The organism is Arthrobacter sp. K4-10C, assembly GCF_059090085.1.
The window spans coordinates 56,850-260,102 of the sequence record NZ_JBNHFI010000008.1 but is presented as its reverse complement, the minus strand read 5'-3'; the positions used below and the strand labels follow the sequence as shown (position 1 = coordinate 260,102).

The following is a 203,253-nucleotide window of genomic DNA, read 5'->3' as shown; positions in this document are numbered from 1 at the left end:
GCAGCATCGGATCCATGGCCCTCTGGCAGGCCTCCCGCCTCACCGATTCCGTGGTCGGGTTCGAAGCGCAGGTCCCCGCCCACGGCCGCAGCGCCGTGGGCGGGGACACCCGCCTGTTCCGCATGCTCTACCGCGGCGACCCCGGCTACTACCCCATCCTGCAGCGCTCACGCAGCCTCTGGGCCGAACTCGAAGCCGAAACCGGCCAGGACATCCTCACCCGCTGCGGCGGCCTGTCCATCGGAACCAAAAACGGCGCCTACCTCACCGCCCTGCTCGACACCACCAGGACCAACGGCGCGGACCACGAAATCCTCTCCCGTGAGGACATGGCCGAACGCTACCCCCAGCACAACCTCCGCCCCGACGACATCGCCGTCTACGACCCGCACGCCGGCGCCCTGCGCACCGACCGGGCAGTCACCGCAGCCATCGCTGCAGCGGAAGCGAACGGGGCCACCATCCACACCAACACCCCCATCGACAACATCCAAGAGACACCCGACGGCGTCACCATCACCTCCCGCGACAAGACCTGGACCTTCGAAAACGTCATCGTCTCCTCCGGCGGCTGGTCCCGGCGGCTCATGCCGGACCACCTGAAATCGGCGACGGAAACACGACGGAACTATCTGACCTGGTTTGTTGCCCGGGACGCGACCCAGTTCTCACCCGAGAAATTTCCCATCTTCATCCGCATCCACGAGGACCGCTCCATGTACGGGGCGCCCGCCGTCGACGGCGTAACCGTCAAAGCCACCTTGGACGGACGCAGCTCGCCCACAGCCCACGCCGACTCAGTACCCAGGGAACTGACCCCGGCAGAAATCGCAGAGACCACCGAAACCGTCACGGAATTCTTCCCCGGCCTATACCCCAACATCGTCCGCTCCGACGCCTTCCCGGACCTCTACACCAGCGACGGGCACCCCCTGCTGGGCCGGCTGACCGAAGCCGGCAGAATCTACTGCGCGACCGGCTTCTCCGGCGCGGGCTTCAAAAACGCCACCGGCTTCGGCGAAATCGCAGCCCACGAGGCCCTCGGCAAACAGTCGTTTAGCGGGCTCGATTTTGTTAGGCCGCAGCGGTTTAGCAACAACTAGCTACGCACGAAAGTTGCGACATCGCCCGGCGTCGCATATTGTTGACAATCTACACTTATCGAGAAAGCAAGAAGACATGGCAACCCTCAGCCCCATCTTGAAGCAGGCGACTCCTGTTATCGTCGACTACGCCTCCGGCAGCTGGATCCACGCCACTGACGGCAAGAAGTATCTCGACTTCACCACTGGTATTGGTGTCACCAGCACCGGCCACTGCCACCCTGATGTTGTGGCGGCGGCACGCGAGCAGGTGGGCAAGATTGTCCACGCCCAATACACCACAGTGATGCACCAGCCCCTGCTTCAACTCACGGAGCTGCTGGGGGACGTCCTGCCCCAGGGGCTGGACAGCGTCTTCTATGCAACGTCAGGATCAGAAGCCGTGGAGGCGTCCGTGCGGCTGGCCCGCATGGCAACAGGCCGGCCGAATATCATCTCCTTCCAAGGTGGATTCCACGGAAGAACGGTCGCGGCAGCATCGCTGACCACCGCCGGCACCAAGTTCCGGTCCGGCTTCTCCCCCCTCATGAGCGGTGTGCACGTCGCGCCCTTCCCGCACTGGTACCGGTACGGGTGGGACGAAGCAACGGCGGTGGAGTTTGCGCTGAAGGAACTGGACCACCTCCTCCTCACTGTCAGCAACCCGGCGGATACGGCCGCCTTCATCATCGAGCCCGTCCTGGGCGACGGGGGATACATCCCCACCCCCATTGGCTTCCTGCAGGGCCTGCGGGAACGCGCTGACCGGCACGGCATCGTGCTCATCCTCGACGAGGTCCAGGCCGGCGTAGGCCGCACTGGCAAGTTCTGGGGACACGACTGGGCCGGCATCCTGCCCGACGTGGTCATCACGGCCAAGGGCCTTGCCAGCGGGTTCCCGATATCGGCGATTGCTGCCTCCACTGAGCTGATGGGCAAGGCATGGCCCGGCTCCCAGGGCGGAACTTACGGTGGGAACGCCGTGGCAGCGGCGGCAGGCGTCGCAACCCTCGGAGTCATCCAGCGGGAGAACCTGGTGGAAAATGCCCTGCACCGGGGCGACGAACTGCGGGCCGGGCTCGACAAGCTGCAGTCCGAGTTTGCCGGCATCGGGAATGTCCGCGGACGGGGCCTCATGCAGGGCGTCGAATTCACGGCCGCCGACAACACGCCGGACCCCGTGACGGCGCTGGCCGTCCAGCAGGCCGCCATCAAGGAAGAACTGCTCCTCCTCACCTGCGGCCCGCATGGCAACGTCATTCGCCTCATCCCGGCACTCAACGTCACCAGCGACGAGATCCAGACCGGCCTGTCGAAGTTCACCCAAGCAATCAAGACGGCCACCTCCTAATCCCCTTGATCACTGAAAGATCATCATGAACTCCTCCTTTGATCCCAACAGCCTCCACACCGGCTTGTTCATTGATGGAACGTGGCAACAAGCCGCCAGTGGCGCCACGTTCGCCGTGGAAAACCCTGCCACCAACGAAGTCATTGCGCACGTAGCCGATGGTGGACCGGATGACGCCATGCGCGCCATCGAGGCCGCCGGCCGGACACAGGTGGCCTGGGGCAAGTCCACCCCGCGCCAGAGGGCAGACATTCTCCGGCGCGCCTTCGACCTGGTCATCGCCAACACCGACCGGCTCGCCGCAATTATGACCGCCGAAATGGGCAAACCCCTCGCTGAAGCAAAGGGCGAGGTAGCCTACGGCGCCGAAATGCTCCGCTGGTTCTCCGAAGAGGCCGTTCGTATCGGCGGCGACAGCACCACCTCGGTGGATGGATCAACACGCATCCAGATCACCAAAGAGCCAGTAGGACCCTCGGTCCTGGTCACTCCCTGGAATTTCCCCCTCGCCATGGGAGCCCGCAAGATCGCCCCGGCAGTCGCAGCAGGCTGCACCATGGTGTTCAAACCGGCGGAGCTGACACCGCTCACGTCGCTGGCTCTGGTGGCCATCTTCAAGGAGGCCGGACTGCCGGACGGCGTGCTCAACGTCGTCACCACGGCTTCAGCCTCCGGCGTGGTCCGCACCTGGACAGACAGCGGCATCGCCCGCAAGATCAGCTTCACCGGTTCAACCGAGGTGGGCAAGATCCTCCTCCGGCAGGCAGCTGACAATGTCATGCGGTCTTCCATGGAGCTGGGTGGCAACGCACCTTTCATCGTCCTGGCGGATGCGGACATTGAAAAGGCTGTTGACGGCGCCATGAAAGCGAAGATGCGGAACATGGGAGAAGCGTGCACCGCTGCCAACCGCTTCTTCGTCCACCGGTCCGTGGCGGAAGAGTTCGGCGAGAAGTTCTCCAAGAAGATGGCAGAATTGCAGGTGGGCAATGGGGCTGTTGCGGGAACCGACGTCGGGCCGCTGATTGAGCAGAAGGGGCTCGACAAAGTTGAGAGCCTCGTCGCTGATGCGACCGCGAAGGGTGCGCGCATCCTGACCGGAGGAACGCGCCCGGAAGGACCCGGGTACTTCTACGCTCCCACCGTCCTGACGGATGTTCCCATCGACGCGGCGCTGATGACCACGGAGATCTTCGGGCCGGTTGCAGCCATAACGCCCTTCGACAGCGAGGACGAAGTGCTCCGCCTTGCCAACGACACGGAATGGGGGCTCGTGGGCTACGTGTTTACGGACAGCATGGAAAAAGCCATGCGCTTCTCGGCGGAACTGGAGGTTGGAATGGTTGGACTGAACACCGGCATCGTTTCCAACCCTGCCGCCCCTTTCGGCGGCGTCAAGCAGTCGGGTCTCGGACGCGAGGGCGGAAAAGTGGGAATCGACGAGTTCCTGGAGTACAAGTACACAGCAATAGCGCTCTAATAAGAGTCAATCTGCCGAGCATGGAATGAGGGGATGTCAATGACGGCACCGGAGGCAACATTCACACTGGAGGGTCGACCCACGGCGCAACTGATCGCCGACCAGTTGCGTGAGCTCATCGTCCAGGGCGTGTTCAGGCCTGGGCAGCAGGTCAACGAATCTGCTTTGGCGAGCCAGCTCAACACTTCCCGGGGCCCGCTGCGGGAGGCCCTCCAGCGTTTGGCCCAGGAAGGCATTCTGGTCAGCAGGCGTAACCGCGGGGTTTTCGTACTGGAACTGACAACTGATGACGTAAGGGAAATCTACGCCGTCCGCGAGGCCGTGGAGCTCGCTGCCGCCAACACCCTCCTCGACTCCAGGCCCGAGCAGGTTGCCTCCACCTGCCGGGAACTCAAGGGCGTTCTGAGGAACATGGCCAAGCAGGTGGCGGCGTCCGACTGGCAAGCCATCGCCCGCCTGGATATGCAGTTCCACACCACGTTCGTTTCAGGCACCGGCAACACCCGCCTGATCCGGATTTATGAGACACTCGCGGCGGAATCCCGGATGTGTATCCTCAGTCTGGAAGTCGCCTACCCGCGTATTGACGTCCTGGTGGAGGAACACCAGAAAATCCTGGATCTGCTCGAGGCGGGTGACCGGGACGGACTTCAGCGGGCCATCAAACGCCATATGCAGAAGGCCGTCGAAGACCTCACCTCCGATCCAGAAGCGGCAGGGATCAGCGCGTAGGAAGGCATCCTGCTCCACCCTAAGGAAGGGCCCAGTTCCACCGGAACTGGGCCCTTCCTTTCCTCCGCAAGCCCTAGTAATTGTCAACAATCGACGATAAAATTAAGGCCTACATTTACTTTAATGACCGTCCGCCGGCGCTGACGCCCGCTGACGGTCAGCAAGGAGAACGCACATGAAGGACAGCAGGGCAAACACCACCGCTGCCGCAGCCTGCACTGCCGGCAGCACCCGGAAGTCCACGTGGACCTCCCTGGAACCGGGTGACCTGGTTACCCTGGGCCGGGAGGGGCTTGCGTACTACAGCGGGACGGTGGACGAACGGACAGCTGACGGGCGGACCATCTGGGTCATAGACCGCATCGGGGACCGGCGGCTCTTCCACATTGACGATGATTACGATCTCTCCCTTGGCATCCAGGCTGGCGCCGGCCCACTGCTCTGGCCTGCAAAGGGCAGCAGGAGTAGCCTCAGGCTAACCAAGTAGCAGAACGGCCAGCCAGCGCCCTCACGCCAGGACCGGCTGCCTGTCAGCCCAGTTTCCCGAGGGGGCCAACGAATGGCTGGATGGAATGCGGACACGGCGGCGGGTCCGCTTGGCGCCGGTACGGTCACACTCGTGGAAGGTACCTCCTTCTGCATCTCGCTGCCGAACGGGGACATCCATCCGGATCATCCGCACGGCCTCTTTTTTCAGGACACGCGCATATTGTCCCGGTGGAACCTGACCGTCAATGGGCAGGCATTGGAGCCGCTGGCGGCACAGACGAAGGAGCCATACCGGGCGGTATTTGCGGGCAGGGTGAACAGGTCGGACGGTTATGCCGACAGCCCGATCATCGTGGAGCGCATGCGCGAACTGGGCATCGGCATCGTTGAACGCGTCACCGTGCATAACCACTCCACGAAACCAGTGGAATGCCTGGTTTCTGTCACTGTCGGCGCGGATTTCGCCGACGTCTTTGAGGTCAAGGAAGCCCGGATCCAGCGGGAGTGGGAAGAGTCCCGCCAGTACGACGGAAAGACGCTACGCGTCAGCGGCCGCTGGCACGACGTCCGGAAGTCCGTCGTCGTCCTTTCCGATATCCCCGGGACCGCCGCGGGAGACGACCTGACGTTCCGCACCACCATCCCGCCACGCGGCCGGTGGAACACCGTCCTTACCGTGGCGCCCGGCTCCGATGCCCCCGCCGCACCCGTGGTTCGCCCGGCCGCAGGCGAACTTTCACGCAGCGACCGCCGCCGACAGGAATGGGTGGCCAAGATTCCCAAGCTGCACATGGGCAACCGGTCCATTGAAAGGACCCTCCGCCGCAGTTATGACGATCTTGGCGCCCTCCGGATTGAAGACCCGACCCATCCGGAAAGGATCGTGGTGGCAGCCGGGGCCCCGTGGTTCATGACCCTGTTTGGCCGGGATTCACTGTGGGCCTCGGAGATGGCCATGCCCGTCGATCCATCCCTGGCCCTCGGCACCCTGCAGACGCTGGCTGACCGGCAAGGCTCCGTGGTGGACCCGGTGAGCGAGGAGGAACCCGGGAAGATCCTGCACGAGGTGAGGCTCGACGTCTCCAGTTCCCTGGCGCTGGGAGGCAAGTCCATCTACTACGGCAGCATCGACGCGACGCCCTTGTTCGTGGTGATCCTGGGGTCGGTGAGCCGCTGGGGGTTCGCCAAGGACACCATTGCGGCGCTGCTTCCACACGCCGACCGCGCCCTGGACTGGATCCGGGACTACGGCGACAGGGATGGCGATGGCTTTGTGGAGTACCAGCGCCTCAATGAGCGGGGACTCATCAACCAGGGCTGGAAGGATTCCTGGGACGGAATCAACTTTGCTGACGGGACACTCGCGGAGCCGCCCATCGCACTCTGCGAGGTCCAGGCATACGTCTATGACGCCTATATGGCCCGGGCCTGGATCGCCTACGACACCGGGGACGCGCCCCTGGCGGCCGAACTGGCGGAGCGTGCTGCCGAACTGAAGGTGCGTTTCAACGAAGAGTTCTGGATGCCGGACCGGGGATACTATGCCATCGCGCTGGACGGCAAGAAGCGGCAGGTGGACGCCTGCGCTTCCAACATGGGGCATTGCCTGTGGGTTGGCCTCGTTGATGAGGACAAGGCGCCCCTGGTTGCCGAACGGTTGATGTCCCCGGAGATGTTCAGCGGCTGGGGCGTGCGGACCCTCGCCACCGACATGGGCGCCTACAACCCGGCTAGCTACCACAACGGCTCCGTCTGGCCGCACGACAACGCTGTGATCGCGGCAGGCCTGATGCGTTACGGGTTTATTGAAGAGGCGCAGCGCATTTCAACCGCCCTGTTCGAAGCCGCCGAATACTCCGAGGGCCGCCTGCCTGAATTGTTCTGCGGATTCAGCAGGGAGCAATATGGCGAGCCCGTGGCCTATCCGACGGCCTGCTCGCCGCAGGCGTGGGCGGCGACGTCACCCATTCAACTGGTGACGAGCCTGATGCGATACGACACCCACGTTTCCCGCGGCGGGTTCTGGATGGATCCCCACCTGCCGGCATCCTACGGCGACTTGCACATCACCAACGCCCCCATGGCGGGAGAACGGGTCACCATCGATATTGCCAACTCCGTGCCTACCGTACGTGGACTCCCGGAGGGGATGGTGTTCCATCAGGGCCACCGGCCCTGGCTCACCGAACTCGTGGCAGAGGCCGGGCTGCGCAAGGAGGGGTAGCGTCCTTCAGCCCAGATGCTAACTGGAAATCAGGTCAGCCGCCGGCCGGACGCTTCGGCTGCCAGCGGTCTTCCCCAGGATCCAAAGCACGGGCGCCCCGCAGGAAGCAGGCATCACCTCGCCCTTCGTGATGAACCGTGCCTCTGGCGGGTTACCGGCAACAGACCACCATCCGGTTTTGGGGCAGTGATGACCCGTGCGGGACGTTTCATCGATTTCAAAAGCAGGAGCATCGGCGCGGCGTTTCTTCATTTCCTGGTTCCTTTGGTGCGGGCCGGCTGGCAGGACCGGGCGGGTTCTAACAAGCGGTGCTTACAGCCTCGAGTCTAGCAATTGTCAACAATCTACGATAGCCCGGCTTCAAAATATTTGGCCCGAAATGTACTGCGGGCCGGGCCGCAACTAAGGCTGGACGCAGCCCGTCCCCGTGGTCCACACTTCCTAGATGGACGCACCTGCGGTGTCGATCCGCACGCCCGACCAGCGCATCAGAGTCTTCGTCAGTTCCACCCTGCGGGAGCTCGAGCCGGAGCGCCATGCGGTGCGGAAGGCCGTTGAGTCGCTGCAGCTGGCACCCGTCATGTTCGAGCTTGGGGCGCGTCCCCATCCGCCCCGGTCGCTGTACCGCTCCTACCTCGCCCAGAGCGACATCTTTGTCGGCATCTACGGTGGGAGTTACGGATGGGTGGCCCCTGGCGAGGAGGTTTCCGGGCTCGAGGACGAGTACGCTCTCTCGAGCGGCATGCCCAAGCTGATCTACGTCAAGGACGGAGTGGAGCGCGAGCCGCGCCTGGATGCGCTGCTGGGCCGTATCAGGGACGACGACGAGGCCTCCTACAAAAGGTATTCAGACGCCGGGGAACTCGCCGACCTGGTGCGGGCCGACGTCGCCGTCCTCCTGGCCGAACGCTTCGACGCCAGCCGCCCGCTGCAAACCGAACCCCCGGCGCCGCAGCCGGAGGGCGGGCGCGTGCCCGCCCCCTTCAGCGCGATAATCGGCCGTGCCGGTGCCATCGCCACCGTCCGCGAACTGCTGGACCGCCCCGACGTGCGGCTGGTGACAATGACCGGCCCCGGTGGGATCGGGAAGTCCCGCCTCGCCATCGAGGTCTCGGCCGCCATCGCTTACGAAGGGGGCGACGTCGTCTTCGTCATGCTCGAAGCGGTCCGGTCACCGGACTTCGTGCTGCCCGCCATCGCGCAGGAACTGGGGGTCCGGGACGCCGGAGACGGCCCACTGGAGGACAAAGTGGTCACGGCGCTCGAGGGCCGCCGGCTCCTGATGGTGCTGGACAACATGGAACACGTCCTCGCGGCCACCCCGGTGGTCATGACGATGATTGCCGAACTGCCGGACCTCACCGTCCTGGCCACCAGCCGCTCTCCCCTGCGCGTCCGCCCCGAACGCACCTACGAGGTGGCACCGCTCGAAGTGCCGCCGGAGGAGCCAGAGCCCAACCCCGAGACCGCCGCCGGCATCCCTTCCGTGGCGCTGTTCGTAGAACGCGCCCGCGCCGTGCGGCCCGACTTCGGCCTTACCCCTGCAAACTGCGCAGCCGTGCTCGGCATCTGCCGCGCCCTCGACGGCGTCCCCCTCGCGCTAGAGCTGGCTGCCGCGCGCACCAGGACGCTCACGCCCGAGTCGATCCTGCAGCGGCTTTCGGGCGGCCTGGGCCTGCTGTCCGGTGGTGCCCGGGACCTGCCGGAGCGCCAGCGCACCCTGGCCAGCACCATCCAATGGAGTGTCGACCTGCTGCCGGCGCACGCCCGCGCCGCACTGGCACGCCTCGCAGTTTTCGCGGGGCCCTTCACCCTGGCGGCGGCCGAGGAGCTGGTGGGCGGGGACGCCCTCGATGCCCTGGACGCGCTGGTGGAATCGAGCCTGGTGGGCCAGCGGGATGTGGAAGGCGAGAGCGCCTTCAGCCTGCTCTCGACCGTCCGTTCCTACGCCGCCACCCTCAGCACCAGGGACGAATGGGACGAAGCACGGGACGCCCACGCCCTCTACTTCCTTGACCTCGCCAGGAAGGCGGCGAAAGGCCTGCGCACCGGGGAACAGAGCGGCTGGCTCGCCCAGCTCGGCCTGCAGCAGGCAGACCTTGCCTCCGCCGTCGGCTGGTTGACCGCCCGGGGCCAGTGGGACCGAGCCGCGGAACTGGCGTGGTCGCTGTACCTCTACCTTTGGCTCGGCGGCCTGCTGGGACAGGTACGCCTCTGGATGGCCCGGCTGCTGGACGAGGCATCGGCGCGCGGCGAATCGCTCGCCGGCCGTACCGAGGCCATCGCCCTGTACTTCACCAGGGCCATCGCCTTCTGGCAGCAGCAGGACGTGGATCTGGTGGGTGGACTTACCCGCAGCGCGAAGCTGTTCGCACAGTCCGGAGACCCCGCGGGGGAGGCTCTCGCCCTGGTTTCAGCAGCGCTGGCACGGCTCGCCAATCCCGTCCCCGACGTCCCCGGCGCCATCAGGGACCTGGAGCAAAGCCTGGACCGCTTCCGTGCCGGCGGCGACCGCTGGGGCGAAGCGATGTCGCTCGTCACCATGGGCAGGGTCCTGCTGGTGGCCGGGCAGGGCCAGGCGGCGGCATCGCGCTTTGAGGAAAGCCTGGCGCTCGCCAGCGAGGAAGGCGAACCGCTCGGCATCGCGATCGCCCTCCATCACCGCGGGTGGGTGCGGCTACTAAGCGAGGACGTCGACGGCGCAGGGGAGGACTTCACCCGCGGTCTGGGAATTTCCGCCAGCCTCGGCCACGACGAGGGCATCGCCTATGGCCTGGAGGGACTGGTGGCCGTGGCGGCCCGCCGAGGCGAGGTGGCGCGTGCAGGCGAGCTGGCCGGCGCCGCGGAAGCGCTCCGTCAGCGGACAGGCCTGTTCAATACCGCCGCATCGTCTTTCCACGCGCCCGTGGTGGACGCCCTTCGCTCGGGCCCGCTTGGCGATCTGTTCGACGGCGCCTCCGCACGGGGCCGTAGCTTACCGCTGGAGGAGGTGCTGACCGTTGCCCACGCGTGAAACCGTCGCCGGAACCAACCGGGTGCTGGGGCCTGTGCGGTGGCTGGCGGCTTTCGTCTTGCCGTTCCTTGCCATCGCCGCCGGCATCCTGGTCTTCCTCCCCGGCAGCATCGCGGAACTGTTCGCCTGGCCCATCAAGCCGCCCCTCACAGGGATGATCCTGGGTTCGGCCTATATTGGCGGGATCATCTTTTTCGCGGCAGTGCTCCGCACCGCGGAGTGGCACCGCGTGCGGCGCGGTTTCCTGCCGGTCTTCGTCTTCGCGGCGCTTCTCGGCATCGCCACGGCGCTCCACGCCGACCTGTTCACGCGCAACCTGTCGTTCCTCGCGTGGGCGGTGCTGTATGCCGTCACACCGCTGCTCGTGGCAGCGGCCGCCGTCGCCCAGCGCCAAGCGGACACGGGGCTGCCAGCGCCCCGGGACATTTTCATCCCGGACCATGTGGCCCGGGCGCTGGTGGGGGTGGGCGGCATTGCGACCCTGACCGGCCTGGCAATGTTCGCGTTCCCGGCGCCCTTCCTGCAGGCCTGGGGCTGGGACATCACGCCGCTGACCGCGCGGACACTCGGGGCCGTCCTCAGCCTCACCGGATTCGTGAACGCACCTATGGTGGTGGACCGCCGGTGGACGAGCTACCGCATCCTCTATGCCGCCCAGCTTGTGAGCCTGGCCTTCATCCTCGGGGCTATGGTCATGGGCCGGGCCGACGTGCATTGGGAGCGGCCGGCGGCCTGGGCGTTCCTTGTCCTGCTGTTGCTGGCCCTGGCATGCTACGGCGCCCTCACCGCATGGGCAGAGCTGCGCATGAAGCGCGCGGCGGCTTTGGAGTCGAAGTAACCGCGGTGAATGGATTCCAGGAAGTGTGATGGCCTGATGAAAGCCTCGTGTTTGTTCCTTCGGGCAGCGGCGGCTCTCGTTCTGTGCCTTGCCGCATGTACCAGCCCTGACAGCGGCCCGGCCCCCACCACCGCCGCTACGGAGCCGCCCACAACGGCAACCCTGGACCGCACCATGCGGTCGTTCGTGGACCAGGGTGCGGTAGCTGTGGTGGCCGAAGTCAGGTGGCCCGGCGGAAGCTGGTCCAGGGCTTATGGCGTGCGGAACCTCGAGTCCCGGGAACCTGCCACACCGGCAGACAGGCTGTCGGTGGCCAGCATCACGAAGTCCATGACCGCGGTATCTGTGATGAAGATGGTGGACGATGGGCTGATCGGTCTCGACGATCCCGTCAACGGCATCCTGGAAAGCTTCACCACGGTGCTGAAGCCGCCGGGCCCGGTCACCGTCCGTCAGTTGCTGGGGCATACCTCAGGTATGGGCAGCTTCCAGGAGGCAAACGAAAAAAGCGCCGATGACATCCCACGGATCGTCAGCGAGGAAATGCCGCCGCAACGCGTCATGGAACTGACAGCCCAGCTGCCGTAGGAGGCGAACAGCGTGGGCTTCTACAAGTACTCCGACTCCGGCTACATTGCCCTCGGCCAGCTGATCGAAAAACTCCGGGGCCGTTCCTACGCTGAAGTGTTGCGCAGTGACGTGATCGACCCCCTACGGCTGGAGGCCACCTCCATCGGCCAGTCGGTGGTGGACAGCCCCAACATGATTCACGGCTACATCACCTTCCGGATGAACGGATGGACCTCACCCAATTGGAGGCAGACGTTGCATCTCCCGCCGGCGGAGTGGTCTCCACCGTGTCCGACGTCAACACCTTCTATGCAGCCCTCTTCCGCGGGGAACTTGTCTCGGAAGCTTCCGTCCAGGAGATGATGCGAAGTGATGCTGTGCCCATTTACGGACTGGGACTCGTCAGGTGGAACCAAGGCTGCGGCGATGACTTCCGCTACGGTGGCCGGGGCGGTTTCTGGACCTACCTCACCTCGTCGATGGCCAGCAGCGACGGAAACTACCAGGCCACGCTGACCCTGGTGCCCCCTCCTTTGCCGACGCCCCTAGAAGACCGTGAGACGGAAAGCAAGACTGCCTTATGGCAGGGCCAGATCGCTACCGCCATGCAGGAAACGCTGGACCGGCTCTGCCCGTTGGGGTGAAGCCCCCGCGCGAGTCGAGCTCCAGCGCGGGGGCTTCCTTTGCTTCCTAGTTGGGGAATTAACGCGGAAACAAGGGAAATTTACCGGGCAGTGGGCCGAACAAACTTCCGGATGGGGCGAGTTTGGCCAATCTTGATGGAACTTTGAGCAGCGCCGCACGCGCCCGGGTTCATTTGCGGGGATCCTCCGTGGCGTCGGGGTCTTCCTCGGGTTCAAAGGTGTTGGGTTCGGCGTCCGCGGCGATGCCGATGCCGTCGCCGCCCTTGGGAATACCGCCGTCGCCCTTGCCCTTGCTGCCTTCCGCGCCTTCCTGGGGTTCGTCGTCGGGCAGGGAATCGGGTGAATTGATCGTCATCGCTCCTCCTTCAATGGCCGGGCCTCCACGCTAACAGCCTGCGGCCTGAAAGGCGCCGGAATGAAGGGATAAATTTACTGCGTTCCCCAACAGCCGCAGGGCGTCCTTCAAGCTGACGGTTCCGGGGTGGCGGCGTGCGTACACCCACAGGAGGGACAGCAGCGTGTTGGCCGCCCTTCGGAGCTGGACCTTACTGCGTCATGCGGTAACCGACGCCGCGGACCGTTTCCACCCAGCGAGGCTGCCGCGAACTGTCTCCCAGCCGCTTGCGCAGGTTGCCCACATGCACCTCCACCGCACGCTCCTCGCCAGCGCCAACAAACGAATTCGTGCTGTACGGTTCATTCCGAAGCCTGCGGACCAGATCGGCCTTGGTCTGGACAGTCCGCCCGTTCTCCATCAGGACCAACAGGATGTCGAACTGGGTGCGTGTGAGGTCCACGGGTACCCCGTCAATGGCTGCCTGCCGTGAGTCCTCGTGCAGCGTGAGTCCCCGGTGGGCAAAGCCGCAACCGCCTGGCGTGCCCTGCTGCTCCGGTGGAACCTCCCCCAACCGCTCCTGCGCAACTGCGGCGCCGTCGTCCGTTAGTTCCTGCCGGTTCCGATGCACTGGGCTGTGCTCTGACGGACTTGCGCCTGCCTGCCCGCCCGAAAATGACCGGGGCCGGCGGAGCATCGCACCGATCCGCGCCCTAAGCTCCCGGGGGCGGAAGGGCTTGGTGAGGTAGTCGTCGGCGCCAGCCTCGAAGCCCATCAGGGCGTCGGCTTCGTCCGAGCGGCCGGTGACCATGATGAGGTAGGCGTCGCTGAAGGTCCTGATCCGCCGTGACGCTTCCAGGCCGTCAAAATCGGGGAGGCCCACATCCATGGTGACGATATCCGGCTTGTGTTCCCGGACCGCCTCGACTCCCTGATAGCCGGAAGACGTTGAGTGGACGGCAAAACCGGATTGCAGCAGCACCTCGGTCAGGGAGTCCCGGACGTCGTCATCGTCCTCCACCACTACGGCAACGCCGCGTTCCACCATTCATGCCCCCTCAAGCCTTGTCCGCTTCCGCCCATCGCGCCGCAAGGCGCATGCTCAATTCACTGAGTGTTCGGAGACGAAAGCCAAAAGGATGCCCCTGGTTTTTTATGCGGCGGAAAGCCTTCATGAGAATACCCAACAAATTAGGACGGTAACCATTCTTTCGCCACCAATGCGCCACTCTTGAGATCGCATTGAGTATTGCGTTTTTCTTGAGACTGCTTTCCAGAAGAATTGCCCATGCAGCCTATTGCCTTTTCACCGGCGGGTGGCTGAAGATCAAGCTGTGCTCAATGGGGGCGCAAATTGCTCGCTGGGAGCAACTGATAAGGGGCGTCGCATGTCTTGTTTTCGCTTTTCTGGCCTACATCCCTCGCGCCGGGGCAAGCCCCTGGCCATGCTCGCGGCCGGGATCCTGGCCGTCCTGGCAAGCGTTCCACCCGCCCACGCTGCAGACACGACGCCGCTTGATCCCAATCCCGGGCCTGCCGGCAACTTCGCGTGGAAGGGATTCAACTGGGAGAAACGCTTCTGGGGCGGTGCGCCGCAATACAACAGGCTGTTTGCGGCGGCCAATGTCAGCAACCCGGACCCGGATGGACACGTCACCCTGAGTCTGACCAATCCCACCGGTGATGCGCCCGTGGGTGCGGAGTTCCAGTCCACCCGGCAGGGATTCGGCTATGGGACTTACAGCACCACAGTGGAGAAGGACCTCACAACGCTTCAGAAGGAAGTGGTGTGGGGTTGCCTCTTCACCTACGACCCCCTCGCGGAACCGGGCTACAACGAAATTGACCTGTGCGAGGCCTCCGCGTGGGGCGGCGGCGCCGCCTACGGCGAGTCCTGGCCGGTGACCCAGGGCCACGGGTACTGGTTTGATGCCAGCAAACCGCCGGGCGAAGGCAACAACACGACGGTCTTTGACGTAACGTCCAGCCCCATCACCACCCACCGGATGGTGTGGGAGCCCGGCCGGATCACCTTCGAAACCTTTGCCGGCGAAGGGTACGGCGGGACGCTGCTGAAGCGGACCGTCCTGGAGGGAGCTACCGTTCCGGTTCCGGCCAGGGAACAGATCCACTTCAATCTGTGGGTCACCGGCGGAGGCGGTGGAGACCCTGCCCACGTCAAGCCGGAAAGCGTGGTGATCCGCGATTTCTCCTTCGTTCCAGCCGCCGCGCCCGCTCCTGCAGAACCGGTCTCGGCGATCAAGCTCAGCGCCACCACCACCAAGAGCAAGGGGGTCAGCTCCACCACACTGAAGTGGACCGGAGCAACCGGGGGCACCGTCACGCTGTGGATCAACGGCGTCCGGAAATCCGTCCCCAACACGGGAAGCTTCGTCAACAGCATCAAAGGCGGGAACACCACCACTTATAAGATCTGCGACACCGCCGGGTGCTCGAATGTGGTCAGCATCGTCACCTGACACCGCATAAGAAGCAGGTCCTGCCGACGAAGAATGCAGCGCGCCGTATGCGGCTGCATTCTTCGTTTCGCTGGGTAGGCAGCAGGCCCACCGCCACCCGGCCAGGACTTTGGGTCAGGACTTGGCGCCCCGCACAGGAACGATCCGCTTAAGGGCGAGCCCCAGTGCCAGAAGGGCAAAAGCTGCGAGCGCGAACCAGAACACGTCGCCCGCTCCGGTCATGGCGAGGGTTCCGGAACCTGCTCCGGCGGCCGCCGGAACTGCTGGGTTGTTGTACATGGGGTTACCAGGCTTTCTTTCTGTTGAAGGCTGCATCTGCATACGCCTTCGCGTGGACCACCTGCAGGAACAGGTCGATCAGCAGCTCGTACATGGTGGCGGCAGCGAGCATGTATCTCCATCCCCGCAGCCGCACTGTCACTACACGTTCGATCACGAAGACACCGGTCACGGCGAGCCAGAACGGCTGGATGTGCAGCCCCTCCCCCGTGCCCAGTGCAAACGCCACCGTGCTGATATAGGCAAGGGTGACCACCACGCCCACCAGCGATAAAAACTGCCTGCCCCAATACGGCCGGGTGACCCGGGTCCACCCGTACTGGACGCAGTTCTCCACCGCGCCGCGCTTCCAGCGCAGCCGCTGGGCCCACAGCTCACGCCAGGTGGGCATCACTTCCGTGACCAGGGTGCAGTCAGCGGGGGAACGGATGCGGTACTTGAGCGTCAGCAGCGCAAAGGACAACTCGTTATCCTCGGTGAGGACGGACGTATCGTAAACACCGCCGCACCCGTTTCCGGGCGGAAGCGTGCCGTCCAGCCGTGCCGCTACCACGTCCCGGAGCGTCCTTGCGCGGAACAGCGCGGCCGTTCCGGTTACCACCAGGCATTTGCCCTGGAGCCGTCGCACATCCCGGGCATAGCGGGCGTATTCATTCCGCTGGAGGTGGCCCACGAAGCCGCCGCCCTTTGCTCCGGTGAAGACACCGCCCACAGCACCAAGGCGGGGGTCGGCCCGCAGGTGGGCAACGGAGCGCTCGATGAAATCGCGGGATAACTGCGAATCTGCATCCTGGATAAGGATCAGGTCCTCGGGCGCCGCCTGGGGCAGGAGTCCGGCCAGGACAAAGTTCAGGGCACCTGCTTTTTTGTCCTGGTTGCCCTCGGTGCGGACAACCTCCGCCCCGGCGGCCACGGCAATATCCTCTGTGGCGTCCGTACAATTGTCAGCCACGACCACCACCCGGTCCGGAATAAGGGTCTGACCCTGCAGGGAAGCCAGGGTCTCCGAAATTCCTGCCGCTTCATTATGCGCTGGAATTATGACAGTAATCACAGACCGAGCTCCGCCCCCGGAGTCGCTGAACCGTTTATGAGCGCAAAATGCGACCCGCGGCACACCCTTTTCATAATTCTCCCGAAACGCCCCGACACAGTGGATTTCGAGTCTTCCAACGCCACCGCAAAGGATCGGCACAAAACCGGCAAATAAGCCGCAAACTTCCATCAAGATAAACGCACAAATTTTGACTTCCGGAGGACCGGGCTAGCCGAGGTTGCGGGGAGCCTGCGTCCACGCCCAGGACCCATACCCCACTCCAAGGCATGCAACCAACTCCACCCAAAATCGACCAGAAACCGAACAAAATCTCTTGACCTTGAACGCGCAGCGCTGTTAGAAATGCCTTAGCTCAAATGAATCGATACAAACGTGCGTCTGCACCTATCCACCTCATCAAAGGAGATGACCTTGGCCATCGCTTCCCACACCCCTGCCCCACTCGGAAAGAGCACTAAACGGTCCGCCGCCGTCGGGATTGCCGCAGCAGTCCTGCTCAGTGGAGCTGGACTGCACCTCAGCGCCCTGGAAGCCAATGCCGAACCAAGCAACTACCGGTTCGACTTTGGCAACGGCCCGGTGGAACAGGGCTACACCGGAGTCAGCGGCGCGGACGCGTACAGCCCCGACAAGCGCTACGGCTTTAACACCCCCGAGTACATGGCTGACGTTCCGGCCAAGGGAACCGGCGTGGGAAGCGACGCTGTGCGTTTCCACCAGTTCGGCACCAAGAGCACCAACACGTTCAACGTGGACCTGAAGGAGGGGCTGTACAAGGTAACCGCCACCCTCGGCGACACGGCCCGTGCCAGCATCGCCGCCGAAGGCGTCTTCCAGGAGATGAACCTGACCGGAAACGGCGCCCAGGCGTCCTTCGAAATTCCGGTCCTGGACGGGCAGCTGAACCTCCTGGTCACGGAGGGCAAGGCCGGCGCCGCCTTCACGCTGAGCGCACTGGAGATCGAAAAGGTGTCACGCCACCCGGAAATGGATCCAACCATCTGGGTGGGCGGGGACTCGACTGTTGCCAGCTACTATCCACTCGAAACCAGCGCGCAGGGCGGCTGGGGCCAGATGCTGCCGCAGTTTGTTGACCCGGAGGCCTTCGACGTCCGCAACATGGCCACCGGCGGCCAGATTGCCCGCGGCTTCCGCAACGACGGCCAGCTTGAAGCCATCCTGCAGTACATCAAACCCGGGGACCTGTTCCTGCTGGAGATGGGCATCAACGACACCGCCGCCAAGAACGCCACCACGGAAGCGGAGTTCAAGGAGATCATGCGGGACATGGTCCGGCAGGTGGCCGCCACCGGGGCCACGCCTGTCCTGGTCACGCCCCAGGGCCGCGCCACGGACTTCGTTGAGGGCGTCCATTCCTCGGTGAACCGCTGGTACCGCCACTCCACGGTTGCCCTGGCGCAGGAGGAGAACGTGCCGCTGGTGGACCTGAACGTCCTGGCGTCCGCCTACTTCACGGAGATCGGGCCGGAGGCCACCCTGGCGCTCTTCATGCCCGGCGACGCCCTGCACCCCAACCGCGCAGGCGCCGGAGTACTGGCGCGCCTGGTCACCGCGGACCTCACCAGGCAGGGCCTGCTGTAGCCATTACGACGGCGGGACGCGGCCCAGTGCCGCATCCCGCCGTCGTACCGTCCCAGCATCAGCCCCCGGGCATCCTGGATTCCCATGCGCGGGCTACCCGCCCAAATGGTGCACCATGAAAGCCGTCAGGAAGCCCACGGACGCCGTCAGCCCGGTCAGGTTATGGTGCTCTTCGAAGGCCTCGGGCGCTCCTGCCGGCTTTCTTCATGCCAGCGGTTCCGGACAGCCCTTCGGGCACGTTCGAGATGAAGACTGCGGCCATCATGGCCGGGCTGACCACTCCGCCGGCCAGCATGCCCACGCCCAGGACCACGGACTCGGGCACCCCGTCCAGCAAGGCACCGACCGCGATCGCAGTGCCGCTTCCCGGGTCCTCTTGCTCGGACGGCTGCTGGTCGCCTGAGCGCTTCCGGTGCTTGGCCCCCGCCCGGGCGAGCATCATGTTGGCGCCGACGTACACAACCGCACCCGCCAGGAAGCCGGCCACCGTGGGCCACAGCCCGCCGCCCTCCACGCCTTCGTCCACCAGTTCGAAGGCCAGGGCAGAGATCAGCACGCCCGCCCCGAAGGACATGATCGAGGACACCAGCTTGGACGGCAGCGACCATCGCCAGGACAGCGCCGCGCCCAGCACCAGTGCCGCGCCGCCTACGGTTCCCCACAGGAGTGCCTGCAGCCATAAGGGCATTGCCGTCCTCCTTCCGGCTTCCCCAGCGGAAGCCTTCCAACAGCAAAAGCCGCAGCGGCGCCATGACGCTTCAGGCCGTAGAGCAGCCAGACTAGTGGAGGCATCTGGCGCCCGCAGAATTGATGGGATCTTGACCCAAACCTTGCGGTCCCCTGAAGTAGCGGGTCCACGCTGGAGGTATCGGACCAACCAGCTTGTGGGGAGCAGGACGTCATGGGACATACGACAGCTATCGAAGACGATGTCATCACCGTGGGAGGCGTGCTGACGGATCAGCATCCGCTCGACTTCCACGCTTTGGGGCTGGCCGGCTGCATTGACCGGCTCACCAGGCCCCTCCGTCAGCGAGGGACCGCGGTCCGCTGGGATACTCCGCACTGGGGCATCGAGATTCCGGCGGACTGCGCGTCCCTTCTCTACCAATCGGCCCGGGAAGCGCTCAGCAACGCCTACAAATACTCGGCGGCGTCCCGGCTCACCGTCCAGCTCGCCGCCGTGGACCACGGCATCCGCCTGGTAGTGGCCGACGACGGCACGGGCTTTGACAGCCGCCGCGCCACGTGCGGACGGCACCACGGCTACGGGCTGCGGCTCATGGCGGTCGCCGTCCGGGAGGCCGGCGGCTGCGTGGACATCAGTTCCAGCCCGGGCCACGGCACCAGCGTGACGGTGACCCTGCCGCTGGACTGAAACAGCCGGAACACAGACTCGGAGGCCCGCCGTGCTGGGACGGCGGGCCTTCGCATGCCTGCTTTGCTTTTATCGCGTCAGTTTCGCCTCATCGGTCTCCATGTCGCCAATATGGCCGGGTGCGTTGGCTGCCAGGACACGGGCAACGAAGGCGGCATATTCGTCCATGTAGTGGCGCAGGAACTTCGCGGTGTCCGCGTTCCTGACTTCGCCGTCCTCGCCGAACACGGCCGAGTCGAAGTGGATGTACGCCTCGGGGGCGTTCAACTGTGGCGCGTCCAGGAAGCTGAGGACGCTGCGGAAGGAGGACTGCATCACCGCGGTGCCGATGCTGCCGATGGACGCGCCGATGATGCCGGTGGGCTTGCGGGCAAACGAGTTGCTTCCCCACGGGCGGGAACCCCAGTCGATGGCGTTCTTCAGTGCGCCGGGGATGGACCGGTTGTACTCCGGGGAGACGAACAGGATGCCGTCCGAAGCCTCGATGGCCTCCTTGAGGGCACGGGCCGCGGGCGGGAAGTCGGCGTCGTAGTCCTGGCTGTAGAGCGGGAGGTCCCGGATGGGGATCTCGGTGAACTCCAGGTCCTCCGGAGCGAGCCGGATCAACGCCTTGGAAAGGACCCGGTTGATAGAGCCGGTGGCCAGGCTTCCCACGAAATATCCGATCTTGAACGGTGCCATGAGTGTCCCTTCAGACGGCCGGACGGCGCCGGCGTATCCATGTTCTTGCGAAGCAGGTGCCGCCGGTCCCTGCCGGAACGGCCGCGATGGTTGGTGCCACTGCACGAACAGTCCAGCACAAAAGGCCCGGCCCGGCCAGAGCCAGGCTCCCTGGGGGAATGTCCTTGACAGGCCGCGGCGGGGAGCGCTGAATGATCTGTAGCGCAGTCCGGGTTTCGCAGCGTTCCGCCGCCTCCCCCTGTCGCCCTTCCAAGGAGCACAGCAGCCATGACGGACTATCCACTAGACGAGCGAGTCCATACCGAAGCACCCGCCGAGGGCGATCCAGACGCGGACATCACGGAGATCCGCGTGCATTCGCAGGACCCGGCAGAAGGGGCCGACGAGCCCACACCGCCGGCGTCCAAGTAGCAGTCCGCGGCACTCGGACGCCGTTCCCGCAGGACCCAGCCGCATGCCCCGGTGGCACCCGCCCACGTGCCGCCGTCGTCCGTTGCCCGGCGGCGCCTCTCCCCGCCACTCACTTGGGCTCTGGAAAGGGACGCGCACAAAAGGTATGTTGGTAAGCATGCTGATGATTTTCCGACTCATCAGTTCCGGTGACACAGCGAAGGAGACGTTATGAGCACGAAGGTGGAAAAACGCATTCTGGTGAACGTACCGGTGAGCACGGCCTACAACCAGTGGACCCAATTCGAGGACTTCCCGCACTTCATGGGCGGCGTTAAGAGCGTTACGCAGCTGGCCGACGACCGGCTGGAATGGGTGGCCGAGATCGGCGGCATCCGCCGGCAGTGGGAAGCGAAGATCCTGGAGCAGGTTCCGGACCGCAAGGTGGCCTGGGCAGCCACCGAAGGCGCCACGAACGCGGGCGTTGTGGAGTTCGAGGACATCGGCGGCGGGCAGACCTCCGTGCAGCTGACGCTCGAATACGAGCCCGAAGGACTGATCGAGAAGGTGGGCGACAAGCTCAACGTAATTGACCGGCAGGCCGAGGCCGACCTGCAGCGGTTCAAGGAATTCATTGAGGACGAGGGCTACGCCAGCGGAGCCTGGCGCGGCACCGTTAACCCGGGCGCCACGGCGGGAACACCGGGCGTGGAGGACGCCGCCGCATCCCGGGGCGACTCCGGCAAGGCAGGCGTTTCGGGCAAGATGGCCGCCGGCCTCGGTGTTGCTGCAGCCGCCGGTGCCGCTGCCGCCATGGCTGCCGGCGGCAACAAGGGAACCACCGAAGGCGCCGACGAAACGGTAACTCCAACAGTTCCCGGGGAGCCTGTCACCGTCACGCCAATCCCGACCGACACCACCGAGACAGGCACCACCACTACAGGCGCCGCAACAGCGGGCACTGCAACAGCCGGCACGACGGCGGCAGCCGGCTCCACCGGCTCAGTCGCCGACCTGGGTGATGACAGGATCGGGCACGCTTTCGACCAGACGAACGGCCTGGTGGACACCACGGGAGAGTCCGACGAGACGGTGGAGGGCGAGAACCTGAGCGCCGGCGAGCGCCGCGAAGATGATCGCCGTCCCGACGGCGGCCTGCCGCCCGTGGGCGGCAACCTCGGCCAGCACTGACACTGCCTGATTGCGCGGGCGCCGGGGTCTTCCCCGGCGCCCGCAGCGGTCCGGTGAGCCTGCTAAACGGGGCTGGCCGCACGAGCACCGCCCGCCTCTCCCCCGAGGCGGGCGGTGCTTTGCCGTCCTTTATGTTGTACTGCCGGCGCTACTTGTCCGCGCCGGTGTAGGTGACGTTCGGCTTGGCCGGGGTTTCCATGCCCTCCCCGATGAAGAAGCCCGGGTGCGGCGGCTGGTTGTAGGCCACGTTCTCGCGGGCAACGGCGGTCCGGTAGACGGTGTCGTGCATCAGGGTGCGGAGCCGGACCTCGGTGGGCGATGTGCTGGTGTAGATCCGCAGTTCCGTGCTGTCCGACGACGGGTACGCGAGTTCTTCGCGCCAGTCGCCCAGCAGGTCCGCCTGCAGCGACGGGTTGCCTTTGGTGTGGTTGTTGGTACGGGCACCGGTGGCGGTCAGCAGCCGGTCGCTGGATTCGGTTTCCCAGTTCCACTTGGAGATGGTGGGCACGCCCACGCCGGCAACGGCGTCGAAATCGTGGTCCACCACCTCGCGGAGCAGGTCGCCGTCCCACCATGCCATGAAGTTGGCTGCGGGGATCTTGCCGGAAATCTTCTCCCCCTTTGCCGACATCAGGGAACCAACGGGTGAGTTCCAGGCAGCGTCGCCGCCCACGGCCCAGCTCTCTGAGCCCGGGAAGCGGGGATCGACGTCGCCGGTGGCGCCGCGGCCGGTGTCCCGGGTGGCGGGAATGCTCCAGAGGACTTCACCGGTGGCGGAGTCGCGGAAGGTGGCCCCGCGGTTGCCGCTGGCGGACATGCTTTCATGTACGGCGAAGGTTTCCAGCCCGGGCCGGGAGGGGTCGAGGTCGCTGGTGTGGACCGCGTCGCCGTGTCCCAGCCTGGTGTTGTAGAGCGGGGCACCATTGTCATCGATGGTCATGGAGCCGAACACGAATTCGTCCTTGCCGTCCTGGTCCACGTCCGCCACGGAGAGGTTGTGGTTGCCCTGGCCTGCGTATTCCTTGCCGGCGACATCGGAGTCGAAGCTCCAGCGCTTCGCCAGCTTGCCGTCCACCAGGTCGTACGTGACCAGGACGGTGCGGGTGTAGTAGCCGCGGCTGAACATCAGCGAGGGCTTTTCACCGTCGAGGTACGCGACGGCGGCCAGGAAGCGGTCCACGCGGTTGCCGTAGCCGTCGCCCCAGGCGGACACGTTGCCGCGGGGCGGGTCGTAGGCAACGGTGTCCATGATGGTGCCGGTGGCGCCGTTGAACACGGTGAGGTATTCGGGACCGGACAGGATGTAGCCGCCGCTGTTGCGGTGGTCGGCGGCTGCGTCACCGATGACCGTTCCGGCGGCGTCCTTGGTGCCGTCGGCGGTCTTGAAGGAGACCTCGGCCTTGCCGTCGCCGTCGAAGTCGTAGGCCAGCAACTGGGTGTAGTGGGCGCCGGCGCGGATGTTGTGTCCCAGGTCGATGCGCCAGAGCTTGGTGCCGTCCATCTTGTAGGCGTCAACATACACGTTGCCGGTGTAGCCGGACTTTGAGTTGTCCTGCGCGTTGGAGGGGTTCCAGAGCTGGATGATCTCATAGCTGCCGTCACCGTCCAGGTCCGCGACCGTCGCGTCGTTGGCCGTATAGGTGTAGGGCTTGCCGTCCTTGGCCACACCGTCTGCGGGCTTGTCCAGCTTGATGGCCAGGTAGTTTTGCTTCAGCGGGGTGAACCCGGCGCTGAGCTTGTCCTGCCCATTTCCGTTGCCCACGGTCTTGATGACGTACTTGGAGTCCGCCGTGCCTGCAGGGTCACTGTAGGTGGTGGTGTTGCGAATGGGCTCTTCCGTAATCTGGACGCCGTCGCGGATCACGTGGAACCCAATGCTGTCCTGGTCCAGGCCCAGCATCCGCCAGCCCAGCGTGACGCCCTGGTCCGTCAGCACCGCCACGGGGGCGCGGTCCAGGTTTTCAACCTGGCGCTTGAGGTCGGCTTTGCCGGCGGCGGCGTTCGCCTGGCCCGGATTCGCCTCCCCGGGGTCTGCCTGGGCGAGCGGGACCCCGGTGAAGGCAAGCGCTGCAGCTGTCACCGAGGCGGCTGCGGCCAGCGGGGCTGCTTTCCAGGCGCGGCCGGCGCGGGATTTGCGGGAACAAGTGGGAATAGCCAAGAGAACATCTCCTTTGATGCGGCGGCAACTGAGTCTGCCGCACGACAGTTTGGAACGTTTCACCAGCTCACCGAACACCGCTCCGCCATTGGCGAACCGGAGGGGTGGAGTGCGCGGAAAACGCTTTCTGCCCTTAACGTTTATCAGCGGTTCGGGCGGCGGGTCAAGGGCTGTTCCGGTACTTTTTGGGAGAAATTGTTCCCTTACGTGCCTGTTAGGCTTCCAGCGCCTACTTCCGTCCTGCCGCCGCCTTCAACAGCGGCACGGTCCGCGTGGGCATGACCTCCACCAGGGACATGGCCGTGCTGGTGCGGACGACGCCGGCAATCGCCAGCATCGCGTTGGTCACCCGGTGGAGGTCGGCCGGGTCCTTCGCGGCCACCTTGGCCAGCAGGTCGGCGTCACCGGTGGTGGCATGCATTTCGATGATTTCCGGGATGGTCCGCAGCGCGGCCATTGCCTCGTCACTGGCGGACTGGCTGATGGAGATCGAGATGAAGGCGATAAGCGGAAGCCCCAGCGCCTGCGTCCGGACCCGCTGGCTGAACGGCGCCAGGCTCCCGTCGTTCACCAGGCGCCGCAGCCGTGCATGGACGGTATTGCGGGCAACCCCGAGTGTTCGGGACAGGGACAGGACTGTTGCCTGCGGATCCTGGTCGAGTGTGAGGAGGATCTCGGCGTCCAGAGCATCAATGAGGTGCATACTGAGCATTTTGACACTTCATTCCCGCTTCAGTCCCGGATCTGTCCTGCTGGAAGGGAGCGTGTTGCGCAAAGCTGCGCCACTGCCCCACGATGCCTGTATGACCAGCATCCTTCCCGAAGCGGCCGCACCCGCGCTGCGCGCCGCCGTCGCGAACCTTCCCGCTTACGTTGCCGGTAAGAGCGCCGAATCGGAATTGACAGCCGCCCTGGCTTCGAACGAAAGCCACTTCGCTCCGCTGCCGTCCGTCGTCGGGGTTGTTGCCGCGGAAGCCGGCCGGATCCACCGGTACCCCAACATGGGCGTGGTTGATGTTCGGGAGGCCATCGCCCTCCACCATGGGGTTTCAGCAGACGAGATCGCGGCCGGCCCCGGCAGTTCCGGCGTGCTGCAGCAGATCATCCACGCCGTCTGCGATGCCGGGGACGAGGTGGTCTTTGCCTGGCGGTCCTTCGAGGCGTATCCCATCCTGGTCAACGTGGCCGGCGCCGCGCCTGTCCCGGTCCCGCTGCTGGACAACGAGCAGCACGACCTCACCGCCATGGCCGCGGCCATCACTGGCCGCACCCGTCTGGTGATCCTGTGCTCCCCCAACAATCCCACGGGCGTATCCATTGGCGCTGACGCACTGGAGAAGTTCCTCCAGGCCGTGCCGTCCCGGGTCCTTGTGGTGCTGGACGAAGCGTACATCGAATACCAGCGTGCACCCGGCCTGGTTTCACTGGAGTTCTACCGGCGGTACCCCAACCTGTGCATCCTGCGCACCTTCTCGAAGGCGTACGGGCTCGCCGGCCTTCGGATCGGCTACGCCATTGCCCGTCCCGTCCTGGCTGACGGGCTCCGCCGCACGGCCATTCCCTTCGGAGTCAACCGGATGGCCCAGGCCGCGGCCGTGGCATCGCTGGCAGCCGGTGAAGAAATTGCTGCGCGGACCGGTGCGGTGGCCGAGGAGCGCACCCGTGTCATCGGCGCCCTCCGCGGGTTCGGCTGGGACGTCCCGGACAGCCAGGCCAACTTCTACTGGCTCCGAGCATCAGATGAGCTGCGCGAACAGTTGCTGGGCGCACTGGCCGAGGCGGATATCCTCGCCCGTGGCTACGCGGGCGACGGCGTCCGCATCACCTTGGCGGACAAGGAAACGAATGACCGCGTGCTGGCGGTCCTTTCGGACCGCGGAAGGTTTGCTCCCCAGTGAGTACGGCCATCATTCCCAAACCCGCCGCCTCTGCCGGAAGCACGGTGCAAGGAACCGCGACGACGGCACCCGCCGCGCCGCCGTCGGCAGTCCGTCATTCCCTGCTCGAGGATGTCCTGGGAATCCTCACCGGAACATTCGCCGCTTCGCTGGGCCTGTACCTGCTCAAGTCAAGCGAGGCCGTCACCGGCGGGACGGCGGGCTTGGCGCTGCTGCTCAGCTACACCCTGCCGCTGCCGTTCGGTGTCATCTTCTTCGGGGTGAACGTGCCCTTTTTTGGCCTGGCGGTCTGGAAGAAGGGCTGGAACTTCGCGCTGCGCACCGGTGTGGCCGTGGCCGTGGTCTCGGCTATGGCCAGCCTGCACCCGTGGGCGCTGGGGCCGCTGGAGATTGATCCCGCCTACGGCGTGCTGGGCGGAAACCTGCTGGCCGGCGTCGGGCTGCTCATCCTGTTCCGGCACAAGTCCAGCCTGGGCGGCTTCAGCATCCTGGCCCTGCTGCTCCAGGAGAAACTGAAGTGGCGCGCCGGGTATGTGCAGATGGTGCTCGATGTGGCCATCGTGCTCGCGGCCCTGGCGCTGGTGGCACCGTTGACGGTGCTGCTGTCCGCCGTGGGCGCCACCCTGCTGAACCTCATCCTCGCACTGAACCACCGGCCCGGACGGTATCTCGGAAAGTAGCCGCCGGGACCGCTGTTTATTCCCGAAAACCGGCTGAAATATCCCCGCGGAAGCCGCTGTTGCCGGGGATATGACAACAATCGGAATCATCGGTGCAGGACACATTGGAAGCCAGGTTGCCCGGAAGGCGGTGGAGCTGGGCTACGACGTAGTTATCAGCAACTCCCGCGGGCCCGGGACACTGGCGGGCCTGGTGGCGGAACTCGGGCCGAAGGCACGGGCGGCTACCGCGGCAGAGGCAGCAGCAGCCGGCGACTTCGCCGTGGTCAGTGTCCCGCTGAAGAACTACAAGGACGTCCCGGTGGAGCCGCTGGCCGGCAAGATCGTCATCGACACGAACAACTACTATTGGGAGCGGGACGGCCGCATCCCGGCCCTGGATAACGGCGAGGCCACCACGTCCGGGCTGCTCCAGGAACACCTGCCGGAATCCAAGGTGGCCAAGGGCTTCAACCACATCATGGCGTCGCAGATCACCACCGATGGCACTCCCACGGGTTCCGAGAACCGCCGGGCCCTGGCAACGGCCAGCGATTATCCGGAAGCCGCCGAACTGGTGACCCGGCTGTATGACGAGTTCGGCTTCGACACCGTCAATATCGGGCTGCTGGAGGAGAGCTGGCGTGTGGAACGTGACCGCCCGGCATATGTGGTGCGGCAGAACGCGGCCGAGCTGAAGGAAAACCTGGCCGAGGCCCCGCGGACCATCTGACCCGCCTCCGCGCAAACCTGGGCTGGCAGCAGGCGTCGCCGAACTTCGGTTCCGGTGCGTCTGCTGCCAGTCGGATGCGGTTAGTGGTCGCGATCGTCCTCGTGATCGTGGCCGTGCTGCCGCGCGGGAACCAGCACCACTTCGTGGGGTGTGGGTGGCAGTTGGTTGAACTGCGCGTTCACCACCGCGAGCGTGTTTCCGAACAGTGCAGCCGTCGTGGGGATATTGAAGTTCGGGCTCGTGATGACGTCCCGGACAGCGCCCGAGGACAGATCATGGCTGAGCTTGATCCGGCTGATTTGGTTCAGGAAATTCTGGACCGCCCACACCGTCTTGCCGCGGACCACAATGCCGTCAACGTTGGGCACACTCACACCCCGAATGAGCGCGCTTTCTCCGCTCTTTGGGTTGACCGTGTAAAGGGCCTTGTCATTCGAGTGCGCAACAATCAGCACCCGGCCGTCTTTGACGGAAGCAATGCCGTTCACATTGAATGCCCCGGTTATGCCACCGGCCGGTCCAATCAAGGGCAACGTTTTCACGTATCCCCGCTTGCCGTCCCAGCTCACCTTCAAGCGGTAGAGCTCCCCGCGGGCCGAGTTGGTGAACCAGGCCCCGTCCTCGGTGAGGGTGACGTCATTGATGAAGCCCGGCGCAAGGTCGAAAGCACCCACGGCTTCCCTGGACTTAGTGTTGTAGACGAAGGCCTTCCCGGTTTCGCCGCCGGCAACGAACAACAGGTTGTTGCGGGCATCGAACTTCATTCCCGCAGCCCGCCGATCCGCGGGTGCATCAATGAACCGAGTGGCCTTACCCTCCCGGATGTCCCCCTTGAAGATGTCGCCGGTCATCAGCTCCCCGGCATAGAAAGTGGTCCCGCGCCCGGCCGCGATACCCTCGGCGGAGGTGGCGCCGTCGAGCACTATGACGCCGTTCGCCGGGGACTCCCCGGCGGTGGCGGGAACGGCTGTGGGAAGGATGAGGGCCATTAAAGCGATGAACCCGATGACTGCACGGCGTTGTACTGTTCGGCGCATAATGCTTCCTGGATTTGGATGATGCGCGGGGCCCTCTGCGGCAGCTCCGCACGATGGTACAGCCAGTTTAAGTGCCGGCAGAGGGGCCGGCCAAGGCATCGGAGCCCCCAATCTGCTTACAATCGAAACCTCAAACGACTACTGAGGGATCCATGAAGAAATTCGCCACAGTCCTGTTCGCCGCCGGCCTGGTTGCTTCGGCTACAGCCTGCTCCGCCTCCCACCAACTGTCCACCGCTGAGACCTGCGAGCGGATCCAGTCCGTTGTGTCGAACCCTGCCAACAACGCCGGCAAGACGGGCATGAACCGGCTGGCAAACCAGATCCGCCCCATCCACGCGGTCGCTTCCGACGACCTGAAGCCCGCGCTCGAGTCGATCCTCGAGTACACGGACGAGCAGGCGAAGGAGACGCCGGACGAAGCCAAGCTCACCGAACTCCAGGCAGGTTACGAGCAGGCCAGCAACAGCTACAGGGAGTTCTGCAGCTAAGCATCCGCCGCGGACCCGGTCCGGGCCTCCTGGGCTACAGGGTGGCCGGGTCGGTGTTGGCTCCGCAGAGGATCACAGCCACGCGCTGGTCCGGGTGCGGCACGAAGGCGCCGCTCGTGAGGGCAGCATAGGCGGCCGCGGCACCGTGCTCCACGGCCATCCGGTACGTACTCCAGAGCTTCGTGCGTGCTTGAATGATGTCGTCATCGGACACCAGGACGCTTTCGACGCCGGTGCGGACCGCCAGGGAGAAGCCGATGTCACCGATGCGGCGGGCGCCCAGCGAGTCCGCCGCGACGCCGGACACCGCCACGTCAACAGGTTCTCCCGCTGCGAGGGCCGCATGAAGGGTGGGTGCGCTTTCCGGTTCCACGGCCACAACTTCTGCATGGCCTTCCACGGCGGCAGCGATGCCTGCCATCAGTCCGCCTCCGCCGACGGCAACCAGGACGGTGTCCACGCCCGGGACCTGCTCCAGCAACTCGGAGCCAACGGTTCCTGCACCGGCCGCGATTTCGGGCTGGTCGTAGGCGTGGCAGTACACCGCGCCGGTTTCCCGGGCGTGGGCCACGGCCGCCTGGTACGCCTCGGCGTATTCCGCGCCGCCCTGCACCACGGTTGCGCCGATGGCCTTGAGCTTTCTGACTTTGACTTCGGGTGCGGCGGCGGGAACGAATACCGTGGCGGGGACGCCAAGCCGGGCCGCCGCATAGGCGTTGGCGAGGCCGGCGTTCCCGCCGGAAGCCACCACTACCCCCACGTCCGGCCGCAGTTCGCCGCGTTCCTTGCTTGCCAGGATCCGGTTCAAAGCACCCCGCGCCTTGAAGGTCCCGGTGTGCTGCATGAACTCGCACTTGAGCCAGACCGGGCCTGGGAATGCATCCCGGTCAGCTTCCATCACGGGAGTCAGGCGGGTGAGGCCCGCGGTCCGGTCCGCAGCCTGGTCGACGTCGGCACGGGTGATCACGTCAGACTTCGTCGTCCCAGGTTCCGGGCTCCTGGAGGGCTTCCTCGGGCTTGTGCTCCTGGCCCGGCCCGCCGCTGCCGACATACGATGCCGGCACGGTACCGCCCGCATGGGCCTGCTGCTCCTCGCGGATGTTGGCTGCGTTGGGAAGCTCAGGATGCTGGCCGCTTTGCGGAGCCTCCTTCGCTTCACCGGCGCCGGTCCGGGCTTCGTCAGGATCGCCGGGGCCGCGAAGGTCTGCGTCGTTCAGGGGCTCGTCATTCGATGTGGTCATGGTGCTGCCTTTCACCTTGGAGGAAGTGGCTGCTTCCGGCCGGGCTGGCCCGGCCGCTTTCCAGCCTACGGTTTCAGCGGGCTGATCGCTTGGAAGCGGGGAACCTGTGATGGCCGGCGCAACCGGTGAAAACCGCCCGGTTAGCTGTGATTTCCCCCTCAACCGGGACTTTGCGGGAACCTCGGGCGTTAAACCCCTTGCTGAAGGAGGCCACGTGATCATTGTCCTTACCGGGATCGACGGTTCCGGGAAGTCCACGGCGGCCCGCGCCCTGGTATCAGCCATGCAGGCGCGCGGCGGCAAGGCCCTGCTGCTGAACAACCACGCCGGCCGGCGCAGCATGTCCATCCTGGCCGCCAGGGCGGGGATCCGGCTGCCCCACCGCCTGGCGGACGCCGTGGAAACCACCTTCCGTGTGTGGAATGTATTGGCCTCCCACCTGCGCGCGAGCCGCTTGGAAGGGCTGGTGCTGATGGACCGCCACCTGTACTGCCAGCTTGCCCTGCGCACTGCCAAAGGACTGCCCCGCGGCCGCTTCCTGCCCTGGCTCCTCAAAGCGCTTCCTGCCCCGGACGCGGTGGTTCACCTGGATATTGATCCGGGCGAGGCGCACCGGCGGATTGTTGCCCGCGGAACAGACGACGAAACGCTGGAGGATCTCATCGCGTTCCGGGATGCCTACCTGCAACTGCCGGAATACAAGGACTTCGTGAAGGTGGACGCCTCCGTACCGGCGCCGGAACTCGCCAAACGGCTGGGCCAGGTTACGGAGCAGATCCAGGAGCGCCAGGCGGAGAGCGCCTCAAGCAAAACAGTCACAAAGAAGAATTAGCACTTTCGCATAGTGGAAATACAATTTCCTCTTGCGGAAGAAGTGTGAGCGGGATTACCTTGGGCTTAGGCCCGCATGGCGGGACGTTCCCCGATTGATAGGCAAAGGTCAATGAAGATCCCAAACCCTGAGGCACTGAAGGCGAGTTCGGTGCCCGCGAAGAAGAAACGGCTGTACCAGTCGCTGTTCTTCCAGATTCTGATCGCCGTCGTGGCAGGTGTCCTTCTGGGGCATTTCTGGCCGGACCTCGGCTCCCAACTGAGGCCGCTCGGAGATGGCTTCATCAAACTCATCAAGATGATCATCGCGCCGCTGATCTTCCTGGTGATCGTCACCGGAATTTCAGCCGTAGGCGACGTCAAGGCGGTGGGACGGGTTGGGGTCAAGGCCCTGGTCTACTTCACAGCGGCAACTTCGTTCGCCCTCGTGTTCGGGCTGGTGGTGGCCAACATCGTCCAACCCGGCGCAGGTTTGAACATCGATCCCGCAACACTCTCCCAGGCGGACCTGGATGCCAAGACCGGAGCAGGCGCACCCAAGGATGCCGCATCCTTCATCCTGGATGTCATCCCGGCAAGCGTCATCGGGGCATTCGCCAACAACAGCCTCCTGCAGGTGCTGTTCTTCTCCGTGTTCTTCGGCGCAGCGATCGTGGTCATCGGACGCGACAAGTGCATGCCCGTCATCAGCCTCATGGAAACCGTCCTGGAGCTCATTTTCAAGATCATGTCCTGGATCATGAAAATGGCCCCCATCGGCGCCTTCGGAGCCATGGCGTTCATCATCGGCCAGTACGGACTGGACACGCTCAGCACCTACGCGCTCCTGATCGCCGCCTGCTACGGAGCCGCCGTCGTCTTCATTGGCCTCCTGTTCATCGTGGCCTGGGCCACCGCACGCGTTCCGCTCTGGCAGTTCCTGAAGTACACGCGGGAAGAGTTCCTGCTGGCCCTCGGAACCGCGTCCACCGAGGCGGTCATGCCCCGCATCATGACCAAGCTGACCAACGCCGGCTGCTCCCGCGCCACCACCGGCCTGGTGGTTCCCACCGGATACTCCTTCAACCTGGACGGCGCGGCAATCTACCTGTCCATCTCCCTGCTGTTCCTCGCCCAGGCCTTCGGCCACAACCTGGACCTCGGCCAGCAGCTGGCCGCCCTCGGGATCCTGCTGCTCACGTCCAAGGGCATGGCCGGGGTTCCGGGATCCTCCTTCCTTGCCCTCTCGGCAACCGCCGCCGCCCTGGGCATCTTCCCGGTTGCCGGCGTGGCGCTCCTCCTCGGTGCCGATCGGCTCATGGACTCCATGCGGGTGGTGGTGAACCTGCTGGGCAACTGCGTCGCAACGTTCGTCGTGTCCAAGTGGGAGGGCCAATTCGACCGCAGCGTGATGCTGCGCGCCTTCAAGGGCGAGATCACCAACCATGACTCGGCCATCATGCTGGGCAAGGAAGAAGTCTTCGAAGACCAGGAAATGCAGCGGCTCAGCGAAGGGCAGGGCCCCTCACCCAAGTTCCGGGGCGGGCCCAATCCGCAGGAAATCCCACAGTTCCAGATGAGCAAGGCGGAGCGGGTGGGAACAGGCAACAGCCCGGACTGAACCCGACGCTCGGCATCTACAGCGAGGGCGGGCAGGACCATCCGGTCCTGCCCGCCCTGCTCGCTGCAATCAGCGTGACTCGGTCGGCGAAGCCGTCGACGTCGCGGTGTCGTCGGTTTCCGTAGCCGTCGGTGACGCTGTATCGCGCGGCGAGGCCGTGCCCGTGGAAGTGGCTGTGGAGGTTGACGTCGGGCTGGAGGTGGCGCCGCCGTCGTCCGCCTGCCGAAGCACCTCATTGATGAGGTCCTCAAGTTCCTTCCGGTCCGCGTCGCCCAGATCGGAGCCGCTCTTCGTCGCCACCACCAGCAGCCTCTCCTCGGCAGCGGACACCTGCATCAGCTTTTGCTGGTTCTCGCCGCCGCGGGTGCTGAGGGTGGCAAAGGTTTCCTCGGCGTCAGTCCGGGCCTGCAGTTCCTCACTGGAGACTTCATAGCTCTGGCCCAGGGCCTCAACCGTGAAGGTGGCGCACCGGCCCATCTTTCCCTTGATGTCGGTGAGCACCCGCTCGGCATCCTCGCCTTCACCGCTGGATTGCGCGGAGAGTGTGCGGGGCTGGTTTCCTTCGGAGACCGCGACGGCGACCTCGCCATTCTCCACGGTGTCCAGCAGGCCGGCGGTGGCAATGTCCTTGCAGTCTTCAGGGTTCATGGACGCGGCGCTCAGCAGCAGGTTTGCGATGTTCCCGCCCTGGTCCACCTGCTCCTTCGAGTAGAGCTTCAGCTCGTTTCCGTCTGTGTCAGCCTTGCCGGAAATCAGGCTGCGCAGCTCATCCTCGGTGTACACCTTGCCATCCCCGGTAGCGGAGGCCGTTGCGGTGGCGGCGGGGCTGGCGGCCCCGCCGCCTCCGCCCGTGCAGCCGGCCAGGGCCAGCATCGCCGCAGTCATCAATCCAAGCGCCGGAACTTTCCGCATGAAAACGATCCTTTCGAAATAGCAAGCATGCTTAGGGTTCCCAGCGTAAAGGGTCCGGACACCAAGTGCACCTTGTGGAATAATCCGAGTAGTGGTCCGCACCGGACCGCTCCACAGACCAAGAGGGGCAACATTGTCCGCCACACCTACCGGCACAGCGAGGGCGGCCATCAACAACTCGCAGGTCCCCAAGCATGAGCAGCTCCGGCTGATCATCCTGCGGCTGGCCAAGGAGGAACTGGGCCCCGGCGCACGGCTCCCCAGCGAGCGGACGCTCATGGACTCCTACGGCGTCAGCCGCATCACTGTCCGGGCCGCGATCGGCCGCCTGGTCAACGAGGGGCACCTGGTCCGGGTTCCGGCGAAAGGCACCTTCGTGGCCGACTCCCCGGTCCAGTCCACGCTGCACCTGGCTTCGTTCACCCAGGAAATGGAGGCGATGGGCCACGCCCCCAGCACCGTGGTGCTGGTGGCGGAGTCGGCCTCCGCACCGAACGACACAGCGGAGGCGCTCAGCCTGCCCCGGGGATCAGAGGCCATCCACCTGCGCCGGCTCCGCCTGGCCGACGGCCGCCCGGTCAGCGTCGACGATGCCTGGTACAACCCCCAGCACGCCGCCGGGCTGCTGGACATCGACCTGACAGGCTCCGTGTACAAGGCACTGGCCGGCCAGTTCGGCCACCAGATCGACCGCGCACGGCAAAGCGTCCGGTCCGAGGGCGCCCCCGCCGACGTGGGGGCGCTCCTCGGAACCGGAACCGGAGCGCCGGTCCTGGCCTTTGACCGGGTTTCCTACTCAGGCGCCTTGGCCATCGAGCACTCACGCTCGTGGTACCGGTCCGACCGCTATTCCCTCAACATGGAAGTCCGGCTCTAGGCCTTACTGCCGGGAACCACCCCAGCAGCACGCCATTCCCGCGGCGGTCAGTCCAGCGCGAACAGGGTGGCGCCCGCGGCTACGGCGCCGTCCGCCAGCAGTGTTGCCGTGTCCGGCTTGGTGTCGAGTACGACGACGGGACTCACCATCGAGTAGCCGGCGGCCAGGGCGGGGGCCGGGTCCACATGCATGATGGGCTCCCCGGCAATGACGGTGTCGCCCTGGGCGATCAGCAGCTTGAAGCCGTCGCCCTTGAGCTTCACGGTGTCGATGCCCACGTGGGTCAGCACACCGCGGCCTGACTCCCCCACCACCACAAAGGCGTGCGGCAGGAGCTTGACCACTTTCCCCGAAAGCGGGGACACGACCTCGAACGTCCCGCCGGCCGGCGGCTCAACGGCCGCACCGGAACCCACCATCTGTCCTGCGAACACTGGATCGGGAACATCGGACAGCGGCACCACTGCTCCACTGATGGGAGCAAGGACAACCAGGGACTCCGCCACTAGAGGAGGTCCTCGATGTCTTCGGCCAGGGCGTCTGCCTCGGGCCCGACAATCACCTGGACGGCCGTCCCGGCAGCGAGCACGCCATGGGCTCCGGCGGCCTTCAGCGACGCTTCGTTCACCAGCGAACCATCCTTCACCTCGGTGCGAAGTCGGGTGATGCAGGCTTCCACCTCGACGATGTTCGCGGCTCCGCCCAGGCCTTCAATGATCTTTTCTGCTTTGGACATGGCTGCCCTTTCTGACGGTGCCCGCTGGGAGCACTTCTTCGGCACCGGACCGGCGGACCGGTGCGACCAATTCTGGCTTTCTCCGCTTCGAACCAACAGCCCGGAGCGTGTTGCCCCTGACCTTGACAGCCGGTCGTGGGATGAATCACACTGAACTGGTCATAACCAGACAGTACCGGCTGGAACCGTCTCTTCACAAGCCCCCATCCCCAACCCGCAGAGGTGTACCCATGTCAACATCCGAGACCGCGGCCCTGGCTCCGGAGAAGAAGCCAAACCGCGCCTTCGCAACCCTCCAGCGGCTTGGCCGCTGCCTGATGCTTCCCATCGCCGTCCTTCCCGCCGCGGGCCTGCTGCTACGCATCGGCCAGCCCGACCTGCTCGGCGCCATCCCCGGGTTCGAAGGCGGCGCCGCCGTCATCTCCGCTGCCGGCAACGCAGTGTTCACCTGGCTGCCGCTGATCTTCGCCGTCGGCATCGCCATCGGCTGGGCCAAGAAGGCGGACGGCTCCACCGCTCTGGCAGCCGTGGTGGGCTACATGGTGATCGACGGTGTCTTCAAGGCCATGTCACCGCTTGTCCTGGCCGGGCAGGTGGATCCGGCCGGTAAGCAGGCCGTCATCAACTACGGCGTACTCGCGGGCATCGTGGTGGGCCTGCTCTCCGCCGTATTGTGGCAACGGTTCTACCGCACCAAGCTGCCCGACTTCCTGGGCTTCTTCAGCGGCCGCCGCCTGGTGCCCATCCTGACGTCCGTCACCAGCCTGGTTGCCGGCGTCGTCCTTGCCCTCTTCTACCCGCTCTTCAACGCCGGCCTCTCGGCGGCCGGCCAGGCCGTGGCCGGGAACCCGGAACTTGGCGGCGGCATCTACGGCTTCGCCAACCGCATGCTCCTCCCCGCGGGCCTGCACCACATCCTCAACTCGGGGCTGTGGTTCCTGATCGGCGACTACACGGACGCCTCCGGCCAGCTGGTCCGCGGCGACCTGAACCGCTTCTTCGCCGGCGACCCTGCGGCTGGCGTCTTCATGACGGGCTTCTTCCCCATCATGATGTTCGGCTTGCCGGCGGCGGCCCTTGCCATGTGGCGCCACGCCAAGCCCTCACAGAAGAAGATCGTGGGCGGCATCATGCTCTCCACCGCGCTTACCGCCTTCTTCACCGGCATCACCGAACCGCTTGAGTACGCGTTCATGTTCGTGGCCTTCCCCCTGTACATCGTCCACGCCGTCCTGACCGGAACATCCATGGCCCTGGTCAACGCCCTGGACATCCACCACGGCTTTACGTTCTCGGCGGGCCTGATCGACTTCGTCCTCAACTTCGGCAAATCGCAGAACGGCTGGCTGCTCATCCCCATCGGGCTGGGCTACGCGGTGATTTACTACTTCCTTTTCTCCTTCGTCATCAAGCGCTGGAACCTCCGCACCCCCGGCCGGGAGGACGACGAGGTCACGGTGGACACCGAGGCTGCCAAGTAGGCCTTGCCCGTCGTCTTGATCCTGTAATTACCAACCGAAAGCATCTCCGCATGGAAATCATCATCCTTCCCGCTCCTGCCGATGTGGCCCGTACGGCCGCGGACACCGTCGAGGAACAAGTCCGCCGCGGCCCGTCCGTCCTGGGCCTGGCCACCGGCTCCACTCCTCTGGGTACGTACCAGGAGCTTATTGAGCGGCACCGGACCGGCGGCCTGAGTTTCGCCCAGGCGCAGGCGTTCCTCCTGGACGAGTACGTGGGGTTGCCTCCGGCGCATCCGCAGTCCTACCACTCGGTGATCCGTGACGAGTTCACCGCCAGGGTGGACTTCGCTCCGGATGCGGTGCACGGGCTGGACGGGATGGCGGAGGACCCGGAAGCCGAAGCGGCCCGGTACGAGGGCCGGATCGCAGCAGCGGGCGGGGTGGACATCCAGATCCTGGGCATCGGCACGGACGGGCACGTGGGGTTCAACGAGCCAATGTCCTCGTTGGGCTCCCGCACGCGCATCAAGACGCTCACCCGGCAGACCCGGCAGGACAACGCCCGCTTCTTCGACTCCGCGGACGATGTCCCGGACCATGTCCTCACCCAGGGTTTGGGCACCATCCGCGAGGCCCGGCACCTGCTGCTGCTCGCGATGGGAGAGTCCAAAGCGGAAGCAATCGCGGCCGCCGTGGAAGGTCCGGTCGCCGCGATCTGCCCGGCGTCCGCGCTCCAGCTTCACCCGCACGTGTCCGTCCTGGTGGACGAGGCCGCGGCCTCCCGGCTTAAGCACCGCGACTACTACACGGACGCCTTCGGCCGGAAGCCGGCATGGCAGGGACTCTGAGCACGGGACCGGGCGGGGCCGGGCCGGGCGCAGCCGGGGCAGCTGTCACGGCGCCCCTGCTCGAACTGGCCGTGGAGGACGCCGACGGCGTGCGGCTGGCTGCCGCCGTCGGCGCCGCGCGCGTGGAGCTCTGCGCAGCCCTGGCCGAGACCGAAGGCATCACGCCGAGCATCGGCACGATAGAGCAGGCCTGCAGCGTCGGCCTGCCTGTACATGTCCTGGTACGGCCCCGGCCCGGCAACTTCACCTACTCGGCCGGGGAGCTCGAAGTAATCGAGCATGACGTGGCAGCGGCGATCGACGCCGGCGCCGCAGGCGTGGTGGTGGGCGTGCTGGCGGCCGACGGCGGACCGGACGTCCCCGCCGTCCGGCGCATCGCTGAAGTGGCACGACGCCACAAACCGTCCGCGGAAGTGACGTTCCACCGGGCCTTCGACGCCGTCCTCGCAGCGGGGGTGGACCCCGCCGAGGCCCTGGCCCGGGTGGAACAAGCGGGGGTAAACCGGGTCCTTACCAGCGGCGGCAGCCCGGACTGCACCACGGGCCTTGGCATGCTCGCCCGGCTCGTGGACGTCGGACGCACCCACGCGCCGTCGGTCCAGGTCATGGCTGGCGGCGGGGTGACCCTGGAGCTGGTACCGTCGCTCCTCCACAGCGGCGTCCACGCAGTCCACACTTCCGCCAGGCCCCGCCAGGGAGTGTCCGGCACGGACCGGGCACCTGCCGCGGACCCCACCCTGGCCGCCGCGATGGCTACGGCAGTAACTGCGGCATACACACCGGAAGGCCTGGAAGCATGAGCCACGAAACCGTCCTCCACGGCCGCCTCGTCACCGGAAGCATGGACATCGCCGACGGCATCGTAGTGATCGACGGCGGTGTCATCACCTACGCGGGCCCGGCGCCGGAATTCCGCGGGGAAAGTGAGCCCGCACGGGACTTTCGTGGGGAGGCTGGACCGGTTGGTGCCGTTCAGGGCAGCGCCGCCGGACACATCCTGCTGCCCGGTTTGGTAGACCTGCACTGCCACGGCGCGCACGGCTCGGACTTCTCAGAGGGATCCCCCGACGGCGCCCGGTCAGCGGCCCGCTACCTGCACAGCCGGGGAACCACCACATTCCTGGCCAGCCTCGTCACCGGATCACCGGAAAACCTTGTGCGGAACCTCTGCGTACTGCGCGTCCTCGCAGAGGAAGGCCTCATTGCCGGCTCCCATTTGGAAGGACCCTTCCTCGCGTCCGGGCAATGCGGCGCGCATGATCCGGCGTTGCTCCTCCAACCGGATACCACATTGGCGGCCGAACTGCTTGAAGCCGCCGGGCCTTCCCTGGTTTCCATGACGCTGGCGGCGGAACTTCCCGGCGCGTCCCGTCTGGTGGACCTGCTCGCGCCGCGCGGCATCATTCCATCCCTCGGACACACCGCTGCCAACGCCGCCGCGGCGGCCGAATTCCTGGAACAGGCGGCCGCCGGTCTGGCCGGTCCCGCGAACGCGACCGGACGCTTCCGGCCCACCGTTACGCACCTGTTCAACGCCATGCCCGGCCTCCACCACCGCTCCCCCGGCCCGGTATCGGCAAGCCTCGCTGCTGCCCGCGCCGGCAACGCCGTTGTGGAACTGATAGCAGACGGCGTCCACCTGGCACCGGAAACGGTCAAGCTCGTCTTCGACCTGGTCGGCGCCGAAAATATCGCACTCGTCACCGACTCCATGGCCGCCACCGGCCTGCAGGACGGGGCATACCAGCTCGGTTCGCTTGCCGTCACAGTGGACCATGGCGTGGCCCGGGTGGACAGCACCGGAGCCATCGCCGGCGGAACCGCCACCCTGCTGGACGTTGTCCGCACCACCGTCGCCGCAGGCGTCCCCCTGCAGGACGCCATCCTGGCCGCAAGCGCTGTACCGGCCGCGGTCCTCGGTCTGTCCTCCCAGGCAGGCGAGCTGCGCGCAGGAATGCCCGCCGACGTCGTCGTGGTGGATCCCGCACTCAATCTGGCGGGGGTACTGCGCCGCGGTGAATGGGTGACCGCACTCGAGCAGGGCAAGCGAATACCCCGACTGGGAACCACCCCACCTGCCAGCTGACATGGGGTTTCCAGAAGCGGCCCGCCGCAGCCAAGTGCCTATGTTCAACCATCAGCACCGGGCAGGCAAACCTCCACCAGCCCGCCGGTGACCCGGGTTTCGAAGCGCGGCTGCCGGGACGTGGCAGGGCCAGCCTGCACCTCGCCGGTTCGCAATGAGAATGTGCTTCGGTGCCACGGGCAGACGACGCATGGTTCGTTGGCGCTGCCGTTTTTGAGCTTGCCCTCATGTAGCGGCCCGGACAGGTGACTGCACACGTCCGACAGCACATCAACCGTGTCCCCTTCACGGAACACGACCAGCGGCAGCCCGGCAACGTCGCGCTTGTGAAGCGTGCCCTCGGGCAGATCGGAAAGCTGCGCCAGGGGGTGCCAGCCGGACGGGAACCGGTGCCAAATCTCCTCGCTGTGGTTGACGCCGGCCGCCTGACGGTACGTGAGGTGCCCGCCCAGGAAGCCTCCGCCGCTGACCGTGGCGAGACCGAGGTAGGCAAGCACCTTGCCACTCGTGTGGCGGCCCCGGGCACGTTGTACCAGGGACAGGGTGTAAAGACCTGTAGCAGTGATGTTTGCGGCGGCGTGCACCAGGCCCACGCGTTGCTGCTGGGGGTGCAGCTGGGACCAGTCCGTGAACCCGGCAATGGCTGAAGGGACAGCGCTCAGCGTTCCCACCCCGATCAGCACCTTGCTGGCTTTCCCGCTGCCCGGAAGGGCATCCAGAACACCGGCCGAGATCCATGCCCCGATCGGCACCTGTACCGCCAGCGGATGAACCGGATGGCCCACGGGCACGCCGTGCAGGATGTCGCGGGCCCACCTCGGCCGGATAACCTTTTTCACTGCTTTCCGGACGCTCTTGGCCACCGGGTCCAGCCATTCGGCATCTTCAAAACGGGTAACAAGTTCAAGTGCAGGCAGTGGCTTCATGGGTCTCCCTTACCCTGTTTCCTGGAATCCTTGCAACAGAACAGTGACAGCCGTTTACCGCAGCGGGGACCCCACCACGGTGAACTGGTTCCCGCCCATCTCGCCGGTCAGCAGGGGCATGGCCTCGGCGATTGCAGCACGCACGCTGTCCAGCTGGAGGGAAGCCCGGTGCGCCTCGGGGGACTCCCACAGTTCGCTTACGAACACCGTGTCCGGGGCATCGTCGTTCACGCCCACCTCGTACAGCAGGCAGCCGGCCTCCTTCAGGCCCGGCATCGGCCGGAGCAGGATAGACACGACGGCGTCGCGGTGGCCGGGCTTGGTTCCGAGGCTTCCCACGTTCGCAAAAGTCATAGGGACAGTCTGCAGCATGGCAATGACAAAGGAGGCTGCAACCGCAATAGAAATGTTGCCCGCGCCGCGTGATCCGGCACGCAAAAAGGGGTAAGTCTAGGACTGGCTAAAGCAGTGGGCCAACCGGCAGTCATTGGGAGCACGAACCATGAAAGCCAATGCCAGTATCCCAGCCGATATCGAGCTGGGCACCACGCCCTCGGGCAGGATTTTCCACGCCTTCCACGGCCTGCGTCTGGTGCCGACGGCGAACCTCCTCCGCTTGAAACGTGCCCTCGAACCAGGCAGCGAGGCAGCCGGGTCCAGCGCAGCAACCGACCTGCTTCAGCGGATCGGCGAGGAGTTGTCCCGCCGCCGGCAGCAAAGCCCGCAGGCGGGCTAAGACCATCCGCACCGCGGCCTGGGCCGCGGAAGCGGGTGAGGGCGGACCTTGGCTACAAGGGGCCGCCACCGCGGGCCGGTGCCTCTGATGCCCAGGCACCGGTCCGCGGCCTGACCACATCCATCGAAAGGAGCAGTCGCAATGAACAATGGCATCCTCCGGCGCACCGGAACGGACATCACCGAACCCCTTCGGCGTTTCTTCGAAGGAGACCTGGACACCTGGCTGCGGACCGAGGAGTACAAGGAGAACGGCACCCTGGTCATCAAGGCGGAAGTACCTGGCATCGACCCGGATAAGGACGTGGATATCACCCTGGCCGGCGACCAACTGCGGATCACCGTCCGGCACGAGGAAAAGTCGGAGCACACGGGCAAGGAGGGGTACCGCTCGGAATTCCGCTACGGCACCTTCTCCCGCGCGGTCACGCTCCCGGGTGCAGCGGACCAGGGCGACGTCAAGGCAACCTACACGGACGGCATCCTGGAGGTCCGCGTCCCCCTGCCCGAGCAGGATCCTTCCGCACGGCGGAAAATTCCCATCACCCGCGGCTAGGATTACGACGGCGGCGCGCAGCCGCCGTCGTACGTCCGCCTTCCCTGGCCTGCTTTCCAGCCGCCTGCCGGCCCTCCCCGCAGATGTCTCACCCCTGTGGTTGGATGGTGTTCTCTTCACGGGGACGGAGGCGGGACATGGAAGTCTGGACGGGGAGCCCTTATCCGCTGGGTGCCACCTATGACGGGAGCGGCACGAACTTCGCGGTGTTCAGCGAGGCGGCGAGCGCGGTCCACCTGTGCCTGTTTGATGACGACGGCACTGAGCAGCGGATCCGGCTGGAGGCCGTGGACGGATTCGTTTGGCACTGCTACCTGCCGCATGTCCTCCCGGGCCAGCTGTACGGCTACCGGGTGGACGGTCCCTACGAACCATCGCAAGGCCTGCGCTGCAACCCCAACAAGCTCCTGATGGACCCCTACGCAAAAGCCCTCAGCGGGGACATCACCTGGGGACAGCCCATGTTCTCCTACAACTTTGGCGACCCCCTGTCGTTCAACGCCGCGGACTCGGCACACAACACCATGCGCTCCGTGGTGATCAGTCCGTTCTTCGACTGGCAGCACGACCGTCCGCCAAAGATCCCCTATAACGACACATTGATCTACGAGGCGCACGTAAAAGGCCTGACCATGACCCACCCCGAGGTGCCGAAGGAGGAACGCGGCACTTACGCCGGGATCGCCCACCCGGCCGTGATCGAGCACCTGCAGAAGCTGGGTGTCACGGCTATCGAATTGATGCCGGTGCACCACTTCGTGCAGGACAGCGTGCTCAAGGACAGGGGCCTCAGCAACTACTGGGGCTACAACACCCTCGGCTTTTTCGCACCGCACGAGAGCTACAGTTCCAGCTCCCGCCCGGGGCAGCAGGTGCAGGAATTCAAGGCGATGGTCCGCTCCCTCCACTCTGCGGGCATCGAGGTGATTCTCGACGTCGTCTACAACCACACTGCCGAGGGGAACCACCTGGGCCCAACCCTCTCCTTCAAGGGAATCGACAACCAGGCGTACTACCGGCTGGTGGACCACGGGAAGCAGCACTACCTGGACTACACAGGCACCGGGAACACCATCAACGTCCGCCACCCGCACGCGCTGCAGTTGCTCATGGATTCGCTGCGGTACTGGGTACTGGAAATGCATGTGGACGGTTTCCGCTTCGACCTCGCATCAGCCCTGGCCCGGGAGTTTTATGAAGTGGACCGGCTGTCCAGCTTCTTCGACCTTGTGCAGCAGGATCCCGTGGTTTCGCAGGTGAAGCTGATCGCCGAGCCGTGGGACGTTGGCCCGGGCGGCTACCAGGTGGGCAACTTTCCTCCCCTGTGGACGGAATGGAACGGCAAGTACCGCGACGCCGTCCGCGACTTCTGGCGCGGCGCCCCCGCTACCCTTGGCGAGTTCGCATCCCGGCTTGCCGGTTCCTCGGACCTCTACGAAAGCTCGGGACGCCGGCCGGTGGCGTCCATCAACTTCGTCACGGCCCATGACGGTTTCACCCTCCACGACCTGGTGTCCTACAACGCCAAACACAACGAGGCCAACGGAGAAAACAACAACGACGGCGAATCCCACAACCGTTCGTGGAACTGCGGCGTGGAAGGCCCCACCGACGATCCCGCGATCCTGGCCCTGCGGGCACGCCAGCAACGCAACTTCCTGGCCACCCTCCTCCTGTCACAGGGGGTGCCCATGGTGGCGCACGGCGATGAGCTGGGCCGCACCCAGCTGGGCAACAACAACGTCTACTGCCAGGACTCGCCGCTGTCCTGGATCAATTGGGATGATGCCGACCAGCCGCTCAACGAGTTCCTGGCCGCCGTCAGCGCACTGCGCCGGGAGCATCCCACCTTCCGCCGCAACAGGTTCTTTGAAGGACGGCCTGTCCGGCGGACCCTGGGCCAGCCCTTGCCGGATATCGTCTGGCTGGACAGGGACGCTTCCCCCATGGTTCCCGAGGACTGGGACAACCCGCTGGCCCGAGCCTGGGTGTGTTCTACAACGGGGAGGCAGTGGGCAAGGACCACCGGGGCAGGGTGATCAGTGACCACAATTTCCTCCTCTACTGCAATTCCGGTGATGAGTCCGTACTTTTCACCCTGCCAAGCCCTGAATATTCACCGGCCTGGGAGCAGATGATCGATACGGCGGGCGAGCATGCGGACCAGGGGATCCTGGAGGCGGGCGGCGCCGTGGAACTCGCCGCGAAGTCCCTGCTTGTCCTACGGGCATATGCGAAGCCGCCGGAAAAGCCCGACCACTCTGTAGCTGCGTCGCTGGCGTTGATCAAGGCACCAGAATCGACACGCTTCCCCAGGACCCAGCTGGGGAGAACACCGCATTAGGTGCCCTCCGGAAACCCCCTCAAGATTAGGTAGCTTTTCCCCTAGCGCAGGGCATAAACGCACGCGCAGGATTGAAACACGGATCACGACAATCAGATGGTCCGGGGTCGAGCCCCCCGCTGAGCCGGGGCGTGCTGTTTCAAAAATGGGATGGGCAGGCTGCGGGCCGCCACGCTGGTCAACCACACACGCTGTCAGGCGTGCGCGGCCTGACGCTGTCCAAAAGTAGGAAATCCGCACCCTACACAATGGGAAATCGCATCCTTACAGGAGCAAAAAAATGTCCAGCACTACAACAACAAAATCACGTTCAGTCCGGGCAAAGATCGCCCTGGTTCCGGTCCTGTCATTGGGTCTGATCGGGAGTTTTGTGGCAGTGGCCGCCCCGGCCGCGGCCCATGACGATAAGAACCGGGGATGTACCGTCAAGCCCCTCCTACCAAAGGATGCCCGCGGCGATTGGGTGAACTTCCCAGTCAGCGTGAAATGTGATGACGGAAGAAAGGTCGTCCATATCAAGCAGAAGCGCTATGAAAAGGATCGCGGCCGCGACACAAAGCTTCACGAGGGCGACCACGACCACTTCACCCACTATGTGCACCGCGGCGACCGCTACGAGGTCAAAGACAGTTATGACCGGGTAAGCCGAAAGCTTGACCGCCGCGGCCCCGAAGAGGTTTACCACGAGATCAGGTACGCGGTAGATAAGGGACATGGCCGGCTCGAATGGTCCGGATGGATCAAGAGCGACACGTTGAGGAACGTCAATTCGCATCATTAGTCCACAGCCAGGTCCACTCGCACGGGAGCCGAGGGCCCACGCCCTTGGCTCCCGCCTGATCCCAAGGCGGACCAGTCAGCTGGACGTGAATTCCCGGATGGTGATGCCGGAGAATGTGGCGGGACCGCCGTCGGTGTAAAGAGAGATTCCGCTGTCGCCCTGCGCGAAATGCACTTGCTGCGACAGCACCGTGTGGCCGGCATTCACGAACACTTCCACGCTCTGCGTGTCCACGAAAACCCGCAGGTGCACCGAGCGCGCCGCGGGGTCGATTGGTGCCGCAGCACGGGTGAAGGGCACCAGGGAAAAGCCGCCCAGGTCCGAGGGTGCCCGGTCGACGTACAGCTCCGCCCCGTACTTCCCAATGTTCGTATGGCGGGTGCCGTCTGCGGAGCGTCCGACGGATACCCCGACGTTCGTGCCCGCGTCCCAGGAGATGTCGAGTTCCAGCTCGTAAGCGCGGCCGCTCCATGGAAGCACAGCACTTCCGTTCACGGTGCGGTCCGGAAGCGCCGTCGTCGAAATGGCGTGGTTGCCGAGGGCCTCAACGGGGGTGCTGAGCAGGCTGTACCACCCGCCGGGCTGACGGTCCAGGCGCAGTTCGCGCACGATCGAGTTCTGGCCGTTGTACCCGTCGGATTCATCCGTGGGCACGTCACGGGCGGCATACTTCCAGTTGTTCATCCACCCGATCGCGTAGCGCCGGTGCTCGGGCGCCTCCGCCGCAGGCCAGGTCACAGCACCGTACCAGTCCCAGCCCCAGTCAAGCCACTGCGGGTTGAGGTTATCTGCAATGAACTCTTCGCCGTTCCAGGAGCCCGTCCAGTAGGCGTAGGTCATGGGCAGCCCAATGCTGTAGGCGTCCATGCTGGCACCCAGCACCCAATGCCTGGTTCCGTCGTCCGCTGTCATCTCGTAGAGATCGGGGCACTCGATCCCGCCCAGGGCGTGGTTCGGGTAGTCGAAGTTCCGTTTGAGATGCCAGTCCCGCAAATTCCGCGACGTGTAAAAGGCGGCATACCGTGCCCGCCCGATCACGCACACCCATTCACTCCGGGCAGCATCCCAATGGACCTTCGGGTCGCGGAACCACTCTGCGTTCTCAATTTCTGCAGTGGTGGTCGCGGTCCGGCCGTCTGTGTTCACGATGACTGGATCCGGGAGCGCCGTGAAGGTGTAACCGCCGTCGGTGGACCAGTAAAGATACTGCTCCTGGTACTTGCGGATGCCGCCGGTGGGCTGCGTGGCAAGGGCGATGACCGCTCCCGCACCAAAGCCGGCGGTATTCGCCGTGTCCACGACTGCCGAGCCCGACCAGACGGGAAAGTCCGGCTGCAGCGGCAGCGCGACTCCGTGGTGGACAAAAGCCACCCCGTCCGTGGTTGTGGCATGGTCCCAGCCGCCGTGGCCGTTGTTCTGTGCAGAGTGCAGGTAGTACAGGTGGTACGCGCCGTTGACATACACCGGGCGCTGCGGGTCGCACAGCCAACCTGATGGCGGCGTCATGTGGTACACCGCCCGCAGCGATTCCTGGGCTTTCGCCATTCCCGGTCCTGCACTACTCATGAGCAGCGCCAACGCTCCTGCGCCTGTGCCTTGCAGGACGTGGCGCCGGGAAATGTCAGGTGTCATGGTGGTATTCCTCTCAAGGGTTGGCTGTGCCAGGGCGTGCGCCAGTTCCCGCAGGGCATCCCCCAGCGGGGAAAGACCGGTTGCCAAGGCGGGCCCCCGGTGAAGGGTGAAGGGTAAAAGGAGCCCGCGGCCTTGCCGGCCGGGGCATTAGTTCAGTTGAGTTTTGTGTGTAGGGGTGGAACCTTCATTGGTTCAGGGGTGACCTCGTCGTCGGAAAATCGCTTGGCCCCAAAGGTAGAGACACAAACAGCGTTTGGTCAAGCGTTTTATCGCCCTGATCCAGGCTCCCAAAAATTTTCCGCTAAAACGCTTGATCAAGATGCCCTGCATCCTCTACCTTGAGGTGATCAAACGCTTTAGCAGAACGGGACATCAACGCCGATGAGTTATCCAGTCTTCTTCCAGCCCGCCGATGGATGGGTGGGAGACCTTATCCCTTTTCAAAAAGACGGGGAGTTCCGCCTCTTTTACCTTCACGAGGTCCGCACGGAGCCAAAGCCCGGAACGTCCTGGAACCTCGTCACCACCAAAGACCTCACCCAGTTCCAGGACCATGGGGTGTCCCTCCCCCACGGAACAGAAAACGACCTGGACTTCAACGCGTACACAGGCAGCATCGTGGTGGACGAATCAGGCGTCCACCACCTGTTCTACACCGGGCAGAACCCGAAGAACCTCGGTCCGGACGGGCTGCCGCTGCAGCTGGTCATGCATGCCACCAGTACCGACGGAATGCGCACCTGGGTGAAGCACCCGGAACTTACCTTCGGTGCACCCGCCGGCTACGAGTCCGGTGACTGGCGGGACCCTTTCGTTTTCCACGACCAGGCTGCCGGCCAGTGGCGCATGCTCCTCGCTGCCCGGCACTCCGAGGGACCCGAGCGCCGCCGCGGCGTCATTGCCCAGTGTGTCTCCCGGGACCTGCTGGACTGGCAGTACACGGATCCTTTCTGGGACCCCCGCCGGTACATCACCCACGAATGCCCGGACGTGTTCTCCTGGGGCGGGTGGTGGTACATGGTCTACTCCGAGTTCTCCGAAACCTTCACCACCAGGTACCGCATGGCCAAGAGCCCTGACGGGCCGTGGATCGTACCGGACCGGGACACCATCGACGGCCGCGCGTTCTACGCGTCGAAAACGGCAGAACGCGACGGGCGGAGGTTCTTCTTCGGCTGGATCGCCAGCAAAGAAGGAAATTCCGACGACGGCGCCTGGCAATGGGCGGGCACCATGGCAGTCTTGGAGGCCCGGCAGAACTCCGACGGAACACTCGGGTTCGGCTTCGCTGACGAGCTCGTCGACAGCTTCTGGGACGAGGTTCCGGTGACCTTCAACCCGGGGCTGCCCGCTTTGCTGGACGTGCCCGACGGCTATGCCGCCGTCGTTTCCCAAGAGGATCTGCCCACGCAGTTCTATGCGAAGGCGGTCCTGGACATCGGGCAGGGCACCACCGAGTGCGGGCTGCTGCTGCGGTCCAGCGCTGACGGGGACCACTCCTACGTCCTCCGCCTGGAACCCAAACGCGGACGCCTGGTCTTCGACCGCTGGCCGCGGACCGTAACCGGCGACGCCCAATGGCACGTCTCCGGGGACGTTCCGTTCGCAATCGAACTCGAACGCCCCTGCGACCTCCGGCCCGGAAAGCACACCCTGGAAGTCATCGTCGACGGGGACCTGTGTGTCGCCATCGTGGACCGGCAGGTGGCGCTGAGCACCAGGATTTACGACCTGCCGGCAGGACGGATCGGCGTCTTCGCCGGCGAAGGCTCCGTCACCATCGCAGACCTCGACATACGCAAACGCACCGACAACTGAATATCTCCCTCATCCTCCGTTCAACCAAGGGAAATGACCGCAATGAAGAACCTGTTTCGCGCCGCCGCCGTCGCAACCGCAGCCCTCCTGGCCCTGACGGCCTGTGGAGGCGGAAGTACCAACGACCCCTCCAACGTCAGCCCCACCGGGGAAATCAAACCCCGGGAAATCTCCTGGCTGCTTTCGCGCCCTGCCGACGGCGCCGTCATCAACATCATGAAGAAGCTCGCTGACGACTATGCCAAGGACCACCCCGGCTTCGAGCTGAACCTGATCACCACGCCCGACCGGCCCTCCTATATCCAGAAACTCGAAACCCTGGCCGCAGCCAACAAACTTCCCGAATTGTTCGATACGGATGCGACACCCTTCGCCCAGCAGTTGGCCAAGCAGGGCAAGATGGTGGATGCCGAGAAGCTTCTGAAGACCCTGGATGTGTACGACGACTACCGCCCCGGTGCCCTGGACTACCAGCGTTTCGACGACGGATCCCTGTACATGATCCCGTTCCAGTTTGAGCTGGAGTTCATGTGGTACAACAAGGCACTGCTGGAAAAGGCCGGTGTGTCAGTACCAAGATCCCTCGACGACATCCCCGCGATGTGCACCGCCCTGCGGGATGCCGGCATCACCCCCATCGCGATCGACGGGCAGGACCAGTGGCCGCTGGAACGCTACGTGGCCTACCAGCCGTTCCGGGAAGCCGGGCCTGAATTCGTGCAGAAGCTGAAGAAGGGGGAAGCCAAGTTTGCCGACCCCGCCGGCCAGAAGACCGTTGCCTGGATGGCGGAGCTCGGTAAGGCCAAGTGCTTCCAGGACGGTTTCTCCGCCCAGGGCTACTCCGACGCGCAGAACCAGTTCACCTCCGGGCAGGCGGCCATGTACAACATCGGAACCTGGGAACTGCCCAGCCTTGCCACGGACAAGTTGAACGCTGACGTCCGCGACGACATCGACTTCTTCACCCTCCCCACCACAGCCGGATCCGTCACCGCGGCCAACGAGTTCGTCTCCCCTTCCGGCATCGGCATGGCGGTTAACTCGAAAACCTACGATCCCCTGGTGAGCGACTTCCTGAAGTTCGCCCTGGAAAAGTACCCGGCCGAATACGCCGCCACCGGTGCCCTCTCCCCTACCACCAACGTCGAAACCGCCATCCCGGCCAACGCCACGCCGCTTTACCAGAAGGCCCTCGACCAGGCGAAGGATCTTGGGGAAAAGCAGGCCATGCCGTGGGACACCCAGCTCGACCCCACCACCAACGGCCGGCTGCAGCAGGAACTCGTCCTGCTGGTCCAGGGCAACATCACCCCAGAGCAGTTCACCGCGACCATGGACAGCACCATCGCCCAGAACGCCCCGAAGTTCTTCAAGTAAGCAGAGCTTCGTCAAGTAACCAATGAGGCGGGGGACCCGGCCGGGTCCCCCGCCCGAAAGGCCCGCCATGCTACCCAACAGGATGCTTCCCAACAGGTCACGGACCTCGGTCCTGGTCTTCCTGCTTCCACCCCTGCTGCTTTATTGCGCAGCTGTACTTTTCCCGATCCTCCAGTCGCTGTTCCTGAGCTTTTTCTCCTGGAACGGCATCAGCGACATGGAGTTTGTCGGGCTGGATAACTACGTCCGGATGTTCGTTGCCGACGACATCTTTTGGCGGGCGTTCCTGAACGCCCTGATCTACCTGGCCATCTGCCTGGTCCTGCAGCTGGGCGGCGCACTGGTGGTTGCCAGCCTGCTGACGTCCCTCCGCCGCGGACGTGAGCTCATCAAAACCCTGTACCTGCTGCCAGCGGTGATTTCCACGGTGGCCATCGCCTTCCTCTTCGTGCGGATCTACTCCATCGAGCCGGTGGGCCTGCTCAACCAGCTGCTCCACTGGATGGGCCTCGGCAGCCTGGAAAGGCCATGGCTCTCGGACGTCAACACCGTCCTGGCCGCAGTCTCCGCACCCGAAGGCTGGCGCTTCACCGGCCTGTACATGCTCATCATTTACGCAGCGCTGATCGCCGTGCCCAAAGAGCTTGAAGAGGCAGCCGTCCTGGACGGTGCATCCAAATGGACGCTCTTCACCAAGATCCGGTTCCCGTACATCCGCCCGGTGTGGATCACCACCACCATCATGGCCACCACCTACGGCCTGCGCGGGTTCGACATTCCCTACCTGATGACCAACGGCGGGCCGGGACAGTCGTCCGAACTGCTCACCACCTACATGTACAAGACCGCGTTCACCAGCACGGATTTCGGCTACGCCAGCACCATCTCCGTGTTCATCGTCATTGAGTGCCTCGTCGCCGTCGGCCTCATCCTGTTCCTGCTCAAGCGAAGGCAGACTCATGATCACCCAGGCAGCACCGCCCACCCCGCCCGCCGCCGTCGGACCTCCCCGGCCGCACGCAAGGCGCCGGCGGCGCCGGCCGGACCTGTTCCGGACGCTGTCCCGCGTTCTGATCATGCTGATCGTGATTGTGCAGGTTTACCCGCTGGCCTGGCTGTTCCTGACCAGCCTCCGCACTGAGCAGGACTTTGCCACCGGGGATCCGTTCGCCCTGCCCAGCTCCCTGACCTGGGAGAACTACGCCAGGGCCTTCGAAACCGGCGATCTCGGCCGGAACATCCTGAACAGCTTCGTCGTGACCATGGGCGCCAACATCCTCATCGTCCTGCTCGGCATGATGGCCGCCTATGCCATCCAGGTGCTTGGGTTCCGGCTCAGCAAGCTGGTCCGCGGGCTGTTCCTGATCGGCATCATCGTCCCCGTCCAGATCGCCCTGGTCCCGCTGTTCATCGATTACTCCGCGGTGAACCTGCTGGACACGTACCAGTCGATGATCATTCCCCTGGCCGGGTTCTCCCTGCCGATGTCCGTCTACTTGTTCTGCTCGTTCTACGAATACATCCCCAAGGAAACCTACGAGGCGGCTTCCCTGGACGGCGCCGGGCCGTACCGGATCTTCGGGCTGATCACTTTGCCGCTGTCACTGAACACCGTGGTGACGGTGGTCCTGGTCAACAGCATCTTCATCTGGAACGACTTCATCTTCGCCAACACCTTCGTCCTGTCCGAAGAACTGAAGACAATCCCGCTAGGCCTGCAGAACTACATCGGCGCCATGGGCAAGGTCGACTGGACGGCGACGTTCGCCGCCGTGTGCGTCACCGTCACCCCGCTGCTGCTGGTCTTCCTGGTCCTCAACAAGGCCATGATCCAGGGACTCGAAAGCGGGGCGACCAAAGGATGACTTCCGCAGCAGCCGGATATACTCCTGACGGAGGGCAGATGATTTCAAAGGAGAAGGATTCGGGAGAGCCGGCACCTGCGGCCAGTTCCCGGCACAAACCGGACCGCCCCCACCCCGTCACTCTTCGCGACGTCGCCGAGGCCGCGGGGGTATCCACCGCCACAGTGTCGCTGGTGGTCAACAAGAAAAAAGACGCCCGGATCGCCGAAGAAACCCGCCAGCGTGTCAAAGATGCCATCCGTGCGCTCGGCTACCGCCCCAACGCGATGGCCAAAACCCTGGTCAGTGGAACCTCCCGGTTCATCGGGCTGGTAGCCGACGGCGTCGCCACCACCCCCTTTGCCGGCCAGATCATCCACGGCGCCCAGGACGAGGCATGGAAGCACGGCTACGCCCTCCTCATCGCCAACACGGAAGGCAACGGTGAGCTCGAGCAGGACGCCATCACCATGATGCTTGAGTACAAAGTGCGCGGCATCCTCTACTCCACCTGGTTCCACCGGCAGACGGACATTCCGGCATCGCTCCGGGAAGCGGACTTCGTCCTTGTCAACTGCTTCGCCACCGAGTCCGGTGCACGCGCCGTGGTTCCCGATGAAGTGCAGGGCGGACGGTCGGCCACCGAAATCCTGCTAAGGCACGGCCACCGCCGCATCGCATTCATCAATGCCACCATCCCCGCCCCGGCCAAGGACGGACGGCTCCTGGGCTACAGGCAGGCACTCGAGGAAGCCGGGATTGCCTTTGACCCCGGCCTGGTCCTGGAAGCCTATCCGGACCAGGAAGGCGGCTACGGCGCAACCCGGGAACTCCTCAAGCGCGAGGCCACCGGCGTGTACTGCTACAACGACCGGATGGCGATGGGCCTCTACGACGGATTGCGCGAGCATGGCCTCTCGATCCCGGACGATGTCGCCGTCGTGGGCTTCGACAACCAGGAAGTCATCGCCGCGCACCTGCGCCCCCCGCTGTCCACCGTGGCGCTCCCCCACTACGAACTGGGTGCTGCCGGCGTACGCATGCTGCTCGGTTTGGAGGAGACGCCCGGGCACGAAGCAGTGAAAATACACTGCCCTGCGGTGGAAAGAACCTCGGTGCAGGTCAAGGCACGCGCAGAGATGTAAAGCAACGGGCAGGGGTTCAGTGCGCTGGCCTTGCATGGTCAAATGGGAAGGTTGAACCGGCCGCCCGAGTCCGACCACGGCCTCGGCCACAGGGAAGGAAGCACATGACCGATCACCAGGACCACCCCCCGATCCCCACCCCGGGAAGCGCCCAGGGTCTGGACCGTAAGGTTGAGGGCGGGTGCCCGGTCGCCCACGACAGCGTGACCTCGCACGGCAGCGAGAGCGAGAACCCGGCGATCGATTCGCCGCAGCCCAAGGGGCACCGGCCCCGCACTGTCGCCGACTGGTGGCCGAACCAGCTCGACCTTTCCGTGCTCCACACCCACAACCCGGCAGGCAATCCGCTCGGCCCCTCGTTCAGTTACCGCGAAGAGTTCCAGAAGCTCGACGTCGAGGCGCTCAAGCAGGACATCACCCAGGTCCTGACCACCTCCCAGGACTGGTGGCCGGCAGACTTCGGCCATTACGGCGGCCTCATGATCCGGCTGAGCTGGCACGCTGCCGGCACCTACCGCGTGCACGACGGCCGCGGCGGCGCCGGAGACGGCAGCCAGCGGTTCGCCCCGCTCAACAGCTGGCCGGACAACGCCAACCTGGACAAAGCCCGGCGCCTCCTGTGGCCGGTCAAGCAGAAGTACGGCCAAAAGCTCTCTTGGGCGGACCTGCTCGTGCTCGCGGGTAACGTGGCCCTCGAATCGATGGGCTTCAAAACGTTCGGTTTTGCCTTTGGCCGGGAAGACGTCTGGGAGCCCGAAGAGATTTTCTGGGGACCTGAGGACACCTGGCTCGGCGACGAACGCTACATCGGCGAAGGCCGGATGTCGGAGGAGGTCGGTTCCACTGAGATGGGACTGATCTACGTCAACCCCGAGGGCCCCATGGGCAACCCGGACCCGCTCGCGGCCGCTGCCTTCATCCGGGAGACCTTCAAGCGGATGGCAATGAACGACGAGGAGACCGTCGCCCTGATCGCCGGCGGCCACACCTTCGGCAAGACCCACGGCGCAGGCGACGCCGACGCCCACGTCGGGCCCGAGCCTGAGGGCGCCGACCTGGAAACACAGGGTCTTGGCTGGCTCAGCACCTACGGGAGCGGCAAGGGGGCGGACACCATCACCTCCGGCCTTGAGGTTACCTGGACTGACCGCCCCACCGAGTGGAGCAACCGCTTCTTCGAGATCCTGTTCGGGCACGAATGGGAACTCGTCAAAAGCCCCGCCGGCGCCCACCAGTGGGTGGCCAAGGACGGCCCCAGGATCATCCCGGACGCCTACGATCCGGAGAAGAAACACCGTCCCACGATGCTCACTACCGACCTCTCGCTGCGCGTGGACCCTGAGTACGAGAAGATCTCCCGGCGCTTCCTGGAGAATCCTGACGAGTTCGCGCTGGCGTTCGCCAAGGCCTGGTACAAACTGCTCCACCGCGACATGGGTCCCGTCGGCCCGCACATGCTGGGGCCTTGGGTTCCCGAGGCGCAGCTGTGGCAGGACCCGGTCCCGGCGGTGGACCACGAGCTGATCGACCAGCAGGACATCGCTTCCCTCAAGGCGCAGCTCCTGGACTCGGGATTGTCCGTCGCGCAACTGGTCCGCACTGCCTGGGCCTCGGCGTCCACCTACCGCAAAACCGACAGGCGCGGCGGTGCCAACGGCGCCCGGATCCGGCTGGAGCCCCAGCGCGGCTGGGAGATTAACGAACCTGGACAGTTGGCTGCAGCACTGCAGGCGGTTGAGGGGATCCAGCAGCAGTTCAACTCCGGCCAGAACGGGGGCAAAAAGGTCTCGCTGGCCGATTTGATCGTCCTGGGCGGGTGCGCGGCCGTGGAGAAGGCCGCCAGCGACGCCGGCTTCCCTGTCGCTGTGCCGTTTCGGCCCGGCCGCACGGACGCCTCCCAGGACCAGACCGACGTCGAGTCCTTCCAGTACCTCCAGCCGCGGGCCGACGGGTTCCGCAACTACGTCCGCCCCGGGGAGAAACTCCAGCCGGAGACGCTCCTGCTGGACAAGGCGTACCTCCTGGACCTCTCCGCGCCGGAGATGACGGCACTTGTCGGCGGCATGCGCGCCCTTGGTGCCAACCTCGGTGACTCCACGCACGGCGTCCTCACCCACCGGCCCCAGGTCCTGACGAACGACTTCTTCGTCAACTTGCTCTCCCCGGGCACCAAGTGGAAGGCATCGGAGGCCGAGGAAAACGTCTATGAAATCAGTGACGTGTCCACCGGCGAAGTGAAGTGGACCGCCACACCGGTGGACCTGGTGTTCGGCTCCAACTCGCAACTGCGGGCACTGTCCGAGGTATATGCGAGCGAGGACGGCAAGGAAAAGTTCGTCAACGACTTCGTGGCCGCCTGGACGAAGGTCATGGAGGCTGACCGCTTCGACCTGCGGTAATCGCGTACTGCTTTATCCGGAAGGCCGGCTGCACGGTGGACTGACCCACGTGCGGCCGGCCTTTCTCTTTGCCCTCTCATTTCCGGCATCGCCACCCAAGCGCGCTTCCCCTTGACTCGCACTCCCCTCGTTACCTACACTTTTCATAAAGCAGAATCTAAATTCCACAAAGCGGAAACTGAGCGGAAACGGTAAGGATGCCGGTGAAGCAAGGGAAGATGGATCAAGCCCCTCTCGGAAGGACCTACGATGACGTACACAGTGAACTGCTCCATCCTCCTGACGGAGCTGCCCCTGCTTGAGCGCCCCGCCGCCGCAAAGGCCGCCGGCTTTGACGCCGTCGAGTTCTGGTGGCCCTTCGAAACCTCCGTTCCGGCAGACGCCGAGATCACCAGGTTCGAGAACGCCATCACCGATGCCGGCGTCCAACTCACCGGCTTGAACTTCAACGCCGGGAACATGCCGGGCGGCGACCGCGGCCTGGTCTCCTGGAAGGGACGCTGCTCCGAGTTCAAGGACAACATCGACGTTGTGGCCGGCATCGGCGGGCGCCTGGGCTGCAAGGCGTTCAACGCCCTCTACGGCAACCGGCAGGACGGCTTCACCCCCGAGGAGCAGGACGAGCTGGCCGTCAAGAACCTGGCAGCAGCCGCCGAGGGCGTGGCCCGCATCGGTGGGACCGTCCTCCTGGAACCCGTCAGCGGCGCGCCCAAGTACCCGCTCCTCACCGCCGAAGACGCACTTCAGGTCATCGCCCGGGTCAAGGCGGAATCCGGTGCCGGCAACATCAAGCTTCTCGCCGATTTCTACCACCTCGCAGTCAACGGCGACGACGTCGAATCCGTCATCGAAAACCACGCAAAGGACTTCGGCCACATCCAGATCGCCGACAACCCCGGCCGTGGCGCACCCGGCACCGGCACCCTCCCCCTCGGCGAATGGATCGCCCGCAGCCGTGAACTCGGTTACGAGGGCTACATCGGCCTCGAGTACAAGGAACCCAAGGAAACTGCGTTCAGCTGGGCCATCCGCCAGCGTGTCTCCCAGTAGCCCCTTTCCCAACTGAGTAGCAGCAGATGCTGTTTTGGGCCCTCAAAACGACATCTGCTGCGACCTAGTTGGGTCCTGCTTCCTCAATCACCGCAGAGACTTTCAGAAAGAGAACCATCATGAGCAACGTTGCAGTCATCGGCCTCGGAATCATGGGCCTGCCCATGGCCATCAACCTGGTCAAGGCCGGCCACTCCGTCACCGGCTTCAACCGCAGCCAGGACAAGATCGACAAGCTCGTCTCCGAAGGCGGCAAGGGTGCCACCAGCATCGCCGACGCCGTCAAGGACGCCGACGTCGTCATCACCATGGTGCCGGACTCCCCCGATGTTGAGGGTGTCGTCAGCGGCAAGGACGGTGTCTTCGCCAACGCCAAGCAGGGCACTTTGTGGATCGATGCCTCCAGCATCCGCCCGGATGTCGCCAAGCGACTCTCCGACGACGCCCGCGAGGCCGGGATCCGCCCCCTCGACGCACCGGTAAGCGGCGGCGAACAGGGCGCCATCGACGCCGTCCTGTCCATCATGGTCGGCGGCGGGAAGGAAGACTTCGACGCAGCCTCGGATGTCCTGAACGCCGTCGGCAAAACCATCGTCCACGTCGGCCCCTCCGGCTCCGGCCAGACCGTCAAGGCAGCCAACCAGCTGATCGTCGCGGTCAACATCGAGGTCCTCGGCGAGGCCATCGCCTTCCTCGAGGCCTACGGCGTGGACACCGACGCCGCCCTCAAGGTCCTCGGCGGCGGCCTCGCCGGCTCCAAAGTCCTGGACCAGAAGGGCCAGAAGATGCTGGACCGTAACTTCGACCCGGGCTTCCGGCTCGCCCTCCACCACAAGGACCTGGGCATCGTCACCTCCGCCGCCCGCGAAGCCAACGTCGCCATCCCCCTCGGCGCCGTGGTCGCACAGCTCGTCGCCGCCACCGTCAACCAGGGCGACGGCGCACTGGACCACTCCGGACTCTTCAAACAGGTCCTCCAGCTCAGCGGCCGCGAGTAGCCGCAGGCCCAATCTGCGCACTTTTTATGCCCTGACCACCAGGGCTTCCTTCAGCAAACCCAAAAACAGACTTAAGTAGGAGCACACCATGAGCAAGATGCGTACCGTTGATGCAGCGGTTGCCATCCTGGAAAAGGAGGGCGCCATTGAGGCGTTCGGCCTGCCAGGCGCTGCGATCAACCCCTTTTACTCCGCGATGCGCGCCCACGGCGGCATCCGCCACACCCTGGCCCGCCACGTTGAGGGCGCCAGCCACATGGCCGACGGCTTCAGCCGCGCCAAGGACGGCAACATCGGCATCTGCATCGGCACCTCCGGGCCCGCCGGTACGGACATGATCACCGGCCTCTACGCCGCCTGGGCCGACTCCATCCCCATGCTCTGCATCACCGGCCAGGCCCCCGTGGCCAAGCTGCACAAGGAAGACTTCCAGGCGGTGGACATCGAGTCCATCGCCAAGCCCGTCACCAAGATGGCCATGACCATCCTGGAGCCCGGCCAGGTTCCCGGCGCCTTCCAGAAGGCGTTCCAGCTGATGCGCTCCGGCCGCCCCGGCCCCGTCCTGCTGGACCTGCCCATCGACGTGCAGCTGGCCGAGATCGAATTCGACATCGACACCTACGAGCCCCTGCCCATCGAAAAGCCCACGGCCTCCCGCAAGCAGCTGGAGAAGGCCCTGGACATGCTGACGGGTTCCAGGCACCCGCTGATCGTGGCAGGCGGCGGCATCATTAACGCCGGCGCGTCGGCGCAGCTGGTGGAACTGGCCGAAATCCTCAACGTTCCGGTCATCCCCACCCTGATGGGCTGGGGCACCATCCCGGACGACCACCAGCTCATGGCCGGCATGGTGGGCCTGCAGACCTCGCACCGCTACGGCAACGAGAACTACCTGCAGAGCGACTTTGTGATCGGCATCGGCAACCGCTGGGCCAACCGCCACACCGGCGGCCTGGAGACTTACACCGCCGGCCGCAAGTTCGTGCACATCGACATCGAGCCCACGCAGATCGGCCGCGTGTTCTCACCGGACCTGGGCATCGCGTCCGACGCCGGCGCGGCGCTGGCGGGGCTGGTTGAGCTCGCCAGGGAGCGCAAGGCGGCAGGATCCCTGCCGGACTACAGTGCCTGGGCTGCCGAGTGCCAGGACCGCAAGGCGTCCCTGCACCGCAAGACCCACTTCGAGAACATCCCCATCAAGCCGCAGCGCGTGTACGAGGAGATGAACAAGTCCTTCGGCCGCGACACCATTTATGTGTCCACCATCGGCCTGTCCCAAATCGCCGGCGCCCAGATGCTGCACGTGTTCGGCCCGCGCAAGTGGATCAACGCCGGCCAGGCAGGCCCGCTGGGCTGGACGGCTCCGGCGGCCCTCGGCGTGGTGCGCGGCAAGCCGGACCAGACCGTTGTGGCCCTCTCCGGCGACTACGACTTCCAGTTCATGATCGAGGAACTGGCCGTGGGCGCGCAGTTCAACCTCCCCTACATCCACGTGGTGGTGAACAACTCCTACCTGGGCCTGATCCGCCAGTCCCAGCGCGGCTTCAACATGGAGCAGAACGTGTCCCTGGCGTTCGACAACGTCAACAGCGCGGACTTGTCCGAAAACGCACGCGGCTACGGCGTGGACCACCTGAAGGTGGCCGAGGGCCTGGGCTGCAAGGCCGTGCGCGTGGAGGACCCCAACGACCTCGCAGCCGCCTTCGACAAGGCCAAGGCACTGATGGGGGAATTCCAGGTTCCCGTGGTGGTTGAAGTGATCCTGGAAAAGGTCACCAACATCTCCATGGGCGTGGAAATCAACGCCATCAACGAGTTTGAAGAACTGGCCGAAACCGCCGGGGACGCACCCACCGCCATCCTGGCGCTGCAGGCCTAAACCGTGCGCATCGTCATTGCCCCGGACAAGTTCAAGGGATCGCTCTCCGCCCCGGAGGTCTGCATGCACCTGGAAAAGGGACTGCAGCGCGGCGCCGGTACGGCAGTCGGCAACCTTGACGTCGTCCGGATTCCGGTGGCCGACGGCGGCGAGGGCACCCTCGACGCCGCCGTCGGCTCCGGCTTCAGCCGCCGCACCGCAACCGTAGCGGGGCCTACCGGCCAGCCCGTAGAAGCGGACTTCGCGGTCCGGGACCACGAGGCAGTCATCGAGATGGCCACCTCCTCCGGATTGGCGCTGGTGCCCGAGGTGCTGCGCGGCGGCCGGCCGGATTCCGCTTCCGCCCTCGCGGCCACCAGCCTCGGCACAGGCCAGCTGATCCGCGCAGCCCTGGACGCTGGTTGCCGCCGGATCGTGTTGGGGGTCGGCGGCAGCGCCAATACCGACGGCGGTGCGGGGCTCCTGCAGGGGCTCGGGGCCAGGCTCCTGGACAGCAGGAACAACGAACTGCCGCCGGGCGGTGCTGCGCTCGCCAACCTGCACAGCATCGACTTCACCAACTTTGAGCCCCGGCTGGTGGACACACGCTTTGTGCTGGCATCCGACGTCGATAATCCCCTGCTGGGCGCCGCGGGTGCCGCGGCGATTTTCGGCCCGCAGAAGGGTGCCACGCAGCAAGACGTCGACGTGCTCGACGCCGCCCTGGCCAGGTTTGTCGAAGTCCTGGCCAGGGAAATCGGATTCCGTGCCATCAAGGCCGCCGAGGCCCCCGGAGCGGGGGCAGCCGGGGGCGTCGGCTACGCCGCCATCGCCGCCCTGGCCGCGACCCGGCGGCCGGGCATCGACGTCGTCCTCGAATTCACGGGTCTCGCCGGCCGCCTGGCCGGAGCGGACCTGGTGATCACGGGGGAAGGCAGCCTGGACGAGCAAAGCCTGCTGGGCAAGACGCCCATGGGGGTGGCACGCGCGGCCGCCGCCCACGGCATTCCCGTCGTCGCCGTCTGCGGCCGGACCACCCTGGAGGACCGGCAGGCAGCGGCAGCCGGGTTCAAGGCGGTTTACGCTTTGACCGCACTCGAAAGCGATGTAAACAGGTGCATAACAGAGGCAGCGCCGCTTCTGGAGCAGTTGGGCACCCTGATCAGCGGAAGGCTGGCAGCCGGCGGTTACGCCAGCACCGCACGTACCAAGGAGGACCTCCGTGTCTGAAGAACGTTATGACCTCGTCATCCGTGGCCGGCGCATCCTGACTACCGCCGGGATCGCGCCGCGCGAGGTGGGCGTCCGCGGCGGAAAGGTCGTGGCCATCGAACCGCTGGGCAACGGCCTGGCCGGCGCGGAAGTCATTGAACTCGCCGAGGACGAAACCCTGCTCCCCGGCCTGGTGGACACCCACGTCCACGTCAACGAGCCCGGCCGCACCGAGTGGGAGGGCTTCGCTTCCGCCACCCGCGCCGCGGCAGCCGGAGGCGTGACCACCATCATCGACATGCCCCTGAACTCTGTACCGCCCACCACCACCGTGGAAAACCTCAAGCTCAAGCGCGAGGTGGCCGAGGACCAGGCATTCGTCGACGTCGGGTTCTGGGGCGGCGCCATCCCCGGAAACAAGGCCGACCTCCGGCCCCTGCACGACGAGGGCGTGTTCGGCTTCAAGTGCTTCCTGCTGCACTCCGGAGTGGACGAGTTCCCCCACCTGGATGCGGACGAGATGGAGGAGGACATGGCCGAGCTGAAGTCCTTCGACTCGCTCATGATCGTCCACGCCGAGGACTCGCACGCCATCGACCGGGCGCCCCACCCCGGCGGCGACCACTACTCCACCTTCCTCGCTTCCCGGCCGCGGGGTGCGGAGAACAAGGCCATCGCAGAAGTCATTGAACGGGCACGCTGGACCGGTGCGCGCGCGCACATCCTGCACCTCTCGTCGTCGGACGCCCTGCCCATGATCGCCTCCGCCAAGCGCGACGGCGTCAAGCTCACCGTGGAGACGTGCCCGCACTACCTCACGCTCATGGCGGAGGAAATTCCCGACGGCGCCACCGCCTACAAGTGCTGCCCGCCCATCCGCGAGGCCTCCAACCGCGAGCTGCTGTGGCAGGGCCTGCTGGACGGCACCATCGACTGCATCGTCTCGGACCACTCCCCCTCCACGCTGGACCTGAAGGACTTGGAAAACGGCGACTTCGCCGTGGCCTGGGGCGGCGTCTCGTCGCTGCAGCTGGGGCTGTCCCTGATCTGGAGCGAGGCGCGGCACCGGGGTATCCCGCTGGAGCAGGTTGTCTCGTGGATGGCGGAAAAGCCCGCCAACCTGGCCCGGCTCACCAACAAGGGCCAGCTGGCGCTCGGCTACGATGCCGATTTTGCCGTCTTCGCCCCGGACGAGGCGTTCGTGGTTGACGTTTCCAAGCTCAAGCACAAGAACCCCATCACGCCCTATGACGGCAAGACCCTGTCCGGCGTGGTCCGCAAGACGTTCCTGCGCGGCGCTGTGGTGGACGGCCAGACCCCCACGGGCAAGCTGATCCGCCGCGGCGGAGTATAAGGACGCCCCATGGCAGTGGAAGCCCACCATCCGCGGACGGCCTACCGTCCGCGGATGGTCCAGCCCAAAGCTGCCGCCCGCGGGCTGGCCGTGTGGGTGGTGCCGGAGGAAGGAACCAGCCCCGAGCTCCTGGCCCGCGCCGCCCAGCTGGTCCTTGCCAGGGCCCTGCAAACTGCTCCGGAGGCGGAAGTCCATTGGCCTGCCGCCGGAGCTCCCATAGCCGGGTCCTCCGCCGCGGAAGGAGCCGCAGCAAACTCCTCCCGCACTCCTTCCGCGGCGGAGGCGCCTGATGCGCCCGCCGCGGCACCGGGCGAGGACGACGGCGGCACCAGGCTGCCGCCGTCGGCCGGCCCCGTCAGCCGCATGGCGGTGGACCTGGCGGCCGATACAGTCCTGCTGGACGGCAAACCCGTGCCGCTCACCGGTGTCGAATTCAAGGTGCTGCGGTACCTGGTGACGCACCTGTCCCGGACCGTTAGCCGGGAAGAACTGCAGGAGTTCCTGGACTCGTTCGAAACGCCCGGCGCCTCCGCCCGGTCCATCGACGTGTACGTGGGCCGGATCCGGCGGAAGCTCGGCAACGCACGCCACGCCGTGGCCACCGTCCGCGGCGGCGGATACCAGTTCATCCCGGGTCAATGCGCCACGGTGCGCGGCCCGGCGGAATACTGCATATGACGCCGGAGTTGTATGACTGAGCGGGAAGCCGCTTCACTTGATGTTTGGCCATAATTGACCGACCCTTCCAAAGGAACACCATGAGCCCCACCCTGACAACCAAGCTGCAGCCCGGAACCCAGGCCCCTGACTTCACCCTCAAGGACGCCCAGGGCCGCGAGACTGCCTTGGCCGACTACCGTGGCCAGAATGTCATTGTGTACTTCTACCCGAAGGCGGCCACCCCCGGCTGCACCACCGAGGCATGCGACTTCCGCGACAGCCTGGCCTCCCTGCAGGGCAAGGGCTACCAGGTCATCGGCGTCTCCCCCGACGCCCCCGAGGCCCTGGCCGGCTTCAGCGGGGACTTCGCCCTGACCTTCCCGCTGCTCTCCGACGAGGACCATGCTGTTGCCCTGGCCTACGGTGCCTGGGGCGAGAAGCTGGTCAACGGCGAAATCGTCGAAGGCATCGTCCGCTCCACAGTGGTGGTGGACCCCGAAGGCAACGTCACCCTGGCGCAGTACCAGGTGCAGGCCGACGGGCACGTCGCAAGGCTGAAGGAAGCCTTGGGAATCTAAGGCGCTCCCTCACTTCCGGCGCCTTCCCGCCTGACGCTCTCGCGCATCTGCGCGGGAGCGTCGGCCGTATGTGGACCCGTTGACGGCGCCGATGCGCCCCTTCTAGGCTCCTGCCATTGCGACAGCCAGCAGCAAGGAGCAGGGGAATGGGCAACGACGACGGGCAGATGCGCGAGCGGATGGGGCGCCTTGGCTTTGGCGGTACCGGCGTGGGCAACCTTTACCGTGCGATCCCTGACGAACAGGCGGAAGCCACGGTGGAGGCAGCCTGGGAGGCCGGCATCCGCTACTTCGATACAGCACCGCATTACGGCCTTGGCCTGTCCGAACGGCGCATGGGCCGCATCCTACAGGGCAAACCGCGGAATGAGTTCATCCTCTCCACGAAGGTGGGCCGGGTCCTGGTCCCGTCGCCGGCGACTCGTGACTCCCGGGATCCGGAAGGCTTCGACGTTCCCGCCGGCCTCCGGCGCGAATGGGATCCCTCCGAGGCCGGGGCGAGGCGCAGTATTGAGCAGTCACTGGAACGGCTGGGGCTCGACTACATCGATATCGCCTACCTGCATGATCCTGACGTCTACAGCATGGAAGATGCAGTGAAGACCGCGCTGCCTGCCCTGGAAAAGCTTCGGGCCGAAGGCCTGGTGCGGGCCATTGGGGTCGGCACCAACACCGCCGGCGCCGCCCTGGAGTGCGTGGAAGCCGCCCACCTGGACTTCCTCATGCTCGCCGGCAGGTTCACCATGCTGGAACAGCCAGGATCTGACAGCCGCCCGGGTGCAGGACTGCTGGACCGCTGCCGGGAACTGGGGACGGGGGTAGTCAGCGTCGGCGTCTACAACTCCGGCATCCTTGCCAAGCCCGACCTGCCGTCCGATGCGCACTACAACTACTCCCAGGCCAGTGAAGAGATCCTGGCAAAGGCCCGGCGGCTGGCCGGAATTTGCAACGAACACGGCGTGGAACTCCCCACCGCTGCCATCCAGTTTCCCTTCCGGCACCCGGCCGTCGTCAACGTCACGGTGGGAGCCAGCAGGCCGGAGCAGATCAGCGAAAGCGCGCGGCGGATGGCCGCGGAGGTGCCGGCCAGGCTGTGGCAGGACCTGCAGGATCAGGGGCTCATCCCGGCCTGAGGGACCCTCTCCTGTCCTCTGTCCTCTGCTGTGGCAAGTCTTCCGGATCCGTTGCCGGGCGCATGGGGCCGGTGACAGGATGGCGTCATGTCCATCGAGGTCCGGCCCGCAACCATTTTCGAGGACGTTCGCACGCTGGTGGGGCCCAAGCGGCCGGACGCGAACGTCTGCTGGTGCCTGAGCTACCGCATCCCCTCCAAGCTGAACCAGTCGCTGCATGGGACGGAGCGCGGGGAACTGGTGAAGGAGTTGGTGGCGCAGGATCCCCCGCCGGGCGTGCTGGCATACGACGACGGTGAGCCGGTGGGGTGGGCAGCGGTCCACCCGCGTGCCGACACGAGTTTCGCGGGGAACAGGCGAATCCCGCACGTGGACACCCTGGATGTGTGGTCCGTGTGGTGCATCCGGGTACGGCCGGGCCACCGCGGGAAGGGCATTTCCCACGCCCTCCTGGCAGGTGCGGTGGACTTTGCCCGCTCCTACGGGGCGCACGCCGTCGAAGGCTATCCGGTGGACAACGGCGGATCGAAAGTGGACCTCACCATGGCCTATGTGGGCACCCGCAAACTTTTTGAGGATGCCGGATTCACCAAGGCCGCAGACACGCAGTCCGTGCTGAACGGGTTCCCGCGGGTGCTGATGCGGCTGCAGCTGGGCACCCCTTGATCCGCCAGGCCGTCATGGCCGCATAACGCTGCTGTAACGCCCCGTTGCCTAGCATGCGGTCGTACCCCGAAAAACCTCGTGCAAGGGATAAAGGCAGGAAAAATCATGGAAGCGGCTGCTGAAGAACTGGTCCACCGGATCGGGGACACATTCGTTTGCGCTACGGAGGGGCGGGGGCACGCGACCCCGGGAGGACGCCCACCGAGCGAAATAGTTGTCGATGCCACAGAGGGCTTCGTTCCGCTGTGGCACGCGGGCACCATTTTGAAGTGGCGCTTCCAGGAACGTTCCTTCGCGCTCGCGTCCAGCCCCGAACAAAGCAAGGCCGTCGTCGGTGACCTGATGGGCGAATGCCTGTTGCGCTGGGGCTCTGCAGCTCCGGTGCGATTCACGCGGGACGACGACCTATGGGATTTCGAGATCGTGCTGCGGAACGCGCCGGACTGCACTCCCGCCGGCTGCGTCCTCGCGAGTGCATTCTTTCCCGACGGCGGGCGGCACCAGCTGACCATCTACCCCACCCTGTTCCAGCAGGTGCGCGAGGAGCAGGTTGAGACGATGATCCACGAGTTTGGGCACGTCTTTGGTCTGCGGCACTTTTTCGCCAACATCCGCGAAACCGCCTGGCCGTCGGAGGTTTTCGGAACCCACGAACCGTTCACCATCATGAACTACGGGTCGATGAGCAAGCTCACGGATGCGGACCTGGGTGACCTGAAGGAACTGTACCGGCTTGCCTGGAGCGGCCATTTGACCAACATCAACGGCACGCCGATCCGGCTGGTGCATCCCTACAGCTTCACGGGGTCGTTTGTCCTGGACGGGGCGGGATCAGTGCCCTCCGCGCTTCAGCCCGCCGCACGGTCCGCGACCTACTGAAGAGGTCCGGAAGCCGGCACTTAGCGTTTCTTCCACCATTTTCGTGACCAGTCCCGCTCCATGGCCCACAGCGCCAAAAGCAGCGCGTCCACGGTCATCAATCCCGCGATAAGGTACGCCCAACCGGCCATCCAACCCACTGCAATCTCCTGACTGTCTCCCCCAGCCACTCGATTGCTCCTAAGTGTGACACCTAAACCGCTGCGGCGGAACGCCCCGGATCCACAGACCTGAAAAGTGCCTCGAGCCTGTTGTGCGCATCGGTCTCCAGCTTCAGGCGGCGTGTCAGCTTCTCCACCTGGTCGGACATCGCCGCGCCAACCGGCAGCCTGTCGCCGGGCCAGCTGGAGACTTCGCGGGATTCCGCAAGTGCCTCTGCAAGTGCCTTCGCCGCGGCACGGACCTTCCGCGAGTGGAGGTAAAGGCGCATCAGCGCCCTGGCCTTGTCCGCGCCCGCACTTGCCAGCCCGCGGAATGTCGGCTCGCGGGATCCCGGCTCGTGGAATGTTGGCTCGTGGAATGTTGGCTCGGCGCCGGCTTCCGCCCCGCCGCATCCTGTGGCAGGTTCCGCCGTCCGGTCCTTGATGTTGATGTGTCCCATTGGCTGCTCCGCCCTCCCGCATGCCGTCCAGCTTCCGGTGGGTCGTCGTCGACCGTTTTCCTGCCCGGAAGGTGTGTCCCTATTGAGTGTCCCGAACCTTGCTCAACGTCCGGGCAAGCGGATCCCAAGATTGCCGCAAGATCCTGCGAGGCCCGCCACCGCGGGATGGCAGGGAAAAACACGGGGAAGCACAAAAGGACTGTGAAGTGCTAAGACATGCCCTGTCGCAGTTAATACGGTAGAAGTAGAGCTATGGTCTCAACCTCCGAAATCCGACGTGCCGTTGTCATCGAGGATGATCCTGACATCCGGGGGCTGCTGGTCCGCGTCCTGCAGAAGCAGGGTTTCGAGGTATCGCACGCCGGCGCGGGGATGCCGGGGGTGGAGGAAGTGCGCCGCGTCCAGCCGGACCTGGTCACGTTGGACCTTAACCTTCCGGATCTTGACGGCCTGGAAGTCTGCAAACTGCTGCGGGAGTTTTCGGACGCCTTCATCATCATGCTGACCGCACGGGCCGGCGAGCTGGACAAGCTGACCGGCCTGGACAACGGCGCCGACGAATATCTCAGCAAGCCGTTCAGCCCCCGGGAACTGCAGTCCAGGATCAACGCGCTGTTCCGCCGCCGGCCTTCCGCGTCCGCCGATTCTGCCGCCCGCAGCGAACTGCAGAGGGCCACCGAGGTACAGCAGAGCCTATTGCCCAAGGAGGACATCCGAGTTCAGGGTTACGACGTTGCCGGCATGTTCCGCCCCTCACGAAGCGTGGGCGGCGACTTCTACGACTGGTACCAGACCTCCGACGGACTCCACCTCACCTTCGCTGACGCCATGGGCAAGGGCATGGGAGCTGCCCTGATCGCGGCAACGGTCCGCGCCGTCATGCGCTCCACCGGCCACCGGCAGGACCTGAACGCTGCCTTCGCTTCTGCCAGCAAGGCCATCGCCACGGACCTGGACTCCTCCAACTCCTTCGTCACCCTGTTCCACGCCCGGCTGGACGCGGGGTCGGGGAAGGTCAGCTATGTCGACGCCGGGCACGGGCTTGCGCTGCACGTCCAGTCGGGCGGGGCGGCTGAGCGCCTTCCCTCCGGCGGCCCGCCCGTGGGTGCCTGGGCCGGGACGGACTGGCCGCAGTCCGCTTTCGACCTGGCGCCGGGAGACTCCCTGGTGGTGGTGAGCGACGGGGTGCTGGACGTTTTCGATTCAGTGGAGGATTTCACCAAAGCCGTCCGCACCGCCGCACAGGGCCACGAGTCCGCACACGCAGCAAGCAGCGCCATCATGGCCCTGGCCCCGGCGGAAACCGCCGAGGACGACGTGACCGTGGTCGTGGTCCGACGGCTTCCGGACGAGGTCACTGCGTGACCCGTTTCTGGACCCGCCTGGTGGTGGTGCTCACCGTCATCACCGGGGTCAACTACATCACCTGGCGCTGGCTTGCATCCCTCAACTGGGATGCCTGGTGGATCGCCCTGCCGCTGGTGATCGCCGAAACCTACAGCCTGATCGACGTCATGCTCTTCGGCATGACCGTCTGGCGGCTGAAAGTCCGCAAGGGCGCACCGCCGCCTCCGCCGGACGCTACCGTGGACGTCTTCATCACCACCTACAACGAAGACCTGGACATGGTGATGACAACCGCCCTGGCGGCCCAAGGGATCCGGCACCCCCACAGCACCTGGATCCTCGACGACGGCGCCCGCCCCGAGCTGAAGGCCCTCGCGGAACAGCACGGGCTGGGCTACGTCACGCGGAGCGATGACTGGACCTCGGACCTGCCCCGCCATGCCAAGGCCGGCAACCTGAACAATGCCCTGATGCAGACGGACGGCGAGTTCCTCCTGATCCTGGACGCGGACCAGATCCCCGAGCCCGACATCCTGGAAAAGACCCTCGGCTACTTCAATAACCGCCGCGTGGCCCTGGTCCAGACGCCGCAGTACTTCAGCAACGTCCCTGCCGACGATCCCCTCGGGAGCCAGGCACCCCTGTTCTACGGCCCTATCCAACAGGGCAAGGACGGTTGGAACGCCGCATTCTTCTGCGGCTCCAACGCCATCCTGCGCAGGGAAGCCCTCATGCAGCTGGGCCTGGTGGGCTACGTGAAGGAGACCGAAAAGAGCATCCGCCGGGCGCTGGCGGCATCGCAGACCGCCATCAAGAAGGCACGGAAGTCCGCGGACATGGAGTCACCGCTGGTGGCCGAGGTGCTGGACGAGGTGGAGGCGGCCACCGGCGAGGCGCAGAGGGAACTTGAAGCCGGGCAGCCGCTCGGCGAAATCACCTACCGCGTCCGCCGCCGCGTGGACGCCGCCGTGCAGACCCTGGTGATGGCCGACGTCGAGGCCCTGCAATCAGATCTCGAGGAAATTGCCGCGATGGAACTCGCGCATGTGGGTGACGCGGGTGTCCCCGTGGTGGCGGACGACGCCGTGCAGCGGATGTCCCGCCGCGACTGGTCCCCGTTGGGCGCCCTCGAATCGGTGCAGGCTGTCCTGGACGCGCTCTCCGTGGAACGCAGCGACGAGGCCCAGCCCGTGATGCCGCTGGCCACCATTTCCGTCACAGAGGACATGGCTACAGCCATGCGGATGCATGCCATGGGCTGGCAGAGCGTCTACCACCACGAAGTCCTCGCCTACGGCCTGGCGCCGGAGGACCTGAAGACCATGCTCACGCAGCGGCTGCGCTGGGCCCAGGGCACCATCCAGGTGCTGCTCCGGGAGAACCCGCTGGTGCAGAAGGGCCTCAAGATCGGCCAGCGGCTGATGTACTTTGCCACCATGTGGACTTACCTCAGCGGGTATGCGGCCGTGATCTACTTCGCCGCGCCCATCATCTACCTGCTGCTGGGCATCCTGCCGGTCACCAGCCTGAGCTGGGATTTCTTCATCCGGTTCATCCCGTTCATGGTGGTCAACCAGATCCTGTTCGCTGTCGCCGGCCGCGGCATCCCCACCTGGCGCGGGCAGCAGTACAGCCTGGCGCTGTTTCCCACGTGGATCAAGGCCTGTTCGACGGCGGCGCGGAATGTCTGGTTCGGCCGTCCCCTGGGGTTCGCCGTCACCCCCAAGGCCCGCCAGAGCGGCGGACCCAGCTGGAGCCTGATCCGGCCCCAGATCGTGGTGTCCGTGCTGCTGGCCGTAGCCGCCGTCGCCGGCATCATCCGCCTGGCCGCGGGTTTGGCGGAACCGCTGGGCACCCTGGTGAACGTCGCCTGGGTCATTTTCGACCTGGTGGTTATGAGCATCCTGGTCCGCGCCGTGCTTTACAAGGGCTATGAACCAGCCGCAGAACCCGTGGTCCGATGAACACAGAAAAGGAGTCCTGATGCAATTCAGTTACGAGGTACGGAATTCGTACGCGGAGGTCAAAGCGGACGGGCGGCTCAACATGGTCTCCGCCCCCAAGCTGCGCGAGTTCGTGACCGACGTGATCGCCGGCGGATCCAACCGGATCGTGATCAACCTGGAAAAGACAGCGTTCATGGACTCGTCCGGCCTGGGCGCGCTCATCGGCTGCCTCAAAGCGGCCCGCCAGGCCGGCGGGGACCTTCGGATCGCTGCCGTCCAGCCGCAGGTCAAGATGGTCCTGCAGCTAACCAGCATGGACAAGGTCCTCACCTCGTACCCCTCGCCCGAGGAGGCGTTCAGCAATGACTGAAGTCCTCGCCTCGCGCAGCTTCCGGGGACCCGCTGCCGAAGACGCCATCGAATCCGTCCACAACGACCTGGACAGCCTCTGGCTGGACGTCCCCTTCGTCCAGGACATGGATCAGATGACGTTTACGACTGCCGTCATTGAGTCCGCGTCCAACATCGTCCAGCACGCCGAGCCGGCCGGGGAGGAACCCGTGGAACTGGGCGTGGACATCACGGTCCGGCCCGCACTGCTCCAGGCCCGAGTCAGCGCATACCATGCCAAGCCGCCGTTCGGCCCAATGGAACCGGCGGTTCCCGGGGAGGACGCCGAGTCCGGCCGGGGGCTGGCGCTGATCGAGGCACTGGTCACCACCGTCACGTTCGAGCGGCAGGACGGGACCAACACGTGGGTGCTGTCGCGGACGTCGTCGCAGGGCTGACCCCGGGCAGGGCCTGCGCCTAGGGTTCCACGGGGAACAACACGGAAACGGTGGTGCCGCCGCCGGGAGTGTCGCCGAGGGCCAGCTCTCCGCCGTGCGCCTGTGCGATGCGGCGGCACGTGGCCAGCCCCAGCCCCGTTCCGGGGCCGTCCCCTGGACGGTTCAGCCGGACCAGCGGCTCCACTGCGCGCTGCCGCTCCGCCGGAAGGATGCCCTTGCCGTTGTCTGCCACATGGACTGTGACGCCCTGGGGGCAGGTTTCGGCAGTGACGGTGACCTCAAGCTGCCGTTGCGGGTCCCGGTAGTTCAACGAGTTCGCCAGGAGGTTCTGCACCAGGGTGCGCAGCTGTCCGCGGTCCGCAAAGAGCTCCGCATCCTCGCACAGGATTCCGCTGCCCAACCCCAGGTCAACGCCGAGATCCTGGGCAGCTTCAGCGGTGACGGCCAGCAGGGACACCCGCTCGCGGTTCAAGGCTCCGTCCGCACGCGAGTACGCCAGCACGTCCTCGAGCGTCACCAGCATGCGTTGCCCGCCGTGCCTGATGAGCGAGAGGTACTCCTTTGACGGGTGCCCGGGTGGAACGTCCGGATCGTCCTCGGCGAGCTCCACGTAGCCCAGGATGGTGGTCAGCGGCGTCCGGAGGTCATGGCTGACGCGTCCGGCAAACTCGGCCAGCATCGCGTTGCTGCGCTGGAGCTCCTCCAGCGCAGCGTTGAGCTGCAGCGTGCGGTGCTGCAGCTCCAGCAGCTCCACCACCTGCCGCGCCAGGACCTCCAGCAGGCCGATCTGTTCCGGGGTGGGAAGCTCCGCCCTGTCCGAAAAGACGCACAGCGAGCCCAGCACCAGGCCGTCCGGGGTCACCAGCGGCACGGACGCGTAGAAGCGGACGTCCGCGATCTCTCCCGTGACAAAGGGGTTGGCAGAAAACCGGGGGTCGCGTGAGGCATCGCGTACCACGGTGGTGCCCGGGGTGAGGAAAACAGTGGCGCACATGGAGTCGCGGCGTGAACAGACGCCGGGATCGATCCCCGAGGCCGCAATCTGCAGTTGCTGTTGGGACGTGATGATGTTGACCACGCTGTACGGCACCCCGCAGATGGAAGCCGCCATGCAGACCAGGCTGTCCAGGGTTCCCTGGGCCCGTTCGTCCGCAAGTGCCGGTATCTGCCCGGGAAGCTCGGGCAGCAGCCCGTATTCCCGCAGGCCCAGATCGCGTCCGGCGTCCCGATCGGTCAGCATTTGCATAGCCGCCCCGTCCATATTCTTTTCTTCCCCCAGCATCTTCATCACAGGCCAGCGGGCCCTTCCGTGATGATACCGGGTGCGTTGGGCTGGTGCTGTAGTCTCTTGACACCGGACGGGTCCTGCTTTTGAATATTACGTATGCTGAAATAACAGTTCCATGATGCGGAAGCTCGTCTGCGGTCCGGCCGTGGGCGAGTGCCGGGAAGTCCGGCCTCCGCATAGCCGTCACCATGGATGCCAGCATTCGTACCGAGGACCCTGCCAGCATGAAGCTTGCCGAATTCAACTCCGCGGATCCCGCTGCGGCCACCGCCGCGCTCCGGCCCTGCATCGACGTCACCAGGTGGGTGGACGCGGTCACCGCGGCCCGCCCCTTCCCCACAAGGGAAGCCCTCCTGGCCTTCGCGGCCGAGGCCGCCAACCCGTTCACGGCCGCCGAGGTGGAGGCAGCCATGGCGCACCATCCCCGGATCGGGGAGCGGCCGACGGCGGCCACCGCCGAAGCGTCCATGTCCCGGTCGGAGCAGGCCGGCGTCGACCCCGGGGACGCGGCGGCCGCCGAAGCCCTGGCGAAGGGCAACCGGGACTACGAGGAGAAGTTCGGCCGCGTGTTCCTGATCCGCGCCGCCGGCCGCACCGCCCCGGAAATCCTGCAGTCCCTCAACCAGCGGCTCACCAACTCCCCCGAGCAGGAAGACACCATCGTGGCCCAGCAACTGCGCGAAATCGCCGTACTGCGGCTTGAAGGACTGATCACCGAATGAGCGTTTCCCACGTCACCACGCACATCCTGGACACCGGCGCCGGACTCCCGGCGGCGGGGGTCGCCGTCGTGCTTTCCAAGAACGACGGCGGCACCTGGCTGGAGCTGGCACAATCCACTACCGACGCGGACGGCAGGGCGAAGGACCTGGGCCCGGAGCACCTGGAGCCCGGCCGCTACAAACTCAACTTTGCCACCGGAGACTACTACGCCGGACTGCAGGCGGCCACCTTCTTCCCCGAAGTGGACCTCGTTTTTGAAGTGACAGGCCCTGAGCATTACCACGTCCCGCTGCTGCTGAGCCCATTCGCCTATTCCACCTACCGCGGCAGCTAAGCCGCTCGGAAGGCCAGCGGAGTCAACCGCGTTAACGCAATGTCGGCCGTGTCACAGTTCCCGGCATAGGATCAGAAAGGTGACTATCCGAGAGGCAGCTTTGCGGCCTTGTGGCGGGCAGTAAGCCGCAGAAACTACGTGGGAGTGGATCATGGCTTCAAACGGTGACCTCGAATCCGAGGCCGAGGCCGAGGGCGGCCAGCAGGGTGGCGTCCAGTCCGTGGAACGCGCCCTGACCGTCCTGGAGATCCTTGCCCGGGAGGGCCATGCCGGCGTGAGCGAAATCGCCGAGGAAATGGGCATTCACAAGTCCACGGTTTCCCGGCTGATGGGTTCACTGGTCAGCCGGGACATAGTGCACCAGAACAGCGAACGCGGAAAGTACCAGCTGGGGTTCGGCATCCTCCGCCTGGCCAGTTCCATTCCGGGCCGGCTGAGCCTGGTCCACGAGGCACGTGAGGTGCTTGAAAGCCTCGCCCTGGAATTCAAGGAAACCGTCAACCTGGCCGTCCTGCGCTCCAACTATGCCGTCAACGTGGACCAGGCCATGGGACCCTCCACCCTCGCCACCTATGACTGGGTGGGCAGCCTGACCCCGTTGCATGCCACGTCCAGCGGAAAGATCCTGCTGGCTGCCCTGAGCGCGGACGAACGTGACCGCATCCTGAAGGAGACTGGCCTTCCCGCCCGCACCTCCCGCACGGTCACCAGCCGCAAGGAACTGGACAAACAGCTCCTGGAAGCCGCCGGCAAAGGGTACGCCGTGGTGCGCGAGGAGTTCGAGATCGGCCTGAACGCGGTTGCCGTTCCCGTTTACAACCACCAGGGTGCGGTGGCAGGTGCCATCAGCATCTCCGGGCCGGCGTTCCGTTTCGACCCCGAGCAGACGCCCGGCCTGCTTGAGTCGCTCAAGCAGGCGGGGCTGAAGGTCAGCACCAACATGGGATACACCCGGCGCTAAGACAGCTATGGCCCTGGACTACGGTCCAGGGCCATTGCGTATGTTCAGTTATGCGGCTGGCGCGGGCTAGGAGACCGGGCTGGCTGCCGGGACTTCGTTCCGTTCAATGGTCTCCGCGCGCTCCTCCAGCGGCGGGGTGTCGGCGGTAAGGCCCAGGCGCACATCACCGGACATCTGCACGTCGCCCACCTTCTCGTGCACCCAGTCGTGGAAGGCGCCGATGTGGTGCTCGGAGGGAACCAGGACACCACCCTTGGCGTAAGTCTTGGAGGCCATTCCGGGCTGGCAGCGTTCGCAGGCGTCGAAGTCCTGCATGTTCACCCGGTGGAAGAGTTCCACCGACGCCGTGACGTCCTTGCCGGACTCGACCACGGAGGGCAGGTAGAGCCAGTCGCACTCTACGATGGTGTGGTCGGCGGCCAGCGGGAACATCCGGTGGATGATCACGTGGTCCGGGACCAGGTTCACGAACACGGTGGGCTTGATGGTGATGGCGTAGTAGCGGCGGTCCTGGTCCTCGCTGACACCGGGGATCACATCCAGGCCCTCGGAGCCGTCCACGGTGAAGCCCTTGATGTCCTCGCCGAACTCCGCGCCGTGGCCCACGAAGTACTGGGCGGCCAGGCCGTCGGCAAATTCCGGCAGGACCTCGGTCAGTTCCGGGTGGATGGTGGCGCAGTGGTAGCACTCCATGAAGTTCTCGATGATGAGCTTCCAGTTGGCCTTTACGTCGTACTTAATCCGCCGGCCCAGGGACAGGTTGGCCACATCGTACCCGTCGATGGCGTGGACACTGCCCAGGCGCTCCTCGATGGCACCCATAACGTCCTCTTCGAACGACGGCGGCTCCTCGGCCAGGCACACCCACACGTAGCCGAGGTACTCGCGGATGTGGACCTTGGCCAGGCCGTACTCGTCCCGGTCGATGTCGGGCATCTTGGTCAGGTTCGGGGCGGCGATCAGCTTGCCCTCGAAGTCGTAGGTCCAGGCGTGGTAGGGGCACTGGAAGGAGCGGGCCGCTTCGCCCTGTTCCTCCATGCACAGCTTCACGCCGCGGTGCCGGCAGACGTTGTAGAACGCCCGGATGGCACCCTTGCGGGTCCGGCTGATCAGGACGCTTTCCCGGCCCACCTGCACCGTCCGCCAGGCGCCGGCCTTGTCCAGGTCGGCCGAACGGATGGCGCAGAACCACATCTGCTCGAAAATCCGTTCCTGCTCGGCGCGGAATACCGCCTCATCCACATACGTCGAGCCCGGCAGCGTAGGAATCAGGCTCGGAGTGGTCACTTCAACAGACAAGGGTCCTCCTAACAAAGGAAACGGCTAGAAACGAAGGGGCTGCGCCGGAATCATCTTTGATTCGCTCTTGGTGCAACAGCATTCGCTATACGCAACAGCGTGAGCCAGAGCACAAGGCCCTGTCAAGCAGCCAGGACTTAGAAGGGCCGGAGCGGGCAACAAAAGAGAAACCCCTTGACAAGAGATGTGTGCTGCATCACCGTGTTGCATATAACGATGCATGTTGCTCATGGCGAAATCAGTTGAAGTGTCGCCCGATGCACGCTCCGCCAAGGAAAAGAGGTACCTCCGAATGCACAAGGCATGCCCGCTCAGCGAGCTCGCACCCGGTGAAGCCCTGCGGCTTAATACGTCACCGCCCATTGCCGTTTTCCACACTGAAGACGGCGAACTTTTTGCACTCGACGACACCTGCACGCACCAGGATGCTTCCCTTGCCGATGGCTGGGTTGAGGACTGCTGGGTGGAGTGCCCGCTGCACGCTTCCAAGTTCAACCTGCGGGACGGCAGCGTCGACGCCCCGCCCGCCAAACTGCCGGTCCGTTCCCATGAAGTCTCCGTCATCGACGGCGTCATCATGGTCGCCGAATCTGACGAAGCCCCCAACCTGCCGCCCGGCCTGACGGTGGACGGGCACATCTAGCACCTGTCACGCCCCCCAATCCGGCAAGCCAACGCCAACCAGGAGAACCACAGACTATGAGCGCATCACCGCGCGTCGTCATCATCGGAGCCGGCATCGTCGGCACCAACCTTGCCGACGAACTCGCCAGCCGCGGCTGGACCAACATCACCGTCGTCGAACAGGGGCCGCTGGAACTGGCCGGCGGGTCCACATCGCATGCGCCCGGCCTGGTGTTCCAAACCAACCCGTCCAAAACAATGACGGAATTTGCCACCTACACCGTGAACAAGCTGCTCTCCCTGAGCGCGGACGGCGTCTCCTGCTTCAACCAGGTGGGCGGGCTTGAGCTTGCCACCACCGAGGCCCGGCTGGAAGACCTGAAGCGCAAGCTCGGCTACGCCACCTCCTGGGGCGTGGAGGGCAGGCTGATCGACGCGGACGAGTGCGAGAAGCACTGGCCGCTGCTGAACAGCGGATCCCTTGCCGACGGCCGCCGCGTCGTAGGCGGCCTGTTCGTTCCCTCGGACGGCCTGGCCTCCGCAGCCCGCGCCGTCCAGCTCCTGATCAGCAAGGCCCGCGCGGCCGGCGTCACGTTCCTGGGCTCCACCCCGGTGACGGGCATCGAGCAGGCGGGCGGGAAAGTCACCGGCGTCCAGACGCCCGACGGCGTGATCCCGGCGGACATCGTGGTGTCCTGCGCCGGGTTCTGGGGACGTGAGCTCGGCAAGCTGGTGGGCATGCAGGTACCGCTGCTTCCGCTGGCCCACCAATACGTGAAGACGACGCCCGTCGAGGCGCTGCAAGGCGTAAACGAACTGCCAAACGGCGCCAGCAAGCCCATCCTGCGCTACCAGGACCGCGACCTGTACTTCCGGGAGCACGGCAACCGGATCGGCGTTGGCAGCTACGCTCACAAGCCCATGCCCGTGGACATGGACCGCCTTCCGCGCGTAGGTGCGGACGAGATGTCGGACCACAACATGCCCTCCCGGCTGGACTTCACGCTGGAAGATTTCGCCCCGGCCTGGGACGACTGCCAGGACCTGCTGCCGGCCCTGCACAAGGCCCGGATCAATGACGGGTTCAACGGCATTTTCTCCTTCACCCCTGACGGCGGCCCGCTCATGGGCGAGTCCCCGGACGTCGCCGGGTTCTTTGTGGCCGAGGCTGTCTGGGTCACCCATTCCGCCGGCGTCGCCAAGGCCATGGCCGAAATGCTGGTGGAGGGCCAGTCCCGCACCGACCTGCACGGCTGCGAAATATCCCGCTTTGAGAAGGTGCAGACCTCCGATGCGTACGTCAGCGAAACCTCCCAGCAGAACTTCGTGGAGATCTACGACGTCCTGCATCCGCTCCAGCCCCGGGAATCCCCGCGCGACGTCCGGGTGAGCCCCTTCAACGTCCGGCAGAAGGAACTCGGCGCGTTCTTCCTCGAGTCCGCCGCCTGGGAACGCCCGCACTGGTTCGAGGCAAACCGCCGCCTCCTGGATGAACTGCCCGCCGAGTGGCAGGTTCCGGAGCGGGATGAGTGGGCCGGCATGTTCTACTCCCCCATCTCCGCCGCCGAAGCGTGGAAGACGCGAACCGCCGTCGCGCTGTACGACATGACGCCGCTCAAGCGGCTCTCCGTTACCGGGCCGGGTGCCCTGGATCTCCTGCAGCGCCTCAGCACGGGCAACATTGCCAAGAAGCCCGGCGCCGTCACCTACTGCCTCCTGCTGGCGGACGACGGCGGCATCCGCAGCGACGTCACGGTGGCCCGGCTTGGGGAGCAGGACTTCCAGCTGGGCGTGAACAGCAACGTCGACTTTGACTACCTCCGGGTGGAGGCGCGGCAGCAGTCGGCCGCGGATCCGGCGCGCTGGGTGCACGTGGCGGACATTACCGGCAGCACCTGCTGCATCGGACTGTGGGGCCCGCTGGCGCGCGAGGTGATGGGCAAGGTCAGCACCGACGACCTCAGCAACGACGGCCTTCGCTACTTCCGCACAAAGGAAATCAGTGTGGGCGGAATCCCCGTCACCGCCATGCGCCTGTCCTACGTGGGCGAACTCGGCTGGGAGCTCTACACCACCGCCGAGTACGGCCTCAAGCTGTGGGACCTCCTGTTCGAGGCCGGGCGGGAGCACGGCATCATCGCCGCAGGCCGCGGTGCCTTCAACAGCCTCCGGCTCGAGAAGGGCTACCGGCTCTGGGGCACGGACGTGACGTCCGAGCACCATCCGTACCAGTCCGGCCTCGGCTTCTCCGTGGCGAAGGACAAGGAAGGGTACGTGGGCTGCGAGGCCCTGGCGGCCCGCAAGGAGCAGCCGGCGGCCAAGACGCTGCGCTGCCTGACGGTCGACGACGGCACCTCAGTGGTGCTGGGCAAGGAACCTGTGTACGTGGGGGGCGAGGCGGCGGGCTACGTCACCAGCGCGGCCTACGGCTTCTCCATCCGCAAACCCATCGCCTACGCCTGGCTGCCGTCCGCCGTCGGTGTGGGGGACGCCGTGGAGATCGGGTACTTCGGCAAGCGCGTGGCCGCCACTGTCACCGCAGAACCGCTGTTTGACCCGGGCATGGAGCGCCTCCGCGGCTGATTCCAACCCGCGAGATGGCAGATCACCGCAGTCCGGAACGCCGGGACTGCGGTGATCTGCCATTTCCGCGTACAGGCCCCTGCTTCCTTCCGGGAGGCACCGCCCATACATATGGCCCCCGCCTCCCTGAAGGGAAGCGGGGGCCATTTTAGTTGTTGGGACTAGGCGCTGGCGGCCTCAAGCGATGCCGATTCTGCAGCCGCCGCCGTATGGCCCGTGTGGGGTTCGAAGCGGACGAACATGGCTTTGAAGCCGGGGGTGTTGGACTCGCGGGCGACGTTTTCCTTGTGGACCAGGGCGTTGGCTTCGGGGAAGTACGCGGCGGCGCAGCCTTTCGCTGTGGGGTAGGCGACCAGGCGGAACTTTTCGGCGTGTCGGTCTACGCCCTGGAAGGTGCTCACCACGTCCACGAGGTCGCGGTCCTGGAAGCCCTGCTCGGCGAGGTCTTCGGGGTGGATGAGGATTACCCTGCGGCCGCCGGAGACGCCGCGGTAGCGGTCGTCCAGGCCGTAGAACGTGGTGTTGTACTGGTCGTGGCTGCGGATGGTCTGCAGAACCAGGTGCCCGTCCGGCGGGGTGAGGTATTCGAGCGGGCTGACGGTGAACCGGCCGCGGCCGATGTCCGTGGCGAAGGAGCGGGTGTCCCGGGGCGGGTTGGGCAGCACGAACCCGTTCTTGGTCCGGACACGGGCGTTGAAGTCCTCGAAGCCGGGCAGGACGCGTTCGATGTGGTCGCGGATCACGTCGTAGTCCTCGGCCATCGCCTTCCAGTCCACGGAGTGGTCCGGGCCGAAGGTCGCCTCGGCCATCCGGGCCACGATGACAGGCTCGGCCAGCAGGTGCTCGGAGACCGGGGTCAGCCGCCCCTGGGTGGAGTGGACCACGGACATGGAGTCCTCCACGGACAGGAACTGGGCGCCCTTGGGGTGCTTGTCGTCCTTGTCCGTGCGGCCCAGGGTGGGCAGGATGAGCGAGGTGCGGCCGTGCACGATGTGGGAGCGGTTGGGCTTGGTGGAGATGTGCACGGTCAGGCCGATCCGCTGCATGCCCGCCTCCAGCATCTCGGTGTCCGAGCAGGCCAGGGAGAAGTTCCCGCCCATCGAGACGAACACGTCCACCTCGTCGCGTTCGAAGGCCTCCATGGACTCCACGGCGTCGTAGCCGTGGTGCCGCGGGGAGGTGATGCCGAACTCCTTGTCCAGCGCTTTCAGGAGCCATTCCTTGGGTTTTTCCCAGATGCCCATGGTCCGGTCGCCCTGGACGTTCGAGTGTCCGCGGACCGGGCACGCGCCGGCGCCGGGCTTGCCGAAGTTGCCCTGCAGCAGCAGCACGTTGACCATTTCCTTGATGGTGTCCACCGAGTGAGGCTGCTGCGTCACGCCCAGCGCCCAGCAGAAAATTGTGGCCTTGGACTTGATGAGCATCCCGGCCACGGTCTCGACCTGTTCCCGGGACAGGCCGGTGGCTTTCTCCGTCTCGTCCCAGTCCAGCGCCCTGCGGGCCTCACGGTAGGCGTCGAAACCGTCGGTCTGCGCGGCGATGAAGGAATGGTCGACGACGGTACCCGGGTTCTTCTCCTCTTCGGCCAGGAGCAGGTGGCCGAGCGCCTGGAACAGGGCCAGGTCCCCGCCGACCTTGATCTGCAGGTACTCGTCGGCCAGGGGCGTGCCGCCGCCCACCACGCCGGAGACAGTCTGCGGGTCCTTGAAGTTGAACAGGCCGGCCTCGGGCAGCGGGTTGACCGCCACCACCTTGCCGCCCTTGTCCTTGCATTCCTTCAGCGCCGACAGCATGCGGGGGTGGTTAGTGCCGGGGTTCTGTCCGACCACGAAGATCAGCTCGGAATCGTGGATGTCATCCAGGGACACCGTGCCCTTGCCGATCCCGATGGTCGGGTTCAGCGCCGAGCCCGAGGACTCGTGGCACATGTTCGAACAGTCCGGCAGGTTGTTCGTGCCCAAAGCCCGCGCGAACAGCTGGTACATAAACGCCGTCTCGTTGGCCGTCCGGCCGGAGGTATAGAACACGCACCGGTCAGGGGTGGAAGCGCGGATGTGTTCACCGATCAGTTCGAACGCATCCGCCCAGGAAATCGGCGAATAGTGCGTATCCCCCTCACGGATCACCACAGGCTCACTCAGCCGGCCCTGGTTTCCCAGCCAATACTCCGTCTTCGTCGACAGCTCCGCGATGGAGTGCTTCGCCCAGAATTCCGCGCCGACCGTGCGGAGGGTGTTTTCCTCCGCCACCGCCTTCGCGCCGTTTTCACAAAACTCGGCGGCCTTGCGCTTCTTGTCCGACTCCGGCCACGCGCAGCCCGGGCAGTCAAAGCCGCCGCGCTGGTTCAGCCGCAGCAGCGACTGGGCCGTCCGGGTCACCCCTGCCTGCGCCACCGCTCGTTCCAGGGCCACCATGACGGCCTTGACCCCTGCCGCCTCGGTCTTGGGCTTGTGGACGGAGAGTTCGTCCTCGTTGATGTCCGCTACGGGGGCGGGCTGTTTCCCGAACTTCATTGTTCCAACTTCCTAACCGGCAATTACCTGCTGCTTTTTTCGATCCAGACGCCAGCAAAGGCACGCCACGGTTCTTGGCGCGCCTTCGCTGACACTGTTTTCCCTGCTGACTACTGGGCCACCTTGGCCAGCGTGTCCCGCTCCGCCGCGATGGTGGTGTTGTCACCGTGCCCCGTGCGGACCACGGTTTCGGCCGGGAGCGTCAGCAGCTTCTCCCGGATGGAGGTGAGGATGGTTGGGTAGTCGCTATAGGACCGCCCCGTGGCGCCCGGGCCGCCGTTGAACAGCGTGTCTCCGGTGAAGACCGTTCCTTCGCTTTCCAGGTAGAAGCAGGTGGAACCGGGCGAGTGGCCGGGCGTGTGGATGGCCCGCAGCGTGGCCCCGCCCACCTCGAACACGTCACCGTCGGCCAGTTCCCGGTCCGGCTTCGAGTCCGGGTACACCTGCTCCCAGAGCACCAGGTCCTCGGGGTTGAGGTAGATCGGGGCGCCGACGGCGTCGGCCACCTCGCGGGCAGCGCCGATGTGGTCGTTGTGCGCATGGGTCTGGAGGATGGCAAGGACCTTCCGGCCCCGCACCCGGTCAATGATGGCCGAGGCGTCGTGCGGGGAATCGATGATCACGCACTCCTCGCCGTTGCCAACGATCCAGACGTTGTTGTCCACGTCCCAGGTGCCGCCGTCGAGCGAAAACGTTCCTGAGGTGACCAAGTTCTCGATCTGTACCGCCATCAGAGTTCCACCACCGAACGGAGGACCTTGCCCTCGTGCATCTTTTCGAAGGCTTCCTCCACCTGGTCGATGGTGATCCGCTCCGACACGAAGGCGTCCAGGTCCAGGTTGCCCTGCTGGTAGTGCTGCACCAGCATGGGGAAGTCGCGGGAGGGCAGGCAGTCGCCGTACCAGGAGGACTTCAGCGACCCCCCGCGGCCGAACACATCCAGCAACGGCAGTTCCAGCTTCATCTCCGGCGTCGGGACGCCCACCAGCACCACCCGGCCGGCAAGGTCGCGGGCGTAGAACGCCTGCTGGTACGTTTCGGGGCGGCCGACGGCGTCAATTACCACGTCCGCTCCGTTGCCTCCCGTGAGGGCACGGATGGCCTCAACGGCATCCTCCTCGCGGGAGTTCACCCCGTGGGTGGCACCGAGGGACTTGGCCATTTCGATCTTGTTGTTGTCGATGTCCACGGCGATGATCGTCGTCGCGCCGGCCAGCTTTGCCCCTGCGATCGCGGCGATGCCCACACCGCCGCAGCCGATCACGGCCACGGACTCGCCGCGCTTGACCTCGCCGGTGTTGATGGCGGCGCCGATGCCGGCCATCACGCCGCAGCCAAGCAGGCCCACGGCGGCAGCATCGGCCGCGGGATCCACCTTGGTGCACTGCCCGGCGGCCACCAGGGTCTTCTCCGCGAAGGCGCCAATGCCAAGCGCGGGAGACAGTTCGGTGCCGTCCTCAAGGGTCATCTTCTGGGTGGCGTTGGCGGTGTTGAAGCAGTACTGCGGCTGGCCTTTGGCACAGGCCCGGCACTGACCGCACACGGCACGCCAGTTCAGGATGACCCGGTCGCCGGGCGCCACCTGCGTCACATCCGGACCCACCGCGCTGACAACACCCGTGGCCTCATGGCCCAGCAGATAGGGGAACTCATCGCCAATGCCACCCAGCTTGTAATGCAGGTCGGTGTGGCAGACGCCGCAGGTAAGGATGTCCACCAGAGCCTCCCCGGGACCCGGATCCGGCACCAGGATGGTCTCCAGCGTTACCGGGGCGTTCTTCTCCCGGGCGATGACGGCTTGAACTTTATGGACCATTGTTCTCGTGTTCCTTTCCTGGATCCGGCCGGATCCGGTGAGTCGGCACCAGGTGCCAATCTAGCTGACGCGCCGTGGATTGGAGACCCTGCCGCCAAGCTGTGACGCTCCTGCGAAGTACACGCTGCAATTGCGTATTACACAACAAGATGCACATAGCGCTACTGGAAAATATGACAGCGGCCACACTTTGTGTCAATAGAAGCATCCGGCGCCTTGTTGCACCCGCGTGCAAAACTCCGGCAGTAGGCTGGATGGCATGTCTTCGAAAGAACCCCCTGCCGAACGGCGCGAAGTAACGGTGCGCCGGGCTCCCAAGTACGTCCCTTTCCTGATCCTGGGCGCACTGGTGGGCATCGCAGCCGCGGCAGTAGTGGCCTACGGGCTCCCGGGCAGCGCGAGTTTCGATTCCGGTGCGGTCTTCGGATTCTTCATGGTGATGTTCGCCGGCGGCGGGGCCATCCTCGGCGCCGTAGTGGCCCTCATCCTGGACCGGCGGAGCGTCAAGCGGCAGCAGCGGGCCGTGGTGGAGTCCGTACCCGACTCCGAGCCGGACACCGGTCCCCAGCCCTAGCCCTGGTCACAAACAGCACGGCCGGAAAAGTCCTACCCCATATCGTGAGATAATCGACCAGTGGCACGCGGCGATGGAAAACTTTCCCATGATCTTCTCCCTGGCGAAAAAGGCCCGCAGGACGCTTGTGGCGTCTTCGGCGTCTGGGCACCAGGTGAAGAAGTAGCAAAACTTACCTATTACGGGCTGTATGCACTGCAGCACCGCGGTCAGGAGTCGGCTGGTATTGCCACCAGCGACGGCAAGCGGATCAACGTCTACAAGGACATGGGGCTTGTCTCGCAGGTCTTCGACGAGACCACGCTGAACACCCTGACCGGGCACCTGGCCGTGGGTCACTGCCGTTACTCCACTACCGGCGCAAGCCATTGGGCCAACGCCCAGCCCACCCTCGGCGCCACCAGCACCGGTACCGTGGCCCTGGCGCACAACGGCAACCTGACCAACACCGCCGAGCTCAACGCCATGATCCAGGAACGCAACGGCGGCCAGCTCACCGGCGAAATGAAGCAGGGCAACACCTCGGACACGGCCCTGGTCACCGCGCTGCTGGAGGGCGAACCCGGCAAGACCCTGGAAGAGACCGCCACGGACCTCCTGCCCAAGATCAAGGGTGGCTTCTGCTTCGTCTTCATGGACGAGGGCACGCTCTACGCAGCACGTGACACCTACGGCATCCGCCCGCTGGTGCTCGGCCGGCTGGAGCGCGGCTGGGTTGTGGCCTCCGAGCAATCCGCCCTCGCAACCGTGGGCGCCAGCTTCATCCGCGAGATCGAGCCCGGCGAATTCATCGCCATCGACGAGGAGGGCGTACGGTCCAAGCGCTTCGCCGAGCCGACGCCGGCCGGCTGCGTTTTCGAGTACGTCTACCTTGCGCGTCCGGACGCCGCAATCGCCGGCCGGTCCGTGTACGAGTCCCGTGTGGAGATGGGCCGCCAATTGGCGCGCGAAAACACCCACGAAGCGGACATCGTCATTCCTGTCCCGGAATCCGGTACCCCCGCAGCCGTTGGCTACGCCGAAGAATCCGGCATCCCGTTCGCCCATGGCTTCGTCAAGAACTCCTATGTGGGCCGTACCTTCATCCAGCCCTCGCAGACCCTGCGCCAGCTGGGCATCCGGCTCAAGCTCAACGCCCTCGAGTCCGTCATCCGCGGCAAGCGCGTGGTGGTGGTGGATGATTCGATCGTCCGCGGCAACACCCAGCGGGCCATCGTCCGGATGCTCCGGGAAGCCGGCGCCGCGGAAGTGCACGTCAAGATTTCGTCCCCGCCGGTCCAGTGGCCCTGCTTCTACGGCATCGATTTCGCCTCCCGTGCCGAACTCATCGCCAATGGTGCCACCATCGAGGAGATCTCCCAGGCTATCGGCGCGGACTCGCTGGCCTACATCTCCGAGGACGGCATGATCGGTGCCACCCGCCAGCCCCGTGAGCGCCTGTGCACCGCCTGCTTCACCGGGAAGTACCCCATAAAGCTCCCGGACGCAGACAAGCTGGGCAAGAACCTGCTGGAGCGCACGGACCTGGGCGGCCTGAAGACCTCGCCGTCCGCCCTGCCGGGGGAAACCGCAGCCCTCGCTGTGGACTCCGATGAGGATCCCGCGGAAAAGTCCGGCGCCACCGGCTGCGACCCGGGCCCCGACTCCGAGTTCGAAAACCTGCTCACCGACGCCGACCTCGTGCCAGACGTACACGCCGCCGCCGGCGCCGACAAGAAAGAGTCCGTATGACTTCCGCCAACACCGCCGCCGGCCACGCTTCGGAGAAGCAGGCACAGATCACCTACGCTTCCGCGGGCGTCGACGTCGAAGCCGGGGACCTCGCCGTCGAGCTCATGAAGGGTGCCGTCAAGGCAACCCACAACTCCTCCGTGATCGGCGGGGTGGGCGGCTTCGCCGGCCTCTACGACGTTTCCAGGCTGCTGACCTACAAGAAGCCGCTGCTGGCCACCTCCACGGACGGCGTGGGCACCAAGGTTGCCATCGCGCAGGCCATGGACATCCATGACACCATCGGCTTCGACCTGGTGGGCATGGTGGTGGACGACATCGTGGTGGTGGGCGCCGAGCCGCTGTACATGACCGACTACATAGCCTGCGGAAAGGTGGTGCCGGAGCGTATCGCCGGCATCGTCCGCGGCATTGCCGCTGCATGCTCCGTGGCCGGCACGGCCCTGGTGGGCGGCGAAACGGCCGAGCACCCCGGGCTGCTCGGTGAGCACGAGTACGACGTCGCCGGTGCCGCCACCGGCGTTGTGGAAGCCGATGCGCTGCTGGGCCCCGACCGTGTCCGGGCAGGTGACGTTGTCATCGGCATGGCCTCCTCCGGCCTCCACTCCAACGGCTACTCCCTGGTCCGCCGCGTCATCAACCACGCCGGCTGGGCTCTGGACCGCCAGGTTTCGGAGCTGGGCCGCACCCTGGGTGAGGAACTCCTGGAACCCACGCGCGTCTATGCCGCCGACTGCCTGGACCTCGCCCGCACCTTCCCGGTTGCGGGCAGTGCGGCAGTGCACGGCTTCAGCCACGTCACCGGCGGCGGCCTGGCCGCGAACCTGGCACGCGTCCTTCCGCAGGGCCTGGTGGCCACGGTGGACCGCGCCACATGGGAACTGCCTGCCATCTTCAAGCTGGTGTCCGAACTGGGCAACGTTCCCCTGGCTGACCTGGAGCGCACCCTCAACCTGGGCGTCGGCATGGTTGCCATCGTGTCGCCCGAGGCAGCTGATGCCGCCGTCGCCCGCCTGAACGATCGCGGCCTGCCGTCCTGGGTGATGGGCACGGTCACCGAGGACTCGGACTCGATCCTCAAGTCCGGCCCCGACTACGTCCAGGGCGCCAAGGGCGTGGACGGCGGCGCCGTGCGCCTGGTCAACGCCTACGCCTGATCACCGAATCGGGGCTTTCCACTGTGGTGGGAAGCCCCGATTTGTTTAAGGGCAGCCGCCAGGTGTGTCTGAAGATCGGTGCTGGCGTACGTGAACGAGGAAAGGCCCGTTGCCTGCACGGAAAAGTGCTTGCAACGGGCTTCCTGACTGGTGGCATGACCTGGATCGGCTCGGATCCGGGTACCGAAAAAGAAGCGCTGCACTGGAAGGCACTGCAGAAGACTGCGGTGAAATCCGTTAGTGCTTCGGCCTCGCAGGGCTGCCGGCCTCAGGCGCGGGAGCGTGCAACGACTAGCCGATCCGACGGGTGTCTACCTCGTCGTCTTCTTCCAAATCATCCGCGTACTTGTCCACATAGGCCGAATAGTCCGGCTCAACCGGCTCATTCGCGTAATGGCTCGTGGCACGACTGGCTGGGCCCGTCAGCTCCCGCTGAAGTGCCGAGTAGTCAGTGTTCGGGGAGTAGTACTTGATATCCCGAGCCTGCTTAGTAGCTTTTGCCTTTTGACGGCCGCGCCCCATGGCGTGACCCCCTTTTGTACTTGGACCGGAGGTGGTCACCTTTGGCGATGGTGAGGCCCCGGAATGTTTGGTCAATTTGTCGTACACCTAGATTACATGCTTTCGACGGGGCCTGCTTGCCACACGCGGCGCCCCAGTGTGGTCTGCGCTACTATTCACCGCTCCACCCGCGGGTTTCCAGCTTTTTTCTTCGGTAGAGTCGCTTAAACAACTGCTGGAGCTGGACGGCTGACCGGCTGCCCACCCTCCGGACAGAGCGCAGGAGGATGCACCCACGTGAACAACCCGGACGTCCCGCCAAAGCCGGCCGCACCGCCCACCGCCGGGCTGCCCAAGGTGCCGGCCCAGGAATCCGCACCGGCCCCGCCCCCGGCGTCCGTCACCTGGTCCCAGCCCGGCCCTGAATCCGAACGGCAACCATCCCGGAAGATGCCGGCTGGAACCCAACGGACACTCTGGAAGGTGCTGTTCGCCGTCGTACTCCTGGCGGTCATAGGCGCCCTGGTGTGGCTCGCGCTGTGGCTGAATTCCGGCGGGGGTGCCCAACAGGCCGAGCGCGCCGAAGGCGTGCTCGAGACAACTGTGTCGCCCCCGGCATCACAGCCGCCCCTGCCGCGTGAAGGAGTACTGCCGGCCGAGTATGCGGTAGGCGACTGCTTTGCCGATTTCGATCCCGAAGCGCTGGCCTCCAAGGTGGTGCCCTGCGAAACCGCCCACTCCGCCCAACTGGTGGCCGTATTCCGCTACCCCGAAACCGAGCCCTACCCGGGCGCCGAGACACTCAAGGCCAAAGCGCTGGAAGCCTGCCAGGCCGCCCGCCTTGGCCCGGCGGCCAACGAGTACCAGCTCAACTACCAGCGCAGCTTTCCGAGCAACTCCAGCTGGGACTCAGGAGACCGGAGGGTGGACTGCTACGTGACCTCCTCCGGCGGCAACGTCATTAACGCAAGCGTGCTGCCCTAGCGGCCACGCCGCCAGGGCAGCACCCCTCCTTTTGCCGGGCCCGCCCTGCCTTGGGCAAACGCGGCCTGCCGCCTAGCCCTTCCGCCGGACGGACAGGCCCGAACTCAGGGCACCGGTCAAGGCGTCGACGTCATCCCGGGAGAGCTCTCCGGCGTCGGCCGCAGTATCCACCACCACTGTGTCGCCGTCGCTGATATCGCCGGACAGGATGGCCTTGGCCAGCCGGTCGCCGATCTCGCGCTGCACCAGCCGGCGGAGCGGACGGGCGCCGTAGGCGGGGTCGAAGCCGGAGATGGCGAGCCACTCCTTGGCAGCGTCGGTGACTTCCAGGGTTAGCCGGCGTTCGTGGAGGCGGCGTCCCAGTTCGGCAACGTGCAGGTCCACGATCCGCGAGAGTTCCTCCACGCTAAGCGCATCGAACAGCACCACTTCGTCCAGCCGGTTCAGGAACTCCGGCTTGAAGGACGCGTTCACGGTGGCCATCACGGCGTTCCGCTTGGCTTCGGCGCCCAGGGACTGGTCCACCAGGAACTGGCTGCCCAGGTTGGACGTCAGGACCAGGATGACGTTGCGGAAGTCCACGGTGCGGCCCTGCCCATCGGTGAGCCGGCCGTCGTCGAGAACCTGCAGCAGGATATCGAACACCTCCGGGTGGGCCTTCTCCACCTCATCCAGCAGCACCACGGAGTACGGCCGGCGGCGGACGGCCTCCGTCAGCTGGCCGCCCTCTTCGTAGCCCACGTAGCCCGGAGGGGCACCCACAAGCCGCGCCACGGAGTGCTTCTCGCCGTACTCGGACATGTCGATCCGCACCATGGCGCGTTCGTCGTCGAAGAGGAAGTCCGCCAAGGCCTTGGCCAGCTCCGTCTTACCCACGCCGGTGGGGCCCAGGAAGAGGAACGAACCCGTGGGCCGGTTGGGGTCGCTGATGCCCGCGCGGGCACGGCGGACCGCATCGGACACCGCCGTCACAGCCTTCGACTGGCCGATCAGCCGCTTGCCCAGCTCCTCCTCCATGTGCAGCAGCTTCTGGCTTTCGCCCTGCAGCATGCGCCCGGCCGGAATGCCGGTCCACGCCGAGATCACCTCCGCGATATCGTCCGCGGTCACCTGCTCGGCCACCATCTGTCCGGACTTGTCGGTAACGGCAGCCTCGGCTTCTGCGGCCGCGTTCAGCTCGCGCTCCAGTGCGGGGATCTCGCCGTAGAGGACGCGGGACGCAGTTTCCAGGTCGCCTTCGCGCTGCGCCTTGTCGGCAGCGCTGCGCAGCTCGTCCAGCTTTGCCTTCAGGTCACCGACACGGTTGAGGCCTGCCTTCTCTGCCTCCCAGCGGGCGTTCAGCGCCGCGAGCTCCTCTTCCCTGTCCGCCTTGTCCGCACGGAGCGCGGCCAGGCGTTCCACGGAGGCGGGGTCGGTCTCGTTCTCAAGGGCCAGCTCCTCCATGGTGAGCCGGTCCACGGCGCGGCGGAGCTGGTCGATCTCCTCCGGCGCGGAGTCAATCTCCATGCGCAGCCGCGACGCGGCCTCGTCCACGAGGTCAATGGCCTTGTCCGGCAGTTGCCGGCCGGAAATATAGCGGTTGGACAACGTGGCGGCAGCCACCAGGGCGGAGTCCGCGATGGCCACCTTGTGGTGCGCCTCGTACCGCTCCTTCAGGCCGCGGAGGATTCCGATGGTGTCCTCCACGCTGGGCTCGCCCACGTACACCTGCTGGAAGCGGCGCTCCAGCGCGGGGTCCTTCTCGATGTTCTCGCGGTACTCGTCCAGCGTGGTGGCGCCGATCAGCCGGAGTTCCCCGCGGGCGAGCATGGGCTTGAGCATGTTGCCCGCGTCCATGGAGGAATCCCCGGTTGCCCCGGCACCCACCACGGTGTGGATTTCGTCGATGAAGGTGACAATCTGGCCTTCGGAATTCTTGATCTCCTCCAGAACGGCCTTCAGCCGCTCCTCGAACTCGCCGCGGTACTTGGCGCCGGCCACCATGGACGCGAGATCCAGGGCGATCAGGGTCTTGCCCCGCAGGCTTTCCGGGACATCTCCCGCCACCATGCGCTGGGCGAGGCCTTCCACCACTGCGGTCTTGCCCACGCCGGGCTCGCCGATGATCACCGGGTTGTTCTTGGTGCGGCGGCTCAGGACCTGCACGATGCGGCGGATCTCGGTGTCGCGGCCGATCACCGGGTCCAGCTTGCCGGAACGCGCCATCGCAGTGAGGTCCGTGCCGAACTTTTCCAGCGACTGGAAGGTGTTCTCGGGGTCTGGACTGGTGACCTTGCGGTCACCGCGGACACCGGGCAGGGCGGCGAGCAGGGCTTCGCGGGAGGCGCCGGCGTCGCGGAGCAAGCGACCGACGGCGTCATTCCCGGCCGAGAGCGCCAGGAGGAGGACCTCGGTGGAAACGAACGTGTCCCCCAGCCGGTCCGCTTCCTCCTTGGCATTCTGGATGGCCTGCAGGGCGGGGCGGGAAAGCTGTGCCTGCTGGCTGGACCCGCCGGAGGTGGCGGGAAGTGCCTTGATCGCACTGCTGGCCTGGACGCTGACCGCGTCCGGGTCCGCGCCGGTGGCCCGCAGCAGCGCGACGGCTACACCTTCGCGCTGGTCCATCAGAGCCTTCAGCAGGTGCGCGGGTTCCACCTGCGGGTTGCCGGCCGTCGAAGCGTTCATGGCGGCGGCCGAGAGAGCCTCCTGGCTCTTGGTAGTGAATTTGACGTCCAAAGAGAGCTCCTTTCAGGGGCAGTTTTCCTAAGTTGAGTCTACTACGCTCAACTTTGGATCGGGACTGTTTATTTCCTGCCGGACGCACGAGTTTTCCCACAGCGAACATCCGGGCCGCTGTTCCCATGGACGCGGGGTACCCCTAGGATCGGGCGTGTGACCGGGAGGAAAGGTCCGCCGGCGCGCTCGAGAGACGGGACAGGCAATGAAGAAGTTTGTTGTTCTCTACATCGCCCCGCGGTCTGCCCAGGCCCAGATGGCTGACAGTTCACCGGAAGCCGCGCAGGAGGGCATGAAGGCGTGGATGGAGTGGGCCGGACGCGCGGGCGATGGCATCGTGGACATGGGCAACCCGCTGGGCACCGGAACGGAGATTACCGCTGCCGGATCCTCTGAAGCCACCACCGGGGTGGCGGGTTACGGGATCCTCCAGGCGGAGGACCTCGCCGGCGCAGAAGCCCTTCTGGACGGACACCCGCACCTCATGATGCCGGGAGCCAGCATCCAGGTATACGAATCCCTGGACCTGCCGGGCATGTAGCCCGTCCTCCAGGCTCTTGTCCGTGATAGGCGGACTTGCCGAGGCCGGAGGTCCGCAGCTCCGGACAAGACCCCGGCCGGTCAGGCCTCGTAGACGGCCACGGCGGCGGCCTTGACCACGAAGTGCACGGGCATCCCGGGGACAAGGCCCAGGTCCGCCGAGGCCGCCGGGGTGATGTCCGCCGCGAGCCCGCCTGCACGGACCCGGATCTGGTCGCCGTGCGGCTCCAGGTCAGTGATGGAAACGGGGAAGGAGTTCCGGGGACTGCCGTGCGCATCGGTGGCGAACACGGACACGGCCGACGGCGGGAACACGGCGACGCCGGGCCGGCCGGGCTCGTGCCCCTGGCCGGCATCCTCCAGGTGGCCGGCAACTTCCCTGCCCTGGCTCGTCCGCACGCCGCTGCCCGTCAACGTGCCCGGCATGAAGTTCAGTCCGGCGAGACCAGCGGCGAAAGCACTCCTGGGCCGTTCGAGCACCTGGCGCGTTGGGCCTTCCTCCACGATCCGGCCGCCCTCCAGGATGGCCACCCGGTCCGCGAGCATCAGCGCGTCCAGCACATCGTGCGTAACGATAATGGCCTGCCGCCCGGCGAGGACGCGCTTGAGCAGGCGGCGCAGCATCGGGGCGGAGTGGATATCCAGCGCGGCCAGGGGTTCGTCCAGCAGGAGGAGGGCGGGATTGGCAGCGAGGGCGCGTGCCACGGCAACCCGCTGCGCCTGCCCGCCGGAGAGCTCTGCGGGACGCCGCCCTGCCAGGTCCGCAGCCTCCACTTCCGCCAGCCAGTGCGTGGCATCACGGTTGGCGGCGCGCCTGGCCACCCCGGCGCTCCTCAGCCCGAAGGCTACGTTGTCCAAGGCGCTAAGGTGCGGAAACAGCAGGGCTTCCTGCGCGAGCAGGGCTGCACCCCGGCTGTGCGGCGGGGTCCAGTGGTGATTCGTGTCGTCCAGTTGGAACAGCAGTCGGCCGTCGAGGCGGGCGCGGCCGGTGTCCGGCTTGACGAGGCCCGCGATGCTGGACAGGAGCGTGGACTTGCCGGCCCCGTTGGGCCCCATGACAGCCACAGTTTGTGCTGGCCCCACGTCGAGGGCGACGTCGAAGCCCCGCTCGGCCACGGCTGCCTGGAAGGAGAACGTCACGGAATGGTCCCTCCTGCCGGGACGGGCGCCGTCGTCTGTTCACCCGAAACCTGCCGGGGATTCCCGCGGGCAGGACGCCGGTAGGCAAGCGCCACCACGGCTACCGCCACGGCCACCAGGACCAGGGACAGCGCGACGGCGGCGTCCGGGTCGGTCTCCCGCTGCAGGTAGATCTCCAGCGGCAAAGTCCGGGTCACCCCCTGCAGGCTGCCGGCGAACGTGAGCGTGGCCCCGAACTCACCCAGGCTGCGGGCGAAGGAGAGCACCGCGCCGGACGCGAGGCCGGGCAGCATCAGCGGCAGGGTGACACGGCGGAAGACGACGCCGGGCGGAGCGCCGAGAGTGGCTGCCACGGCCTCGTACCTCTGCCCGCCGGTGCGCAGCGCCCCTTCCAGGCTGACCACCAGGAACGGCAGCGCCACGAAGGTCTGGGCCAGGACCACGGCCGTGGTTGAGAAGGCAATCTGCAGCCCCAGGACATCCAGGGTCCCCCCCAGGAGGCCCTGCCGGCCGAACGTGTACAGCAGCGCAATGCCCCCGACGACGGGCGGCAGCACCAGCGGGAGCAGCACCAGCGAGCGCAGCAGGCCCTGCAGCGGAAACCGTCCGCGCGCCAGCACCAGGGCCAGCGGGACGCCAAGCACGATGCAGAGCGCGGTGCTGGCTACCGAGGTGCGCAGGCTGAGGCCCAGGGCGGTCACCGCGGATTCCGAGGTAATCAACGGCAGGAAGTTGGCCCAGTTGACCCTGGCCACCATGGCCAGCAGCGGAAGGACGATGACCAGGGCGGCCAGGACTGCCAGGGCATAGAGCCAGCGGGGCACGCCGGTATAGGCGGTGCGCGTTTCTGCTCTCGCCATGCGGCGGAGCCAGGCGTCGCGCGGCGGAGTCTTCACGGGGCGCCGGGTCCGAACCCGGCCCGTTCCAGCACCTGCCGGCCTTCAGGGCCGGTGACCAGGTCCACGAACGCGCGGGCGGCTGCGTTCTTCCTGCTTCCCGCCACTGCCGCGATGGGATAGCTGTTGACGGCGTCTCCTGCTTCAGGGAAGGGGACGCTTTCCACCTTGTCCCCCGCCGAACGCACGTCGGTGACGTAGACCAGCCCGGCGTCGGCCTCGCCGGACACCACCTTGCCCAGCACGTCGGTGACGGAGCTTTCCTCGCTGACCGGCCTGAGCTCCGCCCCCTGCTGTTCCGCCACGGCAGCTGCCGCGGCACCGCACGGCACCTGCGGGGCGCACATGACGAGACGGGTACCGGGCCTGGACAGGTCCGCGAAGGAGCTGACGCGCGCAGGGTTTCCGGGCGGGACCGCGATGGCAGGAGTGTTGGTGGCGAAGATCTGCGGTCCGCCGTCCAGGAGCCCGGCATCCTGCAGCTTGTCCATCGTCCTGGTGTCAGCGGAGGCAAAAACGTCCGCCGGAGCACCCTGGCCGATCTGCGTGGCCAGCTCCGACGAACCGGCAAAGCTTAGCGTGACGTCAGTTCCGGGATGCCGGGCCTCGAACATTCCCGCCAGTTGGGTAAAGCTGGATTTCAGCGAGGCGGCCGCGAAGACCGTGAGGGTGCCGGTTTCTTCGTTGATCCCGGCGGACCGAGCGGCATCGCCGCCGGCATCGCCGCTGGCGCACCCGGCGAGCCCGGATGCCAGGATGAGTACCGCCGCCAGCTGGCTTCTCACAGGGCGCCCTTTCCCTGTGGGGTCTCGATGATGACGGTGGTGGCTTTGACGACGGCAGTGGCAACGGAGCCAAGCTCCAGCCCCAGCTCCCGCACTGCCTCGCTGCTCATCAGGGACACCACACGGAACGGTCCGCACTGCAGCTCCACCTGGGCCATGACGCTGTCAGCGGTGATGCCGGTGACCAGCCCGACGAACCTGTTTCGGGCCGAACTGCCCGTGCGGTGGGGGTCGTCGGGCAGCTGCGCCAGCTTCCGGGCATGCCGGGCTAGCTCCAGCCCGTCGACGGCGAGCCGGCCCGAGTCATCCCGCAGCGGGGTAAGGGATCCGTTGTCCGTCCAGCGCCGGACGGTATCGTCACTGACACCGAGGAAGCGCGCGGCCTCGGAAACGCGGATGATGGTCATTTTCCAAGCATAGGGCGCAGATACGGCGTGATTCCCTTCTTTCTTCCGCTTTTTCGAAGATGACGGTTTGGTGGGGGTTCCGCCGAACCGCCGGCCCGCACCACTAGACTTCCTCCATGGCCATCTACATCGACCCGCCACTATGGCCTGCGCACGGCACGCATTTCTCCCACCTGGTCTCCGATACCTCGCTGGCTGAGCTGCATGACTTCGCCGCGTCAGGAGGGATCCCCGAGAGGGCTTTCGACGGCGACCATTACGACGTTCCCGAACGCCGCTTCGATGAACTGGTGGCGGCCGGCGCCGTTCCCGTTGAGGCCCGGATGCTGGTCCGCAAGCTGATTGCCAGCGGCCTCCGGATTCCCGCCAGGCAGCGGAACAAGTCGCTCAAGATGCCGCTGCAGCTCCGCTGGGACGCAATCATGCCCGGCCACGACGCCTTGTTCCTTGATCTGCTGGACCGCTGGAGCGAACCGCACCGCCACTACCACGGATGCACGCATCTGCTCTCCGTGCTCGAATCCCTGGACCTGATCACCGAGCCGGCCGACCCTCCCCGCACCGTTCTCCTGGCCGCCTGGTTCCACGACGCGGTGTACCAGGGGATCCCCGTCCAGGATGAGGAGGAGTCGGCCCGGCTGGCCGAGCACCGCCTGCGCCAGGCCGGCCTGCCGGCCGTCGAGGTGGCTGAGGTGGCGCGTCTGGTCCGGCTGACCGGAGACCACCGCCCGGAAGCAGGAGACGACGGCGGCGCCCTCCTGTGCGATGCCGACCTGTCCGTCCTGGGCGGGGAACCGGACGAATATGCCCGCTACCTGGCTGCAGTCCGGAAGGACTATGCCCACGTGGGCGACGCCGACTTCGCGGCGGGGCGTGCCGCCGTCGTGCGCCACCTGCTGGAACTGGACCCGCTCTTCCACACTGGCCGGGCGAAAGAGCTGTGGCTGGACGCCGCGCACCGGAACCTGAAAGGTGAACTGGAATGAATGCACCCTCCTCCAAGACCCTGCACGTGCATTCGGCGAACACAGCCCACCGGCAGCTTCCTTACACGGTGCGGATGGAATGGGGGCTCGACGGCGCCAGGACAGTCGCGCCCGGGGCGGACCTTGCCGTGGTGGTGGACGTCCTGTCCTTCGGCACGTGCGTGAGCGTCGCCCTTGACCGCGGCGCGGAAGTGTTTCCGTATCCCTGGAAGGACACCAGCGCGGAGGACTTCGCGGCCCACCACAACGCCCAGCTGGCAGGCCCCCGCGACGGCGGCGGGCTCAGCCTGTCCCCGGCCAGCTTCCGGGCCGCCGCTTCCCTGCTGCGGGTGGTCCTGCCCTCCCCAAACGGTTCCGCGCTGTGCCACGTGCTGGCCGGCGAGGTCCCACTCGTGGCCGCGGTGTGCCTGCGGAACGCGGCAGCGACCGCCGAGTGGGTGGCGGCGAACCTTCCGGAGGACGCGGTGATTGCCGTGGTGGCCGCCGGTGAACGGTGGCCGGACGGCACGCTCCGCCCCGCCGTCGAAGACCAGATCGGAGCAGGCGCCTTCATTGCCGGGCTGGCCGCGGCGGGAAAGGGCGGTTATGAGGCGGCGGAAGGCAGGGACGGAAGACACGGCTACGCACCGGAAGCGGAGATGGCAATGGCGGTTTTCGAGGCTGCCGAGCCGCACCTTCGCCAGATGCTGCACAGCTGCTCCAGCGGGCGGGAGCTTGCCGGTGCCGGCTACTTGGGGGACGTTGACATCGCCGCCGAACTGGACGACAGCGATGCCGTGGCCATCCTGGTGGACGGGGCGTTCCGGGCCAGCCCTCCGCGCCGCTGACCTGCGATTCCGGATCCCGGCCCGGCGACCAGGACGGGGAGGCGCAGCCGGAAGGCCCTGGGAAGGCTACCGGTACGCGGCCACGAACGGCGCGTTGGTGGGCACGATCTGCTTGCCGAGCGGCATCAGGGACACCGGAATCAGTTTCAGGTTCGCGATGGCCAGCGGTATGCCGATGATGGTGACGGCCATGGCGAAGGCCGTCACCACATGGCCGATGGCGATCCAGATGCCTGCCACCAGCAGCCAGATCACGTTGCCCAGCATGGCGAAGATGCCCGTGCCGCCCGGCTTGTCCACCACCGTCCGTCCAAAGGGCCACAACGTGTAGGCGGCGATCCGGAACGAGGCGATGCCCCACGGGATGGTAACCACCAGCAGGCAGCAGACCACGCCGGCCAGGAAATAACCCAGGGCAAGCCAGAGGCCGCCAAAAACCAGCCAGATGATGTTGAGCAGCGTCTTCATCCACCCATTGTCCCCCGGCGGGCACCACACAGTGGTGGGGGAATCCCCTGACCGGACCCTGAAAACCGCGGTCCAGAAAGAACCAGCGTCAGACGGTGGCGTCCGCCTTCGCGGCGTGGACGAAGGCGCGGATCTTGGCCAGGTCCTTGACGCCCCGGGACACCTCCACGCCGGAGGACACGTCCACACCCCATGCGTGCGCAGCGGCGGTTGCCTCGCCCACGTTGTCCGGGTCCAGGCCGCCGGCAAGCAGCCAGCTGCGCCCTTGCAGTCCGGGAACACCGGCCATGGCGGAGTAGTCCCAGGACTCACCGGACCCGGGCACCGCAGCGTCAATCAGGAGCAATTCCTCGCCCCAGTCTTCGAACTCTTCCGGGGCCGCACCCATGGTGACGGCCCTGACCAGCTTCATGCCGGCGTCGTGCACGGTGGCAACGTCCTCCCGCGAGCGGGTGCCATGCAGCTGGATCCACTCCAGCCCGGCGGCGCGGGCGATGGCAATGGCGTCGGCAACCGGCTCATGGCGGAAGACGCCGATGGGGGTGACCCGGGCCGGGACCTCCGCCAGAAGCGAGGACACCTGGTGCGGCGAGACAACGCGCGGGCTGGCGGTGAGGACGAAACCTACGGCATCCGCTCCGGAATCAACCGCTTCGCGGACCGATTCAGGGGTACTGAGACCACACACTTTGACGAACATTCCCGGCTCCTTGAGGCTGTTTTCGTGTTGACCCCCCGGAGGAGAGTAGCAGGGAAGGCCCGGGCGCGCGACGGCGGGAAGTCCTGCCGGGAACTAGGCTGGGCTGATGCAGATCATCCGCTTCGCCGAGCTCAAGGCCGAACCCTGGCGCAACGGCGGCGGGGTGACGCGCCAGATTGCCGGCCAGCCTATTGAATCCGCAGGTATTCCGGGACGCGGGGCCGGGGAGGGCGGCCGGGATGCAGGCTGGGACTGGCGCCTGAGCATCGCGGACGTCACCAAGGCCGGCGACTTTTCCCAGTTTCCGGGGACGGAGCGGCTCCTGACGGTGATCGAGGGGGATCTGCTGCTGCTGACCATTGACGGCGCCGAGCATCCGGTGGAGAAGTACAGGCCTTTCCGGTTCGACGGCGGGGCGGCCACCGTGGGGGCACTGCCCACCGGTGACATCCGGAACCTCAATGTCATCACCCGGGCCGGGGCGTACAAGGCCTACACATCCATCGTCGAACTCTCAAAGAAACGCTCCAAGCCCCTGGGGGAGCGGCAGGTGGGGGTGCTCCTGCAGGGGCAGGCGACCGTGGCCGATGAGACGCATGAGCCGGAGGTGCTGGCCCGGTACGACGCCGTGGTGGGCTCGGACAGCGCCAGCCCTGAAGTCCTGGGCCGCGGCTTCCTGGCCGTGGTGTCCATCGACCCCGTGGCGGACTGATCGGCACCGCCGGGAAGGGCAGCCTCGCCTAGGGAAGACGAGCCTTTCCACACTGGTGGGTCCACGCGCCCGTCCCTAGACTCGGGCTATGACCACTTCAACGTTCAATTCGCTCCTGTCCACCCAGATCGCCAACGAGTTCACTGCATCCCAGCAGTACATCGCCGTGGCCACCTGGTTCGCCAACCAGGACCTTCCCCAGCTGGCCAAGTACTTCTACCGCCAGTCCGTGGAGGAGCGGAACCACGCCATGATGATGGTGCAGTACATGCTGGACCGCGACATCCCCTTCACCATTCCCGGGGTCCCGGCCGTCCGCAACGACTTCTCCCAGGTTACCGAGCCGCTGGCCCTTGCCCTCAACCAGGAAAAGGAAGTCACCCGCAACATCGAAGACCTGTTCCGGGCCGCCCGCAGCGAAAACGATGCCCTGGGCGAGCAATTCATGCTGTGGTTCCTCAAGGAGCAGGTGGAGGAGGTGGCGTCCATGACCACGCTGGTGAACATCGCCGAGCGGGCGGACAACCTCTTCGACATCGAGAACTTCATTGCCCGAGAGACCATCGGTGACGGCGGCCGGGACACGGCCGCCCCGGAGGCTGCCGGCGGCGCGCTCTAACCAGCGCTCCCCCAACTGAGTAGCAGCAGATGTCGTTATGAGGGCTCATAACGACATCTGCTGCTACCTACTTGGGCGCGGCTGGTGAAGTTGGCCACCAACGTGGCCAGCCGCCGCCGAACGTTGCTACGCTGGAGGACAAGGCTCCACCCGAGCCTCCGGACGACGGTTCAGTACCCGGAACGCGACAAGACTGGCCAAAGGATCTGTCATGTCGTGGGTAATACTCCTTCTCTCCGGCGCGCTTGAGGCCGTGTGGGCCGCAGCCCTGCACCGTGCCTTCCAAGCTTCGGGCCGCCGCCGGATGGCACCCGCCTTCCTGTTCCTGGTTTCCGTCGCCGCCAGCACCGGCGGCCTGGCCATCGCGATGCAGACCATTCCCACCGGCACCGCCTACGCCGTATGGGTGGGGGTGGGCGTGGTCCTGACCTCCGCCTACGCGATCGCCACCAAAGTGGAACGCCCGACGGCGGCACGGCTGCTCCTGCTGTCCGGCATCGCCGCGTGCGTGGTTGGCCTGAAGGTGGTGGCGTGATGCTGCGGCGTTCCCTTCCCTGGCTGGTACTCCTGGCCTCAGCCGTCCTGGAAGCTGTCTGGGCAACGGCCCTGGGCCTGTCCGACGGCTTCAGCAAACCCCTGCCCACCCTCGTCTTCGTGGTCACCGCCGTGTTGAGCATGCTGGGTTTGGGCCTGGCCATCCGCAGCATCCCGCTGGGCACCGCCTACGCCATTTGGGTAGGAATCGGTGCCGCACTGACGGTGGGCTGGGCGATGGCCACCGGCGTTGAGCCCTTCAGCATCCTGAAACTGTTGTTCATCGCCGGCATTGTGGGTTGCGCCGCCGGGTTGAAGGCGCTCCCGGCCGGGAAGAAGCAGCCTGCCGCCGCCGAACCCGGCGGTCGTACGCGGCCTTCATGACAGGAAACCCGGGGCGGACTCCGCGGGCGGTCTAGGCTTTTGCCATGGACTCCCCCAAGATCTCTGAGGCAATGGACGCCCTCCGGCGCAGAATGCTTCCCGGAACGCGGACCATCCTGGGCGTCGTGGGCGCGCCCGGGTCAGGCAAGTCCACCTTCGCGGCCTGGATCCAGCAGCAATTTGGCCCCGGCACCGCCGTGGTGGTCCCCATGGACGGCTTCCACCTGGGGAACGCCATCATTGACGGCACTCTGCTTCGGCAGCGGAAAGGCGCCATCGACACGTTCGACGCCGGCGGCTACCTTTCGCTGCTGCGGCGCCTCGCCCGCCGGGACGAGGCAGTGGTCTACGCCCCCGAGTTCCGGCGCACCCTTGACGAGCCCGTGGCCGCGTCCATCGCCATCCCGGCCGAGGTACCGCTGGTCATCACCGAAGGGAACTACCTGCTCGCGGAGCAGGAGCCCTGGAAGGAGGTCCGGGCCCAGCTGGACGAGGTCTGGTTCGTGGACACGCCGCAGGAGCTGCGGCTGAGCCGGCTGGTGGAAAGGCACGTTTCATTTGGAATGGAACGGGCGGCAGCAGAAGCGTGGGCGGCCGGGCCTGATGAAGCCAACGCGCGGCTGGTCCAGGCGACCCGTCCGGCCGCAGACCGGGTCATCCCCTGGCACTAGGCCCGACGGAATACAGCGGCCCGGGGCCAGGTTCTTGTGGGACAACTTCAATGACGGGAGCACGTTCATGACTTCACCATCTGTTCACCTCGGCGATGCCCTCCAGGTCAGCGCGCTCGGGTTCGGCGGCATGGCACTCACACCGGTTTATGGGGAGGTTAACCCGTCCGAGGCCCTGCGGACGCTGCATCACGCCGTCGATTCCGGTGTTACCTTCATCGACACAGCGGACATCTACGGCGGTGGCAGCAACGAGGAACTGATCGCTCAGCTCCTGAAGGAGCGGCGGGACGAGGTCCAGGTGGCCACGAAGTTCGGCCTGGTAGGGTCGCCGGCGGACGGGTACACGGACGTCCGGGGCGACGCCGACCATATCCGGCGGGCCGTGGACCGAAGCCTGCAACGGCTGGGTACTGACGTGATCGACCTCTACTACATGCACCGCCGTGACCTCCGCGTTCCGATTGTGGAAACCGTGGAGGCCATGGCGGAGCTTGTACAACAAGGCAAGGTCAAGCACCTGGGATTGTCGGAAGTGACGGCCCAGGAGCTGGAAGAAGCCTCCTCCGTCCACTCCATTGCGGCGGTCCAGAGTGAATGGTCCATCTGGAGCCGCGACGTGGAACGCAACGTTGTTCCTGCCGCGGCCGCCCTGGGAACGGGTTTTGTCCCGTACTCGCCGCTGGGCCGGGGATTCCTCACCGGCACTGTTGACGCCTCGAACCTGGGGGACAAAGACTTCCGGCGCCGGATCCCCCGCTTCGCCCCGGACGCTGCCAGCGCCAACGAGGCAGTGGTGGCCACCGTCCGATCGGTGGCGGAGGAGCTCGGCGCGACACCCGCCCAGGTGGCGCTGGCCTGGCTGCTCGCCCAGGGCAAACTGCTGGGCCTGCCCGTCGTCCCCATCCCCGGCACCCGCAAAACGCACCGGATCGACGAAAACCTCGGAGCGCTCGCCCTGGAACTGACCCCTGGCCAGCTGGACGCACTGGGCGAAGCTTCGGACGCCGTCGTCGGCTCCCGCTCCGCCGATCCCAACTGGGTGTCTGAGGGCCGCGAAAGCGCGTCCCTGGACTGAAGCCATGGACTCACTCCTTCACGACCTGCCAGCCCTGACCATCCGGCGGATCTCCGTCAGCGGGATGGACAACAACGTGTACCTGCTAACCGCCAAAGCCAGCGGCGAACAGGTGCTGATCGACGCCGCTGACGACCTTCCGGCCATCCGTCAACTGCTGCAGGACTCCGCCGCCGATACGTCCGCTGGGCCCCGGCTTGCGCTGATCGCCACGACCCACCAGCACTGGGACCACGTCCGGGCATTGAAGGAGCTGGTGGCGGCCACCGGTGTCCCCACCGTTGCAGGAGCGGACGACGCCGACGCGCTGCCTGTTCCGGTGGACCGGCGCCTTGGGCATGGGGACAAGGTTGCCGTGGACGGGTTCGAGTTGTCGGCTGTCCATTTGCGCGGACACACGCCCGGCTCGATCGCTTTTGTGTACCAGGACCCGGAGGGCGCGGTTCACATCTTCTCCGGCGACTCGCTCTTTCCCGGCGGCGTGGGCAACACGCAGAAGGATCCGGAGCGGTTCACCCAGCTGCTGTCGGACGTGACGGAGCGGCTGTTCGGCGCCTACCCCGATGCCGCCGTCGTGCATCCCGGCCATGGAAAGCCGACGACGCTCGGCGCCGAGCGGCCACACCTTAAGGAGTGGCGCGCCCGGGGCTGGTGATCCTAGCGGCCGCGGCGTTCGTTCGATGCCGGAGCCGAAGCGCGGCGGGGACCGCTGCGGGCCGGACGGCCTGAGCCGCCGCCGTTACCGGCGTAGGATCCGCCGGACGTTCCACCGGTGTTGGAGGACCAGACAGCCTTGCTGCCGCCCGCGTTCGACGCACCTGCACTTGAGCGCTGGCCGCCGGAGCGGCCCGCACCTGCAGCTGCGCGCTGGCCGGTGGCCGGGCGCCCCGAGCGCTGCCCGCCGGAAGCGGGACGGCCGGAGCCACCGCGGGGAGCGTCGCTGCGGGTGATGCGGGAATCGGTGCGGGCGTCGGCGCTGCGTCCGTCAGAACCCCGGCCTGCCGATGCCCGGCCGCCTGCGGCAGGAACGTCGTTGCGGTGGGCGTTACCGGTGGTGCCACGGCCGCGGGCATTACGCCGTGCAGCCGCAGCCGCAATGGCACGGTCCTCGTTCTGCTCGCGGACGAAGTCCGCCGCGGCGCGGGCTTCAGTACGTCCCTCGAAGGTTGCGGCGCGCCGCTCGGCGCGCGGAACGTCAGTGCGGACGGGTTCGGCGGAAACCTTGCCGCGGCCTCCGCGTCCGCCGCGGCCTCCCGCAACCGGGGAAGCCTGGCGGCGGGCACGCTTGCGCTCCGCGTTTGCTCCGGTGGAGGTGCCACCGCCCTGCTTCTGGGCCTTGGCTGCCAGCAGTGCGGCGCGGGTGCGGGGGTCCACCTTGTCCGCGATGTCGCCCACCAGCTCCGAGACGATGGGCGAGTTGGCCGTGACGCGTTCGAAGTTCACGTCCACGCCGGCGGCCTTCATCAGCTTCTTGACGTCGGTCTGCTGCTCCGGGAGGGTCAACGTGACCACGGTGCCGTCGGAACCGGCACGGGCGGTACGGCCCGAGCGGTGCAGGTACGCCTTGTGCTCGGTGGGCGGGTCAACATGGATGACCAGTTCGACGTCGTCCACGTGCACGCCGCGGGCCGCGACATCGGTGGCCACCAGGACGCGCACCTCGCCGGAGGAGAACTCTGCCAGGTTGCGGTCACGGGCGTTCTGCGACAGGTTGCCGTGCAGGTCCACGGCGGGGATCCCGGCGTCGGTCAGGGTCTTGGCGAGCTTGCGGGCGTGGTGCTTGGTCCGCATGAAGAGGACGCGGCGGCCGGCGCCGGATGCGAGCTCCACGATCAGTTGCTTCTTGACCGTCTGGTCGTTGACCACCAGCACATGGTGCTCCATGGTGGTCACCGCGGCCTGCGGATCGTCCACCGAGTGGGTGAGCGGGTTGGAGAGGTAGCGTTGGACGATCTTGTCCACGCCGTTGTCCAGGGTGGCCGAGAAGAGCAGGCGCTGCCCCTGGCTGGGCGTCATGTCCATAAGCTTCTTCACCACGGGCAGGAAGCCGAGGTCGGCCATGTGGTCAGCCTCGTCCAGGACGGTGATCTCCACGGCTTCGAGGGTGAGGATGCGCTGGCGGATGAGGTCCTCCAGGCGGCCCGGGCAGGCGATGACGATGTCGACGCCGGCGCGCAGCGCCTTCTCCTGGCGCGCCTGGGAGATGCCGCCGTAAATCACGGTGGTGTTCAGGCCCACGGCCTTGGCCAGCGGCTCGATGGTGGCGTTGATCTGCGTTGCCAGTTCACGGGTGGGGGCAAGGACCAGGCCCATGGGGCGGCCGGGCTTGCGGAAGTACGGGGCTTCGCGCTCGGCCAGGCGGGCCACCAGCGGGATGGCGAAGGCAATGGTCTTGCCGGAGCCGGTCCGGCCGCGGCCCAGGACGTCCCGGCCGGACAGGGTGTCCGGCAGGGTCTTCACCTGGATGGGGAACGGGGATTCGATTCCCTGCGCGGCGAGGGTTTCGGCGAGGGCTTTGGGCGTGCCGAGGGCAGCAAAAGTAGTCAAGTCAAAAGGTCTTTCAGGCGGTATCCATGCGGATATCGGGCCCCCGGTGCCGGTTGGCCCAGGGGTTTCGCCGAAGAAAATTCAGGTGATCAACCAGCCTGCTGCCGCTTATTCAAAGCGACGGCCGGGACCAAATGGAACGCGTTCATCGACGCAGGATGTGCCTCTCACATGAAAAAAGCCCAGACCCGTTATGAAGGGAACCTCGATAAAGGAACCTTCACAAAAGAAAACCTGGGCATCACTGCACATCAAGTTCCACCAGTCTAGCATCCTTCGCCCCCTTCCCCTTCCCGGCTCTCCCGCTGGCGGGCATTGACGCCCCCGGCGGCATGTCAGGCGCCGTGCCTGCCAGCCGCATGGAGGCGTTGCCTAAGCCGCCGCGGCAGGGCAGTGTTGAGGCATGAGCGAACAGGCGGCGCACCACCACGACAGGCACGACGGGGGTGCCTCCCCGGACACCGGTACCGGCGGCCCCGGCAGCGGTATCCGCGGCGACGACGCCGCCTCGATCTGGGACGAAAGGTACCGGACCAAACCACAGATATGGAGCGGCAAACCGAACCCGCAACTGGTGCGGGAGGCCGGAGGGTTGCGGCCCGGCAAGGCGCTGGACCTCGGCTGCGGCGAAGGGGCCGACGCCATCTGGCTGGCGCAGCAGGGCTGGACCGTGACCGCCGTCGACGTTTCCGCCGTCGCGCTGGAACGTGCGCAATCCCACGAGAAGGCTGCGCTGGCGAGGGAGAGCGTGCACGCGGCTGAGGGCGCCATTGCCAGCCGGATCACCTGGCAGCAGGCCGACCTGGAGCAGTGGCAGCCCGAGGGGCACTTCGACCTGGTGACCTCACAGTTCCTGCACTCGCAGGAACTCGCCTGGCAGGGGCCGCTGCGGACGGCGACTGCAGCGGTCAAGCCCGGCGGAACCCTGCTGGTGGTGGGCCACCATCCGGACCGGCTCCCGCCGTGGGGCGCCGGCCACCACAACCACAGGGAGATGTTCTACACCGGCGATGAACTGGTCCGCGAACTGGGGCTGGACAGCCCCGGGTGGCAGCTTGAGGTCCTCACCAGCCGTGAGCGCCCGGTGACGGGACCGGAAGGCCAGCACGCCACCATCGCCGATGTCGTCCTTCGAGCCACGCGGCTGAGCTAAAGCCCTACGGGTTCCTGCTGGTGACCCTCGGCGCAACGAAAGCCGCGGCGACGGCAACCACGGCGGCAAGGCCGAAGACGCCGGCAAAGGACGCCGCCGTCGTCGTGAATGCCGCGAAGACGATGCCGGTCGTGGCCAGCGCAAGCGCCCCGCCCAGCGAGTCGGAGATGGACATTGCGGAACTGTTGAAGCCCTCGTCGTCGTTGGTGGACAGGGCCAGGGTCATGACGCTTAGCCGTGGGTAGAGAAGGCCCATGCCGCCGCCGGCAAAGATCCAGCCGGCGATGGCGACTGCGGCCGGCCAGTGCAGCGCGGTGGTGGCCAGGGCGAGCAGCACCGCTCCCAGGACCATCAGCGCCCCGGTCCTCACGGCACCACGGTGGGACAGCCGGGCGCCCAGGCGGCCCTGCACGGCTGACGCCCCAGCCCAGGCAAGGGCACCGCCGGTGAGGGTGAGCCCGGCGAAGGTTGGTGAAAAGGCGTACTGCTCGACCAGCAGGTACGGCAGGTACACCTCGGCGCCGAAGAACGCGGCCGAGGCGAGCCCGCGTGCCAGGATGACGCTCGGCAGGCCGCGCCGGGCGAGGAGGGTGCCGCGGGGAACCAGCGGGCGGACGGCCAGCAGCGCCAGAACGAGGGCGGCAACGGCCAGCAGCGCAGTGGCTGCGGGAAACCCCGGGATGCGCGCTTCCGCGGACAGGTTCAGCCCCAGCACTGCCGCCGCGGCGAGCGCCGCCCACGCGAGCCGGTCCACTGCCCAGGGGATTTCTGCGGTTCCTGCCGGCGGGCGGGCCATCCCGCGCAGGACGGGCGCGATCATCAGCAGGGCCGGAATGACCAGCCCGACTACACCCAGGAATACCCAGTGCCAACTGAAGACCTGCGCCACGATCCCGGCGGCGAACGGGCCCACAAGGGACGGGATCACCCAGGCTGCGGAAAACGCGGCAAATATCTTCGGATGCAGCATGCCTGGGTAGATCCGGGCCACCAGGACATACAGGGCCACGGTGAGGGCTCCACCGCCCAGGCCCTGGACCAGCCGGCCCGAAACGAGCATCGGCATGGTGGCTGAGGTGCCGGCAATCAGCAGGCCCAGCACGAACAGCCCCACGGACGCGTAAAGTGGCGCCGCCGGTCCTCGCCGGTCGGACCAGTTGCCGGCGGCCACCATGCCGATGACGCCGGTGGCCAGCGGACCGGCAAAGGCCAGGGCGTACAGGGCGGCGCCGTCCAGCTCGCGGCTGACCAGGGGCATGATGGTGGTCACCGCGAGCGATTCGAACGCGGCGAGGAACACCAGGGCACAGGTGCCGGTCGTGACCCACAGGTACGGCCGCTGCAGGATGCCTGCGGCCGTATGGGCGGCGGGAAGGGTGGAATCGGGCACGGTCACCGCCCTAACCGACGTACCTGTCGCGGCCCGCACGGTAACCGAAGACGGCGGCCAGCAGGCCCACCGTCAGGAACAGGACGCCGGCGGCCGCAAAGGACCCGGTGACCTGGTGGAGCTGCCCGACCATCAGGGTCCCGGTGGAGCCCAACCCGTACCCCACGCCCTGCATCATTCCGGACAAGTGCGCGGCCGTGTGCCCGTCCCGGGTGCGCAGCATGATCATGGTCAGCGCCACCGCCGTCAGGCTGCCCTGCCCCAGCCCCAACAGGCCTGCCCACACCCACACGAGGTCCAGGGGCCCGAAGATGCAGAGCGCGAATCCGGTGCCCGTCATCAGCGCAACCACGGTGTTGAGGGCCCGCTGTTCCCGGAACGTGGCCGCCAGCGCCGGTGCAAACAGCGAGCCAAGCATCTGCAGCACGATGCTGGCCGATACGATCAGGCCGGCGGTTCCGCCGTCCACGCCGCGTTCCCGGAGGATGGGCGCCAGCCAGGCGAAGACGCTGAAGGACATCATGGCCTGCAGCACCATGAAGAGGGTCACCTGCCACGCCACCGCCGACCGCCACACGTTCACGCCGTCCTTGGCGGCCTGATGCCGTACGGGCCGCTGGCGGACGGCCACGGGAAGGAACAGGAGAAGGACGACGGCGGCGGGCAGGGCCCAGAACCCCAGGGCCAGGGTCCACTCCCCCGTCGCCGTGTAAACCGGGTACGTGAAGCCCGCCCCGAGTGCGGCGGACGCACAGATCGCCGTGGTGTAGAGCCCGCCCATGAGGCCCAGCCGGTGCGGAAAGTCGCGTTTCACCAAGCCGGGAAGGAGGACGTTGCAGAGGGCAATGGCGGCACCGCAGCACGCCGTCCCGGCGAGGAGTGCAGGCAGATGGCCGGCGGCGGGTATCCCTGTGTCCACCGGGCGCAGCAGCAGCCCTGCCGTCAGGACAGCCATGGCGCCGAGCAGGACGCGTTCGGCACCAAACCTGCGGGCCAGCACCGGGGCAAGCGGGGCGAACACGCCGAGCAGCGTCACCGGAACGGTGGTCAACACCACAACAGCCCACCCGGGCAGCGACCCCTGCGAGCTTGCCTCCGGGAGCACCGCGGAAAAGCTGGAGAAGACGGTCCGCAGGTTGAGCCCGACCAGCACCAGGCACAGGCCGAGGTAGGCAAGCTGCCGCCGGCTTCCGACCCGCGTTGGTCCCGGCGCGGGGGACTCGTCAATTTCGGCGTCGACCAACGTCCCGGGCTGGGACCTGGCGTGCCGGTCCGGCCCCACCGGCTCCCTGTGCCGCTGCTTCCTTGCCCCGGCGTTCGTCGCTTCCGTCACCCGCCCATTCTTGCAGGAGCGGCCGGCGGCAGGGTTGTCCACGTACATCGGCCACGTGCACCGTTGGCCGGACTCACCGCTGATTGCTCCGGCTGCGCAGCGCGGCGCCTTTGCACCCCGGTATTCTTGAAGGGATGAGTGAATCCCCGGAAACCCCCCAGCAGCCGCATGTTTCGAGGCCGGTCACGCCCGGAACGCAGGCTTCCTTCGGCACCTACGGCGGCCGGCCTGTCAGCTTCGTGCGCCGTGGCACCCGGCTGCAGGGCCGCCGCCAGGCGGCCTGGGAAGAGCACGCAGAACGGTGGGCGGTCAACGTCCCCCGGCACGTCGCCAACACCTCTGTCCACCCGGATTACACGTTCGACGCCGAGGCGGAGTTCGGCCGCAAGGCACCCATCATCGTGGAAATCGGCTCCGGCTTGGGTGACGCCATCTGCCACGCCGCCGAGCAGAACCCGGACACGGACTTCCTTGCCGTGGAGGTCTACACCCCCGGCCTTGCCAACACCATCATCAAGATCAACAGCCGCGGGCTCAGCAATGTCCGCGTCGTGGAAGCCAACGCTCCCGAGGTGCTGGCCACCATGCTGCCGGCAGGGTCGGTGGACGAACTGTGGGTCTTTTTCCCCGACCCCTGGCACAAGTCGCGGCACCACAAGCGCCGCCTGATCCAACCCGACTTCGCCACGCTGGCTGCACGTGCACTGAAGCCGGGCGGGTTGTGGCGGATCGCCACGGACTGGTCCAACTACGCCATCCACGTCCGTGACGTCCTGGCGGAATCCCCGGAATTCGAGAACCTGCACACCGGCGAGCGCCGCGGGCCGGAGAGCCCGCTCACCCAGGTCTGGCAATCCGGCGTCGAAACCGTGGTGGGCGGCGCGCCTGTCCGCGAGGGCCGGGCACCCGTAAGCACGGAACACACCGGCCCCAACCAGGGCATCGATGAAACCGGCGGCTGGGCACCGCGGTTCGAGGGCAGGATCCGGACCAGCTTCGAAGCGAAAGCCCACGAGGCCGGGCGGCTGATCTTCGACCTCTGCTACCGCCGGCGGTAGCGCCGGACCACCAGAGGAGTCAGCCACGCTGGCTGACGTCAGCGCCGTAAAAAGTCATGCTGGTCCCCCGGGGAAATGAGCGGTGCCTGTCCAATCGCTGCTGCTCCTGCTTGCATCGCCGCAGGCACCACAGGGTGAAACTGCATGTCAGCGGCGTGGACCGGCCAGCACCGGGCAGTCCGCCGTCGAACCTAACGGGGCCGGCGGGTACTGTTCCGGGCAACGCCGGCGTGGGACGATTGCGTTTGTGTGGGGCACGCACACCAGTGAACCACCGCGCGGTAGTTGCGCACGCACAAAGGAACAGTCATCAAAAGAGAACTGAAGCAGGCCGTGGACGCGGCAGAGAACGTCACCAACTCGCGAACACTGGAACTGCTGGCCAGGGCAGGGTTTGCGGCGAGCGGCATCTTGCATCTGCTGGTGGGTGCCATCGCCATCCGGCTGGCCATGGGCGGCACCGGCAACGCGGACTTCAGCGGGGCCGTGGCGGAACTTTCCACCCAGCCGGCCGGGCCCTTCCTGCTGTGGGCGAGCTTCTCGGCCTGCGCGGCGCTGGCGCTGTGGCAGACCAGTGACGCCATCTTCGACTACAACCGCCTTCCCGCCAAGGAAAAGGCCGGGAGAAAGGCAAAAGCGGGGGCGCAGGCGTTGGTGTTCGCCGGACTGGCGCTGACGCTGTTGTCCTTCGCCAGGGGCACGGGCTCGGGCGGGGACAACCAGCAGGCCGCCAGCGACATGACCGTCAACCTCATGAAAGCCCCCGGCGGCGTGGCCCTGCTGGTGCTGCTGGGGGCGGCAATCGCCGTGACGGGGGTGGGGTATGCCATCCGCGGCCTGCGGAAATCATTCGAAAAGCATCTGGTGATGCCGGCCAACAACACGGCGGGAACCGCCGTCACAGTGCTGGGGGTGACCGGGTATGTGGCCAAGGGCGCTGTGCTGCTCCTGACCGGCCTGCTGATTGCCATCGCCACCTTGCAGGCCCACCCCGAAAATTCAACCGGCCTGGACGGCGGGCTCCGCGCCCTCCGCGACCAGCCACTGGGGGTCTACCTGCTGGCTGCCGTCGGCGCCGGGCTGGTCTGCTACGGGGCGTTCATGATCGTCCGGGCGCGGCTGGCCAGGATGACGCAATAACCCCAGGCGGAACAGGACCACTGCCGGCTGGTTAGGGCTGGACCATGACCCGGGTACGCGCCGTCTGGAAGTACACCTTCTCGGCCGGGCCGGCATTGTTGCGGCCGCTGATTGAGCGGCGGATCGAGGCGTTAGCCCGGGCGTACGAGGATCCGGCGCTGGTGGCTGAGTTCAGGGCAACCCTCAGGGAACAGTGATGACAGCCACCGCGTGCTGCGTGCCGTCGCGCAATTCCACGCTCGAAATACTGCCCAGCTGGATGGGCGTGGCACCGGTGACCCGCGCCCTGCCGCTGGGGGTTGCCGTCCACGAGCAGGCCCGATCTTCACCGCCGGCGCGGTCCCGGACCCACAGCGACAGCGTTCCGTCCTGGGGCAGGCTGCTGCCGTTCACTGCCAGCTCTGTTCCCCAGGTCTTCCGGGCCAGGTCGATGCTGAACTGCAGTCCTGCCCCTGACTGCACCGAATACGTGGCGTCGGGCTGCTCGGGCCGGGCCAGCAACGGTCCACCCACGATTCCCAAGGCAAGGCAGGCGGCGGCGACGGCACCGACCAATGCCGCCCACCGCCGTCGGGAGGTCCGACGGCGGCGCGCCAGCTTGGCAAGAAGCGGCGGCGAAGCGGGGGCGTCGGGAGCGGCACTGAGGCTGGAGACGACGGTCAGCGCCACCGCATCCGGAACGGGAAGGGCGTCCAGGAGGACGGGCAGCGTCTCGAGTCCCGCCAGTTCCTCCCGGCAGGCGGGGCAACGCGGAAGGTGTGCTTCAAAAGCTTCCCGGTCCACCGCGTCAAGGCCGCCCAGGAGATAGGCGCCGAGCAACTGGTGGGGATCCGCGCTGTTCACCGTTCCACCCCCATCTCGTCCAGGATGGTCCGCAGTGCCCGCACCGCATAAAAAGCGCGCGACTTCACGGTTCCGCTGGGGATGTTCAGCTGCACAGCAGCTTCGTTAACGGTGAACCGGCGGTAGTGCAGGGCCACCAGGACATCCCGGTGCTCCCTGCTCAACCGGAGCAGGGCTTCTTCGACCAGCACCCGGTTGAGCAGCTCATCCACTTTCTCCATGACTTCGGCGGGATCCGTGAGGCTGCTCTCGAGGGATTCCGGCCGGCGCTGGGCGCGGCGGTAATTGTCGATCATGATGTTCCTGGCGGTCCGGTAAAGGTAGCTGCGCAGGCTGCCGTTGATCTCCGGTGCATGCTGCCACACCCGGAGCACAGTCTCCTGGACCACGTCCTCGGCCAGTTGGGCGTCCCGTGAGGCACTCATGACGAAACGGCGGAGGGCGGGGCCGTGTTCGCGGTAGATGGACTCCACCACGTCCTCATCGAGCGGCATGACGTCCCTCCCGCCTGGCCCGGCCCATTCCTGCTTACCACCTGAAGACGCCGCCGGCGGGGAAAAAGTTCAAACCCGCGGGGCAACTGCTGTGAACCATTCTTCACCCGGATGCGTCATAGGGGTTAGCGTCCGGTGATCAGACGCCGGGCCCAGCCAAGGAGCAACCCCATGAAACACCACTTGGGCGCAGGCCTCGCCATCCTTGCCCTTTCCGCGGCGCTGACTGCCTGCGGCGGCAGCACCGGAACCGCGCCCGCGGACACCAGCCCGGCCGTGACCTCGGGCGCGCCACCTGCTTCTGCAACGGCACCAGCCGCGTCTGTGTCCCCGCCTTCTGCGACGCCGACCACCACCTCGGGTGCCGCCGTCGACCTTAAGACAGCGTCCTCAAGCGCCGGGGACATCGTGGTGGATGCAAAGGGAATGAGCGTGTACTTCTTCACGAAGGACGTGAAGGACTCCGGTACTAGTGCTTGCACGGATGCCTGCCTGGCCGCGTGGCCTCCCGTCCTCACAACGTCCGCCACGCCCGCGGCGGAAGGTGTCACGGGCGAACTCGGCACCATCACCACACCTGACGGCAAGCAGCAGGTCACCCTGAACGGCCTGCCGCTGTACTACTTCGCCCAGGACACCAAGCCCGGCGACATCCTGGGCCAAGGCGTCAACAACGTCTGGTACCTTGCCGACCCGGCGGGCGGCATGATCCAAATGGGCGGTGCCGGCTACTAGGGCGGCGTGTTGTGTGCGTAGCCGGCTGAGCTGAAAAGCGGGCCGCAGGCGCCTTTACCGCAGCGGGGCTGCGGGAAGCGTTTCAGGCAGAGGCAGATCCGACGGGCCTGGGACGGGCACCTGCGGCTGCTGGCCCACCCCGTCGGTGAGGTCTTCGGGAACGGCGGTGGGCAGGTCCTTTGCCGCGGGCATGTCCGCGTGCTTGCCCGGAGCGGCTGGCTCCCCGCCGCCCTTCGCGGGCGTTGCAGGAACGTCCGACGGCGCGGCCTCCGCGGGTTGCCCGGGCTGCGGGGCTGCGGCCGGTGCCGCGGGCGCCGTGGCCGGGGAGGCAGGGACCGGAGCCGCGGGTTCCTCCGCCTGGTTTCCGGCGGGAGCCGCCGGGACCGATCCGGTCACGAACGAGGTAACGGTGCGGTGGATGTGGCTGAACGAGTCCCGGAACCCCTGGTCCGAGGCGGCGGCAACAGCTCCGCCGGCTGACAGTGAGACCGCCACGGACAGTGCAGTGAGGGTGACGCGGCGCTTTGCCCGGCGCCGGGCTGCCAGTTCGTCGGCGGGAGCCGGCGCGGCCTGTGCAGAACCCACGGCGGCAGGACCAACGGCGGCAGGCGCCACCGCAGCCGCCGCCTCCGCGCGCTGCAGCAGGGCGGCGACTTCACCGGATGGTTCCGGGGCCGCGGCGCCCAGTGCGCGGAGCTGCAGGAGGGCGGGGCGGAGCTGGCCGTCGTCGTCCAGTTCCGCCTCCAGAAGCAGCTGGTCAACGAATGCGTCGCTGCGGGATCCTGCGGTGTCACTCATGATTCGCCTGGTTTCTTGTGAGCGTTTGTGCCTTGAGATTTTGAAGGGCCCTGCGTTGAAGCTGCTTGATGGCTCCGGTGCTTTTGCCCATGATGGCGGCTACCTGTTCGATGGACAGGTCCGCCACGACGCGCAGGGCCAGGACTTCCTGGTGTTCCTCGCTGAGCCCGTCGAGCATAGCCGCGGCTCCGGCATTCAATTCCAGGGCGTGTTCCTCCGCGGACGGAGTGGTCCGGCTGTCATGTTGCGGGTCGTACGGAGCCAGCTGGGGCCTGCGCTCCAGCCGGCGGTAGTGGTCCACCATGCGCGCATGGGCGATGGAGAAGATCAGTGATTTTGCGCCCTGCAGGCCGCCGGTCAACCCGTCGATCCTGGCATAGAAGGCCAGGAACACGTCCTGGGTGACCGCTTCGGGGTCGTCGACGCCCCGCGCCTTCAGGTAGCCCTGCACGGGACCCGCGAAGGACCGATAGGCAGCACCGAACAGCACAGCGGGATCTGTTCCGGCTGCGTTGTCGAATATGTGGGTTTCTTCTTGGGCCAGAGTGTCCAGCACCAGCGGCTCCCATCCCGGCACACGGCTCCAGCCGCTCCGGTTTTCCAACGTGGATTGCCAGCCCCCATGGTCGTTCAAGCTGCCCCGGTAACCGGCGGCAGCGCCGGACTGCAGGACCCCGACGGGGCGGGTTCCTGCAGTCCGTGGCGGCCGCAGCGGAAAACAGCTGCGGTCCACCCTAGCTAACCGAGGTTAGCGGACTGAAACCGAGGGGGCTTCCACTACGTTGCCGGCGTCAGCCGGAACCGCAGGTACGGCTGGTTCACCGTCGACACCCGGAACGGCGGGCAGGGCCGGAACTGCGGGAAGTTCGGGACGCTCGGCCTCAACGGCGGCGGAACCGGTGGCGGCGGCGTTGGCTTCAGCGGCAGCGCCGGCCCCGGCAACAACATCGGCGCAGTAGCTCTCAACATTTGCTTCACCGTCAGCGGCGATCACCAGTGAGGAGAAGGCTTCGGAGGAAGCGTTCAGGCCGCCGTTGGTGAAAGCGGTGCACAGGCCGAGGGCCGCGGCACCGGCTGCATCGACGGCGGTGTTGGCGGCAGCGGAGCCCGAGGCCTGCGCTGCAACGCTGTCATCGCTGACCGTCGTGCCGGCGTCAGCAGCAGCATCGGCGTCGGCGTCGGCGGAAGCGCCGGCATCGGCTGCAGCGTCTGTGGCGGCCTGTCCCTCAGCTGCCGCGTCGGCGGCCAGCTTGGGGGCGGGCGCACCGAAAAGTTCGTGGGCGGTCTGCTGGGCTTCGGCGGGGAGGGCACCGGAAACGGCAGCCACGCCGGTTCCGCCTACGGCCAGGGTGCCGGCAGCCAGGACTGAGGCTGCGGCTTTACTGCTGGCGAGAAGGGTGAACAAAGACATTAAGCACTCCAAACCTAGACAACTATCGGATTGGGCCCGGCTCGCGGACCCATCACCTCCTACATCGCCAGGGGCAACGGAAAGGTTACGGGTGTCTGGAAACTTTTTTTCGGAGCGGCCCCAACTCCGCCGGGGTGATTACGATCAATGCATGCCTGACACCGCCGATTCCCAGCAACCCGAACCCCAGCCACCCCAAGCGCTGGTTCCTGCCGTTGAGAAGACCGGCACCTGGCAGTCCATGGTGGACAACAACAAGTCATTGCTGGTGCGAAAGACCGGCAAGGACACGGCCTACTGGATGGAACAGGCGCGGGCCGCGGGCATCCGCAGCGACCGGGAGCTGCGCGACTGGATGCGCGACAACTTTGGCGTGACCGGCTATGCGCAGTACGCGGTGTCCTGGGAGATGTTCGGCTACCCGGAGTTCATGCTGCGGGACGCTGACGAGCTGATAGATGGCCAGTACGCCAACCACCCGCAGCTGCGGCCGATCGCGGACGCAATCCTGGCGTGGGCACTGGCCACGGAGGAGGTCCAGATCCAGATGCGCAAAGGCTACGTGTCCCTGCACAGCGCGCGCCGCAAATTCGCCCAGGTCACCCGGTCCACCAATACCGCCGTGGATGTCACCCTGCGGCTGGACCTTCCCGTACAGGGCCGGCTGGAAAAGATCCGGACCCGGCCGGACGACCCCTTCACCCTCCGCGTCCGCGTGACGTCCCCGGACCAGGTGGACGACGAACTGCTGGGTATTCTTGCTGCCGCCCTGGAGCAGAATTCCTAGGGTGCGCCGGGGCCGCCGTGCTGCAACAACGACCTCAGCGACAGCAGCCCCGGTCCGCCTGCCGGGCTCCTAGGCCTCGATCAGACCGGCGTCGGCCTCTTCAAACTCCACGGCGGCGACGATTTCGAGTGTCTTCGGGTTGATCATGAAGGCTTCGTCGTCCTCCTCGACCATCAGGAAGTCGCCGTGGTCGGTGGAGAAGTGCCAGGCCAGGGTCTTCCCGCCGTCGTGCATGTAGTTGGGGTCGCCCATGGTGATCCTGACGAGCTCGTAGCCGGCGATGCTGCAGAGCTCGCGGATGATGAGTTCGAAGTCGGGGGCGTCTTCCAGGGCCTCCGCCTCCGCCTTCGCCTGGCGTTCGGGCAGGTCCGGGATCTGGGCAACGAGCTGCTGGATGTAGGGGCCCACCTGCTCGTCGTCGAGTACCAGCAGGTCCGCCTGGCTGCGCAGCCAGGCGGCGTTGAGGGCGGTGATGTTTTCCCGCTCAAGAAGCTCCTCGAACTCGCCGTCGAGCTCCTCCATACGGAGGACGCCGTCTGGGGTCTCCTCCGTGTCATCCAGGCCGCCGTCCAGGTAGAACTCCTCTTCCTCTTCGGGCAGGTGGCCGTACGCCTCAACAGCCCTGTTGAAAAGATCCAGGTGGGCGGTTGCGCCCATGCCGGCCATGCCTTCGCGGATCAAGGTGTCGGTCTCCGCACGGTCAACGGCCATGAAGGCGTACTGCGCGAATCCGCCCTCCAGCGCCTGGGTGAGGTAGAAATCCACATAGTAGCTACGGACGGCCACGGGCGACATTTCCCCGGTATGCAGAAGAGCGGTGTGCATGGCGTCCACCACGCCCACGTTGGCCGCAACTGCCTCCTCATCGCTTGCTTCGATGCTGCTGCTGGTCAGAATGACGGGCTGCTGGCTGGTGATCATGGCAATCCTCACTGCTGTTCGCTCCTGGTGCTTGGGACGCTTTTCACGCTACGTGTGTGGGACGGCCGGGCCGTTGAGGAGGAAGTGAACGTCAAGCGAAGTTTTCATCTTCGCCGGACCTGCTGCCGGCAGCAGAGAGGTGGCTTGAACTCCCCTATGCGCAGCTATTGACCTGGTGCGAAGCGCATGAAAGCATATTGGTCAGTTGTGATACCGGTATCAAAGATATCAACAGCAACTATCCAAAAAGCGAAAGGACAGCCCGTGCTCGGCTTCAAAGAAGAGGAATTCCTCGCCCAGACCCGCAGTGCACTTGCGCTGCAGGGACACATCGAACGGTTCGTGGACTCTATTCAGGAGCGGGGTTTTGACAACCTCTTCCTCATCGGGGCCGGTGGCACATACGCCGCGATGCTGCCTTACGAACACTTCATCCGCTCACGTTCCACCCTTCCCGTGCGGGCAGCAATCGGCAAGGAGTTGATGCTGACCGGTGACCCGGCGTTCGGGCCCGGATCCATCGCCGTCTTTGCCTCTGTTTCCGGGACAACGGAGGACATCATCGAGGCGATTGAATTCGCCAAAGCCAAAGGCGCCTACACGGTCGGCTTCACCGGTTTCAATGACAGCCCCTTCGCCAAAGCTCTGGATGTCGCCCTGATCACCGAACCCAAGACCTGGCCGTTCGACATCCCTTTGCTGCTCCTGTCCACCCGCCTTCTGTCTGCGCGGGGAGAATTCGAGGGGTATGAAGAATTTGCGGGCGAACTCCAGACCGTCCCCGAAGTCCTCGTTGAGGTGGCACGCCAGGCAGAACCCGTGGCGGAAGCGTTCGCGGAACGGAACAAGGACGCGGACTACCACTTCCTCGTGGGCGCCGGCAACCTCTGGGGCTTCACCTACTTGTACTCAATGTGCATCCTCGAGGAAATGCAGTGGCTGCGCACCACGCGTGTGCACGGTGCCGAGTTTTTCCACGGCTCCCTGGAACTTATCGAGGAAGACACCAGCCTGGTGCTTTTCCTGGGCGAAGACGAGAGCAGGCCGCTCATGGAACGGGTGGTCAAGTTCGCCGAGAACTACAACAAGAACACCACCATCCTGGACACCAAGGACTATGAGCTGGCTGGTATCAGCGCACGGTTCCGGGGGCTTCTGGCGCCATTGGTTCTGGACACCGTGGCGGACCGGATCAGCAAGCACCTGGAACGGGTCCGCAACCACTCGCTGGACCTGCGCCGGTACTACCGGGTCGTTGAATACTGACGGACCCCGTTGGCCGCGCCCTGGCCGGGGCGCGGCCAAACATCCGCCGCCCGGCAGGAGACACCGACGCCAAGACAGGATGAGCATGAAAGTAATTGGATTCGGGGACAACATCGTGGACCGCTTCCTGGACCGGGGAATCATGTACCCGGGTGGAAACTGCGTCAACTTTGCAGTCCTGGCACGCCGCCTCGGCCTGGAGTCCGCCTACATGGGTGTCTTCGGTTCCGATCCTTTGGGCGCCTTTGTCCGTTCCGCGGTGGAAGCCGAGGGAGTAGATGTCAGCAGGTGCCAGACCCGCCAAGGCCCTAACGGCGTCACTGAAATAAAGGTTATCGACGGCGACCGCATCTTCCTGGGCTGGAACGAAGGAGGTGTCACCATCAGCAAACCGTTCGTGCTCGGGGCTGAGCACCGGAACTACCTGGCGGCCGCAGCCCTTGTCCATTCGAGCGTCTACTCCGCCTCCGAAGACCAACTCCCGGCACTGCGGGCGGCCGGCCCCTTGGTGAGCTTTGATTATTCCTGGGAGCCTGAGCGCCGGACGGACCAGTATTTGGTGCGCACGGCCCCGTTCGTGGATTTAGCCCTGTTATCGCTGGGAGACTCACCTTTTGAAGCTGTTGAACAAGAACTTGCCCGCTTTACAGCGGCCGGTGCCTCCCTTGCGGTTGCCACCAGGGGGCCCGCCGGGGCAGTGCTGTACGACGGCGAGCGCTTGTTCACGCAAGGAGCAGCACCAACGGACGCGCACAGATTCGTCGATACCATGGGCTGCGGAGACGCGTTCCTTACGGGATTGGTCGTGAGCCTCCTGCGGTCCGGATGGGCGCGGGAGGCCCCGCCAACCGCAGATTCCCTGCGTCGCGCCCTTGCTTTTGCCGCGGAAACGGCCGCGGAGCAGTGCTACGTGGAAGCTGCATTCGGGTACGGCCGTCGCGTCGCTGCAGCAACTAGGATCTGAAGCAGGGCTTGTCCTCATCGGAACCGCACCAGGGCGTTTCCAGACCAGAAAGGGAACCGGATGTCGCCGGATCATCAGCACGGGGGCGCTCCGACCATTTCGGAAGTTGCCGCTGCCGCTGGGGTTGGCAGGGCCACCGTCGCCCGTACCCTGGGCAATTACGGGTCGGTCAGTGATGCCACGCGTGCAAAGGTCCTGCTGGCTGCCGAACGGTTGGGCTATCAAGCCAACACACTGGCGCGCAGCATGAGCACCGGCATCACCAAGACGCTGGGCATTGTTCTTGCGGACGTGGCCAACCCCTTCTTTTCGGGGGTCCTCAGGGGCATCTCCGAAACAGCTAAACAAGCCGGTTACGATGCCATCATCCTAAGCACTGACGAGAAGCTGGAACTGGAACGCGACGCCATCAGGGTTTTGCTGGCCAAACAGGTTGACGGCCTCGTTGTGGCTTCAGCGGCGGGAAGGAACGACGACGTCTCGCACATCTCCACTGCGATGGAACGCGGAATACCGGTGGTCCTTATCGACCGCCTGGTGGACGGCCTGGATATCGACTCGGTGGTCATTGATAACCGGGAAGCCGCCCGCTCCGCCGTCGCGTCCTTGATTGCGAACGGCCACCAAAGGATCGCCTTCGCCTGGGGCCCGGTGACCCTAAGCCCCGCAACGGACCTGCAACAGATGCACAGCATCCTCGACGAGGCACTCTGGAGTGACGGGGAACGCCTTCGCGGTTATCTGGATGCCCTGGAAGAAGCCGGCATACCGTTCGATACTTCGCTGGTAACCCACGTCCTGAAAAATGAGAGACAGGCAACGAGGGCCATCGGCGGGATGCTGGCCCTGGCCGATCCCCCCACTGCCATCTTCACCACGGAAACCGAGGCAACAGTGGGCGCCCTCCATGCACTCCGCACGCACAACCGCCGGATCCTCAAGGACGTGTCCCTCATCGGCTTCGATGACAGCCCTTGGGCCGCAGTCATGGAGCCACCCCTGACCATGATCCAGCAGCCCATGCGCGAGCTGGGCGCCGCGGCTGCACAGCAGCTCCTCGCCCGCATCGGCGGTGATTCCTCCGCGCCGAGGAAACATGTACTTCCCTCCACCCTCATTGCCCGGTCTTCCGACGGCCCTGCGCCTTCACGCACAGCCGAATAAACCGCCGCCAAGTATTTCCTCCGGAAACCCTTCCCCGGGGCGGCGAATCATGGTTCACTGTGGTACCGGTATCACTTATTACCAAAACTCACTCTTGGCGTAGGCGCCACCCAACGGAGGGCGGCGCTCTTCGTTCCGTGGACCTCGGCTCTTCAGCCATCCGAGCGAAAGTAGAAAACCATGCGGAAAAGCACGCACATAATGACAGCCCTGCTGGCGGGCGCAGCCCTTGCTTTGAGCGGTTGCGCCGGCGGGAGCGAGCCTGCTGCACAGTTGGATCTGCAGAAAGCGCCCGAGTACTCGGGGACCCTGAGCATCCTTACCAAATTCGGCGGCGATCCCCTCGAACCTTACTTCGAAGACCTGGCAGCGGAGTACACCAAGCTCCACCCGGAGGTCTCCTTCGAACTCATTCAGGAAACCGACCAGAGCATCAAGGACAAAACCAAGACCCTCACCGCATCCCAGGCCCTGCCGGACATCTACTTCACGTGGGCGGGGAACTGGGCAGACAACTTCATCAACGGTGGCCTTGCAGCGGACCTGACGCCGGCTATCGCCCCTGGAACCGACTGGGGAAACACTTTCGGCGAGTCTTCACTCAAGGCCTTTGAGAAGGACGGCAAGTACTTTGCCGTTCCCCTGTACAACAACGGTAAATTCATGGGCTACAACCAGAAAGTCTTTAAGGACTTGGGCCTCAACCCGCCGTCTACCTTCGAGGAACTGATCTCCTCCTGCTCAGTACTCAAAGGGGCCGGCTACGAACCTATTGCCTTTGGGAACAAGGACGGCTGGCCGGGCCTGCACTACCTGCAGCAGTTGTTCGCCTATGAGGTGCCTGCTGAAGAATTGGAAGCCGATTTCGACCCCCAAACGGCGAAGCTAGAGAATCAGGGCTACCTCCGGGCCATGGAGCAGTTCACGGAACTCATCAACGAATGTACCGGCAGCGGCAGGGACTCAAACGGGGTCCTCTACACCACAGCCCAGCAGGCACTGGCTACGGGTGCCGCCGGAATGTACTACCAGGAGGTCCTCGAATTCGACACAACCGCCTCGGACGGATCCAGGCTCAAGAACGACGGTCTGGGCATCTTCAGGCTGCCGCCCTCAGCCGGGGCGAAGGGCGACACAAAGGCAATTGAAGGTTCGCCGGAGGGATACCTGATCAATCCCAAATCGAAGAACGCGGCACTGGCTGTCGACTTCATGAAATTTGCCACGAGCAAGGAGAACGCCACTAAGCTTTCATCACCGCCGTACGGCCAGCCCAGCGCTGTCAAGGGCGCGGTCTCAGAGCAGAACTCAACCGGACCGGTGGTCGAAGGCATCAAGCAGGTGAATGAAGCATCCGACGCCATCATTTGGCTGGATTCAGTCACCGTTCCCGAGGTGGCCGACGCCTGGCTGGCAGGCGGCGAAGCCCTCGTCGCCGGGACCCAGTCCCCGCAACAGGTCCTTGACGCTGTACGTTCCGCTTCCAACTCAGCCAGGTAGCGGATCCTGCCATGACAGTTTCCAACGCGATCCGGAGGCCGGCGCCTTCGGCCTCCGGATCCGATGCGAGAGGCCTCCCCAGCGGCCGGCAACGGCCCGGGAGTAAGGCCCCCCGGTGGCGCAACATGGTGTGGGTCCTGCCTGCAGTTGTGCTCCTTTGTGTCTTCTGCTATCTGCCACTCGTGCAGAATTTGGGCTTCAGCCTGCTCAAGTGGGACATCTACAGCGGCCGGCAGACCTTTGTTGGTGCCGACAACTACCTCAAGATGCTCAATGACCCGATCTTCTGGAGATCGCTCGCCAACAACACCCTTTACGCCGGGATCTCAATCATCTTCCAGGTGTTCGGAGCGCTGGTTCTGGCAGCTCTCGTGGAGGGACTGCCCAGCCCGCGGTGGCGGGGTGCCCTCCGGGCAATCTACTTTGTTCCCTCCGCTATTTCCCTTACCGTGGCCGGGCTCCTGTTCTATTTCATCTATGAGCCGCGTATGGGCATCCTGAACGCCGCGCTTGAGACCTTGGGGCTGGGAAACTTCGCGCAAGCCTGGCTCGGCCAGGAGAACACCGCGATCTTCGGCATCATCGCCATGAGCCAATGGCAGGGCTTCGGCTACTGCACCCTGCTCTTCGCAGTGGCGCTGCAGCGTATTCCCTCCGAGCTTTTCGAGGCGGCGTCAATCGACGGCGTTGGCCCCGTCCGCCGGTTCTTCTCTATTTCCCTGCCCCTTGTCCGCGAGATGAGCAGCCTGATGATGATAGTGACTGTCTCAGGGGCGTTCCAGGTTTTCAACGAGGTGATGGTCATGACCACAGGTGGCCCCAACAATTCCAGCCAGGTCCTGGGCACCTGGCTCTACCGCAGCGGTTTTGTCCGCAATGACTTCGGCTACGCCGCGGCCATCGCCACCGCAGTTTTCGTCATCACGCTCGTCCTCGCAGTACTCCAGCTCCGGCTGGCCAAGCGCAGGAGGGTGGAATGGTGACGCGCGCTTCAGTGCTGATGCTCCTGGGACGGGTTTTTGTCCAGGCGTTCCTGGTGGCCCTGGCCATCGTTGTCATCTACCCCTTGCTGTGGATGCTGCTGAACGGGGTGAAATCGAATTCCGAACTGTTCGCCAATCCGTTTGCGCTTCCGGAAACCTGGCGGTGGGAAAACTACGTGACCGCCTGGAACCGCGGCGTGGGCGACTACCTCACCACGAGCGTGCTTGTCACGGTGGCCTCCACCGTAGCCACAGTGCTGATCAGTGCTTGGGCTGCCTACGGCCTGACCAGGGTCAAGATTCCCTTCAACCGGACCATCCTGATTCTGATCCTGGCCGGGTTGATGCTGGCGCCGACTGTGGCCCTGATTCCCCTGGTGAAGATGTTCCAGGCCCTGGGCCTCTACAACAGCTTCTGGGCGCTGCTTATTCTTTACACCGCCTTCCGGGTTCCGTTCACCACCTTCCTGATCCGTGCCTACATGCTGGATTTGCCGTTGGAGGTGGATGAGGCCGCTTCCGTGGACGGCGCCTCCAAGGCACGGGCGTTCTGGCAGGTCATCCTGCCGATGTGCCGGCCAATCATCATCTCCACCATCCTGCTCAACGTACTCTTCACCTGGAATGAGTACCTTTTCGCCATGATCTTCACCAGCGGCGGGGCGCTGCAGACGCTGCCGGTGGGACTTACCAATCTCATGGCCAAACACGGCACGGACTACCCGGTGGTGTTTGCGGGAATGGCCATCGCCGCCGTCCCCGTGATCGTGCTCTTCTTCGCAGGCCAGCGGTATTTCATCCGTGGCCTGGCAGACGGTGTGGGGAAGTGATGATGGCCGGTTTCAGCCTGGACCAGGTCTGCGGCTCCAACTTCGCGTACCAGCACCACACCCTCGAGCGTTGCCTGGACGACATGGTGGAGCTGGGGCGCACCAGGGTGGAGCTGTGGGGCATAGCGCCCCACCTGCACCTTCCGGATGCAGACGGGCACCGGGTGAAGCAGGTACGGAGGCTGCTGCGTGAACGTGACCTCTCTGTGGCCTGCCTGACGCCTGAGCAGGTGGCCTACCCGGTCAACATCGCTTCAGGCGAGGCATGGCTGCGGGAGGGCAGCGTGCAGCTTTTCCTCCGGGCTGCCGAAATATGCAGCGACTTGGAATCGCCGCTTTTGTTCCTCACCTCCGGCCGCGGCTACGAGGACGAGCCGCCGGAACCCGCCTGGGAACGGAGCGTCCTTGCCCTGCAGGCGATCACCGAACGGGCCTCAGAACTGGGAGTCGCCTGCGTATTGGAACCGCTCCAGCGGGTGGAGTCGAATCTGGTCACCGATCTGTCATCGCTTGAACGCATGGTCAAGGACGTGGGGCATCCTGACCTTGGGGTGGCGATCGACACTGTGGCATTGGCAGTGGCAGGAGATGCGATCAGTGCCTACGGGGGGTCTTTTGGGAAAAGGGTGCGGCACGTACACCTGGTTGATGGCTCACCCGCCGGTCACTTGGCATGGGGAGACGGAAACCTGGACCTGACGGCTGTACTGCGTGAACTGGGGCAGCTGGAGTACACCAAATCGTTCACGTTTGAACTATTTGGCGACGGCTCGTACACGCTGGAACCGCGCAGCTCCTTCCAGAAGTGCCTCAGCGCATTCAGGGACAGCGCCGCACAGCTTCAGCAGGCACACCATGGCTAGCACGCCGTGGACTGGTATCTGACCAAACCGTCCCAGTCGAGGGGAAGGCGGCACACGCCTCCCGCGCCGGCGAACTAAGATGGATCAGATAACCAACCACCGGACGCGGTTCCGCCGTGTCCTGCTGAAAGTAGCGCGCACCATGCCATCCCAACCGGACGAGAGTGCGGCACTGGCGATTCAGACCCCCGCCATCAACGACCGCTCCCTGGCCGCGGGGCTAGCCTACGCCATGGGCAGCCGCGTCTCCGGGATATCTTTCGACGCCGGCACCGGGCTCATGCTGGGGAAGGTCCGGGGAGGTGCCGACGTTCCTTACTCCACCACCGCCAAGCTGGTCCGCAGGGGCGGCGGCTGGAGCTGCACGGTGGGCGTTTGCAGCTGCCCCGTCCGGAAGGACTGCAAGCACGTTGCGGCGCTCCTTTTTGCAGCGGAGGACAACCCGGCCATCCGCGTCCAGCTGCTGTCCCCGGGAGTTGCCACCCAGGTGGCGCGCCAGCCTTCAGGCACTGCTCTCCCGGACTGGGAGCAGGCCCTCAGCCCGCTTATTTCGCAGCCGGGAAATACCCCCGCCACCAACGGCGTCCCGCTGGCGCTCCAGTTCGAGATCGAGGAACCGGCACCGCACTTTTCCTACACGGGCCGGCTCGATCCGGTCCGCAGCGTCCGCCAGCTGAAAGCCCGCCCGGTGATCATGGGCGCCAAGGGCAAGTGGATCCGCGGCGATGTCTCGTGGAACACCCTGAGCTACTTGAATTTCCGCCGCGAATGCAACGAGGCGCATATCGAGTGGATGCAGGAGTTCCTGGCCGCGCACTCCGCCTCGGCCAGCCGGATGCACAACTCAGCCGGCCTGTGGCTGGGACTGAATTCATACTCCGGGAAGAACCTGTGGAGCCTGCTGTCCGATGCCCGGAAGATCGGACTCGCGCTGGTCAACCCGCGCGGCACTGAGCCGGTCCAGGTCGCCGAGGCCCCTGCCGCCGTCGGACTTAATCTCGCAAGGTACGGCACGCCGGCAGGCGCTGTCCCAGGCGGTGCAGCGCAACAGGATACCTCCGACGACGGCGGGCTGGAACTTTCGCCCACCATCACGGTGGAGGGCGTCGAGGTTGATCCGGCGTCGGTGGGGACGATCGGACGGCCGGCGCACGGACTGTTCTTCACCACCGGTGATGCCGCGCTGCCTGGCGTGCCCGACCCTGACGGCGTCATCACCCTCGCACCGCTGGAGGGGGGCTTGAGCGAGGAGCTCCTGGCGTTCGTCACCGCCGGCAGCACCCTGCAGATCCCGGCCAAGGACGAATCGCGGTTCCTCACCGGGTTCTATCCAAAGCTCAAGCAAAAGGCCAGGGTTACTGCGCGGGACGAGTCGGTTGAGCTCCCTGCCCTTGCCGTTCCCACCCTCTCGCTCCTGGCGAACTACGGTGCCGACCACCGCGTGCGCCTGCACTGGGAGTGGCACTACAAGAGCGGAAACCTGGTCACCGCCCAGCCGTTGTGGCGGCACCCCGGCGACCACGGCTACCGCGACGACGCGGCAGAAGCCCGCATCCTGGAAGGCATCGGCCAGCCGTGGGAGCTGGTTCCTTCCCTTGGCGAGTCCGCAACCGGCGGCTGGGGCACTCCCCGGCTGGCCGCGTCGGCCGAGCTGAAGGGCCTTGACACACTGGCCTTCACCGAGGAAGTGCTGCCCCGGCTCCGCCAAGCCGCTGACGTTGAGGTGGAAACTGCAGGTGACATCGCAGACTACCGCGAAGCCGAGGAAGCGCCGGTGGTTTCCATCTCCACCAAGGCCACTGAGCAGCGCGACTGGTTCGACCTGGGAATCCAGATTTCCCTCGAGGGCCAGCCTGTCTCCTTCGCTGCCGTATTCTCCGCGCTGGCCGCGGGCCAGACCAAGATGCTGCTGCCCAGCGGCGCGTATTTCTCCCTGGACCTGCCGGAGCTGCACCAACTGCGGGCGCTGATCGAGGAGGCGCGGTCGCTGCAGGACAACAAGGACGCTCCGCTGCAGATCAGCCGCTTCCAGGCGGGGCTGTGGGACGAGCTGGCACAGCTGGGGATCGTGGACCAGCAGGCTGCCGCCTGGCGTTCGGCCGTGGGTGGCCTCCTGGAGGGCGGCACCGACGGGCTGCCGCTGCCGGCCTCGCTGAATGCAGAACTCCGGCCCTACCAGCTGGAGGGCTTCAACTGGCTCACCTTCCTGTACAAACACAGCCTGGGCGGCATCCTTGCCGACGACATGGGCCTCGGAAAGACCATCCAGGCGCTCGCATTGATGTGCGCGGCGAAGGAGCAGGCCGCCGCTGCCTCCAGCGAGCCCCCCGCCGTGGTGCCCTTCCTGGTGGTTGCCCCCACCAGCGTGGTGGGAAACTGGGCGGCCGAAGCGGCCCGCTTCGCTCCCGGGCTCAAGGTCCAGGTGGTGGGTGAGACGTTTGCCAAGAGCGGGCAGGATCCGAAGGCTGCCCTGGCGGATGCCGACGTTGTCATCACGTCCTATGCACTGTTCCGCATCGACTATGACGCCTACGCCTCCCGGGCCTGGGCCGGGCTGGTGCTGGACGAGGCGCAGTTCGTGAAGAACCACCAGTCCAAGGCCTACCAGTGCGCGCGCAAGCTGCCCGCCTCGTTCAAGCTGGCCATCACCGGCACCCCGCTGGAGAACAACCTCATGGAATTCTGGGCTTTGACGTCGATTGTGGCACCGGGCCTCTTCTCCAGCCCCAAGCGCTTCGCGGAGTACTACCAGAAGCCGGTGGAGAAAAACGGCGACAAGGGGCAGCTGGACAAGCTCCGGCGTCGGGTCCGTCCGCTGATGATGCGCCGCACCAAGGACCAGGTGATCAAGGACCTGCCGCCCAAGCAGGAGCAGATCCTCGAGGTGGTGCTGAATCCGCGGCACCAAAAGGTCTACCAGACGCATCTGCAGCGCGAGCGGCAGAAGATCCTGGGTCTGATTGAGGACGTGAACAAGAACCGGTTCACCATCTTCCAGTCGCTGACCTTGCTCAGGCAGCTTAGCTTGGACGCATCCCTGGTTGACCCTGCCCTCACAGGCATCCGATCGAGCAAGCTGGACGTTTTGTTCGAACAGCTCGAGGACCTGGTGGCGGAAGGCCACCGGGCACTGATCTTCAGCCAGTTCACCGGATTCCTGGGAAAGGTACGCGAGCGGTTGCAGGCGGAGGACATCGAGTACTGCTACCTCGACGGCGGCACCCGCAACCGCGCGGATGTGGTCAGCGAGTTCAAGAACGGCAGTGCCCCGGTGTTCCTGATTTCGCTGAAGGCCGGCGGTTTCGGGCTGAACCTCACCGAGGCCGACTACGTCTTCCTGCTGGATCCGTGGTGGAACCCGGCGTCGGAGGCGCAGGCCGTGGACCGGACGCACAGGATCGGGCAGGCCCGCAACGTGATGGTCTACCGCCTGGTTGCCAAGGACACCATCGAGGAGAAGGTCATGGCGTTGAAGGCCCGGAAATCGCAGTTGTTCGCCGACGTCATGGAGGGCGATGCCCTTGCCGGCGGTGCCATCACTGCCGAGGATCTTGCGGGGCTGTTCAAAGAGTAGGGGCGCAGCTGCCGTTCAGGTCGGTGACCCTAGGAAAGCGTCTGGGTGGGCAGGGTCAGGATCTCTGCTCCGCCGTCAGTGATGGCAATCGTGTGCTCACTGTGTGCTGTCCGGCAGCCTGTGGCACTCCGGAGCGTCCACCCGTCGTCATCAGTGATGAGCTCTGCCGTGTCCGCCATGACCCACGGTTCCAGTGCAAGCAGGAGCCCGGGGCGGAGCGTGAACCCGCGGCCCGGCCGCCCGGAGTTGGGTACGTGCGGGTCCTGGTGCATCGTTGATCCGATGCCGTGGCCACCGAACTGGGTGTTGATGGGGTATCCCGCCTGGCTAAGCACTGCGCCGATGGCATGGGAGATGTCCCCGATGCGGGCCCCGGGCCCGGCGGCGGCGATCCCCGCCGTAAGTGCCCGTTCCGTTGCGTCGATCAGTGCCACGCTCTCCGGGTTCTTCGTTTCGCCCACGATGAAGCTGATGGCAGAGTCTGCAGCCACTCCTCCCTTTAGGACGGCGAGGTCAAGGGTCAGGAGGTCACCGTCGGACAAGCTGTAGTCGTGCGGCAGTCCGTGAAGCACGGCGTCGTTGACCCCCGTGCAGATGTAGTGGCCAAACGGCCCGCGCCCGAAGGACGGCGCATAATCGACATAGCAGGACTCCGCGCCGGCCCCGATGATCATGTCACGGGCCCAGCGGTCGATGTCCAGGAGGTTGGTACCCACCCGGCAGCGGCTCTTCAGCGTGTGCAGGATGTTGGCAACCAGGGCGCCTGCGTCCCTTGCCCGGGCCACCTCGGCGGAGTTTAGGATTTCAATCATCTAGCGCCCTCCTCGCAACCAATAACAATACCGGCCATATTATCCCGGTATTACAATTGGAGCCATGGTGAGACTGCCCCTTACTTCCGCAGAGGTCGAACGCGGACAGCGCCTCGGTTCCTTATTGCGCCACGCCCGGGCGGGGCGCTCGATGCTCGAGGTCGCCCTCGATGCGAGGGTCTCGCCGGAGACGCTCCGGAAGATCGAATCGGGGCGCGTTGCCACACCGGCATTCCCCACCATCGCCGCCATCGCCGACGTTCTGGGACTCTCCCTCGATGCCGTATGGGCGGAGATCAGCAATCCCACGGGTGATGTTGAGCCGGGCACGTCCGGTGACGATACCCGCCAGCGGCTGGCCTCTTAACCGGCATGGCATAGAACTCATCCCACGGATTGCCGTCAGCCGGAAGGTCCCCCGGATCCACCAAAATCCCTGCTCAGTGGTTCCTCGATAGACGGCCCTGGGTACAGACGGCCGAAGTCTGGCCAGCTTTGAATGTCGCGCATTTGTGGCCAGTGTGGTGGTTCCCAGTCCTGGTGTGCCTTGGCGTGACGGGTCTCGATCGATTCGGGATGGTGGCGTTCCCGCCACGACCGCACCTTCCGCCGCAACCGCGCCGGCGGCAACTCCCCCGCAACACCCCCAGGGCCGGCCCCGTCAGCGCCCGTGCCAAGACCATCCACGCCCAGGAAGCGTGCCTCCAGGGCCGCAAACCCGCAGCGTCCAGGCCCGTGGCCTCCTCCACCAGGACCTGGGCGTTCTGCCACGACACCGCCCCGGCCTGCAACGCATCCAAAGCCGCCGGCAACGAGCCGGTCAACGCACGCGCCGCACCGACCAGCGCACCCGCCGCCCGCTCCCCGATCGTCAGGACGCAGGCGACCTCCGCGACCACAGCCATCTGCTGCCCGGCAGCCCACTGGGAACTGCAGGCCGGTTCCTCCAAGGCAGCGGCAGCCTCCGCGTACCCGGCCGCCAGCCGCACCTTCACCGCGGCAGTCGCAGCCTCGATCCTGGCAATCACCGCCAACCCGTCCAGGCAGTCATTGGCGTACCGCCGCAACGGATCAACACCATCAGCGGCTACATCATCGAAAACCGCGCCCGGACCACCGGCCACAACGCCAGCAAGCCCTTCAACAAAACCAGCCACCAACGCCACAGCAGCAGCAATACCGCCACCACCGCCCACGCCCTCCACTGCTTTGCCGTCCATAGATCAAGCATGCCAAGGGGGTCGGACAAAACAGCCTCTGGCTAAGGACTACTGGGCGGAATCGGAGTCAGGTTTTTTCGGCCGGTAGCCGGCAAGTTCGGCGCGGATGTCGCCTTCCTCATGCCCGCCCTTCTTTTTGCCGAACGGCAGTGCTTTCAGCAGCGGATGCACGATAGCCATGACCACGATGCCCCAAGCGAGCCCGATCACGGCTGAGCACAAGGTGTTCACGAGCCAGGCCAGGAAGCTGCCAACCACTGCGATCCCGGCGAAGGGGTGCTCGAGGACGTGGACTATGTCATACGGACCGTGCCAGCCGAGGTCGTAGGCCCCCTGCAGCATGATGTGGCCACCAACCCAAAGCATGGCGATCGTCCCGATGAAGGTTATTGCGGCCAGCACTGCGGGCATCCCCTTGACCAGCAGCTCGCCGAAGCGTTTGGAGCCCGCGGATTCTTTAGCGGCCAGGTGCAGGCCGATGTCGTCCATTTTGACGATCAGTCCGACGGCACCGTACACGAGCACCGTGATCACCAGGGCCACGACCACCAGGATAACCGCCCGGGACAACAAGGAGTCTGCTGCCACCTCGTTCATCGAGATGACCATGATCTCGCAGGACAGGATGAAGTCGGTTGTGATGGCGCCCTTGATAACCTTGGCCTCGGCCTCCGGACCCCGCTCGACCGCCGGCGCATCTTCGTCCGCGCTGTGGTGTCCCCGGAGCTTGTGCCAGACCTTCTCGGCACCCTCGTAGCAGAGGTACGTGCCTCCCAGCATGAGGATGAACGGGATGGCCCACGGGACGAACGCGCTGACGAGCAGCAGGGCCGGCAGGATGATCAACAGTTTGTTTCGGAGCGAACCCCAGAAGATCCGCTTGATCATCGGCAGTTCGCGGGACGGGTCCGCACCGGACACGTACTGCGGAGTGACCGCGGCGTCGTCGATGACCACGCCGGCGGCCTTGGCCCCCGCCTTGGCGGCTCCGGCAGCGATGTCGTCCACCGAGGCGGCCGCTATGCGGGCCAGGGCTGCGACGTCGTCCAGGAGGGCTACGAGTCCGCCGCTCACTGGTCACTCCCGTACTGCTGAAGGGCTGACGGCTTGGCATGGATGCTTCGGGTGGGACGCGAGATTGGCATGCTCGGAGTATATGTCGCGCGCATGACTGCGCGAGGATCCAAAGAGCGGATGTGCACACACAGATCGCCATCTATGCTGGACCACAAACAGAACTACAACGTTGGAGAAACGGTGCGAGCGTCACGAGCTGCCGATGAGGCCATTGCTGCGTCCCCGGCATCCCCGTCCCCCGCAACGGCGTCGGCCTTGGGTACCGCCCTGGCTCCCCTGCGCCCCGATGCCTTTGCCGTTCCTTACCGCGACCCGATCTGGGATGGCCCCACGGACCCTGTCCTGGTGGCCGACCACCTCAAGGGCGCGTGGGTGCTCTTCTATACGCAGCGCCGCGCCGCGAAACCGGGCCTCACCGGCGTCGAATGGGTGCACGGTACAAGGATCGGCGTCGCGCGGTCGCTGGACGGCGGTGCCACCTGGAACTACCAAGGCACTGTGGACGGCCTGCTGCCGCCCGGAACGGAAGAACCGGCAACCCTGTGGGCGCCCGACGTCGTACAGATTGGCGACCAGTGGATCATGTACCTCACAGTCCTGGGAGGCAGGCGGACGGACTGGACCGGGAACGCGGGCATCGTGCAGTTTGCCAGCAGCGACCTGGAACACTGGGAGTACCTGGGGGCCGTAGACCTGGGTTCGACACGGATGATCGATGCGGCCGTGGCCCGCTGCGGGGACGGCCGGCACCGGCTCTGGTACAAGGACGAAACCCGCGGCTCCAATACCTTCAGCGCGGTCAGTGACACGCCACAGGACCCGGCATCGTGGGTCCCCGAAGGCGTCGCGATTCCCGGCCGCCCCCACGAAGGACCCAAGGTGTTCCGGATGGCGGGGACGTACTGGATGCTCGTGGACGAATGGCGGGGCCAGGCCGTCTACCGCTCAGAGGACGCCACCGGCAACTGGACCCGGCAGGAAGACCTGGACGGCCTCATCCTCACAGCACCTGAAACATCAGGCGGAAGGCCCGTCGTCGGACGCCACGCCGACGTGGTGCCGCTCCCCGCCCAGGGGGATGGCACGGAGCGGGCCCTGCTTGTTTACTTCACGCACCCTTTCTGGGGTGGCGAGGACATCGACACTATGGAGCCGGACCCCCGCACGCGCCTCAGCCACGTCCGTGCAGCGGTCCTGGAAGTCCGCGACGGCAGCCTGGTCTGCATCGAGCACTAAGGAGCAACGCTGGTGACTATGAAGGCCGCCGACTGAAACAGCCCGCACGGCACAGCACCAACCAACAGCCAGCGACCAACAGCCACGACAAAGGGCCAGATCCTGGAACTATAAGCCAGCTGCTGCTGGCACCGGTCCAGATCTGGCCCTCTGCCTGCCTCGTGCGGGCCCACGGCCCCGAAGGGACTAGCTTCGCTGGGGAGACCCTAGCTCCACGGGGTCCTCGTCAGTCAGGTAGGCCAGCTCCGAGTGGGCGGCGAGGTCGATGCCGCGCATCTCGTCTTCCGGCTTGATGCGGAGTCCCACGGTCTTGTCCAGGATCTTGGCCAGGGCCCAGGTGATGCCGAACGAGTAGGCCAGGACGGTGACCGTCGCCAGTGCCTGCACGCCCAGGAGGTCAACGCCGCCGCCGTAGAAGAGCCCGTTGACGCCGTTGGGAGCAACATCGGTGGCGAAGAGGCCGATCAGCAGGGTGCCGAGGATGCCGCCCACCAGGTGGACGCCGACGACGTCGAGCGAGTCGTCGAAGCCGAGCCGGAACTTCAATTCAATCGCAAGCGAGCAAACCGCGCCGGCGATCAGGCCGATGGCGACTGCACCCAGCGGACTGACCGAACCACAGGCGGGGGTGATGGCGACCAGCGCGGAGATGAGGCCTGACGCGGCGCCCATGCTGGTGGCCGCTCCGTGGCGGAGGCGTTCGACCAGCGCCCACGCGAGGAGGCCGGCGGAGGCTGCCACGGCGGTGTTCAGGAAAACGACCGACGCCGACTGGCCGGCGGAAAGTGCCGAGCCGGCGTTGAAACCGAACCAGCCGACCCACAGCAGGCCCGCGCCCACGAGGACCAGCGGCCGGCTATGCGGCTTGGTGTGCTCCATCTTGGGCCAGCCCGAGCTCTTGCCGAGGACCAGTGCCAGGGCAAGGGCGGCAGCCCCTGCGTTCATGTGCACGGCCGTGCCGCCTGCGAAGTCGATGGCCTTGATGCCGTTGGCGATCCAGCCGCCGGTCACGCTGCCGTCCGCCGAAGAGAAGGCGAACACCCAGTGCGCAATGGGGAAGTAGACAACGGTGGCCCAGATACCTGCGAACAGCATCCAGGCGCCGAACTTCATGCGCCCTGCCGCCGCGCCGGCAACGAGGGCGGTGGTGACGCAGGCGAAGAACAACTGGAACGCGGCGAACAGGATGACCGGGATGGACGCCCCCTCGTCCGCGGCCAGCAGCTGCCCCATGCCGGGGAACTCTGTGACGTCACCGATCAGCCCCAGCCCGCCCACTGAGTTGCCGAAAGCCAGCGAGTAACCGAACAGGGCCCACAGGACGGCCACCAGGCTGGCACCGCCGAAGCACATCATCATCATGTTGAGAATGCGGCGCGAACCCACCATGCCCCCGTAAAACAGGGCCAGGGCGGGGATCATCATGCAGACCAGCGCTGCGCTGGCCAGAATCCAAGCGACATTTCCCGAATCCATTGGGAAACCCCTTTCGTGATGCGAGGAGAGAACGGAAATTGCCTGTCAGAGCCACTCCGGAGGAGAAAGGCGGAGTCAGTACCACGGTCGGCGGAGGCGGCTATTGCCGTCTGGTTCCAACTGTATGGCGGGCATTTTTGGCTGGGTTTCGGGTGTGTTAAATGACGGTTTCAGTCATCCACGTCGTGCATGGGCCCCGGCAGCCGCAGCCCCCGGGCGGCTAAGCTGGGAAAACCCGGGCATGCACGGCAAGCCCGCCGCGGAAGGACAGAAGCAGACATGGCGAGAGCGACAGTGCAGGACGTCGCCCGGACGGCGGGAGTGTCTGTGGGGACTGTCTCCCGGGTCCTGAACGGAAGTCCTGCCGTGAGCGCATCGAGCAGGGAAAAGGTGGCAGGAGCCATCCGCCAGCTCAATTACCGCCCCCTCGCCTCCGCCCGCGACCTGCGGCGCGACCGGACCATGCGGATCCTGGCCCTCGCGAAGAACCTGGACTCGCCCGTCATCAGCGAGGCCTTCCGTGGGGTGGGCGACGCCGCTGCCCTGTCCGGCTATGTCAGCCTCATCGCCCCAACGTCGGGGGACCCGGAGCGGGAACAACAGCTGGTGGACATGCTGCGCAACGGCTCCGTGGATGGGCTGCTCCTGTTTTCGCCGACCATGCCCGATGACGAGGTTGAGGCAGTGGCCACCCAGCTCAGCGTTGTGCAGTTGTGCGAAGTGGGAGACTCCGAGGCGGCGTTCGGCGTTTCCATCGATGACCGGCAGGCCGCGTTCGACATCACCCGGCACCTGATCGCAACCGGCAACCGGCGGCTGGGCATGATCGGCAACAGGGGGGCCCGTTCAGGGAGGCTGCGCGAGGAAGGCTTCCGCGCCGCGCTCGCGGAGGCAGGTTTGGCACCCGGACACATGCTGTTCGCGGGCGGCGGGTTCGACTTCCACGCCGGGCGCCGCCTCACCCGGGAACTGCTGGCCATGGACCCGCTGCCGGACGCTGTCTTTTGCGGCAGTGACACCGTTGCCGCCGGGTGCGTCCGGGAAATCACCGACGCGGGCCTGGCGGTGCCGGACGATGTTGCCGTTGCCGGTTTTGATGACTCAATCCAGGCGGAGATGTGCATCCCGGAACTGACCACCATCAGGCAGCCGGCGTACGACATGGGCCGCCTGGCCTTCGAAGCGCTCTTCGACCGAATGACCGGGCAGGGGGTGCCCCGCCGCGGCCGGACCCTGCTCCCCCACCAGCTGGTGGTACGGGATTCGACTGCGCGCTGAGAAGGGTTGACAGCCCGGAGCAGGCACTGCAAGAATTTTGGAATCGATTCCAAAAACTCCCGGGCAACACATTTGGTCCCGGCGTGGAATCGATTCCAACTACATCCGACGCGCGTGGTAAATCCCAACCCAAAGGAAGCAACCCTTGAACAACCAGCAGTCCGCCGGCCAGCAGCCAGCCGCCCCCGGAGAAGCACCCGCCACAGAACTGAGGGTCGGCGTCGTCGGCATCGGCTGGGCGGGGCAGCAGCATCTCAAGGCCTACGACGCTCTTCCGGGCGTCCGCATCGTCTCGCTGGCGGGAATGGAACAGGACCTCCGGACCTCGCTCCAGGCCGAGTACGCCATCCCCCACGCATTCGCGGACTGGAAGGACATGCTGGACCACGGCGGCCTGGACGCCATCAGTGTGGCAGTGCCCACCTTCCTGCATGCACCCATCGCCGTTGCGGCCCTCGAACGGGGCCTGCACGTCCTGAGCGAGAAGCCCATCGCCCGCAACGCCGTCGAGGGCCAGGCCATGGTTGAAGCGGCCCGCAAGGCGGGGCGCGTCCTGGACGTCGCCTTCAACCACCGCCGCCGCGGCGACATCCAGGCACTCAAGGAAGTCATCGACGCCGGCGGCCTGGGCCGTCCGTACTACGCCAAGGCGTCCTGGCTGCGCCGTTCCGGCATTCCGACGCTGGGCAGCTGGTTCACCAATCCCGAGCTGGCGGGCGGCGGACCCCTCGCGGACATCGGCGTCCATGCCCTTGACTATGCCCTGCACCTCCTCGGCGAACCGAAAGTGCTGGCCGTGTCCGCCGCCACCCACTCTGAGCTGGGCCCCCAGGGGCGGGGCGGCGGCAGCGCCTACTCGGCCCTGGCCTCCAGCCACGCCTTCGAAGTGGAAGACTTCGCTTTCGCGTTCCTGCGGCTGGAGGGCGGGCGGACGCTGCTGATCGAGGCAAGCTGGGCAACGTACCGGGAAACGGATGACCTGCTGGACTTCACGGTCTACGGGACCGACGGCGGCGCTGAGCTCAAGGTCCAGGGGGCACCTTTCCCGCAGGTCGGCCAGCTTCGGGTATTCACCGAGAAACAAGGCGAGAGCGCGGATTATGTGCCTCCCGTTGTCCCGGGCCGGGCGCACGATGCAGTGGTGGAGGATTTTGTGACTGCCGTGCGCGGCGGGGAACAGGTCTGGGGTGAGCATGACGGATCCCTGGCGCTCTACCGGGCACAGATTATCGACGCGTGCTACCAGTCCGCGCGGGAGCAAAGGGAGGTTCGTCTCTGATGGGAGAAAAATTGAGGATCCGGGTCTGGAACGAAGGCGTCCATGAGGCAAACAACGAGCCAGCCCATATCGGGGAGATCTACCCTGACGGCATCCATGGCGCCATCGCCGCGGGGCTCCGCTCCTGCTACCCTGAGGCGGATATTACGACGGCGGTCCTCGCCACCGACGATGAGCACGGCCTCGGCGAGGAGGTGCTCGCCGATACGGACGTCCTGCTCTGGTGGGGACACGTTGCGCACCACGAGGTGAGCGACGCCGTCGTCGAACGCGTCCAGCGCCATGTCCTGGGCGGGATGGGACTGATCGTGCTCCATTCGGGGCACTTCGCCAAGATATTCACCCGGCTGCTGGGCACCAGCTGTTCGCTGGCGTGGCGGAACGACGGCGAACGCGAGCTCGTGTGGACCGTGAAGCCGTCGCATCCCATCGCTGAGGGCGTGGACAACCCCATCGTCATCCCGGAGCAGGAGATGTACGGGGAGCTGTTCGACATCCCGGACCCGGACGACCTGATCTTCATCAGCTCGTTCGCCGGCGGCGAGGTGTTCCGTTCCGGCGTCACGTTCACCCGCGGCAAGGGGCGCATCTTCTACTTCAGCCCCGGGGACCAGGAATACCCTGTGTACCATCACCCGCAGATCCAGCGGGTGCTGGCCAACGGCGTGCGGTGGGCCGCACAGCCCGGACTGGAGCGCTCGACCCCGGTGGTGACGAACCCCTCGCGGGAATGGTTCGAAGAGGCCTAGGACGACAGTTGCGGCTTTCCCCATAGCCGCACCGCGCCGCAGCGGGTACAACTGAGAGATGACTTCATCAGCGCTGGTACTAGGCCCCATGATGCGGTTCGTGGATCAGACGACGGCGAGCATCTGGGTTGAAACCCGGGATTCCGCCCAGGTGACGGTTCGGGCAGGCGGCGCGGAGTGGGAAGCAGGCACCTTCGCAGTCCACGGACACCATTACGCGCTGGTTGACATCAGGGGGCTTGAGCCCGGGACGGTGACGCCTTACACGGTGGAGATCGACGGCCGCGAGGTCTGGCCGGAACCGGGGCAGGGCTTCCCGCCGCCGGTGATCGCCACGCTCAAACCGGGCAAGCCGCTGCGGCTGGCGTTCGGTTCCTGCCGGACCAGCGTCCTGCATGATGCCTCCGGCAACCGCACGCATGGCGTGGATGCTCTGCGGGCCTACGCGCTGGAGATGATGTCCGGGACATCTGAGCGGTGGCCTGACCTGGTGGCGTTCCTCGGCGACCAGGTCTACGCCGACGCCACCAGCCGGCAGATGCAGGAGTTCATCAAATCCCGCCGGGACATCAAGAAGCCCCCGGGCGAAGAACTGCAGGACTACGAGGAATACGCCCACCTCTACTTCCTTGCGTGGTCCGATCCCGCCAACCGCTGGCTCCTCTCCACCCTGCCGAGCGCCATGATCTTTGACGACCACGACATCCGGGATGACTGGAATTCCTCCAGGACGTGGCGGGAGTCGATGCACAACAAGCAATGGTGGCACCGCCGGATCGTCGCTGGCCTTGCGTCCTACTGGGTGTACCAGCATCTGGGAAACCTTTCACCGCAGGAGCGCGCCGCGGACCCCATCTGGCAGGTCCTCGCCGCGCATCCGGACGGAACCGAGCCCGACATCAGCACCGACTTGGACAGCCTTGCCGAACGCGCGGACCGCCATCCGGAAGCATACCGGTGGAGCTTCTGCCGCGATTTTGGCGATACCCGGCTCATTGTGGTGGATTCGCGGGCCGCCCGGAACCTGGCGCCGGACCGCCGCGCCCTGCTGGACGACGCCGAAATGGCCTGGCTGGATGAGCGCATGCGCGGCGGCTTCCGCCACCTGCTGCTGGCCACGTCCCTGCCGTTCCTGCTCCCGATGGGACTGCACCATCTGGAGTCGTGGGACGAGGCGGTCTCCGAAGGCGCATGGGGAAAGCTCGCGTCGCGGGCGGGCGAGAAACTGCGGCAGGCGTTCGACCTGGAGCACTGGGCGGCCTTCGAAAAGAGCTTCCGGCAGGTGGCGGCAATGGCCGGGGAGGTAGCAGACGGCCGGCGCGGTCCGGCGCCGGAGACAGTCACTTTCCTCTCCGGCGATGTCCACTTTTCCTACATCTCGGAGGTGGAGCGCAGTTCCGGAAGCAGGATTGTCCAGGCAGTCTGCTCCCCCATACGCAACCCGCTGCCCCGGCTGCTGAGGTCCTTCGGCGCGGTCATGTCCTACGGCCTGGCCACCCCCCTCGGGGCGCTTGCCGCCCGTTCGGCCAAGGTTCCGGACCTGGATTTCCGCTGGTCCACGGTCAAGGGTCCATGGTTCGACAACAACCTGGCCTGCCTCGAGATTGCTGCTGAGGGGCTGAAGCTGTGGTGGCAGCGGGGCGTGGTGGACGGCGGCGACGACCTGCATCCCCGGCTGGAACGCGTCGCCGAAATGACTATCGCTCCGCGCAGGGCCGGGGAACCGGCCAGGGAACCGCATTAGGGTACGCGCTACGGGCTCGGGCGCGGTACCGCTCTCACGCAGTGCACCCTTCCCGGCCGGATCCGCGCAGCCGGGCCACGAGCGTGGCGGCGAGCATCGCCGTCGTTATCTCCAGCCCAATGACCAGCAGCAACTGCGCGCTTCCGGCCGGGCCGGCAGCGGACGACGCCGGACCCCCGCCGTGGACGTGCCCCGCACCGCCCGGCCCCAGCAGCAGCGCGGCATGAAGGATGGCCATCGCCACGGCCGCGGCTGTTACCCGGTGGAGTGCACCCACGCTGCCATGGCGCCAGATGTGGAAGGTGCATGGGACGCAGACGGCGGCGAGCGCCGTCATCAGGAGGGCCAGCCACGGGCTGTGGTGGCCGGAGGCGGCGAGCCAGCCATGAACCACGCAGGACATGGCGGTCACAAGCGCGCATAACCGTGGATGCAGGACGGGCCCGGCTGCCCGGACCCGTCCCGCCGCCGTCGTCGTCGTCACTTTTCCTGGACCTGGCCGCTAGTGGCAGCCGCCGGCGCCGGCGTTGCCCCCTCCGGCACCCGCGCTGTGGCAGGCCGACGTCGGATTGGCGTTGGCCGGGACGTCAAGGACGGGGCTGCGGTCGAAGAAGCCCTCGGGGCGGAGCTTGAAGCCGACGGTGTCCACGGGCATGATGGGCCAGTCCTCCACCCGGGGGAAGTGGGTCAGGCCGAAGGTGTGCCAGAGGACGATATCCTGGCCGTCGATATTCCTGTCCTGTGCCACGTATTCGGGCAGCCCTGCCCCGCCGGCGTGCTGGTTCACGAAGTCGCCTGTGGGGTAGCGTTCCTCCTCGGCGTAGCGCGTGACCCAGAGGTCCTTGGTGGCAAACGCGGCCCGGCTGGCGATGGAGGATCCGGGGTCGGCCAGCAGGGTGGGCTGGTTTTCGGCATGCAGCTTGTAGCCGACCGGCTCCCCCAGGCGGTTGCGGGATTCGGGGTTGGAGATGATCCAGGTCCGGCCTGCGCGGGCGTCGGCCTCACGGACCCCTTCGGATTCGCGGGTGAGGACCGTGCGCTTGCGGGAGAAGGCGTTGCCACGCTCGTTGCCCGGGCCCATGGCCTGGCGGACCACGTCCTCCTCTTCCACCCTGTTGGTGAGCCCGTCGATGGCCATGTCCAGCCGTGCGCTGAACAGGTGCTGGTGGAAAGGCGCGCCCAGGCCCGGGGCGAGCTGGGAGATGTTGTCCGAACCGCCTTCAGGAAAGGCGGAGGTGAAAACGACGCCGGTGGCCTTGGCCTCGAACTCGATGGTGCCGTCCAGGTAGAGGTACCAGTAGAAGCCGTAGTCGTAGTTGCCGATGGTGGTGAAGAAGGAGATCACCAGGCGGCGGTTGCGGCGGGTGTAGTTGATGCCGGACCACAGGTCGGAGTGCTTGGAGAGAATGCCCCAGTCCTCCTCGTGCATGCAGATGCCGTTGCGGATCTCCCGGGGGTTGCCGAAGGCGTCCGAGATGACCGGGCTGAGGTAGGTGATGTCGCCCAGGCAGTCGCAGCCCAGCTCCAGCGAGTTTGCATACTGGCCCACCAGGTACTCGCCGGTGTCGAAGTAGTTCTGCCAGGACCGGATGGGCGAGGGATCGCCGTACGGGACCACCATTTCGGCGATGGAGGCGCGGTTGATGATGGGCCGCCTGCGGTCCCCGTCGTCGAAGGCGACGTTATGCAGGACAACCCCTTCGCGGACATCGAAGCCGACGTCCACGCTCCACTTCTCCCACTCCACATGGTTGCCGCCCGTGACCGAGAAGCTGGGGCCTTCCGGCTGGGTGATGCTGATCGGCTTCTGGGTGGTCCGCAGCGGACCGGTCAACTCGGGGTCTGTGTAGTTGCCGTGCTCGGCCGGGACCGGCATGGGACCGAGGTCCAGCACTTGGGTGACCTCCTTGTTCACCACGTCCACGTAGGCCACCAGACCGTCCACGGGATGCGCCCACGCGCTGTCCTCGGGGAAGTCCTGGACGAACGCCAGGCCCCGCAGGATCCGGCGGCCCTTCTCCTCGGCATATCCAAAGACGCCCGCCGAAAGCGGCGCCACACGCACCTTTTCAACATCCAGGCCCCGGTCCCCCAAAGCCTTGAGCCAGCGTGCGTCGGCGGCAAGGAGGGACTCCACCAGCTCGAATTCCTCCTCAAGGACCGGCAATTCGCCGGTCGCCGCGGTATCGAGTTCGACGGCGGACAGCACCTTTTGCTGCGTTACCGAGACGATGACGTCGTGCGGCGCCGCGCCGGAGACGTCGTGGATGAAGACGCGGAAGCGGCGGTCCGCTTCATGCGCTGCCGCGCCCCGTGGTGGCTCCAGGAGGCCCAGGTATGCGATGCGGTGCTGCGGCTGGAGGTGCCCTGCGGCCTGCAGGATGGACCGCGCCTCAAGTATTTCCGGCGCGGTCGCCAGGCTGAATGCGGATGCAATGTGGGCTGGTGCAAGAGTCATGTGAAACCTTTGTCCGGACCGCTGGCGGTCACTGGTTTTTTATTTTCTATACTTGTAGAGAATAAACGTCCGTAACATGGCTCACAAGAGCTGATCGAAGAAATTCCTGGGAGTGGCCGCGGTGCCGAAGATAGTTGACCATGACGAGCGCCGTCTGGAACTCGTGGATGCCACGTGGCGGATCATCGCCCGGCAGGGACTTGAAGGGGCCACTATGCGGGAGATCGCCATGGAGGCCGGTTTTGCCAATGGGGCTCTCAAACCCTACTTCCCTACCAAGGACACCCTCCTTGAGTTTGCCTTCGGCCACGTGTTCAACCGGACCAACGAACGGATCGCGGAGGTGACTGCGGGAAAAACCGGCCTCGAAGCACTTCAGGCCTTCTGCCGGGAAGTACTCCCCCTGGATGAGGAGCGCATCAATGAAGCGCGGATCGTCCTCCCGTTTTGGCAGAAAGCCGTCAATGACCCCCGGAAGGCGCAGATCCACCAGGAGTCCATGGATGCCTGGCTGCATACCATCCGGCGATTCTTGTCAGAGGCGCGGGACAGCGGCGACGTCCGCGCCGCCGTCGACGATTCCGTCCTTGCCGGCCAGCTCCTGAACATGCTGCTCGGCGCGCAGATCGAGGCGGCCCTGGCGCCGGAAGGCCGGGCGGACTTTGGCCATGCCGCCCAGCTCGACGGCTACCTTGCCCTGCTCACCGCCTGACACCGCAGATGACGATTCCCGAAAACGTCGAAACTCCGGACATCCTGGTTGACCTCGACATCCTCGACAGGAACATCACCCGCATGGCGGACACTGTCCGCGCCAACGGGCTCACCCTTCGCCCCCACGCCAAGACACACAAGATCCCGGAGATTGCAGCCCGCCAGCTTGCGGCCGGCGCCACGGGACTGACGGTGGCAACCATCGGCGAGGCGGAAGTCTTCGCAGCGGCCGGAGCGGAGGACCTGTTCATCGCCTACCCCTTATGGATGTCGGACCGGAAGGCTGATCGGCTCCGGCGCCTGGCGGACAAGGCGGCGGTTGCCGTCGGCGTGGACTCCGCCTCGGGCGCCGCCCGGCTCGGACACGCCCTTGGACGGGCTGCGGGGAGCGTCAGCGTGTTGGTGGAGATCGACAGCGGCCATCACCGCAGCGGCGTCCGCCCGGAAGGGGCAGCGCTGGTTGCGCGGGCAGCTTCCGACGCCGGCCTGGACGTTGCGGGCATCTTCACCTTTCCCGGCCACAGCTACGCCCCGGGCATGCCGGCTAAGGCGTTGGCGCAGGAGCAGGAGGCGCTCCTGCTCGCAGCGGAAGCACTGGCGGCAGCCGGCTTCCATCCGAGGGTGCGAAGCGGGGGCTCAACCCCCACCGCCCTGCTCACCGACAGTTCCGCTGCCACGGAGGTGCGCCCGGGCGTCTACGTCTTCGGCGACGCCCAGCAGCTGGAGCTGGGCCGGTGCGAGGCAGGGGACATCGCACTTACGGTGGCCGCCACCGTGGTGAGCCGCCACGACGTGGAACCTGGCGCCCCGGAGCGGTTCATCATCGATGCCGGCAGCAAGGTCCTGGGCAGCGACCGGCCCGCCTGGGCCAGCGGGTACGGGCGGCTGATCGATCATCCGGAGGCGAGGATCACCGTCCTTTCGGAGCACCACGCCACCGTGGAGTGGCACAGCCGGGAAGCCCCGCCTTCGCTGGGCGCACGCCTCCGCGTCATCCCGAACCACGTCTGCCTGGCCATCAACCTGGTCGATGATGTTGCCGTCACCAGCAACGGGAACCTGGTGGACCGCTGGCGGGTGGCAGCCCGCGGCAAAAACGCGTAGCCGCCGTGCCCCCATGGGGGCCCTGGGTGTTTTTCGACGACTGTTGAAAAAAAGTTTGCCCGGCGCTAGCCTGATTGGACTGTGTCCCAGGACACAGCTTCCGGGGGAAACGTCAGATGGCCATCCGTTGTCGTCAGGATCATCCATGCCAGCAGCAAACGCAGTCCAGTCAGCGGCCGGGGCCGCCGACCAAAACCTCACAACCCGCACCGCCATATCCTTCGACCACTGGAAGCACCTGGTGGCCGAATCCTTCGTGCCGCTTGCGGCAAGGACTGGGGACACTGACAGCTTCCGCGGGCAGATGCGCTCCCGCGTGCTGGACAGGATGTCCATTGTGGAAGTCAGCGCCACGTCCCACGAGGTGCACCGCACGCCTGCGCTAATCGCCCAGGCCAACGAGCGCTATTTCAAGCTGAACCTGCAACTGGAGGGCACCGGCCTGCTGGTCCAGGACAATCGCGAGGCGGTCCTGCGGCCCGGAGACCTTGCCATTTACGACACCAACCGGCCCTACACGCTCACTTTCGAGGATCAGGCACGGCTCATGGTGGTGATGTTTCCCTGCGATGCATTGTCACTGCCAACGGAGTACGTGGGACAGCTCGCTGCCGTCCGCATGGACGCCACGGGCCTCAGCGGAATCGTTGGGCAATTCATCCGCCAGCTCGCCTGGAATCTCGAGGTCCTGAACGGCCCCAGCGGCTCCCGGCTGGCAACCAACGTCCTCGACCTGGTCTCCACCATGCTGCATGCCGAGATGGACATAACCCCGGACCGGATGAAGCCGCAGGCACTCCTTGCCGTGTCCATCCGGGAATACATAGAAGCCAACCTTTCGGACCCGATGCTGTCACCGGCCAGCATTGCCGCAGCGCACTTCATCTCCACCCGGCACCTGCACAACGTCTTCCACGAGTCCGGCACCACGGTGGCCAGCTGGATCCGAAGCCAGCGCCTGGACGGTGCACGCCGGGACCTGCGGGACCCGCTGCACGCCGGAAAACCGGTAGGGGCCATCGCCGCGCGGTGGGGTTTCCTGGACGCCGCGCACTTCAGCCGGGCCTTCCGGGACGCCTTCGGCGCCTCACCGAGCGACTGGCGGCGGGGCGGCTAGACCATCCCGCTAAATCAAGCCCTGCGCCAGCATGGCTTCCGCCACTTTGACGAAACCGCCGATATTGGCGCCCAGGACGTAGTTTCCCGGATCCCCGTACTCGTCGGCAGTGGCCGCACAGCGGTGGTGGATTCCCACCATGATGTCCGTCAAGCGTTCCTCCGTGTGCTCAAAGGACCACGAATCCCGGCTCGCGTTCTGCTGCATCTCCAGGGCCGAGGTGGCCACGCCGCCGGCGTTGGCGGCCTTGCCGGGGCCAAAGAGCACCCCGGCCTCCTGGAAGACGGCGACGGCGTCGCGGGTGGACGGCATGTTGGCCCCCTCGCCCACCGCAACCAGACCGCTCCGCACCAGCCTGGCGGCAGCACCGCCGTCGAGCTCGTTCTGCGTGGCGCATGGCAGCGCCACGGTCGCGTCAACGTCCCACACCGACCCGCCTTCCACATAGGAAACGCCGGGACGGCGGGCCGCGTAATCCTTGAGCCGGCCGCGTTCCACTTCCTTGACCTCGCGCAGGAGAGCGACGTCGATCCCCGCCTCGTCCACGATGTAGCCGGAGGAGTCGGAGCAGGCTACCACGGTGGCGCCAAGGGCCCGGGCCTTGGCTATGGCGTTGATGGCCACGTTCCCGGAGCCAGAGACCACCACACGCTGGCCGTCGAAGGAAGTTCCGCGGGTCTTCAGCATCTCCTGGGTGAAGATCACCGTGCCAAAGCCGGTGGCCTCGGGCCGCACCAGCGAGCCGCCCCAGGAGATCCCCTTGCCGGTCAGTACCCCGGATTCGTACCGGTTGGTGATGCGCTTGTACTGGCCGAAGAGGTAGCCGATTTCACGTCCGCCCACGCCGATGTCACCGGCCGGGACGTCTGTGTATTCGCCGATATGCCGGTACAGCTCGGTCATGAAGGACTGGCAGAACCGCATCACCTCGGCGTCGCTGCGGCCGCGCGGGTCGAAGTCGGAGCCGCCCTTGCCGCCGCCGATCGGCATGCCGGTAAGGGCGTTCTTGAAGATCTGCTCGAAGCCCAGGAACTTCACGATGCCCAGGTAGACGGACGGGTGGAACCGAAGCCCGCCCTTGTAGGGTCCCAGCGCGGAGTTGAACTCCACCCGGAATCCCCGGTTGATTTGCACGCGACCCGCGTCGTCCGTCCACGGCACGCGGAAGATGATTTGGCGCTCGGGTTCACAGAGGCGCTCCAGGATGGCGGCGTCCAGGAATTCAGGGTGCCTGTCGTGGACGGGGCCGAGGCTTTCAAAGACCTCCACCACAGCCTGGTGGAACTCCGCTTCGCCGGGATTCCTTGCCAGGACGGTATCCCTGATGGCCTCCAGCCGTGCATCCATGAACTGTTTCCTAACCTCTGGACGGCATGTCGGTACCGCCCGCCGCTAAAACTTGTTTCTTCAACTTATCCGAATTATGACCGATGCCTTGCATGTACCCGGAGCACAGGCACCTACTATCCGTATTGTGACATTCTTCTTTCGCTCCATGAAAACTGCCCGCCTCCAGTCCTGCGCCCGGAGGACCAACTGATGCCCTACATCTGCCTGCTGCTCTCCGGTGCTGCCCTCCTGGTCAACGGGCTAAGTATGCTGGGGTTCCTTCCACAACGGGACTCCGGAGTCTTCAGCCTCCTGGTCGGCTGCGTCCAACTGGTGCTCGGCGTCGCCTACCTGTCCGCGGGCAACGGCGCAGAGCCGTTGACGGCCGCCGGAATGTTCCTGTTCGGCACCACCTACGCCTATGTGGGGCTGGACGTCCTGCTGGATCTTGGCTCGAAAGGCCTCGGGTGGTTCTGCGGGATGGTGGGAGCCGTGGGACTCCTCCTCGCGGCAGCATGGGTCGGCACCGACCCGCTGCTCGGCGTACTGTGGCTGTGCTGGTCCGTGCTGTGGGCGCTGTTTTTTGCCTCCATGGCCCTGGGCATTAGCCGGCTGGATCCGTTTATCGGCTGGAGCCTCGTGTTGACCAGCCAGGTGACTGCGAGCGTGCCGGCATTCCTGGGCATGACCGGGCTGTGGCCATCCGGGAGCGGGGCGGCGGGGCTGGCGGCGGTGGCCCTGGTTGCCTTATTTGTGCTGGCGCACGGACTGGCCCGCCGGGGGCCTGCTGCTCCCCGCCGGGCCAGTGGAAAAATGGCTCCCGGTCCTGCCGGGAAAAGGTCGCACTAAAGGGTGGGGTTGCCGGCAGTGGCGGTTCCGTGGCCGAGGCTGGCGGCGGCATGCCGGCGCTGGACCTGCCCTTCAACCAGCACACCGGCCACGTAGACGATGGGGACAGCCACCAACAGGGCCACCGCCGTTTCCGTGCTGCCGCCGATCAGCGATGTGAAGTTGCTGACCACCAGGAACAGGATCCAGGCCAGCAAAAGGGCGGCAAGCGACGGAGCCACCAGGGTTTGCCATCGCTGGCCTCCGGCCGGCTCCCTCCGGAAGAACCCGACGACGGCCACAGAGCAGAGGATGTAAAGCACCAGCAGTGCTGCCACGGCAAGTCCGCTGAACCAGGAGAAAAGGCTCAGCACCGGATCCAGGCCGAGCAAGGCGAATGGGGCAACGAGGACGACGGCGGCGCCGGTCTGGATCCAGGCAGCCACGGCGGGTGCCCTGTGGCGGTTGGTCCTGGCCACGACTGCAGGCATGGAACCGTTCAGGGCCAGCGAGTGGAGGTAGCGGTTGATGCCGTTGTGGAAGGCGATAATGCCGGCCAGCAGCGAGGTGACCAGCAGGACGCCGGCAACCACACCCGCCCAGGGACCGAAGAGTTCCACCATGGGCCCCAGGACAAAGACGGTGGCGTCCCCGGATTCGAGGGCGGCGCCCGCTGCATCCATGACCCGCGACGGGCCGTAGTAGCTGACCAGCATCCAGGAGATGAAGGAGAAAAACACTGCGATGACACCTACGGACAGATAGGTGGCCCGTGCAACGGTACGGTGCGGGTCCTTGGCCTCCGCGGAGTAGATGGCGGTGGATTCGAAGCCGAACATGGACGCCACGGCGAACATGATGGCGACTCCTGGGGCTCCGGCGCCAATGGCTTCGGGCGAGAAGGATGCCGCAAGGCTCAGGCCTTCCGGTCCCCCGCCCCGAAACAGCACGGTGATGCCGAACAGCAGCAGCACAATGACTTCCAGGCCCACCAGCAGGGCCAGGATCCGGGCGCCGAGTTCGATGTTCAGCGAACCCAGCACCTGCACGCCGGCCATGGTGGCCAGGGCCAGCAGCCACCACGGGACCTCCAGGCCCACGGAGGCCAGCAATCCCGAGAACACGGCCCCGTACAGCCCGTACATCGCGGCCTGGACCGTGTTGTACGCAAGCAGCGCAAGCCAGGCGGCACCGGCCCCGGTCTTCCTGCCAAACGCGGCGGTCACGTAGGCGTAGAAGGCGCCGTTGGCCTGGATCCTGCGGCTCATGGCCACAAAACCCACCGCGAAGATGACGATGATGATGCCCACGATGAGGTAGGCGCCCGGTGCGCCGGCACCATTGCCGAGCGCTGCGGCGAGCGGTGAGGCGCCTACAATGCCCGTCAGCGGCGCCTGTGCCGAGAGGACGAAGAAAAGGATGCCCAGCACGCCGATGCTGCCGGCACGGAGGGCAGTGGAATGCTCGTTGACCGGAGCGTCAGTGGTCCGGGACTCGGAACTGGAAATACTCATTGAATCCTTCTTAGCGGTCATGAGTGGGGGGAATGTCTGTGGAATCCAGCTTGGCAAAGGACTTCCGCAGCGCTTTGTCCTGCAGCGATCAGTTATTGTCGGTCAGCGCAGCGCCGCGCGGACGAGCCAGCAGGGAAGCAGCCTCAAGCGAGGCCTCCATGCCGCTTTCAATGGCGCCGTCAATGAATCCGCCCCATCCGTTGGCGATGTCGGAGCCCGCAAACAGGACGTTGCCGTGAACCGCCTGGAGGGCGGCCAGGGAGGTGGAAAGGAACCCCGTGCGGTGCACCGGGCGCACTGCTTAACGCACGATGCCCCTGCCTGGCGCCGGTGGGCGCCAGGCAGGGGCATGATGGGCTTAGCCCATCAGGCCGTTGCGGCCGGCGGTGCTTGCTGTGCTGTACCGTTACCGGAGCACCACGGTCCTGTTCCCCTGCAGGATGACCCTTCCTTCGCAGTGCCAGCGGACCGCATTGGAGAGCGCCTTGCATTCCGTATCGCGGCCTGCGGCCACCAGATCCTCGGGACCGTGCGTGTGGTCGACCTCCACCACCTGCTGGGCGATGATGGGTCCCTCGTCCAGCTCAGCGTTGACGTAGTGCGCCGTGGCGCCCACCGTCTTGACCCCGCGGGCATAGGCCTGGTGGTAGGGCTTGGCACCCTTGAAGCTGGGCAGGAACGAGTGGTGGATGTTGATGGCCCGGCCGTCCAGCTTGCGGGTCAGCTCGTCGCTGAGGACCTGCATGTAGCGGGCAAGCACCACCAGTTCAACGTCGAGCCCGTCCACCAGGTCCATGAGCCGGGCTTCAGCCTCAGGCTTGGTGGCAGCCGTGACCGGGATGTGGTGGAACGGGATGCCGTGCCACTCAACCAGCGCCTGGTGGTCCCGGTGGTTGGACACCACGGCCACGACGTCCACCGGCAGCTCGCCGATCCGTGCCCGGAACAGCAGGTCGTTCAGGCAGTGGCCGAACTTGGACACCATAATCAGCACCCGGCGCTTGGAGCCCTGGCGCTCCAGCTGCCACCGCATGCCGAACTTTTCGGCCACGGGGGCAAACGAGTCCCGCAGGACCTGCAGCGTGGAGTCGTCCCCCTCGGAGACGAAATGCACGCGCATGAAGAAGTGGCTCTCGGACCGCTCACCAAACTGCTTGTTGTCGATGATGTCGCAGCCGTGTTCCAGCAGGAAACCGGAGACGGCGTGCACGATGCCCGGCCCTTCCGGGCAGTCGAGGGTGAGGACGTGCTCCACGCTGGTGCGCGCGTGGGGAGCAGGGGTATTGGTTTCAGTGGCAGTCATGGCTCAGCACTCGATCACATTCACGGCGAGTCCTCCTCGGGAGGTTTCCTTGTACTTGGTTTTCATGTCGGCTCCTGTGTCGCGCATAGTCTTGATGGCCTTGTCCAGCGAGACCTTGTGGCTGCCGTCCCCGTGCAGGGCCAGCCGGGCCGCGTTGATGGCCTTGACGCTGGCGATGGCATTCCGCTCGATGCACGGGATCTGCACCAGCCCGCCCACGGGATCGCAGGTCAGGCCCAGGTTGTGCTCGATACCCACCTCTGCGGCGTTTTCCACCTGGGCGGGCGTTCCGCCCAGCACCTCGCAGAGGCCGGCGGCGGCCATGGAGCAGGCCGAGCCCACCTCGCCCTGGCAGCCAACCTCGGCGCCGGAAATAGAGGCATTCGTCTTGAAAAGGATTCCGACGGCGGCCGCCGCCAGCAGGAAGCGGACCACGCCGTCGTCGTCGGCTCCCGGAACAAACTTCACGTAGTAGTGCAGCACGGCGGGCACGATTCCGGCCGCTCCGTTGGTGGGGGCGGTGACGATGCGCCCGCCCGCGGCGTTCTCCTCATTCACGGCGAGGGCGAACAGGTTCACCCACTCCATGGCCAGCAGCGGGTCCGCCGGTGCCTGGACGGGCGACGGCGTTGCTGCCGCGGCTTCCGCGCTGGCGGCGGACGCCGTCAGGGTGCGGTATAGGGCGGGCGCGCGGCGGGGCACCTTCAGCCCGCCGGGCAAGATGCCCTCGGCGTTGCAGCCGTTCTCCACGCATTCGCGCATGACGGCCCACAGCCCCAGCAGCTTTTCCCGGAGCTCGGCCTCGGTGTGCCAAGTCAGCTCGTTGGCGAGCATGACGTCGGAGATGGACATGTTTTCGCGGCTGCAAATCTCCAGCAGTTCGTCCGCGGTGCTGAACTGGTAGGGCAGGACGGTGTCATCCGCCACCACCTTGTCCGCCCCCTCGGCGTCACCGTCCACCACGAAGCCGCCCCCAATTGAATAGAAGCTCCGCTCGCTCAGCACCGACCCGTGATGGTCCAGCGCCCGGAAGGTCATACCGTTGGGGTGGGCCGGAAGGGACTTGCGCCGGTGCAGCACCACGTCCTCGTCCCAGTTGAAGTCCACCCGGTGGGTGCCGGCGATGTGGAGTTCAGCGTCCAGGGCGGCCGCCGCCACTTGGTCATCGGCCGTGAAGGTGTTCACGGTTTCCGGTTCCAGGCCCTGCAGCCCCAGGACAACGGCCTTGTCCGAGCCGTGCCCGCGCCCGGTGGCACCGAGTGAACCGAACAGTTCCGACTGGACCCGGACGGTGGAGCTGAGGTGCCCGTCAGCCTTCAAGCCGTCGGCGAACTGCTTCGCCGCCCGCATCGGGCCCACCGTGTGTGACGACGAGGGCCCGATGCCGACGGAAAACAGGTCAAGGACGCTGAGCGCCATCAGGGGACCTCGGGTGAGGCATACTCCCGCATGGCGTCCAGGAGCCAGCGGCCCAGGAATTCAGCGAAGGACGCCCGGGGGAAGATCCGGTAGGACTCCTCGCCCGTCTTCCACAGGATCGTGGGAATGTTCGCAATCTCGGTGGAGTAGGCGGTCCCGGCCTTGAACTCCCGGGGGTGCAGGTCCAGCGAGCAGCCCTTCTCGAGGACGGCCCGCGCCCGGGGGCCGGTCAATTCGAAGGTGGTCCGGTTGGCGGAGAGGTCCACCACCTGGCCCTGGCCGTCGGCCAGGGCGTCCTGCAGGGCCTGGATCAGGTCGCCGCCCAGGGACTCGTGCGCCTCGGTGGGGGCAACCACCAGGAACTCTGCAGGTCCCAGCCAGAGGACCGAGATATCGCCGTTGGCCACAACGCCGCCACACTGCGCGGGCAGGCCGCCGGTGACCGAAGCGAGCCGCTGCCCGGCGTCGGAGCCGGCGTCAGCCCGGAGTCCCACCAGCGTGAGGAAGGGCCGCTCGGACAGTTCCACCGTGCCCGCCAGCGAGCCGGCCGTGAAGGCGTCCCGCAGCTGTGCTGCCGGGCTGATGCGGACGGAGAGGTTCTTTTCCGCGGAGCTCTGGGCGGGGGATGCTGCTGTTTCAGCCATCTTTACGGGTCCCTTCTGAGTCAAAAAGCACTGTTTCTGCCACAACCACGTCCACCAGCTGGTCGCCGGCGGCGGCCACCAGGGTTTCGCCGATGCGGTTGCGGCCGTTCTTGATCAGGGCCAGGCCGAACGACCGGCCCAGTGCTGCGCTGTGGTAGCTGGAGGTGACGAAGCCCTCCATGGGCACGGGCCCGTAGGCCGGGTTGGTGGAGCGGCCCTTTTCCACCAGCTGGGTGCCTTCGGGCAGCCGCAGCGTGCCGTCCACCGGCAGGACGCTGACCAGGTGCTTGCGGTCTTCGCGCTGCTGGTCCACCCTGGAGTAGGACCGCTTGCCGATGAAGTCCTTGGCCTTGGAGACGATCCATTCCATGCCCGCGTCCTGCGGCGTGACGGTGCCGTCGGTGTCCTGCCCCACGATGGGGTAGCCCTTCTCGGCGCGCAGCACGTGCATGGTCTCGGTGCCGTACGGGGTGATGTTGAACTCGGCACCCGCAGCGGCCACCGCTTCCCAGGTGTTGAGCCCGTACCAGGTGGGAACGTTGATTTCATAGGCCAGTTCACCGGAGAAGGAGATCCGGCAGATCCGGGCACGGACGCCGGAGGCGAGGGTGGTTTCCCGGAAGGTCATAAACGGGAAAGCCTCGGTCTCCAGGCCGCCGGCGGCGGCAAGTTCCGGTGCCAGCTTCGCGATCACGGCGCGGGATTTGGGCCCGACGACGGCGATGGTGCTCCACTGTTCGGTCACCGAGGTGCAGTGCACGTCCAGTTCCGGCCATTCGGTCTGCAGCCACTCCTCCAGCCAGTCCAGCACCTTGGCGGCGCCGCCGGTGGTGGTGGTCATGAAGTAGCGGTCCTCGTCGAGGCGGAGCGTGACGCCGTCGTCGAAGATCATGCCGTCCGGCGTGCACATGACGCCGTACCGTGCCGAACCCGGGGCCAGCTTCTTGAACGCGTTGGTGTAGACGCGGTTGAGGAACTCGCCCGCGTCCTTGCCGCGGATCTCGATCTTGCCCAGCGTGGTGGCGTCCATAAAGCCCACGGAATCACGGACGGCGGCGCACTCGCGCAGCACGGCAGCGTCCATGTCCTCGCCCGGCTGCGGGTAGTACCAGGGCCGCTTCCACTGTCCCACGTCCTCGAACAGGGCGCCCTTGGCCACGTGCCACGGGTGGATGGACGTGATGCGGGCGGGGTCGAAGAGCTCGCCGCGCTGGCGGCCGGCCAGTGCAGAGAAGGCCACCGGGGTGAACGGTGCCCGGTACGTGGTGGTGCCGATGTCGCCGATGCCGCGTGATGCTTCGCCGGCCGTGCGGAGTGCCGCGGCGATGACGCCGATGGCGTTGACGCCGGAGGTCTTGCCCTGGTCGTTGGCGGTGCTGATGGAGGTGTAGCGCTTCACGTGTTCAACGGAGCGCATGCCGGCTCCGGTGGAGCGCAGGACGTCGGCCACGGACTGGTCGCGCTGGAAGTCCACGAAGTGGTGGTGCCAGTCGTCCGGGGTACCGTTCTCCCCCGGCACCAGCCACAGCTGGCGGGTGGGGGCGGCAGCCTTCGGCTCACCGAGCGGGGACGGCTCGACGGCGGAGCTGAAACCGGCGGCGATGGCTGCGGATGCACCCGCGGAAATACCTTCGGTGACGCAGTCTCCGGTAGCGAAGGAGCCGCGGCCGGAGCCGATGGTCTGCTGGTTGGGTACCACGGTGCTCGGCACGAACGCGGCGAGGTCCTCGTCCCAGCGCAGCTTGCCCTGGCGCTGGGAGTGCAGGTGCACCAGCGGGCTCCAGCCGCCGGACACGGCCAGCAGGTCACAGGCCATCTGCTCGACGCCCGAGGTGAGCTCGCCGTCGTCGTTGATGCTGCGGACGGTGACGCCATTCAGGCGGCCATCCGCATCTGCCGACGTGTTGGCAACGGCACTGCCGATCAGCACCCGGGTGCCTGCCTCGACGGCAGCGGCTGCCGCCGGCGAAACCTGCGGTCGGGCATCCACAACGGCGGCGACCTTGACACCGGCATCCTGGAGGTCGGCGGCCAGGGCGTAGGCGCTGTCATTGGTGGTGCTGATGACCACGCGCTGGCCGGCGGCGACCGCGTAGCGGTTCAGGTAGCTGCGGACTGCCGAGGCGAGCATGATGCCCGGGCGGTCGTTGTTCTCGAACACCAGCGGACGCTCGTGGGCACCGGGTGCCAGGACAACCTGCTTGGCACGGATGTGCCAAATCCGCTGCCGGGACACGCCGGGGGCGGCGGGGCTGGAGAGGTGGTCGGTGCGGTTCTGCACGGCAATGACGTAGTTGGCGTCATACGCGCCGAACGCCGTGGTGCGGTTCAGGACAGTGGATTCCGCGCCGGAGACCAGTTCGGCCTCCACGTCTGCGACCCACTCCAGTGCGGGCTTGCCTTCGATGGTCTCGGCACGCTCCGGCGAAGTGGAGCCGGACAGCAGCGAGCCGCCCAGCTCGGGCTGGTCGTCCAGGAGCATGACGCGGGCGCCGGTGCGGACGGCTTCGCGGGCCGCGGCCAGGCCGGCGGGGCCGCCGCCAATAACCAGGACGTCGGTGTGGACGTACTTCTTGTCGTACTCGGCGCGGTCCTCGTCAGGATCCAGCCGGCCCAGTCCGTTCAGCAGTTCGGCCTTCAGGCCGTCCACCAGGGAAACGGTGGTGGCGGGCAGCATGGACTCAGCCACGTGGCCCGGGAAGCGGGCAGCGATCTTGACGAGGGCGTTGGGTTCCTCCACGCCGGCGGCCAGAATGCCGCGGGGACGGTCCTCGTAGAGGGAGCTACCGACGGCGACGCGGCCGTTGGCGAGCAGCGCCGAGGCGAGCGTGTCCCCCGGGTGGCCCGTGTATTCCTCACCGTCGACGGTGAAACGCCAGGAGATGGTGCGGTCGATGCGGCCGCCGGTTGCGAGGCGGGCGTTCTGGGAAGTCACTGGGCTGCTCCTTCCGGGGCTGCAGGGGTGGCGTGGGAAATGCTTGTGCCTGAGGTGTCGGGCGCGGCTGTCCCGGTAGTGGTGCTGTCGGCGGCTGTGCTGGCAGTGCCGGATTCCGCGGTCTGCTTTCCGGCCAGGTCCGGCCGGAGCGTGCCCATGGGGTAGATGGCCTTGATGTCATAGCTCACGGTGTCCCGGAGCATGTTGAACCATTGGCGGCAGCCGGTGCTGTGCACCCACCGCTCCGCGAAGGTGCCCTTGGGGTTCTCGCGGTAGAAGAGGTACCGGGACCACTCCACGTCGTTCAGTTCGTTCGGGTTTTCGGGGTACGCCACGTGGGCCTGGCCGCCGTAGTGGAATTCGGTTTCATCCCGGGGGCCGCAGTTGGGGCATGGAATCAGCAACATGTGCGTTGTCTTTCTGTGGTGGCAGCGGCTAGTGGGCCACGGCGGCGGCGCCGTGTTCGTCGATGAGTGCGCCGGTTTCGAAGCGCTCCAGGGAGAACGGCTGGTTCAGCTTGTGCGGGACGCCGGTAGCGATGGTGTGGGCGAAGGTCATTCCGGCGGCCGGAGTTCCCTTGAACCCGCCGGTGCCCCAGCCGCAGTTCACGAACATGTTGTCCACCGGCGTGGTGCCCACGATCGGGGAGGCGTCCAGCGTGGTGTCCACGATTCCGCCCCAGGTCCGGAGCACGTGGGCCCGGGCGAAGATGGGGAAGAGTTCGACGGCGGCGGCCATCTGCTGCTCGATCACGTGGAAGGAGCCGCGCTGGCCGTAGCCGTTGTAGGAGTCAATGCCGGCGCCCATGACCAGTTCGCCCTTGTGCGCCTGGGAGACGTAGACGTGGACGTGGTTGGACATGACCACGGTGGGGTGGACCGGCTCGTGGAGCTCGGACACCAGGGCCTGCAGCGGGTGGGACTGGATGGGGAGCTGGAAGCCGGCCATTTCGGCCAGGACCGAGCTGTGCCCGGCGGCGCAGAGGCCCACCTTTTCGGTGTTGATGGTGCCGCGGGTGGTCTTGACGCCCACCACCTTGTTGCCGTCCTTCAGGAAGCCGGTGACTTCGCAGTTCTGGATGATGTCCACGCCCATTTCGTCACACTTGCGGGCGAAGGCCCAGGCGACGTGGTCGTGCTTGGCGATGCCTGCGCGCGGCTGGTAGGTGGCGCCCATGACGGGGTAGCGGATGTTGTCGCTGATGTTCAGGATGGGGCAGAGTTCCTTGACCTGCTGCGGGTCCAGCCATTCAGCGTCCACGCCGTTGAGCTTGTTGGCGCCCACCCGGCGCATGCTTTCGCGCACGTCGCCCAGGGTGTGGGCCAGGTTCATCACGCCGCGCTGGCTAAAGAGGAAGTCGTACTCGAGCTCCTCCGGCAGGATTTCCCACAGCTTGAGGGCGTGCTCGTAGATGGCGGCGCTCTCGTCCCAGAGGTAGTTGGACCGGATGATGGTGGTGTTCCGGGCCATGTTGCCGCCGGCCAGCCAGCCCTTTTCGAGGACGGCGATGTTGGTCATGCCGTGGTTCTTCGCGAGGAAGTATGCGGTGGCCAGGCCGTGCCCGCCGCCGCCCACTACCACCGCGTCATAGGAGGATTTGGGCTCCGGGTTCCGCCAGAGGAAGTCCGGGTGCTCCGGAAGCTGGTGCGTGCTCACTGGGCGGCTCCAATCAGGTCTGCCTCGGCGGCGGCCAGGGCGGCGTCGTCGTTGAGGTGCGGGTAGAGGGGGAACTTGTCGGCGAGGGCGGTGACGCGGCTGCGGAGTTCGCTGGCGGTGTCCTCGGCCAGGGTGCCGGTGCCGGCTGCGGCGATGAGAGCCGTGGCGATGATGTCCGCGACTTCGGTGAACTCGGCGGCGCCGAAGCCGCGGGCGGCCAGGGCCGGAGTGCCGATGCGCAGTCCGGAAGAAACCATCGGCGGGCGGGGGTCGAACGGGACAGCGTTGCGGTTGACGGTGATGCCGATCCGGTGCAGCGCGTCCTCGCCCTGCTGGCCGTCGAGTTCGGAGTTGCGCAGGTCCACGAGGACCAGGTGGACATCGGTTCCGCCGTTGACCACGGAGATGCCGGCGGCCCCGACGTCGGACTGCAGCAGGCGCTCGGCGATCAGCTTGGCGCCGTGCAGGACGCGCTCCTGGCGTTCCTTGAATTCAGGGGCGGCGGCCAGCTTGAAGGCCACGGCCTTGGCAGCGATGACGTGCTCCAGGGGTCCGCCCTGCTGGCCCGGGAATACGGCGCTGTTGATCTTCTTGGCGTACTCCTCCTTGGCCATGATGACGCCGCCGCGGGGTCCGCCCAGGGTCTTGTGGGTGGTGGTGGTGACGATGTCCGCGTAGGGGACGGGGTTGGGGTGCAGTCCTGCAGCCACCAGGCCGGCGAAGTGGGCCATGTCCACCATCAGGTAGGCACCCACGAGGTCGGCGATGCGGCGGAACTCGGCGAAGTCCAGCTGGCGGGAGTAGGCGGACCAGCCGGCCACGATCAGTTTGGGCTTGTGTTCCAGGGCCAGGCGCTCCACTTCGGCCATGTCCACGCGGAGGTCTGACTCGCGGACGTGGTACGGGACCACGTTGTAGAGCTTGCCGGAGAAGTTGATCTTCATGCCGTGGGTCAGGTGGCCGCCGTGGGCCAGGGAGAGGCCCAGGATGGTGTCGCCCGGGTTCAGCAGGGCGAACATGGCGGCAGCGTTGGCCTGCGCGCCGGAGTGCGGCTGCACGTTGGCGAATTCGGCACCGAACAAAGCCTTGACGCGGTCGATGGCGAGCTGCTCGATGACGTCCACGTGCTCGCAGCCGCCGTAGTAGCGCTTCCCGGGGTAGCCCTCGGCGTACTTGTTGGTCAGGACCGAGCCCTGGGCTTCCATCACGGCGGACGGAGCAAAGTTCTCCGAGGCGATCATCTCGAGGGTGGACTGCTGCCGCTCCAGCTCCTTTGCTACGGCGGCAGCAACATCAGCGTCAACCTGGGCCAGTGAGGCGTTCAGTACGTTCTGCATGGTTCTCCTTGAAAGCGCTTGGAGTTGTTGATCTATTACTGATCTGCAACTGATATATTAGAACTGACGCAATAGTATGTTGCACATCACGCACGAGTCAATAGCAAGCCGGGGAGCCCCTTATGAGCCTGACACTCGAGAACCACCTGACCGCCGGCGGTGACCTCTCCTTGGCCGAACGGGCCTACCGGCATCTTCGGGACCGGCTCATCATGCTTGACATCCGCCCCGGTGATCCCATCAACGACGGGAAGCTCGCAGCAGAGATGGGCATCGGGCGAACCCCCGTGCGGGAAGCCCTGAAGCGCCTCGAAAGCGACCACCTTGTGGTCTCCTACCCGCGGCGCGGGACGTTCGCCACCATCGTGGACATCACCGAACTCGCCGACGTCTCGGAACTCCGGGAATCCCTGGAGCCGCTGGCCGCGAGGCGCGCCGCCAAGCTCGCCACTCCCGCCTTGCGGACCGAGCTGCGGGAGACGGCTGCCGCGATCGCGAGGATGGGCACCACGGACAGCCCGTACGACCTCATGCGGTACGACATCAAGGTCCACCGGCTCATCTACCGCGCGGCGGGCAATGCCCACCTGGAGGATGTGCTGATCCGCTACGACAACCTGGCCACCCGAATCTGGTGCATGGTTCTTGAGAAAGTGCCCGCCGTGGCAGAGCACGTCTCAGAGCACGCCGAGCTGCTGGAGGCGATCGCCGACGGCGACGCGGAGCGGGCGGGCAAGCTGGCCCTCGAACACGTCACCAGCTTCGAACACGCCATCCGCAGCGTGCTTTAGGCGCGGCGGGGCTTACTTGCCCAGGGGCTCAAGCCGTTTGCGCAGGAGGCAGAACTCATTTCCTTCCGGGTCGGCAAGGACGTGCCACGGTTCGTCGCCGGTCTGCCCGACGTCGGCAGGACGGGCTCCGAGGGCAAGCAGCCGTTCCAGCTCGGCGTCCTGGTCCCGGTCCACGGGGTTGACGTCGATGTGCAAAGGGAGCCGTCCGGTCCGCGGACCGCTGCTGGGACTCAGGATGATGGTGGGCTGCAAACCGCCAAAGCCGGCGCCGGGCGGGCCGATCTCGATGGCACCGTCCTCACGGTCGAGTTCGACGTAGCCAAGGACCCCGCACCAGAACCGTGCAAGTTCTTCGGGGTCGGAGCAGTTCAGGACCAGTTCGCTGATACGGCAGGACATGAAGCCCACTGTAGGAGAACTTGGCTGCCCGAAGAACCCCACTCCCAGGAGACGCCCGGCGGAAAAGTCATGTACCGCCGTCGGACACTCCTTCCAGGGGGTGACGTGGAATACTTCCGTAGTGGTGTTGCCGGAACCGCCGGCGGACGTTGGAAGGGGCCGCGCGAATGCAGGAAACCGCCAAGGTGGACGAAGCTCGGATGGAGCATGTGCTGGCAGCACTGTCCCGTGAACGGGGCAACGGGCTGGTCCCGGATCCGGCATTCGGCCAGCGCCTGGACCAGTACCTGCCGGTCTTGGCCGATCTCTTCGGCTCCCTCTACGATTCCCGTCCGGACTGGCAGGACCAGTTAGCAGCACTCGTTGTGCAATGCGCCCGGTCCTGGCAGGAGCGGCCGGCGGAATTAAAGGCCCTGGACTCCCAACGCGAAGGCGACAGCGGCTGGTTCCAGGCCAACACCATGCTGGGCGGCGTCTGCTACGTGGACCGCTACGCGGAGAGCCTGGAGGGGGTGCGCGCCAGGATCCCCTACTTCAAGGAGCTGGGCCTCACCTACCTCCACCTCATGCCGCTGTTCCTGGCACCCGAGCCGCACTCCGATGGCGGCTACGCGGTGTCCAGCTACCGTCAGGTCAACCCGAAGCTGGGAACCATGGAGCAGTTGCGCTCCCTGGCGGCCGAACTCCGGAGCAACGGGATCAGCCTGGTGGTGGACTTCATCTTCAACCACACCTCGGACGAGCACGAGTGGGCCCGCAAAGCGGCCGCCGGCGACCCCGAATACAGCGGCTACTACTGGATTTACCCGGACCGGACCATGCCGGACGCCTTCGAGCAGAACGTGCGTGAGATCTTCCCGGAGAACCACCCCGGCTCCTTCATCCAGATGGCGGACGGCCGGTGGGTCTGGGCAACCTTCCACACCTACCAATGGGACCTGAACTACTCCAACCCCGATGTTTTCCGTGCAATGGCCGGCGAGATGCTGTTCCTGGCCAACCAGGGCGTGGAAATCCTCCGCATGGACGCCGTGGCCTTCATCTGGAAACAGCTGGGCACCTCCTGCGAAAGCCGGCCGGAGGCACACACCCTCCTGCGGGCCTTCAATGCAGTATGCCGGCTGGCGGCGCCATCACTGCTGTTCAAGTCCGAGGCCATCGTGCATCCGGACGAGGTGGCGCTTTACATCGACCCCGCCGAATGCCAAATCTCCTACAACCCGCTGCAAATGGCGCTCATCTGGGAATCCCTCGCCACCCGCGACGCCTCGCTCCTGGCACAGGCCCTGAAGCGGCGGCACAACATCCCGGCAGGCACCTCATGGGTCAACTATGTACGCAGCCATGACGACATCGGCTGGACCTTCGCGGACGAGGACGCGGCCGAGCTGGGCATCAACGGCTTCGAGCACCGCCGCTTCCTGAACTCCTTCTACGTCAACCGGTTCCCCGGCAGCTTCGCCCGCGGCGTACCCTTCCAGGACAACCCGCGCACCGGCGACTGCCGCATATCAGGCACGACGGCGTCGCTGTGCGGCATGGAGGTGAACCCGGCTGAGGCGGTGGAACGGATTCTCCTGGCCCATTCGGTTGCCTTCAGCACCGGCGGCATCCCTCTTCTGTACCTGGGCGACGAGGTGGGCCAGGTCAACGATTACCGCTACGCGGAGGAACCGGGCCACGAGGAGGACAGCCGCTGGGTGCACCGGCCACACTACCCTGCGGAACAGTACGCCCGCCGCAACGACCCCTCCACGCCGGAAGGCGCCGTGTACGCCGGGCTGAAGCGGATGATCGAGCTCCGCGGCGCTGCCCCTGAACTCGCCGGCACGAAGCTTCTCGATTTCGAGACCCACAACCGGGGCGTCCTGGCGTACCAGCGGCCGGCAGGTGAGTCGGACGGCGGCGAAACGCGGATCCTGGCCCTCGCCAACTTCAGCGACTCCGCCCAGTCCCTGCCCGCGGAAACCTTCGGCGGGTTCCTGCCCGCCGCCGTCGACCTTCTCTCGGAAGCGAAACTGCGCCTGGACGAAGGCGTGACGCTGGTCCCCCGCCAATACCTCTGGTTGCGCGTCACCCCCGCCTGACCGCCCTCCCCAACTAGGTCGCAGCAGATGTCGTTTTCAGCGCTCAAAACGACATCAGCTGCTACTTAGTTGGGCGGGAGGGCACCGGCCGTGAAACCATACGGATCATGCCCCAGAAGATTGCGTACCAGGGTGAGCCCGGCGCCAACTCCAATATTGCCTGCAAGCAAATGTTCCCCGAGATGGAGAGCGTGCCGTGCGCCAGCTTTGAAGACGCCTTCGAACTGGTGGCCGGCGGCGAGGCCGACCTGGCCATGATCCCCATCGAGAACTCCATCGCGGGCCGCGTAGCGGACATCCATATCCTGCTGCCGCAGTCCAACCTGCAGATAGTGGGCGAATACTTCCTGCCCATCCACTTCGACCTGCTGGGCATCCCGGGCAGCACCATCGAGGATGCCACCGAGGTTCACAGCCACATCCATGCCCTGGGCCAGTGCCGCCGCCTGATCCGCGAGGCCAAACTGAAGCCGGTCATCGCCGGCGATACGGCGGGATCAGCCCGGGAAGTGAGCGAGTGGAACGATCCCCGCAAGCTGTCCCTTGCTCCCCCGCTGGCAGCCCAGATCTACGGCCTGGAAGTGCTCGCGTCGCGGGTGGAGGACGATCCGTCCAACACCACCCGCTTCGTGGTCCTGGCCCGCGAGAAAGAACTGCCGGCCCGGGACAAACTTTCCGGACCGGCAGTCACCAGCTTTGTGTTCCGCGTGCGCAACGTCCCCTCTGCCCTGTACAAGGCGCTGGGCGGTTTCGCCACCAACGGCGTGAACATGACACGGCTTGAGAGCTACATGGTGGGCAATGAATTCGCCGCCACCATGTTCATGGCGGACGTCGAAGGCCACCCCGAGGACCTGCCGTTGAAGCTGGCCCTCGAGGAACTGGACTTCTTCACCACCGAGGTGCGGATCCTCGGCGTCTACGCCGCCGCTGACTACCGGACGGCTCAGACCGCGGCTGCATGACGCGGCTTCCGGGCGGGCAGGAGCGGGGCAAAGAATGCGCCCAGCTCCGCCGTTGCCGTCAGCGGCAGCACGTTGGCAACGTACTGGTCGGGACGGACCACCACCACAACGCCGTTGCGGTCCAGCCCGCGCAGGTCGAAGATGTCCGCGTTGGAATCGGTGGCGTAGACCTTTTCGTAGTCCGTGAGCTTGAACGGCCCCACCTGCGGCTTGAACACTGCCGGAACCGCGCCGATGTCGATCGCCGTGTGCGGCTGCTGGTAAATCACCTTCACGTCGAACCAGGCATCGGGATCGGCGTCTGCCGGGGTGGCGGCAAGCGGAGACTCGGGCGAGACGGTGAACCACTCGGCGAGCTTGTCAGTTGCGGAACCAGTCCCGGGGAGGGCGGGATCGGCGAAGACGTAGATCCGCCAGCGGCCGTCTGCCGTCGTGTGGTGGCCCAGGTGCAGGGGGTTGGTGTCGCCTACCCGCACCACAGGGGCGGATTTGAAGCGCTTGCCCACGGTAAAACCTGAGGCCAGGTCCTGATGGTCGTCACCGCCCACCAGCATGGACGGGGCGTACTGGGTCATGAAACCGGCCGGGAACTCGGCGGTGCGGACGTAGAAATCCTCCAACTCCGAGGGGTCATCAAACTCCTCGGGCTTCTTGGCCATCATGGCTGACCACTGTTTGTCGAAGTCGATCAGGTTCTTCGCCACCACCTGGCGCTCCGCCGAGTAGGTGGACAGCAGGCTTTCCGGGCTGCGGCCCTCCAGGACATGCCCCAGTTTCCAGGCGATGTTGAAGCCATCCTGCATGGACACATTCATGCCCTGTCCCGCTTTGGCGCTGTGCGTATGGCAGGCGTCCCCTGTGATGAAGACTCGCGGGGTGCGGGTGCCGCGGTCCTCCGGCAGGACGTCGTCGAACCGGTCCGTGAGCCGGTGGCCCACCTCGTACACGCTGTGCCACGCCACGTTCCGGACATCCAGCGTGTAGGGGTGCAGGATGGCATTCGCCTTGGCGATGATCTGCTCGATGCTGGTGTTGCGTACGGCGTGGTGCGTGCTGGGATCCACCTCGCCCAGGTCCACATACATGCGGAACAGGTGGCCGCCTTCGCGCGGGATCAGCAGGATGCTGCCCTCGGCACCCTGGATGGCGCACTTGGTCCGGATGTCCGGAAAGTCAGTGACGGCGAGCGCGTCCATGACGCCCCACGCGTGGTTCGCCTGGTCCCCGGCGAGGGTGCAGCCGATGGCCTGACGTACCTTGCTTCTGGCCCCGTCGGCCCCCACCACGTATTTGGCGCGGATGATGCGTTCCTTGCCCTCGTGCGGACCGGCAGTGTGGAGCAGCGTCACGGCAACCGGGTATTCGCCCTCGTCCTCAACCTCCAGGCCTTGGAATTCGTAGCCATAGTCCGGGGTCATGCGGGTGGGTGCGTTCGCCATGTACTCCGCGAAGTAGTCCAGCACGCGTGCTTGGTTCACGATGAGGTGGGGGAACTCGCTAATACCGGTGGGGTCGTCCGTTGTGCGGGCGGTTCGAATGATGCGCATGTGGTTGGTGGGGTCTGGCTTCCAGAACGCCATTTCGGTGATCCGGTAAGCCTCGGCGATGATGCGCTCGGCGAAGCCGAATGCCTGGAAGGTTTCCACACTGCGGGCCTGGATGCCGTCGGCCTGGCCGATTGCGAGCCGCCCGGGGCGCCGCTCGATGATGCGAGTGGTGACGTTGGGGAACCGGGAGAGCTGCGCGGCCGCGAGCATGCCTGCAGGGCCCGTGCCGACGATCAGCACATCCATCTGGTCCGGAAGGTCCTGGGGGCGGTCAATGCCGACGCCGGCGGCCGGCTGGATGCGGGGGTCACCTGATACGTAACCGTGGTGGTGAAACTGCACGGGAATTCCTCACTTCATCGTGGGTTATTTTGTTCTATATCAGAACAACAGGTTCGATAATTGAAATATCTCGGCTTGGCATCAACTGTACGCCGGATGTGATGCGGGCGACAAGCCCTGGCAGCGGGCCCGAAATACTGCGGAAAGTGCGGGGTTGACGAAGGTCACCAAGTGGGCGATAGTGATCGTATACGATTTCATACTTCATGAGGAGAAGGTGTTGGAGGAGCTCAACGAGGAGACATTGGCGTCCGCCCGCAAGGTGATTGCGGTGCACATCAACTACCCCAGCCGTGCTGCCCAGCGCGGCCGCACGCCCGCCCAGCCGTCCTATTTCCTGAAGCCCTCCAGCTCCCTGGCGCTGTCCGGCGGCCGGGTGGAGCGCCCTACCGGCTGCGAGCTGCTCGGCTATGAAGGCGAGATCGCCCTGGTCATCGGCAAGGCCGCCCGCCGTGTCAGTATCGACGACGCCTGGAGCCACGTGGCCGCCGTCACCGCCAGCAACGACCTCGGGGTTTACGACCTGCGCTGGGCGGACAAGGGTTCCAACCTCCGCTCCAAGGGCGGCGACGGCTTCACTCCGGTGGGCCCGGCACTCATCCCGGCAGACGCGGTCGACCCCGCAAACCTGCGCATCCGCACCTGGCACAACGGTGAGCTGGTCCAGGACGACACCACCGGAGACCTGCTCTTCCCGTTCGCCCGGCTGGTGGCGGACCTTTCCCAACTGCTCACCCTCGAAGAGGGCGACATTATCCTCACGGGCACCCCTGCCGGCGCCTCCGTGGCACAGCCCGGCGACGTGCTGGAAGTGGAGGTGTCCGCGGGTGACCTGACGACTGGCCGCCTGGTCACCCGGGTGGAGGAAGGCACGACGCCGTTCGCGGACTTTGGTGCCGGGCCCAAGGTTGATGACCTGCAGCGGGAGGAGGCGTACGGATCCCGCGAGGCCGCCGGCCTGCCCGCCGTCGGACCTGCCCTGTCCCCTGAGCTGAAGGCCAAGCTCGAAAGCGTGGCCACCGCAACCCTCTCCTCCCAGATGCGCAAGCGCGGACTGAACAACGTGAGCATCGACGGCCTTCAGGCCACCCGCCCCGACCGCCGTGTGGTGGGGCTGGCCCGCACCCTGCGCTACGTCCCCAACCGGGAAGACCTCTTCAAGACCCACGGCGGCGGATTCAACGCCCAAAAGCGTGCCATCGACTCCGTCAACGAGGGCGAAATCCTGGTCATGGAGGCCCGTGGCGAAAAGGGCACCGGCACCGTGGGTGACATCCTGGCCCTCCGCGCCCAGGTCCGCGGCGCCGCGGCCATCATCACCGACGGCGGCGTCCGCGACTACACCGCCGTCGCCGGCCTGGACATGCCCACCTACTTCGCCAACCCGCACCCGGCCGTGCTGGGCCGCCGCCACATCCCCTGGGACACGGACATCACCATCGCCTGCGGCGGCGCTACCGTCCAGCCAGGCGACATCATCGTGGCCGACTCCGACGGCATCCTGGTCATCCCGCCGGCCATCGCCGAAGAACTCGTCGAGGACTGCATCCGGCAGGAAAAGGAGGAAGCCTTCATCTTCGAGATGGTCAAGCAGGGCAACAGCGTGGACGGCCTTTACCCGATGAACGCAGAATGGCAGGCCAAATACAAGGAATGGGAAGCAGGCACGGCAAATGACTGAAACGACCCTTCCTGACCTTTCCATCGCAACACCTGCCGGCAGCAAGTCCGAGCAGGCCTACCAGGCCGTCAAGGCGCGGATCGTGGAAGGCACCTACACCCCCGGCTACCGGCTGGTGCTGGGTACCATCGCCAAGGACCTCGGCTTCAGTGTGGTTCCGGTCCGGGAAGCCATCCGCCGGCTTGAGGCGGAGGGTTTGGTGACGTTTGAACGCAACGTGGGCGCGACCGTCGCCGGGATCGACCCCACCGAATACCTCTACACCATGCAGACGCTCAGCATCGTGGAAGGTGCCGCCACCGCTCTGTCCGCACCGCTGATCGACCCGGCGGCCATTGCCCGGGCCCGCGCTGTGAACGAGGAAATGCGCGAATGCCTTGAGCACTTTAATCCCGTCCGGTTCACCCAGCTCAACCAGGACTTCCACAGCGTCCTGTTCGAGCACTGCCCCAACCCGCACATCCTGGACCTGGTGCACCGGGGCTGGAACAGGCTGGCAGCATTGCGGTCCTCCACGTTCCGCTTTGTTCCCGGCCGGGCCCGGGAATCGGTCGAAGAGCACGAGGCACTCCTCCAGCTGATCGAAGCGGGTGCCGACGCTGACGCCATCGAGAAAGCTGCCCGGCTTCACCGCTCCGCCACCCTGGACGCCTACCTCGCCCAGGCCAAAACCATCTGACACTCCCCCACCCGTTCAGAAGCAGTAAGGAAACAACAATGACGTTCACTGCCCCGGAAACCAGCACCCATTACGTGCCCCAGGACCTTCCCACCCATATCCAGCACTACATCAACGGCCAGTTCGTTGACTCCGTGGGCGGGGCGACCTTCGACGTCCTGGACCCGGTGTCCAACCGGAACTATGCCACCGCAGCGGCGGGCCAGAAGGAGGACATCGACCTCGCCGTCGCCGCCGCCCGCGAAGCATTCACCAACGGACCCTGGCCGAAGATGAAGCCCCGCGAACGCGCCCGGATCCTGAACAGGATCGCCGACGCGGTCGAGGCGCAGGAAGCCCGGCTCGCCGAACTCGAAACCTTCGACACCGGCCTGCCCATCACCCAGGCCAAGGGCCAGGCCCTCCGCGCCGCGGAGAACTTCCGCTTCTTCGCGGACCTGATCGTGGCCCAGTTCGACGATGCCATGAAGGTGCCGGGCTCGCAGATCAACTACGTGAACCGCAAGCCCATCGGCGTCGCGGGCCTGATCACGCCGTGGAACACCCCGTTCATGCTCGAGTCCTGGAAACTCGCCCCGGCCCTGGCCACCGGCAACACCGTGGTCCTCAAGCCGGCCGAGTTCACCCCCCTCTCGGCCTCGTTGTGGGCCACCATCTTCAAGGACGCCGGCCTCCCGGACGGCGTTTTCAACCTTGTCAATGGCCTGGGCGAGGAAGCCGGCGACGCGCTGGTCAAGCACCCGGATGTCCCGCTGATCTCTTTCACCGGCGAGACGACCACCGGCCAGACGATCTTCCGGAACGCGGCTGAGAACCTCAAGGGCCTGTCCATGGAGCTCGGCGGCAAGTCCCCCTGCGTGGTGTTCGCCGACGCCGACCTGGACGCCGCGATCGATTCGGCCCTGTTCGGTGTCTTCTCCCTCAACGGTGAACGCTGCACCGCCGGCTCCCGCATCCTGGTGGAGCGCGCCATCTATGACGAGTTCTGCGAGAAGTACGCCGCCCGCGCAAAGAACATCGTGGTGGGTGACCCGCACGACCCCAAGACCCAGGTGGGCGCCCTGGTCCACCCCGAGCACTACGAAAAGGTGGCCTCCTACGTGGAGGTCGGCAAGTCCGAAGGCCGGCTGCTGGCCGGTGGCGGACGGCCCGACCACCTCCCGGAGGGCAACTACATCGCACCCACCGTGTTCGCCGACGTCGCGCCCGACGCCCGGATCTTCCAGGAGGAGATCTTCGGGCCGGTCGTCGCGATCACCCCGTTCGAAAACGACGACGAGGCCCTCGCCCTGGCCAACAACACCAGGTACGGCCTCGCAGCCTACATCTGGACCCAGAACCTTACCCGCGCGCACAACTTCTCCCAGAACGTGGAGGCCGGCATGGTGTGGCTGAACAGCCACAACGTCCGCGACCTGCGCACCCCGTTCGGCGGCGTCAAGGCCTCCGGCCTGGGCCACGAGGGCGGCTACCGATCCATCGATTTCTACACCGACCAGCAGGCCGTGCACATCACCCTCGGCACCGTCCACACCCCCAAGTTCGGCAGCATCGAAGACTCGGCCGCCAACGAGGGCTAAGAGCCACTCCCCTTACCTGCTCAAAGAAGAGAGACCATCATGACAAACTTCGTTCCCACCCCTTCTGTTCCGGCACCGGACATCGTCCGCTGCGCCTACATGGAGATCGTGGTCACCGACCTCGCAAAATCCCGCGAGTTCTATGTCGACGTCCTGGGCCTGCACGTCACCGAGGAAGACGAGAACAACATCTACCTCCGCCCGCTGGAGGAGTTCATCCACCACAACCTGGTGCTGCGCAAGGGACCCATCGCCGCCGTCGCCGCCTTCGCCTACCGGGTGAAGTCCCCCGCCGAGGTAGATGCCGCCGAGGCCTACTACAAGGAACTGGGCTGCCGGACCGAGCGCCGAAAGGAGGGCTTCACCAAGGGCATCGGTGACTCCGTCCGCGTCGAGGACCCGCTGGGCTTCCCCTACGAATTCTTCTACGAGGTGGAGCACGTGGAGCGCCTCACCCAGCGCTATGACCTGTACTCCGCCGGGGAACTGGTCCGCCTGGACCACTTCAACCAGGTCACCCCCGACGTGCCCCGCGGCCGCGCCTACCTGGAGGACCTCGGCTTCCGCGTCTCCGAAGACATCAAGGATTCCGACGGCGTCACCTACGCCGCCTGGATGCACCGCAAGCAGACCGTCCACGACACCGCCCTCACCGGCGGCAACGGCCCCCGCATGCACCACGTCGCCTTCGCCACCCACGAAAAGCACAACATCATCCAGATCTGCGACAAGATGGGCGCCCTGCGGATCAGCGACCGGATCGAACGCGGCCCCGGCCGGCACGGCGTGTCCAACGCGTTCTACCTTTACATCCTGGACCCCGACGGCCACCGCATCGAGATCTACACCCAGGACTACTACACCGGCGACCCCGACAACCCCACCATCACCTGGGACGTCCACGACAACCAGCGCCGCGACTGGTGGGGCAACCCCGTGGTCCCGTCCTGGTACACCGAGGCCTCACTGGTCCTGGACCTTGACGGCAACCCCCAGCCGGTCATCGAACGCGAGGAAAAGTCCGAGATGGCGGTCACCGTCGGCGCCGACGGCTTCTCCTACACCCGCAAGGACGATTCCTCCGACACAGACCGGACGGGTTTCAAGCTGGGGGCGCAGCTGTAGCCATGCTGGATGCCATAACGATTGAGGCCATCGCGGATGAACTGGTGGAAGCCGGCCGCACCCGTAAACCCGTTCCCCGTCTGACGGCCCGGTACCCGGACATGACTGTGGAGGATTCCTACGCCGTCCAGCAATTGTGGCGCCGCCGCAACGAGGAAGCCGGCCGGACCCTGGTGGGGCGCAAGATCGGCCTCACGTCCAAGGCAATGCAGGCAGCCACGGGCATCACCGAACCGGACTACGGCGCCATCTTCGATGACATGGTGCTGGAAACCGGCTGTTCCGTGGAATGGGACAAATACACCCACCCCCGGGTGGAGGTGGAGCTGGCATTTGTCCTGAAGGACGGGCTCAAGGGCCCCGGTGTCACCATCTTCGATGTCCTGAAGGCCACCGACTACGTGGTTCCGGCCCTTGAGATCCTGGACTCCCGGATCGAGATGGAGGGCCGGACCATCGTGGACACCATCTCCGACAACGCCGCGATGGGCGCCATGGTGATCGGCGGGAACCCGGTAAAGCCGGACACGCTGGACCTGCGCTGGGTAGCCGCAATCCTGTACAAGAACCAGACCGTTGAGGAAACCGGTGTGGCCGCCGGCGTCCTGGACCACCCGGCAAACGGCGTCCACTGGCTGGCCAACAAGATTGCCGCGCACGGCGATTCGCTCAAGGCCGGCGACATCATCCTGGCCGGTTCCTTTACCCGCCCGCTCTGGGTGTACAAAGGCGACACCGTGCACGCCAACTACGGACCTTTGGGGAGTGTGACATGCCGCTTCGAATAGAGGACACCTTCCGGGATGCCCTAGCTGGAGCGGACCGGCCGCTGGCCGGGATGTGGGTCTGCTCCGGCAGCCCGCTCATCGCCGAGCTCTGCGCCGGGTCCGGCCTGGACTGGCTCCTGGTGGACGCCGAACACAGCCCCAACGGGCTCGAGTCCATCCTCGCCCAGCTCCAGGCCATCCACGGCTACCCGGTCCACACCCTGGTCCGGCCGCCGGTGAACGACACCGTGGTGATCAAGCAGTACCTGGACCTCGGCGTCCAGAACCTTCTCATCCCCATGGTCAACTCCGTGGCCGAAGCCGAAGCCGCGGTGGCGGCCACCCGCTACCCGCCCCACGGCGTCCGCGGCGTGGGCTCGGCCCTGGCCCGGGCGGCCCGCTGGAACCGGGTGCCCGACTACCTCGCCCGGGCCGGCGAGACCATCAGCGTCACCGTCCAGATCGAATCCACCGCCGCCGTCGAAGGGGTCGGGGACATCCTTAAAGTCGACGGCGTTGATGCCGTCTTCATCGGCCCGTCCGACCTCGCCGCCTCCATGGGCCTGCTGGGACAGCAGGAACACCCCGAGGTGCGCGCCGCCGTCGAACACTGCCTCGCCGCCGCGAAGGCGGCCGGAAAGCCCGCCGGGGTCAACGCCTTCAATCCGGACACGGCGAAGCACTACCTCGCCAACGGCGCGGACTTCATCCTCGTGGGAGCCGACGTCGCGCTGCTGGCACGTGGGTCCGAAGCCCTTGCCAAGCAGTACATCCAGCCCGCCGACGGCGATACCCCAACCAGCTACTGATCCTTCCCCCCCTTTAGGACTACTTCAATGACAGTTACTTCTGCGCTGCCCCCTGCCATCTCGTCGGAGCGGGAAGAGTCCCTGCTTGCGTCTGTCCCGACCGGCCTGTTGATCAACGGGAAATGGGTGGACGCGTCCGACGGCGGCACGTTCGACGTGCACGACCCCGCCACCGGGGAGGTACTTGCCACGCTCGCCTCGGCCACCAGCGACGACGCTGTCGCCGCGCTGGATGCGGCCGACGCCGCCCAGGCGTCCTGGGCCCGCACCGCGCCCCGGGCCCGGGCTGAAATCCTGCGCCGCGCCTTTGACCTGGTCACGGCCAGGGCCGAGGACTTCGCGCTGCTGATGACCCTGGAAATGGGCAAGCCGCTGGCAGAGGCCCGCGGCGAGGTCGCGTATGGGGCGGAGTTCCTGCGCTGGTTCTCTGAAGAAACAGTCCGCGACTACGGCCGCTACCTCACCACCCCCGAAGGCAAAAACAAGATCCTGGTCCAGCACAAACCCGTGGGACCGTGCCTGCTGATCACCCCCTGGAACTTCCCGCTGGCGATGGCTACCCGGAAGGTCGCTCCCGCCGTGGCCGCAGGGTGCACCATGGTCCTCAAGCCCGCGAAGCTGACCCCACTAACGTCCCAGTTGTTCGCACAGACGATGATGGACGCCGGGCTTCCCGCCGGGGTCCTGAACGTCGTGTCCTCCGCCTCGGCCTCGGGGATCTCCGGGCCGCTGCTGAAAGACTCACGCCTGCGGAAAGTCTCCTTCACCGGCTCCACCCCCGTCGGCAAACGCCTCATGGCCGACGCCGCCCAGAACGTGCTGCGCACCTCCATGGAACTGGGCGGGAACGCCCCCTTCATCGTGTTCGAAGACGCCGACCTGGACAAAGCCGTGGAAGGGGCGATGGCGGCGAAGATGCGGAACATGGGCGAAGCCTGCACGGCCGCCAACCGGTTCCTTGTCCAGGAATCCGTCGCCGCGGAGTTCACCCGGAAGTTCGCCGCCGCGATGGGCGCCCTGGCCACCGGGCGAGGCACCGACCCGAAAACGAAAGTGGGCCCGCTGATCGACGCCGGTGCCCGCGACGACGTCCACGCCCTGGTGACTGCCGCCGTCGACGCCGGGGCCGTTGCCGTGACCGGGGGTGCACCCGTGGACGGGCCCGGCTACTTCTACCAGCCCACGGTGCTGGGCAACGTTCCGAACGGTGCCGCGATCCTCGGCCAGGAAATCTTCGGACCCGTCGCCCCCGTCACCACCTTCAGCACCGAAGAAGACGCCATCCGGCTCGCCAACGCCAGCGAGTACGGGCTCGCGTCCTACCTCTACAGCCGCGACTTCAACAAACTGCTGCGGGTGGCAGAGCAGATCGAATTCGGCATGGTCGGCTTCAACGCCGGCGTCATCTCCAACGCCGCCGCACCCTTTGGCGGCGTCAAGCAATCCGGGCTCGGCCGCGAAGGCGGCACCGAAGGCATCGCCGAATACACCACCACCCAATACATCGGCATCGCCGACCCCTACGCCGGCTGACGCCCGCATCGCATGCCTCGGGGCTCTGGCGGTCCCCGGGGCGTGCGGGCAGGATGGAGGGATGCCGCAGCACCCGGACATTCCGCCGTACTTTTACGGTGAGCTGATCAGGACCACGGCCCGTGTGGTCACCTGGAATGTGTGGGGGCTGTACGGGTCCTGGCAAGAGCGTGAAGCGGCGATAGCTTCAACGCTGCTGGAGGCAAGGCCGGATCTTCTTGTGCTGACGGAGTCATGGGCAAAGGATGGCGACAGCCAGTGCGCGAGGCTGGCCGGACCACTGGGACTGCCGTATCACGCCTTTAGCGGAGTTCCGGCGCAGGAGGATGAGTCAGCGCTCTCGGGCGTTGGCGTCTTGTCCAGATGGCCTATCGCCGATGCCGCCAGCTTCAGCTTTGGTGCTTTGCGGGTGCAGTACGTCCAGGTGGACGGCCCGCGTGGACCGCTCCAGGTGTACGGAGTGGTGATGGACGCCTGGTGGTTGGACGAGAGCCAGGCACGGCAGGACGCGGTCCGCGGACTAACCGCCCATCTCCACGCGTTACAGGATGAGCGGACTCCTTTGGTTGTCTGTGGAGACTTCAATGCCGACCCCGACAGCGATGAAATGCGCCTCATGACTGGCCGTGCGGCAACGCCGGTTCCTGGTTTATCCCTCTACGATGCCTGGGAAGTGGCGGGCCCTGGAGTTAAGGGCAGCACGTGGTCCAATGCCAATCCATGGGCAGCCCAGCTCTTGTGGCCGGACCGGCGGATCGACTACATCTTCACGGCCGCACCGCGGCGGGGCGGAGCCGGACATCCCAGGGCAGCCGCCCTGCTGGGTACTGCCGCGGTAGCCGGTGCTTACCCGTCGGACCATTACGCGCTGCAGGCTGATATCCGTTACTAATCGTCGACTTCCTAAGATCGTTCAGCATACTAGCCAATAGCCAGTATAGTGAACGAATGACTTCCTCACTCACAGTCGCGATCGCCGTACCCCTCGAAGCAGAGCTGGTGGAGCAGATCCGCGCCGTCGACCCCTCCGTTACCGTCCGCTACGAACCGGAACTCCTCCCGCCGGAGCGGTTTCCGGCCGACCACTCAGGCGACCCGGCGTTCAAGCGCACCCCCGGCCAGGAAGAGCGCTACTGGTCCATGCTCAACAGTGCGCAGGTGCTGTACGGCTTCCCCAACGAGAACCCCGCCGGCCTTGCCCGCATCGCCTGCGAAAATCCCCGCCTGCAGTGGATCCATGCAATGGCGGCCGGGGCAGGCGGCGCCGTAAAGGCATCGGGCCTGGACCAGGAAGTCCTGCAAAAGTTCAGGATCACCACGTCAGCCGGCGTCCATGCCCTGCCCCTCGCCGAGTTCGCAGCGCTGGGGATCCTCAACGGCTTCAAACGGAGCGCCGAACTGGCCCAGGACCAGGCGGCAAAGGTGTGGCCGGAACTCCGGATTCCCACCCGCCTCGTCAACGGCTCCACGCTGGTGGTCACGGGATTGGGTGAAATCGGGTTGGAGACTGCACGGATTGCCAGGGCGTTGGGAATGAAGGTCAGCGGGACCAAGCGGTCCGTGGGACACATCGACGGCATCGACCACGTGGTGGACAACGCCGGCCTTCCGGGCCTGCTGGCCACGGCCGACGCGGTGGTCAATACGCTGCCTGGCACGGCATTCACGGAGAAGCTCTTCAGCCGTGACGTTTTCGCCGCCATGAAGCCCGGGACGGTCTTCGTCAACGTGGGCCGCGGCACCGTTGTTGACGAGGAGGCGCTGCTGGAAGCCCTCGACAACGGCCAGGTCAGTTACGCCTGCCTGGACGTGTTCGCCGTCGAACCCCTCCCGCAGGACAGCCCCCTGTGGGGCCATCCCAGGGTCATGGTCTCCCCGCACACCTCCGCCCTCAGCGCCGCGGAAAACCGGCTCATTACCGAACGCTTCTGCAGCAACCTGCGGATCTTCCTCGACGGCGGCGACCTCCCCCACACCGTCGACACGGTCCACTTCTACTAAGCCCCCCGGCTCAAAGCACGGTCAGGAGATCCATGCGCATCGCAAGAATCAAGACGGCAGAGGGCGCCCGGCACGCGGTGCAGCGGAACGGGATGTGGCACCACATTGTTGACCCGTTCGAGGAGCCCCTCAGCTACACGGGGCACACCACCCCGGACACCGACGCCGTGTTCCTTGCCCCGGTCCGGCCGGCGGTGGTGCTCGGCATCGGACACAACAGGACGCTAAACGACCATCCGCTGCCCATCCAGGCCTGGCATAAGTCCGTGCACACCCTCGCCAGTCCCGGCGATCCGGTAGTCGCCGTCCGGGACCGCGGCACGGTCAACGTGGAGGGCGAACTCGCGGTGGTCATCGGGAAACAGGCGAAGGAACTGACACCCGGCAACGCCCTGGAGCATGTCCTGGGCTACACGTGCGTCAACGACGTGACCAACGTGGACCAGGGCTTCGTGGATGAACGGAATTTCCAGGGCAAGGCTGGCGTGAACTACACGCCCCTTGGCCCCTGGATAGAAACGGACATACCGGATCCGGACCGCGTGGGTATCGATGTGATCGTCAACGGGGCAGCGCAGGCCAACTCCGGGACGTACAACCTGCCCTCCTCAGTGGTGGAGTGCCTCGTCTACGTGACGTCCTGGCTGACCCTTGAAGCAGGCGACGTGCTCATGACAGGTGCTCCCGGGACCGCAGTGGCCGTCCAGCCGGGCGACCACGTGGAGATTGTGGTGGAGCGGATCGGAAGCCTTGCCAACAGGATCGCCTGACTTCACTCCTTACCTTCGGGAGCACGGACGGCGCCGGTGCTATAAGGAGCGTCCCTCTATGATGGATGGTGTTCAGTCAAATGAACACCGCTCGTCCTGCCGCGGCAACCCGAAGGAGAATCATGGCCGATTCCCGCAACTCCGGTCCACAATCAGACAACCCGGGCAACGCTTCCCCCGCCCCCGCTGTGACGCGTGCGGCTGCCGTCCTGGATGCGCTGGCCTCCTCCGCAACCGGGCGCCTCACGCTCAGCGACCTTTCGCGTGAAGTCGGCATCCCCAAGTCTTCGACGTCGAACCTGCTGCTGGCGCTGGAGGAAGCCAGGCTGATCAACCGCCAGGGCAGCGAGTTCACCCTTGGCCGCAAGCTGGTTGAACTCGGTGCGGCCTACCTTGGCCGTCTGGATGAGGTGCAGGAGTTCTACCGCTACTGCGAGCAGGCCCCGGTCCTCTCCGGCGAGACGGTCCGCATCGCCATGCTCGACGGCGTGAACGTCATTTACCTCGCCCGCTATGAGGGACATCCCGCCGTGCGCCTGACGTCAAATATCGGTGACAAAATGCCGGTCTCGCTCTGTGCGGTGGGCAAGGCGCTGATAGCGCGGCTGCATGACCATGACATCGAGGAGCTCTTCCCCGATGACGCGGAACTGCCGGTGCTGACGCCGAAGTCGCTGCGCACGGGCGCCGAGTTCAAGGCACAGCTGCAGACCATCCGCGAACAGGGCTACGCCTTTGAGGACGAGGAATCCACCACCGGCGTCGTCTGCCTTGCCGTGGCCGTGCCCACCCGGGGGGCCCATGGCCCCAGCCTCGGCCTGTCCGTGACGGCCCTCAAGGCAACATACACGCCAGAGCAGGGCGCCCAGATGGTCAAAGAACTCCAGGAACTGGCCCACTCCCTGGGCAATCCCATGGGCTGACCCAGCCAGTCTCAGGGTTCTCCCTTCACAAAACTGTCACCCTTGCCGTTTGTTCAACTTGCTGTATTGTGTTCAGCATAGTGATCGACGCAACAGGGTGTCGTTGCTATCCCACCACCAGGCCAACGTGGGTCTGGAGTGCGTTTAAGGGAGTTACTTGTGACAACTCGTACTAAATCACCGCAGACTGAGGCGGACGGCGCCGTCGTCGAACCGGAACAGCTGCGAAGGGCAACTCTTGCCAGCTCCGTGGGGTCAGCCCTCGAATACTACGATTTCTACATCTATGGCCTGGCGTCAGCGCTGATTTTTGGTCCCCTGTTCTTCTCCCCGCTGGGTGAAAGCGGCGCTGTGATCGCCTCCTTCGCCACCTACGGCGTCGGCTTTGCTGCAAGGCCGTTCGGTGGAGTGGTCTTCGGCTACATCGGGGACCGCTTCGGCCGGAAGATGGTGCTGATCCTCACCATTGGCCTGATGGGACTGGCGAGCTTCGCCATCGGCCTCCTGCCCACCTTTGAACAGGCAGGAATGCTCGGTGCGGTCCTGCTGGTGGCCCTGCGCATCCTCCAGGGCCTGGGCGCCGGCGCCGAACAGGCGGGCGCAACCACGCTGATCTCGGAGGTGGCTCCGCGAAGCCGCCGGGGTTTCTTCGCCTCACTGCCTTTCGTGGGCATCCAGCTGGGCACCCTGCTCGGAGCGGGAACGTTCGCCCTGATGGCCTTGGCAGACAAAGAGGTCCTGCAGGGCTGGCTGTGGCGGGTGCCTTTCCTGGCCAGCGTCATCCTCATCGTCATCGCCGTCTTCATCCGGCTCCGGCTCAAGGAAACACCGGTGTTCCAGGAACTTGAAAAGCACAAGGCCGTGGTGAAGAACCCGGTGGGCCAGATCTGGAAGCACTCCAAGAAGAACGTTCTTGTCGGCATCGGCCTGCGGATGGGTGAGAACGGCAACTCGTCGGTCTACTCGGCGCTGCTGGTCTCATTCATCAGCCTTCCGGCCGGCGTCTTTCCCGGCGACAAGTTTATTGGTCCCACCGGCCTGCTGATCGCCGCAGGCTGCGCAGCGGTCATGGTGGTCACCTTCGGCGCCCTGTCCGACCGCTTCGGCCGGGTCCCCGTCTACCGCTACGGCGCCCTCTTCCAGGCCCTCATTGCACTGCCGGCGTTCTACCTGGTGACACTGGGCAACCCCGCCCTGGTGTGGGCAGTCATGGTGGTGGGCATCGCCCTGGGCGTGCAGTCCATGCTCGGCCCGCAGTGCGCCATGCTGCCCGAGCTCTTCGGGTCCCAGCACCGGTTCACCGGTGTGGCCCTGAGCCGTGAACTTTCAGCGGTCCTCGCCGGCGGCTTCGCCCCCATGATCGGCGTTGCCCTGCTTGCAGCAACCAACCACTCCTGGCTGGTTCCCGCGCTGTACTCGCTGGTCCTGGCAACAATCTCCTTCATCACCACGTTCTTCACTCCCGAGACAAACGGGCGCGACCTGGTGGTCGTGGAGGACGCCAGGTAAATGAACCACACCAACACTTCCGCCGCGGCCCCTGCCCCCGCCCCGCAAACCCGTCCGCGTGCCGGGTTTGTCGGGCTGGGGCTGATGGGCGCCCCGATGGCCGCTAACTTACTGAAAGCCGGGTGGTTGGTCACCGGATGGAACCGCTCGCGGTCCGCAGTTGAGGACCTCGTCCGGCTGGGCGGGTCCGCCGCAGCAACGGTGGAGGACCTCAGGGACGAACCCGTCATCATCTTCATGCTCCCGGATCTTCCCTACATCGAAGAGGCTGCGGCAGGGCTCCTCGCAGCGTGGCGGTCCTCGCCGCCCCGGCCGGGAACGCTGGTGGTGGTGATGAGCAGTGTTTCACCCGTGGGTGTCCAGGCCTTCGGGCTCACCGTAGGCGAAGCAAGCGGCGGGAACGCCACAGTGGTTGATGCCCCTGTCAGCGGCGGCATGCAGGGCGCCAAGCAGGGGACCCTGGCCATCATGGCCGGCGGTTCCGAGGAGGACTTCGCACGGGTGCTGCCGGCGCTGCACGCCATGGGCACAACAGTGCGGCGGCTCGGCGGGCTGGGCGCCGGATCCCTGGCGAAGGCATGCAACCAGCTGGTAGTGGGCACCACGACGGCGGCCCTCGCCGAAGCGGCCGGGCTTGCGGAACGCTCCGGCCTGGACGTCAAAGCCCTCTTTGACGTGTTGTCCGGCGGGCTCGCATCAAGCCGGATCCTGGAGGTGGTTGGCCCCCGGCTGGCAGCAGAAGACTACACGCCAACCGGGCCGGCCAAGTTCATGCACAAGGACCTCTCCTTTGTGCTGGAGAGCGCCCGCAGTGTGGGTGCCGCGGTTCCCATGGCATCTGCCGGCACAGAACTCTACGCACATCTGATCCGGCAGGGCCTGGGGGACCTGGACCTGGCCGTCGTGCGGCAGGCCATTGCCAACCTCAGCACCGCTGAAACTTCCTCCGGAAGCGCAGCGGAGACCACCAAGGAGACCGCCCAATGAGTTCGCTTTTTGACCTGACCGGACGTACAGCCCTCGTCACAGGGTCAAGCCGGGGCATCGGCAACACCCTTGCCCGGGCCCTGGCCGACGCCGGCGCCACGGTGGTGTTGAACGGGATGAGCACCGAACGGCTCAAGGCTGCGGAGGCCGCGATGGCCGCAGATTTTGCGCCCGGCCGGATCCACGGCTGCGCCTTCGACGTCACCAGTGACACCGAAGTTGCGAACGCTGTGGCCTGGGTGGAAGAGAACGTGGGTCCGCTGGGGATCCTGGTCAACAACGCCGGCATCCAGCACCGGGTGGCCATGCTTGACCTGGACGTCAAGGACTGGGAGCGGGTCATCAGCACCGACCTCACCAGCGCGTTCCTGGTGGGAAGGGCGGCGGCCCGCTTCATGATCCCCCGGGGCCGCGGCAAGATCATCAACATCTGCTCCGTCCAGACCGACTTGGCCCGGCCCACCATCGCCCCCTACATCGCGGCAAAGGGCGGGCTGCGCAACCTCACCCGGGCCATGACCGCTGAGTGGGCTGCCGCCGGGCTGCAGATCAACGCGCTGGCGCCCGGCTACATCCACACGGAGATGACCCAGAACCTGGTGGACGATGAGGCTTTCAACTCCTGGATCCTGGGCAGGACCCCTGCGCACCGCTGGGGAACGCGTGAGGACCTCGCCGGCCCGGCAGTGTGGCTGGCCTCCAGTGGTTCGGACTTCGTTAACGGCCAAACGATCTTCATCGACGGCGGCATGACGGTGGTGGTCTGATGCCCACCGTTGCCGAACTTCCGGCGGCGGGTCCCGCCGTCGTCGCCCATGCTGCAGGCGATCTGCGTATCGAAAGCATCCCGCTCCCGGCAGCCCGGCCCGACCAGGCCGTGGTGGAGGTTGCGTACGGCGGAATCTGCGGCTCCGATTTGCACTACTGGCTGCATGGCGCCGCCGGGGAATCGGTCCTGAAGGCCCCGATGGTGCTGGGGCATGAGATCGTGGGGACGGTTATCCGTGCGGCGGCAGACGGATCGGGACCGGCCGAGGGCGCGCGGGTTGCCGTGCATCCGGCCACGCCAGGTCCGGGAGAGGGGCCCGAGCATGCCCGGTATCCCAAAGACCGGCCCAACTTGTCCCCGGGCTGCACGTATCTGGGCAGCGCCGCACGGTTCCCGCATACGGACGGTGCGTTCAGCAGATACGCCAACCTGCCGTCACGGATGCTGCGGGTCCTGCCGGCCGGCCTGGACCTGAAGACAGCGGCACTGGTCGAACCGTCCAGCGTGGCCTGGCATGCCGTGGCCCGCGCCGGCGATGTCAGGGGCAAGACTGCCCTGGTGGTGGGCTGCGGCCCTATCGGTACGCTGACCGTCGCCGTCCTTAGGCGTGCGGGCGCGGCCCGGATCGTGGCCACGGACCTGCACCAAAAACCCCTTGAGATAGCCCAGGCAGTGGGCGCGGACGAGGTCATTGAAGCAGGCGACAGCCAGGCCCTGGCCGCAGTCGGGGCCGACGTCGTCATCGAATCCTCCGGCTCCCACCATGGACTGGCGACGGCCATCACGGCAACGGTCCGCGGCGGAAAAGTGGTGATGGTCGGTTTGTTGCCATCCGGACTGCAGCCTGTCCTGATTTCACTGGCCATCACCCGGGAACTGGAACTGCTGGGCTCGTTCAGGTTCAACGACGAGATCGATGAGGTCATCAGCGCACTGGGCGACGGGTCCCTTTTCGTGGACCCGGTGGTCACCCACGTCTTTCCGCTGGAACGCGGCCTCGAGGCATTTGAAACCGCCAGGAACTCGGCAGGGTCCGGCAAGGTTCTGCTGGACTTCGCTGCCGGGCGCTGATGGCTGGCAGCCGGTGGAGCCGGATTCGAACCACGAAGAGCATGACCAAAGGTAACCGCTGATCGGCAGGATACTGCGTATTCCTGTTCAGTGCTGCCCAGGCCGCTCATGGCATGGGTCGTGACCGGATGAGTGGTTTTCCCGACGGAATCGTAGCTCTCGGCGAGTGTGGTCATCTGCTGGCCATCGACGTGGGGCCGCGAGTGGTGGATCTATTTCCCCCACCGCCCGGAGGAATCGCGCTCAGCGCCTCGTCTCGTACCTGGTCAGCACCACGCCGCCGGGAAACGTCCGCGTCTCCACCAGGTCCAGGTTCACCCAGCTGTCCAGCGCGGTGAAGAACGGCGTTCCGCCGCCCACCAGGACCGGATAGGTGGCCAGCACGTACTCGTCGATCAACCCTGCCCGCATGGCCGCCCCGGCGAGCGTTGCGCCGCCGACGCTCATCGGGCGGCCGTCCTCGGCCTTGAGCCGAGTGATTTCGGCGATCGCGTCGCCGGTGACCAGGCGGGTGTTCCAGTCGACCTTGTCGATCGTCGAGGAGAACACCACCTTCGGCGTGTCCCGCCAGTTCCGCGCGAACTCGATCTCCGCCGGGGTAGCGTTGGGCTGCTGGTCTCCGGTGGGCCAGTAGGAGCTCATTGTCTCCCAGAGCTTGCGCCCGTACAGCGACAGGCCGCTCGCCCGCTCCTGATCGAGCCACCATTGGAACAATTCGTCGCTCGGCCCGCTCCAGCCAATGTCGTCGCCGGCCGCGGCGATGTAGCCGTCCAGGGTCAGGTTCATGCCGTAGATCAGTTTCCGCATGGCGCCAGCCTTCCGTAAGTCGGTCTCCAGCGTATAGATCGGGCGCGGCGCGGGAAACTCATCGGTGCGCGATCTGACTCGCAGGTAGTCATCGTGCTCGGGGGTCAGCGTGGCATACTCGACCGCCTCCACAGACCGAGCGCGGTGCTGAAGAACAGCGGAGCCGACGAACACAACGCGTTCCCTCCACGCCAAGGGTCCTGCACTCAGCGACAAGAGAACAGGCGGGGACGTCAACCACACTGGGGGGTAACCCGCTACGCCGCCCGGCTGGCGCCCTTGCCTACTCGAAGTGGAGTATCCCTTGGAAACCTACGATGCGCTCCTTGCGTCCATCACGCCCACCTTCGGCCCCGCCCGGACCATCCTGAACCCGGCAACGGGCGAACCGGTAGGCGAAGCCCCGGTGCACACGCTCGAATTCCTTGAGGAGGCTGTCGCCACCGCCGTTGAAACTCAGCCGGCCTGGGCCGCGCTGGGCCACGACGCCAGGTCCGCCGCGCTCCTCAAAGCGGCCGACGCCGTCGAACGCTCCGCCGAGGAACTTGCCCAGCTCCTCACCCGCGAGCAGGGCAAACCCCTCAACGGCCCCAACGCCAGGTTCGAAGTAGGCGCCTGTGTGGCCTGGCTCCGCGCCACGGCCAACCTGCCGCTGGAACCGGAAACGATCGTGGACGACGGCGAGACCCGGGCTGAGTTGCACTACAAACCCATTGGCGTCGTCGCGGCCATCGGCCCCTGGAACTGGCCCATGATGATCGCCATCTGGCAGATCGCCCCCGCCCTGCGCATGGGCAACACCGTGGTGGTCAAACCCTCCGGCAACACCCCGCTTTCCGTCCTGGCCCTGGTCAAGGTCCTGAACGAGGAACTGCCCGAAGGTGTCCTCTCGGTGGTCTCCTGCGGCCGCGAAGTAGGCGCGCGCCTGACCGACCACCCCGCCATCGGCAAGATCATGTTCACCGGCTCCACGGCCGCCGGCCGCGCCATCATCAAATCCTCCGCAGACACCGTCAAACGCCTCACCCTGGAACTCGGCGGAAACGACGCCGGCATCGTCCTGCCCGACGCCGACCCCAAAGCCATCGCCGAAGACCTCTTCTGGGGCGCATTCCTGAACACCGGCCAGACCTGCGCCGCCCTCAAACGCCTCTACGTCCACGACGACATCTACGACGCCGTCTGCGAGGAACTCACCACCGTGGCCAAGGCCATGCCCATGGGCAACGGCCTGGACGAGAACAACGTCCTGGGCCCGCTGCAGAACAAGGCACAGTACGACGTCGTGGCGAACCTTGTGGAGGCGGCCAAGGCTTCCGGAGCGCGCGTCCTCCTGGGCGGCAACCCGGACACCAGCCAGCCCGGCTACTTCTACCCCACCACGCTCGTGGCGGACATCGGCAACGACAACCCGCTCGTTGCCGAGGAACAGTTCGGCCCCGCCCTGCCCATCATCCGGTACAGCACCGTCGATGAAGCAGTGGAAAAGGCCAACGCCCTCGACGTCGGCCTCGGTGCCTCCGTCTGGTCCTCCGACCTCAAGGCCGCCCGCGAAGTGGCCACCCGCATCCAGTCCGGCACCGTCTGGATCAACCGGCACGGCGTCGTGGACCCGCGCATCCCCTTCGGCGGGGCCAAGCAGTCCGGCTACGGCCTGGAGTTCGGCGTCGAAGGCTTGAAGCACCTCGGCGTACCGCAGGTCATCAACGGCTAAGAGTCAGTGGAAACGGGAGCCCCGCATGCCACCGGGTGTGCGGGGCTCCCGGGCTTTTCGGTGACCCAACTACCCCATCACCGGGGCGGCGGCGGACCGGACGGCGAACTGCCGGCGGGCCCAGCGGGCGAGTTTCTTGCCCTTGCCCTTCCACCAGTTGTCCTCGTCCTTGTCGTAGTGCAGCCGGAAGATGATGGCCACCAGCACGAACATGCCCATGACCACGTCCACCCAGGAAGCCACCACCAAGGCGATCAACACAGTGAGTCCGTTGGCGATGATGGACGGGATGGCCAGCGTCCGGAACACGGTGCTGGCGACGTACCGCCGGTGCGACCGTGGAACGGACAGTGCCCGCACCATGTCGAAGCAGACGCACACCACCACAACGGTCTGCCCGAGGGCGAGGAGGACCTGGCCGGGAACCGAGCCGCTGAAGGCGGCCACCGACTCCATTCCCGGACTCATGGCCGGGCCTTGGACTGAGAACCAAACATCGAAAACCCCCCAGAAACTTGTGGAACCACTGCTGATCCAGCGGTGGTTCCATTGAAGTTTCCGGGGACGGAAGGGTCACCAGTAGTGGGTACTCTATTTTTGGCCCGGGCCAGATTCAGCTACCTGCGGCCCTGCGTCCCATTACTGCCCGATGGCGCGCGGCCGCCACAGCACCACCGCCTGCGACCTGGGACGGGGACGCTGGCCTCGGGCCAGGCTCACAACATCGCCCGCCGCACCTGCAGCGAAGATGCGGGAATCAAAAGCCTGCGGGCGCCGCGCAAGTTCCTCGGTGAGCTCGGAGACGCGCTGCTGCAAGGCGGCCACCTGGTTTTCGAGTTCCAGGATGCGCTTGATCCCTTCAAGGGAGACGCCTTCATGGGACAGCCGCTGCACCTCGCGCAGCATGTTGACGTCCCGCTGCGAGTACCGGCGGGACTTCCCCGGCGCGCGGCTGGGCTTGACGATCCCCAGCCGGTCGTATTGTCGGAGGGTCTGCGGGTGCATGTCCGCCAGTTCCGCCGCCACTGAAATCACGAAGATGGGCTGGTCAGCGTTGATGTCCACGGAACACCTCCGCTGCTAGAGCCGGGCCTTGGCGGCCAAGCCCTCTCGGACGTCGGCACCTGCCGTGGCCTCGGCAAAGGCCTTGACCGCGGCTTCGGCATCCTTGTTCAGGTTCTTGGGAACCGCAACGTCGATGGTCACCAGCAGGTCCCCGGTCCCCTTCGACGTTTTCACGCCTTTGCCCTTCACCCGCAGGGTCCGGCCCGACGGCGTCCCGGCCGGAACACGGACCCGCACCTTTTCGCCGTCAATGGTGGGCACCTCGATGTCGGCGCCCAAGGCAGCCTCCGGGAAGGTGACGGGAACGTGGATGCGGAGGTTGTCGCCGTCGCGCGTGTAGAACTCGTGGGGCTTCACGGAAACGGCAACCACCAGGTCGCCGTTGCCGGCCGGGCCCGGCTGGCCCTTGCCCCGGACGCGGACCTTCTGGCCGTCCTTGATACCGGCGGGGACGCGCACGTCAATCACTTCGCCGCTGGGTTCCCGCAGGCCGATAGTGGTGCCGCGGATGGCGCCGGCGAACGAAATGCTGGTGGTGGCGCTGCGGTCCGCACCCTTCTGGGGTGCCCGCTGGAAGCCCGTCTGGCCAAACCCGCCGCCGAACAGGTCGGCGAACTCGGGCGGGATGCCGCCGGCGGAAGGGTTGAAGCCGCCCGCGTGCCGGCCGGTGTTGCCGGTGAACAGGCCGCCGAACAGGTCCTCAAAACCGCCGTTGCCCGCGCCGGCGCTGCCTGGAGCAAAGCGTGCACCGCTACCCATGGCACGGATGGCGTCATACTGCTGGCGCTCGTCGGGATCCGACAGCACCGAGTAGGCCTCGGAGATGTCCTTGAACTTCTTCTCGGAAGCTGTGTTCCCCGAGTTGGTATCAGGGTGGTGCTCGCGGGCCAGCTTCCGGTAAGCCTTCTTGATATCGGCGTCGGAAGCGTCCTTGGCAACACCAAGGATCTTGTAAAAGTCCTTGTCCACCCAATCCTGGCTAGCCAATGGCGTTTCCTTTCAAAAATCTGTGCCGAGATGACAGTTCGCGCCAATGTTCTCTCGAATCACTGCCGCGAACTGTCATCTCGATGGGGGTAATGCTACGCAGGAACAGCGACGATGACCTGTGCCGCGCGGAGGACGCGTTCTCCTGATTTGTAGCCGGAGCGGAGCACCTGGCTGACAGTGTCAACGTCGATGTCCTCGCCCGGCTGCTGGATCAGGGCCTCGTGGATGGTGGGGTCGAACTCCACACCGGTCTCGTCAATGCGGACCAGGCCGTAGGTCTTCAGCGCGTTCTCCAGCTTGGTGGCGATCGCTGCGAAGGGGCCGTCGGCCAGGTCACCGTGCTGCCGGGCGGCGTCGACGTCGTCCAGCACCGGGAGCAGGGAGTTCAGGACGCCGATGACGGCCATCTCCCCTGCCACGGCCCGGTCGCGTTCAACGCGCTTGCGGTAGTTGACGTACTCAGCCTGCAGGCGGAGGAGGTCGTTCTTCAGCTCGGCCGCCTCTACGTCACCGGCAGAGCCTGCCGGAACCCCCTGGGCCACGGATTCCTCGGCGGGCACCTCAATGCCGTTAAGGATCTCCTCGGCCTGGGCCAGCGCGTCGCCGTCGGAATCCCGGTCGTCGGCACTGGCCCCGGGGGCGGACTGGCTGCCCTCGGGGTGCCGTGCCTGCCCGGTCACCGGGTCAACCTTGCGGTTGTCCCGGATGACCGGCTCCTGGTGGCCGTTGCCCTGCTGCTCCTGGCCCGCGGATGAGATGTGCTCTTCCTCGTTACCGTGATGCGGCATGGTTACTTCTTCGCTTCGTCTTCGTCGATGATCTCGGCGTCGACGATGTCTTCTTCGCCCGAGGCAGATCCAGCCTTGTCACCGGCAGGAGCGCCGCCTTCAGCACCTGTGGCACCGGTTGCGCCGTTGGGGGAACCGGCCTGCGAGTAGATGGCCTCGCCCAGCTTGCCCTGGGAAGCCTGCAGCTTCTCGAAGGCGGCCTTCACCGCGCCGTCGTCGGTGCCTTCAAGTGCCTTCTTGAGGTCGTCGACGTCGGCCTGGACCTCGGTCTTGACCTCTTCAGGCAGCTTGTCGGCATTGTCGGCGATGAGCTTGTCCACGGAGTAGGCGAGCTGCTCAGCGGAGTTGCGGGTGTCCGTTGCCTCGCGGCGTGCCTTGTCCTCGGCTGCGTGCTCCTCGGCGTCGCGGACCATGCGGTCGATGTCTTCCTTGGAGAGCGCGGTGCCGCCGGTGATGGTCATGGACTGTTCCTTGCCGGTGCCCTTGTCCTTCGCGGAGACGTGGACAATGCCGTTGGCGTCGATGTCGAAGGTGACCTCAACCTGCGGGACGCCGCGCGGGGCCGGCGCGATGCCGGTCAGCTCGAACGTGCCCAGCGGCTTGTTGTCGCGGGTGAACTCACGCTCGCCCTGGAAGACCTGGATGGCCACTGACGGCTGGTTGTCGTCTGCGGTGGTGAAGGTCTCGGACCGCTTGGTGGGGATGGCGGTGTTCCGCTCGATCAGGTGCGTCATCACGCCACCCTTGGTTTCGATGCCCAGGGACAGCGGGGTGACGTCGATGAGCAGGACGTCCTTGCGCTCACCCTTCAGGACACCGGCCTGCAGCGCTGCGCCAACGGCCACAACCTCATCCGGGTTCACACCCTTGTTGGGCTCCTTGCCGCCGGCGAGTTCCTTGACCAGGTCGTACACGGCCGGCATACGGGTGGAGCCACCCACGAGCACGATGTGGTTGATGTCGGAGAGCTTGATGCCGGCTTCCTTGATCACGTCGTGGAACGGCTTCTTGGTGCGCTCCAGCAGGTCCTTGGTGAGGTCCTGGAACTTGGCGCGGGTCAGCTGCTCGTCCAGGTGGACCGGGCCGTCGGGGGTCACGGACAGGTACTGGAGGGAGACGTTGGTGCTGGTGGAGGAGGAGAGTTCCTTCTTGGCCTGCTCGGCAGCTTCGCGGAGGCGCTGCAGGGCGATCTTGTCCTTGGACAGGTCGATGCCCTTGACCTTGAGTTGGTTCAGCAGGTAGTCCACGACGCGCTGGTCCCAGTCGTCGCCGCCCAGGCGGTTGTCGCCGGCGGTGGCGCGGACCTGGATGGTGGAGAAGTTGTCCTCATCCTTGCCGACTTCCAGCAGGGAGACGTCAAAGGTGCCGCCACCGAGGTCGAAGACCAGGATGAGCTCGTCTTCCTTGCCCTTGTCCAGGCCGTAGGCGAGGGCCGCAGCCGTGGGCTCGTTGACGATGCGCAGGACGTTGAGGCCTGCGATTTCGCCGGCTTCCTTGGTGGCCTGGCGCTCGGCGTCGTTGAAGTAGGCGGGAACGGTGATCACAGCGTCGGTGACCTTTTCGCCCAGGTAGCTCTCGGCGTCGTTCTTCAGCTTCATGAGGATACGCGCGGAGATTTCCTGCGGGGTGTACTTCTTCTCATCGATCGCCTTGGTCCAGTCGGTGCCCATGTGGCGCTTAACCGAGGAGATGGTGCGGTCGATGTTGTTGACGGCCTGGCGCTTGGCGATCTCGCCAACCAGGACTTCGCCGGACTTGGAGAATGCAACGACGGACGGCGTGGTGCGGCCACCCTCGGCGTTGGCAATAACGGTGGGCTCGCCACCTTCGAGAACGGAGACGACGGAGTTGGTGGTTCCGAGGTCGATACCTACTGCACGTGACATGTGTTGCTTCCTTCTTTCCTTGGAAACTTGCTGGGCGCCCGCTAATTGAGCGTTCTGCACTCAACTCTACTCCGGGTGTGGTGGATGTCAACCAAAGTTGAGTCCGGTACGCTCAACTTTCCTTTTCGGTCCGTATTGCAGCAGTGCCCGCTCCCTGACCTGGCGCGGTTTCCATGCACAGGAAAGCCCGACGGCGGCTCTCCGTTTCGCTCCGGGAGAACCTGCCGCCGGGCTGCCTAAGCCGGTGGCGTCTTATCTTTCGGCGTCCGAGTCACCGTGGAGAGGGCCACGCTCTTCGGCTGTGGTGTTCACCTGGCCGTCCGTCAGCCGCTCGCGGATGCCCTCCTCCGAACGGGCGTCTCCCGTCGTACCGGCCGCCCCGTAATCGCCGTCCTGGTACTCGCCGTCCTCAAGGTTTTCCGAAGGGGACTCCACGGAGCCGGCATCGCCATAGTCCCCGGATACATACTGCCCACCCTCACCTTCCAGTCCGGGGGCAGTGCTCCCCTTGCGGGGCTGCTCGGCTGGGGATTCCTGGTTCTCAGTCACGATGCATCTCTCCTTTGAGTTCCGCGTCCACGCGGGCGCAATTGCAGTCTATCCAGCACGCGTTTCGGCCGACAGGGCTTTCATTCGGCAGTGTTTCACGGCAGGAACCGCAACGTCATGGGCAGCGCCACGCAGCCGCATTCCCTCACCAACGCCCGGGGCCAGGGCGCCCGGAAACTGACTGGCTAGCGGCTGCTCACCCCTTCGACCTCCGGCTCGACGCCGGGCTCGCGGGCACGAGGTCCCCCCAGGGCACGGCCGGGCTGGGCCAGCCTGCCTGGCCACCAGATCTTCGGGCCGATATCGTAAGCGAGCGCGGGCACCAGCAGCGAGCGCACCAGCACGGTATCCAGCAGCACGCCGAAGGCCACAATGAAGGCCAGCTGCACCAGGAACATGATGGGGATGACGCCCAGCGCGGCAAACGTTGCGGCCAGCACAACACCGGCGGAAGTGATCACGCCGCCGGTCACGCCCAGGCCGCGCAGGATGCCCGGCCGGGTGCCGTGCTTGAGGGACTCCTCGCGGACGCGGCTCATCAGGAAGATGTTGTAGTCCACGCCCAGGGCCACCAGGAACACAAACCCGAACAGCGGAACAGTGGCGTCGGCGCCCGGGAAACCCAGTAGGTTGTTGAACACCAGCGCGGAAACACCCATCGCAGCCGCGTAGGAAAGCACCACCGAGAGCACCAGCAGGACCGGCGCGACCACCGACCTCAGCAACAGCATCAGGATGAAGAGGATCACCACCAGGACCACCGGGATGATGATGACCAGGTCGTGCTGGGCGGTGGTGTTGGTGTCCAGGGCGGTTGCGGTGACGCCGCCCACCAGGGCGCCAGCGTCCACCGCCTTGACGTCCTCGCGGAGCCCCTTGACGGCTTCTTCCGCTTCGAGGGAATCCGCTGCGTAGTTCAGGGTGGCGTTGATGAGGACCTTGCCTTCGCGGACGTCGGGTTCGTTGGGAGCCCCAGGGGCTCCGGTGATGGGCACGCTGCCCCGGGACAACAGGTAGGCCTCGCCCACGCCGTCGGCCGCTTTCACGCTGGCCAGCGCTTCCTGTGCCTTGCCTTCATCCACAACCACGACGGCGGGGCTGCCGCTGCCTGCATCGAAGTGCCGCGCCAGCGCGTCCTGACCGTCAACGGCATTGGAGGCAGTGAGGATAACGTCCGTCTGCGGGACGCCGTTGGCCTTCAGCTGCAGGAGCCCGGCGGATGCCGCCGCCAGCAGCAGGACCGAAGCAATCCAGATGGTGCGCGGCCGCCGCTGCACCAGGGCGCCGGTGGCGCGCCACAGCCCCTTTTGCCCTTCCAGCCCGGTCACCAGCTCCGGCTCGCGCTCCTCCGCGGGTACCAGCCGTGGCCGGAACGGCCAGAACGCTGCCCTGCCCAGGAGCGCCATCAGGGCCGGCAGGAGAGTCAAAGCGGCAAGCAGCGCGCACAGGATGCCGGCGGCGGCCACCGGACCCAGAGCCTTGTTGGAGTTGAGGTCGGAAAAGAGCAGGCAGAGCAGCGCAATGATCACCGTGGCGCCCGAGGCAAGAATGGGCTCGAACGAGGCTTTCCATGCGGCCAGCACGGCGGCAGTGCGGTTGGTGGTGTGGGTCAGCGCTTCACGGAAGCGCGCCACATAGAGCAGGGCGTAGTCCGTGGCCGCGCCGATTACCAGGATGGATAGGATTCCCTGGCTCTGGCCGTTGAGCTGGATCCACCCGGCGTTGGCCATGCCGAAGACCAGCAGGATGGCGGCGCAGAGCGCAAAGACGGAGGTCAGGAGCACCATGAAGGGCAGGAGCAGGGAGCGGTACACGATCAGCAGGATGACGAACACCGCGGCCAGCGCCACGAGCAGGAGAATCCCGTCGATGCCGGCGAATGCTGCCGCGAGGTCCACGGCCAGGCCTGCCGGGCCGGTGACGAAGGTCCGCATCCCCTCCGGCGCAGCCCCGGCCACCGCGTCCCTCAGCTCCTGGACTGCTTCCTTCAGCTCGACGGAGTCACCCACCGGGGCAATGAACTGAACTGCCTGGCCGTCCTCGGAAGGAATGGGGCCGATGACGGCGCTGCCCAGCTTCAGCCGGTCCAGCGCGGCACCGAGGCCGGCCACCTCGCCAAACTGGGCAGGGGTGAATGCTCCATCGCTTTCGATGACGATAACGGCCGGCACCTCATCCTGGTCCCGGAATTTGGCCTGCCAGTCCTGGGCCGCCGTTGCTTCGGCGCTGGCAGGCAGGAAGGACGCCTGGTCGTTCGAGGACACTTCCTCAAGCCGCCCGAAGGTTGGCCCGCCCACGCCCGCCAGGGCCAGCCAGGCAAGGACAAGGATGGCGGGGATCAGCCAGCGCAGCCAGAACGGAACCCGTTCCCTGCTGACGGTCTTGTGTTTCATGGTGCCTTCCGGATGGGCGGGAGTAGAAGTTCCAGAGTAGACTATCTCTATCATAGAGATAAGTGGCAGTCGAGCTTTTCTTCCACGGCGCCTGAGTGAAAGCAGGCAGGGCACGGCTGAAGTAGTATCCGTCAGTACGGCCGGGCGGTTCCGGCATTTGCGCAGCGACGAATTCAGGAGGGGGCCATGGAAGCCAACGGTCCCGCCGACGCGTCAAGTCCTCCCCCGGGAGACGGGCTCAACGCCGGGCCGCACCCCTTGGTCCGGCTCCTGCAGGAGTTCACCCTCGAAGCCAACCGCTACGTGGACACCGCCGGCGGCCGGAAGGACATGCACCGGACGGATTTGAACGCCCTGGCCGTGATCATGCGCCACACGGCAAAGGGCAATCCGGTGACGCCTGGACTCCTTCGCAAAGAGCTGCACCTGAGTTCGCCGGCCACCACCGCGCTGATTGACCGGCTGGACAGTTCCGGGCACGTAGTCCGCGAGCGCAACAGCACGGACCGGCGGCAGGTCCAGCTGAAAATGACGCCCAAGGCTTTCCGGGAGGGCAGCGCCATCTTCGCGCCTCTCTCGCGCCGGATGGGCACAGCCATGGCGGAATTTTCCGAGGAGGAACTGGAAACCGTGTCGAGGTTCCTGACCGCGATGGTGGAAGCCACGGTGGCCGCGCGCGAAGAATCGTCCGCGGGATAACCAACCAAAACGCCCCGGGCTGCGCAGGGAGCGGTAGCGTTTGGTTATGAGTGCCCAGCAGCCTGAAGAAGATGTCTACACGCACGGCCACCACGAATCGGTGGTCCGCGCCCATGCCGCCAGGACCGCGGAAAATTCAGCAGCATTCGTCCTGCCGCACCTGACACCGGGTTCCGACCTGCTGGACGTCGGCTGCGGCCCCGGCACCATCACCTGCGACTTCGCTGCCCTCGTAAACCCCGGAAGGGTCACCGGCCTGGACCGCTCACCGGACATCATCGCGCAGGCCCAGGCACTCGCCGTCGAACGCCGGGTCCCCAACGTGGAATTCGTGGCCGGCAACATCTATGACCTGGAGTTCGGGGACGGGACGTTCGACGTCGTCCACGCCCACCAGGTGCTGCAGCACCTCACCGACCCGGTCGAGGCACTTCGGGAAATGCGCCGCGTGGCCAAGCCGGGCGGCATCGTGGCCGTCCGCGACGCCGACTTCCACGGCATGAGCTGGTACCCCGCCATTCCGGAGCTGGATGAGTGGATGGAACTGTACCAGCGCATCGCCCGCCGCAACGGAGCAGAGCCTGACGCCGGGCGGCGGCTGGTCAGCTGGGCACAGTCCGCAGGATTCTCCGACGTCGCCCCCAGCAGCAGCAACTGGCTGTACGCCACGGGCCAGCAGCGCCGCTGGCAAGCGCGCGTCTGGGGCGAGCGTGTGCTGCACTCCGCCTTTGCCGAACAGGCGCTGGAGTACGGCTTTGCCAACCCTGCGGACCTGGCCCGGATATCCGCCGGCTGGCACCGCTGGGGCTCTACCGACGACGGCTGGTTCCTGATCCCCAACGGGGAGGTCATCGCGCGGGCGTAAGCAACCAGGGGTTTCCAGACGGTCCGCCCGGCTTCGCGGGCGCCGGGTGGTATCCGCGTAGGATTGACAGGTGCAATTTTCCCTCTGGCTGGCCCTGGCAGGCGCCGGCGCCCTGATCAGCTTCACACCAGGGGCCGGAGCCATCAATACCATGAGCAACTCGTTGAATGCCGGCTTCCGGAGGTCCATCTGGGGAATCCTGGGACAGCAGGCAGCCCTGGTGGTCCACGTGGTGATCGTGGCGCTGGGTGTGGGCGTGCTGGTTGCCAGCTCACCGGTGGCCTTCAACGTGATCCGCTACGCGGGCGCCACCTACCTCACCTACCTGGGCGTCCGGCAGTTCCTGAGCAGGCCGTCGGTTGAAAAAGAGCAAATGGCGGCGCTGCGGAATGAGCCAGTGTGGTCCATCTTCCGGCGCGGGTTCTGGGTCAACCTGCTGAACCCGAAGGCCATCGTTTTCTTCCTTGCATTCACGCCCCAGTTCATCCGCCCTGAACAGCCGCTGTTGACGCAGTACGCAGTGCTGACGGCAACCATTGTGGCCATCGACATCCTGGTGATGTGGTTCTTTTTCGCCGCAGCGGCGAGGTCTTTCCAGCGCTTCACCCAGACAAACCGGGGCCAACTTGTCCTCAGCAAGGTGTTCGGAGTGCTGTTTGTCTGCGTCGGGATCCTGCTTGCGCTTCTTCACTGATTAACAGACCTTGACCATCGCGTCAACGTTGCTACATACCCCGTTCAGCGTCTGGTCATGCATCTTTACAAGCCGGTCAAGTAATGTGAATCACTGCTAGCCAACAGGGCCTGGGAGCGCGCATGCTTAGCACTATGAACTCAGCGTCGAGCCCATACCGCATCATCGCCGTCTGCACCGGCAACATCTGCCGCTCCCCGATGGCTGAACTTATGCTGAGGGCGGCGCTCCAGCGCGCGGGGCTGGACGAGCTGGCGGTAGTGGATTCCGCCGGCACCACGGGCTATGAGGCCGGCAGGCCGATCGACCCCCGGGCCGCCCGGCGGCTGGCGGCCACGCAGCTCGCGTCCGAGCTGCACATTGCGCGGGAGTGGGTCCCGGACTGGTTCCGTGAACGGGACCTGATCCTGGCGCTCGACATCGACCACTACGCCTGGCTGAGCGAGGCAGCACCGGACCAGGAGTCACTGGCCAAGATCCGCATGCTCCGAAGCTTCGACCCCGCCATGGCCGGCCGCGACCTGCTGGATCAGGGCATCGAGGACCCCTGGTACGGCGGGCATGCCGACTTTGACGCCGTCTGGCACCAGATCCATGCCGCACTCCCCGGCATTGTGGACCACATCAAAGCGGCCGTCTCAGCCAACGCGCAGCTGCAACGGCAGGGCAGCTGACCCCCGGCGCACTGCTGCTTGCAATTGAGAATGATTCTCAATTAGGCTCTACGCATGCACCTCATCGCCGTCAGTTCCCTTGATGCCCTCTGCCGCCAGGAAGCCTGTCAGGATTTGGCAGCAGCCCACCCCGGAAGCCTGGTGGTCATCCATGACCTCCTCGAGAACGGGCTGGTCATCCGCAGAGTGTTCGACAGCGCGGGCATCCTCGAACGCGACGAGACCGTACTCGAGCACAGCTGCCTCAGCTGTGCGGTGCGCCTGGACCTTGTGCCGGCAATAGAACGTCTCATGCCGTCGGCCACGGGCCCAATCATTATCGGCCTGCCGCCCGCCGTGCCAGCATCGGTCGGAGTTTCAGCCCTCAACCAGGGCCTCAGCCGAACGGCAACAGTTTCCTCAGCCATCCTGGCCTGCGCACCGGACGCGCTGGAGGACCACATCTGGGATTCCCACACGCTGTTCGAATCCGGATTCTCTCCCCTCGCGGACGACGACCGGACTCCCGGCGAGTTCCTGCTGGGCGAACTCGCATTCGCGGACACCGTCCTGGTGGCGGAGCCTGACATCGTTCCGGCTGATCCCGCAGGGCGGGAGCGCGGGCTGCACCTGGTTAATGAACTGGCGCCCCACGCACATGTTGCACCAAACGCGGCAGCTGTCCGTCCCGGCCTGCACCGCTTTGCTGAAGCCGCCACCCGGATGGCACCGGGCACCATCCAGGTGCGCCGGCCTGAAGCCGCTGGCGATGGATCCCCGTTCCTCACCGTGGTCCAGCATGTTGAGCGCCCCCTGCATCCGGGACGGTTCCGCCAGGCCCTGGGCACGCTTGCCGGGGGTTGCTGCGTCCTGCGTGGCCAACTGTGGGTTGCATCCGCCCCTGAATGCCGCATAGCCATCCAGGGAATCGGCCCGCGGGTCTGGCTCGAAAACCTCGGGGGTTGGCCGGAAGAACCTGCCGGGACCCGCCACGCGCATGCCCAGGCGCCGGCGGCCGCCACCGTCATAGCCGCAACCGGCGAGGACCTTGATCCTGCGGAGTTCGAGCGGCTCCTTAGGGAATGCGAGCTCACTGATGAGGAATTGGCGTCCGGTGGGGTCCTGCCCGACCCGTTCGGCCTTCGGCCCGCCAGCTGACCCGCCCACCCGTTCAACCAGCCAGTGCACACATCAAACCAACAACAAGGAGGACACCATGAAAGTCAGGAACTCACTGCGGGCACTGAAAAAGATCCCGGGCGCACAGATCGTCAGGCGCCGCGGCAGGACGTTCGTCATCAACAAGAAGAACCCCCGGATGAAAGCCCGGCAAGGATAAAGGTACGCTCTAATCCATGAACCCAGCCCCCGTCATCATCGCCATCGACGGGCGCTCGGGTGCTGGAAAGACCACTCTCGCCGTCGAACTGGCGGCCCGGCTTCGCGCCCACCACAAGGTCTCCCTGTTCCACCTGGAGGACATCTATCCCGGCTGGAACGGCCTGGCCGCCGGCGTGGAGCGCTACGTCACCACCGTCCTCGCCCCGCTGAACCGGGGCGAGGCGGCAACGTGGGTCAGCTGGGACTGGGAGAACGGCTGCGACGGCGGCCGCCGGGTCACGCTTCCCGCCGAGATCGTCATCGTTGAGGGCGTGGGGGCGGCCGCAGCAGAAGCGCGTCCGCTCCTGAACGCCATCATCTGGGCTGAGTCACCGGACGATGTCCGGCGGACCCGCGCGCTGGACCGCGACGGCGCAACATACGAACCCTACTGGGACCAATGGGCCGCACAGGAAGAGGAATGGCTTGCCGGCGACGACGTCCCGGGCTGCGCCGACGTCCGCGTGCAAAACCTGGCGGACGGCTCCGCCGTCGTTGACCTCTTGCAACTCCTCCCCTACCTCCCGGCACTGGCGCCGGTCCTCGCTCCGGAGCTCTCCGCACGCCGCGGACTGCGCCTTCTGGCCGAGCGGCTGGACCGGCTCCCGGATGCCCCGGCCCTGTTCCGCTCCCTTTACGGCGGTTCCGCCAACGCCGTCTGGCTGGACTCCTCCAACGCCGGAACTGCGGCACGGACCGCAGCGGAGCGCAGCCGCTTCAGCATCATGGCGGACGACGGCGGCACGTTCGGACAGTCGGTAAGCCACCGGTCCGGCGGAAGTCTGATCAGCACCGGTTCTGCGACCGTCAAGGTCACCGGCCCCTTTTTCCGCTGGCTGGACACGGTGTGGGGCCGCCGGGCGGTCCGCGCGCCGGAGGGCTACCCGGGCCAGTTCACCCTGGGCTGGCTGGGGTGCCTTGGCTACGAACTCAAACGTGAAACCGGCGGCTCCGACCTTCCCGCTGCCACCCCGGACGCCGCCCTGATCTTTGCCGGCCGCGCGGTGGTGCTGGACCACGCGGAAGGCACGGCCTGGCTCCTCGCCCTGGAGGCTCCGGATGCGCAGGACTGGCTGGCGACGGCGGCTGCCGCTGTCCACAACGCAACGCCCCCGGAAGCCGGCGGCAGCACCGGCGTCGTTCTTTCCGAAGCGCCCGTCTTCCGCAGCCGGGACACCGGCGAGGCGTACCGGAAGAAGATCGCGGCCGCGCAGCACGAAATTGCCGAAGGCAATACTTACGAGGTCTGCCTGACCACCACGCTGGAGGCCCAGGCTCCGGCCGCTTCCCTTGACCCGTGGCGCCTGTACCTGGCCCTGCGCAGCCGGAATCCCGCCCCCTTCGCGAGCTTCCTCCGCCTGGGTGGGCTTACTGTGGCAAGCACTTCACCCGAGCGGTTCCTGAAGATAGCGTCCGACGGCGGCATGCGCGCCGAACCGATCAAGGGAACGCGCCGCCGGGCTGCTGATCCGGAAGAGGATGCACGGCTGCGCACCGACCTCGCCACATCGCTGAAGGACCGGGCGGAGAACATCATGATCGTGGACCTGCTGCGGAACGACCTCAGCCACTTCGCGGTCCCCGGCTCTGTCACGGTCAGCAGGCTTTGTGCGATCGAGAGCTATGCCACCGTGCACCAGATGGTCAGCACTATCGACGCCCGCCTCCTGCCGGGTTCCTCTCGGGCGGAGGCAGTGGCCGCATGCTTCCCGGCAGGATCGATGACCGGGGCGCCCAAGATCAGCACCATGGCTATCCTCGACCGGCTGGAGGAAGGAGCCCGCGGGCTCTATTCCGGCGCCATCGGGTACTTCTCACTGAACGGGGCGACCGATCTCGCCGTCGCCATCCGAACCCTGGTGATCAATGCCCGGGGTGACGGAACCGCGGAACTGACGCTCGGCGTCGGCGGTGCCATCACAGCCGATTCTGTACCGGATGAGGAATACGAAGAGATCCGGACCAAGGCGTATGGCGTCCTCTCCACGCTGGGCGCGGAGTTCCCGAAGGACTGAAGTCCTGCGGTACAGCTCGTTATTGCACAGTTGCCGTCAGGCGGGCCACGTTGTCAACATACCGTGCTGCCAGCGGACGGTTCAGCCAGTCCGCGAGCCTCAGTTCATGGGAAATGTCCCGGTAGGTGTCCTCCACCGCCCTCATCTTTGTGACGATGTCAGCCCCCAACAGCATCACGGACACCTCAAGGTTCAGCGAAAAGGACCGCATGTCCATGTTGCTGGATCCCAAGACAGCCACTTCGTCGTCGATGGTGAAGTGCTTGGCGTGGAGCACAAACGGGGCCTTGTAGAGGTAGATCCGGACGCCGGCCTCCAGCAGTGCCTCGTAGTAGGAACGCTGGGCGTGGTGGACCAGGAACTGGTCACCCTTCTCGGACACGAACAGTTCCACGTCCACCCCTCGCTGTGCGGCGGTGGTGATGGCGTACAGCAGTGAATCGTCCGGCACGAAGTAGGGGCTGCAGATGGAAATGCGGTGCTGGGCCGAATAGATGAGGGTGTTGAAGAGGCGCAGGTTGTTCTCTGTGATGAATCCGGGGCCGCTGGGCACCACCTGGGCGGTGACGTTGCCCGGGCGGTGATCCACCGGCAGCTGCAGCTGGTGCTCCAGGGACTCGTCGGTTTCGCTCAGCCAGTCGGTGGCGAAGACGACATTCAGGGTGGTCACAATAGGTCCGCGCAGGCACGCCATCAGTTCCACCCACTCCCTTCCGGCCTTGCGGTGGCGGGGGTTGTTGTAGGAGGGTTCGATCAGGTTTTGGGAACCAGTGAAGGCAACTTCGCCGTCAATCACCATGATTTTGCGGTGGTTCCGGAGGTCCGGCCGGCGCCATTGGCCGTGGATGGGCATCAGGGGAAGCATCCGCTTCCACTGGATCTTGCCCGCCCTGAGTCGCTTGAGGAGCTTCCGGTAACCCTGGACCCGGAGCGTGCCGATGTGGTCGAAGAGGACCCGCACCTCCACTCCACGTTCGGCAGCTTCTTCGAGGGCGGTGAGCAGGTCGTCTGTGACATGGTCCGTGCTCATGATGTAGAACTCCGCGTTGACGAACTTCTGCGCCTTACGCACCGCTTCCGTCATGGTAAGGATGGAGTCCGGGTAGCCGGGGATGAGGTCCACTGAGTTGCCGTCCACCATGGGCAGCGACCCCAGCCTGCGGTTCAGTTCCGCGGCGGAGGTGACCCACTCCGGACCCGGGTAGTGGCTTTCGACGTCGGCCAGGGATGAGATACCGGCACGTACCCTCTCGTTGACCTCTTGCTGCTGCTCCCGGCGGCGCTTTGACAATTGGAAGTTGCCGAACAGCAGGAACAGGATGATGCCCACAAACGGGACAAAGAAGATGCCCAGCAGCCAGGCCATCGCAGTGGTGGGCCGCCGGTTTCCGGGGATGATCCCAAGTGCGAGCACCCTGATGACCAGGTCGGCGAAGCCCAGCACCACAACAACCCACACCGGCGCGGTGCCGGCAAACGAAAATGGCCACAACACGGAAAAGAACCCCCGGATAACGGGCTCCCGACGGACGGTTTCCGGCCGGGGCACTCAGCCCAGCTTATCCGCGTGGCGCCGCACTAAGCTGGAGCCATGACGTCATCTGCTTCCGTGGTTCTTGTTTTCCTTGATCCTGCATTCCCGGAGGGCCGGCTTGCCGACGCGTCCCAGCCGCAGCTGCTGGTCACGGACCAAGGTGCCACCCGCGGTGACGGTGTGTTCGAAACCATGCTCGCCGTGGGCGGAAACGTCCGGAAGATCCAGGCGCACCTGGACCGGCTGGGCGGTTCCGGGGAGGCGCTGGACCTTTCCATCCCCGGCCAGGACGAGTGGCGCAGGGCTATCGCTGCCGCCATTGCCGAGCACCGCTCACAGCACCCGCCCGCCTCGGCGACTGATGACGAGCTGGTGGTCAAGCTGGTGGTGACCCGCGGTGTGGAGGGCGCCGCTGCACCCACGGCCTGGGTGCAGGTTTCTCCAGTTGGAGCGGCGGGCCGCCGCCAGCGCGAAACCGGCATCGACGTCATCCTCCTTGACCGCGGCTATGACAGTGACGTTGCCGAGCGCGCTCCGTGGCTCCTGCTCGGCGCCAAGACTCTCTCCTACGCCGTCAACATGGCGGCGCTCCGCCACGCCCACAAGCAGGGCGCCGACGACGTCATCTTCTTCTCCTCCGATGGTCGCGTCCTGGAGGGCCCCACGTCCACTGTGCTTCTGGCCCATGTAGAGAAGTCCGACGACGGCACAACAGTCAAGCGCCTCGTCACGCCACAGCTGGACAGCGGGATCCTGGCGGGAACTTCCCAGGGCGCGCTGTTCAAGGCCGCCAAAGAGGCAGGCTGGGAGCTGGGTTACGGGCCGCTGGTGCCGCAGGACCTGCTGGACGCCGACGCCGTCTGGCTGATCTCCAGCGTGCGCCTGCTCGCCCCGGTAAACCGGATTGACGGCCAGGAGATAGGGACGCCTTCGCTGCAGAAGGAGCTCACCGCCGAGCTGAGTGAGCTTTTCGCCGGCATCCAGTAACGGCTACCCGGGAACGGTAAAGGCTCATGTCAAAGCGGGGTACCGGCGAGTTATTCCAGACGCTTGCCTGATACGGAGTCTACGCGTACAGTCTACACTGTAGATAGGCGTCAATCCCGCTGCGGGTCCTCCTTTCCAACTTTCCAAAGGACCCGGTTCCACTCCATTGCCCCGTGCACGGCATGTGAGGTCTGCTGCTGTAGCCGAACGGCGGCGCCACCGCACTTAGCGAAGGGAAGCCGTCATGGCACATTCGCAGTTCGATATTTTTCTCCGTGAAGCCACCTACCTGGACCAAGCCTCGGAATCCACGCTGGACCGTGACCGCCTGTACGGGCTCTACACCAGCTGGTGCTTCATCAACCAGCAGGTGCTCAATACAGAGGACAGCTTCTGGGCTGCCATGGGGGACAGGATCAATCCGGACCGGAACTGCCTTCGCATGAAGGGCCCAGCCGCCACGGATTACATCATGGCCAGCTATCCGGGCCTGGTCTAGCCAGGAAGGAGCGGCGTGAACCGGGGCGAAAGCCTGCGGTTCACGCCGCTTTTCATGTGCCGCTAAGACCCGCGTGTGCGAAGTTGACGTGAAAGTGGCATGACAGACAGAAACGGTTCTTGCTCCGGCGCAACCAGCCGGGCGCCGGCCCATCTGCCGCCCAAGCAGCGTATTCACTTCAGTTACGCAACATGACGACGACGGCGATGCGGCAGTGGTCGTCAGATGTTACGTTTTTGGGGAGTAATGAGTACCGGCGCCAAGCCCTGACTGGCCGGTCGGCAACCCTCCTTTCGCGGCGGGGTGCCTCAGGTGAATACTCGGCATATCGACCGATTCGAGCTGCAAGCGTGAGAGAAGGAGATCCGTCGTGTCTGACGCCCCCGCCCCTGAAGAGAAGTTGTCCTACCGCCTCATCAGCGGCCCGGACGACCGTGCATTCTGTGAGCGGATCTCAACCGCACTCGCTGAAGGCTATGTGCTGCACGGAAGCCCGGCGGTGACCTTCAACGGCACCAGCGTCATCGTGGCCCAGGCCGTGGTGCTGCCGGCCGCAATCGCCTCCGCGGACGCCGCCGTCGCCACCGCTGTTGACGACCTTGAAGCTGCCAACGAGGACCTCGAGTTCGACGGCGAGGGCCACGCATGAGCTACGCCGGAGACCTGACGCCGCAGGAAGCCTGGGCCAAGCTTGAGCAGGGCGCCATCCTGGTGGATGTGCGCACCGAGGGCGAATGGGCCCACATCGGCATCCCGGACACAAAGGCCACGGACAACGATCCGTTGTTCATCCAGTGGACGTTCCCCGGCGGCATCCCCAACCCGGACTTCCTCAAGGACCTGAGCCAGCAGACGCCGGAAGACTCGACCACGGAACTGCTGTTCATCTGCCGCTCAGGCCAGCGCTCCATCTCGGCCGCCATCGCAGCAACGCAGGCCGGCTTCACCTCCTACAACGTCCTGGAGGGCTTCGAAGGCGAGCCGGACCGCTACGGCGAACGCACCGTCAACGGCTGGAAGAACCGCGGCCTGCCGACCAACCTGGGAAAGAACTAAGTGACCTTCAATAACGACGCCGCCGGCTGGAGCCCCGATACCCAGGCCGTCCGCGGCGGGCTGGACCGAACCAACTTTCAGGAAACGTCCGAAGCAGTTTTCGTCAACTCTGGTTTTGTGTACGAGTCCGCCGCCGCTGCAGAACGCGCTTTCACCGGCGAGGACGAGCGCTTCGTCTACTCCCGTTACGGCAACCCTTCGGTGGCCACGTTTCAGGAGCGGCTCCGCCTGCTGGAGGGCACCGAGGCATGCTTTGCGACGGCGTCCGGCATGTCCGCCGTCTTCACCGCCTTGGGTGCGTTGCTGGCTGCCGGGGACCGCGTGGTTGCCGCCCGCTCGCTCTTCGGTTCGTGCTTCGTCATCCTGAACGAAATCCTGCCGCGGTGGGGTGTGGAAACCGTGTTCGTGGACGGCCCGGACCTGGAGCAGTGGCGCGCTGCCCTGTCCCAGCCCACCACCGCGGTCTTCTTCGAATCCCCCTCAAATCCCATGCAGGAGATCGTGGATATTGCCGCGGTCAGCGACCTTGCGCACGCTGCCGGGGCCACCGTCGTCGTCGACAACGTCTTTGCCACTCCCCTGCTCCAGCGCTGCGGCCAGCTGGGCGCCGACGTCATTGTCTACTCCGGCACCAAGCACATCGACGGCCAGGGCCGGGTCATGGGCGGCGCCATCCTGGGCACCAAGGAGTACATTGAGGGCCCGGTCAAGCAGCTGATGCGCCACACCGGCCCGTCGCTGTCGCCGTTCAACGCGTGGGTGCTGACCAAGGGCCTGGAGACCATGGCGCTGCGCGTCAACCACTCCTCCGCCACCGCCCTCCGGCTCGCTGAATGGCTGGAGCAGCAGCCTGCCGTGAGCTGGGTTAAGTACCCGCTGCTGAAGTCGCACCCGCAGTACGAACTTGCAGCGAAGCAGATGCGCGCCGGCGGCACGGTGCTCACCCTGGAGCTCGCCCCGTCCGGCGGCCGCTCGGGCAAGGAAGCCGCCTTCGCGCTGCTGGACGGGCTGCGGATCATCGACATCTCCAACAACCTGGGCGATTCGAAGTCCCTGATCACGCACCCCGCCACCACCACGCACCGCGCCATGGGGCCGGAGGGGCGGGCTGCCATCGGCCTCAGCGACGGCGTGGTGCGCCTGTCCGTCGGGCTCGAGGACGCCGAGGACCTGATCCGCGACCTCGAACAGGCCCTGAAGCAGATCTAGCTTTTACCCCGCGGGGCATCGTCCGGCTGGAGCTCCAGCCGGACGTCCACCCCGTCGCCCGCGCTGATCCGGGCTTTGTCCCGCACTGCCTTCTTCACCGGCAGCAGGTACGAGCCCATCTTCTTGTCCGGAAAAATCGACGTCTGCCAGCTGTGGCCTGCAATTTCCACAGTCACCTTGACCGAGCCGAAGGCCTTGTTACTGGTGGCGCTTTGCTCCGCGATATCGTCGGCCACATCCGGCGGCAGCGTGAGGAAGTGCCAGGCCGCTTCCCCGGGATAGAGCCAGAGCTCGGCGTGGAAGGAGTACGACGGCGTCACGCGCCGAGTATGGCACGTCGCCTTCCTTTATGCCACGGCTCTTCACCCCAAAATGTCGTACCCTCCTGCCAGGCTTTGAGTATGAACACGGAAGCGGTCACGGACGCGGGAGGTGGTGGCGGTATTGCTGCTGCTGTGGCGTTGGTGGCTGGTTTTGTTGAAGGGGTTGCTGGCGTTGTGGCCGGTGGTCCGGGCGCGGTTTCCGATGATGTAGCCGCTGATGGTGTTGATCCGTTGCGGCGGTATGCCGGCGACTGTTTGGACGGGTTGGCGCTGATTGCCAGGATCGAGGCTGCGGCTGCCGCGGTGAAGGTGCGGCTGGTGGCCGGATACGCGGAGGCTGCCGCTGCCTTGGAGGAACCGGCCTGCAGTTCCCAGTGGGCGGCCGGGCAGCAGATGGCTGTGGTCGCGGAGGTCGCCTGCGTCCTGACGATCGGGGAGCGGGCGGCGGGTGCGCTGGTCGGTGCGGCGGGTGCGTTGACGGCTCGTTGCCGGCGGCTTTGGATGCGTTGCAGGCCGGGGCGGTGTCGTGGCAGAACGCCCAGGTCCTGGTGGACGAGGCCACGGGCCTGGACGCTGCGGGTTTGGCGGCCCTGGAGGCACGCTTCCTGGGCGTGGATGGACTTGGCGCGGGCCTTGAGGGTGCCGGCGCTGGGGGTGTTGCGGGGGAGTTGCCGCCGGCGCGGTTGCGGCGGAAGGTGCGGTCGTGGCGGGAACGCCACCATCCCGAATCGATCGGGACCCGTCACGCCACGGCGGTGGCGGGCCGGCGGATGGAATACTCACCGGACCGGGAGGGGATGGGCTGGGTCTCGCTGTTCCTGCCCGCCGATAAAGCCAATGCCGTGTGGACGCGGACCAGGGCCCTGGCCCGCGGACTGCAGGGCCCGGACGAGGCCCGCACGCTTTCCCAGTTGATGGCTGATCTCGGTGCCGCCGCGCTCCTTGGTGCGCCGGCCCGTGCCGGCCCGGCGGGCGGTCCGGCGGGTGGCCCTGTGGTGGTGCCGTCCCCGCAGGCGCAGGTGCTGGTGACTGTCCCGGTGTTCTCCCTGCTCGGGCTCACGGATGAACCCGCGGTCCTGGACGGCCAGGGCCCGGTCCCGGCGTCGATGGCCAGGAAGCTCGTTGCCGAGGGGGCGGGGTCGTTTTACCGGGTGCTGGTGGATCCGCGGGACGGGGCCCCGTTGGAGATCGGCCGGACCAGTTACCGGTTGACGAAGGCGATGCGGAAGTGGCTTCGGCTCGGGGATGGCCAGTGCCCGTTCCCGGGGTGCAGCAACTCCTCGCTGGACAACGAAGCCGACCACCTGCTCGCCTGGCACCACGGCGGCGCCACCGGAAGCAGCAACCTCGGACAGCCCTGCCCCAGGCACCACCGGATGAAACACACCAGCCGCTGGAAACCCACCCCGGCAACAAAAAACCAACCACCCGGCTGGACCTCACCCGCCGGCCGGCCCAACAAGAGCGAACACCAGGACTGGGAACCACCACACTGGCCACAAATGCTGAAGCTGCGAAGGGCGCGCCTGGGAGAAAGCTTCCTGGAGCAGGAGCTGGAACGCTGCCTGGCTGCGGCGTGCACCTAAACCAATGCCGTGCGCCTATACCAATGGGGGCACCTAAACCTGGAGGCACCCAGACCACGCAGGCACCTGCGTGGTCTGGGTGACCCGGACACTTCATCCCGCCCGTTGACCCTCGCGCTGGCGCGGAGTACCTTCGGCCTCATCCAGCCGGGCCGGCCTGACGTAAGAGTCGGCAGCAGCGGGCAGCCCGGAGGCTGGCTACAGGTATCGAGGAGGCCAGACATGCACCAGGTGAAGCCGTACCACAGGGCAGGGGCGGTGATTACTGCCGCAAGCGTGTGCTGGGGAGTGGGAATCTCGATGGTGGGCAATGTCCACTCCACAAAGGACGCAGCCGCCAGGCTGGCGATGCTGGAGCGCCACCGCCGGCTCTGGGTTCTTGGCCAGTTCCTGGCCGCAGCGGGAACAGCGGCCGCACCCATTGGTTTCGCCAGGTTTGCCCAGCAGCTAAGGTCCCAACCGGCAACGAGTTCCGGACCGGCGAAGGAGCTTGCGGCCGTATCGGCCGCTGCAATGCTCGCGGGCAGCCCGCTTTTCGTCGTTGCCCTGGCAGGCAGAGCCGCAGACACTCGTAAGTTCGCCTACCGGGAGGGCGCCAGCTGGCCGTTCCTCAGCTACGCAGGCCTGCAGACAGCCGGCATTGGAACTCTGGGGACAGCGCTTCTGCTGTCTCCGTTGAAAGGGCCCGCGGCCGTGGGCAGCGCCGCCAGCGCTCCCCTCTTCGCAGCCATTCTCGTGCGCTTCAAGGACCTTCCCCCGTTCGTTTTCTACATGCTGGAACTGGCCGTGGGTATCAAGCTCCTGCGCTACCAGGCAGCCGGGACGGACCGGCTTTAACCGCCAACGGCCAACCTAGGGCTGCCGCACACGCAACAGGTCCGGAACGGCGTCAACTTCCGAAAGGTCCAGGGCGCCGCGCATGGTGACATTGATGGCGTGCCGCACCACTGCCCCGAACCCCATGTCTTCAGGCGGTGGCCCTGCCAGCAACTGGTCCCGTACCCGGCGTTGTTCCGCTGCCCCTGTCCCCCGGGTGATGATGGCTTCCACACCTTGCCGGGCCAAGTCGAGTTCGCCCTGCTCATCCAGCACCGGGGCGAGGTAGTCCACCAGGGCACGCACCACATCGGCGGCAGGGGCAGGCCGGAAGCTGCCAAAGTCCAGGAGTTCACCTTCGAGCCCGGAGCTGCTCGCCTGCCAGGACGCCATCCTCAACAACACGGTTGGCACGGGCACGGGATCGACGCCGTCCCGCCACTCCCTGCTGGCGGTCTCCACCAGGGCACGGACAAGGAGGGCAAGCAGGGCGGCGTCCTCGGCCCTCAGGCAGACGTCCGCCACCCGGACCTCTACCGTGGGATGGTTCCGGGATAGCCGGGCGTCGAAATACAGCATCCCTTCATCCAGCATCACGCCCGTCTCCAGCAGCCTGGTGACCAGGCGGCGGTAGGCGGGATACGTACCGTAGACACCCGCCGGCCCCGCGGTCGGCCAGCGGTACCAGGCCTGCGTGCGGTAGCTCTCGAAGCCGGTCTGGAGCCCATTCCAGAACGGTGAATTGGCACTGAGGGCCGTCACCACAGCGAGCTTGTCCCGGATGCGGTCCAGAACCGCCACGCCTTCTTCCGGCGATTCAATATACGTGTGGACGTGGAAGCCGCAGGTCAGCTGCTCCTGGGCA

The 203,253-nt window shown here is 65.9% G+C and carries 190 protein-coding genes, 5 pseudogenes and 2 riboswitches (1 of these 197 cut by a window edge); of the genes and pseudogenes, 126 read left to right on the top strand and 69 right to left on the bottom strand.

All coding sequences use genetic code 11. The annotated features are described in order from the left end of the window. The 10 genes and pseudogenes from solA to AC5RUU_RS13395 all read left to right on the top strand — a co-directional run. On the top strand, positions 1–1,103 hold a 1,103-nt coding region (solA, locus tag AC5RUU_RS13440; RefSeq protein WP_493975697.1), incomplete at its 5' end, for an N-methyl-L-tryptophan oxidase. Between the two features lie 76 nt (positions 1,104–1,179). After that, on the top strand, positions 1,180–2,433 hold the full coding sequence (locus AC5RUU_RS13435; RefSeq protein WP_493975696.1) for an aspartate aminotransferase family protein: 1,254 nt from the start codon (positions 1,180–1,182) through the stop codon (positions 2,431–2,433). 25 nt (positions 2,434–2,458) lie between these two features. Beyond that, positions 2,459–3,913, top strand: a complete 1,455-nt coding sequence (locus tag AC5RUU_RS13430) for an NAD-dependent succinate-semialdehyde dehydrogenase (protein WP_493975695.1) — start codon at positions 2,459–2,461, stop codon at positions 3,911–3,913. 39 nt (positions 3,914–3,952) lie between these two features. Continuing rightward, positions 3,953–4,645: a GntR family transcriptional regulator gene (locus AC5RUU_RS13425; protein WP_493975694.1), complete on the top strand. Its 693-nt coding sequence runs from the start codon at positions 3,953–3,955 to the stop codon at positions 4,643–4,645. A 175-nt stretch (positions 4,646–4,820) separates the two neighbouring features. Then, positions 4,821–5,132: a hypothetical protein gene (locus AC5RUU_RS13420; protein WP_493975693.1), complete on the top strand. Its 312-nt coding sequence runs from the start codon at positions 4,821–4,823 to the stop codon at positions 5,130–5,132. A gap of 72 nt (positions 5,133–5,204) precedes the next feature. Next, the gene (locus AC5RUU_RS13415; protein WP_493975692.1) at positions 5,205–7,358 is read left to right on the top strand and encodes an amylo-alpha-1,6-glucosidase; all 2,154 of its coding nucleotides are present in this window, start codon (positions 5,205–5,207) and stop codon (positions 7,356–7,358) included. Between the two features lie 445 nt (positions 7,359–7,803). Next, complete coding sequence (locus tag AC5RUU_RS13410) at positions 7,804–10,371, top strand: DUF4062 domain-containing protein (protein WP_493975691.1); 2,568 nt, start codon at positions 7,804–7,806, stop codon at positions 10,369–10,371. Beyond that, positions 10,358–11,209 carry a hypothetical protein gene (locus AC5RUU_RS13405; protein ID WP_493975690.1) on the top strand — a complete coding sequence of 284 codons (852 nt, stop codon included), beginning with the start codon at positions 10,358–10,360 and terminating at the stop codon, positions 11,207–11,209. Before AC5RUU_RS13410 ends, AC5RUU_RS13405 begins: the two co-directional genes overlap by 14 nt. 9 nt (positions 11,210–11,218) lie before the next feature. Then, positions 11,219–11,959 (top strand): annotated as a pseudogene (locus tag AC5RUU_RS13400) (serine hydrolase domain-containing protein); the annotation flags it as partial. A 47-nt stretch (positions 11,960–12,006) separates the two neighbouring features. Further along, a complete protein-coding gene (locus AC5RUU_RS13395) occupies positions 12,007–12,423 on the top strand; it encodes a hypothetical protein (protein ID WP_493975710.1) in 417 nt (138 codons plus the stop codon). A gap of 169 nt (positions 12,424–12,592) precedes the next feature. On the opposite strand, the gene AC5RUU_RS13390 is transcribed toward AC5RUU_RS13395, so the two are convergent. Together AC5RUU_RS13390 and AC5RUU_RS13385 are read right to left on the bottom strand one after the other, a co-directional pair. Next, positions 12,593–12,778, bottom strand: coding sequence for a hypothetical protein (locus AC5RUU_RS13390; protein WP_493975689.1), 186 nt, complete (start codon positions 12,776–12,778; stop codon positions 12,593–12,595). 190 nt (positions 12,779–12,968) lie between these two features. Then, positions 12,969–13,805, bottom strand: coding sequence for a response regulator transcription factor (locus AC5RUU_RS13385; protein ID WP_493975688.1), 837 nt, complete (start codon positions 13,803–13,805; stop codon positions 12,969–12,971). A gap of 340 nt (positions 13,806–14,145) precedes the next feature. Between AC5RUU_RS13385 and AC5RUU_RS13380 the strand changes: the two genes are divergently transcribed. Beyond that, positions 14,146–15,237, top strand: coding sequence for a LamG domain-containing protein (locus AC5RUU_RS13380; protein WP_493975687.1), 1,092 nt, complete (start codon positions 14,146–14,148; stop codon positions 15,235–15,237). Between the two features lie 114 nt (positions 15,238–15,351). Here AC5RUU_RS13380 and AC5RUU_RS13375 read toward each other — a convergent pair whose 3' ends face one another. Both AC5RUU_RS13375 and AC5RUU_RS13370 read right to left on the bottom strand, forming a co-directional pair. Then, complete coding sequence (locus tag AC5RUU_RS13375) at positions 15,352–15,516, bottom strand: hypothetical protein (protein WP_493975686.1); 165 nt, start codon at positions 15,514–15,516, stop codon at positions 15,352–15,354. A gap of 4 nt (positions 15,517–15,520) precedes the next feature. Next, complete coding sequence (locus tag AC5RUU_RS13370) at positions 15,521–16,570, bottom strand: glycosyltransferase family 2 protein (RefSeq protein WP_493975685.1); 1,050 nt, start codon at positions 16,568–16,570, stop codon at positions 15,521–15,523. 414 nt (positions 16,571–16,984) lie between these two features. Here AC5RUU_RS13370 and AC5RUU_RS13365 point away from each other — a divergent pair, with 414 nt between their 5' ends. Beyond that, positions 16,985–18,175: a rhamnogalacturonan acetylesterase gene (locus AC5RUU_RS13365; protein ID WP_493975684.1), complete on the top strand. Its 1,191-nt coding sequence runs from the start codon at positions 16,985–16,987 to the stop codon at positions 18,173–18,175. A 93-nt stretch (positions 18,176–18,268) separates the two neighbouring features. Here the strand turns inward: AC5RUU_RS13365 and AC5RUU_RS13360 are convergent. Further along, positions 18,269–18,863, bottom strand: a pseudogene (locus AC5RUU_RS13360) (ZIP family metal transporter). A 213-nt stretch (positions 18,864–19,076) separates the two neighbouring features. Between AC5RUU_RS13360 and AC5RUU_RS13355 the strand changes: the two are divergent. After that, on the top strand, positions 19,077–19,553 hold the full coding sequence (locus AC5RUU_RS13355) for a sensor histidine kinase (protein WP_493975683.1): 477 nt from the start codon (positions 19,077–19,079) through the stop codon (positions 19,551–19,553). Between the two features lie 69 nt (positions 19,554–19,622). Here the strand turns inward: AC5RUU_RS13355 and AC5RUU_RS13350 are convergent, their stop codons facing one another. After that, positions 19,623–20,234 (bottom strand): NADPH-dependent FMN reductase, encoded by a 612-nt coding sequence (locus tag AC5RUU_RS13350; protein WP_493975682.1) that lies wholly within the window; start codon positions 20,232–20,234, stop codon positions 19,623–19,625. Between the two features lie 267 nt (positions 20,235–20,501). On the opposite strand from AC5RUU_RS13350, the gene AC5RUU_RS13345 reads away from it, so the two are divergent. Both AC5RUU_RS13345 and AC5RUU_RS13340 read left to right on the top strand, forming a co-directional pair. Continuing rightward, positions 20,502–20,645: a hypothetical protein gene (locus AC5RUU_RS13345; protein WP_493975681.1), complete on the top strand. Its 144-nt coding sequence runs from the start codon at positions 20,502–20,504 to the stop codon at positions 20,643–20,645. Between the two features lie 210 nt (positions 20,646–20,855). Continuing rightward, entirely contained in the window at positions 20,856–21,815 is a 960-nt protein-coding gene (locus AC5RUU_RS13340) for an SRPBCC family protein (protein ID WP_493975680.1), read from the top strand. A gap of 148 nt (positions 21,816–21,963) precedes the next feature. Here the strand turns inward: AC5RUU_RS13340 and AC5RUU_RS13335 are convergent, their stop codons facing one another. Together AC5RUU_RS13335 and AC5RUU_RS13330 are read right to left on the bottom strand one after the other, a co-directional pair. Further along, on the bottom strand, positions 21,964–23,973 hold the full coding sequence (locus tag AC5RUU_RS13335) for a rhamnogalacturonan lyase (RefSeq protein ID WP_493975679.1): 2,010 nt from the start codon (positions 23,971–23,973) through the stop codon (positions 21,964–21,966). 229 nt (positions 23,974–24,202) lie between these two features. Next, positions 24,203–24,685, bottom strand: a complete 483-nt coding sequence (locus AC5RUU_RS13330; protein ID WP_493975678.1) for an Lrp/AsnC family transcriptional regulator — start codon at positions 24,683–24,685, stop codon at positions 24,203–24,205. A 91-nt stretch (positions 24,686–24,776) separates the two neighbouring features. Here AC5RUU_RS13330 and AC5RUU_RS13325 point away from each other — a divergent pair, with 91 nt between their 5' ends. The 3 genes from AC5RUU_RS13325 (at position 24,777) to AC5RUU_RS13315 (ending at position 27,263) form a co-directional block, all read left to right on the top strand. Further along, the gene (locus AC5RUU_RS13325) at positions 24,777–25,871 is read left to right on the top strand and encodes a histidinol-phosphate transaminase (RefSeq protein ID WP_493975677.1); all 1,095 of its coding nucleotides are present in this window, start codon (positions 24,777–24,779) and stop codon (positions 25,869–25,871) included. An 11-nt stretch (positions 25,872–25,882) separates the two neighbouring features. Beyond that, entirely contained in the window at positions 25,883–26,551 is a 669-nt protein-coding gene (locus AC5RUU_RS13320; protein WP_493975709.1) for a YitT family protein, read from the top strand. 70 nt (positions 26,552–26,621) lie between these two features. Then, positions 26,622–27,263 carry an NADPH-dependent F420 reductase gene (locus AC5RUU_RS13315; protein ID WP_493975676.1) on the top strand — a complete coding sequence of 214 codons (642 nt, stop codon included), beginning with the start codon at positions 26,622–26,624 and terminating at the stop codon, positions 27,261–27,263. Between the two features lie 80 nt (positions 27,264–27,343). Here AC5RUU_RS13315 and AC5RUU_RS13310 read toward each other — a convergent pair whose 3' ends face one another. Then, positions 27,344–28,300 carry an SMP-30/gluconolactonase/LRE family protein gene (locus AC5RUU_RS13310; RefSeq protein WP_493975675.1) on the bottom strand — a complete coding sequence of 319 codons (957 nt, stop codon included), beginning with the start codon at positions 28,298–28,300 and terminating at the stop codon, positions 27,344–27,346. 152 nt (positions 28,301–28,452) lie between these two features. Between AC5RUU_RS13310 and AC5RUU_RS13305 the strand changes: the two genes are divergently transcribed. Next, entirely contained in the window at positions 28,453–28,791 is a 339-nt protein-coding gene (locus AC5RUU_RS13305) for a hypothetical protein (RefSeq protein ID WP_493975674.1), read from the top strand. A gap of 34 nt (positions 28,792–28,825) precedes the next feature. Here the strand turns inward: AC5RUU_RS13305 and AC5RUU_RS13300 are convergent, their stop codons facing one another. Then, positions 28,826–29,758, bottom strand: coding sequence for a threonine/serine dehydratase (locus AC5RUU_RS13300; protein WP_493975673.1), 933 nt, complete (start codon positions 29,756–29,758; stop codon positions 28,826–28,828). Position 29,759: 1 nt separating this feature from the next. Further along, positions 29,760–30,032 carry a hypothetical protein gene (locus AC5RUU_RS13295; RefSeq protein ID WP_493975672.1) on the bottom strand — a complete coding sequence of 91 codons (273 nt, stop codon included), beginning with the start codon at positions 30,030–30,032 and terminating at the stop codon, positions 29,760–29,762. Between the two features lie 214 nt (positions 30,033–30,246). On the opposite strand from AC5RUU_RS13295, the gene AC5RUU_RS13290 reads away from it, so the two are divergent. Both AC5RUU_RS13290 and AC5RUU_RS13285 read left to right on the top strand, forming a co-directional pair. Continuing rightward, positions 30,247–30,864, top strand: a complete 618-nt coding sequence (locus AC5RUU_RS13290) for a nucleoside/nucleotide kinase family protein (protein ID WP_493975671.1) — start codon at positions 30,247–30,249, stop codon at positions 30,862–30,864. 111 nt (positions 30,865–30,975) lie between these two features. Next, positions 30,976–32,463 (top strand): cation:dicarboxylate symporter family transporter, encoded by a 1,488-nt coding sequence (locus AC5RUU_RS13285; RefSeq protein ID WP_493975670.1) that lies wholly within the window; start codon positions 30,976–30,978, stop codon positions 32,461–32,463. 69 nt (positions 32,464–32,532) lie between these two features. On the opposite strand, the gene AC5RUU_RS13280 is transcribed toward AC5RUU_RS13285, so the two are convergent. After that, positions 32,533–33,375: a hypothetical protein gene (locus tag AC5RUU_RS13280; RefSeq protein WP_493975669.1), complete on the bottom strand. Its 843-nt coding sequence runs from the start codon at positions 33,373–33,375 to the stop codon at positions 32,533–32,535. Positions 33,376–33,508: 133 nt separating this feature from the next. On the opposite strand from AC5RUU_RS13280, the gene AC5RUU_RS13275 reads away from it, so the two are divergent. Continuing rightward, positions 33,509–34,252, top strand: coding sequence for a GntR family transcriptional regulator (locus AC5RUU_RS13275; protein ID WP_493975668.1), 744 nt, complete (start codon positions 33,509–33,511; stop codon positions 34,250–34,252). A 47-nt stretch (positions 34,253–34,299) separates the two neighbouring features. On the opposite strand, the gene AC5RUU_RS13270 is transcribed toward AC5RUU_RS13275, so the two are convergent. Further along, entirely contained in the window at positions 34,300–34,758 is a 459-nt protein-coding gene (locus AC5RUU_RS13270) for a PTS sugar transporter subunit IIA (RefSeq protein ID WP_493975667.1), read from the bottom strand. Then, positions 34,758–34,988 carry a PTS sugar transporter subunit IIB gene (locus AC5RUU_RS13265; RefSeq protein ID WP_493975666.1) on the bottom strand — a complete coding sequence of 77 codons (231 nt, stop codon included), beginning with the start codon at positions 34,986–34,988 and terminating at the stop codon, positions 34,758–34,760. The genes AC5RUU_RS13270 and AC5RUU_RS13265 overlap by 1 nt, the downstream gene beginning before the upstream one ends. A 230-nt stretch (positions 34,989–35,218) precedes the next feature. Here AC5RUU_RS13265 and AC5RUU_RS13260 point away from each other — a divergent pair, with 230 nt between their 5' ends. Genes AC5RUU_RS13260 through AC5RUU_RS13245 form a run of 4 tightly spaced genes read left to right on the top strand, consistent with a single transcriptional unit; the run spans position 35,219 to position 39,385 of the window. Continuing rightward, entirely contained in the window at positions 35,219–36,469 is a 1,251-nt protein-coding gene (locus tag AC5RUU_RS13260) for a PTS transporter subunit EIIC (protein WP_493975665.1), read from the top strand. Between the two features lie 50 nt (positions 36,470–36,519). Beyond that, positions 36,520–37,299 (top strand): glucosamine-6-phosphate deaminase, encoded by a 780-nt coding sequence (nagB, locus tag AC5RUU_RS13255; protein ID WP_493975664.1) that lies wholly within the window; start codon positions 36,520–36,522, stop codon positions 37,297–37,299. Continuing rightward, positions 37,284–38,099 (top strand): copper homeostasis protein CutC, encoded by an 816-nt coding sequence (locus AC5RUU_RS13250; RefSeq protein WP_493975663.1) that lies wholly within the window; start codon positions 37,284–37,286, stop codon positions 38,097–38,099. The genes nagB and AC5RUU_RS13250 overlap by 16 nt, the downstream gene beginning before the upstream one ends. After that, positions 38,096–39,385: an N-acetylglucosamine-6-phosphate deacetylase gene (locus tag AC5RUU_RS13245; RefSeq protein WP_493975662.1), complete on the top strand. Its 1,290-nt coding sequence runs from the start codon at positions 38,096–38,098 to the stop codon at positions 39,383–39,385. Before AC5RUU_RS13250 ends, AC5RUU_RS13245 begins: the two co-directional genes overlap by 4 nt. A gap of 44 nt (positions 39,386–39,429) precedes the next feature. Here the strand turns inward: AC5RUU_RS13245 and AC5RUU_RS13240 are convergent, their stop codons facing one another. Both AC5RUU_RS13240 and AC5RUU_RS13235 read right to left on the bottom strand, forming a co-directional pair. Further along, complete coding sequence (locus AC5RUU_RS13240) at positions 39,430–40,311, bottom strand: Rieske (2Fe-2S) protein (RefSeq protein WP_493975661.1); 882 nt, start codon at positions 40,309–40,311, stop codon at positions 39,430–39,432. A 54-nt stretch (positions 40,312–40,365) separates the two neighbouring features. Further along, on the bottom strand, positions 40,366–40,665 hold the full coding sequence (locus tag AC5RUU_RS13235; RefSeq protein ID WP_493975660.1) for a putative quinol monooxygenase: 300 nt from the start codon (positions 40,663–40,665) through the stop codon (positions 40,366–40,368). Between the two features lie 148 nt (positions 40,666–40,813). On the opposite strand from AC5RUU_RS13235, the gene AC5RUU_RS13230 reads away from it, so the two are divergent. The 4 genes and pseudogenes from AC5RUU_RS13230 (at position 40,814) to AC5RUU_RS13215 (ending at position 44,727) form a co-directional block, all read left to right on the top strand. Continuing rightward, positions 40,814–41,047 (top strand): hypothetical protein, encoded by a 234-nt coding sequence (locus AC5RUU_RS13230; protein ID WP_493975659.1) that lies wholly within the window; start codon positions 40,814–40,816, stop codon positions 41,045–41,047. A gap of 141 nt (positions 41,048–41,188) precedes the next feature. Then, positions 41,189–41,602 (top strand): Hsp20/alpha crystallin family protein, encoded by a 414-nt coding sequence (locus tag AC5RUU_RS13225; protein WP_493975658.1) that lies wholly within the window; start codon positions 41,189–41,191, stop codon positions 41,600–41,602. A 137-nt stretch (positions 41,603–41,739) separates the two neighbouring features. Next, a pseudogene (gene glgX / locus AC5RUU_RS13220) lies at positions 41,740–43,946 on the top strand (glycogen debranching protein GlgX). Positions 43,947–44,226: 280 nt separating this feature from the next. Further along, entirely contained in the window at positions 44,227–44,727 is a 501-nt protein-coding gene (locus AC5RUU_RS13215; protein WP_493975657.1) for a hypothetical protein, read from the top strand. Positions 44,728–44,802: 75 nt separating this feature from the next. Here the strand turns inward: AC5RUU_RS13215 and AC5RUU_RS13210 are convergent, their stop codons facing one another. After that, positions 44,803–46,359 carry a glycoside hydrolase family 32 protein gene (locus AC5RUU_RS13210; RefSeq protein WP_493975656.1) on the bottom strand — a complete coding sequence of 519 codons (1,557 nt, stop codon included), beginning with the start codon at positions 46,357–46,359 and terminating at the stop codon, positions 44,803–44,805. Between the two features lie 381 nt (positions 46,360–46,740). Between AC5RUU_RS13210 and AC5RUU_RS13205 the strand changes: the two genes are divergently transcribed. From AC5RUU_RS13205 to AC5RUU_RS13130, 16 genes and pseudogenes are all read left to right on the top strand, one after another. Continuing rightward, positions 46,741–48,177, top strand: coding sequence for a glycoside hydrolase (locus AC5RUU_RS13205; protein ID WP_493975655.1), 1,437 nt, complete (start codon positions 46,741–46,743; stop codon positions 48,175–48,177). 42 nt (positions 48,178–48,219) lie between these two features. Next, on the top strand, positions 48,220–49,554 hold the full coding sequence (locus AC5RUU_RS13200) for an ABC transporter substrate-binding protein (protein ID WP_493975654.1): 1,335 nt from the start codon (positions 48,220–48,222) through the stop codon (positions 49,552–49,554). Between the two features lie 82 nt (positions 49,555–49,636). Next, a pseudogene (locus AC5RUU_RS13195) lies at positions 49,637–50,506 on the top strand (carbohydrate ABC transporter permease); the annotation flags it as partial. Between the two features lie 7 nt (positions 50,507–50,513). Next, positions 50,514–51,419, top strand: coding sequence for a carbohydrate ABC transporter permease (locus tag AC5RUU_RS13190; RefSeq protein WP_493975653.1), 906 nt, complete (start codon positions 50,514–50,516; stop codon positions 51,417–51,419). Positions 51,420–51,457: 38 nt separating this feature from the next. Next, the gene (locus AC5RUU_RS13185) at positions 51,458–52,543 is read left to right on the top strand and encodes a LacI family DNA-binding transcriptional regulator (protein WP_493975652.1); all 1,086 of its coding nucleotides are present in this window, start codon (positions 51,458–51,460) and stop codon (positions 52,541–52,543) included. A gap of 104 nt (positions 52,544–52,647) precedes the next feature. Next, a complete protein-coding gene (gene katG, locus AC5RUU_RS13180) occupies positions 52,648–54,942 on the top strand; it encodes a catalase/peroxidase HPI (RefSeq protein ID WP_493975651.1) in 2,295 nt (764 codons plus the stop codon). 249 nt (positions 54,943–55,191) lie between these two features. After that, a complete protein-coding gene (locus tag AC5RUU_RS13175) occupies positions 55,192–55,992 on the top strand; it encodes a hydroxypyruvate isomerase family protein (protein WP_493975650.1) in 801 nt (266 codons plus the stop codon). Between the two features lie 119 nt (positions 55,993–56,111). Continuing rightward, on the top strand, positions 56,112–56,990 hold the full coding sequence (locus tag AC5RUU_RS13170) for a 2-hydroxy-3-oxopropionate reductase (protein WP_493975649.1): 879 nt from the start codon (positions 56,112–56,114) through the stop codon (positions 56,988–56,990). 88 nt (positions 56,991–57,078) lie between these two features. Then, complete coding sequence (gcl, locus tag AC5RUU_RS13165; RefSeq protein WP_493975648.1) at positions 57,079–58,869, top strand: glyoxylate carboligase; 1,791 nt, start codon at positions 57,079–57,081, stop codon at positions 58,867–58,869. A gap of 3 nt (positions 58,870–58,872) precedes the next feature. Next, complete coding sequence (locus AC5RUU_RS13160; RefSeq protein ID WP_493975647.1) at positions 58,873–60,078, top strand: glycerate kinase; 1,206 nt, start codon at positions 58,873–58,875, stop codon at positions 60,076–60,078. Then, positions 60,071–61,414 carry an allantoinase AllB gene (allB, locus tag AC5RUU_RS13155; protein WP_493975646.1) on the top strand — a complete coding sequence of 448 codons (1,344 nt, stop codon included), beginning with the start codon at positions 60,071–60,073 and terminating at the stop codon, positions 61,412–61,414. The genes AC5RUU_RS13160 and allB overlap by 8 nt, the downstream gene beginning before the upstream one ends. A 9-nt stretch (positions 61,415–61,423) precedes the next feature. Beyond that, on the top strand, positions 61,424–62,092 hold the full coding sequence (locus AC5RUU_RS13150; RefSeq protein ID WP_493975645.1) for a winged helix-turn-helix domain-containing protein: 669 nt from the start codon (positions 61,424–61,426) through the stop codon (positions 62,090–62,092). Between the two features lie 80 nt (positions 62,093–62,172). Next, entirely contained in the window at positions 62,173–62,652 is a 480-nt protein-coding gene (gene bcp / locus AC5RUU_RS13145) for a thioredoxin-dependent thiol peroxidase (RefSeq protein WP_493975644.1), read from the top strand. Between the two features lie 146 nt (positions 62,653–62,798). After that, positions 62,799–63,785 (top strand): aldo/keto reductase, encoded by a 987-nt coding sequence (locus AC5RUU_RS13140; protein WP_493975643.1) that lies wholly within the window; start codon positions 62,799–62,801, stop codon positions 63,783–63,785. A gap of 87 nt (positions 63,786–63,872) precedes the next feature. After that, on the top strand, positions 63,873–64,451 hold the full coding sequence (locus AC5RUU_RS13135; protein WP_493975642.1) for a GNAT family N-acetyltransferase: 579 nt from the start codon (positions 63,873–63,875) through the stop codon (positions 64,449–64,451). Between the two features lie 105 nt (positions 64,452–64,556). After that, positions 64,557–65,330 carry a zinc metalloprotease gene (locus AC5RUU_RS13130; protein WP_493975641.1) on the top strand — a complete coding sequence of 258 codons (774 nt, stop codon included), beginning with the start codon at positions 64,557–64,559 and terminating at the stop codon, positions 65,328–65,330. A gap of 193 nt (positions 65,331–65,523) precedes the next feature. Here the strand turns inward: AC5RUU_RS13130 and AC5RUU_RS13125 are convergent, their stop codons facing one another. Then, positions 65,524–65,931: a hypothetical protein gene (locus AC5RUU_RS13125; protein WP_493975640.1), complete on the bottom strand. Its 408-nt coding sequence runs from the start codon at positions 65,929–65,931 to the stop codon at positions 65,524–65,526. A 252-nt stretch (positions 65,932–66,183) separates the two neighbouring features. Here AC5RUU_RS13125 and AC5RUU_RS13120 point away from each other — a divergent pair, with 252 nt between their 5' ends. The 4 genes from AC5RUU_RS13120 to AC5RUU_RS13105 are packed head-to-tail and all read left to right on the top strand — an operon-like array spanning position 66,184 to position 70,012. Beyond that, the gene (locus AC5RUU_RS13120; RefSeq protein ID WP_493975639.1) at positions 66,184–67,296 is read left to right on the top strand and encodes a PP2C family protein-serine/threonine phosphatase; all 1,113 of its coding nucleotides are present in this window, start codon (positions 66,184–66,186) and stop codon (positions 67,294–67,296) included. Continuing rightward, positions 67,293–69,242 carry a glycosyltransferase family 2 protein gene (locus AC5RUU_RS13115; protein ID WP_493975638.1) on the top strand — a complete coding sequence of 650 codons (1,950 nt, stop codon included), beginning with the start codon at positions 67,293–67,295 and terminating at the stop codon, positions 69,240–69,242. The genes AC5RUU_RS13120 and AC5RUU_RS13115 overlap by 4 nt, the downstream gene beginning before the upstream one ends. Before the next feature lie 19 nt (positions 69,243–69,261). Next, entirely contained in the window at positions 69,262–69,594 is a 333-nt protein-coding gene (locus tag AC5RUU_RS13110; RefSeq protein WP_493975637.1) for an STAS domain-containing protein, read from the top strand. Beyond that, positions 69,587–70,012, top strand: a complete 426-nt coding sequence (locus AC5RUU_RS13105; RefSeq protein WP_493975636.1) for an ATP-binding protein — start codon at positions 69,587–69,589, stop codon at positions 70,010–70,012. The genes AC5RUU_RS13110 and AC5RUU_RS13105 overlap by 8 nt, the downstream gene beginning before the upstream one ends. Before the next feature lie 19 nt (positions 70,013–70,031). Here the strand turns inward: AC5RUU_RS13105 and AC5RUU_RS13100 are convergent, their stop codons facing one another. Next, positions 70,032–71,258, bottom strand: a complete 1,227-nt coding sequence (locus AC5RUU_RS13100; RefSeq protein WP_493975635.1) for a GAF domain-containing sensor histidine kinase — start codon at positions 71,256–71,258, stop codon at positions 70,032–70,034. Positions 71,259–71,524: 266 nt separating this feature from the next. Here AC5RUU_RS13100 and uraD point away from each other — a divergent pair, with 266 nt between their 5' ends. From uraD to AC5RUU_RS13085, 3 genes are all read left to right on the top strand, one after another. Further along, entirely contained in the window at positions 71,525–72,022 is a 498-nt protein-coding gene (uraD, locus tag AC5RUU_RS13095; protein ID WP_493975708.1) for a 2-oxo-4-hydroxy-4-carboxy-5-ureidoimidazoline decarboxylase, read from the top strand. Further along, positions 72,019–72,357: a hydroxyisourate hydrolase gene (gene uraH, locus AC5RUU_RS13090; protein ID WP_493975634.1), complete on the top strand. Its 339-nt coding sequence runs from the start codon at positions 72,019–72,021 to the stop codon at positions 72,355–72,357. The genes uraD and uraH overlap by 4 nt, the downstream gene beginning before the upstream one ends. Positions 72,358–72,508: 151 nt before the next feature. Further along, positions 72,509–73,318 carry an IclR family transcriptional regulator gene (locus AC5RUU_RS13085; protein ID WP_493975633.1) on the top strand — a complete coding sequence of 270 codons (810 nt, stop codon included), beginning with the start codon at positions 72,509–72,511 and terminating at the stop codon, positions 73,316–73,318. A 66-nt stretch (positions 73,319–73,384) separates the two neighbouring features. Here the strand turns inward: AC5RUU_RS13085 and AC5RUU_RS13080 are convergent, their stop codons facing one another. Then, positions 73,385–74,617: an aromatic ring-hydroxylating oxygenase subunit alpha gene (locus tag AC5RUU_RS13080; RefSeq protein ID WP_493975632.1), complete on the bottom strand. Its 1,233-nt coding sequence runs from the start codon at positions 74,615–74,617 to the stop codon at positions 73,385–73,387. A gap of 292 nt (positions 74,618–74,909) precedes the next feature. Here AC5RUU_RS13080 and AC5RUU_RS13075 point away from each other — a divergent pair, with 292 nt between their 5' ends. Further along, positions 74,910–75,260 (top strand): bifunctional 3-phenylpropionate/cinnamic acid dioxygenase ferredoxin subunit, encoded by a 351-nt coding sequence (locus tag AC5RUU_RS13075; RefSeq protein WP_493975707.1) that lies wholly within the window; start codon positions 74,910–74,912, stop codon positions 75,258–75,260. Positions 75,261–75,316: 56 nt separating this feature from the next. Next, on the top strand, positions 75,317–77,824 hold the full coding sequence (locus tag AC5RUU_RS13070; RefSeq protein WP_493975631.1) for a GcvT family protein: 2,508 nt from the start codon (positions 75,317–75,319) through the stop codon (positions 77,822–77,824). A 161-nt stretch (positions 77,825–77,985) separates the two neighbouring features. Here AC5RUU_RS13070 and AC5RUU_RS13065 read toward each other — a convergent pair whose 3' ends face one another. From AC5RUU_RS13065 to AC5RUU_RS13055, 3 genes are all read right to left on the bottom strand, one after another. Next, positions 77,986–80,337: an FdhF/YdeP family oxidoreductase gene (locus AC5RUU_RS13065; protein ID WP_493975630.1), complete on the bottom strand. Its 2,352-nt coding sequence runs from the start codon at positions 80,335–80,337 to the stop codon at positions 77,986–77,988. 110 nt (positions 80,338–80,447) lie between these two features. Further along, on the bottom strand, positions 80,448–81,068 hold the full coding sequence (locus AC5RUU_RS13060; RefSeq protein ID WP_493975629.1) for an MBL fold metallo-hydrolase: 621 nt from the start codon (positions 81,066–81,068) through the stop codon (positions 80,448–80,450). Then, positions 81,068–82,153 (bottom strand): S-(hydroxymethyl)mycothiol dehydrogenase, encoded by a 1,086-nt coding sequence (locus AC5RUU_RS13055; protein ID WP_493975628.1) that lies wholly within the window; start codon positions 82,151–82,153, stop codon positions 81,068–81,070. The genes AC5RUU_RS13060 and AC5RUU_RS13055 overlap by 1 nt, the downstream gene beginning before the upstream one ends. A gap of 259 nt (positions 82,154–82,412) precedes the next feature. Between AC5RUU_RS13055 and AC5RUU_RS13050 the strand changes: the two genes are divergently transcribed. The 3 genes from AC5RUU_RS13050 to purM are packed head-to-tail and all read left to right on the top strand — an operon-like array spanning position 82,413 to position 85,615. Then, positions 82,413–82,727: a hypothetical protein gene (locus AC5RUU_RS13050; RefSeq protein WP_493975627.1), complete on the top strand. Its 315-nt coding sequence runs from the start codon at positions 82,413–82,415 to the stop codon at positions 82,725–82,727. Positions 82,728–82,787: 60 nt separating this feature from the next. Further along, positions 82,788–84,458 carry an amidophosphoribosyltransferase gene (purF, locus tag AC5RUU_RS13045; protein WP_493975626.1) on the top strand — a complete coding sequence of 557 codons (1,671 nt, stop codon included), beginning with the start codon at positions 82,788–82,790 and terminating at the stop codon, positions 84,456–84,458. Next, positions 84,455–85,615 carry a phosphoribosylformylglycinamidine cyclo-ligase gene (gene purM, locus AC5RUU_RS13040; RefSeq protein ID WP_493975625.1) on the top strand — a complete coding sequence of 387 codons (1,161 nt, stop codon included), beginning with the start codon at positions 84,455–84,457 and terminating at the stop codon, positions 85,613–85,615. The genes purF and purM overlap by 4 nt, the downstream gene beginning before the upstream one ends. A gap of 291 nt (positions 85,616–85,906) precedes the next feature. Here the strand turns inward: purM and AC5RUU_RS13035 are convergent, their stop codons facing one another. Beyond that, entirely contained in the window at positions 85,907–86,137 is a 231-nt protein-coding gene (locus AC5RUU_RS13035; protein ID WP_493975624.1) for a DUF3073 domain-containing protein, read from the bottom strand. Between the two features lie 276 nt (positions 86,138–86,413). On the opposite strand from AC5RUU_RS13035, the gene AC5RUU_RS13030 reads away from it, so the two are divergent. Beyond that, positions 86,414–87,100, top strand: a complete 687-nt coding sequence (locus AC5RUU_RS13030; RefSeq protein WP_493975623.1) for a septum formation family protein — start codon at positions 86,414–86,416, stop codon at positions 87,098–87,100. A 72-nt stretch (positions 87,101–87,172) separates the two neighbouring features. Here the strand turns inward: AC5RUU_RS13030 and clpB are convergent, their stop codons facing one another. Further along, entirely contained in the window at positions 87,173–89,815 is a 2,643-nt protein-coding gene (gene clpB / locus AC5RUU_RS13025; RefSeq protein ID WP_493975622.1) for an ATP-dependent chaperone ClpB, read from the bottom strand. A gap of 205 nt (positions 89,816–90,020) precedes the next feature. Here clpB and AC5RUU_RS13020 point away from each other — a divergent pair, with 205 nt between their 5' ends. Further along, a complete protein-coding gene (locus AC5RUU_RS13020) occupies positions 90,021–90,356 on the top strand; it encodes a hypothetical protein (RefSeq protein WP_493975621.1) in 336 nt (111 codons plus the stop codon). Between the two features lie 80 nt (positions 90,357–90,436). Here the strand turns inward: AC5RUU_RS13020 and AC5RUU_RS13015 are convergent, their stop codons facing one another. Genes AC5RUU_RS13015 through AC5RUU_RS13000 form a run of 4 tightly spaced genes read right to left on the bottom strand, consistent with a single transcriptional unit; the run spans position 90,437 to position 93,583 of the window. After that, complete coding sequence (locus AC5RUU_RS13015; RefSeq protein ID WP_493975620.1) at positions 90,437–91,495, bottom strand: sulfate/molybdate ABC transporter ATP-binding protein; 1,059 nt, start codon at positions 91,493–91,495, stop codon at positions 90,437–90,439. Beyond that, complete coding sequence (locus AC5RUU_RS13010; RefSeq protein ID WP_493975619.1) at positions 91,492–92,355, bottom strand: ABC transporter permease; 864 nt, start codon at positions 92,353–92,355, stop codon at positions 91,492–91,494. The genes AC5RUU_RS13015 and AC5RUU_RS13010 overlap by 4 nt, the downstream gene beginning before the upstream one ends. 32 nt (positions 92,356–92,387) lie before the next feature. Next, positions 92,388–93,176: a molybdate ABC transporter substrate-binding protein gene (gene modA / locus AC5RUU_RS13005; protein WP_493975618.1), complete on the bottom strand. Its 789-nt coding sequence runs from the start codon at positions 93,174–93,176 to the stop codon at positions 92,388–92,390. After that, positions 93,173–93,583: a TOBE domain-containing protein gene (locus AC5RUU_RS13000; RefSeq protein WP_493975617.1), complete on the bottom strand. Its 411-nt coding sequence runs from the start codon at positions 93,581–93,583 to the stop codon at positions 93,173–93,175. The genes modA and AC5RUU_RS13000 overlap by 4 nt, the downstream gene beginning before the upstream one ends. A gap of 116 nt (positions 93,584–93,699) precedes the next feature. Here AC5RUU_RS13000 and AC5RUU_RS12995 point away from each other — a divergent pair, with 116 nt between their 5' ends. Then, a complete protein-coding gene (locus AC5RUU_RS12995; protein WP_493975616.1) occupies positions 93,700–94,569 on the top strand; it encodes a DUF4031 domain-containing protein in 870 nt (289 codons plus the stop codon). Continuing rightward, entirely contained in the window at positions 94,566–95,396 is an 831-nt protein-coding gene (locus AC5RUU_RS12990) for a 2-phosphosulfolactate phosphatase (protein ID WP_493975615.1), read from the top strand. The genes AC5RUU_RS12995 and AC5RUU_RS12990 overlap by 4 nt, the downstream gene beginning before the upstream one ends. Positions 95,397–95,462: 66 nt before the next feature. Here AC5RUU_RS12990 and AC5RUU_RS12985 read toward each other — a convergent pair whose 3' ends face one another. Continuing rightward, a complete protein-coding gene (locus tag AC5RUU_RS12985; protein ID WP_493975614.1) occupies positions 95,463–95,864 on the bottom strand; it encodes a YccF domain-containing protein in 402 nt (133 codons plus the stop codon). A gap of 88 nt (positions 95,865–95,952) precedes the next feature. Further along, positions 95,953–96,564 (bottom strand): phosphoribosylanthranilate isomerase, encoded by a 612-nt coding sequence (locus AC5RUU_RS12980; RefSeq protein WP_493975613.1) that lies wholly within the window; start codon positions 96,562–96,564, stop codon positions 95,953–95,955. A gap of 106 nt (positions 96,565–96,670) precedes the next feature. Here AC5RUU_RS12980 and AC5RUU_RS12975 point away from each other — a divergent pair, with 106 nt between their 5' ends. From AC5RUU_RS12975 to AC5RUU_RS12945, 7 genes are all read left to right on the top strand, one after another. Beyond that, positions 96,671–97,276 carry a HutD/Ves family protein gene (locus AC5RUU_RS12975; protein WP_493975612.1) on the top strand — a complete coding sequence of 202 codons (606 nt, stop codon included), beginning with the start codon at positions 96,671–96,673 and terminating at the stop codon, positions 97,274–97,276. A gap of 88 nt (positions 97,277–97,364) precedes the next feature. Next, positions 97,365–97,895 (top strand): ferritin, encoded by a 531-nt coding sequence (locus AC5RUU_RS12970; RefSeq protein WP_493975611.1) that lies wholly within the window; start codon positions 97,365–97,367, stop codon positions 97,893–97,895. Between the two features lie 137 nt (positions 97,896–98,032). Then, positions 98,033–98,097, top strand: a riboswitch (guanidine-III (ykkC-III) riboswitch). Between the two features lie 9 nt (positions 98,098–98,106). Continuing rightward, a complete protein-coding gene (locus AC5RUU_RS12965; RefSeq protein WP_493975610.1) occupies positions 98,107–98,430 on the top strand; it encodes a DMT family transporter in 324 nt (107 codons plus the stop codon). Then, positions 98,430–98,813: a DMT family transporter gene (locus tag AC5RUU_RS12960; protein WP_493975706.1), complete on the top strand. Its 384-nt coding sequence runs from the start codon at positions 98,430–98,432 to the stop codon at positions 98,811–98,813. The genes AC5RUU_RS12965 and AC5RUU_RS12960 overlap by 1 nt, the downstream gene beginning before the upstream one ends. A gap of 44 nt (positions 98,814–98,857) precedes the next feature. Further along, positions 98,858–99,484, top strand: coding sequence for a nucleoside/nucleotide kinase family protein (locus AC5RUU_RS12955; RefSeq protein ID WP_493975609.1), 627 nt, complete (start codon positions 98,858–98,860; stop codon positions 99,482–99,484). 67 nt (positions 99,485–99,551) lie between these two features. Further along, positions 99,552–100,562 carry an aldo/keto reductase gene (locus tag AC5RUU_RS12950; RefSeq protein WP_493975608.1) on the top strand — a complete coding sequence of 337 codons (1,011 nt, stop codon included), beginning with the start codon at positions 99,552–99,554 and terminating at the stop codon, positions 100,560–100,562. 4 nt (positions 100,563–100,566) lie between these two features. Beyond that, complete coding sequence (locus AC5RUU_RS12945; protein WP_493975607.1) at positions 100,567–101,217, top strand: MBL fold metallo-hydrolase; 651 nt, start codon at positions 100,567–100,569, stop codon at positions 101,215–101,217. A gap of 2 nt (positions 101,218–101,219) precedes the next feature. On the opposite strand, the gene AC5RUU_RS12940 is transcribed toward AC5RUU_RS12945, so the two are convergent. After that, positions 101,220–103,109, bottom strand: coding sequence for a DEAD/DEAH box helicase (locus AC5RUU_RS12940; RefSeq protein WP_493975606.1), 1,890 nt, complete (start codon positions 103,107–103,109; stop codon positions 101,220–101,222). A 403-nt stretch (positions 103,110–103,512) separates the two neighbouring features. Here AC5RUU_RS12940 and AC5RUU_RS12935 point away from each other — a divergent pair, with 403 nt between their 5' ends. Beyond that, positions 103,513–104,262 (top strand): class I SAM-dependent methyltransferase, encoded by a 750-nt coding sequence (locus AC5RUU_RS12935; RefSeq protein ID WP_493975605.1) that lies wholly within the window; start codon positions 103,513–103,515, stop codon positions 104,260–104,262. Between the two features lie 4 nt (positions 104,263–104,266). On the opposite strand, the gene AC5RUU_RS12930 is transcribed toward AC5RUU_RS12935, so the two are convergent. Beyond that, a complete protein-coding gene (locus AC5RUU_RS12930; protein WP_493975604.1) occupies positions 104,267–105,652 on the bottom strand; it encodes an MFS transporter in 1,386 nt (461 codons plus the stop codon). A 10-nt stretch (positions 105,653–105,662) separates the two neighbouring features. Continuing rightward, positions 105,663–106,985 (bottom strand): MFS transporter, encoded by a 1,323-nt coding sequence (locus AC5RUU_RS12925; protein ID WP_493975603.1) that lies wholly within the window; start codon positions 106,983–106,985, stop codon positions 105,663–105,665. A 134-nt stretch (positions 106,986–107,119) separates the two neighbouring features. On the opposite strand from AC5RUU_RS12925, the gene trmB reads away from it, so the two are divergent. From trmB to AC5RUU_RS12910, 3 genes are all read left to right on the top strand, one after another. Then, positions 107,120–108,043 (top strand): tRNA (guanosine(46)-N7)-methyltransferase TrmB, encoded by a 924-nt coding sequence (trmB, locus tag AC5RUU_RS12920; RefSeq protein WP_493975602.1) that lies wholly within the window; start codon positions 107,120–107,122, stop codon positions 108,041–108,043. A 333-nt stretch (positions 108,044–108,376) separates the two neighbouring features. After that, entirely contained in the window at positions 108,377–109,183 is an 807-nt protein-coding gene (locus AC5RUU_RS12915; protein ID WP_493975601.1) for a DUF1206 domain-containing protein, read from the top strand. 44 nt (positions 109,184–109,227) lie between these two features. Next, entirely contained in the window at positions 109,228–109,380 is a 153-nt protein-coding gene (locus AC5RUU_RS12910) for a hypothetical protein (RefSeq protein WP_493975600.1), read from the top strand. Here the strand turns inward: AC5RUU_RS12910 and AC5RUU_RS12905 are convergent. Together AC5RUU_RS12905 and AC5RUU_RS12900 are read right to left on the bottom strand one after the other, a co-directional pair. Then, a complete protein-coding gene (locus tag AC5RUU_RS12905; RefSeq protein ID WP_493975599.1) occupies positions 109,367–110,026 on the bottom strand; it encodes an anti-sigma factor family protein in 660 nt (219 codons plus the stop codon). The two genes, AC5RUU_RS12910 and AC5RUU_RS12905, sit on opposite strands and share 14 nt — an antisense overlap. Next, positions 110,023–110,520, bottom strand: coding sequence for a sigma-70 family RNA polymerase sigma factor (locus AC5RUU_RS12900; RefSeq protein WP_493975598.1), 498 nt, complete (start codon positions 110,518–110,520; stop codon positions 110,023–110,025). Before AC5RUU_RS12900 ends, AC5RUU_RS12905 begins: the two co-directional genes overlap by 4 nt. A gap of 171 nt (positions 110,521–110,691) precedes the next feature. Between AC5RUU_RS12900 and AC5RUU_RS12895 the strand changes: the two genes are divergently transcribed. Then, entirely contained in the window at positions 110,692–111,255 is a 564-nt protein-coding gene (locus tag AC5RUU_RS12895) for a COG4315 family predicted lipoprotein (RefSeq protein ID WP_493975597.1), read from the top strand. A gap of 54 nt (positions 111,256–111,309) precedes the next feature. Here AC5RUU_RS12895 and AC5RUU_RS12890 read toward each other — a convergent pair whose 3' ends face one another. The 3 genes from AC5RUU_RS12890 to AC5RUU_RS12880 all read right to left on the bottom strand — a co-directional run bounded on the left by AC5RUU_RS12890 (position 111,310) and on the right by AC5RUU_RS12880 (position 113,464). Next, the gene (locus tag AC5RUU_RS12890; RefSeq protein ID WP_493975596.1) at positions 111,310–112,053 is read right to left on the bottom strand and encodes a hypothetical protein; all 744 of its coding nucleotides are present in this window, start codon (positions 112,051–112,053) and stop codon (positions 111,310–111,312) included. Continuing rightward, positions 112,046–112,609 (bottom strand): RNA polymerase sigma factor, encoded by a 564-nt coding sequence (locus AC5RUU_RS12885; RefSeq protein WP_493975705.1) that lies wholly within the window; start codon positions 112,607–112,609, stop codon positions 112,046–112,048. Before AC5RUU_RS12885 ends, AC5RUU_RS12890 begins: the two co-directional genes overlap by 8 nt. A 192-nt stretch (positions 112,610–112,801) precedes the next feature. Further along, complete coding sequence (locus AC5RUU_RS12880; protein WP_493975595.1) at positions 112,802–113,464, bottom strand: protein tyrosine phosphatase; 663 nt, start codon at positions 113,462–113,464, stop codon at positions 112,802–112,804. Positions 113,465–113,615: 151 nt separating this feature from the next. On the opposite strand from AC5RUU_RS12880, the gene AC5RUU_RS12875 reads away from it, so the two are divergent. Then, positions 113,616–114,251, top strand: a complete 636-nt coding sequence (locus tag AC5RUU_RS12875) for a DUF5655 domain-containing protein (RefSeq protein ID WP_493975594.1) — start codon at positions 113,616–113,618, stop codon at positions 114,249–114,251. Positions 114,252–114,320: 69 nt separating this feature from the next. Here the strand turns inward: AC5RUU_RS12875 and AC5RUU_RS12870 are convergent, their stop codons facing one another. Then, positions 114,321–115,172 carry a DMP19 family protein gene (locus tag AC5RUU_RS12870; protein ID WP_493975593.1) on the bottom strand — a complete coding sequence of 284 codons (852 nt, stop codon included), beginning with the start codon at positions 115,170–115,172 and terminating at the stop codon, positions 114,321–114,323. Positions 115,173–115,436: 264 nt separating this feature from the next. On the opposite strand from AC5RUU_RS12870, the gene AC5RUU_RS12865 reads away from it, so the two are divergent. The 8 genes from AC5RUU_RS12865 (at position 115,437) to AC5RUU_RS12830 (ending at position 126,316) form a co-directional block, all read left to right on the top strand. Continuing rightward, positions 115,437–116,438 (top strand): SIS domain-containing protein, encoded by a 1,002-nt coding sequence (locus AC5RUU_RS12865; RefSeq protein WP_493975592.1) that lies wholly within the window; start codon positions 115,437–115,439, stop codon positions 116,436–116,438. A gap of 85 nt (positions 116,439–116,523) precedes the next feature. Next, positions 116,524–117,402, top strand: coding sequence for a PfkB family carbohydrate kinase (locus AC5RUU_RS12860; protein WP_493975591.1), 879 nt, complete (start codon positions 116,524–116,526; stop codon positions 117,400–117,402). Positions 117,403–117,462: 60 nt separating this feature from the next. Next, positions 117,463–118,566, top strand: a complete 1,104-nt coding sequence (locus AC5RUU_RS12855) for a LacI family DNA-binding transcriptional regulator (RefSeq protein ID WP_493975590.1) — start codon at positions 117,463–117,465, stop codon at positions 118,564–118,566. A gap of 201 nt (positions 118,567–118,767) precedes the next feature. Further along, on the top strand, positions 118,768–120,066 hold the full coding sequence (locus tag AC5RUU_RS12850) for an ABC transporter substrate-binding protein (RefSeq protein ID WP_493975589.1): 1,299 nt from the start codon (positions 118,768–118,770) through the stop codon (positions 120,064–120,066). 182 nt (positions 120,067–120,248) lie between these two features. Then, the gene (locus AC5RUU_RS12845) at positions 120,249–121,049 is read left to right on the top strand and encodes a carbohydrate ABC transporter permease (RefSeq protein WP_493975588.1); all 801 of its coding nucleotides are present in this window, start codon (positions 120,249–120,251) and stop codon (positions 121,047–121,049) included. Then, entirely contained in the window at positions 121,043–121,879 is an 837-nt protein-coding gene (locus AC5RUU_RS12840) for a carbohydrate ABC transporter permease (RefSeq protein WP_493975587.1), read from the top strand. Before AC5RUU_RS12845 ends, AC5RUU_RS12840 begins: the two co-directional genes overlap by 7 nt. Positions 121,880–121,881: 2 nt before the next feature. After that, positions 121,882–122,742: a sugar phosphate isomerase/epimerase family protein gene (locus AC5RUU_RS12835; RefSeq protein ID WP_493975586.1), complete on the top strand. Its 861-nt coding sequence runs from the start codon at positions 121,882–121,884 to the stop codon at positions 122,740–122,742. Positions 122,743–122,884: 142 nt separating this feature from the next. After that, positions 122,885–126,316 (top strand): DEAD/DEAH box helicase, encoded by a 3,432-nt coding sequence (locus AC5RUU_RS12830; RefSeq protein ID WP_493975585.1) that lies wholly within the window; start codon positions 122,885–122,887, stop codon positions 126,314–126,316. Between the two features lie 29 nt (positions 126,317–126,345). Here the strand turns inward: AC5RUU_RS12830 and map are convergent, their stop codons facing one another. Beyond that, the gene (gene map / locus AC5RUU_RS12825) at positions 126,346–127,128 is read right to left on the bottom strand and encodes a type I methionyl aminopeptidase (RefSeq protein ID WP_493975584.1); all 783 of its coding nucleotides are present in this window, start codon (positions 127,126–127,128) and stop codon (positions 126,346–126,348) included. 64 nt (positions 127,129–127,192) lie between these two features. Between map and AC5RUU_RS12820 the strand changes: the two genes are divergently transcribed. Beyond that, positions 127,193–127,495: a helix-turn-helix domain-containing protein gene (locus AC5RUU_RS12820; protein WP_493975583.1), complete on the top strand. Its 303-nt coding sequence runs from the start codon at positions 127,193–127,195 to the stop codon at positions 127,493–127,495. Between the two features lie 73 nt (positions 127,496–127,568). Here the strand turns inward: AC5RUU_RS12820 and AC5RUU_RS12815 are convergent, their stop codons facing one another. Together AC5RUU_RS12815 and AC5RUU_RS12810 are read right to left on the bottom strand one after the other, a co-directional pair. Further along, positions 127,569–128,348: a hypothetical protein gene (locus tag AC5RUU_RS12815; protein WP_493975582.1), complete on the bottom strand. Its 780-nt coding sequence runs from the start codon at positions 128,346–128,348 to the stop codon at positions 127,569–127,571. A 48-nt stretch (positions 128,349–128,396) separates the two neighbouring features. Then, on the bottom strand, positions 128,397–129,422 hold the full coding sequence (locus AC5RUU_RS12810) for a DUF808 domain-containing protein (protein ID WP_493975581.1): 1,026 nt from the start codon (positions 129,420–129,422) through the stop codon (positions 128,397–128,399). Between the two features lie 183 nt (positions 129,423–129,605). On the opposite strand from AC5RUU_RS12810, the gene AC5RUU_RS12805 reads away from it, so the two are divergent. Then, positions 129,606–130,661 carry a family 43 glycosylhydrolase gene (locus tag AC5RUU_RS12805; RefSeq protein WP_493975580.1) on the top strand — a complete coding sequence of 352 codons (1,056 nt, stop codon included), beginning with the start codon at positions 129,606–129,608 and terminating at the stop codon, positions 130,659–130,661. A gap of 186 nt (positions 130,662–130,847) precedes the next feature. On the opposite strand, the gene AC5RUU_RS12800 is transcribed toward AC5RUU_RS12805, so the two are convergent. Continuing rightward, positions 130,848–132,137 carry an ammonium transporter gene (locus AC5RUU_RS12800; protein ID WP_493975579.1) on the bottom strand — a complete coding sequence of 430 codons (1,290 nt, stop codon included), beginning with the start codon at positions 132,135–132,137 and terminating at the stop codon, positions 130,848–130,850. A gap of 279 nt (positions 132,138–132,416) precedes the next feature. Between AC5RUU_RS12800 and AC5RUU_RS12795 the strand changes: the two genes are divergently transcribed. The 4 genes from AC5RUU_RS12795 (at position 132,417) to AC5RUU_RS12780 (ending at position 137,187) form a co-directional block, all read left to right on the top strand. Next, on the top strand, positions 132,417–133,415 hold the full coding sequence (locus AC5RUU_RS12795) for a LacI family DNA-binding transcriptional regulator (RefSeq protein WP_493975578.1): 999 nt from the start codon (positions 132,417–132,419) through the stop codon (positions 133,413–133,415). Positions 133,416–133,560: 145 nt separating this feature from the next. Continuing rightward, complete coding sequence (locus tag AC5RUU_RS12790) at positions 133,561–134,694, top strand: Gfo/Idh/MocA family protein (RefSeq protein WP_493975577.1); 1,134 nt, start codon at positions 133,561–133,563, stop codon at positions 134,692–134,694. Beyond that, entirely contained in the window at positions 134,694–135,443 is a 750-nt protein-coding gene (locus tag AC5RUU_RS12785; protein WP_493975576.1) for a ThuA domain-containing protein, read from the top strand. Before AC5RUU_RS12790 ends, AC5RUU_RS12785 begins: the two co-directional genes overlap by 1 nt. 58 nt (positions 135,444–135,501) lie before the next feature. Next, the gene (locus AC5RUU_RS12780; RefSeq protein WP_493975575.1) at positions 135,502–137,187 is read left to right on the top strand and encodes an alkaline phosphatase D family protein; all 1,686 of its coding nucleotides are present in this window, start codon (positions 135,502–135,504) and stop codon (positions 137,185–137,187) included. A gap of 34 nt (positions 137,188–137,221) precedes the next feature. On the opposite strand, the gene AC5RUU_RS12775 is transcribed toward AC5RUU_RS12780, so the two are convergent. Together AC5RUU_RS12775 and AC5RUU_RS12770 are read right to left on the bottom strand one after the other, a co-directional pair. Continuing rightward, positions 137,222–137,671, bottom strand: a complete 450-nt coding sequence (locus AC5RUU_RS12775; protein WP_493975574.1) for a hypothetical protein — start codon at positions 137,669–137,671, stop codon at positions 137,222–137,224. A gap of 18 nt (positions 137,672–137,689) precedes the next feature. Beyond that, on the bottom strand, positions 137,690–139,645 hold the full coding sequence (locus tag AC5RUU_RS12770) for a primary-amine oxidase (RefSeq protein WP_493975573.1): 1,956 nt from the start codon (positions 139,643–139,645) through the stop codon (positions 137,690–137,692). A gap of 121 nt (positions 139,646–139,766) precedes the next feature. Here AC5RUU_RS12770 and AC5RUU_RS12765 point away from each other — a divergent pair, with 121 nt between their 5' ends. The 3 genes from AC5RUU_RS12765 to AC5RUU_RS12755 all read left to right on the top strand — a co-directional run bounded on the left by AC5RUU_RS12765 (position 139,767) and on the right by AC5RUU_RS12755 (position 142,580). Next, complete coding sequence (locus AC5RUU_RS12765) at positions 139,767–140,357, top strand: TetR/AcrR family transcriptional regulator (protein WP_493975572.1); 591 nt, start codon at positions 139,767–139,769, stop codon at positions 140,355–140,357. 8 nt (positions 140,358–140,365) lie between these two features. Then, a complete protein-coding gene (locus AC5RUU_RS12760; protein ID WP_493975571.1) occupies positions 140,366–141,463 on the top strand; it encodes an alanine racemase in 1,098 nt (365 codons plus the stop codon). A 145-nt stretch (positions 141,464–141,608) separates the two neighbouring features. Next, a complete protein-coding gene (locus tag AC5RUU_RS12755) occupies positions 141,609–142,580 on the top strand; it encodes an AraC-like ligand-binding domain-containing protein (protein WP_493975570.1) in 972 nt (323 codons plus the stop codon). Between the two features lie 9 nt (positions 142,581–142,589). Here AC5RUU_RS12755 and gdhA read toward each other — a convergent pair whose 3' ends face one another. Then, complete coding sequence (gene gdhA / locus AC5RUU_RS12750) at positions 142,590–143,927, bottom strand: NADP-specific glutamate dehydrogenase (protein ID WP_493975569.1); 1,338 nt, start codon at positions 143,925–143,927, stop codon at positions 142,590–142,592. 192 nt (positions 143,928–144,119) lie between these two features. Between gdhA and AC5RUU_RS12745 the strand changes: the two genes are divergently transcribed. Next, positions 144,120–144,758, top strand: a complete 639-nt coding sequence (locus AC5RUU_RS12745) for an AmiS/UreI family transporter (protein WP_493975568.1) — start codon at positions 144,120–144,122, stop codon at positions 144,756–144,758. On the opposite strand, the gene AC5RUU_RS12740 is transcribed toward AC5RUU_RS12745, so the two are convergent. From AC5RUU_RS12740 to glyA, 9 genes are all read right to left on the bottom strand, one after another. Then, a complete protein-coding gene (locus AC5RUU_RS12740) occupies positions 144,755–146,251 on the bottom strand; it encodes an APC family permease (protein ID WP_493975567.1) in 1,497 nt (498 codons plus the stop codon). The genes AC5RUU_RS12745 and AC5RUU_RS12740 overlap by 4 nt on opposite strands. An 88-nt stretch (positions 146,252–146,339) precedes the next feature. Further along, positions 146,340–146,540, bottom strand: coding sequence for an FAD-dependent oxidoreductase (locus tag AC5RUU_RS12735; protein ID WP_493975566.1), 201 nt, complete (start codon positions 146,538–146,540; stop codon positions 146,340–146,342). A 117-nt stretch (positions 146,541–146,657) separates the two neighbouring features. Beyond that, positions 146,658–147,554, bottom strand: a complete 897-nt coding sequence (gene purU, locus AC5RUU_RS12730; RefSeq protein WP_493975565.1) for a formyltetrahydrofolate deformylase — start codon at positions 147,552–147,554, stop codon at positions 146,658–146,660. Between the two features lie 3 nt (positions 147,555–147,557). After that, positions 147,558–148,973 carry an L-serine ammonia-lyase gene (locus AC5RUU_RS12725; protein ID WP_493975564.1) on the bottom strand — a complete coding sequence of 472 codons (1,416 nt, stop codon included), beginning with the start codon at positions 148,971–148,973 and terminating at the stop codon, positions 147,558–147,560. Next, the gene (locus AC5RUU_RS12720; RefSeq protein WP_493975563.1) at positions 148,973–149,617 is read right to left on the bottom strand and encodes a sarcosine oxidase subunit gamma; all 645 of its coding nucleotides are present in this window, start codon (positions 149,615–149,617) and stop codon (positions 148,973–148,975) included. The genes AC5RUU_RS12725 and AC5RUU_RS12720 overlap by 1 nt, the downstream gene beginning before the upstream one ends. Continuing rightward, positions 149,610–152,552: a sarcosine oxidase subunit alpha family protein gene (locus AC5RUU_RS12715; protein ID WP_493975562.1), complete on the bottom strand. Its 2,943-nt coding sequence runs from the start codon at positions 152,550–152,552 to the stop codon at positions 149,610–149,612. Before AC5RUU_RS12715 ends, AC5RUU_RS12720 begins: the two co-directional genes overlap by 8 nt. Next, positions 152,549–152,959 carry a sarcosine oxidase subunit delta gene (locus AC5RUU_RS12710; protein WP_493975561.1) on the bottom strand — a complete coding sequence of 137 codons (411 nt, stop codon included), beginning with the start codon at positions 152,957–152,959 and terminating at the stop codon, positions 152,549–152,551. Before AC5RUU_RS12710 ends, AC5RUU_RS12715 begins: the two co-directional genes overlap by 4 nt. A gap of 28 nt (positions 152,960–152,987) precedes the next feature. Beyond that, positions 152,988–154,208 (bottom strand): sarcosine oxidase subunit beta family protein, encoded by a 1,221-nt coding sequence (locus AC5RUU_RS12705; RefSeq protein ID WP_493975560.1) that lies wholly within the window; start codon positions 154,206–154,208, stop codon positions 152,988–152,990. Beyond that, entirely contained in the window at positions 154,205–155,545 is a 1,341-nt protein-coding gene (gene glyA / locus AC5RUU_RS12700; RefSeq protein ID WP_493975559.1) for a serine hydroxymethyltransferase, read from the bottom strand. The genes AC5RUU_RS12705 and glyA overlap by 4 nt, the downstream gene beginning before the upstream one ends. A gap of 122 nt (positions 155,546–155,667) precedes the next feature. Between glyA and AC5RUU_RS12695 the strand changes: the two genes are divergently transcribed. Beyond that, the gene (locus AC5RUU_RS12695; RefSeq protein WP_493975558.1) at positions 155,668–156,336 is read left to right on the top strand and encodes a GntR family transcriptional regulator; all 669 of its coding nucleotides are present in this window, start codon (positions 155,668–155,670) and stop codon (positions 156,334–156,336) included. A 12-nt stretch (positions 156,337–156,348) separates the two neighbouring features. Here the strand turns inward: AC5RUU_RS12695 and AC5RUU_RS12690 are convergent, their stop codons facing one another. Next, positions 156,349–156,735: a VOC family protein gene (locus AC5RUU_RS12690; RefSeq protein ID WP_493975557.1), complete on the bottom strand. Its 387-nt coding sequence runs from the start codon at positions 156,733–156,735 to the stop codon at positions 156,349–156,351. A 167-nt stretch (positions 156,736–156,902) separates the two neighbouring features. On the opposite strand from AC5RUU_RS12690, the gene AC5RUU_RS12685 reads away from it, so the two are divergent. Together AC5RUU_RS12685 and AC5RUU_RS12680 are read left to right on the top strand one after the other, a co-directional pair. Next, positions 156,903–158,822 (top strand): amylosucrase, encoded by a 1,920-nt coding sequence (locus tag AC5RUU_RS12685; protein WP_493975556.1) that lies wholly within the window; start codon positions 156,903–156,905, stop codon positions 158,820–158,822. Between the two features lie 107 nt (positions 158,823–158,929). Continuing rightward, a complete protein-coding gene (locus AC5RUU_RS12680; protein WP_493975555.1) occupies positions 158,930–159,787 on the top strand; it encodes a prephenate dehydratase in 858 nt (285 codons plus the stop codon). Here the strand turns inward: AC5RUU_RS12680 and AC5RUU_RS12675 are convergent. Continuing rightward, the gene (locus AC5RUU_RS12675) at positions 159,769–161,676 is read right to left on the bottom strand and encodes an FAD-binding monooxygenase (RefSeq protein ID WP_493975554.1); all 1,908 of its coding nucleotides are present in this window, start codon (positions 161,674–161,676) and stop codon (positions 159,769–159,771) included. The two genes, AC5RUU_RS12680 and AC5RUU_RS12675, sit on opposite strands and share 19 nt — an antisense overlap. Before the next feature lie 220 nt (positions 161,677–161,896). On the opposite strand from AC5RUU_RS12675, the gene AC5RUU_RS12670 reads away from it, so the two are divergent. From AC5RUU_RS12670 to AC5RUU_RS12600, 15 genes are all read left to right on the top strand, one after another. Then, positions 161,897–163,357 (top strand): fumarylacetoacetate hydrolase family protein, encoded by a 1,461-nt coding sequence (locus AC5RUU_RS12670; RefSeq protein WP_493975704.1) that lies wholly within the window; start codon positions 161,897–161,899, stop codon positions 163,355–163,357. Next, the gene (locus AC5RUU_RS12665; RefSeq protein WP_493975553.1) at positions 163,350–164,036 is read left to right on the top strand and encodes a GntR family transcriptional regulator; all 687 of its coding nucleotides are present in this window, start codon (positions 163,350–163,352) and stop codon (positions 164,034–164,036) included. Before AC5RUU_RS12670 ends, AC5RUU_RS12665 begins: the two co-directional genes overlap by 8 nt. Before the next feature lie 38 nt (positions 164,037–164,074). After that, the gene (gene hpaE / locus AC5RUU_RS12660) at positions 164,075–165,616 is read left to right on the top strand and encodes a 5-carboxymethyl-2-hydroxymuconate semialdehyde dehydrogenase (RefSeq protein WP_493975552.1); all 1,542 of its coding nucleotides are present in this window, start codon (positions 164,075–164,077) and stop codon (positions 165,614–165,616) included. A 39-nt stretch (positions 165,617–165,655) separates the two neighbouring features. Beyond that, positions 165,656–166,741, top strand: a complete 1,086-nt coding sequence (hpaD, locus tag AC5RUU_RS12655) for a 3,4-dihydroxyphenylacetate 2,3-dioxygenase (RefSeq protein ID WP_493975551.1) — start codon at positions 165,656–165,658, stop codon at positions 166,739–166,741. Positions 166,742–166,743: 2 nt separating this feature from the next. Continuing rightward, a complete protein-coding gene (hpaH, locus tag AC5RUU_RS12650; protein ID WP_493975550.1) occupies positions 166,744–167,529 on the top strand; it encodes a 2-oxo-hept-4-ene-1,7-dioate hydratase in 786 nt (261 codons plus the stop codon). Beyond that, complete coding sequence (locus tag AC5RUU_RS12645) at positions 167,514–168,317, top strand: HpcH/HpaI aldolase family protein (protein WP_493975549.1); 804 nt, start codon at positions 167,514–167,516, stop codon at positions 168,315–168,317. Before hpaH ends, AC5RUU_RS12645 begins: the two co-directional genes overlap by 16 nt. A 27-nt stretch (positions 168,318–168,344) precedes the next feature. Then, entirely contained in the window at positions 168,345–169,850 is a 1,506-nt protein-coding gene (locus AC5RUU_RS12640; protein ID WP_493975548.1) for an NAD-dependent succinate-semialdehyde dehydrogenase, read from the top strand. 61 nt (positions 169,851–169,911) lie between these two features. After that, entirely contained in the window at positions 169,912–170,742 is an 831-nt protein-coding gene (locus AC5RUU_RS12635; RefSeq protein ID WP_493975547.1) for an endonuclease/exonuclease/phosphatase family protein, read from the top strand. Positions 170,743–170,798: 56 nt separating this feature from the next. Then, positions 170,799–171,851: a D-2-hydroxyacid dehydrogenase gene (locus AC5RUU_RS12630; protein ID WP_493975546.1), complete on the top strand. Its 1,053-nt coding sequence runs from the start codon at positions 170,799–170,801 to the stop codon at positions 171,849–171,851. Between the two features lie 32 nt (positions 171,852–171,883). After that, positions 171,884–172,621, top strand: a complete 738-nt coding sequence (locus AC5RUU_RS12625) for a fumarylacetoacetate hydrolase family protein (RefSeq protein WP_493975545.1) — start codon at positions 171,884–171,886, stop codon at positions 172,619–172,621. Positions 172,622–172,743: 122 nt separating this feature from the next. Continuing rightward, entirely contained in the window at positions 172,744–173,544 is an 801-nt protein-coding gene (locus tag AC5RUU_RS12620; RefSeq protein WP_493975544.1) for an IclR family transcriptional regulator, read from the top strand. Positions 173,545–173,703: 159 nt separating this feature from the next. Next, the gene (locus AC5RUU_RS12615; RefSeq protein ID WP_493975543.1) at positions 173,704–175,053 is read left to right on the top strand and encodes an MFS transporter; all 1,350 of its coding nucleotides are present in this window, start codon (positions 173,704–173,706) and stop codon (positions 175,051–175,053) included. Then, on the top strand, positions 175,054–176,040 hold the full coding sequence (locus AC5RUU_RS12610) for an NAD(P)-dependent oxidoreductase (protein ID WP_493975542.1): 987 nt from the start codon (positions 175,054–175,056) through the stop codon (positions 176,038–176,040). Beyond that, a complete protein-coding gene (locus AC5RUU_RS12605; RefSeq protein WP_493975541.1) occupies positions 176,037–176,807 on the top strand; it encodes an SDR family oxidoreductase in 771 nt (256 codons plus the stop codon). Before AC5RUU_RS12610 ends, AC5RUU_RS12605 begins: the two co-directional genes overlap by 4 nt. Next, positions 176,807–177,880: an L-idonate 5-dehydrogenase gene (locus AC5RUU_RS12600; RefSeq protein WP_493975540.1), complete on the top strand. Its 1,074-nt coding sequence runs from the start codon at positions 176,807–176,809 to the stop codon at positions 177,878–177,880. The genes AC5RUU_RS12605 and AC5RUU_RS12600 overlap by 1 nt, the downstream gene beginning before the upstream one ends. A 243-nt stretch (positions 177,881–178,123) precedes the next feature. Here the strand turns inward: AC5RUU_RS12600 and AC5RUU_RS12595 are convergent, their stop codons facing one another. After that, positions 178,124–178,687, bottom strand: coding sequence for a dihydrofolate reductase family protein (locus AC5RUU_RS12595; RefSeq protein ID WP_493975703.1), 564 nt, complete (start codon positions 178,685–178,687; stop codon positions 178,124–178,126). A 304-nt stretch (positions 178,688–178,991) separates the two neighbouring features. On the opposite strand from AC5RUU_RS12595, the gene AC5RUU_RS12590 reads away from it, so the two are divergent. Then, complete coding sequence (locus AC5RUU_RS12590; RefSeq protein WP_493975539.1) at positions 178,992–180,401, top strand: aldehyde dehydrogenase family protein; 1,410 nt, start codon at positions 178,992–178,994, stop codon at positions 180,399–180,401. Positions 180,402–180,470: 69 nt separating this feature from the next. Here AC5RUU_RS12590 and AC5RUU_RS12585 read toward each other — a convergent pair whose 3' ends face one another. The 7 genes from AC5RUU_RS12585 to AC5RUU_RS12555 all read right to left on the bottom strand — a co-directional run bounded on the left by AC5RUU_RS12585 (position 180,471) and on the right by AC5RUU_RS12555 (position 188,072). After that, positions 180,471–180,857 carry a hypothetical protein gene (locus AC5RUU_RS12585; RefSeq protein WP_493975702.1) on the bottom strand — a complete coding sequence of 129 codons (387 nt, stop codon included), beginning with the start codon at positions 180,855–180,857 and terminating at the stop codon, positions 180,471–180,473. A 183-nt stretch (positions 180,858–181,040) separates the two neighbouring features. Then, positions 181,041–181,466 carry a heat shock protein transcriptional repressor HspR gene (locus tag AC5RUU_RS12580; protein WP_493975538.1) on the bottom strand — a complete coding sequence of 142 codons (426 nt, stop codon included), beginning with the start codon at positions 181,464–181,466 and terminating at the stop codon, positions 181,041–181,043. Between the two features lie 15 nt (positions 181,467–181,481). Continuing rightward, on the bottom strand, positions 181,482–182,453 hold the full coding sequence (locus tag AC5RUU_RS12575; protein WP_493975537.1) for a DnaJ C-terminal domain-containing protein: 972 nt from the start codon (positions 182,451–182,453) through the stop codon (positions 181,482–181,484). Positions 182,454–182,548: 95 nt separating this feature from the next. Continuing rightward, the gene (locus tag AC5RUU_RS12570; RefSeq protein ID WP_493975536.1) at positions 182,549–183,244 is read right to left on the bottom strand and encodes a nucleotide exchange factor GrpE; all 696 of its coding nucleotides are present in this window, start codon (positions 183,242–183,244) and stop codon (positions 182,549–182,551) included. Positions 183,245–183,246: 2 nt separating this feature from the next. Then, entirely contained in the window at positions 183,247–185,130 is a 1,884-nt protein-coding gene (gene dnaK / locus AC5RUU_RS12565) for a molecular chaperone DnaK (protein ID WP_493975535.1), read from the bottom strand. Between the two features lie 252 nt (positions 185,131–185,382). Beyond that, entirely contained in the window at positions 185,383–185,679 is a 297-nt protein-coding gene (locus tag AC5RUU_RS12560; protein WP_493975534.1) for a hypothetical protein, read from the bottom strand. 185 nt (positions 185,680–185,864) lie between these two features. Continuing rightward, positions 185,865–188,072, bottom strand: coding sequence for an MMPL family transporter (locus tag AC5RUU_RS12555; protein ID WP_493975533.1), 2,208 nt, complete (start codon positions 188,070–188,072; stop codon positions 185,865–185,867). Between the two features lie 186 nt (positions 188,073–188,258). Between AC5RUU_RS12555 and AC5RUU_RS12550 the strand changes: the two genes are divergently transcribed. The 7 genes from AC5RUU_RS12550 (at position 188,259) to pabB (ending at position 194,378) form a co-directional block, all read left to right on the top strand. Continuing rightward, on the top strand, positions 188,259–188,771 hold the full coding sequence (locus tag AC5RUU_RS12550; RefSeq protein WP_493975532.1) for a MarR family winged helix-turn-helix transcriptional regulator: 513 nt from the start codon (positions 188,259–188,261) through the stop codon (positions 188,769–188,771). A 46-nt stretch (positions 188,772–188,817) separates the two neighbouring features. Then, complete coding sequence (locus AC5RUU_RS12545; protein WP_493975531.1) at positions 188,818–189,636, top strand: methyltransferase domain-containing protein; 819 nt, start codon at positions 188,818–188,820, stop codon at positions 189,634–189,636. Between the two features lie 70 nt (positions 189,637–189,706). Beyond that, entirely contained in the window at positions 189,707–190,330 is a 624-nt protein-coding gene (locus AC5RUU_RS12540; RefSeq protein WP_493975530.1) for a LysE family transporter, read from the top strand. A 134-nt stretch (positions 190,331–190,464) separates the two neighbouring features. Next, positions 190,465–191,004 carry a low molecular weight protein-tyrosine-phosphatase gene (locus AC5RUU_RS12535; RefSeq protein ID WP_493975701.1) on the top strand — a complete coding sequence of 180 codons (540 nt, stop codon included), beginning with the start codon at positions 190,465–190,467 and terminating at the stop codon, positions 191,002–191,004. Between the two features lie 54 nt (positions 191,005–191,058). Next, positions 191,059–192,141, top strand: a complete 1,083-nt coding sequence (locus tag AC5RUU_RS12530) for a GTP-binding protein (protein WP_493975529.1) — start codon at positions 191,059–191,061, stop codon at positions 192,139–192,141. 58 nt (positions 192,142–192,199) lie between these two features. Further along, entirely contained in the window at positions 192,200–192,322 is a 123-nt protein-coding gene (ykgO, locus tag AC5RUU_RS12525) for a type B 50S ribosomal protein L36 (protein ID WP_011693081.1), read from the top strand. A gap of 16 nt (positions 192,323–192,338) precedes the next feature. Next, entirely contained in the window at positions 192,339–194,378 is a 2,040-nt protein-coding gene (pabB, locus tag AC5RUU_RS12520; protein WP_493975528.1) for an aminodeoxychorismate synthase component I, read from the top strand. 19 nt (positions 194,379–194,397) lie between these two features. Here the strand turns inward: pabB and cls are convergent, their stop codons facing one another. Continuing rightward, a complete protein-coding gene (gene cls, locus AC5RUU_RS12515) occupies positions 194,398–195,873 on the bottom strand; it encodes a cardiolipin synthase (protein WP_493975527.1) in 1,476 nt (491 codons plus the stop codon). Positions 195,874–195,969: 96 nt separating this feature from the next. On the opposite strand from cls, the gene AC5RUU_RS12510 reads away from it, so the two are divergent. The 5 genes from AC5RUU_RS12510 (at position 195,970) to AC5RUU_RS12490 (ending at position 199,663) form a co-directional block, all read left to right on the top strand. Further along, the gene (locus AC5RUU_RS12510) at positions 195,970–196,899 is read left to right on the top strand and encodes an aminodeoxychorismate lyase (protein WP_493975526.1); all 930 of its coding nucleotides are present in this window, start codon (positions 195,970–195,972) and stop codon (positions 196,897–196,899) included. 244 nt (positions 196,900–197,143) lie between these two features. Further along, a complete protein-coding gene (locus AC5RUU_RS12505) occupies positions 197,144–197,398 on the top strand; it encodes a hypothetical protein (protein WP_493975525.1) in 255 nt (84 codons plus the stop codon). Positions 197,399–197,640: 242 nt separating this feature from the next. Beyond that, positions 197,641–197,755: riboswitch (SAM riboswitch) on the top strand. Positions 197,756–197,768: 13 nt separating this feature from the next. Then, positions 197,769–198,047 (top strand): DUF1737 domain-containing protein, encoded by a 279-nt coding sequence (locus tag AC5RUU_RS12500; RefSeq protein WP_493975524.1) that lies wholly within the window; start codon positions 197,769–197,771, stop codon positions 198,045–198,047. Further along, a complete protein-coding gene (locus AC5RUU_RS12495; protein WP_493975523.1) occupies positions 198,044–198,454 on the top strand; it encodes a rhodanese-like domain-containing protein in 411 nt (136 codons plus the stop codon). The genes AC5RUU_RS12500 and AC5RUU_RS12495 overlap by 4 nt, the downstream gene beginning before the upstream one ends. After that, positions 198,455–199,663: an O-succinylhomoserine sulfhydrylase gene (locus AC5RUU_RS12490; RefSeq protein ID WP_493975522.1), complete on the top strand. Its 1,209-nt coding sequence runs from the start codon at positions 198,455–198,457 to the stop codon at positions 199,661–199,663. Here the strand turns inward: AC5RUU_RS12490 and AC5RUU_RS12485 are convergent. Further along, entirely contained in the window at positions 199,660–199,983 is a 324-nt protein-coding gene (locus tag AC5RUU_RS12485; RefSeq protein ID WP_493975521.1) for a DUF1905 domain-containing protein, read from the bottom strand. The genes AC5RUU_RS12490 and AC5RUU_RS12485 overlap by 4 nt on opposite strands. An 81-nt stretch (positions 199,984–200,064) precedes the next feature. On the opposite strand from AC5RUU_RS12485, the pseudogene AC5RUU_RS12480 reads away from it, so the two are divergent. Continuing rightward, positions 200,065–201,572: pseudogene (locus AC5RUU_RS12480) on the top strand (HNH endonuclease signature motif containing protein). Positions 201,573–201,794: 222 nt separating this feature from the next. Next, positions 201,795–202,409: a hypothetical protein gene (locus tag AC5RUU_RS12475; RefSeq protein WP_493975520.1), complete on the top strand. Its 615-nt coding sequence runs from the start codon at positions 201,795–201,797 to the stop codon at positions 202,407–202,409. Between the two features lie 15 nt (positions 202,410–202,424). Here AC5RUU_RS12475 and AC5RUU_RS12470 read toward each other — a convergent pair whose 3' ends face one another. Next, positions 202,425–203,253 carry the 3' portion of a glutamate--cysteine ligase gene (locus tag AC5RUU_RS12470; protein ID WP_493975519.1) on the bottom strand. Its footprint extends 401 nt past the window's final position, so the window shows 829 of its 1,230 coding nt (coding positions 402–1,230); its start codon lies beyond the right edge, outside the window — the gene reads right to left on this strand; its stop codon occupies positions 202,425–202,427.

What these genes read in the sequence shown, in the direction of transcription:
- AC5RUU_RS13435 (WP_493975696.1), top strand. Translation starts at nt 1,180, where the DNA reads ATGGCAACCCTCAGCCCCATCTTGAAGCAGGCGACTCCTGTTATCGTC.
- AC5RUU_RS13430 (WP_493975695.1), top strand. Translation starts at nt 2,459, where the DNA reads ATGAACTCCTCCTTTGATCCCAACAGCCTCCACACCGGCTTGTTCATT.
- AC5RUU_RS13425 (WP_493975694.1), top strand. Translation starts at nt 3,953, where the DNA reads ATGACGGCACCGGAGGCAACATTCACACTGGAGGGTCGACCCACGGCG.
- AC5RUU_RS13420 (WP_493975693.1), top strand. Translation starts at nt 4,821, where the DNA reads ATGAAGGACAGCAGGGCAAACACCACCGCTGCCGCAGCCTGCACTGCC.
- AC5RUU_RS13415 (WP_493975692.1), top strand. Translation starts at nt 5,205, where the DNA reads ATGGCTGGATGGAATGCGGACACGGCGGCGGGTCCGCTTGGCGCCGGT.
- AC5RUU_RS13410 (WP_493975691.1), top strand. Translation starts at nt 7,804, where the DNA reads ATGGACGCACCTGCGGTGTCGATCCGCACGCCCGACCAGCGCATCAGA.
- AC5RUU_RS13395 (WP_493975710.1), top strand. Translation starts at nt 12,007, where the DNA reads ATGGACCTCACCCAATTGGAGGCAGACGTTGCATCTCCCGCCGGCGGA.
- AC5RUU_RS13390 (WP_493975689.1), bottom strand. Translation starts at nt 12,778, where the DNA reads ATGACGATCAATTCACCCGATTCCCTGCCCGACGACGAACCCCAGGAA.
- AC5RUU_RS13385 (WP_493975688.1), bottom strand. Translation starts at nt 13,805, where the DNA reads ATGGTGGAACGCGGCGTTGCCGTAGTGGTGGAGGACGATGACGACGTC.
- AC5RUU_RS13380 (WP_493975687.1), top strand. Translation starts at nt 14,146, where the DNA reads ATGTCTTGTTTTCGCTTTTCTGGCCTACATCCCTCGCGCCGGGGCAAG.
- AC5RUU_RS13375 (WP_493975686.1), bottom strand. Translation starts at nt 15,516, where the DNA reads ATGTACAACAACCCAGCAGTTCCGGCGGCCGCCGGAGCAGGTTCCGGA.
- AC5RUU_RS13355 (WP_493975683.1), top strand. Translation starts at nt 19,077, where the DNA reads ATGGGACATACGACAGCTATCGAAGACGATGTCATCACCGTGGGAGGC.
- AC5RUU_RS13350 (WP_493975682.1), bottom strand. Translation starts at nt 20,234, where the DNA reads ATGGCACCGTTCAAGATCGGATATTTCGTGGGAAGCCTGGCCACCGGC.
- AC5RUU_RS13345 (WP_493975681.1), top strand. Translation starts at nt 20,502, where the DNA reads ATGACGGACTATCCACTAGACGAGCGAGTCCATACCGAAGCACCCGCC.
- AC5RUU_RS13340 (WP_493975680.1), top strand. Translation starts at nt 20,856, where the DNA reads ATGAGCACGAAGGTGGAAAAACGCATTCTGGTGAACGTACCGGTGAGC.
- AC5RUU_RS13330 (WP_493975678.1), bottom strand. Translation starts at nt 24,685, where the DNA reads ATGCTCAGTATGCACCTCATTGATGCTCTGGACGCCGAGATCCTCCTC.
- AC5RUU_RS13325 (WP_493975677.1), top strand. Translation starts at nt 24,777, where the DNA reads ATGACCAGCATCCTTCCCGAAGCGGCCGCACCCGCGCTGCGCGCCGCC.
- AC5RUU_RS13315 (WP_493975676.1), top strand. Translation starts at nt 26,622, where the DNA reads ATGACAACAATCGGAATCATCGGTGCAGGACACATTGGAAGCCAGGTT.
- AC5RUU_RS13310 (WP_493975675.1), bottom strand. Translation starts at nt 28,300, where the DNA reads ATGCGCCGAACAGTACAACGCCGTGCAGTCATCGGGTTCATCGCTTTA.
- AC5RUU_RS13305 (WP_493975674.1), top strand. Translation starts at nt 28,453, where the DNA reads ATGAAGAAATTCGCCACAGTCCTGTTCGCCGCCGGCCTGGTTGCTTCG.
- AC5RUU_RS13295 (WP_493975672.1), bottom strand. Translation starts at nt 30,032, where the DNA reads ATGACCACATCGAATGACGAGCCCCTGAACGACGCAGACCTTCGCGGC.
- AC5RUU_RS13285 (WP_493975670.1), top strand. Translation starts at nt 30,976, where the DNA reads ATGAAGATCCCAAACCCTGAGGCACTGAAGGCGAGTTCGGTGCCCGCG.
- AC5RUU_RS13280 (WP_493975669.1), bottom strand. Translation starts at nt 33,375, where the DNA reads ATGCGGAAAGTTCCGGCGCTTGGATTGATGACTGCGGCGATGCTGGCC.
- AC5RUU_RS13265 (WP_493975666.1), bottom strand. Translation starts at nt 34,988, where the DNA reads ATGTCCAAAGCAGAAAAGATCATTGAAGGCCTGGGCGGAGCCGCGAAC.
- AC5RUU_RS13260 (WP_493975665.1), top strand. Translation starts at nt 35,219, where the DNA reads ATGTCAACATCCGAGACCGCGGCCCTGGCTCCGGAGAAGAAGCCAAAC.
- nagB (WP_493975664.1), top strand. Translation starts at nt 36,520, where the DNA reads ATGGAAATCATCATCCTTCCCGCTCCTGCCGATGTGGCCCGTACGGCC.
- AC5RUU_RS13250 (WP_493975663.1), top strand. Translation starts at nt 37,284, where the DNA reads ATGGCAGGGACTCTGAGCACGGGACCGGGCGGGGCCGGGCCGGGCGCA.
- AC5RUU_RS13245 (WP_493975662.1), top strand. Translation starts at nt 38,096, where the DNA reads ATGAGCCACGAAACCGTCCTCCACGGCCGCCTCGTCACCGGAAGCATG.
- AC5RUU_RS13240 (WP_493975661.1), bottom strand. Translation starts at nt 40,311, where the DNA reads ATGAAGCCACTGCCTGCACTTGAACTTGTTACCCGTTTTGAAGATGCC.
- AC5RUU_RS13235 (WP_493975660.1), bottom strand. Translation starts at nt 40,665, where the DNA reads ATGACTTTTGCGAACGTGGGAAGCCTCGGAACCAAGCCCGGCCACCGC.
- AC5RUU_RS13230 (WP_493975659.1), top strand. Translation starts at nt 40,814, where the DNA reads ATGAAAGCCAATGCCAGTATCCCAGCCGATATCGAGCTGGGCACCACG.
- AC5RUU_RS13225 (WP_493975658.1), top strand. Translation starts at nt 41,189, where the DNA reads ATGAACAATGGCATCCTCCGGCGCACCGGAACGGACATCACCGAACCC.
- AC5RUU_RS13215 (WP_493975657.1), top strand. Translation starts at nt 44,227, where the DNA reads ATGTCCAGCACTACAACAACAAAATCACGTTCAGTCCGGGCAAAGATC.
- AC5RUU_RS13210 (WP_493975656.1), bottom strand. Translation starts at nt 46,359, where the DNA reads ATGACACCTGACATTTCCCGGCGCCACGTCCTGCAAGGCACAGGCGCA.
- AC5RUU_RS13205 (WP_493975655.1), top strand. Translation starts at nt 46,741, where the DNA reads ATGAGTTATCCAGTCTTCTTCCAGCCCGCCGATGGATGGGTGGGAGAC.
- AC5RUU_RS13200 (WP_493975654.1), top strand. Translation starts at nt 48,220, where the DNA reads ATGAAGAACCTGTTTCGCGCCGCCGCCGTCGCAACCGCAGCCCTCCTG.
- AC5RUU_RS13190 (WP_493975653.1), top strand. Translation starts at nt 50,514, where the DNA reads ATGATCACCCAGGCAGCACCGCCCACCCCGCCCGCCGCCGTCGGACCT.
- AC5RUU_RS13185 (WP_493975652.1), top strand. Translation starts at nt 51,458, where the DNA reads ATGATTTCAAAGGAGAAGGATTCGGGAGAGCCGGCACCTGCGGCCAGT.
- katG (WP_493975651.1), top strand. Translation starts at nt 52,648, where the DNA reads ATGACCGATCACCAGGACCACCCCCCGATCCCCACCCCGGGAAGCGCC.
- AC5RUU_RS13175 (WP_493975650.1), top strand. Translation starts at nt 55,192, where the DNA reads ATGACGTACACAGTGAACTGCTCCATCCTCCTGACGGAGCTGCCCCTG.
- AC5RUU_RS13170 (WP_493975649.1), top strand. Translation starts at nt 56,112, where the DNA reads ATGAGCAACGTTGCAGTCATCGGCCTCGGAATCATGGGCCTGCCCATG.
- gcl (WP_493975648.1), top strand. Translation starts at nt 57,079, where the DNA reads ATGAGCAAGATGCGTACCGTTGATGCAGCGGTTGCCATCCTGGAAAAG.
- AC5RUU_RS13150 (WP_493975645.1), top strand. Translation starts at nt 61,424, where the DNA reads ATGGCAGTGGAAGCCCACCATCCGCGGACGGCCTACCGTCCGCGGATG.
- bcp (WP_493975644.1), top strand. Translation starts at nt 62,173, where the DNA reads ATGAGCCCCACCCTGACAACCAAGCTGCAGCCCGGAACCCAGGCCCCT.
- AC5RUU_RS13140 (WP_493975643.1), top strand. Translation starts at nt 62,799, where the DNA reads ATGGGCAACGACGACGGGCAGATGCGCGAGCGGATGGGGCGCCTTGGC.
- AC5RUU_RS13135 (WP_493975642.1), top strand. Translation starts at nt 63,873, where the DNA reads ATGTCCATCGAGGTCCGGCCCGCAACCATTTTCGAGGACGTTCGCACG.
- AC5RUU_RS13130 (WP_493975641.1), top strand. Translation starts at nt 64,557, where the DNA reads ATGGAAGCGGCTGCTGAAGAACTGGTCCACCGGATCGGGGACACATTC.
- AC5RUU_RS13125 (WP_493975640.1), bottom strand. Translation starts at nt 65,931, where the DNA reads ATGGGACACATCAACATCAAGGACCGGACGGCGGAACCTGCCACAGGA.
- AC5RUU_RS13120 (WP_493975639.1), top strand. Translation starts at nt 66,184, where the DNA reads ATGGTCTCAACCTCCGAAATCCGACGTGCCGTTGTCATCGAGGATGAT.
- AC5RUU_RS13110 (WP_493975637.1), top strand. Translation starts at nt 69,262, where the DNA reads ATGCAATTCAGTTACGAGGTACGGAATTCGTACGCGGAGGTCAAAGCG.
- AC5RUU_RS13105 (WP_493975636.1), top strand. Translation starts at nt 69,587, where the DNA reads ATGACTGAAGTCCTCGCCTCGCGCAGCTTCCGGGGACCCGCTGCCGAA.
- AC5RUU_RS13100 (WP_493975635.1), bottom strand. Translation starts at nt 71,258, where the DNA reads ATGCAAATGCTGACCGATCGGGACGCCGGACGCGATCTGGGCCTGCGG.
- uraD (WP_493975708.1), top strand. Translation starts at nt 71,525, where the DNA reads ATGAAGCTTGCCGAATTCAACTCCGCGGATCCCGCTGCGGCCACCGCC.
- uraH (WP_493975634.1), top strand. Translation starts at nt 72,019, where the DNA reads ATGAGCGTTTCCCACGTCACCACGCACATCCTGGACACCGGCGCCGGA.
- AC5RUU_RS13085 (WP_493975633.1), top strand. Translation starts at nt 72,509, where the DNA reads ATGGCTTCAAACGGTGACCTCGAATCCGAGGCCGAGGCCGAGGGCGGC.
- AC5RUU_RS13075 (WP_493975707.1), top strand. Translation starts at nt 74,910, where the DNA reads ATGCACAAGGCATGCCCGCTCAGCGAGCTCGCACCCGGTGAAGCCCTG.
- AC5RUU_RS13070 (WP_493975631.1), top strand. Translation starts at nt 75,317, where the DNA reads ATGAGCGCATCACCGCGCGTCGTCATCATCGGAGCCGGCATCGTCGGC.
- AC5RUU_RS13065 (WP_493975630.1), bottom strand. Translation starts at nt 80,337, where the DNA reads ATGAAGTTCGGGAAACAGCCCGCCCCCGTAGCGGACATCAACGAGGAC.
- AC5RUU_RS13060 (WP_493975629.1), bottom strand. Translation starts at nt 81,068, where the DNA reads ATGGCGGTACAGATCGAGAACTTGGTCACCTCAGGAACGTTTTCGCTC.
- AC5RUU_RS13055 (WP_493975628.1), bottom strand. Translation starts at nt 82,153, where the DNA reads ATGGTCCATAAAGTTCAAGCCGTCATCGCCCGGGAGAAGAACGCCCCG.
- AC5RUU_RS13050 (WP_493975627.1), top strand. Translation starts at nt 82,413, where the DNA reads ATGTCTTCGAAAGAACCCCCTGCCGAACGGCGCGAAGTAACGGTGCGC.
- purM (WP_493975625.1), top strand. Translation starts at nt 84,455, where the DNA reads ATGACTTCCGCCAACACCGCCGCCGGCCACGCTTCGGAGAAGCAGGCA.
- AC5RUU_RS13035 (WP_493975624.1), bottom strand. Translation starts at nt 86,137, where the DNA reads ATGGGGCGCGGCCGTCAAAAGGCAAAAGCTACTAAGCAGGCTCGGGAT.
- AC5RUU_RS13020 (WP_493975621.1), top strand. Translation starts at nt 90,021, where the DNA reads ATGAAGAAGTTTGTTGTTCTCTACATCGCCCCGCGGTCTGCCCAGGCC.
- AC5RUU_RS13010 (WP_493975619.1), bottom strand. Translation starts at nt 92,355, where the DNA reads ATGGCGAGAGCAGAAACGCGCACCGCCTATACCGGCGTGCCCCGCTGG.
- AC5RUU_RS13000 (WP_493975617.1), bottom strand. Translation starts at nt 93,583, where the DNA reads ATGACCATCATCCGCGTTTCCGAGGCCGCGCGCTTCCTCGGTGTCAGT.
- AC5RUU_RS12995 (WP_493975616.1), top strand. Translation starts at nt 93,700, where the DNA reads ATGGCCATCTACATCGACCCGCCACTATGGCCTGCGCACGGCACGCAT.
- AC5RUU_RS12990 (WP_493975615.1), top strand. Translation starts at nt 94,566, where the DNA reads ATGAATGCACCCTCCTCCAAGACCCTGCACGTGCATTCGGCGAACACA.
- AC5RUU_RS12985 (WP_493975614.1), bottom strand. Translation starts at nt 95,864, where the DNA reads ATGAAGACGCTGCTCAACATCATCTGGCTGGTTTTTGGCGGCCTCTGG.
- AC5RUU_RS12980 (WP_493975613.1), bottom strand. Translation starts at nt 96,564, where the DNA reads ATGTTCGTCAAAGTGTGTGGTCTCAGTACCCCTGAATCGGTCCGCGAA.
- AC5RUU_RS12975 (WP_493975612.1), top strand. Translation starts at nt 96,671, where the DNA reads ATGCAGATCATCCGCTTCGCCGAGCTCAAGGCCGAACCCTGGCGCAAC.
- AC5RUU_RS12970 (WP_493975611.1), top strand. Translation starts at nt 97,365, where the DNA reads ATGACCACTTCAACGTTCAATTCGCTCCTGTCCACCCAGATCGCCAAC.
- AC5RUU_RS12965 (WP_493975610.1), top strand. Translation starts at nt 98,107, where the DNA reads ATGTCGTGGGTAATACTCCTTCTCTCCGGCGCGCTTGAGGCCGTGTGG.
- AC5RUU_RS12960 (WP_493975706.1), top strand. Translation starts at nt 98,430, where the DNA reads ATGCTGCGGCGTTCCCTTCCCTGGCTGGTACTCCTGGCCTCAGCCGTC.
- AC5RUU_RS12955 (WP_493975609.1), top strand. Translation starts at nt 98,858, where the DNA reads ATGGACTCCCCCAAGATCTCTGAGGCAATGGACGCCCTCCGGCGCAGA.
- AC5RUU_RS12950 (WP_493975608.1), top strand. Translation starts at nt 99,552, where the DNA reads ATGACTTCACCATCTGTTCACCTCGGCGATGCCCTCCAGGTCAGCGCG.
- AC5RUU_RS12945 (WP_493975607.1), top strand. Translation starts at nt 100,567, where the DNA reads ATGGACTCACTCCTTCACGACCTGCCAGCCCTGACCATCCGGCGGATC.
- AC5RUU_RS12935 (WP_493975605.1), top strand. Translation starts at nt 103,513, where the DNA reads ATGAGCGAACAGGCGGCGCACCACCACGACAGGCACGACGGGGGTGCC.
- trmB (WP_493975602.1), top strand. Translation starts at nt 107,120, where the DNA reads ATGAGTGAATCCCCGGAAACCCCCCAGCAGCCGCATGTTTCGAGGCCG.
- AC5RUU_RS12910 (WP_493975600.1), top strand. Translation starts at nt 109,228, where the DNA reads ATGACCCGGGTACGCGCCGTCTGGAAGTACACCTTCTCGGCCGGGCCG.
- AC5RUU_RS12900 (WP_493975598.1), bottom strand. Translation starts at nt 110,520, where the DNA reads ATGCCGCTCGATGAGGACGTGGTGGAGTCCATCTACCGCGAACACGGC.
- AC5RUU_RS12895 (WP_493975597.1), top strand. Translation starts at nt 110,692, where the DNA reads ATGAAACACCACTTGGGCGCAGGCCTCGCCATCCTTGCCCTTTCCGCG.
- AC5RUU_RS12890 (WP_493975596.1), bottom strand. Translation starts at nt 112,053, where the DNA reads ATGAGTGACACCGCAGGATCCCGCAGCGACGCATTCGTTGACCAGCTG.
- AC5RUU_RS12880 (WP_493975595.1), bottom strand. Translation starts at nt 113,464, where the DNA reads ATGTCTTTGTTCACCCTTCTCGCCAGCAGTAAAGCCGCAGCCTCAGTC.
- AC5RUU_RS12875 (WP_493975594.1), top strand. Translation starts at nt 113,616, where the DNA reads ATGCCTGACACCGCCGATTCCCAGCAACCCGAACCCCAGCCACCCCAA.
- AC5RUU_RS12870 (WP_493975593.1), bottom strand. Translation starts at nt 115,172, where the DNA reads ATGATCACCAGCCAGCAGCCCGTCATTCTGACCAGCAGCAGCATCGAA.
- AC5RUU_RS12860 (WP_493975591.1), top strand. Translation starts at nt 116,524, where the DNA reads ATGAAAGTAATTGGATTCGGGGACAACATCGTGGACCGCTTCCTGGAC.
- AC5RUU_RS12855 (WP_493975590.1), top strand. Translation starts at nt 117,463, where the DNA reads ATGTCGCCGGATCATCAGCACGGGGGCGCTCCGACCATTTCGGAAGTT.
- AC5RUU_RS12850 (WP_493975589.1), top strand. Translation starts at nt 118,768, where the DNA reads ATGACAGCCCTGCTGGCGGGCGCAGCCCTTGCTTTGAGCGGTTGCGCC.
- AC5RUU_RS12840 (WP_493975587.1), top strand. Translation starts at nt 121,043, where the DNA reads ATGGTGACGCGCGCTTCAGTGCTGATGCTCCTGGGACGGGTTTTTGTC.
- AC5RUU_RS12835 (WP_493975586.1), top strand. Translation starts at nt 121,882, where the DNA reads ATGGCCGGTTTCAGCCTGGACCAGGTCTGCGGCTCCAACTTCGCGTAC.
- AC5RUU_RS12830 (WP_493975585.1), top strand. Translation starts at nt 122,885, where the DNA reads ATGCCATCCCAACCGGACGAGAGTGCGGCACTGGCGATTCAGACCCCC.
- map (WP_493975584.1), bottom strand. Translation starts at nt 127,128, where the DNA reads ATGATTGAAATCCTAAACTCCGCCGAGGTGGCCCGGGCAAGGGACGCA.
- AC5RUU_RS12820 (WP_493975583.1), top strand. Translation starts at nt 127,193, where the DNA reads ATGGTGAGACTGCCCCTTACTTCCGCAGAGGTCGAACGCGGACAGCGC.
- AC5RUU_RS12815 (WP_493975582.1), bottom strand. Translation starts at nt 128,348, where the DNA reads ATGGACGGCAAAGCAGTGGAGGGCGTGGGCGGTGGTGGCGGTATTGCT.
- AC5RUU_RS12800 (WP_493975579.1), bottom strand. Translation starts at nt 132,137, where the DNA reads ATGGATTCGGGAAATGTCGCTTGGATTCTGGCCAGCGCAGCGCTGGTC.
- AC5RUU_RS12795 (WP_493975578.1), top strand. Translation starts at nt 132,417, where the DNA reads ATGGCGAGAGCGACAGTGCAGGACGTCGCCCGGACGGCGGGAGTGTCT.
- AC5RUU_RS12785 (WP_493975576.1), top strand. Translation starts at nt 134,694, where the DNA reads ATGGGAGAAAAATTGAGGATCCGGGTCTGGAACGAAGGCGTCCATGAG.
- AC5RUU_RS12780 (WP_493975575.1), top strand. Translation starts at nt 135,502, where the DNA reads ATGACTTCATCAGCGCTGGTACTAGGCCCCATGATGCGGTTCGTGGAT.
- AC5RUU_RS12770 (WP_493975573.1), bottom strand. Translation starts at nt 139,645, where the DNA reads ATGACTCTTGCACCAGCCCACATTGCATCCGCATTCAGCCTGGCGACC.
- AC5RUU_RS12760 (WP_493975571.1), top strand. Translation starts at nt 140,366, where the DNA reads ATGACGATTCCCGAAAACGTCGAAACTCCGGACATCCTGGTTGACCTC.
- AC5RUU_RS12755 (WP_493975570.1), top strand. Translation starts at nt 141,609, where the DNA reads ATGCCAGCAGCAAACGCAGTCCAGTCAGCGGCCGGGGCCGCCGACCAA.
- gdhA (WP_493975569.1), bottom strand. Translation starts at nt 143,927, where the DNA reads ATGGATGCACGGCTGGAGGCCATCAGGGATACCGTCCTGGCAAGGAAT.
- AC5RUU_RS12745 (WP_493975568.1), top strand. Translation starts at nt 144,120, where the DNA reads ATGCCCTACATCTGCCTGCTGCTCTCCGGTGCTGCCCTCCTGGTCAAC.
- AC5RUU_RS12740 (WP_493975567.1), bottom strand. Translation starts at nt 146,251, where the DNA reads ATGAGTATTTCCAGTTCCGAGTCCCGGACCACTGACGCTCCGGTCAAC.
- purU (WP_493975565.1), bottom strand. Translation starts at nt 147,554, where the DNA reads ATGACTGCCACTGAAACCAATACCCCTGCTCCCCACGCGCGCACCAGC.
- AC5RUU_RS12725 (WP_493975564.1), bottom strand. Translation starts at nt 148,973, where the DNA reads ATGGCGCTCAGCGTCCTTGACCTGTTTTCCGTCGGCATCGGGCCCTCG.
- AC5RUU_RS12720 (WP_493975563.1), bottom strand. Translation starts at nt 149,617, where the DNA reads ATGGCTGAAACAGCAGCATCCCCCGCCCAGAGCTCCGCGGAAAAGAAC.
- AC5RUU_RS12710 (WP_493975561.1), bottom strand. Translation starts at nt 152,959, where the DNA reads ATGTTGCTGATTCCATGCCCCAACTGCGGCCCCCGGGATGAAACCGAA.
- glyA (WP_493975559.1), bottom strand. Translation starts at nt 155,545, where the DNA reads ATGCAGAACGTACTGAACGCCTCACTGGCCCAGGTTGACGCTGATGTT.
- AC5RUU_RS12695 (WP_493975558.1), top strand. Translation starts at nt 155,668, where the DNA reads ATGAGCCTGACACTCGAGAACCACCTGACCGCCGGCGGTGACCTCTCC.
- AC5RUU_RS12690 (WP_493975557.1), bottom strand. Translation starts at nt 156,735, where the DNA reads ATGTCCTGCCGTATCAGCGAACTGGTCCTGAACTGCTCCGACCCCGAA.
- AC5RUU_RS12685 (WP_493975556.1), top strand. Translation starts at nt 156,903, where the DNA reads ATGCAGGAAACCGCCAAGGTGGACGAAGCTCGGATGGAGCATGTGCTG.
- AC5RUU_RS12680 (WP_493975555.1), top strand. Translation starts at nt 158,930, where the DNA reads ATGCCCCAGAAGATTGCGTACCAGGGTGAGCCCGGCGCCAACTCCAAT.
- AC5RUU_RS12665 (WP_493975553.1), top strand. Translation starts at nt 163,350, where the DNA reads ATGACTGAAACGACCCTTCCTGACCTTTCCATCGCAACACCTGCCGGC.
- hpaE (WP_493975552.1), top strand. Translation starts at nt 164,075, where the DNA reads ATGACGTTCACTGCCCCGGAAACCAGCACCCATTACGTGCCCCAGGAC.
- hpaD (WP_493975551.1), top strand. Translation starts at nt 165,656, where the DNA reads ATGACAAACTTCGTTCCCACCCCTTCTGTTCCGGCACCGGACATCGTC.
- hpaH (WP_493975550.1), top strand. Translation starts at nt 166,744, where the DNA reads ATGCTGGATGCCATAACGATTGAGGCCATCGCGGATGAACTGGTGGAA.
- AC5RUU_RS12645 (WP_493975549.1), top strand. Translation starts at nt 167,514, where the DNA reads ATGCCGCTTCGAATAGAGGACACCTTCCGGGATGCCCTAGCTGGAGCG.
- AC5RUU_RS12640 (WP_493975548.1), top strand. Translation starts at nt 168,345, where the DNA reads ATGACAGTTACTTCTGCGCTGCCCCCTGCCATCTCGTCGGAGCGGGAA.
- AC5RUU_RS12635 (WP_493975547.1), top strand. Translation starts at nt 169,912, where the DNA reads ATGCCGCAGCACCCGGACATTCCGCCGTACTTTTACGGTGAGCTGATC.
- AC5RUU_RS12630 (WP_493975546.1), top strand. Translation starts at nt 170,799, where the DNA reads ATGACTTCCTCACTCACAGTCGCGATCGCCGTACCCCTCGAAGCAGAG.
- AC5RUU_RS12625 (WP_493975545.1), top strand. Translation starts at nt 171,884, where the DNA reads ATGCGCATCGCAAGAATCAAGACGGCAGAGGGCGCCCGGCACGCGGTG.
- AC5RUU_RS12620 (WP_493975544.1), top strand. Translation starts at nt 172,744, where the DNA reads ATGGCCGATTCCCGCAACTCCGGTCCACAATCAGACAACCCGGGCAAC.
- AC5RUU_RS12610 (WP_493975542.1), top strand. Translation starts at nt 175,054, where the DNA reads ATGAACCACACCAACACTTCCGCCGCGGCCCCTGCCCCCGCCCCGCAA.
- AC5RUU_RS12605 (WP_493975541.1), top strand. Translation starts at nt 176,037, where the DNA reads ATGAGTTCGCTTTTTGACCTGACCGGACGTACAGCCCTCGTCACAGGG.
- AC5RUU_RS12600 (WP_493975540.1), top strand. Translation starts at nt 176,807, where the DNA reads ATGCCCACCGTTGCCGAACTTCCGGCGGCGGGTCCCGCCGTCGTCGCC.
- AC5RUU_RS12595 (WP_493975703.1), bottom strand. Translation starts at nt 178,687, where the DNA reads ATGCGGAAACTGATCTACGGCATGAACCTGACCCTGGACGGCTACATC.
- AC5RUU_RS12585 (WP_493975702.1), bottom strand. Translation starts at nt 180,857, where the DNA reads ATGGAGTCGGTGGCCGCCTTCAGCGGCTCGGTTCCCGGCCAGGTCCTC.
- AC5RUU_RS12570 (WP_493975536.1), bottom strand. Translation starts at nt 183,244, where the DNA reads ATGCCGCATCACGGTAACGAGGAAGAGCACATCTCATCCGCGGGCCAG.
- dnaK (WP_493975535.1), bottom strand. Translation starts at nt 185,130, where the DNA reads ATGTCACGTGCAGTAGGTATCGACCTCGGAACCACCAACTCCGTCGTC.
- AC5RUU_RS12555 (WP_493975533.1), bottom strand. Translation starts at nt 188,072, where the DNA reads ATGAAACACAAGACCGTCAGCAGGGAACGGGTTCCGTTCTGGCTGCGC.
- AC5RUU_RS12550 (WP_493975532.1), top strand. Translation starts at nt 188,259, where the DNA reads ATGGAAGCCAACGGTCCCGCCGACGCGTCAAGTCCTCCCCCGGGAGAC.
- AC5RUU_RS12545 (WP_493975531.1), top strand. Translation starts at nt 188,818, where the DNA reads ATGAGTGCCCAGCAGCCTGAAGAAGATGTCTACACGCACGGCCACCAC.
- AC5RUU_RS12535 (WP_493975701.1), top strand. Translation starts at nt 190,465, where the DNA reads ATGAACTCAGCGTCGAGCCCATACCGCATCATCGCCGTCTGCACCGGC.
- AC5RUU_RS12530 (WP_493975529.1), top strand. Translation starts at nt 191,059, where the DNA reads ATGCACCTCATCGCCGTCAGTTCCCTTGATGCCCTCTGCCGCCAGGAA.
- ykgO (WP_011693081.1), top strand. Translation starts at nt 192,200, where the DNA reads ATGAAAGTCAGGAACTCACTGCGGGCACTGAAAAAGATCCCGGGCGCA.
- pabB (WP_493975528.1), top strand. Translation starts at nt 192,339, where the DNA reads ATGAACCCAGCCCCCGTCATCATCGCCATCGACGGGCGCTCGGGTGCT.
- AC5RUU_RS12510 (WP_493975526.1), top strand. Translation starts at nt 195,970, where the DNA reads ATGACGTCATCTGCTTCCGTGGTTCTTGTTTTCCTTGATCCTGCATTC.
- AC5RUU_RS12505 (WP_493975525.1), top strand. Translation starts at nt 197,144, where the DNA reads ATGGCACATTCGCAGTTCGATATTTTTCTCCGTGAAGCCACCTACCTG.
- AC5RUU_RS12495 (WP_493975523.1), top strand. Translation starts at nt 198,044, where the DNA reads ATGAGCTACGCCGGAGACCTGACGCCGCAGGAAGCCTGGGCCAAGCTT.
- AC5RUU_RS12475 (WP_493975520.1), top strand. Translation starts at nt 201,795, where the DNA reads ATGCACCAGGTGAAGCCGTACCACAGGGCAGGGGCGGTGATTACTGCC.